Genomic DNA, 229,153 nt, shown 5'->3' on the forward strand with positions numbered 1-229,153 from the left:
CGTGAGGGTCGTGGGAATCGATTCACGCAGCCGCGAACTGAATCCTCCCTCTTCTAGATTATTTCCTACTCTTGGGGCTTACGCAGCTCCCTGAACCCGCCTTCGGCTATACGCTGCTGGCGCCACACATAGTCCCCGGTCAGGTTGATGTGCTCCCAGCCCAGCGGCGACAAAAATTGCAGCATGCCGTCGTCGGGCAACTTGCCTTTCTCACGCAAGGCCTGCGTCGCCCGCTCCAGGTAGACCGTATTCCACAGTACGATTGCGGCCGTCACCAAATTGAGGCCGCTGGCGCGGTACCGCTGCAGCTCGAACGACCTGTCGCGGATCTCGCCCAGCCGGTGGATGAATACCGCCCTGGCCAGCGCATTGCGCGCCTCCCCCTTGTTCAATCCGGCGTGCACGCGCCGGCGCAGCTCGACGTTCTGAAGCCAGTCCAGGATAAACAGCGTGCGCTCGATCCGCCCCAGCTCGCGCAGCGCGATCGCCAGGCCGTTCTGGCGCGGGTAGCTGCCTAGCTTGCGCAGCATGAGCGACGCGGTGACGGTGCCGTGCTTGATCGAGGCGGCCAATCGCAGCACGTCGTCCCAGTGTGCGCGCAGGTGCTTGATGTTCAAGCTGCCGCCGATCATCGAGCGCAAGGCCGGGTGATCGCCCACCTTGCCCGGCACGTACAGCTTGGTGTCGCCCAGATCGCGGATGCGCGGCGCGAAGCGGAAACCCAGCAGGTGCATCAGCGCGAACACGTGGTCGGTGAAGCCGGCGGTGTCGGTGTAGTGCTCCTCGATGCGAAGGTCCGATTCGTGGTACAGCAGGCCGTCGAGCACATAGGTCGAGTCGCGCACGCCGACGTTGACCACCTTGGTGCTGAACGGCGCGTACTGGTCGGAAATATGGGTGTAGAACAGCTTGCCGGGCTCGGCGCCGTACTTGGGGTTGATGTGGCCCGTGCTCTCGGCCCGGCCGCCCGCGCGGAAGCGCTGGCCGTCCGACGACGACGTTGTGCCGTCGCCCCAGTGCGCAGCGAAGGTGTGCTTGAACTGGGCGTTGATCAGTTCAGCCAGGCCGGCCGAATAGGTTTCGTCCCGGATGTGCCAGGCCTGCAACCAGGACAGTTTCGCGTAAGTGGCGCCGGGACTCGATTCCGCCATCTTGGTCAGGCCGAGGTTGATGGCGTCGGCCAGGATCGCGGACATGAGGAACGTCCGGTCCTTGGCCTGCTCCCCGCTCTTGAGATGGACAAAGTGGCGCGTGAAACCGGTCCAGTCGTCCACGTCCATCAGCAGTTCGGTGATCTTGATCCGAGGAAGCATGCCGCTGGCGAAGTCAATCAGCGCCTGGGCCTCGTCCGGCACCACCGCGTCCTGTGGGCTGATCCTCAGTCCTGTCTCAGTAATGATCGCATCGGGCAGTTCGTTCGTCAGCGCGAGCCGGTTGACGGTGACCAGCTGCTGTTCGAGCAAGAGCAAGCGGTCGTGCAGGTACTGGTCGCAGTCCTGGTTGACCGCGATCGGCAGCTCGCGCGCTGATTTCATCGCCCCGAACTTTTCCGTGGGTAGCAGGTATTCCTCGAAGTCGCGGAACTGGCGCGAACCCTGCACCCAGATGTCCCCCGACCGCAGCGAATTCTTCAGCTCCGACAAGACGCAAATCTCGTAGAAACGGCGGTCAAGACCTTCGTCGGTGATGACCAGCGGCTTCCACCGCGCCTTCACGAATGCGATCGGCGCGTCGTCCGGCACCTTGCGCGTCCCGGTCATGTTCATCTCGCGCAGGACGTCGATCGCGTCCAGAACCGCTTGCGCCGCCGGCGCAGCTTTAAGCCGAAGCACGTCCAGAAACTCGGGCGAATAGCGCCGCAGGGTGCTGTACTGCTCGCCCACCAGGTGCAGGTGGTCGAACGTTTCGGGCTGGGCCAGTTCTGCCGCCTCGGTCACGCTTTGAGTGAAGTCTGTCCACGGCAGCACGGCCTCGATCGCGGCATACGGGTCCCTGCCGGATTCCTTGGCCTCGACCAGCGCGCGCCCGATTCGGCTGTACAGGCGCACCTTGTCGTTTATGGCCTTGCCCTGCTTCTGGAAGTCCTGCTGATGCTTGTTCTTGGCTGCGCTGAACAGCTTGATCATAATGCGGTCATGTAGATCGACCAGTTCGTCCGTCACGGTGGCCATGCCCTCGATGGCCAGCGCCGCCAGCGTGGCATAGCGCCGCTCGTCCTCGAACTTGGTCAGGTCGCGCGGCGTCATCTGCGCGCCCTCGCGGGCCATCTTCAGCAGCCGGTTCTGGTGGATCTGGTGGCCAAGCCCTTCCGGCAGGGCCAGCGACTGGAACACCTTGAGCCGTTCGATGTGTTCGCGCATGTAGCGGGAATTGGGTTTGAGCGGCGACTGGCGCAGCCATACCAGCCAGGTAATGCTCATGTCGGGCGCCACATTGAGCAGGTTGTCCAGGGAGCGCCTGTGGTGACGTTCCAACGGCTCAATCAGCGTGCGATAAATTCGCCGGTTCGCCCTCGTCACAGCCTCGGCGCAGGCCCGTTCGATGACGGTCAGCGTCGGCAGGATGATGCGCTTCTGGCGCAGTGTTTCGAGGGAATGCGCGGCGAGGATCATTGCCTTGTCGGTCTGCATGGCGAGGTCGGCCAGGCAGTGCACCAGCTTGCGGAAATCCGGCAAGCCGAACACGGACAGCCCCAGGTAGGCGCGTAACTCATGCAGGTGCTCGTTGCGCGTTTTTTCGCGCTCGCCATATTCCGGCCAGGCGCCGGCGTCGCTGCGCACCTGCTTGGCAATCCAATGGATCACCGGATCTGGCAGCCTAGTGTCGCTGGCCAGCGCCTGGCCAGGGTAGCGCAGCAAGCACATCTGAACCGCGAAGCCGAGGCGATTGGCGGCGCCCCGGCGCTGCCGGATCAACGCCAGGTCGGCATCCGTGAAACTGTATTGCTGGATTAGGTCATCCTGACTTTCTGGCAACACCAGCAGGCTGTCGCGTTCGGTATCAGAGAGGAGTGAGCGGCGCGGCATTCGATCGGACCCTTCGAGGATAAGCCGGGATAAAGCCAGTAATGGGACGAAGCGAAAAAGTAATTAAGGAACGTACTTTTCTTACTTTCTAACTAAGAAGCTTCTTTGTGCTATGCCAAGACAAAACCAGAACGGCACGACGAAGGTCAGCTCCAGCAGACTCAGGCATTCCCCCTAGAACACCAGCCACCCGACCAGTCCAGCCGCGAGGATCACGACGACTACGTTGAGTTTGTTCTTCCAAGCATAAAGGAATGCCAAGGCCGCGGCGAAGATCGATATACCCGCCGTCAACGACGGCACACGCTCGGCGGTGACATGCGCCAGGTCGACGGTGGTGGCGCCAATCAGGCCGACGACCCCGGCCGCGACACCATCCAAAAAGGCGTGCAGCTGCTTGTTCTCCACAACCGCCTCCAGCCGGTCATAGAAGATCAGCGAGAACGCAAAGGCCGGCAGAAAGACACCGACCGTCATGGCCATCGCTCCAACCGGACCGCCCGCCACATAGCCGACGAACGTTGCGAAGATGATGAGCGGCGCCGGTAATACACCGGAAAGCGCCAGCCCATCCAGGAACTGCCCATCCGTCATCCACCCGCGCCCGACAGCGTCGTTGCGAACGAACGGAATCGCGGTATAGGCGCCGCCGAATGTGAGTAAGCCGGCTTTTAGTCCAGCCACGAAAATGAGGAGCACGGAGGCTTGGCCTTGAATGACCGTTTCCACAAGCTTCGCGGTGGGCGCGGCCGACATAGCAACGGCCGTAGCCAACGCCATCGCCCCAAGTGTCACCAGAAGCGCAAACGCCCGACGATTCAACACGAGCAAAGCGTACACAAGGCCACTCGCCGGCAGGGTGATCCAAAAGTCGACCCCGCCACTGGCTGCCAGCGCGCAAACGATGGCAATGACCCACAGCCAGCGACTAAGTAGGATGTGCTCTCCGATGCGGTGCACGGCGCGCACGATCAGCGCGATTACGGCCGCTTGTACACCAAGGAATGCGGCACCCAGCGAAGTGCCGACAATGTCGATCTCGAAGTACAGCCAGGACAGCGCAAACATCAGCAAGAATCCCGGGAGCATGAACCCAAGTCCCGCCAGCAAGCCGCCCAGCCGCCCCTTTGCTCGGATACCCAGATGAACGCAGATCTCGTGCGCTTCAGGACCGGGCAGCACCTGCATCACCGCAAGCAGTTTGTTGAAGCGTTTGCTCGAGATCCAGCGTTCCTCATCCACGAGTTCGCGGCGCAGCATAGCGATCTGAGCCACAGGACCGCCCCAAGCGAGCAGGCCGAACTTGAGGAATCGCACGAAAAGCTGGAAGTAGCTCATGGCTGGAGGAACGGCTTCAATCGCGGCATCTGGCGCCTCGTTCGGGCGGTACGATGCATCATTCGGGACGTTCAAAGGTGTTCTCCTTGCAGTTCAGTATAAGTAGGTCGAATACGCTGGATGTCCTCCTCGGCAGTCAGGCGCACAATATTTGAGCTCCGACGTCTTGGCGATCAGTACATTCAGGTCGTGGCGGTTCCGTTGCCAAAGCTGGCCATCAAACCGTCGAACACGGTCGAGGCCGCGTCCAGCAGTGCGTCGTCCTGGGCAAGGCTTTCGCGCATCCCGGCCAGCACGCTTTCGATGCCGGCGGCCTCTGGCGGCTGCACACCCCCGACATCGAGGTAATGCACCAACTGGCCGATCCGCCGGATGGCAGGTTGATCCAGTCCAAAGCTTTCGGCCAGCACCTCGAAGGTGACGCGGTTGCCGATATGGCTGAATGCCGCCCCATCGAAATCGAAGCCGATGGCGTCCGATGGGCAGTCTCCAGGGCTGGCCAGCCATTGGAAGTAGGCGCGGCGGTCGATGAAGCGCCGGATCAGCCAGGCGCTAGCTAGGCGATCCACCCACGGCCGCTGCCGCGTCGCCCAGATGCGCCCTTGGTAGTCCTCACACCGCAGTCGGCCGATCTCTCCTTCAGCCGACTGCGGTTCATCCGGCGACAGGGTTCGGGCACAGGCGAGTTCAAGCTCGCGTAGTGCGCAATCGACCTGTCGCTGTGGCTCGTCGGGAAAGAAATCGATCGCGACCAGAGCTGCAAAGGACTTGCGCAGCTTGCGCGTCTGCTTGAGCGTCTCCTGCACGTTAGCGGAGTCCAGCTCGCTTCGCCTCTGTGTGATCTCGGGTAACAAGGCGGCGTAATCCTGGCTACGGTCAAACAGCCGAGCGTAGTCCGTGTCATCGGCGGCTTCGGCATTCAATACATATGCCGAACCTCCACCGGAGACCACCTCGGCAGCCACTGCCGCCAGCGTCGAATGGCAGGCTTGGCAGTGCGGCATCAAGTACACGCCGTCACGTAGCACGGTGGCGCCGGCCGCTTTGAGTGCCCGCCAGGCACGCTGGCGGACAGTGGCATTCTCGGTGGGTAGGGAGAGAATTAAGGCAATTAGTTGCATGACGTAGAGTATAAATCAATAAAGACTTATACTCTACAAACTTTATGACGATGGCTGATACGAGGGTTGCCAGGATTACGATTTTTCGCAAAAACATGCCCAACCCATTGTTCCAAAATGGGAAAGTTTTCAATCTCGGGAGTGCCGCTTTGCACAGCGCACCCGGCTCAGGTCAAAATGTCCGGTTGCTGGCGAAGGTGATACCGCCCTGCGCTCGATCGGCCGGTCCTGACGCCCGCCATTTTCGACACCAAATTATTCCCAAAAATATTCAAGCCGGCCCGGCGCTACGGCTTCTTGCGCCTGCCGCCGGCGTTCTTGCCCGCAGAGCCTTCGATTTGCTTCCGTAGCTGGGCGTTTTCGTCTTCCAGCTCGGTGACACGCGTGTCGAGGCGCACGTTCTCGTGCTCGGCCTTGTCCAGCAGATCGACCCCCATCGCGGCGTCCATGTGCTCGCGGCTGGCCATCTCACGCGCGGCGCCCAGCTGCTCGCGCAAGGTGTAGACCTCGCCCAGGTGCTCCTTCGCCTCGCCATTGGTGCGCTCGACCTGAATCTGCAATCCCTGCTTCTCCGCGCGTAGGACGGCCACCGCCTGCTGGTGCTCCTGCAGGTAGGTGCGCAGCTGCTGGGCGTCATGCTCCAGCGTGCCGATGCGCGCTTCGAAGCCCTGCCGGTCACTCTGCCGCTGCGCGGCCGCCTTCTCCTGGAAGTGATCGAACTGGTGCCGGGCCTGCGCCAGCTGGTCGGTCAGCAGCCGGACCTCGGCCGCCCGGTCCGCCAGGCGCTGGGTGAGGCCGTCGTTCTCTGCCCGCAGGGCCGCGATCGCTACAGCGCCGTGCTGCCGCTCGTCGCGCTCGTGCGCGAGCGCCGCCTTCACCTCGGCCACTTCGGCAAGGAGCGTGTCCCGCTCGGCGCGCAGCTGGCGGCCGCCGGCGCGTTCCATCTCCAGCTGCTGACCGTCTTCTTGACGGGCCTTGTCGTGCGCGGCGCGCAACTGCTCAACCTGCGCCTGCGCGCCGGCCTCCAGACGCTGATACACACCCTTGACGGCTTCCAGCAGGTCGGCGGGCAGGCCGGCGCCGGCGGCGGCCGTCTCGCCTTGGTGCTGCGCTTTCCACTGCTTGAGCATGGGCGCGATGGTGCCCTTGCTGCCGGTGTCGCCAAGCGCGGCGCGGACGGTGTCCACGGTGGGGTTGGTGCCGGCGGCCGCCAGCTGGGTGGCGGCCTTGACCACCTGGGAGAAAAGAATGCCTGCGCGCGCCATGGTGGGCCTTTCGCGAAATTAAGTAACGTATTCCATAATACGTAATATCACGATATATTACGCTGTGTGTTTTTCGCCGTCACGCGCCAATTTACGCTTCGATAATGTTCGTTACAGCAGGCTATACCACCGGCGGCGTGCTATGCTGGCCGTAATCCCGTTATGAGCGCGCAATTGCGCGACGCCCGCCATGGCCACCACGCCCGCCGTCACCGATATGCCCGATACCGGGTCGGCACCGGCTATCCGTACCGCTGTTACGCCGCAGGACGACCACAACCACGCCGCGCGGCACCGCGTCTTTCTGGCTGCCGCCACGTCCGACAACACGCGCCAGGCGTACCGCTCCGCAGTTAAGCACTACCTGGACTGGGGCGGCGTGCTGCCGGCAAACGAGCCAGCCGTTATCCGCTATCTGGTGCGCTACGCCGACACGCTCAACCCACGCACCCTGGCGCTGCGCCTGACGGCGCTCTCGCAATGGCACGTCCACCAGGGCTTCGCCGATCCGGCCGCCACGCCGACTGTGCGCAAGACCTTGGCCGGGATCGCGCGCACCAATGGCCGCCCGAAGAAGAAGGCCAAGGCGCTGCCGATCGAAGATCTGGAGCTGATCGTGGCGAACCTGGCCAGCCTGGGCACGCTGAAGGCGGCGCGCGATAACGCGCTGCTGCAGGTGGGCTTCTTCGGGGGATTCCGGCGCAGCGAGCTGGTGGGCATCAAGGTCGACCACATCACCTGGGAAGCGCAGGGGATCACGCTCACGCTGCCACGCTCGAAGACGGATCAGACCGGCGAGGGCGTGGCCAAGGCGATCCCCTACAGCGCTGGGCCGTGCTGCCCAGCGACGGCGTTGCGGACATGGCTGGACGCTGCCGGCGTGGCCAGCGGCCCGGTCTTCCGGTCGATCAGCAAGTGGGGCGTGGTGGGCGCCGATCGCCTGAATCCGGCCAGCGTCAACACCATCTTGGCCGGCGCCGCCCAGCTGGCCAAGCTCGGCTACGTGCCGGAACTGTCCAGCCACAGCCTGCGGCGCGGCATGGCCACCAGCGCGCATCGCGCCGGCGCCGAGTTTCGCGACATAAAGAAGCAAGGTGGTTGGCGCCACGACGGCACGGTTCAGGGCTATATTGAAGAAGCGGGGTTGTTCGAGGAGAATGCGGCGGGTAGTTTGTTGCGTTCGCGCACCAGGACCAGCGGCTGAACTGGCTGCGCGCCGGCGGCTGATCTCCGCTGGGATGCGTAAACTTACTATACAGGTATCGTAACTTTACCCATGCCGGCCTCTGGCCACCGGCTGACAGCGTCACACCCCAAGGGGAATGGCCGCATTTGAAATCAACGGCTTACGCGGTTCGACGGTAGCCAGAAGGGCTTAGCGCCCGATTTTTTCCGTTTTCCCTATTCGCCCCTAAATGAGCTGGGCTTTAACAGCGACTGGATCGAAAAGTGCCTGGCGCACGAGGACGGGCGTTCGTCGCGCGGCGTCTATAACAAGGCCGAGTATGAGGTGCAGCGTCGGCATATGATGCAGCAGTGGGCGGATACCGTTGACGCCTGGATCGATGGCCGGAAGTATGCCCCCGCGCTTTTGCCGCAAGCTATGCCCTTGATGGAACTGGATCCCGCCCTTTGACCGGGCGGGATTTACGCTTGGAAACATCAGGATGTTGGGCACGCCGGATCGGCGCAGCCCGCCGTGCCGTGAGCCAAGCCTCGACCTCGGCCAGGTCCCATACGATACAACGTGGCGAGAGCGCGAACCGGCGGGGAAACTCGCCACGCTGCTCCATTTCATAAATTGTGCTGTCGGCCATCGGTACCATCTCTCGCAACTGTTGCCGCCGGATTGTTCTCCGAATTTGTGTAGTTTCGATCTTTGCCATTCTCAATCTCCTTCATTGCTGAGGCGATTGAGAATGATAGATGGTGATAGTGAAAGCCCCTTCGAAACGCATTGCGGTGTTTTCGGGCTATAGCGTACACATCGGCGGGTTCTTCCTGACTGCTAGGAGCAGCATAGGGGCGAACAGGCGCTGATGGACAAGCTCGAAACGTGTGGGGCCTGCAACAACGCCGACGCCTGCGGTAGACACGACTCCCTTCAAAAAGTGGTTTGTCTACCAATCCACAGAAAAACACGACGAGTTGAAAGCGGCGTGTTTTCAGGGGGTTGAGAAGGAAGGAAAAGAGGCTGGCGATATTCGGTTTTTCGCTCTAGGTGCAGTATAGGTGCAGAGAGCGTCGGCTAGAATCGGCGGCAAATGTGCGGGTGTGGTGGAACTGGTAGACGCGCCGGATTCAAAATCCGGTTCCGAGAGGAGTGTCGGTTCGATTCCGACCACCCGCACCACCTTTAATCTCAAGGTAAACCGACGGCCAAAAAGTTCGAATCTCACCCGGCTCGCCAGGCACTCCCTCGTGAACTCATCGATCACATTCAGCATGCGGAACCTCCGCCCGTTATGGGTGCGGTCCTCGACGAAGTCGTAGGACCAGACGTGGTTGGGATATTCCGGCCGCAGCCGAATGCAGGACCCATCGTTCAGCCACAAGCGGCCCTTCTTCGGCTGCCTGTACGGCACCTTGAGCCCCTCCCGCCGCCAGATCCGCTCGACGCGCTTCATATTCACCACCCAGCCCGCCCGGTGCAGCAAGGCCGTGATCCGACGATAACCATAGCGCCCATAGCGGGTGGCGAGTTCGACGATGTCGGCGGTCAGGGCCGCCTCCTCGGCTCGCGCCATCGGCATCTTGCGCTGTGTGGATCGATGTTGCCCCAGAACCCGGCACACCAGCCGCTCCGATACGCCGAGCTTGGCTCTGACGTGCTCGACACAGCGCCGGCGCCGGGCGGGGCTCAGAAGTTTCCCGACGCAGCTTCCTTCAGGATCAGCTTCTCCAGTGTCAGGTCAGACACCGCCTTGCGCAGCCGCTCGTTCTCCTTCTCGAGATCCTTCAGCCGCTTAACCTGGTCGCTCTTCAGGCCGCCAAATTCCTTGCGCCAGCGATAATAGGTGAATGCCGTCACCCCGATCGCCCGGATCGCCTCGGCTACCGGCCGTCCCTGCGACACCAAAACGTCGACCTGCCGAAGCTTCGAGACAATCTCTTCAGGCTTGTGCTTCTTCTGCGCCATCGCTCAATCCTCCAAAGGCTCGAAAGCCTAATTCAGGGAGGACCACTTTTCAGGGGGCAGACCAGTCGATGTCGCGCAGGTGAGCTTCATCGCGCCTATCATCGTGGATACGGCGCTCGGCGCGATCGACCGTCACATCGGCGAGTTCAAAGTGCTGGTTCACTGCAACCAGGGCCTCTCGCGGTCGCCCTCGATTGCGTTGCTTTATCTACTGAAACACACGGACGCGCTGGGGTCGCAAGATCCCGCTGCCGCACTGTTGGCGTTTCGGAGGCTCTACCCGCCGTACGCACCTGCTCAGGGCATGGCGGACTATGTGCGGCTGAATTGGGCGAAGTATTTGCAGGATGGCTAGCTCACTTTCGGAGCTGTTCCAAAGATGACCTTTCGGGAGCGGGAGCCGCGAGCCTACTTGTGACCGACTCGCGTGGAGTGTCCGCTTCCGGCACTGAACCCAAGTTCCGCTAGTGACTCGTTTCGGACCTTCAGCATGTCAGCTTCGCGTCCGCACGATAAGCTGACATGCCCGGGAGCTTCAGTCTTTTCTGGCGGAGTGCGCATTGCCCATCGGCCATATCCAGGTGTCCAACTCCGATGGCACGCAAACGCTGAAGCGGCAGCGCGACGCGGTGTTCGCGACCAACCTTTCCGGTCGATAACGTCCTGGTCATTTTGCCGAGCTTGCGGATTAGCCGCGAACCACCTGCTCAAGACCAGCCCCGGCGAGCCGGGCGGCGGCGAGCAGGCGATCGAGATCGTGCCCGTTGCGAGCGCTGGCGGACAGGCCGGCCATGACGGTGCTCATATAGTCGGTCACGCGCTCGGCCTGTTCGGGATGGCGCGCGGCGACGAAGCGATGGATCGCCTCCTCCGCCGCCGCAAGGAACGTTCCGGCCGCCTCGCGTGCCTCGCGGTCGGTGCAGCGCACACCCTCGATAACGAGGCACCCCGCCGCGTCCGGATCGGCGGCATAGCGCCGCGCCGCCGCTTCCAGCACCGCGACGAGGCATTCCGCGACCGGGCGATCGGCGTTCAGCAGATCGAACAGCGGGATCGCGCCGGTACCGGCATAGCGATCGAGAATGCGGCTGTAGAGCTCGGCCTTGCTGCCGAAGGCGGCATAGAAGCTGGGCGGGTTTATCCCGATCGCCTGAGTCAGGTGCGCGATGCTGACGGCATCATAGCCACGCGAATGGAACAGCCGCTGGGCGGTCGCGACCGCTTCGTCCGGGTCGAACAGGCGCGGTCTGCCGCGTGCGCGGGATAATTTTGTATGAACCACTACAAATACCTTGACGGGTGTTTCAAGTCGTTTATGTAGCGAGTCGTAAGTTATTGATCAAGGAAAGTCCGATGGGTGTGTTTGAGGCGAAATCCGTTCTCGTGCTGGGTGGCAGTCGGGGGATCGGCGCGGCGATCGTTCGGCGTTTTGTGGCAGATGGTGCGAAGGTGACCTTTACCTATTCCGGTTCGCCTGACGCGGCCCACGCGCTGGCGGCCGAAACGGGCAGCACCGCTGTCGAGACGGACAGCGCGGATCGCGACGCGGTGATCGCGCGCGTGAAGGACAGTGGCGCGCTCGACGTGCTGGTCGTCAATGCCGGAATCGGTGTTTTCGGCGATTCTCTGGAGCAGGATCCGGACGCAATCGACCGGCTGTTCCGGATCAATATCCACGCGCCCTATCATGCCTCGGTCGAGGCCGCGCGCCAGATGCCCCAGGGTGGCCGGATCATCGTCATCGGATCGGTGAACGGCGACCGGATGCCCGTTCCAGGCATGTCCTCCTACGCGCTCAGCAAGTCTGCGCTGCAAGGGATGGCGCGCGGGCTGGCACGCGACTTCGGGTCCCGCGGGATCACGATTAATGTGGTGCAGCCCGGCCCGATCGACACCGACGCCAATCCGGCGGACGGACCGATGAAGGAGCTGCTGCACAGCTTCATGGCGATCAAGCGCCACGGCCGGCCAGAGGAAGTCGCGGGCATGGTGGCGTACCTCGCCGGCCCGGAGGCGGGGTTCGTTACGGGCGCCATGCACACCATCGACGGCGCGTTCGGTGCCTGATCCGACCTCGCCCGCGCCGATGACCACCATCGGCATCATCGGCGCGGGCGAGGTCGGCAGCCAGATTGCCCGCGCCGCCATCGCCAACGGCTATCGGGTTGTCATCGCCAACTCGCGGGGGCCCGAAACCCTGGCCGGGCTGGTCGCGGAGCTCGGGCCGCCTGCCCGCGCCGCGACCGCTGCCGGTGCGGCGGAGGCGGGAGAATTCGTCGTGATCGCGGTCCCGCTCAAGCTGGTCAACGACATGCCCGTGGCGCAACTGGCGAACAAGATCGTGCTCGACACCAACAACTATATGCCGTGGCGCGACGGGCGCTATGCCCTCGTCGATACCGGCGCGAAGACCGAGCACGAACTGCGGCAGGACCAGCTGCCAACGTCCAAGGTCGCGAGGGCGTTCACGCATATCCAGGCACCGCGCCTGTTGCTGTCGGCGCGGCCCGCTGGCACGCCGGGGCGGCACGCGCTGTCGGTGTCGAGCGACTATCCCGAAGCGGTGGCGCTGGTCACGCGACTGTACGACCAGTTCGGCTTCGACACGGCGGACAACAGCCCGCTTAGCGAGTCCTGGCGGAGCGCTCCGGGTCAGCCCGCATGGCACGCGCACGACCATCAAACGCGTCCCGCGCTGATTGCGAACCTTGCCAAGGCGACACCGCTCCCACCGAGATAGGGCAGACTGCCTCTGCCCGACCACACCGCCCATGCCTACGAGGTCTTCGCCGTTCTCTCGCCCGCGCCGGCATCACGTTCATGTCGGCCTGCGCCTGCCGCGGTCGGTATCGCTGAGAGGGCAGCAGCGATCCGCGATCCCGCCGACAAGGCCTACGGTGTTCGACTGAAAGCGGGAGTCTGTGTGAAGAGCGGAATGTCGCCTTTCAGCCAAGTCGGTAATGACCGCTGCTGGCGCGAAGCCGAAATGCGCCGCCGATCGCCTGTCTTTCCACGCCATGGCCACCGATTATGCGACGGGCGCGCTGAAGGGGTGGGCGAGCTCGGTACGTAACGCTATTCTACGCCTGCCTTCGATCGCTCTTGCGGCCCTGCGCTGGCCAAGCCAACAGGATCGCACCGGATCGTAGCGTAGGGAAACATCGCACGCCAGCGCACAGTATCGCGCCATGGCGTAGGAAAAAGCGTGGCTCGCCGGAGTCGGTGAAAATGCGAACTTCGATCTGCCGATTCCCCTCAATCATATCCAAAGGCCCGCCGTCAAGATGCGCAAGCGTGATCGACTGAGAGCAGAAAGGATTGTCGCTGCCGGCGGGCCGATGCCGAATCTCCGAGAGCGCGCAGTGATGTTGGCGGAGAAGCTAGGCGAAGTCCGCACCCGTGATTTGACGGAGGTCGGCATTCCTCGGTGCTACTTAACAAGGATGTGCGAGGAAGGACTGTTGATCAAGGTTGGCTACGGGCGTTACCGCGCTGTTCCGCGGCGAGCCGCTTAACCGGAACGCTGCCGACCGTCAGTCCGAAGATGGGCCGAATAGGCGCACCGCGCTGTCGATGATCAGTTGGGGTCGCGGTTGGTGTAGTTGAGAGCAACCCAGGCGTATCCGACAGGGTTGCGGCGGACATGGCCGATTCCGGGGAACGCCGTATGGAGCATGGCAATCAAGGTCTCATTGCGCGCGAACTCGTCGAATGCTTCAGCGCGGAGCCGCATTAGAACTACGAACCATCACCGCTATCGATGACTTGCCGGACAGTCGGGTTCGCTTCAGGGAGCGCCAGTTCCGAAAAGTGCCGTCGGATATGATCCAGCTTGGGATCGATGTAGCGGCGGCAGAAGGGCCTGCTCGGGTCGGTTCGATAGTAGTTTTGGTAACGCTCGTCCGACGCTCTGAAACCTTTAAACGGGAGGACCAGGGTGTGCACCGCCTTGGCAGACGCGCCGGCGAAGCGGACGATCGCCTGTTCGGCCTCCGGCCGCTGGCTCTCTTCAAAGATGTAGATCGCGCTGCGGTACTTGCTGCGAGGCGAGCGGGCCCTGGCAGCGGAATGCGTTCTGAGATGCACCTCGGACAGCGTCGCCAACGGAATAACCGATGGATCGAAGGTGACGATCACCCCTTCTGACCAGGTATCTGCCGGCGCGTCCGACCGGACAAAGCCCTGGTCGACCTGGGCGACGCCGCGCAACGCCTGGAACACTCCCTCTGTGCACCAATGGCATCCCCCTCCAAAGCCGGCCTTCGCCATCATCACCTCCCACGCCGAGGCGTGAATCCTGACGTAGGTTTGCCCGGCAAAGCGCTAGCGGCTGATTTCGAAGAGGAACCACGCACGGCGCTCAGCCTCGTCCGTCCAGGCATCGATCAGGCCGGACGTCGCATTATCCTTCGCCTTGTCCGCGACGTCCTTTGCGCGGCGAAACGACTCGACCATGTGGAGATTGTCGGCGCGGAGCTCGCCCAGCATGTCCTGCGGTGTCACGAACTCAGCATCATTGTCCTTGATCGTCTGGTGGCGCGCGATATCGCCGATCGATCGAATGGTGGTGTTGCCCGTCTTTCGGGCGCGCTCGGCGATCGCATCGGTGACGGCGAGGATCTCTGCGGCCTGCTCATCAAGAAGCAGGTGATAGTCCCTGAAGTAGGGTCCGGAGACGTGCCAGTGGAAATTTTTTGTCTTCAGGTAAATCGCGTAGCTGTTCGCCAGAATGATCTTCAGAGCGTCGGCGACAGTCATCGCCGCGCATTCGTCAAGATCAGAAGGTGTCGGAAGGGCGGAGGCATTGTTGTTCGTCATCGCTTAGACTTTCTCAATCTGGCTACACGGGATCCAGCACCGATTCCCCCACGGATGGCGATGTATAGAAGATGAATTCATTGCCAGACGAAGTCCAATGGCCGGTGGCTATAGTTTCGATACCTTTGAGCGACATGCGCAGTCTTGGGGGGCCGGGCGTCGCAGGCGGACCGGTCGGCCGGGACCTCCACCTGCCCGTCAGGGGGCCGGTCGGAAATCCAGCACGAACGCGACGACCTTTTCGGCGGACATCTCGCACGGCTTCAGCAATGTTCTATCTGATGTAACGCGATAGAGGTTGAAGCTGACAATGTCGGTCCCGGCCAACTCCCTGGCGAACAGGCTGTTGCGACGTCCGTCACCGGATCGCCGGACAGTCACGCCGAAACGCCGGCCTTCGTAGGCGCCTTCGCTGTATCCCTCGGGAAGCTCCGCGAAGGCGGCATCGAACTCGGCATGCTCCATCTCAATCCAGTCGTCTTGATTCGACAGAAGCCCAAGGGTCCGAGGCCCTCGGCGCCAGTCCGCGGAGAAGGTCCGGGGCGGAGCCCTGTAGCCGACGCGGCCTGGGATGGGCGGAAAAGCCGTCCCGCGGGCGCTTGCACATGGCGCTGAGGCCGCCACCTGTCCGCCTGCTACGCAACCTCCACGCCTTTCCAGAAGGCGATATGATCCCGGATGCCCTCGGCGCCTGGCGTCGGATCTGGATAGGTCCAGGCTGCGTTCACGTTGAGCGCGTCTCCCACACGCACATGGAAGTAGCGCGCGGTGCCCTTGATCGGGCAGACGGACGTGTGCGGGCTCATCTCAAGCAGGCCAAAATCGACTGCCGACGGTGGGAAGTAGTGGTTTCCCTCGACGACGACCGTCTCGTTGCTTGTGGCGATGGTGGCGTCATTCCAGATAGCTGAGACCAACGGACTCTCCTTTCGTATTCATCAACCGGCACGGGGCTTGCGGGCTGTCTGCCCCAAGGCCGCACCCCCTCAGATGGCGGGCGGCGTGCGCCCCAGGAGTTTGTCGAGTTCGCCTCTGACATCGAGCTCGAAAAGCTCGTCGGAGCCACCGACATGCGTGCCGTTGATGAAGATCTGCGGCACGGTGTTTCGACCCGACGCTTCCGTCATGGCCTGCCGGTGAACCGGATCCGCCTCGATATCGAGTTCCTTCCATTGCACGCCCTTCTCCTCGAGGAGCATCTTCGCCCGGCGGCAGAACGGGCATCAGTTCGTGATGTACAGCAGCACATCAGTTGTCATATCGCGTCTCCGACAGTTGGAAGCGGATCGCTGTCATGGCGTTGATCTACCGTCAGCCGCGTTCGAGGAGGGCGACTGTGCCTTGACCGCCGTCGGCGCAGATGCTGACGATTGCGCGCGATCCGGGCGGCATGGCCCAAAGTTCCTTCACCGCCTGGCTGAGGTCGCGCGCGCCTGTAGCGCCGAACGGATGACCCAGGGCGACCGAGCCTCCATTGGGATTGACGCGGTCCCAGTCAAAATCGCCCATAGCCGCCTGGACACCGGCTGTCGCGCGCACCCACTCCCGATCGGTGATGGCCGCGACGTTCGCCAGGACCTGGGCTGCAAAGGCTTCGTGGATTTCCCAGAGTGCGATGTCGGAGAAGCTGAGTTGATGCCGCGCGAGCAGGCGCGGAATGCCATAGGAGGGCGCCATCAGCAGGCCCTCGGTGTGGAGATCGACGGCAGAGATCTCGTAGTCGACGAGCCGCGCGTAGGGGGTGCCCGCCGGGAGTCTCGCCACACCGGCTTCGGTAGCGACCCAACACCCGGCGGCTCCATCCGTAATCGGTGAGCTGTTGCCGGCGGTCAGGGTTCCCCTCCCGCTGTCGCGATCGAAGGCGGGCTTGAGTGCGGCCAGCCGTTCGGGCGACGTATCGGCGCGCGGGTTCGCATCGCGCGCCAGCTCAGGCAGCGAAATCACGAGATCGTCGAAGAAGCCACGTTCCCAACCAGCGACTGCCCGCTGGTGGCTCTTGAGCGCCCAATCATCCTGCGCGACGCGCGAGACCCGCCAAGCCTTGGCGGTCTCCTCCATATGATCACCCATCGTCCTTCCGGTGATCCGGTTTGCCCAGCCCTTTGTGGGGAGCACGTAGTCTCGTGGAGTCAGAGACTGGAGGGCGGCAAGCGCGGCGGTCGCATCCTGCGCAAAGAGGTCGGTGAGCCGCTTCGATGCATCGGCCGTCAGGGCGATTGACGGCCGGCTCATGACTTCGGACCCGCCGACCATGGTGAGGTCGGTTCCTCCGCCCAGCATCCCTGCCGCAGCGAAGGTCGCCGTCATGCTGGTCGAGCATGCCAGGACGACGGAGAACGCCGGAACAGTCGGATTGAGCTTGGCATCAAGCCAGGTTTCGCGAGCAATATTGCTCCAGCCCAAATTCGGGATCACGGTTCCCCAGACGAGGAGATCAGGCTCCGCCTGCGCCGCCATCGCCTGCACGACAGGCACGGACAGAGAGATGGCATCGTAGGCAGCCAACGCGCCTCCGCCGCGGCCGAAAGGCGTCCGAAGGCCAGCGGCAATGAAGACGGGTTCGGCAAAGCGGCTCATGATGATCTCCAAAATTAATCCGTGGGCTGCACGTCCACGATCGGCGGGACGCGAAGTAGCTTGCGCCGCTAGCCGCCGTAGCGCTCGGTTTTGACAATGGAGGGGTCCAGGCCGGCCAGCAGCGCGCCCTCGGTCGCGATGTTGACGAAACCGTTGGACCCGCAAACGAATACTTGTGTGGGCTTTCGGTGAAGCCGGGCCAGAACTTCTTGGACCATCACGCCGTCGATCCGTCGCGCAAAGTCCGATGCGCGGATCGGGTTCTCGCGCGTAATTGCCAGCGCCAAGGCGAATGCCGGATCGCTGCATTCGATGGAATGAAGCTCTTTTGAGAAGAGAACGTCTTCAGCGGTTCGTGCGGACAGGAGCAGCGCTGTCGGCACGACCTGGGCTAGTGCGCGGCGCTGCCGGATCATCGCCATCAACGGCACGAGGCCGGAGCCTGCCCCGATCAACAGCACTGGGTCTATGGCAGGTTCAGGCCATAGGAAATGGCCGCCGAGCGGACCACGAAGCTCGATTTCGTCGCCGATCGCCGCGACATCGTGGAAGAACGGCGAAACTTCGCCATCCGGCAGGCGCTCGATAGCGAGCTCGACCGTCGGGAACGAGATTGCCGAAGACGCAATCGAGTAACTCCGCATCGCACTGTAGCCACCGGGCGCGGTCAGCCGGACATCGACGTGCTGCCCTGCGATGTGCGCGAACGGTTTGCTCAACCGAAGGAAGAAGCTCTTGATACTCGGGGTTTGCTGGACGATTTCGTCGATCACGCATGACTGCCACGCGATTTGCGCGCCGTTTTCAGTCATTGGTGTATCGCTGCTCGCGCCACGGATCGCCATAGATGTGATAGCCGCGCAGCTCCCAGAAGCCCGCCTCGTCACGCGTTGTGAATTGCAGCGCGTTCACCCATTTGGCGGACTTCCAGAAGTAAAGGTGCGGAACCAGAAGACGCGCCGGCCCTCCATGATCGCGGGGAAGCGGCTTGCCCGCATAGTTGAGGGCGACCATCGCTTTCCCGGAGAGCAGATCCGCCAGCGGGACGTTTGTCGAGTAATTATCGTAGCAGTGCGCCAAGACGAAATCGGTGGGCCGGTCGAGCCCTGCATCTGCAAGGATGTCTTCGATGAGTACGCCCTCCCAGGCGGTATCCAGCTTGGACCAGGACGTGACGCAGTGAATGTCTCGGGTCATCTTGGTCTTCGGTAGGGCGTTGAACTCGCTCCAGTTCCACACTTTGACGGGCTTCGGACCGATCTTGACGGTGAATTTCCAATCGGAGGGCTCCACGCTCGGCGTTGGCCCGGCCGTCAGAACAGGGAAATTCTCCACGAGATGCTGACCCGGCGGAATCCGATCGGACTGGTCGCCGCCTGGACCGCGGCCTGTGAAACCTCTGGTGACCATAGCGAAACCCCCTTGCTTGTCACGACAGACCAGAACCTGATTCAGTTCAGAATTCTGTAAAAGATCTTTGCGCGCACAACCGCCGAACGAGCCAATTCACTGAAAATCAGAATACCGGATTCTCTATTAGCGTAGAGAAAAGTGTTGGACCATTTTGAGTCGTGGTTGTGCGTGAAGACTATAGCGTCAGTCCAGTATGATTTCCCAATACCCTGTAGCTATAGTTTCGATAGCTTCGAATCGGCATTGCAGGCGTATCCCCGTCAGCGGATTTCGAGCGGACGCCGTCGCTTGCCAACGTTGGTGTGAGACCGGCGGGCGAGATCGCCCCTGCCAACGCGACCGCTGAGAGGTCGACTCCTCAACCGCTTGGGCGCTTATCGCCTCCATCCGGATGCTCACCCGCCGAACAGCAATAAACCGCTATTTTCGATAAACTTCTGAATCCGGCTCCGAGGTATGGAAACTATGTCGTACCGCTATTGGATATGTTGCGCGCATACCTTCATAGTCTGACACGCGAAATCTTTAAATCCTGAGTATATTTCGGAAGAAATTTCGATCTGATCGATAAGACTTCAGGATACAGCAAGCTGGAGACACCGATGAAAGCCGTTGGTTACAAGGTTCCGGGACCCATCGCCGAGGACGCCTCTCTGGTCGACATTGATCTGCCTCGGCCTGTCGCTGAAGGAGGCGATATCCTGGTTGAGGTGAAGGCTGTCTCGGTCAACCCGGTCGACTACAAAATCCGCAGCAGCACGCCGCCCGCTGATGGCGATTGGAAAGTGCTGGGATGGGATGCGGCCGGGATCGTGCAAGAGGTCGGCCCCGACGTGACGCAGTTCGCGGTAGGCGACGAGGTCTATTATGCCGGATCGCTCATAAGGCCTGGCACCAATGCGGAGTTCCATCTCGTCGACGCCCGGATCGTCGGTCGTAAACCCGCGTCGCTCGACTGGGCGGAAGCGGCGGCGCTGCCACTCACGACGTTGACGGCCTGGGAAGCCATGTTCGATCGCCTGGACGTGACGAAGCCCGTTCCCGGGGCGGCGGCGGCGATCCTCATCATCGGTGGTGCGGGTGGGGTCGGGTCGATCGCCATCCAGATCGCTCGACAGCGCACGGATCTCATCGTCATCTCCACCGCCTCTCGGCCGGAAACCCAGGAGTGGGTTAAAGGGCTTGGGGCTCATCATGTCATCGACCACTCTCGGCCGCTCGCGCCACAGATTGCCGAGCTCAACATCGGCGCTCCCGCTTTCGTGTTCTCGACCACGCATACCGAGCAGCATGCATCCGACATCGCCGAACTGATCGCCCCGCAAGGACGGTTCGGATTCATCGACGATCCCAAGGCGCTCGACGTCATGCTGTTCAAGCGCAAGGCAGTGTCGATCCACCACGAGCTGATGTTCACACGGTCGCTCTACGGCACGCCCGACATGGATGAGCAGGGCAAGATCCTCAATTCGCTGGCGGTGCTGGTGGACGACGGCAAAATTCGCACGACGCTAACCGAAAAATTGTCGCCAATTAATGCCGCCAATCTGAAGACGGTGCACGCACTGATCGAAAGTGGCGCGGCAAGAGGCAAGATTGTCCTCGAAGGCTTCTGATGACTGCCACCGCCGAACGTCTTTTCTAACCTCAAGAACGCCGGACGGATTACGCCACGGTGAAGGAAATTTCATGACGAAATCCATTGCCACCGCCTCGATCAACCGCGAAACCGCCGTCGCCCTCATCGACGCGGCGATCGCCGCGGCACGTACAATCGGCATCCCGGCTGCGGTCGCCGTCGTCGACGCCACCGGTAACCTGCGCGCGTTCGAGCGCACTGATGACGCGCCGTTTCTCACCGTCGATGTTGCCATCGACAAGGCTTGGAGTTCCGCCTCGTTTGGGTACCCGACCCATGTCTGGAACGACTATGTTTCGAACGATCCAAAAGTGGCGCCGCTGGCCTATCGCCTCCGGATGGTCGCTGTCGGCGGAGGCTATCCGATCCTGGAAGACGGGAAGTTGATCGGCGGGATCGGCATCTCCGGAGGCAACTATCAGCAGGATCAGGATGCGTGCGTCGAGGCACTCACGAAAATCGGGTTCGAGCTGCCAGCCTGACGACTTTAAGGCCATCGCCAGCGGCGGTGGCCTGCAGATGCGACCTTATGAAAGACTTTAAGATGGAAGCGTTCGTCGTCTTCACCCGCGAAGAAACCACCGATCCGGAAGAACTCGCAACCTATTCTGCAGGCGTCGGCCCATCGTTCGATGGCCACGACGTAACCTTTCTCGCCGCTTATGGCGCGATGGAGCATTTGGAGGGGCCGCCCGTCGAAGGGGCCGTAATTTTGCGGTTCCCGACGATGCAGGCCGCCCGTGATTGGTATCATAGCCCCGCCTACCAAACCATCGCTGCGCACCGTTTTGCCGGTTCCCGCTATCGCGCCTTTGTCATTGAGGGGCGGCGGTGACACACCGACGGAAGAACGGCGGGGCTGGCCACGAGGTATCGGTCGGCGAACTCGCATCCTACAACCTGTAGGGGATCAAGGCGGTGAGGTTCGCGTGCCATCGCCACACGCGACCACTCATCGGACTTCTGCATCGGAATTGGAGGATCAGATGAGCGTCGACGAACGACAAGCCCCCGAGCTGCGGGTGCAGAGATGGATTGGCGCGGATGGAGAAAGCATCGCGCCGCTCAAGCTGTCGGATCTCGGCACCGGCCCGAAAGTCCTCTTCGCCTTCCAGCACTGGTGCCGTGGCTGCCATTTGCATGGATTTCCGACGCTACAAAGGTTGCATGGTGCATTGAGCGCCAAGGGCGTGGGCTTCGCGGTGATCCAGACCGTCTTCGAAGGAGCGGATGAGAACACCTTCGAGAAGCTGCGCGTGAACCAGCTCAAGTATGCGCTTCCTGTCGCGTTCGGTCAGGACGAGCCACCTGCCGGCGCGACGCTTCCCACCTTCATGGAGGACTACCGCACGCGGGGAACGCCCTGGTTCTCCGTGATGGACGCTGGCGGCCGCATCGTATTCTCGGACTTCCATCTCGACGCCGATCAGCTCGTGAAGGGACTGGAGCTGGTGTAACCGATGCGGCGCTGGGTCATCCTGATTGCCACCCATCTCGCGATGCTCGCCATGGGCTTCGCGGGCGGTGTCTACACGCTGCCGATCCTGACCGCCCCCCAGGCCCCGGACGCGGCGGCCTTGCGGACCATCTCAGCCGAGACGCTCTACGCAGGGCGTCTGGCCCGCGATCTCAAAGGCAGCGACCTGCTTCACTGGGGGGAAGGCGAGATCCGGGTCTCGCGCGACCGTATCGCCCATATCGGGCGCCTCGCCCCTGGTCCCGACTACAAGCTCTACCTCGCACCACGTTTCGTCGACACGAAGGAGGCCTTTCTCCTAATCAAGGACAGATCAGTCCGCGTGGGCGATGTGAAGACGTTCAACGGCTTCATCGTCGAGGTGCCTGCCGGCATCGATGTCCGTGACTACAACACGGTCGTCATCTGGTGCGAAGCATTCGACCAGTTCATCAGTGCGGCAGAGTATCAACCCTCAAGTCAGGCCCGAGAACGAGCCCGGCGATGGATACCATGAGGTCGGCGGGCAAGCGCGGCCTCGTTCTCGCGCCGGTGGCGGCGCTGCTGCTGAGCGTCGCCGCTCTGCTGCTGGGCAATGGCCTGCTGAGCACGCTCCTGATCGTGAGAGCCGGCCATGAGGGGTTCTCGACCGGCGCGATCAGCGCGATGATGTCCTTCTATTTCGCGGGTTTCACGATCGGCGCGCTCGTGTTGCCACCGATCATCGTCTCCGTGGGACATGTCAGAACCTTCGCCGGCTTCGCGGCCATTGCCTCGATGACCGCCCTTCTCCATGTGGCGTTCGTGGAGCCGATCGCCTGGATGCCGCTTCGCCTGATTACCGGCTTCGCCTACGCGGGCATGATCCTCGCAACGGAGAGTTGGCTCAACGCCCACGCATTGCCATCCACACGCGGGCAGCTCCTGTCGATATTCGGAGTTGTCTCTATGGGCTCATGGGCAATCGGGCAGGCGTTACTCAACATCGCACCGCCCGCCGACGTGACATTGTTCCTCATCGTGTCGCTGCTGATATCAGCGGCGGTGGTTCCGATCACCTTGCTGCCCAGTCATCCGCCGGCCCAGGTGGAACAGGAATGGGTCGCGTTCAGGGACCTCGTCCTCGTATCACCTCTCGCTGCGGCTGGCGCTTTCCTGGCCGGCCTGGCTATCGGTGGTTTCTGGGGCATGGGCGCGAACTTTGCCCAGAGCATCGGCCTCGATGTGGGCGGTATCTCCGCCTTCATGGCTGCGGTTCTTGGTGGAACGCTCGCCTTCCATTGGCCACTCGGTTGGCTTTCGGATCGAGTGCCCCGGAATCTTGTCATCGCCGGTGCGGCGCTGGCGTCCGCAGCGTCTGCCATCGGCGTAGCGTTGGCGGTGGAAGCGCCTCTGCCGCTGCTCCTTGCGGCAGGTGCGCTGTTCGGCGGCTTTGGCATCCCGATTTATTCGTTGTGTCTCGCCGTCGCAAACGACGATCTTCCGGCCGGTCGGCTACTCGGCACCGCGCGCGGGCTTCTGTTGCTCAACGGGATCGGGACAGCCGCTGGCCCCCTAATAGGAGCAGCTGCAATGAATATCGTCGGCCCTGGCGGCCTGTTCCTTTATGCGGCGGCGTTGCTCACGCTCCTGGCAGTGCTGGCCATCGCCCGCAGGCAGCCGAGGCGCGCCAACCAGGCCAAGGCGGCCCCCCGTTCTCCGAGCACGCCGATGATAACCGGATCTCTCGATACGATGATATGCATGGAGAAGCGGGCGCAGGGCGTGCGGGATTAGCGCGGCACGGCGCCTGCACGAACCGCGGGGTCAGGCGATGATAGCTGTTACGCGAATTTCGATACGCATGGTTGGAAGCCCCAGCGCTTCGATTCCCAACTGCGTCCAGATTGGAGCGCGGTCGGGCATGTAGTGGCGATACAGCTTGGCCATTGTTTCGTTGATCACGGGAGGGAATCCACCGACGTGATAGGAATTGACGTGGACCACATGCGGCCAGCGTGCTCCGGCGGTCGCGAGCGTCCGTTCCACGTTCTTGAACGCCTGCTCGATCTCTTCCTCAATCGACTCCGGAATGACGAGATCGTCGTTCCATCCGCCCTGTCCGGAGATCTCCACGCGGTCACCAATGCGCATTGCCTGAGAATAATGAAGCGCGTCATGCAGGCGCGTCCCGTATCCGGGGGTGATGAAGAATGAAGGTGTTGTCATGAGTTTGCCTTTGATGAGCCAGGTCAATGCGGCTGCAAGTGACCGTATGCATGCAGAAAGAGATGCAGGGCGTTCGGCACTAGCGCGCCGGCTGCGGTGGAGGGCTTTATTCCACGTCTTCTACGGTGAGGTCCCGGCCGTTGAACTGCACGGTCTCCCCGGCTCGGGCACCCTCGATCGCTTCGAAGATCGGCGCCATCGTGGAAATGCCCATGAGCTCACGCCCCTGACAGGTAAACTTGCTCGTTGACACCGCGATCACAAAGTGGCGGCCGGACAGCTTGACGACAGCGCCTTCGTTGACGGCCAACTTGGGGCCGAAATCGATCGTCCTGAGCTTTTCGAGTTTATTGGGGTAGTCATGGAGCGTGTCATCGAGCGCTTCAGCGAAGTCGCTCGCGACCTCGGCCTGAGCTAGTTCGTCGTTTTCGATCGGTTCGCTCCGATCGAGCCGAGCGGTAGAGACATAGTCCAGGTAGTTTTCGCGAGCGCTGTGCAACGCTGCTGTCTCCAGCAAGAGCATAGTTTCTCGTATGTGGTCCTTGTTCCAGTCCATAATCACCTCCTAATTTTCGATGTTCTTAAAGTTCAGCCTGCAGATGTGTGGGCCAGGATGGCCAGCCTTTCCGGCTAAGCGACACCGCTATTCGTCGCTGATGACGTCTTCGCCCTGGTATGGAACCCTGATCAGCCGAGGATCTCGAATGATGCTCGTGACGAGCCAGACATATTCCTGCTCGGCGGTATCGAAGCCGAGGATGCTGAAGGATTGGCCGAAAGGGCATGGCGGGAAGTCTGGAAAGCCCTCGCGCAGAACGTAACGCTCGGGATCGCTGTGAAACTCGCTCTTGTAGACTTTCCGTAGTCCGTGCTTGCTCGGCGCGTCCTGGTCACCTGCCGGTGCTGTTTCCCGATGCTCCACAAGGCGCTCGGACAAGTCGCGGGGGCAGATTTCGTGGAACACGTCGAAGGCGTCGATCAACAGGCCTTTATGCTCTGTCGCCGGATCGGTGATCGCGTAGATGTTGGAGGCATCTTCGCCGTCGTCCCCGCTCTCGAGGCGCAACGCCGCATCGACGCGAATGCTGCATGCATCGAGGGTTGACCCTAGTTCGAGATCGACGAGATTGCCGTCCTTGACGCGGTATTCGCGGTCATAGCCGTTGGCGATGAATGACTGGACTGCTTCTAGAACGTCGGTCACCTGGGAGGTCATGGAAGCACCTTCATCTTGAACTGGATTGGACACGCTCGCGCACAAAGCGCGCTGTGACTCGGCGGACGGAGAAGCTCGCGAAGTGCGTTACTCATAGCCACTTGGCCTTCTTGAAGCGCATGAACAGGAGAAGGCAGAACACCGCTATCACTCCGAGCACGACGAAGTAGCCATATGGCGTGTCCAGTTCCGGCATGTGCTTGAAGTTCATGCCATATATTCCGGCGATCGCCGTCGGGACCGTCAAGATCGCCGCCCAGGCCGCGAGCTGGCGAGTGACCACACCGATCCTTTGCGCTTCCAGAAGGCTGCTGGCCTCGAAGACCGTGGACAGGACAAGCAGGAGGCCGTCGACCATGGACTGCACGCGGTGGACATGGTCCGCGACGTCGTGGAAATATGGTGTCATTTCGGCGCTGATGCAGGGAAAGTGGCCGCGAACGAGCTTTCGCACCAGCTCGGCCATAGCCCCGAGCGTGCGCTGGAACCGCGTGAGTTCGGACCTTAGTTCGAAGATTCGCGCCACCTCTTCTGGCCCGAGGAAATCGTGCAGCGACCGTCGCTCCATCGCCAGGACGTCGTCCTCGATCATTTCGAAGATGGGCAGATACTGGTCGACCACTCGGTGCAAGATCGCGTGCAGCACATAGTCGACACCCTTGCCGAACTGCGTCGGCGATGCCTCGAGTTGCTCCCGAAGTTTGCCCAGCGCTCCGGCATTGCCGTGCCGCACGGTGATAAGGTGATTGTGACCGGTGAAGATCGCCATCTTGCCGTAGCTGATCCGGTCGCCGACCAGCTCGGCGGTCTGGGCGACGACGTACAACTCATCGTTGTAGACCTCGAGCTTGGGCGGGCACAGCGGGTGCATGGCGTTGTCGATCGCCAAAGGATGGAGGTTATACGTCGTCTGGATCGCGCTGAGTTCGTCTGCGGTGGGCTCGCTAAGCGCGATCCAGCAGAAGCCCGAGCGATTCTCGTTTAGTTCGACGTGCTCATCGAGCCTGATTTCACGGACTCGCTTACCTTCGTTGTAATAATATGCGGCGATAATGGTCATGCAGGCCTCGCAGGAATTCGCAGGCCACGCTGTACAGCCGGTCGCGCCAGCCCGCGTTCGAGCCATGCCTGCACGTTCGAATAGCTGCTTAGGCCGAGGATGTCGCCCGCTGCGTAGAATTCGACCAGCGCATTCACCCAGCCAAACGTCGCAATGTCCGCGATCGAGTAATCATCGACAATCCATTCGCGGCCCTCCAGCCGGTGATCCAGGACCCCGAGAAGACGCCTGGATTCATCAACAAAGCGCTGCCGAGGTCGCTTGTCCTCATAGTCCTTGCCGGCAAATCGCAGGAAAAAGCCTAGCTGTCCGAAGGTCGGCCCAACGCCCGACACCTGAAAGAACACCCAGGCCAGAGTCTCGTACCGCTGGGCGGGTGTTGTTGAGATGAGCTGCCCCGTCTTGTCGGCCAGATAGATGAGGATCGCACCGGTTTCCCATATGCCAATGGGCTGGCCGTCAGGGCCAGCCGGATCGATGATCGCGGGTATGCGGCCGTTGGGATTCAACGACACGAACGCTGGATCCTTCGACTCGTTGTTCGAGATGTCGACGAAGTGGGGCTCATACGGCAGGCCAGTCTCCTCCAGCATCATCGAGACCTTGACGCCGTTGGGCGTGGGGGCCGCGTATAGTTGCAAGCGATCCGGATAAGATGCTGGCCAGCGCTGCGTGATGGGAAAGGAGGAGAGGTCTGTCATATCTGGATCCTGGCACTGCGACGGCGGCTGAATGGAATGATCTGCTTCAAGGCCGGGTTCGACGACCGCGTCGATTGACGCGGTCGTCGGAGGTTGCGAACCGGATCGGCGCGGCACTAACGGCAGCGAAGCCTATTCCGCTGCAGCCCCGGCCGCAGGGCTCACATCGCCGGCCTCATGCCGCTTTGGAAGAACCCAGTCGGGACGGACGAAGTGGCAGGTGTAGCCGCCCGGCCGCTTCTCCAGATAATCCTGGTGATCGGGCTCGGCCTCCCAGAACTCGCCGACCGGCTGGACCTCGGTCACCACTTTGCCATCCCACAGCCCCGAGGCATCCACATCGGCGATCGTATCCTCGGCGACGCGCTTCTGCTCCTCGTCGACATAATAGATGCCCGACCGGTAGGAGAGCCCACGATCATTGCCCTGGCGGTTCAGCGTCGTCGGATCGTGGATCTGGAAGAAGAATTCCAGGATGTGCCGGTAGCTCGTCACTGTCGGGTCGAAGACAATCTCGATCCCCTCGGCATGCGTGCCGTGATTACGATACGTGGCGTTCGGAATATCGCCGCCCGTGTAACCCACACGGGTCGAGATGATGCCGGGCCGCTTGCGGATCAGATCCTGCATGCCCCAGAAACATCCTCCTGCGAGAACAGCGCGCTGATGCATGTTAAGCCTCCTCTACTTGATCGAGATATTCACCGTATCCCTCGGACTCCATCTCGTCGCGCGGGATGAAGCGAAGGGACGCAGAGTTGATGCAGTAGCGCAGACCGCCGCGGTCGGAAGGACCGTCCGGGAAAACGTGGCCCAGATGGCTGTCGGCGTGTACCGACCTGACCTCCGTCCGGACCATGCCGTGTGCACTGTCCCGCACCTCGTTCACGTTTGCCGGAACGATCGGCTTGGTGAAGCTGGGCCAGCCAGTACCCGAATCGAACTTGTCCGTTGAAGCGAACAGCGGCTCTCCCGACACTATGTCGACGTAGATGCCAGGCTCCTTGTTGTCGTTGTGCTCACCCGTGAAGGGCCTTTCGGTCCCCGAATCCTGGGTAATCCGGCGTTGCTCGGGGGTCAGGCGGTCAACTGCTGCCTGTGACTTCTCAAACTTCATGATAGTCTCCAATAATTAATCTAGAGAGCTCGACACACTGTCATTTATCTTTGCAGTCATTGCGCCGACTATAGCAGTGCGCCCCAGATTTATCCAATACGCTGCGCGTATAGTTTCCATAGCGCCGAAGCTCTTCACGTCGTGATTCAGTTCCACTCATACCGGGCTGCCAGCTGCGCGATGTTCCGTATCTCGACCGTTGCCGTGGAGCCGGATACTGTCGCGATCACGACTTCGCGCTCCAAGACAAATCCGTCGATCGGCCGAGTGACGAGGCCTTGCACGGTCGGCGATCGTTCCGGAAGAATGCATATGGCGTGGCCGTCAGCGACGACCCGTTGCACCCAGTCCTCGCGATCTGATCGAAAGCGAGGTCGCATGAGCAAGTCCCGTCGCGCGAAGTGATCGAGGATCCGATCGCGAAACTCGCATTTCAGGCGATCGACGAAAGGAAACTCGAGCAGGTCTTCGCCGCGCACGATCTCGTTGGCAGCCAAGGGATGGTTTGCAGAACAGCCGAGCACGAAGCGCTCCCGAAATAGAGGATGCACATCCAGCTTGCGTTCCGGTCTTGTTTCACGCGGCATGATGCACGCGTGGTATTTTCCTGAAAGCACCTCCGATGTGTCCTCGTTCGACTGGAGCGAGTGCAGCTTGATTTCGATGGATGGCATCTCCGCCAATGCGCTCTCGAAGAATGCCGTAAATTCCTTTGGTCCGACGGTGGGCGCGACGGCGACATCCAGCACGCGGTGCCCCCCCATCGCCCAGTGCTCCGAGTGATTGCGAACGCTCTTCATCGCGACCACCATGCGCCGGAATTCTGCCTCGACGTCATGGCCAAGGCCAGTCAGGCGGCTGTTCTTCCCGTCGCGATAGATCAGCGGCCCGCCAAGCTCATCTTCCAAGCGGCGGATCGCGCGGGTCAGACTTGGCTGTGACACACCGCTCAAGCGAGCGGCCGCTGTGAAATTCAGCGTCTCGGCCAAGTTGATGAAATAGCTGACTTGATTGAGTTCCATAGTCCTTTGGCCCACGCGCCTGACTGATACCTCTTCCGTGAGACCGCCTTTGGAACGCAGGTCGCAGAAGTATGCTTGGCGCATATAATCATGATATAGGGGCTTGTCTATATGCGCCAGACATATAAATGATAGCCTGAGATGACGATTACCGGTTGGCGGTGCGCTCCGCTCAGCTCCGTCGAAGGTTCTGAGAGCGCAACCGCCAAGCCGCGTGCTGGAGGTTTGATGGACATGGCAGGAAGATCATTTACGTTTGTCAGTGGGGCTGGCTCTCCGCTGTCCGGGCACCTCGAACCGCCGGAAGGGACGCCGCGGGGCTGGGCGATCTTCGCCCACTGCTTCACGTGCGGGAAAGACAGTCGCGCCGCTGTTCACATCTCGCGCGCGCTGTCGCGTGCGGGCATCGGGGTCTTGAGGTTCGATTTCGCCGGGACCGGGATCGGCGGTGGGACGGGAGAACCTGTGAACTTCGCGTCGGACGTCGAGGACCTTCGGGCCGCCGCAAATGCGATGGCGGCGGCGGGCATGTCACCGTCCCTCCTCGTCGGGCACAGCCTGGGTGGCACCGCTGCGATCGTAGCCGCCGCCGACATGCCTGATATTGCGGCGGTAGCGACGATTGGTGCGCCGGCCGACCTTCAGCATATCTTGCGCCTCTTCGGACCGAATGATCTGGACACCATCGCGAGCGAGGGCGAGGCCTCGGTGGAGATTGCCGGTAGGCCCTTCCTCATTCGCCGAGGGTTCCTTGAGGCGGTTGAGGGGATCGACGTCGAGAAGGCCATTGCCTCCCTGCGACGGCCGGTGCTGGTCATGCACTCTCCGCTGGATCAGGTGGTCGGCATCGACCACGCGTCGCGCATCTTCGTCGCGTCCAGGCACCCTAAAAGCTTCATCTCGCTCGACAACGCGGATCACCTTCTCACCGACGTCGCGGACGCGAACTACGCCGCGGCCATGGTGGCGGTTTGGGCGAGCCGCTTTCTCCCACCACTCAGCGCGGATCTTCCGCAGATCGAGGTTGCGGAGGGCGTCGTCGCCACCGAAACTCTTGCAGGGACGTTCCAGCTCAAGGTCCGCAGCGGCGAGCACACTCTGTTCGCCGACGAGCCAGCATCGGTCGGTGGCCTCGGGACCGGACTATCTCCCTACGAACTCGTATCTGCCGGCCTCGCAGCCTGCACGGTGATGACGATGCGTCTCTATGCGAACCGCAAGGGCTTTCCGCTCGAACGGGCGAGCACGACCGTGCAGCACGAGAAGGTGCCGGACATGATGCCACCCGACCGGTTCACCCGCACCATTGTCCTCGATGGGCCGCTGAGTGATGATCAGCGCGCTCGGATCCTCGCGATCGCTGATCGGTGTCCCGTCGATCTGAGTCTCATCCGGGGTTCGGACGTGCAGACCGAGCTCTTGAGCGCCAGTCAGGCTGCGGATCCCGCGAGGCTGGCTTGACCGTGGCGCACACGGAGGAGGGCGAACGGACTGTGAGCCAATCGCCTACCGGCAATAGGGCGGCCGCGACAGAGCGAGCAATTCTCGCAGGCGGCTGCTTCTGGGGCATGGAGGATTTGCTGCGCCGAGCCAGGGGAGTCATTTCGACGCGTGTCGGTTACACAGGCGGAGAAATGCCTGATCCGACCTACGCGAGACATTACGGCCATGCGGAAGCAGTGGAAGTGACCTTCGACCCTTCCGTTCTCGCCTATCGCTCGCTCTTGGAACTCTTCTTCCAGATACATGACCCCACGACCTACGAGCAACAAGGCAGCGATGTCGGTCCGAGCTATCGATCGGCGATTTTCTACACCACCGAAGTGCAGAAGGAAGTCGCCCTCACAACCATCGCGGAAATCGAGGCATCAGGAAGCTGGCCTGGCCCGGTCGTGTCGGAGATCAACCCAGAAGAACCCTTTTGGGAGGCGGAGCCAGAGCACCAAGAATACCTGGTGCGCTATCCTGGGGGCTATAGCTGCCACTTCGTGCGCCCGACCTGGCGGTTGGACCGCTCAGACGAACGCCCAGCTGTAATACTTGACAGAAAGAGTTGATGATGACCGAAACCGTGACTAATCAGGCCGCCTGGCAGAAAGCGCCGGGGCAGCCACTGAGGATCGGTGTCACCGCTCTGCCGCATCTGGCGGCGAACGAGATATTGATCCGCAACGCGGCCATCGCGATCAACCCACTCGACTGGATTCTGCAGGACGTCGCGCTTTTGCCATGGCTCGACTATCCCGCGATTCTCGGCAGCGACGTCTCCGGTGAGGTCGCGGCGGTCGGTGGCGCGGTCGAGCGGTTCAAGGTCGGCGATCGAGTCATCGGACAGGCGGTCGGGACAACCGTAAATCAACCTGCGCAGGGTGCGTTCCAGCACCACACGATCGTGCTGGACCACATGGCGGCGCCGATCCCCAACAACATTGCCTTCGCTGATGCGGCAGTCCTCCCGCTTGGCCTTGGCACCGCCGCAAGCGGGCTCTACGGACGGACACAGTTGGCTCTCGCGCCACCGTTACACTCGCCGACCGCGCGTCCAGAGGTCGTTCTGGTCTGGGGTGGATCGTCGAGCGTTGGCTGCAACGCCATCCAGCTCGCGGTGGCGTCGGGCTACAGGTGCGTCGCCACCGCTTCGGCGCGCAACGTCGGCCTGTTGAAGGAGCTGGGTGCAAGCGAGGTTCTTGACCACTCGAGTCCAGCCATCGTGGAAGACGTGATTGAGGCAATGCGCGGGCGCAGTCTCGCTGGAACGCTTCACGCGACCGGTCACATGAAAGACTGTTTTGCCGTAGTTGCGAGATGCGAGGGCTCGCGCCGGGTGGCAGCGACGCTGGCCCCGCCCGACGAGCGTTCATTTGGAGTCGAGGCGACGCACATCTCCGGGACGAGCCTCAAGGATGACGAGGTTGGTCCAATGATCTACCGCGAATTCCTGCCGCAGGCTCTCGCGGCGCGCACGTTCGTCCCCGCCCCTCCGGCGAAGATCGTGGGCCAGGGCCTTGAAATGCTCCAGGCTGCCTTGGAAGCCCTGAAGGCGGGTGTATCCGCAGCGAAAATCGTCGTTACCCTGCCTTGAGTGACCAGCCAGGCGGTTTTTCGCGTTCGCAGTCTGAGGTGGCCCGCACTTTGCCGATTGGGAAGCTCTACCGGGAAAACGCGTGTGGGACGCGCGCTGCGCTCCTGCCGGAGCATGCGTTCCCGAAACCTGTTCCCGACTGCTTTTCCCCGAAACTACCTATCGGACATAGAGAAATGGGAATGCAGCGAGTGGTTTGAACGGCCGCTTCCGAAACCGCGTTCCGATCAATTGAGCGGCTAAAAGTGGGGCGATCACCGACATATTAGAATGAGACCGCCATGCCCGATCGGCCGGCTTGACGCGTAGCCAAAAGAATGCGGCTGATGGTAGGCTCGCTGACATTATGAAGCCCCGCCATCTGAGCAGCGTTGAGCTGCCGCAATTGCGAGTCTCCTACGCGTCGTCGTTCTTCTCGCGGTCCACACCTCGCTCATGCAATTCGGCATCGACGGGGCAGTTCGTGCAGCCCTCGTAGCAGCACAAGCGGCAGATGCGGTATGACTGCTCGAGGTTTTCCAAGCGATTTCGGAGAACGCGTTCAGCGATGTCCGATAAGGTTTTCAGTTCGTCTGGATTAAGGATCGATAGCCCTTCGGCAATCACTTGATCGCGCGAGGCCAGGACCTCGTCGCTCGCGACCTTGCCAGTTGGAGTAAGATAGAGGGATCGCGCGCGCCCGTCTGTCGAATGCTCCCTACGCTCGATCAATCCCTCGCTTACCAATCTATCCACCAGGCGAACAGTTCCAGCATGTGAAAGGCCCACCCCGATCGCAAGCATACGGATCGAGAGCCCGGGCTTGTGCGCGAGCAACGCCAGCGCTGAGGCGGCGGGTCCAGCTTCCGGCGCCCGCGATGAACTAGCGCGAACGATGTCGTCGCTGATCATGAGTGCGAACGCCCCGAAAATGTTTCGATCTCGAGGTCCATCCATTGCCACATCTATATGTGCGCGGAGCATAGACAGCAAGCCATACCGTGGTCCTCTTCCTCCGCGCGGCTTGTGGAAAATGTCCTGTTTTAAAAGGGTTTCGGAGGATTTCGACTGATCGAGCGCGCCGAAAAAAACGGGTCCGGCTCGTTAAGGCAGCGGAACCGTTGATACCTGGCGGCTATAGGGCAAGCCTTTTCGCTCGGAATCGCCGTAGGTCGCGCCCGAGAATCACTCCGCGTCAGCGCTGTCATCCAGGCCGCGCAGGTGCAGATCAGCGAGACCTAGCTTGCCCCCGGCGTCGCACTTCCATCGTGTCACCGCGCGCGATCACGATTGTATCAATCCCATTGAGGAACAGTCCGTGCTCCACGACGTCGGGGATTGCGGCGATCGCTGCTACGATTTCGGTGGGCATGGTTATCTCGTCCAGGGCCGCGTCCATCCGTACAGGCTGGACGTTTGCCAACGGGCTATAGGCCCACCCGGAGCGCCAGCCCCATCAAGTCAAAATCCCGCAAAGGTCGCGCGTTTGCTGGGTAAAGGCATCGCCGATGAGGATGGCTTCGTGAGGCAGCGAAGCGCGAACCAGCCGCTCGACATATCTCGCTTATTAGTATATGCGTCGCGCATATACTGCAACGCCTGCCCGAAGCACGTAGACGACGTTCGTGACGTTCCCACGGGACCACTGTTGAGGAATTTTAGATGAGCATTTTCGACCGTTATGAATTTCTTGTCCCCGAGCACGGTCGGAGGGATCTTGGCCTGCTTAGATGGGCTCTCGTGATCGTATTTCTGTGGTTCGGCGCGATGAAGTTCACAGCGTACGAGGCCTATGGTATCGCCCCGTTTATCGAACACAGCCCGATCATGAATTGGCTCGGCATGTTCGGGACGCAGGGGCAAAGCTATTTCATCGGCGTTATCGAGTTATCGACCGGTCTCGTTCTGATCCTTGGTGCATTTCGTCCACTCTTCTCTGCGCTAGGCGCACTAATGTCAGCAGCGACCTATCTGATCACGCTGACCTTTTTCATCACCACTCCAGGTGTCGCGGAGCAGACTGCCGGCGGCTTTCCTGCGATTTCGGCTGCACCAGGGCAGTTTCTACTGAAGGACGCAGTTCTGCTAGCGGCGTCCCTCGTGCTGCTGCGTGCTTCGGTCCGCCACAGAGGGGCGCTTGTGCCCTCGTGACTGTGGTCCTCTCGTGACGGCGGCGTGCAAATCCTGCAGAACCTCCGCGGGGCATGGATGCTCCGTCGCGATATCGAGCCCGGAGGCGCTCAGCTGCATGGCGACGCGGTCTTCGCCCGTTTCGGCGAAGGCGCGCTCGCTTATCGAGAGAGCGGCATTCTCACACTGGCAGATGGCAGAGTATTCTCCGCGTGCCGGCAGTATCGCTATCGCTTGAGCGAGGACAGTGTTGTCGTCGAGTTCGCAGACGGACCTCATATCGGGACGCAGTTCCTCAGCTTGAGTTTCTCGCGGACGGATACCGGGTTGGAAGCGAGTGGCGTCTATGCCTGCGGAGACGACACCTACCATGCAACCTACAGGATTCTGGGGCCGGCGGCCTTTGAAGTGGTCATCATGGTCCAAGGGCCTGCAAAGGCATACGAGCTAGTCAGCCGATATTCCCGGTCGGGATAAATGCTCATGTCAGGAGGGCAAGTCCTCTGTTGCCCTTATCATGGCCGTGAAAGGCAGCGCCGGAATAACTTACCACGCGCTGCAAATCCGAAGACGATTGTCGTCGTCATCAGAAGGTAGGCGACTATCCCACCAGGTGAAAGAGTCGGAACCGCTGCGAGGATCAACCCATCATTCCCGCCGGGTATGAGCGCGATGCCGATACCCATCAATGTGCCGCCGACGATAGATCGCAGAATGCCATTGGCTGTCGGCAGTTGGAGACGCAGATTGCCTTGGCGAAAGGAGGCGGTTAGGGCGCCTGCGATCGAAGAGATCACCGCAGTGAGCGCGACCTCGCCGGCCGGCGACATTCTGAGAGGAAGGGCGCGTTGAATCACGTCTGCGAAGGTCCAGGCCGGCGAGAGTGCATATAGAAGTCCGCCAGTGATACCGAGTCCAATCATCGAAGCGCCGAACGACCAACCCGGCTTTGTTCGCAGAACGCTCTTCGTGGAAACGAAAACGAGTGCCAGCACGAGCACAACTAGGAAGGCTAGGAGAGTAACGAGGCCTGTTGCGCTCGGTTTGGAGATTAAGCTTGGCCATGTTGAATCGTAGCCGAACCTGCCATGGTCGGCAACCAAGATACCAATCGTTAATCCCAAGGGTAGAGCTAGAAGTCGCATCTCCCCATCCCCAAGCCGCGCCAGCGATCCGAGCAGGCATGTGTCATTAATGAGTGCGCCGAGGCCGAAGGCGATGGCGCCGATGAGCAGGAGGAAATTGATGCTGGTCGAGGGTGCGAGTGTTGCGCCCAGTGTTCCCGTCCAGACTATCGGGACCGCAACCAGGCCTGCCGCTGCCGACGCTGCGAGAAATCCGACGAACATTTTCGGCGGCTGTCTTCTGTGTAACTCATGAGCGGCCACCACTAAACAGGTTCCGCCTTGGTTCGCCGCATATCCGAACCCGAAGGCAAGTACGCATAGAAGAAGTTCGAGCGCAAACGATCCCATTATTTCAAGCCTGCCTGATCATATCGTCAGCCTTCTGATGCGACGTTCCAGCGTGGCGAGCGCCCCGGCTTAGCTTTACCACGGGAAGGCGCGATCCTGCTGTAGCCGCACAGATGGCAAAGGCTGACCGAGCCATCTTTGTCGAAGCCGTTTGCCACAAGGAGCCGCTCCGACAGCATGCCTAGAATGTCGAGGTCATTGGGCGACAGGGGCGAAATACATTCGGAGATCACCTGCTCCCGTGCCTTGAGCAAGGCGTCCGTTATCTTCTTCCCCGAATTGGTGAGGTGAATGAAGCGCGCCCGCCTGTCGGTGATTTGTCTTCGTCGTTCCACCAACTGTTCGCGCTCGAGCCTATCGATCAATCGCACCGTCCCGGCATGAGAAAGCCCGATCGAGGTAGCCAAAACGCTGATCGGCAGTCCGGGCTCCATGCTGAGTAACACCATCACGGCGGTCCCCGGGCCGCTTGGTGAAAACGAGGCCGAGACACTGGCGATGCTGTCTGCAACCGCCAACGCGAGTGCACCTAAATGGTACTTGGCGACCTCAGGCTCCATACCGCAAGAATATATGCTTCGCGCATAGACTTCAAGCGTGTGAAAATGTATGACCGCCGCATGCATCTATGACAGATTCGGACATGGTCATGCTCATTGAGGGGCTCAGCTCGGATTCCACATCTGAGATCAACGGACGTGCTCGTTCCCCAGGCGCTAGCGGGGGTGGGCTCGATGAAAGTGGACGTGCATGGGTGCCGCTCACCGGGCGCAGGCGGTTCGCCGATGAGACCGCCGGTATGATCGGACGGGTCTCATGCCCGACCTGACTCTTGATCTCCGATACCTGAAGTACGCCGTTCAGGTCGCCGAGGCCGGCAGCTTCCGCCGAGCGGCGGAGCGCCTATCGATATCGCAATCCACCGTCAGCCGACGTGTGCAGCTGTTTGAGCGCCAACTTGGCTTTTCTCTCTTCAAGCGTACGCGAGCGGGGGCAGGGCTGACTCCAGAAGGTGAGCGCTTCCTTCAACAAGCGGTGGTGGGAGCGCGCTACCTTCGTAACGCCGCAACGGAGATCCGCTCCGCGCGGAAACTCAAGACCGGGCTCGTGAGGTTTGGAATGCTTGAAGCGTTCCCGGCGTGCCCGATCATCAACATTCTCTCGGCATTCAGAAATAGACATCCGACGATCGAGGTAAAGCTTGAGGAAGGCACTTCAGAAGAAAACACTTTGGGGGTGAAGCGCGGATTACTGGACGCAGCAATCAGCCTGAGTGCGAGCAAGAGCCCTCAGTTCCAAGTTCGACGTCTCTGCGAACCAGATCTGTTCGTGGCATTGTCCCCGCTTCACGAGTTGGCAGCACGGCCACAGCTGTCGTGGGAGGACATTTGTGACGAAGTCTTCCTCGTTCGCTCGGATGGCGCTGGGCGTGAGCTCGCTGGCATACTCCGGCGCATGGTGGGCGCCGGAGACGGAGCGGTTCAACTCTCGATCCAACAAGTCAGCCGAGAAACCCTGCTGACGATGGTCGAACAGGGCTTCGGCTTGACCATCACCAGCGTGATCTACCGGCCGGATATCGCGTTGATCCCGCTCCCATCGGCGCGGGCGCCGACGGCCGCTATAATTTCTTCCAGTGACAACGACAACCCGACTCTGCCGCTGCTGCTGAAGTGTTTCGACACCCCCTCTAGAGCGGGGACCACGGATTAATCGGCGCTCCCCGGCGTCAACGTTCGCCTGGCTTTGGCGAAGCCACGGTCTGTCGCGATGAACCGTTGTAACATCGGGACGATTAACCGAGCTGGGTCAACAGCGGACTGACCTTGCTCTCGGCCCAATAGGTGGGCGTAGTCAACAAGGTCCTGGTGGAGAGCTGCAGGTAGCTCGACCTGTACCTTAAGCGGCTTGTCGTCCGCGATGGGGCCTAGCTTAAGCTTCGACATCATCAACCTCCATATGGCTCCAGTACCAAGTCTCGCGTCACGATAACGCGCACGGGAAATCCGGGCCGAATAGTGATCGTGGGCGCGACGTTGAGCTGACGCCTCACAATCTGCTGCCCTGCGTCGTTGATGGTGTCCTGCCCACCGTTCCGGATCGCCTGAACGAGCTGATCGTCGTTGTCGACCGCGAGTTCGGCGCCGACGCTCAGCAGTGTCGACAATCCCGCAGCCTTGGCCAGATCCCACCAATGGTAATCGACGCCATCCTGCAGCCCGGCGAACCCTTCAGCGTCAGCACCAGGCTGGCGCTCGAGAACGATCGAGCGCCCGTTCGGGAAGACGAGCCGAGTCCAGACGAGCAGGACTCGGCTCTGGCCGAACTGCACGTTGTTGTCGTACTGCCCGACCACACGAGTGCCTTGCGGCACAAGCAAGATACGGCCGGTTGGGCTGTCGTAGATGTTTTCGGTGACCTGCGCGGTGATCTGGCCGGGTAGATCGGATCGGATGCCGGTGATCAGCGCCGCGGATATCACTGCTCCCGCCTGAAGGACGTTCGGCGATACTGGCGCAGCGACGCGATCGGGCGCAACCGTCCTGCGATCGGCCGCGGCGTTCAGAAACGCGTTCTGCCGGTCCTGCGCCGAGGGCGTGGCGGGCGGCGGAGCGAGGCCAATGCTCGCCAAATCCGGCACCGGCGCGAGCGCTGGGGCAGCTCCCGCAGCAGCGGGTGTGCCCCGGCTTTCCGATCCGGAGAAGAGACGGCTGGTGCGCGCGGTCTCGATTTCCTGAAGGCGGCGCTGCTCTTCCGGGCTGATGCCGGGATTGGGCGTGGCCGTCCCGGGTGTGGGCACCGGCTGTCCGCGATCCTGGGTACTAAGGATCGGCCGGCCGAGGTCACCGGGAAGAGGGGGACCGAGCTGTGGCACGCCACTGTAATCTCGCGGCAGGCCGGCCAGTCCGTCAGCGGTCGAGCGGTTCTCGGTCGAATAGAGTTCGTCGTTCGGCCGACCGGCGTCGCGGGTCTGAAGCGCGTAGATCAGCGCACCTCCGAGCCCGACGCTGGCGACAAGACCGAGGCCGGCGAGAACCTTCCGCGACAACCGGGTGACGCGGGGCGGTTCGGCCCGCAGCCGCATCGGCGCAGGCCCGACCGGCTCGCCGGTCAGGGGCTGCGCATCGTCGTCCGGCACTTCCTCAATCCGGGGCGGGTTCTCGCTCACGAGGTCGGCCTCCCGTCTGTGCGGACGATCCTGACGCGCTTCTGCTCGCGGCCGGAGCCGAAGCGAAGTTCGGCAGCCGCGAACAGACGATCAACGATCATGTGGTGGCCGCGAACGCGATAGTTCACGAGCTCAGAGGTGTTGCCCTCGGGGCCGACGACGAAGAGTGGCGGCATCTCGCCCTGACCGATGCCGCGCGGAAACTCGATAAAGACCTGGCGTCCGTCGTCGAAGGCGCGCAGCGGCCGCCACGGCGCACGGTCGCCCTCGATCGCATAGCGGAAGTTGACGTTCGCGAGATCGACGCCGCTCGCCACCGGCTGGGCCGCCTGCGCCTCGGCGTTCTGACGGCGCAGCGCAATGAGCTGGTCTTGCGGATACTGCCATGAGACCGACGCCATATAGGTGCGCTCTGTCGAGCGCAGCTCCATGTGATAGGTGCGCATGTTGGTGTTGATGACGAGGTTTGTCATCAGGTCGGCGCGGGTGGGCTTTACTAGGATGTGGATCTGGCGCGTTGCCCCCGATCCGCTCTCGGTGTCGCCGATGATCCAGCGCACTGTGTCGCCGGCGGCCACCGGGCCTGCGCCGACAAGCTGCTCCCCGGGTTGGAGCGCGATGTCGGTGATCTGCCCGACGGCGGTATAGACTTGATAAAGCGCCCCTTGAGTCCACGGGTAGACCTGCATCGAGTTAATGAAGCCGTCGCGCACCGGCTGGACTCGTGCCGCCTCGTTTGCCTGGTTGACGCGAGCGGTCGGATTAGAAGGCTCCGGGGCACGCCGCGTCTCCTCCACACGCTGCAATTGGCCAGGCAGCGGCAGCGGCCGGGGCAGCTCGACCACGGTGACCGGCGCGGGTGGATCGACGGTCTGCACCGCCGGAGCCGCATTGTCGTAGGAAATCTCCGGCGGCGGATTGGTGGTCGCGCAGCCCGCGAGCGCGGTCGCCGCTAGCAGAACGACCGGGAATGCGGCTCTACGGAGAGCCGGGAGTACGTGTGTGTGTGAAGCCGGGTTTCCGGCTTTACGGAAATACGGCTTCATTGCCCAAGCTCCCGTGACCAGTTGATGGCGTTGACGTAGATGCCGAGCGGGTTCGCCCTGAGCCGGTCGGCGTTTCGGGGGATCTGCACGACGATCGTCAGGATCGCGGTCCAGCGCGTGGTCTCGGCGAGCTGGCCATTTTCGTATCGGCGCTCGACCCAGGCGACGCGGAAGCTGTCCGGGGACGCGCGGATGACGCTGGAGACGTCGACAGCGACCTGCTGCCGGCCGACCCGTGTAAAGGGGTCGTTGGAGCGGGCGTAGTCATTGAGCGCCATGGCGCCGCGGTCAGTCGTGAAGTCGTAGGCGCGCAGCCAGTTCTGCCGGACGATGATCGCATCGGCCGGAATGCTCCGGACCTGCTCGATGAAGCGCGCTAGGTGGAAGGCAATCTGCGGATCGGTCGGACGATAGTCGGCCTCGGCGGGCGCGACGGCCTGCGCCTGACCGATGCGATCGACTTGGACCACCCAGGGTACGATCGTCCCGCGTGCTGACTGCACGACGAGCGCGATGGCGAACCCGGCCGATAGGATCAGCGAGCCGAACGCCATGAGCCGCCAGTTCTTGGCCTGCACGCGCGAGGCGCCGATGCGCTCATCCCAGACCTGGGTGGCGCGTTGATAGGGCGTCGCCGGCTCGGGGGCCTTGCCATAATGGGTAGAGGGTCGTTTGAACATCAGCGATCGCCTTCGGAAAGATTGATGGAAGAGCCGCCGCCGTGGGCGTCGCCGGAGCGGACGGCATGGGCCGTGGCCTGGACGGCATGGGTCACGTGCTGGGATCGGCGCATCCGCTGCGCCCAGGCCGGCGGACCGCCGGCGTTCGCGGAACCGGCGGCAGCGGCGCCATCACCGGCCGCGTCACCGCCGATCGAGCCCATGGTGGAAGTGCCGCCTGTCGCCTCAAAGGCGGCCTTGCCGCCAGCGTTGAAGCTTGAGCGCATGCTTTCGGCGGCACGCGATGCGGCGCGACGCAGAGGTGAGACGGCGGCGCTGCCGCCGGCACGCACGACCCCGCCGAGACCGGAAGCGACACCGACCGCGCCGGCCTGCCCGGCTGAGCCAAGGCTGTAAGCGGTGGACGCGCCGCCGGCGATCGCAGCACCGCCACGAGCGGCGGCGGCGGCACCACCGGCCAGCGCAGCACCACCCGACGCAGCGGCGCCGACGGCGCCAGCGCCGAGCGCGACCATGCCGCCTGCGGCCAGGCCAGTGCCGACTGCTGCTCCGGCGCTGAGCTGGGGACCACCGGAGACGATGCCGCTTGCAATACCGGGACCGAAGATACCGAGGCCGAGCAGCGACAGCGCGGCGAGCACGATCGCCATCGCTTCGTCGATTGTCGGGTTCTGGCCGCCGAAACCGGATGTGAATTCTGAGAAGAGCGTCGAGCCGATGCCGATGATGACGGCCAGCACCAGCACCTTGATGCCGGAGGAGATGACGTTGCCGAGCACGCGTTCGGCCATGAAGGCCGACTTGCCGAACAGGCCGAACGGGATCAGCACGAAGCCGGCGAGCGTCGTCAGCTTGAACTCGATGAGCGTGACGAAGAGCTGGATGGCGAGGATGAAAAAAGCGAGCAGCACCAGCGCCCAGGCCAGGAACATGCAGGCGATCTGGATGAAGTTCTCGAAGAACGACCAGTAGCCCATGAGGCTGGAGATGGAATCGAGCAGCGGCCGTCCGGCGTCGAGCCCGGTCTGAGCGACCTTGCCAGGGCGCAAGAGGTCGGCCGTGGTGAACCCGGTGCCGCTAGCCTTCAGGCCGAGGCCGGCGAAGCTCTCGAAAATGATCCGGGCGAGGTTGTTCCAATTACCGATGATGTAGGCGAACACGCCGACGAACAGCGTCTTCTTCACCAGGCGGGCCATGATGTCGTCGTCGGCGCCCCAGCTCCAGAACAGCGCCGCCAGCGTCACGTCGATGACGATCAGGGTGGTGGCGATGAAGGCGACTTCGCCGCTGAGTAGCCCGAATCCGCTGTCGATGTAGCGGGTGAAGACCTCAAGAAAATGGTCAATGACGCCGGTGCCGCCCATGATCTTATCTCGCCTCGTCGAGCTGCGGCGGCGCGATCGGTGCGGCGGGCTCGAAGGCCGGCTGATCGGTGCGGTCCGATTGGGGTATGAGAGTGTTTCGCGGCGCTGGCGGGATGTCCGGCAAGCGCTCGGTAGGTCGCGCGCCGGGCGCGAGGAAGCGGTTGCGGTTTTCGGCCCAGGCCCGCAGGCACGCCGGATCGCGCGGCCCCGCTTCGCCGAGCACCTGGCAGCGGATCATTTCGTCGCGCAACGGATCGCCCTGCGCTTGGGTGGTCCGGTCGGACGGCCACGCCTCCCGCACTTCCTCTTTCCGGTTCATCTCGATCGCGGTCGCAGTGATCGCGACGGCCACGAACACCACAGCGCCGAGCCGTGCGAGCATCTTGCCGTCCATGGCCGCGCCCTCAGTTGCCGTTCGGGAACATGCGGGCGTTGCCGGGCTGATAGCCGGTGCCCGGCGTCAGGAACCGTCGGCGCTGTTCGCGACCCTGTTCGGCCGCGGCAGATCGCTCGGCCTCGGACAGGCTTTGCGCCCGGCCGTTGGCGGCAACGACGGCGGTGAGATCGGCAAGCTGCTGCGCTTGCAGCGCGAGAAGCTGGTTGCCGGCCTGCGTCGCCTGCAGCGCTCCCGTCGCGCCCTGGCTCTGGCCGACCAGTGACGACATCTCGGCGCGGTTGGTGTCGATGTTGCCGACCACGCCGGCCTGGACGCGCATGGCGTCCTGCAGGCCGCCGACCGTGTTCTGCCAGCGCTCCCGCGCCTGCGCCACGAGCGCCTGGTCGGAGGCGGACATGGAGGCGTTGCCGTAGGTCGACGTGAACGCCTGGTCGATGCGCTGGACGTCGTAGGCGATTCCCTGCGCCTGTTGCAGGAGCTGCTGGGTGCGCTGAACCGACTGCTGAAGCTGCTGGAGCGAGGAGTATGGCAGGCTGGCGAGGTTGCGGGCCTGGTTGATCAGCATCGTCGCTTCGTTCTGAAGCTGGGTGATCTGCTGATTGACCTGCTGGAGGGTGCGCGCCGCCGTCAGGACGTTCTGCGCATAGTTGGTCGGATCGTAGACGATCCATTGCGCAGCGGCGGGAGTGCTGAGGATCGGCGAAAGCGCGATCGGCGCGGCAAGCAGCGCTGCGGTGATACGCAGTGCAAGCGAGCGGGATTGAGTAGAACGGGTCATGGGCGTGTCTCCGGATCGGTTTGGGGGATGACATTGGTGAGGTCGGCGATGAGGTCCGCGGCCCAGGCAAGCCGGTTCTCGGCGAGCCACTCAGCGAGGAAGCCATCCGTGCCGCTGCGGGCGTGAACGTCCGCGATCAGCGCCTGGTGCTGCTTGGACGACGCGGCGCAGAGCGCGAGCGCCACGTCCGACAGCCCCAGCTCGAACAGCCGGTTGCCGCGCCGCGACTGGCAGTAATAGTCGCGCTTAGGCATCGCCCGCGCGAGGATCTCGATCTGGCGATCGTTGAGCCCAAAGCGGCGATAGATGGCGGTGATCTGCGGCTCGATCGCGCGTTCGTTCGGCAGCAGGATGCGAGTCTGACAGCTCTCGATGATGGCTGGCGCGATCGCTGAGCCGTCGATGTCGGAGAGCGACTGCGTCGCGAAGATGACGCTGGCGTTCTTCTTGCGCAGCGTCTTCAGCCACTCGCGGAGCTGACCGGCGAAACCCTCGTCGTCTAGCGCCAGCCAGCCTTCATCGACGATCAGCAGCGTGGGGCGACCGTCGAGGCGGTCCTCGATGCGGTGGAAGAGATAGGCGAGCACGGCGGCGGCGGCGCCCGTGCCGATCAACCCTTCTGTTTCGAAGACCTGGACATTCGCTTCGCCCAGATGCTCGGCCTCGGCGTCGAGCAACCGGCCATAGGGACCGCCGACGCAATAGGGCCGAAGCGCCTGCTTCAGGTCGTTGGACTGCAGCAGGACGGACAGGCCGGTGAGCGTCCGCTCGTTGATCGGCGCGGACGCCAGCGAGGAGAGCGCCGACCAGAGATGCTCCTTCACCTCGGGCGTGACCGGCATGCTCTCTCGCCCCAGGATCGCGACCAGCCAGTCGGCGGCCCAGGCACGTTCGGCGACATCGTCGATCCGGGCCAGCGGCTGAAGCGACACGCTGTCGTCGGCGCCTTCGGTCAGGCCGCCGCCGAGATCGTGCCAGTCGCCCCGCATGGCGAGCGCGGCTGCTCGGATCGATCCCCCGAAGTCGAAGGCGAAGACCTGGGATTGTGGATAGCGCCGGAACTGAAGCGCCATCAGCGCGAGCAAAACGGATTTTCCGGCGCCGGTCGGACCGACGATCAGCGTATGGCCGACATCGCCGACATGGATGGAAAGCCGGAACGGGGTCGAGCCTTCGGTTCTGCCGTAAAGCAGTGGGGGTGCATCGAAGTGCTCGTCCCGTTCCGGTCCCGCCCACACCGCCGACAGCGGGATCATGTGGGCGAGATTCAATGTGGAGATCGGAGGTTGCCTGACATTGGCGTAGACATGGCCGGGCAGCGAGCCGAGCCAGGCGTCCACGGCGTTGATCGTCTCGGGCATGGCGGTGAAGTCGCGGCCCTGGATGACCTTCTCGACCATCCGCAGCTTCTCGGCTGCAATGCGCGGATCATCGTCCCAGACGGTGATCGTCGCGGTGACATAGGCCTGGCCGGCGTAGTCGGCGCCCAGCTCCTGCAACGCCATATCGGCGTCGGCGGCCTTGTTGGCCGCATCGGTATCGACCAGCGCAGAGGCCTCGTTGGTCATCACCTCCTTGAGGATGGCGGCGATCGACTTGCGCTTGGCGAACCACTGACGCCTGATCTTCGTCAGCAGCTTGGTGGCGTCGGTCTTGTCGAGCAGGACGGCGCGTGTTGACCAGCGATAGGGAAAGGCCAGCCGGTTCAGCTCATCGAGGATGCCGGGCGTGGTCGCGGTCGGGAAGCCGACAATGGTGAGGATGCGGACATGTGCGTCGCCGAGCCGGGGTTCGAGCCCACCGGTCAGGGGCTGATCGGCCAGCAGCGCATCGAGATATATCGGCGTCTCGGGCACGCGGACGCGGTGCCGCTTGGTCGAGACGGTCGAATGCAGATAGGTCAGCGTCTCGCCGTCATCGAGCCAGGCGCATTCCGGCATGAAGGCGTCGATGAGCTGAAGGATGCGATCGGTGCGGTCTGCGAAGCCGCGCAGGATCTCGTGCGCATCGACGCCAGCGTGATCGCGACCCTCATAGAGCCAGGTCTCTGCGCGCGCCGCGTCTTCGGCCGGGGGAAGGTAGAGGAAGGTGAGGAAGTAGCTCGATTCGAAGTGCGCGCCGGCTTCCTCGAAGTCGGCTTTCCGTTCGGCGTCGACCAAGGCCGACGCGCTGTCGGCGAACACGCTGGCCGGATAGGTCGCGGCACCATGGCGCTGCGCCTCGACGAAGATGGCCCAGCCGGAGCCCAGGCGACGGAAGGCGTTGTTGAGGCGCCCGGCGACCGCGACCAGCTCGGCCGGAACGGCACTGTCGAGGTCGGGTCCGCGAAACCGTGCAGTTCGCTGCAAGCTGCCGTCCTTGTTCAGGACGATGCCTTCGCCGACCAGAGCGACCCAGGGCAGGAAGTCGGCGAGACGGGTATTGCGGTTGCGATATTCGGCGAGGTTCATCATCGGCGTCGCTCCTCAAACCGACAGGTGGCCGGGGATGCGCAGATGTTTGCGCACGACATCGACGAACTGCGGATCGCGCTTGGCCGCCCAGACGGCCGCGAAATGACCGAGAGCCCAAAGGCCCAGGCCGACCAGCCAGAGGCGGAGGCCAAGGCCGAGCGCGGCTGCCAGCGTGCCGTTGAGAATGGCGATCGAGCGCGGAGCGCCGCCGAGCAGGATGTGCTCGGTCAGCGACCGATGGACCGGGACCGAGAAGCCCGCCAGCTCGCCATGATGATCTGCGCCGTTGGCCATCAGACGAGCGCCCCGCCGCCGAACGAGAAGAAGGACAGGAAGAAGCTGGACGCAGCGAAGGCGATCGACAGGCCGAAGACGATTTGGATGAGCTTGCGCGCGCCGCCCGACGTGTCGCCGAAGGCCAGCGTCAGGCCGGTGATGATGATGATCATCACCGCGATAATTTTGGCGACCGGGCCCTCGATGGATTCGAGGATGGACTGTAGCGGGGCCTCCCAGGGCATTTGGGAGCCGGAAGCGTGAGCGGCAGGCGCGAGCGCCAGCGAGACGAAGGTGACGGATACCGCAGTCGCGATATGGCGGCGGAAACGCAGGGCATGCTGGATCATGACGGACCTCCTGTGAGGGGCTGGCTTGCGGGCGTGACGCGGTAGTCGCCGTCGGGGCCAAGGCCCTCGATGCGGGCGAGTTCGGCGAGGCGGCGCGACGTGCCCCGGCCGGAAAGCACGGCGACGAGATCGATCGTCTCGGCGATCAGGGCGCGCGGGACGGTGACGACGGCTTCCTGGATGAGCTGCTCCATCCGACGCAGCGCGCCGATGCCCGTACCCGCGTGGATGGTTCCGACACCGCCGGGGTGTCCTGTGCCCCAGGCCTTCAGCAGATCGAGGGCCTCGGCTCCCCGGACCTCGCCGATCGGAATCCGATCAGGGCGCAGGCGAAGAGAGGAGCGGACAAGATCGGAGAGCGAGGCGACGCCGTCTTTGGTCCGCATGGCGACGAGGTTCGGCGCGGCGCATTGCAGTTCGCGCGTGTCTTCGATCAGGACGACGCGGTCGGAGGTCTTCGAGACCTCAGCCAGCAAAGCGTTGGTGAGGGTCGTCTTGCCGGTCGAGGTGCCGCCGGCGACGAGGATGTTGCGCCGATCGGCGACGGCCTGGCGCAGCGTCTCGGCCTGATGCGCCGCCATGATCCCGGCGGCGACATAGTCGTCGAGCGTGAACACGGCGACGGCCGGCTTGCGGATCGCGAAGGCCGGGGCGGACACGACGGGCGGCAACAGCCCCTCGAACCGCTCCCCCGTTTCGGGCAACTCGGCTGAGACACGTGGGGCGCCGGGATGAACCTCGGCCCCGACATGATGGGCGACGAGGCGGATGATCCGCTCGCCGTCTGACGGCGACAACAGTTCACCCGTGTCGGAAAGTCCTTCGGAAAGCCGGTCGACCCAGAGCCGCCCATCGGGGTTGAGCATCACCTCGACGATCGCGGGGTCTTCCAGAAACCGGGCGATCGCCGGCCCGAGGGCCGTGCGCAGCATGCGCGCGCCGCGAAGGATCGCCTCCGATTTCTGGTGAGTGGCCGCCACGTCGTCCCCGTTCTCTTGCGGGACCGCGACATGCGGCCCTGGATCGGGGATGAGTAGAAGAGGCAGAAATCATGGCCTGACAACAACCATAATGTGGTCGTCGTACTGTAGCGTACAAATACAGGGAAACGGCGGAACGCCGGAATACTTGAAGTGGACGTGGCCGTGATTAATCCGCGTCGTGCGCGGGCGTGATGTCCTCGGAAATTTCCTGCCTAAGCTTCGGCCCGTGAGCGAGTCGCCGGCCGAGCGCGGTGACGAACGCTTCGTAGCGTTCGCCGGCTTTGGCGCGCGCCGCTGCCTGGGCGGGCTCGGGGAGCGGCGGGTTCGTCGTCAGCCAGAATCGGATGAAGACGGCCAGCGTTTCGACGGCGATTCCAAGGTCACGCTCCATACGCGCCATTCGCCGGTCGAGCTGGTCGAGCCGTTTCGTCGTAGCCGCCTCCTGCCGTTCGGCAGCGTCGGGCGACAGGAAGGAGGCGATGCCAGCTTCCGCGATCAGCGAGAGGGATTGATCGCGCCGGGCGGCGTGCGCGGCGAGCGCCTTCATGACGTCGGGTTCGAGATACACCGATAGCCGCTGCTTTTTGGGAGGCTTTGCCATGGTGCCTCCTAAAGCTCGATACCGTCGCCGGGATCGAGCGATGCTTGGCGTGCGACCTGGCGCATGGTCTGATTCATGCGCGAGAGGCGAGCGGCGTCCTCATCGGCATCGTCGCGGGGATCGATCTCGAATTCGTTTTCGATGGGCTGCATTGGCTCGACGGGCTTTGCGCGGCTCAGTTCCGGCTGATGCCGGCGCTCGGAGTCGGTCGTATCCTCATCCTCCGATCCGCGCTCGCCGTCGGTCGCGATCGACACGGTCGGCGCCGCTGGAAGCGGCAGCGCGCTCCAGTCATCGGGCCGTGCCGTTGTCCGTTTCACCAGGTTCGGCGGCGTTACGATGCGCTCCTGAAACCGGCGATCCTCATAGTACCGCGCTTTCTTCGCGCGGATCGGTGGCGTACCGGCGACCATGACGATCTCGTCGGCGGGCGGGAGCTGCATGATCTCGCCGGGCGTCATCAGTTGCCGCGCCGTTTCCGAGCGCGACACCATCATGTGGCCGAGCCAGGGCGACAGGCGATGGCCGGCGTAGTTCTTCATCGCCCGCATCTCGGTTGCGGTGCCGAGTGCGTCCGAGACCCGCTTGGCGGTCCGCTCATCGTTGGTGGCGAAGCTAACCCGGACATGGCAGTTATCGAGGATCGAGTTGTTCGGGCCGTAGGCCTTCTCGATCTGGTTCAACGACTGGGCGATGAGAAAGGCCTTGAGGCCGTAGCCCGCCATGAAGGCGAGAGCGCTCTCGAAGAAGTCGAGACGACCGAGGGCGGGAAACTCGTCGAGCATGAGGAGCAGCCGGTGGCGGTTTCCGTTCGCCTGCAGGTCCTCGGTCAGCCGGCGGCCGACCTGATTGAGGATCAGGCGGATCAGCGGCTTGGTCCGGTTGATGTCCGACGGCGGCACCACGAGGTAGAGCGTCGTCGGATGCTTGCCGCCGACGATATCCACGATGCGCCAGTCGCAGCGGCGTGTGACCTCGGCGACGACGGGATCACGATAGAGGCCGAGGAACGACATCGCTGTCGACAGCACGCCTGATCGCTCGTTGTCGGATTTGTTCAGCAGCTCGCGCGCGGCGCTGGCGATCACCGGATGCGGTCCGGCCTCGCCGAGATGGGCTGTCTTCATCATGGCGGCGAGCGTCGACTCGATCGGCCGCTTCGGATCGGAGAGGAACGCCGCGACGCCGGCAAGCGTCTTATCAGCCTCGGCGTAGAGGACATGCAGGATTGCGCCTACCAGCAATGCGTGGCTGGTTTTCTCCCAGTGGTTCCGTTTCTCCAGCGAGCCCTCCGGATCGACGAGGATGTCGGCGATGTTCTGGACGTCGCGGACCTCCCATTCGCCGCGGCGCACCTCGAGAAGCGGATTGTAGGCGGCAGATTTCGTGTTGGTTGGATCGAACAGCAGCACGCGACCATGACGCGCGCGATAGCCGGCGGTGAGCGTCCAATTTTCCCCCTTGATGTCATGGACGATCGCGGAGCCCGGCCAGGTCAGCAGCGACGGCACGACCAGGCCGACGCCCTTGCCGGATCGCGTGGGCGCGAAGCACAGCACATGCTCGGGGCCGTCATGGCGGAGATAGTCGCGGTCGAACTTCCCGAGCACGACGCCGTCCGCGCCCAGCAAGCCGGCGGCGCGGACTTCCGCGGCGACCGCCCAGCGGGCGGAGCCGAACGTCTCGGCATTCCTAGCTTCACGCGCCCGCCAGACCGACATGCCGATCGCGACGGCGATGGAAATGAAGCCACCGGACGCCGCGATATAGGCTCCCTCGATGAAAATCGGAGGTGCATAGGCGTCGTAGAAGTACCACCACCAGAAGAAGGCGGGCGGATAGTAGATCGGCCAGCCGGCCAGTTCGAACCACGGAAGTCCGAGCTGCGGCTGGAAGCCGAGCCGATAGGCCGTCCACTGCGTCGCCGCCCAGGTCGTCATCAGCACGATCAGGAAGACAGTGAGGATTTGGCCCCAGAGGATTTTGGTCGCCGACATGGCGGGCACTCCTTTCTTGATTGGGCTACATGCCGAGGCCGCGATTGCGGCCGAAGCTCCAGTCGACGCCACCGGCGCCGCGCGACACGCCGGAGACGTGCTGACCGATCTGACGCTCGATCGACGGCGACCAGGGCACGAGCTGGAAGCCGAGGCCGTCGTCGATCATGGCGAAGCGGCCCGACGCGAGCGCAAAGCGCTGGCGATAGGTGCCGGCCACATATTCGCCCGCCGCGGCCTTCGAGAATTGCCGACCGGTCTCGGCCGCAAGCTTCTCGCCAAGGGCGTCGACCTCGCGCTGGCGCAGCGTGTCGATCAGCCCGGGGGAGAAACTGACACCGCGCGTCTGCCGCTCGGCAAGGCCCTGACCAACGAGGTGCTCGGCCCGCCTGTCCATCGCGTGACGAACCTCCGCGCCGAATCCGCCGCCGCCGAGCGCGACGGGATCGCGGGCGATCGCCTGCCGGTCGAGCCAGGTGGCGCCGGTCGCATGGACCTGCCGCTCGATTTCGAGATCGGAGCGGACGGCGAGCGCGACGCGCCTGCGCCCCTGCGCGTCGTCAAATTTGCGCAGCTCCACGATCGAGCCCGGCGCGCTGTCGCCAGCGGCGTCGAGGTCGGGCAGCTTGATGTGATGGGTGCGTCCGTCGGTGCCGTCGACCACGGCATAGGCGGTGCCCTTCAACTCGTCGTCGAGACCACGGTCGACCAGCCGGCCGATGACCGGATCGTCGAGGCTCTCACCGGCAAGCACGTAGCTGGCCGCGCCGCGCTGGATGCCGCGCTCGGTCAGGCCACGGTGAATGCGCTTGATGATGTCGCCACGCTCGCCCAGCTCCCGCAGCGTCGCCTCGGCATTCTCGGACACGACCCATTGTCCGGGGCCGACCTGATCGGCGAGGCCGAGGGTCTCCAGCTTGCGGAGGCGGCCGACCTTCATCGCATGGAATTCGTCGGGCTGGCGGTCAGGGAGCGGGGCGAGATCGACGACGCCGGTGCGATAGCTGTCGCGGGCAAGCTGGCGGTCAAGATTGGTCCAGCGCTCCGCGTCGATCTGCCGTTCGAGATTGCGGCGGATCTCGTGATCGGTGCGCGGCCCCAGCTCCTGGGTGACGAGGTCCTGCGCGCGGGCGCGCATGCCTTCCTTGATATAGTCGCGCGAGATGACGAGGTCCTGACCGTCATCGGTGCGCCCGCGCAGGATGATATGGACATGTGGATTATCCGTGTTCCAGTGATCGACGCCGACCCAGTCGAGCTTGGTGCCGAGGTCTGTCTCCATCTGCCCCATCAGCTCGCGGGCGAAAGTCTTGAGGTCGGACATCTCGGTCGCGTCCTCAGGTGAGACGATGAAGCGGAAGTGATGTCGGTCGTCCTGAGTGCGCTCGGCGAAAGCCTTGGCGTCGGCCGCCTCCGTCTCCGGCCCGAACAACTTCGCCTTCTCCCCATCCCGGGTGACGCCTTCGCGCTGCAGATAGCTGAGGTGGGCGTTGAGCGGCGCCGAGCGAGCGGTGTGCCGGACGACGCGCGTCTTGATCACGGTGTTGCGCGATCGGTTGGTGAGCAGTCGATTGGCCTGGACGGTCGCTCGCTGGCCGCGCCCGAAACGCGAGCGGTTGCCCGAGCTGATCTTGCCGGAGCGCGAGACCCTGCCGCCGGCACGCTGGGCGGCGGCGAGGGCCTGGGCGATGAAGGGCCGCGTTTGCTGTGCGCGGGTGGAGCGGATACGGCCTGGCCGGATGCGGAAGTCGTCCTCGCCGCTCATGGCCGAGGCTCCGCACATCGCGCAAACGCGCGGAAATCCCTCGCGAAATGGCGAATGCGCAGGCTGCGTCGATCAGGCGCACCTCGCGCCAATTCGCCATAAGTCTCTGAAAACACACGACCGCACCAAGCCGCACATCGCGCGCTTTTATCTCGCCATCGTGCGGTTGTGTTGCCTGCTCTCCGTCCTCGGACCGCCATCCCTGCGCCAGAGCACGCCATTCCACGAAATGCCGCGAACACCGTCATCGCGGCCCCCGATCGGCGTTTCGGGCGACAAACAGGCCTGCGGATTGCGGAGCGATGGCTGTGACATCGCGCACCGGAATGGCGGCCGGAGTGTCCTCGGAAGCGCCATTGTTGGACGTCGGAACGGCGGTCGTCGCGTGTTCGGACTGCGCGATGAAGAGCGGAGACCGCGTCCAGGCGTTGGGATCGGCTGCCGCGACCGTAACGGGAGCAAGCGCGTCTGCGCCGCCGATGACGGGTGCGAGCGCGGCGACATAGGCGCGAGTTTCGGCCGGCAAAGGACGGCCGGCGAGATACTCTTCATAGCGGCCGGGACCAGCATTATAGGCCGCGAGAAACCCCGGCGAACCGTAGCGGTCGTGCATCTCGCGCAGATACGCAGTGCCCGCCAGAATGTTGTCGCGTGGATCGTAAGGATTCGCGCCGAGCCGGTGACGGACGCGCAGATCGGCCCATGTGGCGGGCATGACCTGCTTCAGTCCCATCGCGCCGGCCGACGAGATCGCCCGCACGTCGCCAGCGCTTTCGATGCGCATGACGGCACGAATCCAGTGCTCTGGAACGCCGAACCGTTGCGCTGCCTCGGTGATGAATGTGGCGTAGGAATCGGCGCGAGAGGGCCCCTCGACCGACACCGTCTGCGCAGTCGCGGTGGCGCAAAGCGGCGCGGAAAGCAGGAGGCCGGAAAGGAGAAGGAGGGCTGTGCGCCGGGCGGCGTTGGACCGCCCGACGACAGCTTTGAGGTGCGGAGCCGACATCGCTCAGTCCCGCTCGGCCCGCTTGGGCGGGCGGTTCCAGTGCAGGCCCCAGGCGGACTTGTCGTCGGCCGACTGGAAGAGGTTGGCGCGGATCGGATGCCCGAAGGTCGGATCATCGATCTGAAGCGAAACGTAGTCGCCGGCCTTCTCGCCGGTGCGCTTCCAGCCGGCGCCGATCTCCGCGCCGGTTTCGTTGTTCATGCTGTCGAGCACATGGACGCGGAAGTCGGGCGCGTTCTCGGCATCGGACGGTTCGGCCGGAACGATGATGATGTCCTGGTGCAGTGACAGCGTCGTCAGGTGGCCGACGAAGCCATCATTTTCGCGCGTGAATTGACCGATCACGGACATGGGTCGTCTCCTTCAGATTGCGGTGGACAAGGTCATGGGCGTGCCGTCACCGCGTCGGCGCGCGCCAGACGAAGCGGCCATCGCCGTCCTCGTCGGTGTAGAGGGGTGTGGCCCGGCCGATGACCGAGTTGGCGGGGAGAGGCCCGAAATAGCGGCCGTCGAGGCTGTCGCGGACCTGCCAGTTCATCAGGAACAGTTCGCCGTCCGCGACCATGCGGCAGCCCTGCCAGATCGGCAGCGAGCGACCGCGACGATCGCGGTCCAGCGCATCGCCCATCGGCACGGCATCGACCGTGATGGCGAGCCCGGTTCTGCACACACGTTGCCCGGGAAGCGCAGCAACGTGCTTCATCAGCGGAACGCCGCGCGGCAGATATCCGCCATCCGAAAGGAAGGTGGCGAGCGGCTCTGGCGCGCGCACGGCGACCAGATCCGTCACGTCGACCCGGCCGGGTTCGCCGATCGCATACAGACCGATCGGCGTGCTGGCCGAGGCATTCCAGACCAGCTTTGGTGCGAATGACGCGATCGACGTGATGCCGAGCAGCGATACGGCGGCAGTCGTCGCGAAGGCATAGCCGAGGCGGGTCATGCGCCAATCTCCCGGCGCAGGAGGAAGGCGCGATGCTGCTGCATGTCATAGGCGCGGGGCGCTTCACCGACCGTCAGACGGTTGTGGGGGAACCGCAGAATTCGGAAAAAATCGTACGCTAAGCTAACGGTGTTCTCGTGACAGCTCTTTGACTAGGCTTTCTAAGGCCATTCTGATAGCCCTGACTTCCTGAAAAGCCATGGCTAAAATTTGTGCGGCTAAAAGGGATAACCGATGGTAAAGTAAGTTATCCCTGTCGAGATACTGAAAAGCGTTATCCTCGTTTTTCCCAAAACTGTTTTGCCAGTTCGCTCAGAGCGCTAGTTAACTGAGCGACAGATTTCGCACTTTGCAAATTATTCTGCCCGGTCTGTACATTGGTATCAGCAGCATCGCGTATATTGATAATACTGCGGTTTATGTCTTCACTTACTGCTCCCTGCTGCTCGACCGCAGTCGCTATTTGCGCGTTCATGTCGGTAATTTCGTTAACGCGTTGGCCAATTCCATCAAGAGCTGTAGCTGCTTCCTCTGCGTGAGCTACACTCGTGTGCGCTTGCCGACTACTTTGCTCCATGACTGTAACAGCGGATTGCGCTCGCTCTTGTAGAGCGCTGATCATGCTTTGAATATCCGTTGTCGATTGCTGTGTGCGAGCAGCAAGACTGCGAACCTCATCGGCGACAACAGCAAAACCACGCCCCTGCTCACCAGCACGTGCGGCCTCAATTGCTGCGTTGAGTGCCAACAAATTCGTTTGCTCGGCGATCCCTCGTATAACGTCAAGAACTTTTGATATCTCGTTACTTTGACCTTCAAGCTCATGAATAACCTGAGCGGCTTGCCTAATTTCACCTTCAAGGGCAGTGATTGACTGGCTTGTGTAGGCTACCAGACGCTGGCCAGATGCCGTCTCAGTGTCTGCTCTTCCGGCCGCATCTGCAGCATGCTGTGCATTGCTCGCAACCTCTTGAATGCTTGCCACCATTTGGTTTACTGCCGTTGCTATTTGATCTGTCTCTGCCTGCTGCTCAACTGTAAGTACATTGCTTGACTCAATATCCTTTAGTAGGCCTCGGGTGTGTTCGCTAAGCCGATTTGATGCATCACCTATGCGACCTACTATGGCGCCTGTTTCAGCTTGCATCATTCGTAAAGCAAACTCTATTTGGCCAAACTCATCGGTGCGCCCAGTGTAGAGGGATTGACTTAATGGGTTATTGGAAATATTCCTGGCTCTTTCAACCAGTCTTCCAAGAGGAGAGAGAATAGCCAAAACACTAACAGAGCTTAAGCTTCCTGACATTAAAGTGGCTAACAATAAGCTGCTTATTGATGTATCAGTAAGCATGCCGGCAGCCATTGCGCTTGATATAATACTACCCCATATGAGCAAGAGTATTTTCACGGAAAAGCTAGCAGCCAATTTCGGCCTCGCGGCCTTCCCGCTTCTCAATTGAGCATATAATTTTTCCGCAGCCAAAACCTGCTCAGGTTCAGGCTTGGTCCTTACAGACTGGTATTCAACAATCGAACCATTCTTAGCTATTGGCGTTACATAAGCACTTACCCAATAGTGGTCGCCATTTTTACAGCGATTTTTTACTAGCCCCATCCATGAGCGGCCAGATTTTAATGTACTCCACATATGCTCAAATGCAGCAGGCGGCATATCTGGGTGTCTTACGATGTTGTGAGGCTGGCCTAATAGTTCTTCCTCAGTGAAACCACTGATTTTAATGAAGTCAGGATTAACGTACGTGATATGGCTTTGAGGGGAGGTAGTCGAAAGAATATTGGCATCTTTTGGGAGTTCTAAGTTTCGACCCGTCACTGGTAAATTCTGGCGCATAAGAACCTCAAGGGTTGGCTGTTTTATTTTATTGTTTTCGGCATTAAGCCCAATTTCTTGAGCGTTACGATAAAGCTAGCATGGAAACGATAGGTGCAAGCAAGTTAAGGGTTGCATCGCGCATGTCAATCTAGGCTATACCCTAACTGGATGTCAGGCAGAACCGCGCAGCTCCGTCAGAATAGAGTCTTCTTTCGCATTCTTTGACACATGCCCGCAAAGGTCATAGATTTCAGCCTGACAAAAGCAGGGCTTGAGGCGCAACGGAACAGAAAGTGCACTTAGCCCCCTTGCTCACCTTCAACGCGGAGTTGTTCTGATGACCTTTCTATGGGTTGGATTAGGGTTGGTAGTCGCCGGGCTGTGGTGGGGAACGGTTGTCTGGCGGCGGGAGCAGGCAGACCCTTGGATAAATCCACCAACTCCCGAGGCGCGGCGTTTGCTTCGAGCCGCGAGCCTGCATTTGCATTGCCACATTCTCGGCAGGCCTGCGGTAGACCAGGACGCGCCGTCGTTCGTTGGGGTAGATGCCCTCCAGGCACTTTATCTACGTGACGGGGTGATCTTTTTCGAGAAGGGGATCGCCACCTTGCCGGATGGAACCCAAGTCGAGCTGGGGGCACTCACTCATGAAGTGCTCGAAGTGCTTCGAGAAACCTACAGCGCCTTGGATGCCGCTTCAGCAGTGATCACTGACTATGCCACCACCTTCAATACTCCCGAAGAGTTAGAGAAGAGCGAGAATGAAATCCTGCGAAAGATCGCTGGCTACGGGAACATGTACCCGATGCAGAGCGCGATCGCTCGACTGGCATTGTTACTCAATCTCGATCCCGACAAGAACGATGTTGGGATTGGCGGCAAAGTGTTGTGGGAGCGCATCCGCCGTTGGCGTTGGCCCGAGCGCCATTTCTCGGCGGAGCAGTAGGCGTGCAGGGACATCGCATTGGCTACGTCCGGGTCAGCAGCTTCGACCAGAACCCGGAACGCCAGCTGGAGGAGACCGAGGTGAGCAAGGTGTTCACCGACAAGGCCTCGGGCAAGGACACTCAGCGCCCCCAGCTCGAAGCGCTGCTGAGCTTCGTCCGCGAAGGTGACACCGTGGTAGTGCACAGCATGGATCGCCTGGCGCGCAACCTCGATGACCTGCGCCGCCTTGTGCAGAAGCTGACCCAGCGCGGCGTGCGTATCGAATTCCTGAAAGAGGGCCTAGTCTTCACCGGCGAGGACTCGCCGATGGCCAACCTCATGCTGTCGGTGATGGGTGCCTTCGCCGAGTTCGAGCGCGCCCTGATCCGCGAGCGGCAGCGTGAGGGTATCGCCTTGGCCAAGCAGCGTGGCGCGTACCGAGGCCGCAAGAAAGCCCTGTCCGATGAGCAGGCTGCTACCCTGCGGCAGCGAGCGACGGCCGGCGAGCCCAAGGCGCAGCTTGCCCGCGAGTTCAACATCAGCCGGGAAACCCTCTACCAGTACCTCCGCACGGACGACTGATACATGCCGCGTCGCTTGATCCTCTCGGCCACGGAGCGGGACACCCTGCTTGCGTTGCCAGAAAGCCAGGATGACATGATCCGCTACTACACCTTCAACGACTCCGACCTGTCGCTGATCCGCCAGCGGCGCGGCGACGCCAACCGCCTAGGCTTCGCGGTGCAGCTCAGCCTGCTGCGCTACCCCGGCTATGCGTTGGGCACCGACAGCGAGCCGCCCGAGCCGGTCATCCTGTGGGTGGCCAAGCAGGTTCAGGCCGACCCGGCGAGTTGGGCGAAGTACGGCGAACGCGACGTGACCCGCCGCGAGCACGCCCATGAACTGCGCACCTACCTGCAACTGGCCCCGTTTGGCCTGTCCGACTTCCGCAACCTCGTGCGCGAGCTGACCGAGTTGGCCCAGCAGACCGACAAGGGCTTGCTGCTGGCCAGCCAGGCTCTGGAGAGCCTGCGGCAGAAGCGGCGCATCCTGCCGGCGCTGAGCGTAATTGATCGGGCCTGCTCGGAGGCCATTGCGCGGGCTAATCGGCGGGTCTACCGCGCCCTGGTCGAACCACTCACGGACTCGCACCGTGCCAAGCTGGACGAACTGCTGAAGCTCAAGGCCGGCAGCAGCATCACCTGGTTGACCTGGCTGCGCCAGGCACCGCTGAAACCCAACTCTCGGCACATGCTTAAGCACATCGAGCGGCTGAAGACATTTCAGCTGGTGGACTTGCCCGAAGGGCTGGGCCGGCACATCCACCAGAACCGCCTGCTCAAGCTGGCCCGCGAAGGGGGGCAGATGACGCCCAAAGACCTTGGCAAGTTCGAGCCGCAGCGGCGCTACGCGACCCTGGCCGCCGTAGTGCTGGAGAGCACCGCGACTGTGATTGATGAGTTGGTCGATCTGCACGACCGCATCCTGGTCAAGCTGTTCAGCGGCGCGAAGCACAAGCATCAGCAGCAGTTCCAGAAGCAGGGCAAGGCGATCAATGACAAGGTGCGCCTGTACTCGAAGATCGGCCAGGCTCTGCTGGAGGCAAAGGAAAACGGCAGCGATCCGTACGCCGCCATCGAGGCGGTGATTCCCTGGGACGAATTCACCGAGAGCGTCAGCGAGGCCGAGCTGCTGGCCCGGCCGGAGGGCTTCGACCACCTACACCTGGTCGGCGAGAACTTCGCCACCCTGCGCCGTTACACGCCGGCCCTGCTGGAGGTGCTGGAACTGCGCGCTGCACCGGCCGCGCAAGGCGTGCTGGCGGCCGTGCAGACCCTGCGCGAGATGAACGCCGACAACCTGCGCAAGGTGCCGGCGGATGCCCCTACCGCCTTCATCAAGCCGCGCTGGAAGCCGCTGGTGATCACCCCGGAAGGCCACGACCGACGCTTCTACGAAATCTGCGCGCTGTCCGAGCTGAAGAACGCCCTGCGCTCCGGTGACATCTGGGTCAAGGGTTCACGGCAGTTCCGCGACTTCGACGACTACCTGCTGCCGGCAGAGAAGTTCGCCGCGCTCAAGCGGGAACAGGCCCTGCCCCTGGCGATCAACCCGAACAGCGACCAGTACCTGGAAGAGCGCTTACAGCTGCTGGACGAGCAGTTGGCCACCGTAACCCGGCTGGCCAAGGACAACGAGCTGCCCGATGCCATCCTCACCGAGTCCGGGCTGAAGATCACCCCGCTGGATTCTGCGGTGCCCAATACCGCGCAGGCGCTGATCGACCAGACCAGTCAGCTGTTGCCGCGCATCAAGATCACCGAACTGCTGATGGATGTGGACGACTGGACGGGTTTCAGCCGCCACTTCACCCACCTGAAGGACGGTGCCGAGGCCAAAGACAGGACATTGCTGCTGTCAGCAATCCTGGGCGATGCGATTAACCTCGGGCTGACCAAGATGGCCGAGTCGAGCCCCGGCCTGACCTACGCCAAGCTGTCCTGGCTGCAAGCCTGGCACATCCGCGACGAAACCTATTCGGCGGCCCTGGCCGAGCTGGTCAACCACCAGTACCGCCATGCCTTCGCCGCCCACTGGGGCGACGGCACCACCTCATCCTCCGATGGCCAGCGCTTCCGGGCGGGCGGCCGGGGCGAAAGCACCGGGCACGTCAACCCGAAGTACGGCAGCGAGCCGGGGCGACTGTTCTACACCCATATCTCCGACCAGTACGCACCGTTCAGCACCCGCGTGGTGAATGTCGGCGTGCGTGACTCCACCTATGTGCTCGACGGCCTGCTGTACCACGAGTCCGACTTGCGGATCGAGGAGCACTACACCGACACGGCCGGTTTCACCGATCACGTCTTCGCCCTGATGCACCTGCTGGGCTTCCGCTTCGCACCGCGCATCCGCGACCTCGGCGAAACCAAGCTGTATGTGCCGAATAGCGTCCAGGACTACCCGACATTGCGCCCAATGGTTGGTGGCACCCTGAACATCAAGCACGTCCGCGCCCATTGGGTCGACATCCTGCGCCTCGCCAGCTCGATCAAGCAGGGCACCGTCACTGCCTCGCTGATGCTGCGAAAGCTCGGCAGCTATCCACGCCAGAATGGCCTTGCCGTGGCCCTGCGCGAGCTGGGCCGGATCGAACGCACCCTGTTCATCCTCGACTGGCTGCAAAGCGTCGAACTGCGCCGCCGCGTGCATGCTGGACTGAACAAGGGTGAAGCGCGCAACTCCCTGGCCAGGGCGGTGTTCTTTAACCGCCTCGGCGAGATCAGGGATCGGAGCTTCGAGCAGCAGCGCTACCGGGCCAGCGGCCTGAACCTGGTGACGGCCGCCATTGTGTTGTGGAACACGGTGTACCTGGAGCGCGCCACTCAGGGGTTGGTCGAGGTCGGCAAGCCGGTGAACGGTGAGTTGCTGCAATACCTGTCGCCGCTGGGCTGGGAACACATCAACCTGACCGGCGATTACGTCTGGCGGCAGAGCCGCAGGCTGGAGGACGGGAAGTTCAGGCCGCTACGGTTGCCCGGAAAACCTTAGCGTACGATTTTTTCCGAATTCTGCGGGCTCCCCACCATGGATTACACCCAGAAGGAGTGGAAGTCCGACGATCGCATCGAAGTGGGGGGCGGCCTGCCGCTGACCGACTGCTACGTGGCGCCCTGCGTCACTGCCTGCGCCGTGCATCAGGATATTCCCGAGTACATTCGCCTGATGGGCGAGGGGGAATATGTGGCTGCGCTGGAACTCATTTATCAGCGCAATGCCTTGCCCGCCATCACCGGCCATATCTGCGATCACCAGTGTCAGTACAACTGTACCCGTCTGGATTACGACAGCCCGCTCAATATCCGCGAGCTGAAAAAAGTGGCGCTGGAGCGCGGCTGGGAAGGGTACAAGGCGCGCTGGCACAAACCGGCCGGTAGCGGTGACAAACACCCGGTTGCGGTCATTGGCGCAGGCCCGGCCGGTCTCTCCGCCGGTTACTTCCTGGCCCGCGCCGGTCACCCGGTCACCGTGTTCGAACGCGAAGCGGATGCCGGTGGCGTGGTCAAGCACATCATCCCCGAGTTCCGCATTCCGGCCGAGCTTATTCAGCATGACATCGACTTTGTCGCCGCCCACGGGGTCAAGTTCGAGTTCGGCTGCGATCCGGCGCTCACCGTCGACAAGCTGCACACCCAGGGCTTTACCTATGTCTTCGTCGGCATCGGCGCCGACAAGAATGGCGGCATGCGCCTCGAGGGGGGACACGAGCGGATTTACAAGTCTTTTAACTTCCTGCGCAGTTTCAATCAGGGCAAACCGCTGCCGCTGGGCCGCCATGTGGCGGTGATCGGGGCCGGCAACACCGCCATGGACTGCGCCCGCGCCGCCCTCAAGGTGCCCGGTGTCAGCGATGTGACCGTGATCTACCGTCGCGGCGAAAAAGAGATGCCCGCCTATCGCGAGGAGTATCTGGAAGCGGTGGAGGATGGGGTGCGTTTCTGCTTCCTCACCAATCCGGAGCGCTTTGACAAAGATGGCAAGCTCACAGTTCGGATGATGGCGCTGGGGGATCCTGACGAGCAGGGCCGCCGCCGCCCTGTGCCCACCGAGCAGACCGAAGTGATGCAGATGGATGCCCTGATCACCGCCATCGGCGAGCAGCCTGACTGCGAGGTGCTTAAAGCCATGGGCATTCCTCTTGGCAGCGATGGCTGGCCCGAGGTGGATAGCCAGACTGGCGAAACCAGCCGTCGCAACGTCTTCCTCATCGGTGACGTGCAAAGCGGCCCATCCTCCATCGTCGGTGCCATCGGTGGAGCCCGCCGCGCCGCGGATCTGGTGCTGGCCCGCGAGCATATCGCTAGCCAGCAGCGTGACGTGGCGACCCAGCCGTCGGGCAAGGACGAGATCTACCGCCGCAAGGGAAACATCGCTGTCACCCTGGTGGACAAGGGCGAGCGGGAGGCCTTCGTGGCGCAAGAGGCGCACCGTTGCCTCGAGTGCAACTACCTCTGCAGCAAGTGTGTGGACGTCTGCCCCAACCGGGCCAACGTCGCCATCGCAGTGCCGGGCTTCAAGGACCAGTTCCAGACCCTGCACCTGGATGCCTACTGCAACGAGTGCGGCAACTGCGCCCAGTTCTGCCCCTGGCAGGGCAAGCCCTATCAGGACAAGGTCACCATCTTCAGCCTGGCCGAGGACTTCGACAACAGCCGCAACCCCGGTTTCTATCTGGCGGATGGCGGTGAGCTGCGGGTACGTCAGGGCGGCGAGACCTATCGCCTGACCATAGACGCCCAGAGCCGGATCAAGGACGTGCCAGCGGCCCTTGGCGACATGTGCCGCATCATCAGCCATGTCCACGCTCATCACCACTACCTGCTGGGGGCCGTCGAGGCCTGAGCGAACCACGAATAAGCGAAGGAGCAGACCATGTTTATTCTGAAGAACGTCACCGCCGTCCAGCTGGAGCCGACCCTGGTGCTGGAAGGGGTGGATATCGCCATCGAAGGATCGCTTATCAAAGCGGTGGGGCCCAATCTGCGGGCCCTCTACCCAGAGGCCAACTATCGGGAGATGGGCGGCAAGCTGGTGATGCCGGGCATCGTCTGTGCCCACAACCACTTTTACTCCGGCCTGTCGCGGGGGATCATGGCCAATATCGCCCCCTGTCCGGACTTTATCTCCACCCTGAAAAACCTCTGGTGGCGGCTCGATCGGGCGCTCGATGAAGAGTCCCTCTACTACAGCGGCCTCATCTGCTCGCTGGAGGCGATCAAGAGCGGCTGCAGTGCGGTGATCGACCACCACGCTTCGCCCAACTTCATCAAGGGCTCCCTGAATGTGCTGCGCAAAGGGTTTATGGAGGCGGGTCTGCGCGGCATGACCTGCTTCGAGACCACGGATCGCAACGGCGGCCTCGCCGAGCTGCAGGCCGGGGTGGAGGAGAACATCCTGTTTGCGCAGGCCATTGATGCCGCCAAGGCCAAGGGGAGCGAACCCTATCTGGTGGAGGCTCATATCGGCGCCCACGCTCCCTTCACCGTGCCGGACGAGGGGCTGGCCATGCTGCGCGAAGCGGTGCAGGTGACCGGCCGCGGGCTGCATATCCATGTGGCGGAAGACAGATACGACATGGCCCACGGCCACCACCACTATGGCAAGGAGCCCATCGCCCGGCTGGACGAGTTTGGCCTTGTCGACAGCAAGACCCTGATCGCCCACGGCATTTACTTAAGCCCGGCTGACATCGAGCTGCTCAACAGCCGCGATGCCTTCCTGGTGCACAACGCCCGCTCCAACATGAACAACCACGTGGGCTACAACATGCACCTGCCGGAGTACCGCAATCTGGCGCTCGGCACCGACGGCATCGGCTCCGACATGTTCGAAGAGCTCAAGTTCGCCTACTTCAAGCACAAGGATGCCGGCGGGGCCCTGTGGCCAGACAGCTTTGCCCGCTTCCTCTGGAACGGCAACCGCCTGCTTGAACGCAACTTCGGCGCCAAATTTGGCCGACTGGAGGCAGGCTACAAGGCCGACCTCACCATTTGCGACTACGCCGCCCCGACCCCGTTGGCCCCGCGCAACCTTGGTGGCCATCTCGCCTTCGGCATGGGCTCATCCTCGGTCAACAGCGTGATGGTGGAGGGGCGCATGGTCTATCAGGATCGCGAGTTCGCCTTTGACGTCGAGCCCATTTATCAGCAGGCCAGCAAGGTGGCGAGCCGCCTGTGGCAACGGATAGATCAGCTGGCCTAAGGCCACTCTCCGCACGTTTGGACTGGATTGCCCGCCCTGTGGATTTTCCCGGCGGCGGGCAGCAAGAGTAAGGACGACACATGATTGAGCAATTCTTCCGACCCGAGCAACTGGGTCAGGCTTTGGAACTCAAGGCCCGCTTTGGCAACGACGCCGTCTACATGGGGGGCGGCAGTAAGCTCAACGCCGCGCCGACCCGCACCGACAAGAAGGTCGCCATCTCGCTGGACAAGCTCGGGCTTGGCCAGATTGAGCAGCAGCACGGTCAGCTCCACATCGGCGCCACCGTTACCCTGCAAGCCCTGAAAGACGACCCCCGCACCCCGGCCTCTCTGTGCGAGGCGCTGGGGTTCGTCTACTCCCGCCATCTACGCAATCAGGCCACCATTGGCGGCGAAATTGCCTGCCAGCAGCAGGACTCCCCGCTGCTGCCGGTACTGCTGGTGCTCGAAGCCGTGGTGGTGCTGGAGAACAACCAGTTGCAACCCATCGAGAGCTATCTGGCCGGCCAGCGCAAGGAGCTGGTGCTGGGGGTGGTGCTGCCGGAGCCCGAGCTGCGCTGCGCCACTCGCCGCATCAGCCGCAACGCCGACGGCCTGGCGGTGATGACCGCCGCGGTGGCCCTCGATGCCCTTGGCGAGATGCGGGTCGCCCTGGCGGGCGTCACGCCACAACCGATGCGTCTGCAAGACGTGGAGCGTCATGAGCTGCGGGATGCGGCGCTGGAAGCGGCGGTGAGCACGCTGATTGCGCCGCGCGCGGATCTCGGTGGCAGCGTGGCCTACAAGCGCTATATCAGCGGCGTGGTGGTGGCGGATCTGCTGGTGGAGTGCCAGCAGCAGGAGGTACAGGCATGATGGAACTCAACTTTACCCTGAACGGTGCTCTGCGCACCGTCATCGCCCCGGCTGGCGAGAATGCCCAGCGGGTGCTGTTCAACCAGTGCCGGATGCACTCGGTGCGCAACAGCGACGACGGCTTCGGCTTTGCCGGCTCCGACGCCATCCTCTTCAACGGCAAGGTGATCAACGCCTCCCTGCTGATTGCCGCCCAGCTGGAGGGGGCGCAGGTGCGCACCGCCGAGTCGCTGGGCAGCTGGAACCAGCTCAGCCTGGTACAGCAGGCCATGGTGGACGTGGGCGTGGTGCAGTCCGGCTACAACGATCCGGCCGCGGCGCTCATCGTCACCGACCTGCTTGATCGCCATCCCAACCCAAGCCGTGATCAAATCGACGACGCCCTCTCGGGCCTGTTTCACCGCGATGGCGGTTACCAGCAGTTCTATCAGGCCATCGAGCTTGCCAGCTCGCGCCTCAAGGATCCCGATTACCTGTGCCAGATTGCCCCCGAGTTTCGGAGCGACCTGCGCCACATCGGCAAGAGCTGCCCGAAAGTGGACGCCGCCAAGATGGTGCAGGCCAAGCCCTGCTACGTGGAGGACAGGGTTACCGAGGATGCGCTGGTCATCAAGATGCTGCGAAGCCCTCATCCCCATGCGGTGATCACCAAACTCGACGTGAGCCGCGCCGAAGCCATGGCGGGGGTGGTGCACGTCATCACTCACCTCAACTGCCCGGATGTCTACTACACCCCGGGTGGCCAGAGCGCCCCCGAGCCATCACCGCTCGATCGCCGCATGTTTGGCCGCAAGCTGCGTCACGTCGGTGATCGTGTTGCCGCCGTGGTGGCCGAGAGCGAAGCCATCGCATTGGCTGCGCTCAAACTCATCGAGGTCGAGTATCAGGTGCTGCCGGCAGTCATGAACATAGACCAGGCGATGGCCCCCAATGCGCCGCTGGTGCACGACGAGCCCATCGTCTATATGGCCGGGGCGCCGGCGGATCTGGAGCAGCAGAACGCCTGCTCGGTGCGCCGCGGCGACGAGCACATGCTCATCAACTTCCCCATCGGTTCCCGCCCGCACGAGAACCTGGCCGCCAGCGTCCATGGCCAGATCGGCGATGTGGCCAAGGGCTTTGCCGAGGCGGACGAGATTGTCGAGCGCACCTACGAGTCGACCCAGGCCCAGCAGTGCCCGACCGAGCCGCACATCTGCTTTACCTACATGGATGGGGAGCGTCTGGTGATCCACGCATCCACTCAGGTGCCCTGGCACGTGCGCCGTCAGGTGGCGCGCATCGTCGGCATGAAGCAGCATCAGGTGCACGTGATCAAGGAGCGGGTAGGGGGCGGCTTTGGCTCCAAGCAGGATATTCTGCTGGAAGAGGTGTGCGCCTGGGCGACCAGGGTGACCGGCCGCCCGGTTACCTTCCGCTACACCCGTGAAGAGGAGTTCATCAGCAACACCTCGCGCCATGTGGCCAAGGTGAAGGTGAAAGTGGGGGCCAAGAAAGATGGCACCATCACCGCCATCGACATGGATTTTCGCGCTAACACCGGCCCTTACGGCAACCACTCATTGACGGTGCCGAGCAACGGCCCGGCGCTCTCCCTGCCGCTCTATCCGTGCGAGAACGTGCGCTTTACCGTCAACACCTACTACAGCAACATCTGCCCGACCGGCGCCTATCAGGGTTATGGCGCGCCCAAGGGCAACTTCGCGCTGACCATGGCGATTGCGGAACTTGCCGAGAAACTGGGCATCGATCAGCTCGACATGGTGGAGCACAACCGGGTGCACGAGGGGGACATCCTCAAGGTGCTGGGGGCCATCGGCGAGGGCAAGATGCCCACCTCGGTGCCCCACGCGGCCAGCTGCGCCCTCGAACCCATCCTCAAACAGGGTCGCGAGCTGATCGCCTGGGATAGCCCCAAAGCCGTCGACGGGGATTGGCGCATCGGTCGTGGCGTCGCCATCATCATGCAAAAATCGGGGATCCCGGACATCGATCAGGCCAACTGCATGGTCAAGCTGGAATCGGACGGCACCTTTATCGTCCACTCCGGTGGCGCCGATATCGGCACCGGCCTCGATACCGTGGTGGCCAAGCTGACCGCCGAAGTGCTGCACTGCCCGCTCGGGGATGTGCATGTCATCTCCGGTGACACCGACCACGCCCTGTTCGACAAGGGGGCCTACGCCTCGTCAGGCACCTGCTTCTCCGGCAACGCGGCCAAGAAGGCGGCCGAGAACCTCAAGGAGAAGATCCTGTTCCATGGCGCCGCCATGCTGGGCGAGCCGGTAGCCGATGTTGAGCTGGCGTTTCCGGGCCTGGTGCGCGGCCAGCTGGGGGAGGTGAGCCTCGCCAAGCTGGCCCACAAGGCCGAGACCGGTACCGGCTTCGGCATTCTGGTGGGCACTGCCAGCTACATCACCTCTGAGCTTGCCTTCCCGTACGGCGCCAACTTCGCCGAGGTGGCGGTCAACGTCAGAACCGGCGAGATCCGGCTCGACAAGTTCTACGCCCTGCTCGACTGCGGCACCCCCATCAACCCGGAGCTGGCGCTCGGCCAGATCTACGGGGCGACCATGCGGGCCATCGGCCACACCATGACCGAGGAGATCTGCTACGACGGCATGGGTATTCCGCTGACCCGGGATCTGAAGAGCTATGGCGCGCCCAAGATTGGCGACATTCCGCGCGATTTTCGGGCCTTCCTGGTGCCGAGTGACGACAAGGTCGGCCCTTACGGCGCCAAGTCCATCTCGGAGATCGGGGTCAACGGCGCCGCACCTGCCATCGCCACCGCCATCCACGACGCCTGCGGTGTCTGGCTGCGCAAGTGGCACTTCACGCCGGAGCAGATCCTGCGCGAACTGTGCAAGCTGGAGCAACAAGCGTCGTCATAACAAAAGAAAAGGTGAGGGGCGGGCGCAGGCTCGCCCCCAGCGCCTGACAGCGGAATGAGTACTCCGCCCATATTCTGTGTGATGGGACAATCAAGATGTCTAAAACAACACGCAAGCACTCGGACCTGATTTACGCGCTCGAAGACAAACCTCCCTTTTACCAAACCCTGATGGGGGCCGTGACCCACCTGCTGGCCATCTTCGTGCCCATGGTGACGCCGGCCCTCATCGTGGGCGGGGCCCTTGGCCTCTCCACCGAGACCACCGCCTACCTGGTCTCCATGGCGATGATCGCTTCCGGCATCGGCACCTGGCTGCAGGTGAACCGCTACGGCCCCATCGGCTCGGGGCTGCTCTCCATCCAGTCGGTCAACTTCTCCTTCGTCACCGTGATGATCGCGCTTGGCAGCGCCATGAAAAAAGATGGCCTGCACGAGGAGCTGATCGTCTCGACCCTGCTCGGGGTCTCCTTCGTCGGCGCCTTCCTGGTGATGGGCTCTTCCTTCGTGCTGCCCTATCTCAAGCGGGTGATCACCCCGACCGTGAGCGGGGTGGTGGTGCTGATGATTGGCCTGAGCCTCATCAAGGTGGGGATCATCGACTTTGGCGGCGGCTTCTCCGCCATGAGCAGCGGCACCTTCGGCAAATACGAGAACATCGGCCTGGGGCTGCTGGTGCTCTGCGTTATCGTCGCCTTCAACTGCAGCAAGAGCCCCTTGCTTCGCATGAGCGGCATCGCCATCGGCCTGCTGGTGGGCTATGCGGTGGCCCTGATGCTCGGCATGGTGGATTTCTCCGCCCTTGAGAACCTGCCGCTCATCACTGTGCCCATCCCGTTCAAGTACGGTTTTTCCTTCGATCTGCACGCCTTCGTGCTGGCCGGCACCATCTATCTGTTGAGCGTGCTGGAGGCGGTGGGGGACATCACCGCCACCGCCATGGTCTCCCACCGGCAGATCCAGGGTCCCGAGTTTCAAAAACGGCTCTCCGGCGGCGTGCTGGCGGACGGCTTGGTGTCGGTGATCGCCTCGGCCCTCGGCTCCCTGCCGCTCACCACCTTCGCCCAGAACAACGGCGTCATCCAGATGACCGGAGTGGCCTCGCGCCACGTGGGCAAGTTCATCGCCGTCATCCTGGTGCTGCTCGGCCTCTTCCCGGTGGTGGGGCGCTTCTTCACCACCATACCGTCGCCGGTGATGGGGGGGGCCATGGTCATCATGTTCTCCATGATCGCCATCGCCGGTGGTCGCATCATCATCAGTCACGGCTTCGATCGGCGCGAGACCCTGATTGTCGCCACCTCGCTCGGGCTGGGGCTCGGGGTCTCCTACGACCCGAACGTCTTCAAGGTGCTGCCGGCGGGGATCTACATGCTGGTGGAGAACCCCATCTGCGCCGGCGGCATCACCGCCATCATCATGAACCTGGTGCTGCCCCAGAGCCGTAGACGCAAGGCGGCCGCCAATGCCGCCGAGGCGGTGGAGCTGATCCAGCTGAGCGACAAGCCCGACACCCGTTTTGCCACCCGGCCCATTCCGTCGGCCACTGCCCGCCAACAGGGGCTGGCGACGGACGAGGCCCAGGTGCGCGCCCCGCAAGTGGATCGCGGCTAACGAACAACAAGAGGGAATTGAGAGATGAAAAACGACAACTCCGTCAAGGCGGTGCGCGGCAGCTTCTTTGACATCACCCGGGTGGTGAGCCAGCCCGAGGAGATAGAGCCCAATGCCCGCCTCATCGAAGACGGCCTGCTGATCATCCGCAACGGCTGCATCGACTGGTTCGGCCAGTGGGAGGAAGGCAAGGATCGCATTCCGGCCCAGGTGCGGGTGCGCGACTATCGCGGCAAGATGATAGTGCCGGGCTTTGTCGACACCCACATCCACTACCCGCAAAGCGAGATGGTGGGGGCCTATGGTGAGCAGCTGCTGGAGTGGCTCAACCGCCACACCTTCCCGGCCGAGCGGCGCTACAACGATCTCGAGTACGCCCGCGAGATGTCCACCTTCTTCATCAAGCAGCTGCTGCGAAACGGCACCACCACGGCGCTGGTGTTCGGCACTGTCCACCCCGAGTCGGTGGATGCCCTGTTCGAGGCGGCCAGCCGCATTAACATGCGGATGATCGCCGGCAAGGTGATGATGGATCGCAACGCCCCCGACTATCTGCTCGATACCGCCGAGAGCAGTTATGAACAGAGCAAGGCGCTCATCGAGCGCTGGCACGGCAACGGTCGCTTGCTCTACGCCATCACGCCGCGCTTTGCCCCCACCTCGACCCCGGCGCAGCTGGCGATGGCGAGGCGGCTGCGCGAAGAGTACCCGACCACCTATCTGCACACCCACCTGTGCGAGAACAAGGACGAGATAGCCTGGGTCAAATCCCTCTTCCCAGAGCATCAGGGCTATCTCGACGTCTATCACCAGCACGGGCTGACCGGCCACAACTGCGTGTTTGCCCACTGCGTCCATCTGGAAGAGCAGGAGTGGGATTGCCTGAAAGAGACCGGCTCCACCATCGCGTTTTGTCCCACCTCAAATCTGTATCTCGGCAGCGGGCTCTTCAAACTGCACAAGGCGTGGCACAAGCAGGTGAAGGTGGGGATGGGCACCGACATCGGCGCCGGTACCACCTTCAACATGCTGCAGACCCTCAACGAGGCCTACAAGGTGATGCAGTTGCAGGGCGAGCGCCTCTCGGCCTATCAGGCCTTCTATCTGGCGACCCTGGGCGGCGCCCATGCGCTGGGGCTGGACGAGCAGATCGGCAGCTTCGCGGTAGGCAAGGAGGCGGACTTCGTGGTGCTCGACCCGGTCGCCACCCCGCTGCAACAGCTGCGCTACGACAACTCCACCACCTTGCGCGACAAGCTGTTCGTGCTGCTGACCCTGGGGGATGACAGATCCATCTACCGCACCTATGTGGATGGTCAGCTGGTGCACGAGCGGGGTTGATCCGCTTTTCACAGGAGAGGGGCGGGCATGCTCGCCCCGGGAACACGGCAGCAGGGGCCAGCATGGTGCCTGCGCCGCACGACAGGCGGGGCGCTTGCCCCGCCACAGCAGGTGAAATGGCCCGGTTTTTTAGATGGCAAGTCAAACGTTTGCCTTGCCTGCCAACCCCATGATGCCGGCGACCGTGGCAGCAGAGATCCACGGCACCGACCGCCATTTCGTCACGACACATTCAGGGATGCAGGAAGGAGTCGGCCATGAGCCAGACAAACAGGATAAACGAGATGGACGGGGCAGTTGCGGACAAGGGGGCGGCGGCGGGACGACAGCCCGCCGGCGGCGCGCTCGATCGCTACTTCATGATCAGCGAGCGGGGCAGCAATGTGCGCCAGGAGGTGCTGGCGGGGCTCACCACCTTTCTCGCCATGGTCTATTCGGTGATCGTGGTGCCCAGCATGCTCGGCAAGGCGGGCTTTCCCCCCGGCGCCGTGTTCGTGGCCACCTGTCTGGTGGCGGGCTTTGGTTCGCTGCTGATGGGGCTCTGGGCCAAGCTGCCGATGGCCATCGGCTGCGCCATCTCGCTCACCGCCTTTACCGCCTTCAGCCTGGTGCTGGGGCAGCAGATCTCCATCCCGGTGGCGCTCGGCGCCGTCTTTCTGATGGGGGTGCTGTTTACCGCCATCTCGGTGACCGGGGTGCGCAGCTGGATCCTCGACAACCTGCCGATGGGGATCGCCCACGGCACCGGTATCGGCATCGGGCTCTTCCTGCTGCTGATCGCCGCCAACGGGGTGGGGCTGGTGATCAAGAACCCGCTGGAGGGGCTGCCGGTGGCGCTGGGGGCTTTTACCTCCATGCCGGTCATCATGTCCCTCATCGGGCTGGCGGTCATCGTCGGGCTGGAGAAGCTCAAGGTGCCGGGCGGGATCCTGCTGGTGATCATCGCCATTTCCATTTTCGGCCTCATCTTCGATCCGGCGGTCAAGTACCAGGGACTGTTCGCCATGCCGAGCCTCGCCGACGAGCAGGGCAAGTCCCTCATCTTCAGCCTGGATATCATGGGGGCGCTCTCACCGCTGGTGCTGCCAAGCGTGCTGGCGCTGGTGATGACGGCGGTGTTTGATGCCACCGGCACCATTCGCGCGGTGGCGGGGCAGGCCAATCTGCTGGACAAGGATGGCCACATCATCAACAGCGGCAAGGCGCTCAGCGCCGACTCCATCAGCAGCATCTTCTCCGGTCTGGTGGGGGCCGCGCCGGCCGCCGTCTACATCGAATCGGCGGCGGGCACGGCGGCAGGCGGCAAGACCGGCCTTACCGCCACCGTGGTAGGGGTCTTGTTTTTGTTGATGCTGTTCCTCTCGCCGCTCTCCTACCTGGTGCCGGCCTATGCCACCGCACCGGCGCTGATGTACGTGGGGCTCTTGATGCTGAGCAACGTCGCCCGGCTCGACTTTGATGACTTTGTCGGGGCCATGTCCGGCCTGCTGTGCGCGGTCTTTATCGTGCTCACCTGCAACATCGTCACCGGTATCATGCTGGGCTTCAGCGCCCTGGTGATCGGTCGCATCTGCTCGAAGGAGTGGCGCAAGCTCAACATCGGCACCGTCATCATCGCCCTGGCGCTGGTGCTCTTCTACGCTGGCGGCTGGGCCATCTAGTCCGCATCGCGTCCTTCTCTATCGCGGGGCCAGCCTCTCTTGGCCGGCCCCGCCCTTCAAACCGAACTCGTACCATTTTGATAACGGGGCTTACCAGATTGATAACGCCGCCCGGCACTGGCGCCGCCGAGTCCTCCATGGGCTGCTGCTGCGGGGCTGGTCACGGCCATGGCGGAGAGCCGGATGGGATCTTCTTCACACTTCTTCCCTTTGCTCGCCGCCTTTGCCCCCCGGTTGGCCCGACGTGCCGGAAACGGGCGCATATCTTGCTGTTTTTTATACCGGTTCTGATTTTTCTGCCTGACAAAGGACTTGCATATGTCCATAGGATTACCGCTCAAGCGGGTGGATGCTGAGGCCAAGGTGACCGGCAGCGCCCGCTACACCGACGACAACATCATGCTCGGCATGCGCCACGCCAAATACGTGCGAAGCCATATCGCCCACGGCAAGGTGCTCACCATCGATGCCAGCGAGGCGCTGGCGCTGCACGGGGTCGAAGCCGTGTTCACCCACGAGGATGTGCCCACCACCTGTTTTCGCACCGCCGGCCACGCCTGGTCCCTCGATGAGGCCAAGCGGGATGTGAAAGACCGCCGTCTGCTCACCGACCATGTGCGCCACTTCGGCGATGGCGTCGCCATAGTCGTGGCCCGCGATCCCCTGGTCGCCGAGAAGGCTGCCGCCCTGGTCAAGGTGACCTACGAGCCGCTGCCGGTGATGACGGATGCGGCCAGCGCCCTGGCCGAGGGGGCCTGTCCCATCCACCCGACCGGCAACCTGCTGCGGCAGAGCCAGATCCGGGCGGGTGAGCCGGAGCAGGCCATTGCCGCCGCCGACTTGCAGTTCAAGGGGCACTACCAGACGCCGGTGGTGCAGCACTGCCATCTGGAGACGGTGACCTGCTACGCCTACATGGATCAGCCGGACCACATCATCGTCGTCACCAGCACCCAGATCCCCCAGATTGTGCGCAGCCGGGTGGCCAAGTCCCTCGGCCTGCCCTGGTCCAGCGTGCGGGTGATCAAGCCCTACATGGGCGGCGGTTTTGGCAACAAGCAGGATGTGCTGGAAGAGCCGATGGCGGCGTTTCTGAGCTACCAGCTCGGCGGCGTGCCGGTCAAGGTGACCCTGAGCCGGGAAGAGTGCTTCTTTGCCTCTCGCACCCGCCACGGCTTTGCCATCGATGGCACCCTCGGCATCAACCGGGATGGCACCCTCAAGGGGTATCAGCTCGACGTGCTCTCCAACACCGGCGGCTATGCCTCTCATGGCCACTCCATCGCCAGCGCCGGCGCCAACAAGATAAGCTATCTCTATCCACGCAGCGCCTTTGGCTATGACGCCAAGACCTTCTACAGCAATCTGCCCACCGCCGGTGCCATGCGCGGTTACGGCGCGCCCCAGGTGGTGTTTGCCCTCGAATGCATGCTGGATGACGCCTGCGCCGAGCTGGGTCTGGATCCGCTAGAAGTGCGCATCGCCAATGTGGCCCGCGAGGGGGATGTCAATCAGGTCAACCAGAAGACCATCTACAGCGCGGGCTTGCCCGAGTGCCTGCGCCGGGGTGGCGAGCAGTTCCAGTGGGAGCGGCTCAAGGCCGAATGTCTGGCGCAGGATCCGGCGAGCCGGGTACGGCGCGGCATCGGGGTGGCGTGCTTTAGCTATGGCTCCAACACCTACCCGGTGGGGGTCGAAATTGCCGGCGCCCGCATGCTGCTCAATCAGGATGGCACCGTCAATCTGCAGATCGGCGCCACCGAGATAGGACAGGGATCGGACACCGTCTTTGCCCAGATGGCGGCCCAGACCTTGGGCATTCCGTTTGAGCAGATCCGGGTCATCTCGACCCAGGATACCGACATCACCGCCTATGATCCGGGTTCGTTCGCCTCGCGCCAGAGCTATGTGGCGGCCCCCGCCATCCATCAGGCGGCGCTGCAGCTGCGGGCCCGCATTTTGTCGCTGGCGGCCCAGCTCTGCCATCAGGATGTGGGATCGCTGACCCTGATCGACGGCTACGTGGTGCTGGCGGGTGCGCCGGACAAGGTGCTCATCAGCGTCGCCGAGGTGTCGGTCAACGCCTACTACCACCTCACCATCGGCGGCCAGATCACCTCCGAGGTCTCCCACAAGACCACCACCAACCCGCCGAGCTTTGGCTGCACCTTCGTCGATCTCAGTGTCGATATCGATCTCTGCAAGGTGACCATCAACCGCATCCTCAACCTGCACGATGCGGGCAAGATCCTCAACCCGCAGCTGGCGGAGGGGCAGGTGCATGGCGGCATGGGGATGGGGATCGGCTGGTCCCTGTTCGAGGAGATGATCATCGACGCCAAGACCGGCGTGGTGCGCAACCCCAACCTGCTCGACTACAAGTTCCCCACCATGCTGGATTTGCCCGAGCTTGAGTGCGACTTCGTGCAGACCTACGAGCCCCAGTCGGTCTATGGCCACAAATCCCTGGGGGAACCGCCCATCATCTCGCCGGGCCCGGCGATCCGTAACGCCATTCGCATGGCGACCGGCGTCGCCATCAACGAGCTGCCCATCACCCCCAAGACCCTGTTCCGGGAGTTTGTCGCGGCGGGTCTGATTGGCGAGGGTGCAGGGGAGGAGCAACGCCATGTTTGATATTGCCCGTTACTACAAGGCCCACAGCGTGGCCGAGGCGGTCGCCCTGCGCCAGGCCGACCCCGAGGCGCGCCTCTTGGCCGGTGGCACCGATGTGATGATCCAGCTTCATCACCTCAACGCCGCCTATCGCCATATCGTCGATATTCACGACTTGCCCGAGCTCAAAGGGGTGAGTGAGCTGCCTGATGGGTCGATCCGCATCGGCTCCGGTACCACCTTTACCGAGCTCATCGAAAACGAGCTGGTGCAGCGCCGCCTGCCAATGCTGGCGGAAGCCGCTGCCACCATCGCCGGCCCGCAGATCCGCAACGTCGCCACCTATGGCGGCAATATCTGCAATGGCGCCACCAGTGCTGACTCGGCGGCCCCTACCGTCGCATTGGAGGCCGAGCTGGAAATCGCTGGCCCTGATGGCACGCGCCGCATCCCCATCGCCGGCTTTCACACCGGCCCCGGCAAGGTTGCGCTGCAACCGGCGGAGATCCTGGTGGCGTTTCACTTTGCCCCGGACGCGCACCCTCAGGTGGGCTCCCACTACTTCAAATACGCCATGCGGGGTGCCATGGACATCGCCACCATCGGCTGCGCCGCCTACTGCCAGATTGAGGATGGTCACTTCAAGTGCCTGCGGCTGGCCTACGGGGTGGCGGCCCCGACGCCGGTGCGCACCCCGCACGCCGAAGCAGCGGCCGAGGGGCAACCCCTGACCCGGGCGACGCTGGCCGCCATTGCCGAGGCGGTGGTGGCCGACGTGGCGCCGCGCTCCTCATGGCGGGCGGAAAAAGAGTTTCGCCTGCATCTCATCAAAACCCTGGCGCAGCGGGTGATCACCTGCGCCGTCGAACGTGCCGGAGGCAAGATCCTATGATGCAACCGCAAAGCTGTCCCGCTGTGGAGATCCAGTGCGAGATCAACGGCAAGCCTTACTCCTACGCGGTGTCGCCCACCATGTTGCTGCTTCACTTCCTGCGCGGACAGGGGCTTATCAGCGTAAAAGAGGGGTGCAGTGTCGGTGAGTGCGGCGCCTGTACCGTGCGGGTGAACGGTACGGCCATCGACAGCTGCCTCTATCTGGCGGTGTGGGCCGATGGCAAATCCATTCGCACCGTGGAGGGAGAGCGCAAAGGCAATGAGCTCTCCGACGTGCAGCAGGCCTTTATCGACGAGGGGGCGGTGCAGTGCGGTTTTTGCACCCCGGGTCTGGTGATGGCGAGCGCTGCCCTGCTTGACAAGACAGATCGCCGCCCCTTGACCGAGGCGGAGATCCGCCGCGGCCTGTCGGGGAATCTGTGCCGCTGCACCGGTTATCAGAACGTGGTGCGGGCGGTGAAAAAGTGCTGCAAGGGGTGACGGGCTCGCCCCTCTATTAGTCTCTCAAACCGTTTTCGGCAGCGAGGTGACAGCGCCTGAAATAGGCCGGGAGGTTATTTTCACCCCGCCGCTCAAGCGCGCATCCCGTTATTTCGGGCGGGCAATGGGGGGCACCTATCCCGTGTCGTTCGCCTGCTCGCCTAAATAATAAACAGGCTGCTGCGTGCGGCAGCCAGTGGGGTGGCAAGCGACTGTTTTTACGCGATATGTCAGCTTGTGTCGCCATCTTGTGCGCCGCCTTTGCCTATTCGCGGCAGCAAATACCGGCGGGTGGGAAATAACGGAAAATAGTGGCGAGGGGTCTGAACAAAGCCCCCTTTTTTGTCACCTGGGCGCAACATTTTTCTGTAATTGTTAGCCAGCTCGCGGCGACCCTTCGCGCAAACGGGCAGAGTAGGCGCCATGGTCGGCCGAGGCTGCCATGATGCGCAATCAGGGTTGTAATCAGGTGCTGCGGCCCGCTTGGCGGGGCGCAAAACATAACATCAAAAAGAAAAAGGAAACTGGCATGTCAGGAAGACACTCTCTGGTAGCGCTGGCCGTCGGGCTGGCGCTGGCGGGACCGGCACAGGCACAGCTGCTCATCAGCGAATACCTGGAAGGCTCGGGCAACAACAAGGCGGTGGAGCTGAGCAACCTCGGCAGCGACCTCGTCGATCTCTCCCAATACCGGTTGGCACTCTACGCCAACGGCAAACCCATCAGCGAATCACCCACCAACAGCCTGGCGCTGCAAGGCACCCTCGCCCCTGGCGCCCCCCTGGTGCTGGCCAACCCCTCCGCCAGCAGCGAGATCCTGGCCAAGGCCAACCGCACCAGCGGCAACCTGGTGTTCAACGGTGACGACGCCCTGGTGCTCTATCGTGGCAGCGAGATAGTGGACAGCTTCGGCCAGGTCGGGGTGGATCCGGGCACGGCCTGGGTGTCGGGCAACGTCTCGACCCTGGACATGACCCTGCGTCGCAAGGCCACCGTCACCACGGGCCGGACCGATGCAACCGCCTCCTTCGATCCGGCGCTGGAATATGTGGCGGCCCCGAAAGATGACGCCAGTGGCCTGGGTTGCAGCGGCGATGGTCCCTGCGATGGTACCCAGCCGCCCGCCTTCGTCTGCCCGGTGGACAGCCTGGTACCGGTGCCCGCCATTCAGGGCCCCGGCACCAGCAGCCCGCTGGTGCCGGCCGGCAAGTTCGAGTCCGAACAGGCCTACGCCACCCGCGGCGTGGTGACCCAGGTGGTCAGCGGCCTCTACAAGGGCTTCTTCATTCAAGATGAGCAAGGGGATGGCGATCCGGCCACCTCCGATGGCCTCTTCGTCTACAGCACCAAGGCCAACGCTGCCATCGTGCCGGGGGCCGAAGTGTGCGTCTCTGGCAAGGTGAAGGAGTATTTCAACCAGACCCAGCTCAACGCCGACGAGCTGGTGGTGACCCGGCCGCAGGGGGCCATCCCGGCTGCGGTGGATCTGCTGCCGGTGGCGGGCGAGAGCCTGAGCCAGCTGCTGGAGCGTCACGAGGGGATGCAGGTACGGCTGGTGCCGGGCTCCAGCCTGGTGGTGACTCGCAACTTCAGCTTCGATTACGACGGCAAGCGCAACAACCTGGTGCTCTCTTATGGCGCGCCGCTCATCAAGTCGACCCAGAAATTTGCCGCCATGAGCCAGGAGGCGAGCAACTGGGCCCTGCGCAACCAGCAGAACCAGCTGGTGGTGGAGACCGATGCCAAGGCGCCGGACGGCGTGCTGCCCTGGTTCCCCGGCTTCAATGCCGAGGACGGTTACCTGCGCGTCGGCGACAAGATCAACGGGCTGGAGGGGGCGCTCGGCTACTCCTACAACCTGTTCCGACTGGTGGCCAGCAACCGCATCGATGCCAGCCAGATAGATCACAGCGGCTGGGATCGGGTGGAAACCCCCGAGCTCGCCGAGGCGGGGGATCTGCGGGTCGCCAGCTTCAACGTGCTCAACTTCTTCACCACTGTGGTGGGGGGCGATGCCAACCCCACCGGCAGCAACCGGGGCGCCCTGACGGTGGCGGAGTTCGAGCTGCAGCGCACCAAGATCGTCAGCGCCATCACCCGCCTCAATGCCGATGTGGTGGGGCTGATGGAGATCGAGAACAACGGCTATGGCGACAACTCCGCCATCGCCAACCTGGTGGCGGCCTTGAACGCTGCACAGCCGGATGAGGCGGATCACTACCGCTGGATTGCCTCGCCGGATGGCAAGCCGATTGGCACCGACGCCATCACGGTGGGACTCATCTACCGGCCCGCCAAGGTGACCCCGGAGGGGGCTGCCAGCCTCATCGCGCTGCCGGTGCAGCAGGCCGAGGCGGTGGATGCCAGCGGCAAGCCGGTGACCATCAACCAGGGGATGCGCGAGTCGCTGGTGCAGCGCTTCAGCTCGCCAAAGGGGGATGCGCCGCTGACTCTGGTGGTCAACCACCTCAAGTCCAAGGGCTCCGCCTGCTTCGAGGATTACCCCGACTACGCCACTGCCGATCCGCTGGATGGCCAGGGCCACTGCAATGCGCTGCGGGTCTCTGCCGCCAAGGTGCTGGGTGAGCACCTCAAGGATTTGGCCGGGGATCTGCTGCTGATCGGCGACATGAACGCCTACGGCATGGAGGATCCCATCCGGGTACTGACCGACTATGATCCGGCCGCCCAATCGCGCCAGATCATGAGCGCCTCCTTCACTACTCTGGCGGGCCAGCCCTTCGAGGAGAGCGGCAGCGCCCTTGGCAAGGGGTATGGCCTTGTCAACCTCAACACCCGCTTCCACGGCACCGACACCTACTCCTACAGCTATGAAGGGGAGCTCGGCAACCTGGATCACGCCCTGGCAAACCCGAGCCTGGCGGCCAAGGTGATCGGCATCGAGGATTGGCACATCAACTCCGCCGAGAGCAACTTCTTCGAGTACGGCAGCAAGTACAGCGGCCAGCTGGCGAAATCCGAAGGGCCCTTCAGCGCCTCGGATCACGATCCCGTGCTGGTGGCCATCCAGTATCCGCTGCCGCCCGCCGGGGTATTGAGCCTCGAGAGCGCCGCTGCCAATGTGGAGGAGGGCAACACCCTGGCCTTGAGCGTGGCGCGCCGCGACGGCACCTATGGTGAGGCCAGCGTGAGTTATCGCATTGCTTACGGCAGCGCCGATGCCAACGACGTGGCGCCGCTCACCGGCACCCTGCACTGGGCCGCCGGGCAGAGCGACAGCCAGACCATCAGCATCCCGGTGAAGAGCGACACCCTGCACGAAGGGGACGAGACCTTTACCCTGGAGCTGTTTGACCCGAGTGGCGCGACCCTGGGCGAGCAGCATCAGACCCTGGTGACCATCAAGGACAAGCTGGCGCCGTCCACCATCTCGCTGGCGCGCGCCAGCATGACGGTGAACGAGGGGCAGTGGTTTGTCGAGATCCCGCTGGTGCGCAGCGGCGATCTGAGCAAGCCGGCCCGGGCCCGGGTGGCCCTTGACGGAGTCACGGCACGCTGGGGGCTGGATTTCCTGCCCTGGTTCGGTCAGTCGGTGAGCTGGGCCGCGGGCGAGGGGGGCAGCAAGTCGGTCAAGGTGCTGATCATCGATGACTGGTTTGTCGAGCCGACCGAGCAGTTCAAGGTGAGTCTGGCTGCATTGCAAGGTGGCCAGCCGGGCAACCTGCAGGAGACCCGGGTCGACATTCTGGACAACGACAAGTCCTGGTGGCCCTTCGGTCGCCACTGAGGATGACTTCTCAATATGAAAAGGGGCCTGCGGGCCCCTTTCTGTTGTTGGTCACCGGCCAGGAGCGCCGAAAACAGCGAGGCCCATCACCAGGATGGGCCTCTGAGCTGGACAGGCTGACGGGATCAGCTGCCGCTCTGGGGGCCGTCGATCACCAGCTTGCCATCCTTGACCGGGATGGTGGCACCGGGGGCCTTGTTCATGCGGATCACCCCTTCCTGACCGGCGAGGCGGTAGGTGACGTCATAACCCAGAGTACGGGTGCTGCTCTCCTGCACCGTCTTGCAGCGCTGCTCAGTGGTGGTGTAGGTATCACCGGCCTGCATGTTGCCCTGCACCTGGTTGCCGGCATAGCCACCTGCCACGGCGCCTGCGGCGGTCGCCACCTTCTTGCCGTTGCCGCCACCAAACTGGTTGCCAAGCACCCCGCCCAGCGCCGCACCGACCACGGTACCCAGGATCTTGTGCTCGTCCTGCACCGGCTTGCGGTGGGTCACGGTGACGTTGCGACACTCCTGACGGGGGGTCTTGATGGTCTCGGTCACCGCTTTGCTGGCCAGCACTTCGGCGAACTGAGGCTGTGATGAAAACAGGGATCCGCTGGCGGCGGCTGACAAGGCCAGCGCAGAGGCCACACCGATCCCGACTCCTGCCAACATGGATTTGTTCATTTTCTCTTCTCCTCAAATGCATCACGGGATGCGTCTCTTGCTTGCGGTCATCTTGGCACAAGGGCAAGGAGGCACAAGGCAAAGCCGGTACGGGCACGACAGCCCCTGACTGCAACAGAAAATGCCTCGTCAAAAAGGTGTCGGGCTTTGGCGACAAGGGGCGGGATGAAGGCAGCAAAAGCGATCTGCGAGTGGCATTTTGCGATTCAGTTGGCCCTATTTTCCCATTTTGCGCCAAGCTTCTGCCACCGCCGGCTGGCGCAGTGGCAAACCAGAGGGGCTTTTCATTCCCCAGCGTCAGTCAGGGCGCGCCAACCGCTTGATAAATCACTGTTGCCAGGATGGCTGGCGGCCGATAACAGATCACGGCAAGCATTATGCTTGCTCTGTTGGCAGAGAGGATCAATCGCGCGTCTCTGGCGGCCCGCACCAATGTGAGCCGGCAGGCGCCACCCGCAGTCAGGCCAGTTCGGCTGCGGTCATCCGGTCAGCAAGGGGGTTCATATGTCGATGCTGCCAAGATGGATACAACCGGCCGTGCAGGCCGGCATCATCACCCGGGAACAAGCCCAGCGGTTGCTGGACTCCCTCTATCAACCCCTCTGTGAGACGGCGCAGGAGCTGCCCGCCGACCTTGCCGATATCAGCCTCAAGCTCTTCTGTTTTCGCCAGCAGCACAGGGTGCGCCACTAGTTTTCTCAGAGCTGCGCCCTGGATAAGGCATGACCCCCGCCGGGGCGGGGGCCATGTGCGCTAGATCAGCATCACCTGCGCCACCAGCATCAGGGCGCCGAAGCCCAGCACGAAGCCCACCATGGGCAGCACGAACCTGACCCACTGGTTGAACTGGATGCCGAGCATCTGCAGGGTGACCAGCACCAGCCCGGTGGGGGCCAGGAACAGCATGGCGTATTGTCCCCAGTTGTAGGCCGACACCACGATATAGCGCGGGATCATCACGGTATCGGCGAGCGGCGCCATGATGGGCATGGAGAGCACCGCCAGCCCCGAGGAGGAGGGTACCACCAGCCCCAGCAGGGTAAACACCAGCATCTGGGCCACCGCAAACACGGCGCCGTGCATGCCGGCCACCAGACTGGAGGCATAGGCCAGGATGGTGTCCGAGATCATCCCCTGATCCAGCACCAGATTGACCCCCCGCGCCAGCCCTATGATGAGCGAGACGGCCACCAGCTCGGACGCCCCATGAGTGAAGGCCTCGACCGCCTCTTTCTCCCTGAGACCGGAGATAAAGATGATGACGATGGCGACGGCAAGGAAGGAGGCAGCCATCTGCGGGAACCACCAGCCAGCCATGGAGACGCCCCACACCATCAGGGGGAAGGCGAGGATGAACAGGGTCAGGATGATCTTGCGGCGCAGGGTGAAGGGGACCCCTTCATCGAGGGATCCCTCTTTCAGGAAGCGGGCCCGGAAGCTCTCTCTGTCCTCATAGGTGTAGGAGAAAGCGGGGTTGGCCTTGATCTTCTTGCAGTACCAGTAGAGATAACCGATCACCACCAGGGTGCCCACCAGACAGCCGACGGCGCGAACGCTCAGCCCCTCGGTAAAGGGGATGCCGGCGGCGTTGGAGGCGATCACCACCGAAAAGGGGTTGATGGTGGAGAAGGTGGTGCCCATGGAGGCGGCCAGGAAGATGGCCCCCACGCAGACGATGGCGTCATAGCCGAGCGCCAGAAAGATGGGCACCAGGATGGGATAGAAGGCGACCGCCTCCTCCTCCAGTCCACAGGTGGTGCCCCCCAGCGCCATCACAAAGCAGACCAGCGCCACGAACAGGAACTCGTTGCCGCGGGTCTTGCGCGACAGCGCCACCAGCCCGGCACTGAAGGCACCGGTCTTGTTGATGACGCCAATGAGCCCCCCCAGCACCAGGATGAAGACGATGATGTCGGCCCCCTCTATGGTGCCCTTGACCATGCTCACCGCCACGTCGGAGAGTCCCTTCGGCGCCTGGGCCAGCCGCTCATAGGTACCGGGGATGGCGATGGGCTTGCGGATGGTGCCGTTGACGAACTGCTCCACCCCGATATTGATGTCGAGTCTGGTCAGCTCATCCTGAGTGGCGGGCACGCGCCGGGTTTCCCCTTGCGGCGTATTGATGGTCAGCATATGGCTGGCGGCATTATAAGAGAGCTTGGCATAGGCGCCCGCCGGAATTATCCAGGTGAGGGCGATGGCCAACAACATGATCAAAAACAAAATGGTGAACGCGGTGGGAAATTGTCTGCGGGTCTGGGTATTCGGCTCGGCACACATAAAATGCTCCTCGATAAAGCAGGTTCGGGCTCGGCGGAATATCGGGTCGATAGGGTTCCTTCGTCATGCAGCGAGAGTGCGCAAACTCACTGGTTGTGGCGCATCGTATGGCGAGAAATCTGGCCTGATATTGAACATCCGGTAGATTGTTTCACCAAGAAACCATAACCCGCCGAGGGGAAGCATGAACAGCGCTGCGGGCCTGCTTTATGGAAGCCGTCACAAAATATATCTCATGAGAAATTTGTCATTAATTTATTGGCAATAAACGATGCGCTTGCTTATGCCATAAATATCCAGATGACGATGTTTAGAAATATATCGACATCGGCAAGCCTGCAACCTGATATGGCCAGCTTGCATGCAAGCATCAGCATATTCATTATTTGCCGGGTTTTATGCCGAGGATATTGCCCGTCGACATTTGTCGCTGAAAAAACAGCCACCAGAATGCAGCTTGGTCAGATTCGCGGCGCCGGCGCAGCGCCTCTAAGACGTTTTGCTAATATCTGTGGCCATCACCTCGCGCTAGGCTGTGATCCCCGATACGAGCACCCTCTGGCAGGACGCCAGAGGGTGGCTGCCGGCGCTCCCGGGAGCGCACCGCTTTTGCTACCTGCGAGGAAGGAACCCGATGACAGAGCAGAACATCTATCAGCGCGATCTGGAAAAAAATCCCGCCAATTATGAGGCGCTGACCCCCATCAGCTTTCTGGGGCGGGCCGCCCGGGTCTACCCCGACTATCCGGCGCTGATCCACGGCCCTCTGCGCCAGAGCTGGGCCCAGACCGAGCAGCGCTGCCGCCAGCTGGCCTCGGCCCTTCGCCGCCGCGGCATCGGCGAGGGGGATACCGTCTCCATCGTCGCCCCCAATACCCCGGCCATGTTCGAGGCCCACTTCGGGGTACCCATGAGCGGCGCCGTGCTCAACACCATCAACACCCGGCTCGATGCCGAGTCGATGGCCTTTATCTTCCAGCATGCCCAGAGCAAGGTGGTGCTGGTAGACCGGGAGTTCGGCGCCGTGGTGCGCAAGGCGCTGGCATTGATTGAACTCGCGCCGTTGCTCATCGCCATCGACGATCCCCTCTACCGGGAGGGGGAGCTGGTCGGCGACCTCGACTATGAGGCATTTCTTGCAGAGGGCAATGGGGATGAGCCCGGCTGGCTGCCGCAAGATGAGTGGCAGGCGATTTCCCTGAACTACACCTCCGGCACCACCGGCAACCCCAAGGGGGTGGTTTATCACCATCGCGGCGCCCACCTCAATGCGGTCAACAACGTGCTCTCCTGGGAGCTGCCCAAGCACAGCGTCTATCTCTGGACCCTGCCGATGTTTCACTGCAACGGCTGGTGCTTCCCCTGGACGCTGGCGGCGACGGCCGGGGTGAGCGTCTGCTTGCGCCATGTGCAGGCGGCGGCCATCTATGAGGCGCTGCACGAGCACAAGGTGACCCATTTTTGCGCTGCCCCCATCGTTCTCAACATGCTCAACAACGCCGATCCGGCCCTCAAACGCGGGCTCGACCACCCCATCAAGGCGATGACCGCAGGGGCGGCGCCACCCGCTACCGTGATCGCCGGCATGGAGGTGATGGGGATCGCCGTGACCCACGTCTACGGCCTCACCGAAACCTATGGCCCCTGCGTGCTGTGCGAACCGCAAAGAAGCTGGCAGGGGCAGGATGCCACCACGTTGTCGCGTCTGAAAGCACGCCAGGGGGTAGCCTCACCCCTGCAGGGGGAGATGCGGGTCATCAACCCGGTCAGCGGCGAGCCGGTCCCCCGGGACGGCAAGACCATGGGCGAAATCGTGCTGCGCGGCAATGTGGTGATGAAGGGCTATCTCAAGAACCCGGTCGCCAGCGCCGAGGCGATGGCGGAGGGGTGGTTTCGCAGCGGCGATCTGGCGGTGTGGCACCCGGACGGTTACGTGGAGATCAAGGACAGATCCAAGGACATCATCATCTCCGGCGGGGAGAATATCTCCAGTCTGGAGGTGGAGGACGTGCTCTATCGCCATCCCGATGTGGACGAGGTGGCAGTGATCGCCATGCCGGATGAGAAGTGGGGGGAGGTGCCCTGTGCCTTCGTCAAGCTCAAGGAGGGTCGCGAACTCACCCAGGCCGAGCTGATTGCGTTTTGCCGCGAGCAGATGGCCCATTTCAAGGCCCCCAAGCGCATCATCTTCACCCCGCTGCCGAAAACTTCCACCGGCAAGGTGCAGAAATTTATGCTGCGCCAGCAGCTGGGCAGTTGAGGTTGCGACAGCCGTAAAACAAAACGGGCCTGATGGCCCGTTTTGTCGATATGAGTTCAACGATTATTTGTTGTGCCGCTCATAAAGCCGCTGCACCACATCCTTCAACGCCAGCCCTTCGTTTTGCAGCAGCACAGTCAGGTGGTAGAGCAGGTCAGCGGATTCGTTGATAAGCTCCTCCCTATCCTTGGCCATGGCGGCCAGCGCTACTTCCACCCCCTCTTCACCCACCTTCTGGGCGATGCGCTTGGTGCCCTTGGCATAGAGGCTGGCGGTGTAGCTGGTGGCCGGATCCGCGCCTTTGCGGGCTGCCAGGATCTGCTCGAGCTCGGCCAGGAAGCCGAGCGGCGGCACGGGGTGGCCGTCGAAGCAGGAGGGGTTGCCCAGATGGCAGGTGGGGCCGACGGGGTTGGCGGCGATCAGCAGGGAATCCTGATCGCAGTCGGTGCTGATGGCGACCAGCTGGAGCACATGGCCCGAGCTCTCCCCCTTGGTCCAGAGGCGCTGCTTGCTGCGGCTGAAGAAGGTGACCTGACCGGTTGCCAGGGTTTTATCCAAAGCTTCCCGGGTCATAAAACCCTGCATCAGCACCTCGCCGCTGGCGGCATGCTGGACGATGGCGGGGATCATGCCGTCACATTTCGCCCAGTCCAGGCGTTCGGCGAGCGGCTGCTCGTTGTTAACTGCTTGATTATTCACGGATGGCGACTCCTTCATTTTTCAGCCAGCGTTTCAATTCGGGAATGGGGATAAGGCCCTTGTGGAACACGGAGGCGGCCAGCGCCCCGTCCACGTCGGCGAGGGTGAAGGCATCGCGAAAGTGCTCCATGGCACCGGCGCCGCCGGAGGCGATGAGCGGCACCTTGCAGACGGCCCGCACCAGCTTGAGCTGCTCGAGATCATAGCCCTGGCGCATGCCATCCTGATTCATCACGTTCAGCACGATTTCACCGGCGCCACGCTTTTGCGCCTCCTGCACCCAATCCAGGGTATGCCAGGCGGTGGTACGGGTGCGGCTCTCGTCGCCGGTAAACTGTTTGACCTGATAGTGACCGGTCTGCGCATCAAAATAGGAGTCGATGCCCACCACCACGCACTGCACGCCGAAGCGTTCGGCCAGTCGGGTGATAAGGGTTGGATCGGCCAGCGCCGGCGAGTTGATGGAGACCTTGTCGGCCCCGAACTCCAGGATCTGGCGGGCATCCTCCACGCTCTTGATGCCGCCGGCGACGCAGAAGGGGATGTCGATGACTTCGGCCACCCGGCTTACCCAGCTCTTGTCCACCACCCGCTCATCGCTCGAGGCGGTTATATCGTAGAACACCAGCTCGTCGGCCCCTTCGCTGGCGTAGCGGCGGGCGAGCTCGACGATGCCGCCCATCACCTCGTGATTACGAAACTGCACTCCCTTGACCACCACGCCATCTTTGACGTCGAGGCAGGGGATAATACGCTTTGACAACATGCTCGTTGCTCCATGTAAAGCACTGTTAAAACTAACGTTGTTGCCAACGGGCCCAGGGGCCCGGCGGCGAGTGAAAAAGGTGGCTTGCATGCTTTAACAGCGGGTTCCTGAGCGGGAAAAAAAGACCCGAAACGGACGGCGTCTTCACTCGGGGGAGTACCACTATATGCACGACTTTATTCAGTGATTCAACCCTTTATCCAGCTTGCTCGCGCCCTGATGCCGGCTGGTGCCAGCAGGCGCCTGGCCGCTCAAGCCTGGCTGAGAGCCATCTGTTGCCAGCAGCTCACGAAGGGTGAGCAGGGCACCGTCAAAATCAAACACTTTCAGCTGGCGAGCCAGGATCTCGCCTGGCGTCCCCAAGGCGAGTAGCAGAGGGGCCGCATACTGCTCAAACAGCGGGATCACGGCGGTGTCGCTCTGCACCAGCAACTCCTCAATCTGGCGCAGCAGCTGCTGTTGCCAGTGGCCGCCAAGCGGTGCGGCATTCGCTGCGGGGCTGGGGTCTTCCTCCCCCAGCAGACTTGGCAGTTCGCTGAGGAGGCGAGCGATCGGTGCCATCCGCTCGGCCAGGGTCTGGCTGTTGTTGGCCAGATCCTGCTCCAGTTGTTGGCTCTGGGCGGCCAGTTCCACCAGCCCAAGGGTGCTGGCCACCCCGCGCAGGGTGTGGATCAGCCGGCTGGCGGCCGGCCTGTCGCCAGCATGCAGATGGCTCTCCAGCTGCTGCATGTCCTGACTGTGCTCGCTGGCGAAGTGGCGCAGCAGGGCGACGTATTTGCTCTGGTTGCCCTGCAGCGCCGCCAGCCCCTGTTGCAGATCCAGCCCGGGCAGATTTTGCAGGCGGGTGAGGGGGCCAGTCAGCAGGTCGGTCGTCCGCCGCTGGTATTTGGGGGCGGCAGCCGTGCTGTTGGGCAGCCACTGCTGCAGCGCCTCGAACAGCTTGGCGGGAGTCACCGGTTTGGCGATGAAATCGTTCATGCCGGCGGATTCGCAGGCCTTTCTGTCCTCTTCGAAGGCACTGGCGGTCAGCGCCAGGATGGGAACCTGCTCCCAGCCCGGCAGGGCGCGGATGGCCCGGGTGGCGCTATAGCCGTCCATCAGCGGCATCTGTATGTCCATCAGGATGAGATCGAACGGGTGCTGGCTGACGCGCTCCAGCGCCTCCTGGCCATTGACCGCCGTCTCGATGACGAGGCCGCTGTTGTTGAGCAGCTCCAGCACTACCTCACGGTTGATGGCGTTGTCTTCCACCAGCAATACCCTGGCGTGGTTGGCAAAGAACAGGGCCTGCTGCACCGTCTGCTCGAGCGCTGCCGGTTGCTGCGGTTCGCCCTGACCCACCGCGAGGCGGGCGGTAAACCAGAAGCAGCTGCCCTTGCCAAGGGTACTGGTGACCCCGACTTCCCCGCCCATCAGGGTGGCAAGCCGGCTGGTGATGGCAAGCCCAAGGCCGGTGCCGCCATATTTGCGGGTGGTGGAGACATCCGCCTGCTCGAAAGCCTGGAACAGCTTCTCGCTCTGCTCCGGGCTGATGCCGATGCCGGTATCTTCCACCTCGAAGCGCAGCAGATAGCCGCCGGCAAGCGGGTGATCCACCCGGACTCGCAGGGTGACCGAGCCCTGTTCGGTGAATTTGATGGCGTTGGCCGCGTAGTTGAGCAGCGCCTGACGCAGGCGGGTGATGTCGCCGTGCACCCAGGCCGGGGTATCGCCGATGTCGACTATGATGGTGAGCCCCTTGGCGCGCGCCTGCTCGCTCATCAGGGCGCTGACGTTGTCCAGCATGGCGGTAAGGGAGAAGTCGCTCTGCTCCAGCGCCATCTTGCCTGCGTCGATCTTGGAGAGATCCAGGATGTCGTTGATGATGGTGAGCAGGTGCTGGGCGGCGTTGTCGATCTTTTCCAGTCGATCCTGCTGGGTGTGATCCGGCGTGTCGCGCTTTAGCAGGTAGGTGAGCCCCAAAATGGCGTTCATCGGGGTGCGGATCTCGTGGCTCATGTTGGCCAGGAAGGCACTCTTGGCGCGGTTGGCACTCTCTGCCCGTTGATGGGCCTGAGCCAGCTGCAGGGTGCGCTCGTTGACCATCTCCTCCAGGTGGTAGCGGTACTGATCGAGTTCCTCGCCGAGCTGCTTCTTCTCGGTGATGTCGGCCTGCACCGTCACGTAGTGGGTGACGGCCCCGTTCTCCTGGCGAATGGGAGAGACGGTGGCGAGCACCTGATAGTGGGAGCCATCCTTGCGCCGGTTGATGAATTCGCCGTGCCAGCGCTGGCCGCGCTTGATGGCATCCCACAGGGCGATATAGGTGGCCTTGGGGGTGAGGCCGGAGCGCAGCAGGGAAGGGGTCTGTCCTATCACCTCGCTCTGCTGGTAGCCGCTGGCGGCCAGGAAGGCGACGTTGACATATTCGATGTGGGCCTGGGTATCTGTGATGAAGACGCCATCCGGGCTCTGCTCCAGGGCGAGCGAAAGCTGGCGCAACTGCTGCTCGGCCTGCTTGCGCTCGGTGATGTCGAGGTGGATGCCGAGCAGGCGCAGCGGGCGCTGCTGGGCATCCCGGTAGATGCTGCCCTTGCTGCTGAGCCAGCGTACGTCGCCGTTTGGCAAGAGGATCCGAAATTCGATCTCGATGGGTTTGCCGCTTGCCGGCAGCTCGGCCAGCAACTTGTCGAGGCGGGGCTTGTCGTCCGGGTGCAGGCAGCTGTGCCACTGCTTGAACTCGCTGAGCTGTTCGGCGCTGCGACCATAGAGGCGGGCGCATTCGGGCGAGAAGAAGAGCCGGCCACCCTGCATGTTCCACTCCCAGATCCCGACGTGGGCACCCTCCTGGGCCATCAGCAGCCGCTGCTCGCTCTCGCGCAGTGCACTGCTGGTGGTTTCGGCGCGGATGCGGGCGCTGATGGCGTCGTCCATCAGGTTGAGTGCCGCCAGCCTGGCGCGGCGCTGGGTATCGAGCGCCACCTGCTGGTTGTGCAGCAGTTGCTGCTCGGCCAGCTTGCGTTCGGTGATGTCCTGCACCGTGCCATACAGCTCGACGATGGTGCCGTCGTTGGCGCGCAGGGCGGCGCCACGGGCGATGATCCAGATGGGTTCGCCCTGCTCGTGGATCACCTCGGCATCGCACTCGTAGGGCAGGCCATCCTGCAGACAGCGCTCGACCGACTGGGAGATGGCGCGCCAGCCATCCTGGGTGAAGTACTTTCTTACCTCGGGGTAGATGGCCGGGGGTAGTGAGGGATCGCGGCCATAGATGCGGTAGATCTCCGGCGACCAGAAGTGGCTGTCGTCGGCGATGTTCCAGCGCCAGTTGCCGATCTTGGCCAGGTGCTGGGATTCACGCAGGATCCCCTCGTTGCGGCGCAGCGCCTCTTCGGTCTCCTTGCGCTGCTGGTGATCCTCGATGACCGAGATGAAGTAATCCGGTTTTCCCTTGAGATCCTTGACCAGTGCCACTGTCAGGGTGATCCAGAGGACCTCGCCGCCCTTGCGCAGGTAACGCTTCTCCAGGGTGTAGTGCTGCCGTTCGTCTGCCAGCATCTGGGCCACGTAGGTCTGATCGATGAAGAGATCGTCCGGGTGGGTGATCTGCTGGAAGGTCATGCCCATCAGCTCGTCGGCCTGGTAGCCCAGCATGTCGCACAACCGCCGGTTGACCCGCAGCCACTTACCGTCCGGGGAGACCAGGGCGATGCCGACCGCAGCCTGCTCGAAGGTGGCCTGGAAGCGGGTCTCGCTTTGTTGCAGGCGGGACTGGATGCTGCTGAGCTCTTGCCAGCGCTGGGTTTCCCGGGCGCGGGAGCGGTGCACGGCTGCGCTGAGCAGGCTGATAAGAACGCCGTTGGCGATCAGAATGCCCCACTGCACCAGATCCTGCCCGGCGCCGATGCGCAGCTCGTGAAGCGGGGCGAGCAGGAAGTAGGTGGTGAGCAGACCGCTCACCAGGGTACAGAGCAGGCCGGGCAGCAGGCCACCGAGCAGGGCGCAGACGGTGATGGGCAGCATGAACAGCACCAGCAGCGGCCGCTCGCCAAAGGCGATGGGCAGCTGGACCCGGATCTGCAGCATTAGCACGGGCAGCAGCACGGCCAGCAGGCAGACACCCCAGCGCTGTCTGGGTTGGCGAGGGTGCACAGTGAAGACCAGCGCGTCATAGGGATTCCTCCGGCGGGGTGGGGGCCTGCGGATAGGGGGGCTGTTGCCCGAGCTGAAGTGACAGCTCGTTGATCTTGTGCTTGAGGGCCAGCATGGCCAGCTCCCGGTCCACCATCACCTTGTTGAACCGCTCCAGTTCATTGTTTTGCTGACGGAGCTCGCTGGCCTGTCGGGTCAGGGCCTGCTCGACCTGTTCGCGTTCGGTGACATCCAGCAGCAGGCCAAGCACGGCGGGCTGGCCGCGATAATCGACACGGCGCCCATAGAGCTCCATCTCGATGTTCTGGTGGTCGTGGTGCAGGGCGGTGAAGCGGGTGTGGATCTCGCTGTCTTCCTGTTCGCAGCGCTGCAATTGCTCAGCCACCCTGGCGCTGTCTTTCGGACTGGCGAGGGCGTGCAGGGTGCCAATTTTGAGCAGGGTGGCGGTCGAGGCGTAGCCGAACAGGCGGGCAAAACCTGGGTTGATGTAACAGAGCTGGCCCTGCTGGATGATGTAGATGCCGGCCAGTGACTGTTCCACCAGGGCGCGAAACAGCCCCTCCCGCTCGCGCAGGCCCGCTTCGGCCCGCTTGAAATCCGTGATGTCGCGAGAGATGCCGAAGATGCCTATCACCTGGCCATCGCTGTCTTGCAGCGGCCCCTTGGTGGCGAGAAACACCCGCTCGCCGCCTGGCAGGGTCAGGTACTCCTCCTGAGTCTGTACCCGGTTGTTGGCGATCACCTGTTCACCCAGCGCCATCAGCATGCGGGCCTGATCGGGGGGAAAGATGGCCATGTCGTCCTGACCCAGCATCTCGCTGGCCGATTTGCCGACGAACTGGCTGGCGGCGCGATTGAACAGGATGTATTTGCCCTCTCTGTCCTTGGCGAAGATGGCATCTTCCGAGCTGTCGGCGATGGCGGAGAGCAGTTGCAGCGCCTGCAGGCGGCCGGCCTGGGATTGGCGAACCTGCTCGGCCATCTGCAACCGGGTGTGCTGGCGCAGCAGCACAATGCCGGTGTTGGCGATAAGCAGCACCAGCAGGCCAATGAGCCCGATCCAGATGCTCTCTTTGAGCTCCGCCCGGGTGAGTTCGGCCTTGTCTATCTTGGCCAGCAGATACCAGTCGGTGCCCATGACCGGCTGTACGGTGCCAAACACCGGCGTGTTGCGGTAATCCTTGCCAAAGAAGAGCGCCTTGTCCTCTTCATTGCGGCTCTGCTGCAGGAACTGGACTGCCAGCAACTCCTTGCTGCTGACGGGCAAATGCAGGGTGAGAGCCGAACCGGGGCGATAGCGCACATCGTTGAGAAACTGGATCTGATCGCCGCTGCGGCGAAACAGCAGGGCCTCCCCACTGCTGTCCGGCACCGGCCATGATTTGAGAATGTTGTTGAGCCAGTCACTGCGGCTTATCTGCAGCACGATGAAAGGCGACTTGTCGCCCGCCATGGGGAGCGGGGCGATAAAGTCGAGGCGGGCTTGACCCTGCTCGTCCAGATAGGGGCCGACCCGGGTGATGCTGCCGCTTTTTGCGTCCTTCAATGCCGCGCGCAACTGGGCGCTCAGGCCGCTGGCATCCGGGGTGTGCCACAGCAAGTTGCCCTCTGGCGAGAGCACGCTGGCGGCACTGAAGCGGCGAATGGAGATAAATTCGTCCAATTTGGTCATCAGGTTGGCATGACCGGCCCGGGTGGCCTGGGCTTCGCGATAGAGGGCCGCATACAGCGGGTTTTCAAACAAAATGTGGGCGTCAAATTCCCGGGCGCTGAGCCATTCGGTGATGCGCTTGCTCTTGAGATCGGCAATGGTCTCGAGCCGGGCGGCCTCCTTGTCCTGGGTCAGGTTGATGTTCTGGGCGATGGCCATGGCGGTCAGGGCCAGGATCAGGCCGTTGAGCAGCACGAATGGCAACAGCTGGCGCCGGGAAGGGGTGGTGGTCACCGTCGGCTGGTCGATACGCCGGCGCAGCATGGTATAGAGCATGGTGGCGGTGATGAGGATGAACAGCCACCCCTTGATGGTGCTGGCCAGCGCGAATTGGGCCGGGGTGCTGAACAGCCACTCCACGGCCTTGTCGGAGAGCAGGATCCACAGGCTCGCCACTGCGGCATAGGTGAGCACGACGTTGAGCACATGGGCCCGGGTCAACGAGGGCTGCTCAGCCATGTCTGGCCTCATTGTCATCCTGGTAGCGCTCGGCGATGGCGACGAACTGCTCGAAGTAGTTGTCAAACGCCGTCACCACATCCGGGTCGAAATGCTGGCCGCTGCCGGAGAGGATCAGGGCGCGCGCCTCCTCATAGGGCATGGCCGCCTTGTAGACCCGCACATTGATGAGCGCATCGAACACGTCCGCCAGTGCCATCAGGCGGGCCGAGAGCGGGATGGCGTCCCCTTGCAGGCCGTCGGGATAGCCGCTGCCATCCCATTTCTCGTGATGCCAGTGGGCTATCTCCTTGGCCAGGGTGAGAAACACCAGCGGCTGCTCGATATCCCGTTCGGCCTCTTCGATGGCGTCGCTGCCGAGCTTGGCGTGGGTGCGCATGATCTGCCACTCCGCCGGGGTCAGCTTGTCCGGCTTGAGCAGGATCTGATCCGGAATGCCCACCTTGCCGATGTCGTGCAGCGGCGCCGAGCGGCTCAGCAAATCGATGTAGCGGGGGGTCAGGGTGTCGGTAAAACGGGGGTGACTGGCCAGTGCACAGGCCAGTTGCCTGACATAGCCCTGAGTGCGCAAGATGTGATTGCCGGTCTCGGGGTCGCGGATCTCCGCCAGATGGGCGAGCGCCCGGATGGAGACTTGCTGGATGAGGTCGTTCTCGGTCATCCGGCGTGCCACCTCGGCCTCCAGCGCCGCGTTCTGATTCTGCAGGCCGTCGCGGGCCTGTTTGGCCTCCAGCTGGGTGCGTACCCGCGCCTGGACGATGGCCGGTTTGATGGGTTTGGTAATGTAGTCGGCGGCTCCCAGCGACAGGCCGTACTCCTCGCTCTGGGGGTCGGCGAGGGCGGTGAGCAGCACCACTGGAATACGACTGGTTGCAGGGGTAATACGCAGCTGTTTGAGCACCTCATAGCCGTCCATGCCAGGCATCATCACATCCAGCAGGATGAGATCCGGGATTGTCTTGCCAGTGGCGATCCGCAGACACTTCTCCCCGCTCTGGGCGGCGAGCACCCGATAGGTGGGAGAGAGCAGGTCGGTCAGCACCATCAGATTTTCGGGTGAGTCATCGACAATCAGGATGGTGGCGGAGTGAGATGTAAACATAGGTCCTCCGTGACGTTGTCTCAGTGAATTCGAGTATAGAGTCAATTGTTACCAAGTAATAAGGACTTACCTCGATTTACCCCTTGATGAAGAGGCTTCCGGCCGGACGGCCCGGCAGGGAGCCTCTCTCTCAATCGACGTCCTGATGGCGACGCTGCGGCTTGCTTACAGGCTGCCATTTCCCCAGCAGGCGATGGCATCCCCTACCGAGAACTTGCCCTCCAGCAGGGCGCGGCCGAGGATGATCCCCTTGACCCCTGAACCCTTGAGCGCCTCGATGTCTTCGATGCCGCCAATGCCGCCGGAGGCCTGAAAACCGACGCTCGGATAGCGGGCGCAGAGATCCCGGTAGAGCTCGATGTTGGTGCCTGAGAGGGTGCCGTCACGGCTGATGTCGGTGCAGAGCACGTGCTTGAGCCCGGCGGGCAGAAAGCGCTCGATCAGCGCTTCGATGGTCACCCCGCTGTTCTCCTGCCAGCCGGCCACCGCGATATGGCGATTGCCCTGGGCATCAATGTTGACGTCCAGCGCCAGCACGATGCGCTCGGGGCCGTATTTCTCCATCCAGCTGGCCACCAGATCCGGCGATTTGACGGCGGTGGAGCCGATCACCACCCGGCTGGCGCCGGCGGCCAAGAGGTCTGCCACATCCTGCTCGCTGCGCACGCCGCCCCCCACCTGCACCGGTGCTTCGGTGGCCGACAGCAGCTGGGCGATGAGGGGGAGCTGGCGCGCTTTGGCATCCTTGGCACCGTCAAGGTCCACCAGATGCAGTTGCACCGCCCCTTGGGAAACATATTCGTCGAAGCGGGCCTGCGGGCTGTCGCTGTAGGCGGTCTTCTGGCCGTAGTCGCCCTGATAGAGCCTCACGACTTGGCCGTTAATCAGATCAATGGCTGGGATAATCATCCTTGTTACAGCTCCAAAAAGTTTTGCAGTAGGCGGGCACCGGCCGCGCCGGAGCGCTCCGGGTGGAATTGGGCACCAAAGAAATTGCTGTGCTCTGCAACCCCGCCCACGATGGCGGTGAAAGGCTTGCCGTAGTCACAGGTCGCCAGCGTCGCTTCGGTCACCTCCAGCGCATAGGAGTGCACGAAGTAGAAGTAGCTGCCGCTCGGGATCCCCTTGAGCAGAGGATGGCTCTCGTCGTGCTCAATCTGGTTCCAGCCCATGTGGGGCAGGCGCAGGTTGCCCACCTCCATCAGCTTGATCCTGCCCGGCACTATGCCAAGGCAATCGATCAAGGCATGGGTCTTGCCATCGGCCGCCATACTCTCTTCGGACGCCTCCGCCAGCATCTGCATGCCGAGGCAAAAACCCAGCAGCGGCTGCTTGGCGGCGCGAATGAGCGGCACCAGCCCCCGTTCGTTGAGATTTTTCATGGCGGCTACCGCAGTGCCGACGCCGGGCAGGATCAGCTTGTCCGCCCGCTCGATGTCGGCAGCCTCGCGGGAGACCCGCGGCTGCACGCCGAGGCGCTCGAATGCCATGCGCACCGAGGCGAGGTTCGCGCAGCCGGTGTCGATAATGACCAGCTTCTGCTTGCTTATATCCATCACAGCACTCCCTTGCTGGAGGGAAGCTCGCTCCCTTCCACTCGAATGGCCTGACGCAGGGCGCGGCCAAAGCCTTTGAACAGCGCCTCCACCTGGTGGTGGGTGTTGCCGCTGCCCACCTTCATCTGCAAGGTGATGGCCATGGCGTCCGAAAGGGAGCGGAAGAAGTGGGGCACCATCTCGGTGGCCATCTCGCCCACGCTGTCGCGGCCAAAACCGCTCGGGCAGTCGAACACGAAGTAGGGGCGGCCGCTCAAGTCGAGCGCGGTGGCCACGTCCAGCTCGGTCAGCGAGGGGGCCTGGGCACTGTCATTGGCGCCGTCAACCAGGCGGGGGCGACCGTCGATCACCGCCTGCACCTCGTCCATCGCCAGCACGAAGCCGAAGCGGCCGATGCCGCGCTTGCTGCCAAGGGCCTGGCGCAGCGCCTGACCCAGCGCCAGCCCGACATCTTCCACCGTGTGGTGATCGTCGATGTGCAGATCGCCGCTCACTTTGAGCTTGAGCCGAAAACCTGCGTGGGTCGCTATCTGATCCAGCATGTGATCAAAGAAGCCGATGCCGGTGGCGATCTGGTTGCCGCCGCTCTTGTCCAAATCCACTGCAACCTGAATGCGGGTCTCCTTGGTGTAACGCTCCACCGAGGCGGTACGCCCCTTGGACAGCAGCTGATCACGGATGGCAAGCCAGTCGTGATCCTGCGGGTGGTAGCGAATGCCGCGAATGCCCATGTTGTCGGCCAGTTGCAGATCGGTCTGTCTGTCACCGATCACGAAGGAGTTGGCAAAGTCGATGCGACCGGAGGCGAGATACTCCTTCACCAGCCCGAGGTGGGGCTTGCGGCAGCTACAACCGTCGGTGGGGAAGTGCGGGCAGATCAGCACCTGCTCCCAGTTCACCCCTTGCGATTCAAACAGGTGCATCATCAGGTCGTGGGGGGGCTGGAAGTTCTCCAGCGGCAGGCTGGCTGTGCCCAGCCCATCCTGGTTGGTCACCATCACCAGCACGTAGCCGGCGGCCTGCAATTCGCGCAGCACTGGAATGACCATGGGCTCGAAGCGCAGCTTGGCGAGGCTGTCCACCTGCTTGTCGGTCACCGGCTCTTCAATCAGGGTGCCGTCGCGGTCGATAAACAAAAACGGGGTCTTCATCGCTACATCCTTGTCTTAAAAAGAGGGAGAGGGCAAATCACGCAATACCGCCAGTACGGCGTCCATCTCGCCCTGATAGCCGATGGTGACGCGAATGCTGTTGTCCAGGCCCGGCTTGCTGGAGAAATCCCGCAAGATGATGCCGGCAGCCTTCATGGCGACAAAGACGGTGGCGCCATCCACAAAGCGCACCAGCACGAAGTTGCCCTTGTCCTCGAACACCTCTTTCACGCAGGGCAGGGTTGCCAGCGCGGCCTTGAAGGCGGCTTTTTGCTTGTTGAGCTCCACCACTCGCTCCTGCATCAGCTCCAGTCCTATGGGGGAGAGGGCCTGCGCCGCGATCTGGGCGATGGGCTCGGGGATGGGATAGGGGGCGATCACCTTGGCCAGCATGGCGATCACCTCGGGGCTTGCCAGCGTAAAGCCACAGCGGATACCCGCCAGGGCAAAGGCCTTGGAGAGGGTGCGGGTCACCACCAGATTGGGGAAGCGGGCCAGCAGGTCCACCACGGACGCCTCGGGGCAGAACTCGATATAGGCCTCGTCCACCACTACGATGGCGCGATCCCGGGCTTTCTCCAGCAGGGCGATGAGACCGTCGCGACCCACCAGACCCCCGGTGGGATTGTTGGGGGAGCAGAGAAACACCAGTTTCACGTCGGACAGGCGATCGGCAATGGCGGGCCAGTCAGGCTGGCGGCTGGCGGTCAGCGGCTGCTCGACGATACCGACACCGCAGGTCTCGGCGCTGATGGCGTACATGCCGTAGGTGGGCGGGCAGATCAGGATCTGATCTTCACCCGCTTCGCAGAAGGTGCGGATCAAGAGCTCAATGGCCTCGTCGGCGCCGCGGCTCACCAGCACCTGATCGGGGTTGACCCCGGCGTAGGCGGCATAGCCGTTCACCACCTCGGCCGGCTGGCACTCGGGGTAGCGGTTGAGACGGCTGCCCTCGATGGTGAAGGGATAGGCCAGCGGCGCCTCGTTGGCGTTGAGCCAGACGTGGCCTTTGCCGCCGATGCGGCGAGCGGATTGATAAGGGGTGAGGGCCCGCACCACGCGGCGCGCCAGGTTGGCAATGCTCATGACAAATCCTTCTGCTGTGCTGTTTGTTGGGACGCGGCGGCCAGGGCGTTCAACCTGAGGGTGACGGCGTTCTTGTGACCATCAAGCCCTTCGGCCTGGGCGATGCGTTCGACGATGGGCCCAAGGCCCTGAATGCCGCGCTCGCTCAGCTCCTGCACCGTGTAGCGGCGCTGATAATCGGCGAGGCCCAGGCTCGAGCAGGTACGGGCATAGCCATAGGTGGGCAGGGTGTGGTTGGTACCGCTGGCGTAATCGCCGACTGATTCCGGTGTCCATGCCCCAAGGAAGATGGAGCCGGCATTTTCAAGCTGATCCAGTAGATCACGGGGAGCGCGGGTCTGCACGATCAGGTGCTCCGGGGCGTAGGCGTTGGAGATGGCGCAGGCTTCTGCCAGATCGTCGCAGAGGATCACCAGACTGCTGCCCAGCGCCTGCGCGGCGATATCGCGCCGAGTCAACTTGGCCAGCTGGCGCTTGATCTCGCCGTTGATGGCGTCGGCCAGCAGCGGCGAGGTGGTCACCAGCACCACCTGACTGTCGGGGCCGTGTTCGGCCTGGGAGAGCAGATCCGCCGCCACGAAGGCGGGGTTGGCGCTCTCGTCGGCAATGACCAGCACCTCGGAGGGGCCGGCGGGCATGTCGATGGCGGCGCCGCGCCAGTCGCGGGATACCTGCCCCTTGGCTTCGGTCACATAGGCGTTGCCCGGGCCGAAGATCTTGTCCACCTTGGGAATGGTTTCGGTGCCGTAGGCCATGGCGGCGATGGCCTGGGCGCCGCCAATGGCGAACACCTTCTCGACCCCGCAGGCGCGGGCGGCGAACAGGATCTCGTCGCTGGCCGGGGACGGGGTGCAGAGCACCACTTCACGGCAACCGGCGATAGCTGCTGGAATGGCCAGCATCATCACGGTGGAGGGGAGCGGCGCGCTGCCCCCCGGCACATAGAGACCGACCCGGCTGATGGGCTGGGTGCGCAGCTCGCACACCACCCCGGGCTGGGTCTCCACCCGCACTACCGGTTGTACTTGGGCGGCGTGAAAGGTGCGAATGTTGGCGATGGCCGCCTCGATGGCGCCCTTGATGTCGTCACCCAGCCGGGCGCAGGCGGCCTCGATTTCGGCGTCGCTCACTTGCAGTTGCTGGCGCGGGGCGCGCTCGAAGCGCTGGCTCAGCTCGCGCAGGGCCTCGTCGCCCCGGCTGCGTACCGCCGCGATGATCTCCCGCACCACGGCGCCGATGTCGGCCTCGTCACTCAGGGCCGGCCGGGTCAGCACGTCGGCCTGCTGGGCGGGGGAGAGGGTCTTCCAGATCAGGGTCTGCATGATGTCCCTTCCTTATTCCATCATTTTTTCGATGGGCAGCACCAGAATGGAGCTGGCGCCGAGGGCCTTGAGCTGTTCCATGGTCTCCCAGAACAGGGTCTCGCTGGAGACGACGTGCAGCGCCACCTGGTTGGTCTCACCCGCCAGCTGCATGATGGTGGGACGTTCGGCGCCCGGCAGCAGATCGGTGATGGCATCGAGCTTGTCCTTGGGCGCGTGCAGCATGATGTACTTGCTCTCGCGCGCCTGCTGCATCCCCTGAATGCGGGGCAGCAGGGTGTCGATGATCTTCTGCTTGGCATCGGACAAGGGGTTGGGCGCCTGCACCAGTACCGCTTTGGAGCGGTAGATCACTTCCACCTCTTTGAGGCCGTTGGCCTCCAGAGTCGCACCAGTGGAGACCAGATCGCAGATGGCATCGGCCAGGCCTGCACGCGGAGCCACTTCCACCGAACCACCCAGCATCACGCTCTTGAAACCGAGCCCTTTTTCGTCGAAGAAGCGCTTGAGCAGCCCCGGGTAGGAGGTGGCGATACGCTTGCCGGCGAGGCTCTGTGGCCCGGTGTAGGTGACGTCGTCCGGTACCGCCAGGGAGAGGCGGCAGCCGCCGAAGTCGAGCTGCTTGAGGGTCTTGACCGCAAAGGGCTGGCCCTGGGAGGCACGGATGAGCTGCACCTCTTCCAGCACGTTCTCGCCGATGATGCCAAGGTCGACCACCCCTTCCATCACCAGCCCCGGGATGTCGTCATCGCGTACCCGCAGGATGTCGATGGGCATGTTCTCGACATGGGCGATGAGGCGCTGTTCGCGCAGGTTGATCTTGAGGCCGCAGCTCTTGAACAGGGCCTGGGAGTCCTGGCTCAGACGACCGGATTTTTGCATGGCGATGCGCAGACGTTGTGTTTCCATTGCTCGATTTCCTTCTAGTCAAAAACGAAAAAGCCCTCGGAAGTCAGTGCTTCCGAGGGCTTATGAATCTTGCGGTCCTTTTGGAAGTCACCAGTTAAGTGTCTTCCAGCAGTCAACCTCCTGAAAGACTATTCGGGATGATGATGGTGGTGATGAGTCTTCAGGCTGGTGAACTGCATGTAATCAATCCTTTACAAATAAGATGTCGTAGTTGACGCCCGATTTAAACTACCTGCCTTGACGGAAAAAGCAACCGGAAAATGTGATTTGGTCGATTAAAGTTGAGAAAACGGTTTTCTGGTCGATAACTAGACAAGGTGAGCCAGAGGAGGCGACATCATGCCCAGTCAGGACCTGTTATTCCCCATTCTGCCCCGGGCGCCGGCCGCCCCGAGCAGTGACGACATCAAGCGGGAAGTGACCCAGATCAGCCAGAAGCATCAGCTGCGCAAGACCAGCACTGACAACGGTGACTCCCAGCAGCGCCAGCAGCCTTATCCATCGGCCAAGCGTGATCAGCCGGCACCTGAAGAGGATGATCACAAACCGGATCCCGATCACCAGATCGATCTCTTCGTCTAGGCGCAGAATCAGTCCCGCTTTTGCCACACTTTTGGCATAATGTTCCCTTTTGCTGCGGGACGCCCTTTTGACCATCCAGACCCTGTTCAAGCCAGACGGCCCTCTGGCCAGCCATATCGACGGCTTCAAAGCCCGTGCCCCGCAACTGGAGATGGCCGAGGCGGTGGCGCGTGCCATCAAGGAGCATGGTCGCTTGCTGGTGGAGGCGGGCACCGGTACCGGCAAGACCTACGCCTACCTGGTGCCGGCGCTGGAATCCGGCAAACGGGTGGTGATCAGCACCGGCTCCAAGAACCTGCAGGAGCAACTTTTCTACCGGGATCTCCCCACCATCACGGGGGCGCTCTCCTACACCCCGCCGGTGGCCCTGCTCAAGGGGCGCAGCAACTATCTGTGCATCGAGCGGATGAACCGGCTGCTCAGCGAATCCCACCTGCAAAAACCGGAAGTGCTCAATGATCTGGTCAAGGTGAAGTCCTGGTCCACCGCCACCGACAACGGCGACGTGGGGGATATTCCGGGGCTGCAGGAGAACGCCGAAATCCTCGCGCACGTCACCAGCACCAATGAAAATTGCCTCGGTCGCGACTGCCCCTATTACGACGACTGCCATCTGGTGGTGGCTCGCCGCCGTGCCATGGATGCCCAGGTGGTGGTGATCAACCACCATCTCTTCTTTGCCGACATGGCGGTCAAAGACACAGGTTTCGGCGAGCTGGTGCCCGAAGCGCAGGTCTACGTGTTTGACGAAGCGCACCAGCTGCCCGAGATCGCCACCAACTACTTCGGTAAATCGGTGGGCAGCCGCACCATTTTGGATCTGGCGCAGGATATCCAGCTCGCCTATCGGGCCGAGGCCCACGACATGGCCCAGCTCGGCAAGGCGGCCGACCGGCTCGCCATCGCCAGCCAGGATCTGCGGCTTGCCTTCGGGGTGGACGGTGGGCGCGGCAACACCCGCGACATACTGCGCCAGCCGCTCTGGGGCCAGGCGCTGGCCCGCCTCAACGATGCCCTCGGGCTCTGTTACGAGGTGCTGAAACTGGCGCTCGGGCGCGGCGAGCAGCTGGACCACTGTTTCGAGCGCATCAGTGAGTTGCGCACTCGGTTGGGAGAGGTATTGGCCATCAACCAGACGGGCTTCTCCTACTGGTACGACTGCTCGCGGCTGCACTTTACCTTCAACCTGACCCCGCTGTCGGTGGCCGAGCGCTTTGGTGCCGAGGTGCTGCGCCCAGAGGTCGCCTGGGTGTTTACCTCGGCCACCCTGACGGTGGACATGCGCTTTGATCACTTCAAAGCCGAGCTGGGGTTGGCCGGCAGCGCCGAGCTTATTCTCGACAGCCCGTTCGACTATGGCGAGCAGGCGCGGCTGTGCGTGCCACGCTTTCTGCCTGAGCCCAATGCCTTTGGCCGTGGCGAGCAGCTGGCCAATCTGATGATCCCGCTCATCAACAAGACGCCGGGGGGCTGTTTCTTTCTCTGTACCAGCCATCAGGTGATGCGCCAGGTGGCCGAGGTGCTGCGCCGGGAGATTGGGCGCACCGTCCTGCTGCAGGGAGAGGACAACAAGCAGCGATTGCTCAAGGAGTTTGTCGAGAATGGCCGCGCCGTGCTGGTGGCGACCAGCAGCTTCTGGGAGGGGATCGACGTGCGGGGGGCGGCGCTCTCCTGTGTTATCATCGACAAGCTGCCGTTTGCCAGCCCCGATGATCCGCAGCTTAAAGCGCGAGTGGATGACTGCAAGCTCAGGGGCGGCGATCCCTTCGCCGATATCCAGCTGCCCAAGGCGGTGATCGCCTTGAAACAGGGGGTGGGGCGGCTCATCCGTGATCGCAGTGATCACGGAGTACTGGTCATTTGTGATCCCCGCATGGTCAACAAGCCCTACGGCGCCACCTTCATCAAGAGTCTGCCCGCCATTCCACGGACCCGGGAGCTGGCGATGCTGGGGAATTTCTTCGAGCAGCAGGCGCTCGCCGGGCGGTGATCGTGTTTGCGCTGGCGTGGCCGGCCAAACCTTGCAACATTTTGAAAAACTGCTGGCACTGTCTGCTTGCAGATTATGTAATTGACTGATTTTATAGAGATTGGAAAGCATGAACGAGTTGAAGATCCTGGCCGTTGATACCGCCACCGAAGCCTGCTCCGCCGCCTTGCTGGTGGGGGAGCAGGTGTTCTCCCGCTGGGAGGAGGCGCCGCGGGATCACACCCGCAAGATCCTGCCCATGGTTCAGGCTGTGTTGGACGACGCCGGGATAACCTTGGATGAGCTCGATGCCATTGCCTTTGGTCGTGGTCCCGGCTCCTTTACCGGGGTGCGTATCGGCATCGGTGTGGCGCAGGGCCTGGCCTTTGGGGCCGGCGTGCCGCTGATCGGCATCTCCACCCTGGCCGCCATGGCGCAAGGTGCCCATCGTCTGAATGGTGCCGAACAGGTGCTGACCGCCATCGATGCGCGGATGAACGAGGTCTATTTCGGCCGCTATGAGCTGATCGATGGCCGCATGCAGCTGGTGGGCGACGAGGTGGTGAGCGAGCCCGCGGCACTGGTTGACGTCCGTGGCAAGCTGGCGGGTCGAGTGACCTGCGTCGGCACCGGTTTTGAGACCTATGGCGAGATTTTGAGTGGTCTTGCCTACGAGCTGGTAGCGAGTCAGGTGCGTTTCCCGGCGGCGCTGGACATGCTGCCGCTGGCGCGCAGCGCCTGGCTGGCTGGCGAGGCGGTGGCGGTGGAGCAGGCGACACCGGTCTATTTGCGTGACAAGGTGACCTGGAAGAAGCTGCCGGGTCGCGAATAAGGGCGGGAGTGGCAGGCATGTCGCTCACGCCGCAGGGAACATGCCCCATTGCGGGTGGTTGACAGGCCGGTTTCATCTGGCCAGAGGAGCGTGACATGTTGAAGCGTGCAATGGTGATGGGGGCAGCGGGGCTCTTGCTCGGTGCCTGCAGCTCGGTTCCGAAAGAGCTGGCCTATGAGCCCGCCAACCAGCTGGTAGCCTACCAGCCGGCCCTTGCCGGCCTGGAGGGCAAACCGGCCCGCTGGAGCGGGGTGATCTCGGCGGTACACAACAAGGCGGATCAGAGCGTCATCGAGGTGGTCTATCTGCCGCTCAAGTCCAACGGGGTGCCGGAGCAGACCGAGCAGAGCCCGGGTCGTTTTCTGGCCATCATGCAGGGCTTTGTCGATCCGACTCTCTATGCCAAGGGGCGCAGCCTGACGGTGCTCGGCACCATCGACAAGCCGCTCGACAGCCAGATAGGCGAGCACAAATACCGCTTCTCGGTGCTCAAGGTGACGGGCAGCAAGCTGTGGCCGCCGGTCAAGGAGGTGGAGGTTCGCTATGTGGATCCCTACTTCTACGACCCCTTCTATGATCCCTACTGGCCGAGACGGCCGCTGCGCCGCTAGGACCGGGAGTGAAGACCGTGCTTCAGGAGCGCTTCCTGATCCTGGCCGATGGCCGCCGGGTGGCCTTGCTTGAGAGCCAGCCAGCGTTGGGTGAGCAGACCAGCAAACCCTTGCTGGTTGCGCTGCATGGCTGGCTCGACAACAGTGCGAGCTTTGTGCCCCTTGCCCCTTATCTGACCCACTGTCAGCTGGTCTGCATCGATCTGCCGGGGCACGGTCACTCGGATCACAAGAGCACGCCCTATGTCTTCGTCGACTGGCTGGACGATCTCTACCAGATCGCCCAGGCGGCGGGCTGGACGGCATTCACGCTGCTTGGCCACTCCCTCGGGGCCTTGATCGCTTCCGCCTATGCCGGGGTCTTTCCCGAGCAGGTGGAGCGACTCATCCTGCTGGAGGGGCTCGGGCCTCTCAGCCAGCCGGATGAAGCGGTGCCGGAGCAGCTGCGTCGGGCCATCCTCAACCGCAGTCGTACCCGCGAGCGAGCCTCTCAGGGCTTTGCGTCCATCGATGAAGCGGTGGCGGCGCGCTGCAAGGTGGCCGACATTGGCCCGGGTTCGGCACGCCTCATCTGCGAACGGCAACTGGAAGCGCGGGCAGGGCGCTGGCATTGGCGCAGCGATCCTCGTTTGCGGGATCTCTCCCCCATGCGCATGAGCGAAGGGCAGGCCCAGGCGCTGATCCGGGCCATTGCCTGTCCTGTGCTGTTTATCGCCGGCGCAGAGGGTTTTGCCAGCCTGCAGGCACAGTGGCAACAGCGTCATGCCGCGTTTGCCCAGATAGAACGGGTCATTTTGGCGGGAAACCACCATTTTCATATGGAAAATTCGGCAGAGACCGCGGTTTGTATCGAAAAATTTTGTCAAATTCGGTAGAATCGACGGCTTTCAATAATTCCAGGTTTGTCTTCTCCCTCACATTTTTCCGTTGTTAATTTGCTGTTAATTGATGTTGCCCTATGTAAATATGGGCGGCATTAGAGTATGAGCTTAAAACAACTGCTTGAAATGGATGTGAACAGGGACGGAGGCAACACAGTGAGCGCACAGGTGCTAGTTATGCAGGAGAAGTTCGTGGAAAAAGTCTGGCTGAAGCGTTATCCAGAAGGGGTGCCCGCCGAGATCAATCCAGACCAATACAGCTCCCTGGTCGAAATGTTTGAAGAGTCGGTGAACGAATTCGCCGATCAGCCTGCCTTCGTCAACATGGGGCAGACCATTACCTACCGTCGCCTCGAAGAGCAGTCCCGTGCCTTTGCCGCGTACCTGCAAAACGAGCTCAAGCTCAGTCAGGGCGACAGGGTCGCCGTGATGATGCCCAACCTGCTGCAGTACCCCATCGCGGTGTTCGGCATCCTGCGTGCCGGCATGATAGTGGTCAACGTCAACCCGCTCTACACCCCGCGCGAGCTGGAACATCAGCTCAAGGACTCCGGCGCCAAGGCCATCGTCATCGTCTCCAACTTTGCCCATACCCTGGAAAAAGTGGTCTACGACACCCCGGTCAAGCACGTGATCCTGACCCGCATGGGCGACAATCTGGGCCTGGCCAAGGGCACCCTGGTCAACTTCGTGGTGAAATACGTCAAGAAGCTGGTGCCCAAATACAATCTGCCCCACGCCAGCACCATGCGCCAGGCGCTGGCCAAGGGCCGCTATCTGCAGTACATCAAGCCCGAGATCAACAATGACGATCTGGCCTTCCTGCAGTACACCGGCGGTACCACCGGCCTCTCCAAGGGGGCCATGCTGACTCACCGCAATCTCATCGCCAACGTCGAGCAGTGCCTCGGGGTATACGGCCCCATGCTGGAACGGGGCAAGGAGTTCGTGGTCACCGCGCTGCCGCTCTACCACGTGTTTGCATTGACCGTGAACTGCCTGCTGTTCATGCGCATCGGCGGTTACAACCTGCTCATCAGCAACCCGCGCGATATCCCGGGCTTTGTCAAAGAGATCAGAAAGTATCCCTTTACCTGCATCACCGGGGTCAACACCCTGTTCAATGCGCTGGTCAACAATGGCGAGTTCCAGTCGATGGACTTCTCCCGTCTGAAGCTGACCATCGGCGGCGGCATGGCGGTGCAGCGGGCGGTGGCCGAACAGTGGAAAGGGCTGACCGATACGCCGCTGCTGGAAGGCTACGGCCTGACCGAGTGTTCGCCGCTGGTGAGCGTCTGCCCCTATGATCTGCTCGACTACAACGGCTCCATCGGCCTGCCGGTCTGCTCCACCGACATTCGGCTGGTGGATGATGCCGGTCAGGTGATCCACGAGCTTGGCAAACCCGGCGAGATGCAGGTACGCGGCCCGCAGGTGATGAGCGGTTACTGGCAGCGGCCGGAAGCCACCGCCGAGGTGATGCAGGATGGCTGGCTCTGTACCGGCGACATCGCGGTGTGCGACGAGCAGGGCTTCTTCAAGATTGTCGATCGCAAGAAGGACATGATCCTGGTCTCCGGCTTCAACGTCTATCCGAACGAAATTGAAGACGTGGTGGCGCTGCACCCGAAAGTGCTAGAGGTGGCCGCCGTCGGCGTGCCGCACAAGGTCTCCGGCGAGCTGGTGAAGATCTTCGTGGTCAAGAAAGATGCAAAGCTGCAGGAAGACGAGATTATTGCTCACTGCCGCAAACATCTGACTGCCTATAAGGTACCGAAACTGGTAGAATTTCGTGACGAACTTCCCAAGACCAATGTGGGCAAGATCCTGCGCCGCGTGCTGCGCGACGAGGAGATTGCCAAGCAGTAACCGGCGTGGCGCTGCCAAGCAGCCTGCCGTCGTTATGCAAAACCGTGGGTCAGCCCACGGTTTTTTCTTTTGGCCCTGATCAACGCGCAGGCACAGATGCACTATCAACTCATTTCACAGCAAGCCGAACTGGATCAGTATCTCGCCTCCCTGGCCGACGTTCCCCTGGCCATCGATACTGAATTCGTTCGCACCCGCACCTACTATCCCCAGCTGGGCCTGTTCCAGATCTATGACGGTGAGCATCTGGCACTGCTGGATCCGCTGACGCTGGATCTCTCCTCCCTCTGGCAACGGCTCGGCCGGACAGGGCAGATCGCCATCTTGCACGCCTCCGGTGAAGATCTGGAGCTTATCCAGCATCAGGCGGGCCATCTGCCCAACCAGATGCACGACACCCAGCTGGCAGCCGCCTTCCTGGGTTACGGGGTATCGGTCGGTTTTGGCGCCCTTGTTAACGAATTCCTCGCGGTGGAGCTGGAAAAGGATCAGGCCCGCACCGACTGGCTGGCGCGCCCGCTGACTCCCCGTCAGCTCGAGTACGCAGCGGCCGACGTGTTTTATCTGCTGCCGCTCTACGAGAAGGTGATGGCCAAGCTGCATGAGAGCGGCAAGTTCGCCTGGTTCGAGCAGGAGTGCCAGAACCACTCCGCCCGCAAGACCCAGACCAGTGATCCCCGCCAGGCTTATCTCGATATCGTCAATGCCTGGCAACTGGGGCGCCGCGAGCTGGCTATCCTGCGTGAGCTCGCCGCCTGGCGTCAGCAAGAGGCTGTGCGCCGGGATCTGGCCCTCAACTTCGTGGTCAAAGAGCTGCACCTGTTCAAGGTGGCGGAGCGCAGACCGACCTCGCTGCGTGATCTGAACGAGCTGGGGCTAGCCCCCATCGAGATCAAGATCCACGGCAAGCGGATGCTGGATATCGTGGCCGCGGCCCAGCAGAGCGATCCCGACAGCTGGCCCGAGCCCATTCGTCGGCTGGTGGACTACCCCCAGTACAAGGCCGAGCTCAAGCGCATCAAGGGGATGGTGGAAGAGAAGGCCAAGGCCAGCAACATTCCGCCTGAGCTGGTTGCCAGCAAGAAGATCATTCACCAGTACTTCACCTGGAGCTGGCGCATGAGCGACGAAGAGCGCACCCGGGCCGACAAGCCGATGCTGCTGCAGGGCTGGCGCCATGAACTGGTTGGCCACTTGCTGGCACAGTGATCACAAGATAAAAAAAGGGGCCATCGGCCCTTTTTTTGTCGGCGTTACTGCAGCGGATAGCGGTAGCGAGCCAGGATCTGCCCGTACTCCGGGCTCTGCAGCAGGGCCCGGATCGCCTCATCAAGCCGTTGCAGCTGCTGCAGCGTGGTGGTGCGACGACTCAACATCAGGTGGACCGGGGTCTGCTGGATGTCGAGCAGGGTGGTCAGTTGATCGAGGGGGATTCCGGCCAGATTGAGCTGCTGCAACCCCATGGGGTCCATGACAACCCCCTGGATCCGGCCAGCCAGCAGCAGTTTGATCAGCGGTTCCATTTTGAGCCTTACCAGCAGTCGCTGCTGCATCTGGGGTGACTGCATGAAGGTGCGAAAATCGGTGCCGTAATCAAAATCACGCAGCAGGCCGATGGTGAAGTCCGGCCGGGAGAGCAAGTCGGAGAGCCGGGTTATCTCCTGCCAGCGCCCCTTGTCCTGACGGCGGATGAGCAGCACTGTCTCTTCATTGCGATAGGGCAGGGTAAAGCGGGCATACAGGTCGCGCTCGGCGGTCTGGTTGGCGGACATGGTCAGTTGAATGGTGCCGAACTCCAGCTCGCGCAGCACGCGGGCCCAGGGCATCTCGCTGTAGTTGGCGTGAAACCCAGCCCGGTTGAAGATGGCTTCCAGCAGGTCGATATCCAGCCCCTGCAGTTGCTGCTGTTCGTCGCGAAAGCTGAACGGGTGCCAGCTTGACCAGCCCACCAGCAGCGACTCTTGCGCCCAGGCGGAGCAGCACAAACACCATAACAACAAGACTCTGTACACGGAGATGTCCCTGTTCAGCGTGGTTGTTGTTGATTATTGAATAGAAATGTCGGACTGACCAGCCCGCAGGAGAGGATGCACGGACGTGCATCCCTCAGAGTTCGTGGGCGTGGAATCCCTTGCGATAGCGGGCTTCGCAGCGCGGGCAGCGTTGCAGGGTCGGGTCCTGTTCCAGCTGTTCGATGGCCAGCGGCTCCTCGCAGTCGGAACAGAGGCCATAGAGGCCCAGATCCATCTGACAGAGGGCGGCATCGATGCGCTTGAGGCGAGCCACGCTCTGCTCCACCTTGGGCAGGTCGAGACGGCTGGTCAGATCAACCAGTTGATCCCGCTCGCAGTGATCCACCTTTTCTGCCCACTCGTCACGCCGACAGGCTTTGAGCTGACCGATCAGCTCTTCTCTTACTTGCGCCCAGTCAGTCAGCAGGCGATCACGCCACACGGCCAACTGAGCTTGCGTCATTTCACACACACTAGCCCCCAACAGACGAATTACGAATCTGGGGCAGTATAGGGAAGCGACAGGATTATCAAGATGATATGCGTCAAGTAAAGGACGGTTAGATCACAGTTTTCGACGCCAGCAGCAAGGCATCCCGGATGGGATGGGTCTCCTTGAGTACCCGTATTTCCCCAAACAGCCGATCCGCCTCGGGATACTCCCGCTTGAGATAGCTGAACCACTGCTTGATCCGGCTCGGGTAGTAGTCCGCCTTCTCGCTCGCCAAGTCCTGCTCGGTGTAGCTCACCATCAGCTGCAGCACCTCGGCCCAGCTCATGTGGGCACAGCCGGTCTTCATCACGTTGGCCAGATTGGGCAGGGAGATGGCGCCGCGACCCACCATCAGGGTATCGCAGCCGGAGACTTGGGCACAGGCGAGGGCATCCGCATGATCCCAGATCTCGCCGTTGGCGGTGACGGGAATGGGCAGGGCACGGCGAATGGCGTCCACATACTCCCAGTGGGCCGGCGCCTTGTACCCTTCGCGCTTGGTGCGGGCGTGCACGGCCAGCTCGTTGGCGCCGCCTTGATGAACGGCCTGGGCATTCTCCAGATAGAGCTCCTTGTCATCGTAGCCGAGGCGGATCTTGGCACTCACCGGCAGATGGGCAGGCACTGCTTCGCGCACCGCCTTGACGATGCGATAGATGGTGTCGGGCTCTTTGAGCAGCACGGCGCCCCCCTTGCTCTTGTTGACCGTGGGGGCAGGGCAGCCGAAGTTGAGATCGACGCCAGGGGAGCCGAGTTCGATGGCTCGCAGCGCGTTTTCGGCCAGCCATTCGGGGTGCTGGCCCAGCAGTTGTACCCGCACCGGGGTGCCGGCCCGGGTCTTGCCGTCCTGTTTGAGCTCGGGGCAGAGGCGATGGAACACCTTGGCCGGCAGCAGCTGATCGACCACCCGGATGAATTCGCTGACGCAGAGGTCGTAATCGTTGACGGAGGTGAGCACCTCCCGCATCAAGTGATCCAGCACCCCCTGCATGGGGGCCAAAATAACGCGCATAACCGGTTCCGAAGGGCAAACAGAGAAAAAAGAGCGCAGATTGTAGTGGTAACGGGGCAGGTTGTCAGCCGTCACGCCACGGGAATGGGCAGGTTCAGGCCATGACTGGTGCGCAAGCCCCGCAATCCAGGGCATTAGTTGCCATGATAATGGGAATCGTTGTCAACATGGGGGCGGTTCCTGTTAGGATGACGCAAGGGCATGGTAAGAGGGGCTACGATGAAACGTTGGTGTTTGATGGGGTTGGGCTGGCTGGCATTCGTGACCGGCATCATAGGCATCGTGCTGCCCCTGCTGCCGACCACGCCCTTCATGCTGCTGGCGGCGGCCCTGTTTGCCCGCTCGTCACCCCGTTTTCACCGCTGGCTGCTGGCGCACCCCTGGTTCGGGCCGCCCATTGCCGACTGGCAGCAGTATCGCGGCATTCGCCGCCATGCGCGGCGGCGCGCCATCCTCTTCATTCTGCTCTCCTTCTCGGTGTCGCTGGCGGTGGTCCCCTTGCTGTGGGTCAGGCTGTTGCTCATTGCCATAATGGTGATCCTGCTCACCTGGTTAATGCGTCTGCCGGTGCTGGAGCCAGTTGCAATGGAGAAGTGAAGTCCCTAAGCTATTGCGGCAATAATGCTATGGAGTCGGCCTGTCATTTTTGCGTGACGGGCCTTTTTATTTCCCGCTGGCGGGAAGCTGAGAGAAACGACCATCTGCGTCGAAAAACAAACGGTCAAACCATGAATCCGGAAACCCTGAAATTTATCGAAGCGAGCATCAAGACCATTCCCGACTATCCGAAGCCGGGCATCCTGTTTCGCGACATCACCAGCCTGATCGAGAATGCCGACGCCTTCAAGGCCACCATTGATCTGCTGGCCAATCACTATCGTGATCAAGGGATCACCAAGATTGTCGGTACCGAAGCGCGCGGCTTCATCTTCGGCGCGCCGGTTGCCTACGCCATGGGTCTGGGCTTCGTGCCGGTTCGCAAGCCGGGCAAACTGCCCCGCGCCGTCATCGAAGAGTCCTACGCCCTCGAATACGGTACCGACACCCTGCAACTGCACACCGACGCCATCGTGCCCGGTGACAAGGTGCTGGTCGTGGACGATCTGCTGGCCACCGGCGGCACCGTCGATGCCACCGTCAAGCTCATTCGCCGCGCCGGCGGTGAAGTGGTTGATGCCGCCTTCATCATCTCCCTGCCGTCCCTCGGTGGTGATGCCCGCCTGACTGCCGCCGGCGTCAAGGTGGTTTCTCTGGTTGAACTGCCGGGCGAATAAGCCTTCAGTCTGACCAAGCTGGCAGGTCTCGTCAGCCTTGCCTGCGTCCAGACCGGTGCCCGTACGGGCATCGGTTTGAAATTCAAGCGATCCCTCCCGCCCTGGCCGATAGCCGATACAGCCCGCCCCGCATTTGTGTTAGCATCCAGCCTCAATGCCTTGTCATCCCTGCATCGAGATCTATGAGCTATCAGGTTCTGGCGCGTAAGTGGCGCCCCCATACGTTTGAACAAGTGGTAGGCCAGCATCATGTGCTGACCGCCTTGACCAACGCCCTGGATCAGGGACGGCTGCATCATGCCTATCTGCTGAGCGGCACCCGCGGGGTCGGCAAGACCACCATCGCCCGCATCCTGGCCAAGAGCCTCAACTGCGAGCAGGGGATCAGCAGCCACCCGTGCGGGGTGTGTGACACCTGCCGCGAGATCGATCAGGGCAACTTCGTCGACCTGCTGGAGATCGATGCGGCGTCGCGCACCAAGGTGGAAGATACCCGCGAGCTGCTCGACAACGTGCAGTACCGGCCGGCCCGTGGCCGCTTCAAGGTCTATCTCATCGATGAAGTGCACATGTTGTCGCGCCACAGCTTCAACGCCCTGCTGAAAACCCTGGAAGAGCCGCCCCCCTATGTGAAGTTCCTGCTGGCAACCACGGATCCGCAGAAGCTGCCGATCACCATCCTCTCGCGCTGCCTGCAGTTTCATCTGAAGAGTCTGGATCAGACCCAGATCGCCAAGCAGCTCGAATGGGTGCTGGATCAGGAGGGACAACCCTTTGAACCGCGTGCCCTGCTGGCGCTGGCCAAGGCGGCCGACGGCAGCATGCGCGATGCCCTGAGCCTGACCGATCAGGCGCTGGCCCACGGCAATGGCAGCGTGCGCCTCGACAGCGTACTGGCCATGCTGGGCACGCTCGATCATCGCCATCTGCACCAGCTGCTGGAGGCGGTGCTGCGCCATGATGCGCCGGCCACCATGGCCAAGATCACCGAAATCGCCACCCTGGGCCCCGACTTTGATCAGCTGCACGCCGAGCTGGAAGGCTTGCTCCATCGCATCGCCATGGCGCAGCTGCTGCCTGCCACCGTGCAGGAGCAGGGGGCGGACGCCGATGCCCTGCTGCAACTGGCCCAGGCCATGAGCCCGGAAGAGGTACAGCTCTGCTATCAAATAGTGCTGGGCGGCCGTAAAGACTTGCCCTGGGCCCCCGATGGCCGTACCGCGCTGGAGATGACCTGCCTGCGGATGCTGGCCTTCTCGCCCCGGCGTGAAGTACTGCACCCTGCCAGCCTGACGGCGCTGTCCCCCGCCATGGGAGGGTTGGCGACAGAGGCGAGAAGTGGCGCAGCGGCGCCGGGAAAGCCCCAGGGGGCTGAGCCAGCTGCTGTCGAGCAAGCGCCGGATAGACAGGATAATGGCGCCGAGCTGGGTCCGCTGTTTGCCGAGCAGGATGAGTTGCTGCGCGAGGCCGAGCAGATGGGTTACGAGGCTGCGACGTTGCCGGCCGCGTCCGGCGACCTGCCGGCAGAGCCGTCTGTGGCTCCCTCCTCAGTGCCTGTCATGGCCGAGCCCGAGTCCGAATCAATCCCGCAGGCCGAGGTGGTGGCCGACGCAGAGGCTGTCCCCACGACGGTCTCCAGCATGCAAAGCCTGCTTGGCAAGCGCAATCTGCTGCGCAGCCGCCTGCGCAGCGAACCGTCGGCGGTGACCAGCGTTGTGCGCACCGCTCCTGCCAAACCGGTGGTTGCCGCCAAACCGGCAACGGTGATACAGCCAGCCGTCGCCACGCCAGCCCCGACTTTCGAGCCGCAACCGGTGCGGGTTGATGGGCGGCAAGGGCAGGCGTCTGCCCGGCCAGCCCCGCAGACGGGGTATGACGACTTGCCGCCGCTCGATGCCTATGAAGAGAGCGGCAGCGACTACGAAGAGTATTTGAGCCAAGGTTTCAGCGATGCGTTTGCCAGCGCCCCTCTGCCGGAGCTGGCTGCCGAGGCTTTGTCGCCAGCGCCTGTCCCTGCGGCCATGGCACGTCCTCAGGCAGACGATCTGCCGCCCTGGGATCTGGACGGTAGTGCACCTCGGCAGGTTAGCGCTGCGCCTGTTGCGGCTCCCGTGACGGCCCCTCGCGAGGTCGTTGTCAGCGAGCCGGTGCCTGCCGTCTCGGTGATGGAAACCATCGACTGGGACGAGCTGGAGGGTGACAACCAGCCGCAAGCGGGAGACGTGGCGGCCAGATTGATCCCGTCTTCCCTGCTAAGCAGCTGTGGCGATCCCTGGGCCGAGCTGATTGCTCGCACCGGTGTCGGTGGTCGGCTGCGTCAGCTGGCCATCAACTCGGTCATGAGCCAGCAGGGGGACAAGGTACTGTTGACCCTCAAACCGGAGCAGCGCCATCTGATCAGCGACAGGGCGCGCGCCGATCTGGCCGAGATCATCGGCCCCGAGCTGGGGCAACCGGTGCAGGTGGAGGTCACGCTGGGCAGTGTGCCCGAGCAGGAGACGCCGCTGGAGATAGAACATCGCCTCTATCTCGGGGTGCGTGAGCAGGTCACCCGGGATCTGGAGCAGGATCCCAACGTGCAATTTTTGCAGCAGCGATTTGGCGCCGTGCTTCACCACGACAGCATAGAGCCGCTGAGTCGCTGACAAACATCATGCCGGGCCTGGTGCCCGGTTGAAAAATGGTTTGGCTGTCCCCATTTAGGACGGGTAAACCCACGGCCCGGCGCTGGATGCCGGATTTCAAGACGAGAGACGACATATGTTTGGTAAAGGTGGAATGGGGAACCTGATGAAACAGGCCCAACAGATGCAAGAGCGTATGCAGAAGATGCAAGAGCAGCTTGCCCAGATGGAAGTGGTCGGTGAAGCCGGCGCTGGCATGGTCAAGGTCACCATGGCCGGCAGCCACAGTGTACGCCGCATCGAGATCGACCCGAGCCTGATGGAAGATGACAAAGAGATGCTGGAAGATCTGGTGGCCGCTGCCGTCAACGATGCCGTGCGTCGCGTGGAAGAGCAGAACAAGAGCAAGATGGGCGAACTGACCGGCGGCATGCAACTGCCCCCCGGCTTCAAGATGCCGTTCTAAGCTCGGCCTGGCAGGGCGCGCCGTACCGCGTTTCTTGCGTACGATAGCGTGACCAGATGACACCGCGGATACAGAGATGTATCCGCGGTGTTTTTTTATCCGGTTTGCAAGGCGACAGCCACTCGTGTTTGGCTGTCTGCTGGCTCACAACTGCGAAGTGCTACCCAAGTCATGCTGGGGGGCCATCAAGAAAGGCAGCGTCCCTTCACCCAATAGATGGCTCGGACATCCTTGTCTACCCTGGGGTGGCCTGTCGCCAGTAGCCGGTAAGGCAGCCCTGCCAGCAACTCGGCCAGTTGAAACTGCGGATCATCCTGGTTGATGAGCAGGCTGGTATAGAGGGGGTCCTGGCAGGTCAAAATAGCATTGAGTCGGGTCTTGTCGACATTGGTTATTTGCCAGTTGCCATATACCGAGAATAATCCGCGTTCGGTTTCACCAAATTGCCAGCCGGCAATATTGGCGCGTTGTGCTATCGGTATTTTAAACAAGAAGTATTGGGTGTCATCTTTCATATTCTTGGCGGCATCAATGGCGGGGTAGGCCAGAATAAATGTCAGCATGAACATAATACCGGCAGCGCTGGCCAGCAAGGTCGCGCCGTGTATTTCACGCCAGCGCCACAACTGTTCTACTGCGAATATAAGCAATATGGCCGCAAATACATGCCGCCAACCCAGCGTACTGATGACCCTGAGCACCTTGTCGGGTATTTCCAGCGGCAACAGCGGCAGATAAAAGGGGGCCGTCAGCAGCACCAGTGCAAACAGGAACATGAACAAGGTCCAGCCACGGCCATAACCATTGAGCCAGCGAGGCCAGCAGACGCTCAGTTGCCCGATCATCAGGGCAAAGACCGGCATCAGTGGAAAGAGGTAGAGAGTCCGCTTGGTGGAAGCGATGCTGAGCAGCAGCAGGGTGCCCAGCGCCCAGCTCAGCAGAAACAGGCGGGAGGCGCTCCACTGCTTCTGTCTGAGGGTCTGCCAGCACCAGAGCAGCACCAGGGGCAGCCAGGGCAGGGTGTATTCGGCCAGCCCGCCAAGGTAAAAGAGGTATTCACCGGGCTTGATGTGACCGAGTTCGGTCGAGCTGCCCGTCAACCTGCCCACCTGATTTTGCCAGAACCACTGCTGCCAGAGCGACTCCCCCTCAGGATGCTGCCACAGGGCCAGCAGCCAGCCGGCGATAGGGGTGATAAACAGAAGGGTCATGCCGAGGTGCTGTATCACGAAGCGGCCTCCCTCCTGGCGTGCAAGATGGCGTTTGAGTGCCGGCAGAAACAGCGCCAGCCAGCCGAAGAAGAGGGTGATGGGACCGATGGGGCCCTTGACTAGGAAGCAGAGGGAGAGCCCAAGCCCTGCACACCAGAGCATGTGCTGGCGATCCGCCAGATACCATTCGGCAAATGCCCACATGGTGAAGGCGACGAAAAAGGCGAGGCTGGTATCGACCCGGATCCAGTGGCTGTTCATGATGAAGCCTTCCATGGTGCCCAGAGCGACCACCGACCAGAGGGCAGCAGCGCTGGAGCCCAGTACCCGTCTGGCCAACAGGCCGGTGAACAGCAGGGTTGCCATGGCCCACAGCGCCCCCACCAGACGCAGCGCCACCGTGACGCCGAGGTTGTCGTGCAGCAGGGCAAGAAAGGGAATGGTGAGGATGTAATAAAGGGGCGGTTTTTCGATGAAGCTGCTGCCGCCCAGCGTCGGGATGGCCAGTTCACGGCTGGTGAACATCTCCCAGGCGATGGCCGCCTCGCGAGGCTCGTCGGGGGTCCACAACTGGTGCCCAAACTGACCCATCAGGGTGATGGCCAGCACCATCAGTAATAAGCCGTACAGATGCGTATTCGGAGCTGTGCTAGTGGGCTGCATGAGGTCCTCTCGGCAGGCAAGGTTGCGCTTTGATAACGAACGGACTGACATCCGTGGTCTGAAAATGGGTCATGGTAATATCCATATTGATAAAGGCTCATCACACTAAAATATCGATGTTCAATCTAGTATCACATATTCTGATGGATGCTAATGAACAAGTTGTTACCAAATATTACTTAAGAGGTTCACCTTTATTGTGGTGAGAGACTTTGTCTTGTTTCACCATTCGCCAATAAATACCTCGGTGGCTTCATTTACACTTCTTATTTAGTCATCACTGAAGTGCTTGGCGAACTCTTAATAAATATGCTGACCATATATTGAAACTGCTGGTCGTTGTTATGCTTTTATTTTTGCATACCGGTCTTCTGGATCTCGATATGCGCGACTTCCTGATGGAAGGTGCACCTGGTATCGAGGGAATGGCGAAGGTAGGCAGAGCAGACGGTATTGTGTTGGGGTCTTCTGGAGACGTCAACAGCAAGTGAGGTGATAGCCTCCCTTTGGGTGTGCTCATGTTGCAGTCAGATCTCCGCCAGCGGATCCACGTTGACCGAGACGATGAGGAGAATGCCGGCGACGAAGGTCGAGATGAAGCGTTTCGAGTTGCCGAGAGAACCTTGCTGGTTGCCCTCAGCTATCCGGATAGGTTGCAGCCAATGCATTCGAATGGCGGAGTGCGTCGTGCCGGCGGCAGGCCCAGAATAACTAAGCCTGCGACCCGGCTGGCGGGATGATTTTGCCGCTGCAGTGCAACTTGTCGCAACAAATGGTGTGAAGGAAGTGATTTTGCGTACAATCGACCGTCAGACGGTCCTGTTGCCTTGTTGCAGACAAACCGAACATCAGCGACAAAAATCATATAAAACATTAACTTGGATTTAAGATTTTCGTTTTCGAAGCCGCTTATGTCGTTTCATCATTACTATTTATGGATCAGTTATAAAACCTTTGTTCATTTGACTACTTTTCGCGTTTCTCATTGCAGAGTAAGATGCCACTTCAATAAAAATAAGAATTAGGAGTTCGGGTGTGAAGGCATTAGTAAAAGAAAGGGTATCGCCCTATATAAGCCAGTTATATGAGTGCGGTATTAATGATTCTGACATTAAGTTGGTGGTGGATCAGTTCCGCTCCGACGTGTCGGGCAGCTCGTCGCTGTTCTTGTTGCGCGATGATGACAAGAGCGACGGCATCAAGCTCTTCGCGAGCGGCTTGACCGAGGCCCAGCAGCAGTTCTACGTCCAGCACCATCGCCAGGATGTGTGGTTCAATCACTATCTGGACAAGGGCTGCCAGGGGATCGTCAGCGCCAACACGCTGTCCAACTCGGTGGGTCTGCTGGCCAGCTTCGGCGCCCAGTTCGCGGCCGGTGGTGTCTGCCGGGTGAAGGGGCGGGGACTTAGCAGCCTGTGTACCTACCGGGCGGCCACCCAGGATGATTTCAGCGCCCAGGAAATATCTTCCCTTGGCGAAGTTTATTCTGGCCTCGCGGCCTGGAGCCAACATTATTGGAACCTGCTGGCCCTGGAAACCCAGAACTATCAGCTGCAACAGCTGGTAAAAAACCACAATAAACCCAGCGCCATCGTGGATGACAAAGGGCATATTCATTATTCCAACGTGGCCTTCAATCGTATTGCCGACGAGAACGTGGAGTTGCGGGCAGGCAATGGTATTTTCTCGCTGCAAAATAAGGAGCAGCAACGCCAGTTCAAAGAGATATTGAATGGCTTCGCTTATCTGCTGCCGGGTGCCAGCGCTTATATGTCCATTCCCCGTCAGCCCAATCTGCGGCCGTTGCTGATCCAGTGCACCCTGATGAGTGGTCTCAACCGCTTCGAGCGGTATGTGGAAGTGGTGCTGCGGGATCCCGAACACTCTTTCAACCCCGACATCGAAGCGCTGGCCAGTCTCTATCCGCTCACCATCGGTGAGAAAGAGTTGCTGGTGCTGATGAGCAAGGGCTACAGCAGCAACGACATCGCCGAGCTGCGCGGCGTCAAGGTGGAAACCGTGCGCTCGACCCTGAAAGGGGTCTTCAAGAAGACCGACTGCCACAGCCAGAACGAGCTCTTGCTGTTGCTGCAATCCATCTCCTGATCCATGCAAGCTATGCTTGGAGTGAGCCGGACATAGTGCCCGGCTCGCGCCTCCCGGCCGGGAGGCTGGTTGGGGGAATGCACGATGGAATCACTCAAGGCAAAGGATTACATGCAGACTCGGCCCATCACCTTCAGCGCGGAGATGATGGTGCAGGCGGCGGTGGAAAAATTTCTCAACAGCCACCAGCTTGGTGGCCCCGTGGTGGATGGGCGGGGTCATCTGATTGGTTGGGTCTCCGAGCAGGACTGCATCGCCGTCATATTGAAAGAGGCCTATCACTGCGAACAGGTGGCCCAGGTACGGGACGTGATGCGCAAGGAGGTGCTGGCCGTCGGCCCTGATACCAGCATCCTGGAGCTGGCCGAGATGATGATGGGGCAAAAACCCAAGATTTATCCGGTGGTGGAGGAGGGGCATCTGCTCGGGGTCATCAGCCGACACGACGTGATGCAGGCCATCCACGCCCAGCTGGGAGCCTGCTTCGTGCGCAAGGCGCGGGCCTGAACCCAGCTGATGGAGGCACTGTTGTCATCCAAAGAGCAGGCATCTGGCCTGCTCTTTCTTATGGTGATGGTGAGTCCATCATGAAGAACTGGCTACCCGGATAACGTCTCTTTCATCACCCTTGCGGCCGCTTTAAGGCTTGCACCCTCCGGCCTCGCTCTTTAGGATCGCTCGAAGCTATCGATATGGCCCTCTTGCCGGGCACTCTTTTAAGGAATTCGTACCTTGTCTCTCTCTATCGAGGCGCTGCGCCGCCGTCTCCCTGCCTGCATGAATCTCGACGCCCGCCGTCTCTCCAGCCGTCTGCACGGGGCCAAGAAGCTGCCCGAGGGCAAACAGGCCGCCGTACTCGAGACCATCGCTGCCGATCTGGATGCGGCACAGGCGCGCTACCAATCCCGTTTGGCGGGCGTACCCAAGGTGACCTATCCGGACAACCTGCCGGTCAGCCAGAAGCAGGCGGAGATCGCCAAGGCGATCAGTGAGCATCAGGTGGTGATCATCGCCGGTGAAACCGGCTCGGGCAAAACCACCCAGATCCCCAAGATTTGTCTGGCGCTGGGGCGCGGAGTGAAGGGCTTTATCGGCCACACCCAGCCGCGCCGTCTGGCAGCCCGCACCGTGGCGGCCCGTATTGCCGAAGAGATGGAGTCCGAGCTCGGCCACTACGTGGGTTACAAGGTGCGCTTTACCGATCAGGTTAGCGAGCAGACCCACATCAAGCTGATGACCGACGGTATCCTGCTGGCGGAGATCCAGAACGACCGGATGCTGACTCAGTACGACACCATCATCATTGATGAGGCCCACGAGCGCAGCCTCAACATCGACTTCATTCTGGGCTATCTCAAGCAGCTGTTGCCAAGGCGCCCCGATCTCAAGGTGATCATTACCTCGGCCACTATCGACCCGCAGCGCTTCTCCCGCCATTTCAACAAGGCGCCGGTGATCGAAGTGTCAGGTCGCACCTACCCGGTGGAGGTGCGCTACCGTCCGCTCACCAGTGATAAAAGTGAAGGGCTGGAAGAGCGCGACGAGCTGCAGGGGATCTTCGATGCGGTGGAAGAGCTGGCCCGCGAAGGGCTAGGGGACATCCTCATCTTCATGAATGGCGAGCGGGAGATCCGCGATACCGCCGATGCCTTGCGCAAGCTCAACCTGCGCGATACCGAGGTGCTGCCGCTCTACGCCCGCCTCTCCAACGCCGAGCAGAACAAAGTGTTCCAGCAACACGCCGGACGGCGCATCGTGCTCGCCACCAACGTGGCGGAGACCTCGCTGACGGTGCCGGGCATTCGTTACGTCATCGATCCGGGCACCGCCCGCATCAGTCGCTACTCCTGGCGCACCAAGGTGCAGCGCCTGCCCATCGAGCCGGTCTCCCAGGCCAGCGCCAACCAGCGTAAGGGGCGTTGCGGCCGGGTGGCGGACGGTATCTGTATCCGTCTCTACTCCGAGGAGGATTTCAACGGCCGTCCGGCCTTTACCGATCCCGAGATCCTGCGCACCAACCTGGCCTCCGTCATCCTGCAGATGCTGGCGCTCGGCCTTGGCAACATGGAGGCCTTCCCCTTCGTCGAGCCGCCGGAGTCGCGCCATATCAAGGATGGCCTGACCCTCTTGAAAGAGCTGGAGGCGGTGCGCGAGCTGCCCGCCACGGGCGATCGCGAAGCGAAACTGCAGCTGACCGAGACCGGTCGCCAGCTCTCGCGCATCCCCCTTGATCCACGGCTTGCCAAGATGGTGATCACGGCGGCGCAAACCGGCTGCCTGAGCGAAGTGATGGTGATCACTGCGGGCCTCAGTATTCAGGATCCTCGCGAGCGGCCCATGGAGAAGAAGCAGGCCGCCGATGAGCAGCACAGACGCTTTGAGGACAAGGATTCCGACTTCCTCGCTTTCGTTAACCTCTGGAACTATCTGAAAGAGCAGCAAGATGCCCTTGGCAGCAATCCGTTCCGCCGCATGTGCCAGAAGGAGTTTCTCTCCTACCTGCGGGTACGGGAGTGGCAGGACATTCACTTTCAGCTGCGCCAGACGGTCAAAGAGCTTGGTTTTAAAGCCAACCATGAACCGGCGGACTTCAAGACGGTGCACTGCGCCCTGCTGACCGGCCTCTTGAGCCACATCGGCAACAAGGATCTGGAAAAGCCCGAATTCCTTGGCGCCCGCAACGGTCGCTTCCACCTGTTCCCGGCCTCGGGTCTGTTCAAGAAGCCGCCCAAGTGGGTGATGGCCGCCGAGCTGGTGGAAACTTCGCGCCTCTACGCTCGCATCAACGCCAAGATTGAACCCGAGTGGGTGGAGCCACTGGCAGGGCACCTCATCAAGCTGCACCACAGCGACCCCCACTGGTCGAAGAAAAATGGCGCCGTGATGGCCAAGGAGAAGGTGACCCTCTATGGCCTGACCCTGGTCAATGAGCGCACCATCAACTTCAGCCGTATCGATCCGGCGCTGTGTCGCGAGCTGTTTATCCGCCGCGCCCTGGTGGAGGGGGATTTCGAGACCCGCCACCGTTTCTTCAGCGATAACCGCAAGCTGCTGGCCGAGGTGGAGGCGCTGGAGCACAAATCCCGTCGGCGCGACATCCTGGTGGATGATGAGGACTTGTTCCGCTTCTACGATGCCCGTTTGCCGGAGGAGGTGATATCAAGCCGCCATTTCGACAAGTGGTGGAAAGAGGCGCAAAAGCAGGAAGCCGAGCTGCTCAACTTCGAGAAAGAGATGTTGATGAAGGGGGATGCGGCCCACATCAGCGATCTCGACTACCCCAACTTCTGGCAGCAGGGGCGCCTCAAGCTCAAGCTGACCTATCAGTTTGAGCCGGGGGAGGCGGCGGATGGCGTGACCCTGCATATTCCGCTGCCGCTCCTGAACCAGGTGGAGGTGAAGGGGTTCGAGTGGCTGATCCCGGGGCTGCGTCACGAGCTGTTGGTGGCTCTCATCAAGTCGATGCCAAAGCCGATGCGCAAGAACTTTGTGCCGGCGCCCAACTATGCCGATGCACTGCTCGCCAGTATCAACCCCGAGCAGGGGCCGTTGCTGGACGAGATGGAACGCCAGCTGCGCCGTATGACGGGTGTGACCGTGCCCCGTGAATCCTGGGACTGGGCTGCGGTGCCCGATCACCTGAAACTCACCTTCCGGGTGGTGGACGACAAACACAAGAAGGTGGCGGAAGGCAAAGATCTGGAGGCATTGAAAGAGTCGCTGCGCGGCAAGGTGCAGGAGACCCTGTCACAAGTGGCGGACGATGATATCGAGCAGTCCGGCCTCACCCTGTGGAGCTTTGGCGAGCTGCCGCAAGAGTACAGTCAGAAGCGGGGCGGGTTTGAGGTGAAAGCCTATCCGGCGTTGGTGGATCAGAAGGATTCGGTCGCCATCCAGCTGGTTGAGAGCCCGGTGGTGCAGCAGCAGCTGATGTGGGCTGGTCAGCGCCGGCTGGTACTGCTCAACGTGCCGTCGCCCATCAAGTATCTGCAGGAGAAGCTGCCCAACAAGGCCAAGCTGGGGCTCTATTTCAACCCGTTTGGCAAGGTGGCCGAGCTGATTGACGACTGCATCGCCTGCGGCTGCGACAAGCTGATTGAGCAGCACGGTGGGATGGCCTGGGACGAGGCCGGTTTCGAGGCGCTCAAGGAGTATGTCCGCGCCGAGCTCAACGATGCGGTGGTGGAGGTGGCCAAGCAGGTGGAAGCCGTGCTGACCCTGTCCCACGAGATCAAGAAACGGCTCAAGGGCAAGATGCAGCTCGACACCGCCTTTGCCATGTCCGATATCCAGCAGCAGCTTGGCAACCTCATCCACAAGGGCTTTGTCACCGAGACCGGTTGGCAGCGGCTGCCTGACTTGCTGCGCTACCTGCGGGCCATCGAGCGGCGCCTGGAGAAGCTCGCCATCGATCCCAACCGGGATCGGGTCTACATGCTCAAGGTGCACAGCGTGGAGTCAGAGTACAAGACGCTGCTCGCCAAAATCCCCAAATCCCAGCTTATTCCCACCGAGGTGGCCAATATTCGCTGGATGATCGAGGAGTTGCGGGTATCGTTTTTTGCCCAGAATCTGGGCACCCCCTATCCGGTCTCCGATAAACGGGTGCTGAACACTATCGCTCAGTGCTAATCTGCTGTAAAGGAGAGGGGCCGGTGCCGTGTTGCCGGCCGGTTGGACGCTGACGGAGGAGCAAGGATGCTTGGAATCTGGTTAGGGATGGCGATGGTCAACATCAGTGGCTATCAACCCATTGCCGAGCAAACCTGGGTGCAACTGAACCCGGAATACTACCCGCTGCAACGCACCCCGCCCGCCATGTTCGTGGCCTGGCGGGGCAATCAATTTCCCCCCCTGGAACTCAAGAAGAAGAAGGGGCGTTGGCAGGTTCTGTTTCCGGCCAGGCTGGTGCCACCGTTCGATCTGTTCGAAGGGGAGGCCGAGCTCTCCAAGGCCTATCTGGCCAGGTTAAGGCGCATTGACGAGGCGGCCTACGGTCTGGCCCCCGTTGCTATCCCCTCTTATCAGCATCATCAGCATCATCAGCAGCAAGAGGTTGCCACCCTCGGTGTTCCCTTCATGGCCGAGTTTGCCGCGCCGCAGCGACCAGGTCAGCCCCGTAGCAATAGTACAGAGGATGCCGAGCCCCTGTTGGCTAGTCTCAATCTGCGAGCAGAGGACTGGCAAGCGCCTGCGATACTGCTTGCTCAAGCTGGTGAGGCGCAGGATCCCGCGCTGGTGTCACTGGCGAGCGAGCCGACCGGCAGTACCCTCACGCTGGCGGCACCAGCGGCGGGTGGCAAACGGGTATGTCATCAGGTTGCGGCGGGGGAGACGCTCTGGCGTATCGCCGCCATGCTGGCCCAGAGCGGTACCGTGACGGGGGCGGCAGGGGATACCTACAGCTATCTACTGGCCATCGTCGATGACAATCGGGCGCTGATGGGCAACGGCATTCGGGTCAAGGCCGGAGACACCCTGTATTGTCCGGCGCCGCAGACCCTGGCCCGCTTCGATGCCCTGAGCCCGGCCCAGCGGCAACAGCGCTTTGCCCGGTTGGAGCAGGGGCGTTAAGGTCTCTTGTCACTGTTCGGGGCCCGTGATAGTATGCGCCCTCGTTTTGCGAGGTGCTGACCGGTCGCAGTCAACACCATACATTCATCTATATGAGATAAACATTATGTCTTTCGTATTCCAAGCTGAAGTCCGTTCTGACCTGGGGAAAGGTGCGAGCCGCCGCCTGCGTCATGCTGACCAAGTTCCTGCCATCGTTTACGGTGCAGGCAAAGAAGCCCAGTCCATCACCGTTGACCACAAGAAATTCATCCTGGCCCAAGAAAAGCCGGAATTCTACGAGTCTGTACTGACTCTGGTTATCAACGGCGAAGAAGTTAACGTGAAAGTGAAGGCTATCCAGCGTCACCCGGTACGTTACAAGCTGGTTCACCTGGACTTCGTTCGCGTTTAATCGACAGCGAACGTTCCAGTAAAGAGGCCACCCAAACGGGTGGCCTCTTTGTTTTTACAGCATTTTTCCCCGATAAAAATAAAATACTCAAATAGTACTGTTAGTCTTTACTTGTAGGCATGATTGACAGCAACACACCAACTGTGATGCTCTGGCATCTACAAAGTATTCGAACAAGTCCAAATACGGGGTAATGTTGACCGTGATGAAGGGAATCATACGGGGATATTTCCTGCTGTTCACACCCATTCTGGTACTGGTTTTGGTGGGTGGGTATCTGCTGGGTGACGCACTGATCGAGCGTGAGCTCTACCGTGTACGTAGCGATGAGAGCACCTTCCTGTCGCTTGCCAGCGGTCGTCTCGATGACGAACTGGCGGTGCCGCTGCGCCATGTGCGCAGCATGTCTGAAGAACCCATCCTGCTCGAGGCGGCGGGTCGCAACGAGCGTGACAACATTGCCGCCCAGTTTACCGTGCTGATGAACCGCAATCCTGACTATGCCCAGGTACGCTGGCTGGCGCCGGATGGCATGGAGTTGGTGCGCTTCAATCGTCAGGGCCAGCATCTGCAGCGTGTGCCTGATGACCAGCTGCAAAACAAAAAGGATCGCTACTATTTCCGCGATGCCATGGCGCTGCCCTGGGAGCGGATCTACGTCTCGCCGCTCGATCTCAACGTCGAGCAGGGGGTGATCGATCGCCCCTTCAATCCCATGATCCGTATTGCCAAGCGCCTGCGCCTGGGAGATCGCGATCTGGGCTTGTTGCTCATCAACGTGCAGGCCGGCCGTATGCTCAAGGTATTCGCCAACAGCAGTGGCAGGGCCGCCGATCACACCATGCTGCTCAATCAGGATGGCTATTGGCTGCGCAGCCCGGATCCGGCACAAGAGTGGGGCTTCATGCTCGAGCGTCCGGACCTCACCTTGAAGCAGTATTCTCCCCAGGCCTGGCAGGCATTCTTGGGGGCTTCGAGCGGCCAGGTTGAACTCGCCGACGGTCTGTGGAGCTGGACCACGCTGTACCCGGCACTGAATCACGATCAGCTGGCCTGGAAGGCTGCCTCTATGGTGCCACGCAGCGAGCTGCTGGCCATTCGCACTCACATCTGGGGGAGCATCTCGGCCACTTGCGCCATCTTGCTGTTGCTGTTCGGTGCCGCAGTGGCCTCGTTGGTGCTCAGCCGGCATCGGGAGCAGCTGGCGCAGCAGGAGGCAGCCAGACTGGCGCGGGTCAAAGGGGATTTCATCGCCAACATGAGCCACGAGATCCGTACCCCCATGAACGCCATCATGGGGCTGGCCTACCTGCTCGAACAGGGGGGGCTTGACGATGGCCAGCGCGCCCTGGTGCGCAAGATCCATCAGGCCGGGCAGGCTCTGCTCGGGATCATCAATGACATCCTCGATTTTTCCAAGATTGAATCGGGCCGGCTCGAGCTCGAGCAGGTGCCATTCAGCCTGGAAGAGGTGCTCGATCATGTGGCGGCCATCATGTCCACCTGCGTTGGCAACAAGCACCTCGAGCTGGTGGTGAGCAGCGCCCCCGAACAGGCCGCCCACCTGGTTGGTGACGCCCTGCGCCTCGAGCAGGTATTGCTCAACTTGACCGGCAACGCCATCAAGTTCACCGAGCGCGGGGAGGTGGAAGTCAAGGTTGAGCTGGAAGCCGAGCAAGACGGCATGGCCACCTTGCTGTTTCGGGTGCGTGATACCGGGATCGGCATTCCGCCCGAGCAGCAGGCCAACATCTTCAATGCCTTCTCCCAGGCCGACTCCTCTACCAGCCGCCGTTTTGGGGGAACCGGGCTCGGCCTGACCATCAGTCGCCGTCTGGTGAACCTGATGGGGGGCGACATCGGCGTCACCAGCGAACTGGGCAAGGGGAGCGAGTTCTGGTTCCGTGTCCGGTTGGAGCAGGTAGAGCGGCCCGAGGCTTTCCACGAGCGGTTGCAGCACGTCTCGCTGCTTATCGCCGACGACAACCAGGTGACCCGCGACACCCTGTCGATGACGGTGGGCTCCCTCGGCTGGCAGTCACGGGTGGTGGAGTCGGGCGAACAGGCCTTGCACCATCTGCTGCGGCAGGGGGAGCGTTTCGACGTGATCCTGCTTGACTGGATCATGCCGGGCATGGACGGGCTAGAGACCTGCGTGGCCATTCGCCAAGCCTTCGAGCAGCAGGATCGCTCGCCCATCATCATCATGGCAACGGCCTATTCCCAGGAAGAGTTGATGCGCCGCCCCGGCTCGGAGCAGGTGGATCTGGTGCTGCACAAGCCGGTCACCGGCTCCAGCCTCTACAACGCGGTGGCACGCCTCATCCATGAGAAGCGCGAGCACGTGGATCTGCTGGAGAGCGGTCAGCGTCGTCTGCGCCTGCCTGGCGTTCACATACTGCTGGTCGATGACAGCGACATCAACCTGGAGGTGGCAACCCGCCTGCTGCAGCGGGAGGGGGCCGAGGTGATCACCGCCATCGACGGGGAGCGGGCCCTGGCCTGTCTTGCCGACCCGGCGCAGCGTATCGATCTGGTGCTTATGGATGTGCAGATGCCGGTGATGGATGGCTACGAGGCGACCCGTCGCCTGCGCCAGCTGCCGGGACACAAGGAGACGCCCGTGCTGGCACTCACCGCCGGGGTGTTCAAGGATCAACGCGAGGCGGCGCTGGCCTCTGGCATGAACGATTTCATCGCCAAGCCGCTCGACGTGGAGCAGCTCATCGCGACCCTGCTACGTTACCTGCCCGACAGTGTGGTGCCGCTCACGATCAACGACGCGCCACCTGCCGTGGAGCCGGTGGCCGGCATTGATATCGATACCGGGCTTCGCAACTGGGGCGAGGCCTCCGTCTATCTCAAATACCTGCGGCGTTTTCGCGATGACTACATGACGGTCGGCACCGTGCTGCCGGACTACATCGCCCAGCACGAGACTGATGCGGCCGCGAGCCTGACACACAAGCTCAAGGGTGTGGCGGGCAGCCTGTCGCTCACCGATGTGGCGCGCATCAGTGCAGAACTGAATGAGGCCATCGAACAGGGTGGGGACACCAGTCAGCTGATGGCTCCCTTCCTTGAGGCTCTGGAACGGGCGCAGCAGGCCATCGACCTCTATGCCGGACGCGAGCCGGGGGCCGTCAGCTCCCCGTTGGCGCAGGGTGAAGCGCAGGAGGTGTGCCTGCACGCCCTGCGTGAGGCCCTTGTGAGCGAGGACCTGGAACTGATTGAACCGGCGCTGGGACAGGCCAAGAGTTACTTGCCTGCTGAGCTGGTGAGCGAGATCAGTGCGGCCCTGGAGCTGTTCGATATCCAGCTCGCGACCTGCAAGCTGGAGGGGTATCTGGAAGAGCGGGAGGCACCTGGATCATGAATCGACCGCGCGTGTTGATCATCGACGACGAGCCGAGCAACCTCGGGCTGTTGCGGCAAATCCTCAAGGAGGAGTACAGCCTCTTTTTTGCCAAGTGCGGTGAGGAGGGGCTAGCCGCCGTGGCGCGCCACGAACCGGCCCTGATCCTGCTTGACGTGCGCATGCCTGACATGGACGGCTACGAGGTGTGCCGCAGGCTCAAGGCCGATCCGGCCCATGCCGGGATCCCGGTGCTGTTCATCACGGCGAGTGATAACCCGGACAGCGAGAGCCAGGGGTTCGAGGCGGGCGGGGTGGATTACATTTACAAGCCAGTCTGCCCAAGCACAGTACGCGCCCGGGTGCGCACTCACCTCTCGCTGGTGCGCCTCGATCAGCTCGAGCGCAGCTACCGCACCGCCATCGTGATGCTGAGCGAGGCGGGTCACTACAACGACACCGACACCGGGGTACATATCTGGCGCATGGCCGCCTATGCTCGAGCCTTGGCCGACGCGGCAGGCTGGAGTGCGGATCAGTCCGAGTTGCTGGAGCTGGCGGCCCCCATGCACGACATGGGCAAGATTGGGATCCCCGATCATATCCTCAAGAAGCCCGGCCCTCTCACCGAAGAGGAGTGGGCCATCATGCGCACCCATCCGCGCATCGGTTACGAAATCTTGAAGCGCTCAGACGGGCTCATCTTCCGGATGGCGGCGGAGATTGCCCTGCATCACCACGAGAAGTGGGATGGCTCGGGTTATCCTGCAGGAGAAACCGGCGAAGGGATCCCAGAGGCGTCGCGGATCGTGGCCATCGCCGATGTATTTGACGCCTTGAGCGTGCGTCGCCCTTACAAGGAGCCTTGGCCTCTGGAGCAGGTGCTGGCGACGATGCGTGACGGTGCTGGCCAGCACTTTGATCCCCGGCTGCTCGCCTGTTTTCTCGAGATCATGCCGGAGATCTTGCGCCTCAAGGCCCAGTGGGACAACCGCGAGGAGCGGGGGATCACCAGATAGGTTGGGTCAGGTAGGGATTGCTTGCCTGCTCGCGGCCGAACGTCGAGCTGGGACCGTGGCCGGGGATGAAGACGATGTCATCGCCAAGGGGCAGCAGGGTCTCGGTGATCGACTTGATGAGCGTCCCGTGATCGCCACGGGGAAAGTCAGTCCGACCTATGCTGCCGGCAAACAGCACGTCACCCACCCAGGCAAGCCGCTCGGTTTGAGAGAGCAGCACCACATGACCCGGGGTGTGGCCTGGGCAAAAGTACACCTCCAGCTCGCATTGACCCACCTTTACCTTGTCACCTTGCTCAAGCCAGTGATCCGGCGTGAACGCGGGGGTATGGGCGAAGCCGAACATCTGGCTCTGCTGGGGCAGCATGTCGAGCCAGAACGCATCCTCTTTGTGGGGGCCGGTGATGGCCACCCCGGTTTTCTCCCGCAACTCGGCAGCGGCACCCACGTGATCCAGATGACCGTGAGTCAGCAGGATATGGGTCAGGGTCAGCCCGCGTTTGGCGATGGCGGCCAGCAGCTTGTCCGCTTCGCCGCCCGGATCGATGAGGGCGGCCTGATGGGTCTCGTCACACCAGACAAGGGAGCAGTTCTGGGCAAACTGGGTGACCGGGATCACCTCGAATTTCAACATATGGGGTCCTCTTGATGGGCCGCTGATTCAGGCGCGCTGCTTGGCAAAGAAGTCGAGGCAAGCCTGCTTGTCACCCTGGAAGATGATGCGTTCGCGCTTGTTGCCAAGCTGGTAAAGGTACATGGGATCGTAATAGCGGGTCAGCAACAGGGTGATCCAGGCCAGGTGCAGCGAGGTATCACCGCTGCTGGCTTGCTCGGTGAGCGCGCTCTGCATCAGGGCGTCCAGCTCGCGATGGGCCTGATCGCCAAGCCGGCGCTTGAGTCTGGCCAGTGCATCGGTCAGGTAGGCGGCAAACAGCGGCCAGCCCTCTTCGGCGCCAAACATCGCCTGATAGCGCAGCCAGAGATCGTGCACATAGTCCTGGCGGATCTGTTCGGCGCGCTCTTCTTGCGGCACCTCGACCACCACCAGCGGCGCCTGGCTCATGGCATCGAACAGTGGATTGGGCAGGCAGCAGCGGCCGATGAGACGGCTCTCGTCTTCCACCACGAACGCCTGCTCACCCTGATGGCGGCGCTTGAGCAGCTCGATGGCCAGGTTGTTTTCAAAGTTGATGTTGCTGGGCTGGCCGCCGGGCAGCTGGCCAAACGACGACCCCCTGTGATGGGCATGGCCTTCCAGATCGAGCGCCTGGGCCACCTCGGCCAGCATGTGGGTCTTGCCGGAGCCGGTCATGCCGGTCAGCACTGTCCATTGGCACTGCGCCGCCGCTCCATCGAGCGTGTCGATGAGGAAGCGGCGCAGATCCTTGTAGCCGCCAGCGATCCGCGGGCGGGTAACCCCCACCTCATGCAGCCACTGCTGCACCGTTTGCGAGCGCAGGCCGCCGCGAAAGCAGTAGAGCACGGCATCCGGTTGCTGGCGCAGCTGGGCCAGCCAGCCCTCGAGGCGTTCGGCCCGCACGGCGCCACCGACCAGTTGATGGCCCAGTGCAATGGCGGCCGCCTGCCCCTGCTGCTTGAAGCAGGTACCGACCTGGGCACGCTCATCATCCGTCATCAACGGCAGATTGGTCGAGCAGGGGAAGGCCCCCTCCTTGAACTCGATGGGGGCGCGCAGGTCGATGAGCGGAACGTCATCCAGAAAAATCCGGGCGTAATCCGTGGCCAGTGGCAGTGCACTCATTGGACAACCTCGATGAACTGGTTGCCGGTGCGGGCCTGCAGCTGGCCGATGGGGGAGAGGGTCAGCCCTGCCTGTGCGGCAATGGCGAGGAGCTCGGCTTCACTTTCTTTACCGACGGCTACCAGCAGGCCGCCGCTGGTCTGCGGGTCGCACAGGATGTTGCGGGTGCGATCATCCATGGCGTCCAGCTTGTCGCCATAGGAGTCGAAGTTGCGCAGGGTACCGCCCGGTACGCAGCCCTCACTCAGGTAGTAATCCACCTCGTCCAGCAGCGGCAGCGCCTTGAAGTCCAGGCGGGCACTGACGCCGGAACCTTCGCACATCTCCAGCAGATGGCCGGCCAGACCAAAGCCGGTCACGTCGGTCATGGCGTGTACGCCGGGTAGTTCGGCAAAGCGCTGGCCAATCTTGTTGAGGGTGCACATGGCGTTGGGGGCCAGTTGCTCGTGCTCGGGTTTGAGCTTGCCCTTCTTCTGAGCAGTGGTGAGGATGCCGATGCCAAGCGGCTTGGTCAGATAGAGGGTGTCACCCACCTTGGCGGTGTCGTTCTGCTTGATGGCATCGAGCGGCACGATACCGGTCACCGCGAGGCCGAAGATGGGCTCGGGGGCATCGATGCTGTGGCCGCCGGCCAGAGAAATACCCGCTTCGTGGCACACCTGACGGCCGCCGTCGATCACCTGCTGGGCCACTTCCGGCGCCAGGGTGTTGATGGGCCAACCGAGGATGGCGATGGCGACGATGGGTTTGCCGCCCATGGCGTAGATGTCGCTGATGGCGTTGGTGGCGGCGATGCGGCCGAAGGTGAAGGGATCATCGACGATGGGCATGAAGAAGTCGGTGGTGGAGACGATACCCTGACCGTTACCGTTACCGATATCGACCACGGCCGCGTCATCCTTGCTGCTGTTGCCGACCACCAGCGTCGGGTCGTCAAAGCCCGGGATCTGGCTCTTGAGAATGGTGTCGAGCACCTTGGGAGAGATTTTGCAGCCGCAGCCAGCGCCGTGGCTGTATTGGGTCAGACGAATGGAAGACATACTTTCCCCTTGTGTGTGCAAACTTGCGTGTACAAATAAGTGCAGCGGCTCTGTGGAGCCGTCAAATGTGCGCGTATGCGCGCGAAATTCGGGTGGCCTTGGCTGGCTTTGAGCGCAGCGATGTCAGGCAGCCGTGCAAGGCAGTCTGGCAGGACGGGGGAGGAGAGGCGACAGATGCGCCGGCGCAGCCCCGCCAAGGGCCACAGGACGGGCCATTATGCCACAAATGGCCGCTCTGGTTCGAACTGGAATTCACACAAAGCGCAGGGAATTGGCGGGTTTAGAGGAAAGGGTCAGCCTTCGCCATGACGCTGACAAGGCTCTCCCCCGCATAGCCCCGAAGGCGAGCCGTGCTGCCATCGGGGCCATCTTTTGGTGGGGAACTTAGCCGGCTTGCTCCATCACCGGCTGGCGAGTCTTGCCGAGCCGGCGCAGGCGCCGTTGCAGCGGCCGCTCCAGCAGGGTGTAGCTGAGGGACGAGAGCCCGATCAGCACCGCCAGCATCAACAACGTGGCTAACACACCCAGTAAGGGGTTGGTTTGGGCATACCACCACTCGGTGATCCCCGGCGCCAGATAGTGGACAAGCTCGCAGCCGGTGAGCAGCACCAGCGCATGGAGCAGGTAGATGGAGTAGGAGAGATCCCCCAGCCAGTTGGTGAAGCGGTTATCCAGGAGGCGCAGCAGCGGGCTCTGGCGATCGCCCTGGCAGGCGGCAATCCAGATCAGCAGCACGTAGGCGCTGATCAGCAGCAGGGTCAGCTGCGGCGTCATGGTGAACTGCATCAGCGCGAAGGGGAGCAAAAAGGCGAGCAGCAGCGGCAGATCCTGCTGCATCATGGGCCGCTGGCGGGCAGCCTTCACCTTGGGCAGCAGCCAGAGCCCGAGCACGAATTCACTTACCCCGCGCCCAATGGCCAGCGCCCCGCTGGTGACATCCAGGGTACCGCGACTGTGCACGATAAAGGCCAGCACCGTCAGGGCCAGCAAGGGGGCGAGGTTGCTCCAGCGGCTGCGGGTGACGGCGAGCGGAATGAGCAGCGGAAACAGCAGATAGCTAATCCACTCCACGCTGAGCGACCAGGCGGCGAAGTTCCAGGTCAACCCGTGATCGGTTACCACCTGCAGCAGCAACAGGCTGCTTGGCAGCGCCTCGGCCGGGGTAAAGGGCGAGCCGAAAGGAGGCATCCCTTCCCACTCCCACATCTTGAACAGGGGGCCGGCGTAGAAGCCAATCTCATGGTGGGCCTTGTAGAGCTCCCAGCCCAGCAGCAGCAGCAGGGTCACCAGGTAGAGGGGATAAACCCGGGTCAGCCGCAGCCAGAGGAAGCGGCCATAACCGATGGTGCGGGGCGTGCGGACAAACGCCTCCCCATAGACATGGGCCAGCACCAGCCCGCTCAAAATAAAGAACAGATCGACCCAGAGGTAGCCGTTCTCGATGAGTTGGGTGTGGCCGGCGATCGACTCCATCCACTGAGGAAAGAGCAGCAAGCGGGCATGGAACAGCACCACCATCAGGGCAGCGATGCCCCGCAGCGGCGTCAACAGCGGCAATGATTGATTCATGACGGGATCCTTGATGATGTTCAGCTTGGCCTGACATCGATTTTTGTTGTGGTGCCGCTCATCAACCCTGATGAGTCGGCTGCCCAGGCTTGGCGGCCACAGGCGGGATAACCCTACCTAAAAGAGAGTCATACGGGTGTGATTGTCGTCATGAATGCGCATTTATCATCCAAAAACCAGCAAGGAATCCGCGCTGCAGCGAAGGTGAAGAGGGGATCTAGACTAGGGAAGTCATCCATCAGCGTGCGAGGATTGTCCTAATGAAACTCTATGCCCACCCTTTCTCATCCTACAGCCAGAAGGTATTGATCGCCCTCTACGAGAATGCCACCCCGTTTGAATACCGGAATCTCGAAGAGCCGGCGGCCAACGCCGAACTTGCCGCCCTCTGGCCACTCAAGCGCTTCCCCGTGCTGCTGGATGACGGTCGCTGCATTCTCGAGAGCAGCACCATCGTCGCCCATCTGCAGGCGTACCACCCGGGCCCCGTCTGCCTGATCCCGCCTGGCGATGCGGGTCTGGAGGTGCATATGCTGGATCGCGTCTTCGACAACTATGTGATGACGCCGATGCAAAAAGTGGTGCTGGATGCGCTGCGCCCGGTCGCGGATCGCGACCGTTATGGCGTAGCGGAGGCCCGCGAGCTGCTCGATCAGATCTACCCCTGGCTCGATCAGCGGCTCGAAGGGCGCCACTGGATTGCCGGCGCAGACTTCACGCTGGCTGATTGCGTCGCCGCCCCCTCGCTCTTCTACGCCGATTGGGCCCATGAGATCCCTGCTGGTTATGGCCGTCTGCGTGCCTATCGCGCCCGTCTGCTCAATCATCCCTCCATCGTGCGGGTAGTGGAGGAGGCCAGGCCATTTCGACATTACTTCCCGCTGGGCGCGCCGGTGCGTGATTGAGCGGGATGGTTTGTGGCGGGCTAAGTATTGCCGCCCCGGGCAATGTGCGAGGCGGACAGGATATGGCGTTATCAACAGCAGGGGAAAAAACAGTGATATTCACTCAGGTGAGTGAGTATGCGATTACGGCCGATATTTCCCCGAGTAATTTTTAATGTTGATGCGTAATATTTCATGTTTTTGCATAAAGCAAATGCCTGGAATGTCCCTGCTGGTGGGCTGTGTATGCCATGTCAGGGGTGAAAGAGAGATGAGAATCTGGCTAACGATGCGGCAATTCCAGGTTGAGGATGGCAGTCGTCAGTTGAAGAGGAGAGATATGGGTCCCCATCGTTGTTGATGGCAAAGTCGGGGGGAGGTTATCTCTTTGGCGGCCGCATAAAAAAAGCCCGCTTTGATCGCGGGCTTTTTGATGGCTTGCCGGACCCAGTCCTGGCCCGGATCTGGAACCGGGGACAAGGGGGCTGCGCTGGTCTGCTCGGCTTAGCGGGCGCGTACCACCAGCCCCTTGAGGTAGAAGCCTTCCGGATAGGCGGTACCGATGGGGTGATCGGATGCCTGGGACAGGAGCTCCAGGATCTGGGCGTCGCGGCCGGCATCGAGCGCCGCATCGGCGACGATCTTCTGGAACAGGCTCTGCTCCATCAGACCGGAGCAGGAGTAGGTCAAGAGCACGCCACCCGGCGCCAGCAGCTGGAACGCCAGCATGTTGATGTCCTTGTAGCCGCGGCAGGCGCCCAGCAGCTGGGCCTTACTTTCGGCAAACTTGGGAGGATCCAGCACGATGACATCGAATTTCTCGCCCTTCTCGCGGTATTCACGCAGCAGCTTGAACACGTCGTGGCGGACGAACTGGGTGTTGCTGGTATCCAGCCCGTTCAGTTCGGCGTTCTGGCGGGCGATGTCCAGCGCATTTTGGGAGAGATCGACGTTGACCACTTCCTTGGCGCCGCCCTTGAGGGCGTAGACGCCAAAACCACCGGTGTAGCAGAAGCAGTTGAGCACCCGCTTGCCTTCGGTGTACTTGGCGGCAGCCTGGCGGTTGTCCCGCTGATCCAGATAGAAACCGGTCTTGTGGCCGTTGCGGATGTCCACCAGGATTTTGACGCCGCCGTTCTCCTCGATCACCACCGGCTCGGTCGGGGTTTCGCCATAGATGACGCCGGTACGCTCTTTCAGTCCTTCCTTCTTGCGTACTGCCACGTCGGAGCGCTCATAGATGCTGCACTCGGGGTAGAGGGTACGCAGTGCTTGGGTGATCAACTCGCGCTGGAACTCTGCACCGGCAGAGAGAATTTGGCACACCAGAAAGTCGGCATAGCGGTCGATGGTCAGACCCGGCAGGCCGTCGGATTCGGCGGCGCAGAGGCGATAGCCGGTGAGGCCCTGACGCTTGATGAGCCCGTCGCGGGACTCCTGGGCATATTTGAGGCGACGGATGAAGAAGTCGAGATCGACTGTTTCATCTTTGTCGAAGGTCCAGACCCGGGCGCGGATCTGGGAGCTGCCGGACCAGGCACCGCGGGCGAGCCACTTGCCATCCTGGGTGTAGATCTCGACGGTATCGCCATCAATGGGGTTGCCCTGTACCCGCTCGATCCCCTTGGAGAAGATCCAGGGGTGGCGACGCAGCAGGGATTTTTCGCGGCCTTTGACGAGATAGATGGAAGCGCTCATGGGGGTTGCCAGATGGTCAAAAGAAAAGGTTCATCGCGGCTTTCCGGGGAAGGCCGCCTTGATTTTCAGAAAAAAGTATTCTGAGTCCCTAAATCCATATGCCATACGCTTTATCACTTTGATCTTGTTGTTCACCCCTTCCAGCACACTCGTGTGCATCGGGTAGTTTGCACTCGCCAGGATCCCCCGCATATATTTCGATAAATTTCGACCAAATCGTTGCAGCGGCGCTAGCCCGCTTTCCTTCACCTGCCGCATCCAGCTCCGCCATCGTCGCCATCCTTCCCACACGCTCGGCGCATACCAGATGCCCTTCAACCCCTCTTTCAGCACGTACACCATCGCCAGCGGTTGATTCGCCGCCAACAGCTCCTGCAACTTCACATCCTGTTTTTCACTCAACTTCGCCCGATTACGTAGCAGCAACCAACGCGCACTTTTGACCACTTTTCGCGCCGGTTTATCGCTTTTCAGTGCATTCGCCTGCTCCACTCGCACCCGGTCCACCACCTCTCGGCCATAGCGAGCCACCACGTGGAACAGGTCGTAGACCACCTCCGCCTGCGGGCAGTGTTGCTTCACCTCCAGGTCGAACGCCGTGTTCATGTCCATCGCCACCGCTTCAATCTGCTGGCATCGCTCGCCGAGCTGCTCGAAGAAGGGACGGATAGCGGCCCGGCTGTTGCCGTGCCCCACCCACAGGACGCGGGTTCGCTCGGCATCCATGATCACGGTGGCATAGCGGTGTCCCTTGTGCAGGGCAAACTCATCCATCACCAGCCGCCGCACCTCCCCAAGTTCGATGGTGCCCACACTGGTCTGCAAACGGCGCTTGTCGATCTCCTTGATGGTGTGCCAACCGACCCCGGTGAGCTGGCTGACATGGCGGATGGGGAGGTACTGAACGAGCGCTTCAATCCAGCACTGCATGCGCCGGGTGAGGCGGGAGCCAGAGGGGAGCCAGTCGATATGTTCACTGACGCGACCACAGCGCAGACAGTCGACGCGGCGAACAGGCAGTTGTAACCAGACTTGTCGGTCAAATAGGTCTCGCTCACGCACCCGGCGGATACGTTGGTCGTGGATCAATGGCGTGGGTTGCAGGCATCGGCGACAACGGGGCAAGAAGTCGGCGCGAGGCTCAAGGGTAAACAGGGTGTGATGGTTGGCAGAAAGCGCTTGGGCGATGACGGTATAACCTGGCCAGAAGGAGGCAATATCAATATGATGCACGGCGACAGCAGGGTGATGGTGGTGGTGTGTTTGGAGACAGCCAGTTTACCAGCACCCTGTCTGTCAACTTCCACTTCCCCAAGATCCCGCGAAGAACCAAAGAAAAGGGGCCACATTCTATGTGGCCCGCTGGCAAAACTCAAACAACCTTGGCAGATAGCGTCAGGCTCTGGGCGCTTGTTGTTAAAAAAATCAGATCTTTAGCCCCTTCAGTGCCTGTGCCAGCTCGGTAGCGGTGGCCTTGAGGCCGGCGGTGCCGGCCACCGAGGCGCTGGCGGACTCTTCCACCTGGCCCGCTTCGTGGCGTACCTGATCCAGATTGCGGGTGATCTCCTCGGCCACCGAGCTCTGCTGTTCGCTGGAGGTGGCGATCTGGGTGCTCATCTCCAGCACCGCATCGCTGTGGTTGCTGAGCTTGTCGATGTCGAGCCCTACTTCGCTGATCAAGGCCTGGCTGCTGGCGGCGCGACCTACGGTTTTCTCCATGATGTCGTTCAGCGCGCCGGTGCCGGCCTGCAGCTCTTCGATCATCTGCTGGATCTCCACCGTGGCCTGCTGGGTGCGGCTGGCAAGAGTGCGTACCTCGTCGGCCACCACCGCGAAGCCGCGGCCCTGTTCGCCGGCGCGGGCCGCCTCGATGGCGGCATTGAGGGCCAGCAGGTTGGTCTGCTGGGAGATGGCGTTGATGACGTTGACTACTTCGTTGATGCGATTGGCGTTGTGGGTCAGCCGTTCCACCGCGCCGGAGGCGTTGCCTATCTCGTCAGCCAGGGTACGGATGGCAGTGATGGTGCGTGATACCCGGGCGGCGCCGTTGGCTGCCTCTTCGCTCGACTGACGGGTCTGCTGCAGGGTGTCGTTGGCGTTGCGGGCCACTTCGCGGATGGCGGCGGACATCTGCTCCATGGCGGCGGCCAGGGAGTCCATGTGCTGGCGCTGGGAGCGGGCCATGCTCTCACCCTCGCTGGCATGATCGCGAAACTCGTCGGCGGCCAGGGTGAGCGCCTCGGCGGACTCTTCTACCAGTTGCACTATCTTGTGTTGGCGGTCGGTGAATCTGTCGATGCTGCCTGCCAGAATGGAGAATTCGTCGCGAACCGGGAAGAAGTTGAGACGGAAGGTGAGATCGCCATCCGCCACGGTCTGCAATGCCTTGTTGGTGGAGTAGAGCGCACCGGAGACAAAGGTCATCAGGTAGTGGGTGACCAGCGCCAGCAGGGCAGCCAGCACGGCGATGATGGTGAGCGTGGTGCCCTGACCATCCCACATGGAGTAGCGGGAGGCATCCAGGGTGCCGGTGACGACCCCGGCCTGACCGGCGCTGGCGCCATATCGATAGATGTCGCCCTGCCGGGTTAACCCTGTGTTGCCGGTCGGGCTCAGCGTGAGCTCGGCCGGCAGGGTGAGACCTGCGTGCTGGCTCGATAGCTGGGCACTGAGTTCGACCCGCTGCTTGAGCTGATCCAGGCGCAGCTGCATCTGTTGCTGGTGGCCGTCGGCCAGCAGATACCAGCTGAGAAAGGCGATGAACAGCAGCGGGCACCAGAAGGTGATGAGAAATTTTTCGCTGATCGTGAGGTGAATGAGATAACGGTCAACCCACCGAAACTTTACTTCTTTCATAATGGTATTGCGTCCTGCAAGGGGATGAGAGTGTCGCGCTCATTATCGCCTTGGGGGGAAATTTCTTAAGGGGAAGGTGTGAGAAATGGGAGAGCAATCGTTTGTCGTGCGAGTGTGGGGCCTGGTTCAGGGGGTGGGGTTTCGTTACTTCACCCGGGAGCGGGCGCTGCAACTGGGGCTGCGGGGCCACGCCTACAACCTGGAAGATGGCTCGGTGGAGATCCTCATCTGCGGGCCGGAGCAGAGCGTGCAAATGATGCTGGGTTGGCTGGAACGCGGGCCGCGCACCGCCGAGGTGACCCGGATGGAGTATGAAGTGGCGCCACCGCCCAAGGGGAGCGGCTTTCATACCAATTGAGTGCCTCGCCAATGACGCCGAACAGCCATGAAAAACGGGAGCCACACAGGCTCCCGTTTGCATCGATGGCACTCTTGAGTCAGCCGGCCTGGGCGGCATCGGCGATGGCCTGGGTCTTGGCCAGCACCGCCTGCAGGGCGGGGCGTTTGGCCAGACGATCCCGATAGGCTGCCAGCTTGGGGGGAATGGTCTGTTCGAAGCGGGTGGCCCACATCAGGGTATGGGCCAGCAGCAGATCGGCGATGGTTACCTGCTCACCCAGCAGGTAACCCTGCTCGGGCACCCAGGATTCGGCGATGGCCGCCGCCTTGTCGAACTCCCACTTGGCGGTGGGGAAGATGGCCGGCAGGCGTTGGGCCTCGGGCAGAGCGAAGCGGTGCTTGCCGATGGTCCACAGTGGCTGCTCCAGCTCGCAGGTGATGAAACTGACCCACTGGGCGTGCAGCGCCGAGGCCTGGGTCCCTCTGGCCGGCAGCCAGTGCGGGCCATACACCTCGGCCAGGTACTGCATGATGGCGGCGGATTCGGTCAGCACGAACTCCCCGTCCTTGAGCACCGGCATCTTGCCGCTCGGGTTGAGGGTCAAAAACCAGTCGCTGCGGTTCTCGCCCTTGGCGAAGTCGAGAAACTGGAACTGCCATGCCACGTCCAGCTCTTCCAGTAACCAGGATACGCGCAGGGCCCGGCTGACGGGGGTGCCATATAAGGTGATCATGCTTGCTCCTTGCCTGATGAAGGGGGCCATGGGCCCGAAGTGAATCGCCAGTCTAGGCAAATTACCCAAACGCAACAAGCACCGAAGGGGTGAAGCGCGCACCATCCAGGGCGTTCAGTGGGGAGAGGAACGAGGGAAGGGGGCGAAGAGGGAAAAATAAAAGGGAGGCCGCAGGCCTCCCTTGATTGCTTGATGACCGGGCTGCGCTTACTTGACGCGCATGCCGGGCTGGGCGCCTTCCTGCGGCTCCAGGATCCAGAGATCCTTGCCGCCCGGGCCTGCCGCCAGCACCATGCCTTCGGACATGCCGAAGCGCATCTTGCGCGGGGCCAGGTTGGCCACCATCACGGTCAGCTTGCCTTCCAGATCTTCCGGGTTGTAGGCGGACTTGATGCCGGCAAACACCTGGCGGGTCTCACCGCCGATATCCAGCTGCAGCTTGAGCAGTTTGTCCGCTTCCGGTACTGCTTCGGCCTTCTTGATCAGCGCAACGCGCAGGTCAATCTTGGCGAAGTCGTCGTAGCTGATGGTCTCGCTGATGGGATCGTCTACCAGCGGGCCGCTCGCTTTCGGTGCCTGCTCTTTGGCCAGATCTTCCTTGGACGCGTCGATCATGGCTTCGATTTTGGCCGGTTCGATACGGGAGAACAGCGCCTTGAACGGGGCAACGGTGTGATCAACCAGAGGCATTTCGACACCATCCCAGCTGAGGGTTTCGGCCAGGAAGGCTTCGGTACGCTCGGCCAGCAGCGGCATCACCGGCTTCAAGTAGGCCATCAGCACCCGGAACAGGTTGATGCCGACGGAGCAGACCGCCTGCAGCTCGGCATCAGCGCCTTCCTGCTTGGCGATGACCCAGGGAGCCTTGTCATCCACGTAGCGGTTGGCTTTGTCGGCCAGCGCCATGATCTCGCGGATGGCGCGGCTGAACTCGCGGCTCTCGTAGGCTTCGGCGATGGCAGTGCGGGCGTTGGCGAACTCGGCGTAGAGCTCGGGCTCGGCACAGGTTGCCGCCAGCTTGCCGTCGAAACGCTTGGCGATGAAACCGGCGTTGCGGGAAGCCAGGTTGACCAGCTTGTTGACCACGTCGGCGTTGACGCGGGCGACGAAGTCATCGAGGTTCAAGTCCAGATCGTCGATGTGGCTGTTGAGCTTGGCGGCGTAGTAGTAACGCAGGCACTCCGGATCCAGGTGATTGAGATAGGTGGAAGCCTTGATGAAGGTGCCCTTGGACTTGGACATCTTGGCGCCGTTGACGGTCACGTAGCCGTGCACGTTGACCTTGGTCGGCTTGCGGAAACCGGCGCCTTCCAGCATGGACGGCCAGAACAGGCAGTGGAAGTAGGCGATGTCCTTGCCGATGAAGTGATAGAGCTCGGCCTCGGAGTCCGCTTTCCAGTAGCTGTCGAAATCGATGTCGCCGCGCTTGTTGCACAGGTTCTTGAACGACGCCATGTAACCGATGGGGGCGTCCAGCCAGACGTAGAAGTACTTGCCCGGGGCGCCGGGAATTTCGAACCCGAAGTAGGGGGCGTCACGGGTGATGTCCCACTGCTGCAGGCCGCTTTCGAACCATTCCTGCATCTTGTTGGCCATCTCTTCCTGAATGGCGCCGGAGCCGCGCACCCACTCTGCCAGCCATTTTTCAAACTGCGGCAGATCGAAGAAAAAGTGTTCGGAGTCCTTCATCACCGGGGTGGCGCCGGAGACGGCGGATTTCGGATCAATCAGCTCGGTCGGGCTGTAGGTGGCGCCGCAGCTGTCACAGTTGTCGCCATACTGCTCCGGGGACTTGCACTTGGGGCAGGTACCCTTGACGAAGCGGTCCGGCAGGAACATGGACTTTTCAGGATCGAACAGCTGGGAGATGGTGCGGCTCTTGATCTTGCCGCCGGCCTGCAGACGGCCGTAGATCAGCTCCGCCAGCTCGCGGTTCTCGTCGCTGTGGGTGGAGTGATAGTTGTCAAAACTGATGTTGAACCCGGCGAAGTCGGCCTGGTGCTCCTTGGAGACGGCCGCGATCATCTCTTCCGGGGTGATCCCCAGCTGTTGGGCCTTGAGCATGATCGGGGTGCCGTGGGCATCGTCGGCACAGACAAAGTGCACCTGGTGACCGCGCATTCGCTGATAACGAACCCAGATATCGGCCTGGATGTGTTCCAGCATGTGGCCAAGATGGATGGAGCCATTGGCATAGGGAAGGGCGCAGGTTACCAGCATTGTACGAGGATCAGTTGCCATATAGTCGTTCTTGATGTGCTTGTTGGGATGATAGAGTGCCGTGCATGTTACCCGAATTGGGGGTAGCCTGCCTAGGGTTGTGGCTCGTCCGCCCTGCCGGCACACGCTGGTCGACCAGCAGGCAAGCCACTGATTTGTGTGCGGTAACCGTTCACCTCAAGATAAAGACAAGATAATGAGGAGTTAATGGTGATTGATTCAGTAAAACAGATCCTCGCCGAATTTAAGCCAACATGCTGGGGCAAGGATCTGGTGGCTGCCGGCTTCGTGCGCAGCATCGACAAACAGGGCTCGACGCTGACCATCAAGCTGGTGCTGCCCTTTGCAGGCCACTCCCTGTTTGAGCAGATCAAGCAGGAGTTCGATGCCCGCCTGCGCAGCGCCACCGGCGCCACCCGTATCGACTGGGTGGGCGAAATCGAGGTCGCCAGCCTGCCGCGAGCGCAAGGACTGGCGGCAGTGCAGGGCATTCGCAACATCATCGTGGTTGCCTCCGGCAAGGGCGGGGTGGGCAAGTCCACCACCGCGGTCAACCTAGCGCTGGCGCTGCAAAAGGAGGGGGCGCGGGTCGCCATTCTGGATGCGGACATCTATGGCCCCTCCATTCCGACCATGACCGGAACCTTGAAGGAGCGCCCCGTCAGCCATGACGGCAAGCTGATGGAGCCGGTGATGGCCTGCGGCCTCAAGAGCAACAGCATCGGCTATCTGGTGGCCGAGCAGGATGCCACCATCTGGCGTGGCCCCATGGCGAGCAAGGCGCTGGCCCAGATCCTCCACGAGACCCGCTGGGGTGAAGTGGACTATCTGGTGGTGGACATGCCACCGGGTACCGGCGACATCCAGCTGACCCTGGCCCAGCAGGTGCCGACCACGGCGGCGGTGATCGTCACCACGCCGCAGGACGTGGCGTTGGCGGATGCCCGCAAGGGACTGGCCATGTTCAACAAGGTCAGCGTACCGGTGCTCGGCATCATCGAAAACATGAGTTACCACGTCTGCAGCGCCTGTGGTCATCATGAGCCGCTGTTCGGTACCGGTGGTGGCCAGAAGATGGCGGAACAGTATCAGGTGGCGCTGCTTGGCCAACTGCCGCTGCACATCGACATCCGCCAGCACATGGATGATGGCTGCCCAACCGTGTTCGGCGCCCCGAGCGGGGAGCTGGCAGAGGCCTATCTGAAACTAGCCCGTCGGGTGGGGGCTGAACTCTATTTCAGCGGTAAACCGATTGCGACCCCCCTCTATGCCATGGCGCTGGATGAATAATCGGCGGTCGACCGCCTGGGGTGGATTTGAGGGTGGGCATGGCTCACCCTTTTTTATATAATGGATCGGTTTAAACCATCCCCACTGCTCTTCTCTTTAGGTATTTTCAATGTCTGATACTCAACATTCGTGTGTGATCATCGGTATTGCTGGTGCATCCGCTTCCGGCAAGAGTCTTATAGCCCAAACCATCTATGAAGAGCTGGTGGCCGAGCTGGGAGCCGGTCAGATTGGCGTGATCACCGAAGATTGCTACTACCGCGATCAGACCCACCTGACCATGGAAGAGCGGGTCAAAACCAACTATGACCACCCCAACGCGCTGGATCACGATCTGCTGGTCCAGCACCTGAGCCAGCTGGTACAAGGTGATGCGGTCAATATTCCCCAATACTCCTATACCGAACATACCCGCATGAATGAAGTGACCCCGTTCGCACCGCGTCGGGTGATCATTCTGGAAGGGATCCTGCTGCTCACCGACAGCCGCTTGCGGGATCTGATGGATGCCTCCATCTTCATGGATACGCCGCTCGACATCTGCCTGCTGCGCCGTCTGGTGCGTGACGTGCAGGAGCGTGGCCGGACCATGGATTCTGTGCTCAAGCAGTACCAGAAGACGGTACGCCCCATGTTCCTGCAGTTTATCGAGCCTTCCAAGCAGTACGCGGACGTGATCGTCCCCCGTGGCGGCAAGAACCGCATCGCCATCGACATGCTCAAGGCGCGTATCCGCCACATGTTGATTGGTTGAGAGATATCAAGCCGGGTGATGCCCGGCTTTTTTAAATGAACAATTTGTCAGGAGAGTCGCCCAATGCGTCTTTGTGATACCGATATCGAACGTCATCTGGATGAAGGCAAGATCGTCATTGAGCCCAGACCCGGTATTGAACGGATCAGCGGCGTCAGCGTCGACGTGCTGCTGGGCAACGAGTTTCGGGTGTTTCGCGATCATACCGCCCCCTATATCGATCTGAGCGGCCCCAGCAGTGAAATGGCCGACGCCATCGACCGGGTGATGAGCGATGAAATCCATGTGCCGGATGGCGAAGCCTTCTATCTGCACCCGGGTCAGCTGGCCCTGGCGGTGACCTATGAATCGGTCACCCTCCCTGCCGACATCGTGGGCTGGCTCGATGGCCGCTCCTCCCTGGCCCGCCTCGGGCTGATGGTGCACGTGACCGCGCACCGCATCGATCCGGGCTGGTCCGGTCGCATCGTGCTGGAGTTCTACAACGGCGGCAAGCTGCCGCTGGCGTTGCGCCCCAAGATGAAGATCGGTGCGCTGAACTTCGAGATGCTCTCAGGTGTGGCGGCGCGTCCCTATAACAAACGGGAAAACGCCAAGTACAAGAGCCAGCAGGGAGCGGTTGCCAGTCGTATCAATCAGGACTGAGATCGGATCGACAGTCGAGCCGACGGCAATGTGTTAAAAGAGGGCGCCGATGGCGCCCTTCTCCATTCACTTGGGCAGGTGGATGTGGCAAAGAGGGCAGGGCGAGGGAGTGATCTTGCCTGTCATTTGTACAAATAGGGCGATACGGTCGGTCGAAAATTGACGGAGCCTAAGTGGGTGATAGTGGTTTTTGCGGCATACTGATGATGAATTGTTCCCGTTTGGGGACTGTTTTTGTCAGGCAAGGTCTGTTTAATTAATCTGTGACAAGCCGCATGGAGACTGGCTCTAAGCTATTTGCAGACGGAATGCTCTTTTTTTTTCTTACTGAAATATTTCAACAACGGGTATGGCGTTACCAGCCTTCTGGCATAATCCGCCGCAACTCATAAACAGGTTCGTTTTTTATGTTTGAAATGTTTAGTGGTTTGGGTTTGTGGTGGTCAATCGGTTTGGTATTGGCCGTTTTTTTTGTGTTGGCCTATGAATTCATCAACGGCTTTCACGATACCGCCAACGCGGTAGCAACGGTTATCTATACCAAGGCGATGCCGGCACACATGGCAGTAGTGGCCTCCGGTCTGTTCAACTTTGCCGGGGTCATGATGGGGGGGCTGGGAGTGGCTTATGCCATTGTTCACCTGCTGCCCATCGATCTGCTGCTGGGGATGGACTCCACTCAGGGTCTGATCATGGTGTTCTCCCTGCTGTTCTCCGCCATCGTGTGGAATCTGGGTACCTGGTTCTTCGGGATCCCGGCGTCCAGCTCACACACGCTGATCGGCTCCATTCTGGGGGTAGGCGGCGCCTATGCCTGGATCAGCCATCAACCGCTGCAGGAAGGCATCAACGTCGCGAAAGCCATCGACATCATGCTTTCCCTCATCATCTCTCCCACCGTCGGTTTCATCATCGCTGCGCTGCTGCTGTTTGCCATGAAACGCGTCTGGCAGGGCAGCAAGATCCACAAGACCCCGGAAGAGCGTCTGCTGGTGGATGGCAAGAAGCATCCACCGTTCTGGGCACGTCTCACTCTGGTGGCGTCTGCCATGGGCGTGAGCTTTGTGCACGGTTCCAACGATGGCCAGAAGGGCATCGGTCTGGTGATGCTGGTGCTGATCTGCATGGCACCTGCCTATTTCGCACTGGACATGAACAGCCGCTCCTATGACCTGGATCGCACCCAGGATGCCAATCAGCGCATCATGGAGATCTATCAGCGCAACCATGAGCAGGTTTCCAAGGTAGTGAACTTCAGTGTGCCAGCTCAGGCCCAGGAAGAGTTGATGACCCACTGTGCTGCCGATGGTGCCCTGCAGGCCATGGCCACGCTGGACAATCGTCTTGCCCAGGTGCGGACCTATGAAGAGATGGACCTGACCGATCGCCGTGAAGTGCGCCGTCTGTTGCTGTGTATCGACGATACCGCTCGCAAGGTGTCCAAGCTGCCGCTGCCGGCCAAAGAGCTGACTGACCTTGCCAAATGGCGCAAGGATCTGACGGCCACTGCTGAATATGCACCGACCTGGGTCATCGTCTCCATCGCGCTGGCGCTGGGGTGTGGCACCATGGTGGGCTGGCGTCGTATCGTCTACACAGTAGGCGAGAAAATCGGCTCATCCGGCATGACCTACAGCCAGGGGATCGCAGCCCAGATCACCGCTGCCGCTTCCATCGGCGTGGCCAGCTTGACCGGGATGCCGGTATCGACCACCCACATCCTCTCTTCTGCGGTAGCGGGGACCATGGTGGCCAACAAGTCGGGCCTGCAGAGCCAGACCATCAAGACCATCCTGATGGCCTGGGTGCTGACCCTGCCGCTGACCATGCTGCTCTCTGGTGGTCTGTTCCTGATCAGCCATCATCTGTTTAGCTGATTGCAGATACCAAAAGCATGTTGAGAAAGGGCCCTTGCGGCCCTTTTTTCAGGTTCATCGCGGCTTTCCGGGGAAGGCCGCCTTGATTTTCAGAAAAAAGTATTCTGAGTCCCTAAATCCATATGCCATACGCTTTATCACTTTGATCTTGTTGTTCACCCCTTCCAGCACACTCGTGTGCATCGGGTAGTTTGCACTCGCCAGGATCCCCCGCATATATTTCGATAAATTTCGACCAAATCGTTGCAGCGGCGCTAGCCCGCTTTCCTTCACCTGCCGCATCCAGCTCCGCCATCGTCGCCATCCTTCCCACACGCTCGGCGCATACCAGATGCCCTTCAACCCCTCTTTCAGCACGTACACCATCGCCAGCGGTTGATTCGCCGCCAACAGCTCCTGCAACTTCACATCCTGTTTTTCACTCAACTTCGCCCGATTACGTAGCAGCAACCAACGCGCACTTTTGACCACTTTTCGCGCCGGTTTATCGCTTTTCAGTGCATTCGCCTGCTCCACTCGCACCCGGTCCACCACCTCTCGGCCATAGCGAGCCACCACGTGGAACAGGTCGTAGACCACCTCCGCCTGCGGGCAGTGTTGCTTCACCTCCAGGTCGAACGCCGTGTTCATGTCCATCGCCACCGCTTCAATCTGCTGGCATCGCTCGCCGAGCTGCTCGAAGAAGGGACGGATAGCGGCCCGGCTGTTGCCGTGCCCCACCCACAGGACGCGGGTTCGCTCGGCATCCATGATCACGGTGGCATAGCGGTGTCCCTTGTGCAGGGCAAACTCATCCATCACCAGCCGCCGCACCTCCCCAAGTTCGATGGTGCCCACACTGGTCTGCAAACGGCGCTTGTCGATCTCCTTGATGGTGTGCCAACCGACCCCGGTGAGCTGGCTGACATGGCGGATGGGGAGGTACTGAACGAGCGCTTCAATCCAGCACTGCATGCGCCGGGTGAGGCGGGAGCCAGAGGGGAGCCAGTCGATATGTTCACTGACGCGACCACAGCGCAGACAGTCGACGCGGCGAACAGGCAGTTGTAACCAGACTTGTCGGTCAAATAGGTCTCGCTCACGCACCCGGCGGATACGTTGGTCGTGGATCAATGGCGTGGGTTGCAGGCATCGGCGACAACGGGGCAAGAAGTCGGCGCGAGGCTCAAGGGTAAACAGGGTGTGATGGTTGGCAGAAAGCGCTTGGGCGATGACGGTATAACCTGGCCAGAAGGAGGCAATATCAATATGATGCACGGCGACAGCAGGGTGATGGTGGTGGTGTGTTTGGAGACAGCCAGTTTACCAGCACCCTGTCTGTCAACTTCCACTTCCCCAAGATCCCGCGAAGAACCTTTTTTCATGGCCTTAAAAACGTGCGTGTGATGTCAGGCTCCTACCCGCCGGGTTTCCAGCCTAACCATCCTTTATATGCCATCAAACTAATTTTTCCATCCAATCAATTACTTCTCTTACCCACTAAGATCATCCCCACCCATCAACAGGCATTCAAAACAGAGGGAGGTGGCAGATTGGGCATCTTTTGCGGTTAATACCCCTGCATAGGGTGCCGCGAGAGTCATGGAGCTGCTCGGCTAAGGTTGATGCCTGCCATCTCATGGCACATGACTGCCTAAATTAGCAGATGGGATTACTTGTGTTGGCGGCTGGCTGTGGAAGAAGGGGTCTTTGCCTGCATTGGTCGGCAGTACGTCTGGATTGCCGAGAGGATGGAATATCGAATGACCAACCGATACCGGTTGATAGAAGCATACGCACTTCAAGCCGACTTCAAGATGGGTGGCTGACTTGGCCATGCAGTTCATGCGCTCTACACAGCACGATATTTGTATCTAGTGTCGTCTCTTATCCAGTCTGCCTAAACCAGGAACCATGAAGTCGCGGCACTAGGAAGACAAAATATTGAGCCGCAGCGAGCCAATGGCTGTGGTTATTCAATATGATGGGAGAGACTTGGTACTAAGTACCAGAGGGCAGGTTGTGACGCAGTAAAGGGACGGGTAACCGAGACGAGCTGACGGTGCTATGCCGCACGCACATAAAAAAAAGAGCCACACAATGTGTGGCTCTTTTTGTCAGACTAGCGAGTCATCAAGGACGACCGGCCGGGCTGGTTGCAACGTTGACGGCAGCGGTGCTGCCGCCATGGCGACCTGAGCTTGCCACTTCACTGCGCACCAGCGGCGCATGATCAACCGGCTCGCGTACCGGCAGGGCAGGGGCCGCAGCCGGTGTGGCCATCGGCGCAGAGGCCTTGCGGGCACCGGCCAGCAGGCCACCACCACGTTTGACTTGCTTGGCCACAGGGGCTGCTACGGCAGCGGCTACCGGGGCCTCGTCAGCGATGACAGGCTCCGCGACCGGAGCTGGCTGTTCAACTACCAGAGGGGCAACCTCGGCTACAACCACTACCGGAGCCGCTTCTTCAACTGCTGGAACAACAGGTGCAGCTTCAACCACGGCAGTTTCGATGGCCTGAGCCTCGACAGCAACGGCTTCCGCAATGACCGGGGCAGCAACTTCTGCAACCACTGGCTCGTTGACAACCGCTACCTGGGCTTCTTCAGCAACTACCGCTTCGGTTACCACTGGCTCTGCGGCCACGACTTCAGCCTGCTCGTGAGCCTCTGCCACAACGGCTTCAGGCACGACATGCTCGGTCAGCGCAGCAGAGGCCTGCAGGGCGGCGGCAACCGCTTCAGCACTGGGGATGGTGATGACAGGAACTGCCGGCTCTTCCACTTTCACCTGAGCGGCATCTGCCTGGGCAGCTGCAGTCAGGGTAGGGGCAGTGCCTTCGGCAGACTGCTCTTCATCTTCACGCTGGCTGCGGGCATCTTCATTGATGCGCTTGCGACGCTGGCCTTCGATACGCTGATTGCGCGGCGTACGGCGGGAACGACGCTGGCCTTCGGCCTGCTCATCGTGCAGCTCTACTGCGTCGGAGGCTTCTTCGGCAACAACCGGAGCATCGGCAGGCAGGGCGGCAACGTCGCTGGCCGGGGCATCGACCCGAATCTGCTTGCGCAGTTGACGGCGTTCGCGGCGCTCAGCCACTTTCTGCTCTTTTTCCAGACGCGGCTCGTCGTTGACCATGATGGTATCGACGGTTTCTACCGCTTCAACGACCACTTCGGCGCGAGGTTCACGCGGAGCACGGGGTTCACGAGCAGGGCGCGGGGCGCGGGGTTCGCGTTCCTGACGCGGCTCACGAGCCTCGCGAGGTTCACGTTCCATGCGCTGTTCACGCACTTCGCCACGGGCTTCACGCTCCTGGCGCGGCTCACGCTCTTTACGGGGTCGACGGTTGCGGTTTTCACCACCTTCACGATTGGCACCCGCTTCCCGCTTCTCTGCGGTATCGGCAGGGCTGCGGTTACCACGGTTGTCATCACGACGACCACGCTGACCACGGCTGCGGGTTTCATCGCGTTGATGACGATGACCTTCATCCTTGCGTGCTTCGCGCTGGGCTGCCGGTTTGTCGGCAGGGGCCTTCACGTCGGCAGGGGCGGTGTCGGAACCGAACAAGCCGGAGATGGCCTTGAACAGTTTACCAAACAGGCCGGCTTCGGGCGCGGCCGGGGCAGCAGGCACCACGACCGGGGCCGGCGCGGCGGGGGCCGGCTGGGGCGCTTGGACAAAACCTTGCAGCAGCGGTTGTTCGCGCTCGATCACCTGAGCCTGCTTCGGTTGGTAGACCGGCTTGGCAATCTCGGTTTTCAGCTCGTAGCTGGCCGCTTCCGGGATCTCGTTCTGACGGATGCGGGTCACTTCGTAGTGCGGGGTTTCCAGATGCTGGTTCGGAATGATGTAGACACGCACATCATTGCGCTGTTCCAGGCTGGCGATGGAAGCACGCTTCTCATTGAGCAGATAGGCAGCAACATCGACCGGCACCTGACCGTGAACCTGCTCGGTGTTGTCCTTCATGGCCTCTTCTTCGATGAGACGCAGGATGGACAGCGCCAGTGATTCGTTGTCACGGATCACACCCTGGCCCTGGCAACGAGGGCAGATATGGCTGCTGGACTCGTTGAGGGAGGGACGCAGACGCTGGCGAGACATCTCCAGCAGACCGAAACGGGAGATCCGGCCCAGCTGGATGCGGGCACGGTCCTGATGCACCGCTTCACGCAGACGGTTTTCCACTTCGCGCTGATGACGAACCGGGGTCATGTCAATGAAGTCGATGACGATCAGGCCACCCAGGTCGCGCAGACGCAATTGACGGGCAATTTCGTCGGCCGCTTCCAGGTTGGTTTGCAGCGCCGTCTCTTCGATATCGCCGCCCTTGGTGGCGCGGGAGGAGTTGATATCGATGGAGGTCAACGCTTCGGTCGGATCGATGACGATGCTGCCGCCGGAGGGCAGACGCACTTCACGCTGGAAGGCCGACTCGATCTGGCTCTCGATCTGGAAGTGGTTGAACAGGGCAACTTCACCCTTGTACAGCTTCACGCGATTGAGGAAATCGGGACGAACCAGCTCGATATGCGCCTTGGCACGCTCGAAGATGACCGGGTTGTCGATCAGGATCTCGCCGACATCGCGACGCAGGTAGTCACGGATGGCACGCACGATGACGTTGCTTTCCTGATGGATCAGCACCGGCGCGGAGCGGCTCTGTGACGCCTTGTGGATGGAATCCCAGTGGTTGAGCAGAACGTTCAGATCCCATTCCAGCTCTTCCGGAGATTTACCCACACCGGCGGTACGCACGATGAGACCCATGCCGTCCGGTACGGTCAGGCCGCTCAGGGCTTCTTTCAGTTCAGTCCGCTCATCACCTTCGATACGGCGGGAGATGCCGCCGGCGCGAGGATTGTTCGGCATCAGTACCAGGTAGCTGCCGGCCAGACTGATAAAGGTGGTGAGGGCTGCACCCTTGGTGCCACGCTCTTCCTTGTCGATCTGGACGATCACTTCCTGGCCTTCGCGGACCACTTCTTTGATGTTGGGACGACCCTGATAGGAGTAACCGGAGGGGAAGTAATTGCGGGCGATTTCCTTTAACGGCAGGAAACCGTGGCGCTCGGCGCCATAGTCGACAAAAGCAGCTTCAAGACTGGGTTCTACGCGGGTGATTTTGCCCTTGTAAATGTTCGCTTTTTTCTGCTCGTGTCCCGGACTTTCAATATCCAGATCGTAGAGCTGTTGTCCGTCAACCAGCGCTACGCGCAACTCTTCTTCCTGAGTCGCGTTGATTAGCATTCTTTTCATTGAGTTCTCGTTATTTTGTCATTTTGATTTCCTCCACAGGATCCTGCCGGCGCCGGCCTCGGGTCTTCAGCATACTGGGGCAACCTCCCGGTTGGGGTATGCATGAGGCGCAAACTAAGGGCACTCTGGTCCAGCCTTCTCGAGAAGGCATGAAAAAGATACCGGTGTGGAGACAAATTAGCGGTTCTGTTTGCGTTCTCCATGCGCTGTACCTCGCACCCGGGAACCGTCATGTTCTTGTATACACGGTGTTTCGGGATTGGGTGGCATAAATTTTGACCACTTAGTACAAGGCTTGAACACAATGACAAAACCTTGTTTATTATCCCATTTAAACCACTTTTATAGCAAGGCGCCATTTTTCAACAAAGCATGCAGCCAAGGGCCGCCGGCGGTGTTAAAATCCGCGCCATGACACAGATACATCAACAAGTGCAGCTGCTCACCATCGAAGCTGAGCATGAAGGGCAGCGCATCGACAATTTTCTCAAGACTCAGCTAAAGGGCGTCCCCAAGAGCCTGATCTATCGCATCCTTCGCAAAGGGGAAGTGCGCGTCAACAAAAAGCGCATCAAACCGGAATACAAACTCTGCACCGGTGACGAGGTACGGGTCCCCCCCGTGCGGGTTGCCGAAAAGAACGAACTGCCCTCGGCCAATCTCGGCAGCATCCAGCGTCTGGAGAGCCAGATCCTGTTTGAGGATGACGCCATGATAGTGCTGAACAAACCGTCCGGCATGGCGGTACACGGCGGCAGCGGCCTGAGCTTTGGCGTGATTGAAGGGCTGCGTGCCCTGCGCCCGGAAGCCCGTTTCCTCGAACTGGTGCATCGGCTCGATCGCGACACTTCCGGCGTACTGCTGGTTGCCAAGAAGCGCAGCGCCTTGCGCAGCCTGCATGAACAGCTGCGGGTCAAGACCATGCGCAAGCAGTACCTGGCGCTGGTGCGTGGCCAGTGGCAGCCTCACGTCAAGGTGGTCAATGCGCCGCTGCGCAAGAATGACCTGCAATCCGGCGAGCGGGTAGTGCGGGTCAGCAGCGATGGCAAGCCCTCTGAGACGCGTTTCCGGATTGCCCGTCAGTTTGCCGAGGCCACCCTGGTGGAGTGCAGCCCGATCACCGGTCGTACCCACCAGATCCGGGTGCATACCCAGCATGCGGGTCACCCCATCGCCTGTGATGACAAGTATGGAGAAGCCGCATTTGACGATAAAATGCGCAGTCAGGGGCTGAAACGACTGTTTTTGCATGCCTGGAAGCTGAGCTTCATCCATCCGGCCGATGGTCGCGAGATGCAGGTGGAAGCCCCGCTGGCCCCCGAACTCGACGACTTCCTGAACAAGTTGGCCCGCTGATGCAAACCATCCGGCTCGCCATCTTCGACTGGGACGGTACCCTGATGGACTCGGTGGGCCGGATTGTTGCCTGTGTGGCGCACGCGGCTCGCGATTGCGGTGAGCCCGTGCCCACCGCCGTCGAGACGCACCAGATCATCGGTCTCAGTCTGGAGGTCGGTATCCCCCGGCTGTTTTCCCTGGAGCAGGGCAGTGAGCGAGCCAACGCCCTGATCGCCCGCTATCGCCACCATTACGTGCATGACAGCACACCCAGTCCGTTGTTTGCCGGGGCGAGGGAGCTGTTGCAGCATTGGCATGCACAAGGGGTGGCCCTGGCGGTCGCTACCGGCAAGTCACGGCGTGGATTGGACAGGGTACTGGATGAAACCGGGTTGCGGCCGCTCTTTGCCGCCACGCGCGGGGCGGACGAGGCCAACTCCAAGCCCGATCCCCTGATGCTGACGCAAATTCTGGATGAGCTGGGCATTGCCCCGCACCAGGCGGTGATGATCGGCGATTCTATCCACGACATGGCGATGGCCGAAGCGCTGGCCATGCCGCGGATCGGAGTGAGCTGGGGCGTGCACGACCGTGCACGCTTGCGGGCCCACCATCCGCTGGCGGTGGTCGATACCATGGCGGAGCTACAGCGGTTGTTGGATTAGCCTTGCGATATGACTGATGAGTAAACGAAAAACGGGAGCCTTGGCTCCCGTTTTTCATGGCCGGCATGCCGCTCCCATCAGGGTAGGGCGATACCGTGGCAGGCCAGCAGCTCGATCAGGCCGATGAGCGGCAGGCCGATCAGCGCATTGGGATCGCGCCCTTCCAAGGCCTTGAACAGCACGATCCCCATGCCTTCACACTTGAAGCTACCGGCACAGTCGAGGGGCTGTTCAGCTTCTACATAGCGGCGGATGGCCGCCTCATCCAGCTGGCGAAAATGAACGGTAAAGGGTTCTATCAGCTGCTCGGCGCGGCCAGACGCGGCGTCCAGCACGCACAGGCCGGTATAAAAGGTGACGCTGCGCCCCTGGGCCGCCATCAGCTGGGCCACCGCTCGCTCGACCGTTCCCGGCTTGCCCAGGATCCGGCCATCACAGACGCACACCTGATCCGAGCCGATGATCAGCCCCTGATCATGCTGGTCGGCGATGGCACGTGCCTTGGCATGGGCAAGGCGAGCCACCAGCGTTTGTGCATCCTCAACGGGCTGCACGGATTCATCAACATTCGGCGCGGCGCACTCAAAGGGGAGGCCCAGCTTTTCCAGCAGGGCTTTGCGGTAACGGGAGGTGGAAGCGAGGATCAGGGGACGCGACATGGCAATCAGGTATCCAGGTTCAGAAACGGGCAGGCGTGGATGGTATCGCCACCGTGCGGCGAGGGCAAATATCGCCGCCATTCTCTCCAGCATGTCGAGATTGGAAAACACCGCTATCGGCTTATTCATCCGGCCTGACGCTATAGTGCCCCGTCGATGCTACCCATTCGCTGAGGAGTCACCATGGGCCGTTACATGCTCTGCTGTTTTTTGATGATCACGCTCTACCCGGTGGGGATCGATCTCTATCTGGTGGCGTTGCCCAACATAGGTGCCAGCCTTCAGGCCAGCGAGGCTCAGCTGCACACCGCGTTTTCCCTCTATCTGCTCGGCATGGCCGCGACCGTCCCGCTGGCCGGCCTGTTGGCGGATCGTCACGGCCGCAGGCCGGTGATCCTGAGTGGGGCCGGCTTGTTTATACTGGCGTCGCTACTGGCCGGCAGCGCCGACGACACTGCGCAGTTTCTGCTGGCACGGGTGTGCCAGGGGGCAGGGGCCGGCGCGCTCTACATCATGACCTTTACCGTGCTGCGAGACGTGTTGCCACCGGCCCGGCTGGCGGCCGTGCTGTCGGCCATCAATGGGGTCATCTGCGTGATCCCCGTGCTGGCACCGCTGCTCGGCTATCTCATCCTGACCGGCTTCCCATGGCCTGCCATCTTTCAGGCCATGGCGCTGCTTGGCGGCGTGGTGCTGCTGATCAACCTGCTGGGGCTGAAAGAGAGTCTGCCGCTGCACCCTGAGCCACCCTCGAGTACGTCAGCAGCCCGCTTTGCCTTCTTGCGAGTGCCGCAGTTTCTCTGGATGTGTGCGTTGAGCAGTGCCGGCATGACCTGCATTCTGACCTATGTCAGCACTTCCCCCATGATCCTGATGACCCAGAGGGGGCTGGCAAGCGCAGAGTATGCCCGCATCATGATGATCATGGCGATGATCAGCATGATCACCTCCTTCTTCGCCCCCTTGTTGCTGCGTCGGCTCCACAAGCACAGCCTGCTCGAGCTGGCCCACGGTGGGTTGGGGTTGGCACTGCTGCTGATCCTGGCCTCTCATCTTGAGAGCTCCTGGGGCCTGTGGCTGTTGCTGGCGGGCTTTGTCTTCACCTGCATCGGTTTTTCCGCGAGCTTCGGCATCGCCATGGGCGAGGCGCTGGCCAGTTGCCGTCATCAGATAGCGCTCGCCAGCGCCACCCTCTGTCTTGCCCAGATAACCGTGAGCGCCGGCTATATCTGGCTGATGGGGTGGCTTGGCTTTGCCCCCAGCACGCTGCTTGCCTGTGCCCTGCTCGGCGCCGTGTTACTCTATCTGCTCTTTCGCGCCCTGGGGCCGGCCTTTGACAGCGCCGCCCACGGCGCCCCGGTCATGGAGAATCCCTGAGCATGCGTCCCTTGATCGACCTCGATCTCAATTTGTTGGTGGTATTTCGGCTGTTGCTGCAAGAGCGCAGTGTCACCAAGGCTGCCAAGAAACTCAATGTCACGGCACCCACCGTCAGCAAGGCGCTGGCGCGGCTGCGCGACTGGTTCGACGACCCGCTGTTCCTTCGCACTCAGCGGGGGCTGGAGCCCACCAATCTGTCGCTCACCTTGGAAGAAGAGCTCAAGGAGTGGTTCCAGCTATCGGGCAACATCGCCTCTCTCTGCGGCAATGCTATCCCGGCGGGGGCCGCGTTCAGGCTGGTACTGGAGTCGCCCTTTTACATCAGCTTTCTCAATGATCTGCCCATGGCGATTTATGAAACCTATCGCAAATCGACCATCCGGATCATGAACTGGGACCATCACTCCCTCAACGACATCATCAATGGCGATGCCGATCTCGGCTTCTGCGCGAGGGAAACCCACCCCAGCTCGCTGGCCAGGGTCAACCGACTGCCCTATTACATCGATCACGAGGTGTTGTTCGAAGACAGGCCCATGGTGTTTTTGCGCAAGGATCATCCGCTGCTGGCCCGCACCTGGAATCTCGACAACTTTCTCGCCTATCCCCATGTCAGCGTGGTGTGGGAGGCGAGCGATGCCTGGGCGCTCGACAGCCTGCTGGATGATGAGGGGCTCAGCCGGCAGGTGCCGATCCGGGTCTCCAGCTTCGAGCAGGCGCTGCACATCGCAGCCCAGTCAGACCACGAACTGATCGCGGTGGTGCCCTCCTATTGCGCCAGCTATGCCCGCCAGCACCACGACAATCTGATCTCCTTGCCGCTGCCGCTGGATGAAGCCCTTTATCGGCAACTCGACATCGCCTTCATCCTGCTCTGGCACAAGCGCAACAACCACAACACCAAGGTGCTGTGGCTGCGCGACGAGATCAAACGGCTCTACCACCAGCATATCGGGACCGCTGGAGCGGGTTAACCCTGGCCTCTACCTCGCAGGGCCAGAAAAACGGCTATAAGCATAGGAATGGGCAAGGCGGGGTCATGGATGATGAGAGTCGGGATATGGCTGTTATGGTTGCTCTGTATGCCGGCCTGGGCACAGGGCTGGCACCTGCAGGCGGGGGAGGAGGGCATACTGCTCTGGAGCCGGGCTCATCCTCCCGGCGCTTTTCTGGCTTTGCGCTTGGAGATGAACGTGGCCGCTCCGCCCTCGGCGCTGCTGGCCGTACTGCGTGATACCGCCCGCCATCAGGAGTGGCTGCCTCAGAGCCTGGAGGTAAGGGTACTGGCCAAACCGGCGCCCGATGAAGATCTGGTCTATACCCGGCTCTCTGCGCCCTGGCCAGTGCAGGAGCGGGAGCTTATCACCCACTCCCGCCTGCAACGTCAACCCAATTGTGGCCTGGTGCTGACGGTATGGGCCGCCCCTGATGCTCTGCCGCCTTACCCCGGTCGGGTGCGGATCCGCGCCAGTGAAGGACGCTGGGAGGCGGTGCCGCAACTCAACGGCACCACCCTGATACGCCTCGAAACTTATACCAACCCGGGTGACAACCTGCCTGGCTGGCTCATCAACCCCATCGCCGCCCAGGCCGCGCTGGACAGTTTTCGGGCCATCCGCCGTCTGATGGAGGCCATCCCGCCCGAACCTTGCGCTTGTCCCCATATGCGGCAGGGGCGTCAGGTAGGGTGCAACAGCCATCCATGAGCCCCGTTGGGGCAGGGGCGTGGTTGAGCCACCTGCGCTGTGAAATGCTGCTGTCAAGGAGTGAGCCGGATCCCCACCGTCAGCGCAAATGCGGCCAGGATCCGGTGTCGGATCCGTTGGTTTATGGCATAATCAGCCACCGGTGAGCGCAAGTTCCGCCATGTGCGGGGGTTGTGAGGTTAAAATCATCGGCGGTAAGGACTTTTTCCTTTGACTATCAGTTGTTGGACCTATAATATTCGCGCCCTATGCAAAAGGTGAAGTTGCCCGTAAAGGTTGATCCAGTCCGTAGTGCCTCGAAGCTGCTCGATTATGTCGGGATAGTGGAAAAGTCGCAGATGCCCAGGCTGGAGGAATCAACCGCAGGCTTGCAGAGTGATATCGATGTATCGCTGCACTTTGGCAAAGATGTCCAGAAGTTGACCGTTATGAAAGGCACTGCCCATGCCAAGGTTGACCTGGTTTGCCAGCGTTGTGGAGAAACATTCGAGCATCTCTGTGAAGCTGAATTTATCTACACTCCGCTGTTCGAGAGAACAAACGAGGAAGAACTGCCGGAAGCTTATGAGCCCATTGAGTTGGACGAAAACGGCGAGATGGATCTTCATCAAATCCTGGAGGATGAACTCATCCTCTCGTTACCGCAGGTGGCCATGCATCCCATGGATGCTTGCCCGCGCGGTAACATGGAGATGACCTGGGGTGAAATCGAACCTGCTGATGAGCGGCCGAATCCCTTTGCAGTTCTTGAAGAGCTTAAACGTAAGTGAATTTAGGAGTTAGCCTACAATGGCCGTACAACAGAACCGTAAAACCCGTGCCAAGCGTGGCATGCGTCGTTCCCACGATGCGCTGACCACCGCTGCCCTGACTGTTGATCAGACCAGTGGCGAAATCCATCGTCGTCACCACGTGACTGCCGATGGTTTCTACCGCGGTAAAAAGGTAATCGCTTAAGGATTGCCTTTGTCTACGCAAACTGTCGCGCTAGACATCATGGGGGGAGATATTGGCCCCTCGGAAACAGTGCCTGCCGCCGTGCAGGCACTGTCTCTTTTACCCCAGTTAAAACTGATCCTGGTTGGTGACCAACACCAGACCACCCCTCTTTTGCAGCAACATGGCTTGCTGAATCATCCCCGCGTTCGTTTCGTGCATGCATCCCAGGTGGTTGGCATGGGCGACAAACCGATCGTGGCGCTACGCACCCTGAAAGACTCCTCCATGCGGGTCGTCCTCAATCTGGTGAAGGCCGGCGAGGCCGATGCCTGCGTCAGCGCCGGCAATACCGGTGCGCTGATGGCCATGGCCAAGTGCGTGCTCAAATCCCTGCCCGGGGTCGACCGACCAGCCCTCATCAAGGCGCTGCCCACCCTTTCCGGCAAACGTACCGTGATGCTGGATCTTGGCGCCAACGTCAGCTGCGATGCCGATACCCTACTGCAATTTGCGGTGATGGGCGCCGTGGTGGCTGAAAAGGTGGAGGGCATTGCTACTCCCAGGGTGGCTCTGCTCAACGTGGGGGAGGAGGAGATCAAGGGCAACGATCTGGTGCGCCACAGTGCCGAGTTGTTGCGCCAGTGCCAGGCGCTCAACTTCGTCGGTTTTGTCGAAGGGGACCGGATCTTCAGCGGTGAGTGCGACGTGATCGTCTGCGACGGTTTTGTCGGCAACGTGGCCCTCAAGACGGCGGAAGGGGTTGTGCGGATGATGGCCCAACTGGCCGGATATCCCCGCAAAAAACGCAGTTTTCTTGGTCGTATCGCCGGATTTATGTTCAAACGGCGTTTTTCTTACCTGAACCCCGACCAGTATAACGGTGCAAGTCTGTTAGGATTGCGCGGCATTGTGGTAAAAAGCCACGGGCGGGCCGAACGGCGCGCCCTGTGTAACGCGATCCTGCTGGCCGCGCAAGAGGCCAAGCATCAACTTCCATTGCAAATAGCAGATCGCCTTGAATCTGTCTTTTCCGACAGGGATCTATAAGAACTCTATGCATAGCAAAATTTTGGGTACTGGCAGTTATCTGCCGAACTCGGTACGTACCAATGCCGATCTCGAACAGATGGTGGAAACCAGCGACGAGTGGATTGTGGAGCGTACCGGGATCCGTGAACGTCGCATTGCCGGTGCCGATGAAACCGTCGCCACCCTGTCTCACCAGGCCGCTCTGCGCGCCCTGGACGCTGCGGGCCTGACCGCCGCCGATCTCGACATGATAGTGCTGGCCACCACCAGTGCCGAGAACGCCTTCCCGGCCGCCGCCTGTGAATTGCAGGGCCTGCTCGGGGTGCAAGGGATCCCGGCTTTTGACGTGGCCGCCGCCTGCGCCGGCTTCACCTACGCGCTCTCCATCGCCGATCAGTTCGTCAAATCCGGTGCCGCCCGCCACGTACTGGTGGTCGGGGCCGATGTGCTGTCGCGCATGTGCGATCCGGAAGATCGCGGCACCATCATCCTCTTTGGTGACGGGGCAGGGGCCGTGGTGATCGGCGCCAGCGACACGCCGGGCATTCTCTCCACCCATCTGCATGCGGATGGCCGTTACGGCGATCTGCTCAAGCTGCCGCAGCCGCGCCGCGGTATGCCGGGGGCCGAACTTGAAGCCTACATGTACATGAAGGGCAACGATGTGTTCAAGGTGGCGGTCACCCGTTTGAGCGAGATCGTCACCGAGACCCTGGCCGCCGCTGGCATCGCACCGAGCGAGCTGGACTGGCTGGTGCCTCATCAGGCCAACTTCCGCATCATCAGCGCCACCGCCAAGAAGCTTGGCATGGGGCTGGACAAGGTGGTGCTGACCCTCGACAAGCACGGCAACACCTCTGCCGCCTCCGTGCCCATCGCCTTCGATGAAGGGGTGCGTGACGGCCGGATCAAACCGGGCCAGCTGGTATTGCTGGAGGCCTTCGGCGGTGGTTTTGCCTGGGGCTCAGCGCTGGTTCGCCTCTGATCGTCGTCGGGATGAGCAGTTTGGCTCATCCTGCCGCTCTCATTTTTGTCTTATCTAAAGGAATCAATGATGACCCAATTTGCCATTGCCTTCCCGGGACAGGGCTCCCAAACCGTCGGCATGCTGGCCGAGCTGGCCGAACAACATGCCGTGATCAAGGAGACCTTCGCCGAAGCGAGCCAGGTGCTGGGTTATGACCTGTTTGCCCTGGTGATGGATGGTCCGGCCGACGATCTGAACAAGACCTGGCGTACCCAGCCTGCTTTGCTGACAGCCTCTGTCGCGCTGTGGCGCCTGTGGCAACAGCAGGGTGGGGCAACTCCCGCCGTGATGGCTGGCCACAGCCTGGGTGAGTACTCCGCCCTGGTGTGCAGCGGTGCACTGGCCTTTGCCGATGCGGTCAAACTGGTCGAGCTGCGTGGTCTGGCCATGCAGGAAGCCGTGCCGGAAGGCACCGGTGCCATGGCCGCCATCATCGGGCTGGATAATGACGCCATCGCCGCCAACTGCGAAAAAGCGGCACAAGGACAGGTGGTCTCCCCGGTCAACTTCAACTCTCCGGGCCAGGTGGTCATCGCCGGCCACAAAGAGGCCGTCGAGCGTGCCAACGTGCTGATGAAAGAGTCCGGCGCCAAGCGTGCACTGCCGCTGCCGGTCTCCGTGCCTTCTCACTGCGCCCTGATGAAACCTGCCGCCGAAAAATTGGCAGCTGCGCTGGACGGGATCGAGATCAAGGTTCCTGCCATCGCTGTCATCAATAATGTCGACGTATCCTGTGAACAGGATCCGGCCGCCATCAAACAGGCTCTGGTGCGTCAGCTGTTCAGTCCGGTTCGTTGGACCGAGACTGTCGAGCGGATGGCCAATGAGGGGGTTACCCTCGAGATCGAGATGGGACCGGGCAAGGTATTGACCGGGCTCGCCAAGCGCATCGACAAGCGCGTGGAAGGTATTCATGCCAACGACGCCGCCTCTTTCGAGCAGGCGCTGGCCCAGATCAAGTAAACAGGAGCAAGTAATGAGCTTTACCGATAAGGTTGTGTTGGTGACCGGTGCCAGTCGTGGCATCGGCCGTGCAATTGCCGAAACTTTTGCGGCCCGTGGCGCCAAGGTAGTCGGCACGGCAACCAGCGAGAGCGGCGCCGAGGCGATCAGCGCCTATCTGGGTGAACAGGGTTGCGGCATGGCGCTGAACGTGACCAGCCAGGAATCCATCGAAGCCGTCTTCGCCGCCATCAAGGCGCGTTTTGGTGACATCGACATCCTGATCAACAACGCTGGTATCACCCGTGACAACCTGTTGATGCGGATGAAGGATGATGAGTGGAACGAGATCATCGACACCAACCTCACTTCCCTGTATCGACTGAGCAAACCGGTGCTGCGCGCCATGATGAAGAAGCGCAATGGCCGCATCATCAGCATCGGCTCCGTGGTGGGAACCATGGGCAATGCCGGTCAGGTCAACTATGCTGCCGCCAAGGCGGGGCTGGTTGGTTTTACCAAGTCGCTGGCTCGTGAAGTGGCCTCCCGCGGTATTACCGTGAACGCGGTTGCCCCCGGTTTCATCGAGACCGATATGACCAAGGCGCTCAATGAAGAGCAGCGTGCCAGCATCATGAGCCAGGTGCCTGCCGCTCGTCTGGGCGATCCAAAAGAAATTGCCGCTGCTGTGGTATTCTTGGCATCGGATGATGCCGCCTACATCACTGGCGAAACCCTGCATGTTAATGGCGGGATGTACATGGTGTAATCAATTTGTCGTGAGATCTGTTCAAATTTGCGATAGTACGCCGAAGTTTGGCGAATTTCGTGGTTTGACCAGCGGCAAGCCACTTGCAAACTCACGTCAATTGAATAAACTACCCCAACCAGACGCAATAGCGTATTTTTAAAGGAAAATTCAGGTCATGAGCAACATCGAAGAACGCGTAAAGAAAATCATCATCGAACAACTGGGTGTTAAAGAAGAAGACGTTAAGAACGCTGCCTCCTTCGTCGACGACCTGGGCGCTGACTCTTTGGATACAGTTGAACTGGTAATGGCGCTGGAAGAAGAATTCGATACCGAAATTCCTGATGAAGAAGCCGAGAAGATCACCACTGTTCAAGCGGCTATCGACTACATCACCGCTAATCAGGAATAAGTTCCTGTTCTGAAAGAAGCGGCCCAAGGGCCGCTTCTTTTATGTTTACCCCTTTTAAAAACACCTCTCGGAGACTACCTCAGTGTCAAAACGCAGAGTCGTGGTGACCGGCTTGGGGATGCTTTCCCCGGTAGGCAACACTGCCGAATCCAGCTGGCAAGCCCTGCTCAATGGGCAGAGCGGCATTTCTCCCATCGAACACTTTGATGCCAGCGAGTTTGCGACCCGTTTCGCAGGCCAGGTCAAGGATTTCGATCCCGAGCAGTACGGTATCAACCGCAAAGAAGCTCGCAAGATGGATCTCTTCATCCAGTACGGTATCGCCGCAGGCATACAGGCGCTGGATGATGCCGGTCTCGTCATCAACGAAGCAAATGCCGAGCGCGTCGGTGTGGCGATCGGTTCCGGTATCGGCGGCCTGGGTCTGATTGAACAGAACCACAGCAGTCTGGTCAACGGTGGCCCCCGCAAGCTGAGCCCCTTCTTCGTACCGTCCACCATCATCAATATGGTGTCCGGTCATCTATCCATCATGAAGGGTCTGCAAGGGCCGAACATCGCCGTGACCACCGCCTGTACCACAGGTACCCATGCCATCGGCATGGCCGGCCGGATGATCGCCTACGGTGATGCGGACGTGATGGTGGCCGGCGGCGCCGAGAAAGCCTCCACCCCGATGGGGATGGGCGGTTTTGCGGCGGCCAAGGCGCTCTCCAATCGCAATGACGAGCCGCAAAAGGCTAGCCGTCCGTGGGATAAAGATCGCGACGGTTTCGTGCTGGGTGATGGCGCCGGGGTGCTGGTGCTGGAAGAGTACGAACATGCCAAGGCCCGCGGCGCCAAGATCTACGCCGAGCTGGTCGGTTTTGGCATGAGTGGCGATGCCTACCACATGACGGCGCCTCCCGCTGACGGCAACGGTGGCGCCCGCGCCATGCAAAATGCCATCAAGGATGCCGGCATCGCCCCCGAGCAGGTGGGTTACATCAATGCCCACGGCACTTCCACCCCCCTAGGTGACGTGGCCGAACTGCGCGGCATGAAAGCGGTGTTTGGCGAGCATGCCAAATCCCTGATGATCAGCTCCACCAAGTCGATGACCGGTCACCTGCTGGGTGCCGCCGGGGCCATCGAGGCGATCATCACGGTACTGGCGCTGCGCGATCAGATGGCGCCGCCCACCATCAACCTGGACAACCCGGATGATGAGTGCGATCTGGACCTGGTGCCTCATTTTGCCAAGGCTGGCGACTTCGAATATGCCCTCTCCAATTCCTTCGGTTTTGGTGGCACCAATGGCTCACTGATCTTCAAACGCGTATAATTCGCCTTGGGCGGATAGTATGGGCCCGATACGACAGTATCGGGCCTTTTTTATCGGAGGGATCCTTTTGCTGATCAATGGAATACCGACAGACAGCGTTTCCGCCATGGATCGTGGCCTGGCTTATGGCGATGGTCATTTCACCACCTTGCTGGTCAAGGATGGTCGCCCCGTCTGGTGGCCGGCTCACCTGGCACGGTTGCAGCAAGCAAGCGCCAGACTCGGCCTTGCCGAGCTGGACTGGCAACGCCTTGGTGACGAGGTCGCCGAGATGGCTCGTGACCAGACGCTGGCGGTGATCAAGGTGATGCTGACCCGAGGCAGTGGTGGTCGGGGGTATGATGGCACCGCCTGCCATGCACCGACCCGGATCCTGTCGCTGGCCGCTTATCCGGCTCACTACCCGGCGTGGCAGCAAACCGGCATTCCCCTGCTGGTGTGTCAGCAACGGCTGGGCGATGCCCCCATGCTGGCGGGCCTCAAGACCCTCAACCGGCTGGAGCAGGTGCTGCTGAAAAGCGAACTTGCTGCGCGTTCGGGAGTCGAAGGTATAGTCTTGAACAGCCGGGGATTTCTGGTAGAAGGGGTCAGTGCCAATCTGTTTTGGCGCCGTGGCAGGACGGTATTTACGCCGGATCTTACCCACTGCGGCATAGATGGCATCATGCGGCGCCAGGTGATGGCGATGCTAAAACAGATGAGCATTGAACTGCGTGTCGTGGAGGCTCCGCTGGAGTCACTGTGGCAGGCCGAAGAGGTATGGCTGACCAATACCCTGATGGGCATAGTGCCGGTGACCGGCATCGGGGAGACCCAATATGCCAGTCCGGTATTGATCCGCCGTTTACAGGAGCGTTTGGTCATTGAAGTTTAATCGGCTTTACACCCTGCTCGCGGGCGCGGCACTGACAGTCGCCGTGGCCGGGGGCTATGTACATTACAAATGGCAGCAGGTGGAGACGCTCACCAACAAGGGGCCGACCCGCCTCTTTACCGTCGAGAAGGGGGCCCATGCGGCGCGCCTGATCGCCGAACTGGGGGAGGGGGAAACCAGCCCCTGGGCGGTGCGGCTCTGGCTGCGCGGTCACCCCGAGCTGGTTGCCATCAAATCCGGCACCTATGAAATCAAGGAAGGGGCCCCGCTCAAGGAGACCCTCTCCCTGTTCGCCTCCGGCAAGGAGTTTCACTTCAGCCTGACCTTCGTCGAAGGATCCCGTTTCGAGGATTGGCTGAAGCAGCTTGCCAGCGCCCCATATCTGGAGCGCTTGACGGTGGAGCAGAGCGAGGCGGATCTGGCCCAGGAGCTTGGCATCGACAACGGCAAGCTGGAGGGCTGGTTCCTGCCGGAAACTTACGCCTATACCACTCATGCCAGCGATATTTCCATCCTGCGCCGCGCCTATCAGGACATGCGGGCCTTCCTGCAGCAGAGCTGGGACAAGCGCCAGGCCAATCTGCCTTACAAGACCCCTTACGAGGCGCTGATCATGGCCTCGATCATCGAGAAAGAGACCGGGCAGCCGGAAGAGCGGGCCCAGATTGCCTCGGTGTTCGTCAATCGCCTGCGTCTTGGCATGAAGCTGCAGACCGATCCCACCGTCATCTACGGGGTGAAGGACAGGTATGATGGCAACATCCGCCGCAGCGACCTGACCGACGTGAACCCCTACAACACCTATGTGATCGACGGCTTGCCGCCCACGCCCATCGCCATGCCGGGCAAGGCTTCCATCGAAGCGGCGCTCAACCCCAAATCGACCGACTACCTCTATTTTGTCGCCAAAGGGGGCGGTGCCCACTACTTCTCCAAGACCCTCGATGAACATAATCGGGCGGTCCGCGAATACATATTGAAGAAACCCTAATGTCTAAATTTATCGTGATTGAAGGACTGGAAGGAGCAGGGAAGAGCTCCGCGGTGCGTTATGTGACCGACTATCTGCATGGCCACGGCGTGGCACGGATCGAGTGTACCCGTGAGCCGGGCGGTACCCCGCTGGCCGAGCGGATGCGGGCCATCGTCAAGGAGGTGCACGACGAGCGCCTCACCATCGAAGCCGAACTGTTGCTGATGTACGCCTCCCGGGTCCAGCTGGTCGAGACCCGCATCAAGCCGGCGCTGGCCGACGGCATCTGGGTGGTGGGCGATCGCCACGATCTCTCGTCCCAGGCCTATCAGGGCGGTGGCCGTGGCATCGATGCCAATCTCATCGGCGCCATCAAACGGGCCGTGCTCGGCGACTTCAAACCGGATCTGACGCTCTATCTCGACATCGATCCTGCCATCGGCCTGCAACGGGCCCGTCACCGCGGTGAGCTGGACCGGATCGAGCTCGAGCAGCTCAGCTTTTTCGAGCGTACCCGCCAGCGCTATCTGGAATTGGCTGCCGCCGATGAGTCAATCAAGGTGATCGATGCCGCCCAAGCGCCGGAGCAGGTCAAGGCGGCCATCGAGGCCGCATTGGCCCACTATCTGAAAGATGAGCCCTCATGTATCCCTGGTTGATCTCGGACTGGCATGCCTTGAGCCAGACCGCCGCGGCCGGTCGACTCGGTCACGCTTGGTTGCTGCTTGGCGATCCCGGCCTTGGCAAGGAGCAGCTTGCGGAACAATTGGCGCGCTTGCACCTTTGCCATCGGCCCGATCGGGGTGAGCCCTGTGGCCAATGTCACTCCTGCCAGCTGTTTGAGAAGGGCCATCATCCGGATCTGGGCACCCTGACGACGGAGAGCAAGACCATCGGGGTCGAGGCCATCCGCGAGATCTGTTCGCGCCTGCAGAATTCGGCCCAGCTTGGTCGCGGCAAGGTGGTGATCATCCCGGATGCGGAACGCATGACGGAGTCAGCCGCCAACGCCCTGCTCAAAACACTGGAAGAGCCTGCCGGCGACAGCTTGCTGCTGCTTATCGCCTCTCAGGTTTCCCGTCTGCTGCCGACCATTCTCAGTCGCTGTCACAAACATGTCTGCCAGTTGCCTGCCGAAGGTGAGACGGTGCGCTGGTTGGCCGAGCAGGGTCATCAGGCCACGCTGGCCCAGGTACGGATCTGCCAGGGGGCGCCGCTGCGGGTGCTGCGCTATATCGAAGAGCAGCAAGACAGTGCCCGCCGGGATCTGCTTGAGAGTTTTCTCGCGCTGGCACAGACGCCGACCCGGGCCAACCACGTGAGCGGTCTGCTGGCGACCGATACCCAGGTCAGGCTGCACTGGCTGCAGCTGTTCTTGTGCGATGCCCTCAAGACGCAGGCCGGTTGCGGCCATCATCAGCTGGCGATGCCGGATTTGACGGCGCTGAGTCAGCAACTGGCCGAGCTTCATTCCAGCGAGAAGCTGCTGGAGGCAGAGCAACAGCTGGTCGAGCTGAAGATAGCCTGCCAGCCGGGACAGCTCTCCAATCCCACCATCCATCTGATGAACTGGCTGACTCGCTGGTTATAGATCTCGCTACAAAGGTTTTATATGTTACTCGTTGATTCCCATTGTCATCTCGATCGCCTGAGCTATGGCAGCAAGCAGACCAATATGGCCGATGTGCTGGCCAAGGCCACCGAGCAGGACGTGGGATATTTTCTGTGCGTAAGTGTCACCCAGGCGCAGTTCCCGACCATGCTGGAAGCGATCGCCCCTTATCCTCAGGTGTTTGCCTCCTGTGGTGTGCACCCTCTCAACCAGGAGCCTGGTGTCGATGCCGCCTTGTTGTTGACCCAGGCGGCAGATGAAAGGGTGGTGGCCATCGGCGAGACCGGGCTCGACTATTTCTATTCGCCGGAGAACAAGGAAGTACAGCAGGCCTCCTTCCGCGAGCATATCCGGGTGGCCCGCGCTCTGAACAAACCCCTCATCATCCATACCCGTGATGCCCAGCAGGATACCCTGCAGATCATGCGCGAAGAGGGGGCCGAGCAGGTCGGCGGGGTGTTGCACTGCTTCACCGAGTCGCTCGAGATGGCCGAGGCGGCCATGGCGATGGGTTTTTATATCTCAATCTCCGGCATCGCCACTTTCAAGAATGCGGCAGCTCTGCAGGCGGTGGTCAAGGCGCTGCCGCTGGAGCGGCTGCTGGTTGAAACCGACTCACCTTATCTGGCGCCAGTTCCGCATCGGGGCAGGGAGAACGAGCCGGCCTTTGTGCGCGACGTGGCCCAGTTCATCGCGGATCTACGGCAAATACCGCTGGCCGAATTGGCGCAAGCGACCAGTCACAACTTCTTTGAGTTGTTCAAGTTGGCAAAGCGATAACAAACAACGCCCCGCATAGCGGGGCGTTTTACTATGACAATCGGCACTATCATGACCCATCCCAAAACGATCATGGCAGATCGTTATCTCTCACTTGGTGTGGTGGATGCTGATGAGATCAAATCCCCAACCCTGATAAAACGGAGCAGGGATGAGAGGAGCTTGAGGAATAAATGAGGAGGGTAAAATGGGTTAAAAGGACCCTACATAAGTATCGATAATATTCATTATCGATACTTGATAGATCTCAGAGATCCTGTAAGATCCAACGAAACTCCGCATTAAATCATACAGTTAAGTGAACTACCCACACATCCAGGCCCAAACTCAACAGGCTTTGCAGAGTGTCTTCGATCCTCAGTTGAACAGCCGGGCCAGACGCTTCCTGCGCAGTGCCAAAGCCGATTCCACCCTCAATGCCTATCAGGCCGATACCCGCATCTTCGTGTTCTGGTGTCAGCTGCATGGGCTCGATCCGTTGCAGACCACCCATCATGACATCATGAACTTCCTGGCAGATCAGGCCGATGGCATCCTGGCCGACTGGGTCTGGCTGGACAAAGAAGAGGGGAAGGGAGAACTGCGCAACGGTGAACCCCGCAAGCCCGCCACCCTGGTAAGACGGCTCGCCGGCATTCGTTATGCCTTCAAGCAGAAGGGGATCCACCCCATGCCGACCGAGCACGCGGAGATAAAGGAGATGATGCGGGGCATAGTGCGGCTCGGTGACAACCGCAAACGCAAAACGGGGGCATTGACCCTGAAACCGCTAGCCAGTGTGCTCGACGAGATCGACACCGGCAATCTGGCGGGGCTGCGGGATTACACCTTGTTGTTGCTGATGTTCAGCGGCGCCTTGCGACGCTCGGAGGCCGCAAGAATTGAGGTGGATGATCTCGACTTTGTGGGGCAGGGGATCCGTCTTCGGCTCAAACCCAGCAAGCATCAGCTGCATGAAACAGAGATCGCCCTGGTGCCAGGCAAACAATATTGTCCGGTGTCGGCACTGGCGCGCTGGCTCAAACAGAGCAGGATCAGCGAGGGCGCCCTGTTTCGCCGCATGAATCGCTGGGGTCAGCTCATGCAGGAACCGCTCGGTCCGCAGGGTATCAACCTGATGATCAAGCGACGTACCGGTCAGGCCATCGACGATCTCCAGGTCAGCGGCCACAGTTTGCGGCGCGGCTTCATCACCTCGGCGGTCACTGCCGGCAAACCGATGAACAAGATCATCGAGGTTACCCGCCACAAGGACATCCGCACCTTGCAGGAGTATTTTGACGATGCCCACAAGTTCTCGGATCACGCCCTGGATGGCTTGCTGTAAGCTAACCGCGTCACTCATATTTTTATGTTAAATGATATCTTGTTGATCCAATGATATATTTGCAGCGCACTGAACTTACCCCATCAAGAGGGGGAGAGTCAGGCTCCTCACGTTCGTCAGCGGATGGTGAAGAATCGGTGAGAGATAACAGGCGATAAGAATCAAAGTTGCAAGGTGATATGAGTCAGGAAATGAAAGTGAACAGTGCGCAAGACAACGCCGAGCGCCAGCGCCAGCACGTGAAACGCAAACAGGAAACTCACAGCCGATTGCAATGCTGGATCAGCAATCGCCACGCCGAACGGTTGGCCATGCTGGGGTCGCAGCTCGAAGACAGCCAGGCCTCTCTCATCGAGCAGGCCATCGATCTGCTCTATCAACATGAGCTTGAACAGGAACAAACTGCGCTGCATGTCGAAGTACCAGAGCCGGCAGAGGTGCTCGCGTAAACGCACCGGCAGCATGATGCTTCATTGCTAGATGCGAACGGCGAGCATAAAAAAAGGTTCATCGCGGCTTTCCGGGGAAGGCCGCCTTGATTTTCAGAAAAAAGTATTCTGAGTCCCTAAATCCATATGCCATACGCTTTATCACTTTGATCTTGTTGTTCACCCCTTCCAGCACACTCGTGTGCATCGGGTAGTTTGCACTCGCCAGGATCCCCCGCATATATTTCGATAAATTTCGACCAAATCGTTGCAGCGGCGCTAGCCCGCTTTCCTTCACCTGCCGCATCCAGCTCCGCCATCGTCGCCATCCTTCCCACACGCTCGGCGCATACCAGATGCCCTTCAACCCCTCTTTCAGCACGTACACCATCGCCAGCGGTTGATTCGCCGCCAACAGCTCCTGCAACTTCACATCCTGTTTTTCACTCAACTTCGCCCGATTACGTAGCAGCAACCAACGCGCACTTTTGACCACTTTTCGCGCCGGTTTATCGCTTTTCAGTGCATTCGCCTGCTCCACTCGCACCCGGTCCACCACCTCTCGGCCATAGCGAGCCACCACGTGGAACAGGTCGTAGACCACCTCCGCCTGCGGGCAGTGTTGCTTCACCTCCAGGTCGAACGCCGTGTTCATGTCCATCGCCACCGCTTCAATCTGCTGGCATCGCTCGCCGAGCTGCTCGAAGAAGGGACGGATAGCGGCCCGGCTGTTGCCGTGCCCCACCCACAGGACGCGGGTTCGCTCGGCATCCATGATCACGGTGGCATAGCGGTGTCCCTTGTGCAGGGCAAACTCATCCATCACCAGCCGCCGCACCTCCCCAAGTTCGATGGTGCCCACACTGGTCTGCAAACGGCGCTTGTCGATCTCCTTGATGGTGTGCCAACCGACCCCGGTGAGCTGGCTGACATGGCGGATGGGGAGGTACTGAACGAGCGCTTCAATCCAGCACTGCATGCGCCGGGTGAGGCGGGAGCCAGAGGGGAGCCAGTCGATATGTTCACTGACGCGACCACAGCGCAGACAGTCGACGCGGCGAACAGGCAGTTGTAACCAGACTTGTCGGTCAAATAGGTCTCGCTCACGCACCCGGCGGATACGTTGGTCGTGGATCAATGGCGTGGGTTGCAGGCATCGGCGACAACGGGGCAAGAAGTCGGCGCGAGGCTCAAGGGTAAACAGGGTGTGATGGTTGGCAGAAAGCGCTTGGGCGATGACGGTATAACCTGGCCAGAAGGAGGCAATATCAATATGATGCACGGCGACAGCAGGGTGATGGTGGTGGTGTGTTTGGAGACAGCCAGTTTACCAGCACCCTGTCTGTCAACTTCCACTTCCCCAAGATCCCGCGAAGAACCTAAAAAAAGCCAGGTACGAATTCCTTGTACCTGGCATAGGGGAATTGGCTCCTTGCAGAGCCGTGCGCTAACTGGTGTTCGGATAGCCTTAAGCTTAGACAAGGCTCGAGGCTTTTCAAGATCCACGCAAAGGTTCAACCGGAGTGTGGGTTTTCCTGCTCCGACAACACTCGCTACACGAACAGATTGTTGTCGCGCACCAGCTCGCGGGGCAGGGCATTCTTGACCCGGCTGCCCACCCATTTCCCCATGCCCAGGGTATGACCCTGATAACGGACAATCACCTCGCCAGTGCCGGCGGCTTGCTCCGGCCACACATCCCGCCCCATCATGAACTCCCGTGCATCAGCAATGCCGAGCTCGACGAATCCCTTGCTCGCGCCGTCGCCATAGGCCAGCGCCCACTCATGGGTCAGCCGGTAACCTTTTTTGAAGGTCTCCGCCAGTTTCAGCCCGATGCGATCGAAACGCAGCTTGCCCTGCACCTGTTCGAACAGCTGGGGGAAGAGCCAGATCTCCTCGCTGCGGCCAAACAGATTTCCCTGCGGCACGACCCCGAAGGCGGCCTCAATCTCGCGCAGCATGGGCTCGGACTCCTTGGCCGGCAGCGGCGAGAAGGGGAATTTCCCGAGCTTGCCCGGCTTGAACATGGTGTTGGGCACGGAGTGGTGCTTACGCAATCTGGCAACGAAAAAGCCTTCACTGTCGAAGATTTGGGGCCAAACGTGCAGGTATCCTTCCGGCGTGCAGGCCTGCTCTGCAGCGGGGAAGAGATCGGCCAGCGAGTCAAAGCTGAACGCATCGCCAAACTTGTCCAACAGTGACTGACAAACAGCCTGGTTCTCCTGCAGGCTCAAGGTACAGGTGGAGTAGACCAGCACGCCGCCCGGTTTGAGGGCATGAAAGACACTCTCCAACAATCCCTGCTGCACCGCCGCAATCTCGTCGATGCTCTCGATGCTCCAGTTGCGCAAGGCATCTTCATCCTTGCGCACCGTACCCTCGCCGGAGCAGGGGGCGTCGAGCAGGATGGCATCGAAGGTTTCCGGCAACCACTGGCCGAAGACCTTGGCATCGAAATGAGTCATGCCCACGTTGGTCACGCCGCAGCGCTGCAGATTGGCACTGAGCACCTTGAGCCGGCTGCTGGAGTATTCGTTGGCAACCAGCATGCCCTGGTTGTTCATCAGGGCCGCGATCTGGGTGGTCTTGGAGCCGGGCGCCGCCGCCGCGTCCAGCAACATGCCGTCGCGCCGGGTCTGCTCGCAGGCAAACAGGGCGGTGACCGGCAGCATGGAGCTCGCCTCCTGAATGTAGAAGAGCCCGCTCAAATGCTCGGCAGTGTTGCCAAGGGGCACGCTCTCGTCTTCGCGGCTGAGCCAGAAGCCGGTGTCACACCAGGGCACGGGATCGAGTTGCCAACCGAGCGGTTGCATCCGCGCCACAAACGCCGCCACCGATATCTTCAGGGTGTTGACTCGGATGCTGCGACGTAGCGGTCGTCGACAACTGGCCACGAACTCATCCATGGAGAGGTGCGCCGGCATGATGGCCGCGATATGGCGCAAGAAGTGATCGGGAAGATAGGTGTTGTCGTGCACGGTGCAGCTCGTTGACCGAAAAAGAGGGGCGACATCTTATCACAAGGGTAGGAATATTCTGAAAGCGCGGCGGGTAAAAACAAGCCCGGCACAGTGCCGGGCTTGAGTGAGCGTGGGTGAGGGGAGCGATCAGGGCTGGATGCGGGGGCTCCACTCCTGCCACTCTTTCTCCGCCTTGGCATGCAGCGGGTAGCTGTGACCAGCCTTGACGGTCGGCCCCATCTCTTTCTCCGGGGTGTTGAAGGCGATGCCGCCAGCGAGCAGGCTCTGCACCGTCTCCACCTCGATGGTGCCACCGGTCAGGCCGATATCCGCCTTGACCCCGGAGACATTCCAGAAGCGGGAGTTGGCCCGCACCAGATGGGCGTACTCCTGCTCTATGTTGACGTCGATCAGCACCTCGCTGCCATCGCGGGCCAGCGCTACCTTGGTCACGCTGCCCACCACCATCTTGCGAAACAGCAATGGGCTGCCGACGCTCAAACCGTTGACCGACGCGCTCTTGAGGGTGAGCGCCAGACCGGCCGGGCCGCTTTGGCTGAGGGGGAAGCGCTCCTTGCCCGCGCCCTGACCGGGCTGCGCCTCCACGAAGGCGCCCTTGATCAGGGTATCGAGGTGGGCCACGCCGCCCAGCCCCAGCTTGGCCTGGACCAGGGTAAAGCGGGCGCCAGACTGCAGGAAGCGCGCGGCATACTGGCCATCCAGCTCGGCCTTGAAGATCACCTGACCCAGGGTCGGCTCCAGCTCAATCTGTTCAATCTTGCCGATGTCGACCCCGCGGTAGCGGATCGGGCTGCCGACCCCGAGTCCCGGGTTGCTGTCAGCCACCAGGGAGAGGGTCCGTACCTTGGCCTTGGCCTGCTCCTTGCTGTCAAACAGCTGGTGACTGCTGCGGCCCGTGCCAAGCCGATCGAATTCGATGGCGCCGCGCAGCAGGGTGGCGAGGTTCCCCACCTTGACCTGCACGCCATCCACCCGCACCCGGGTATCCAGCGCCGGCTTTTTCCAGAATTGCGGCTGCTGCTCCAGCAGAGGGGCATAGACACCGGCGATCTCAAGTTCGATCTCCACCCCCTCCTTGGCGGCGCGCAGCGCATTGACCTTGCCTGCTTCAAGCCCCAGATAGAGCACGGGGGAACCGATGCCGATGCCATCAGCCTGCTCCGCCTTCAACATCCAGCGACGGGGCTTGGCATCCCGGGTACCGAGCAGGGCCAGCTCCTGGCTGGGATAGAGTCGGTTGACCCGCTCGCCGGCCGGCGCTTGCACCAGCTTGATGCCACCACCGATCCAGGCGCTGGCCGGACTGGTTTCCACCTTGATGCCGCTCAGATCGGCATCGATCTGCAGCGGCGCCGCCCGATAGAAACGGGCCCGGTTGAGCAGATGCTGATACTGGCTCTGCACGACTAGGGCCACGCTGGCGTTGCCGCCGCCATCCAGGATGAGCTGACTGATCTGGCCCACCTGCAAGCCCTTGTACCAGAGCGGCGCCCCCTCGTTGAGGCCGGCGAGATCGTCGGCCTGTAGCACCAGCTTGATGCCACCCGGTTGTTCTTTGCTGCTCAGGGTCATGGCCTTCACCCGCTCGCCCGCCACATAGTCGAGACGAATGGCCGGGCCCGCCAGCAGGCGATCCGCATGCTTGATACCACCGGCGCCGAGGGAGACGCTCTCCCACACCAGACGGCTGTTGCCGGTGATCCGAAACGCCTGCTCCGGGTTGATCAGCGCGGTCACCACCCGGCCCTTGTCGGTCAGGCGAATGGGGTCGATGCGGCCGATCTCGATGCCTTCGAACAGGATGGGCATCCCCTCCTTGATGGGTAGGTCCCCCGCCTGGATGTCAATTCGCTCGCCGCGGGCCGCCTCGGCCAAGCCTTTGTAGAGGGTAAAGACCTGGCCTTTCTCCGGCTCCGGAGAGTCCTTGGGAGAGTCGAAGGCGATGCCGCCGCTCAGGATGGAGGTGAGGCTGCCGGCCTCCACATTGACCCCGGCCAGGCTGAAGGAGCCCTTGATGCCGCTGATGTTCCAGAAGCGAGTGTCGGCCTTGATGAGGTGCTCAAAACGCGGCTCGATCACCAGATCCAGGATCACGTTCTGGTTCTCTTCGCCAAGGCGGGTATTGATGACGCTGCCCACCTCGATGCCGCGAAAATAGAGTTTGGCGCCGATGCCGACCGAGCCGAGCGAATCGGCAGTCAGGTGCAGCATCCGCCCCTGGGCCTGATAACCGGGGGGAGGGCCGTCCAGCGCGTCGAACTCCTCCTGCAGCGGGTTGTTGTCCCGCCCGGGCTGCAGGTTGATGTAGTTGCCGGAGACCAGGGTATCGAGGCCGGAGATCTCGGTGAGCGACGCCTTGGGGCTCACCAACCAGAAGTCCGAGCCTTTGCGGATGAGCGGGCGGGCCCGGCTGTCAATCTTGGCCAGCACGGCTATCTTGCGGCCATCCTCGGCCAGCTCCAGCTCCTGCACCACCCCGATGGCGACCCCTTGATAGCGCACCTGGGTCTTGCCCGGCAGGATACCGTTGCCCTGGGCGAAGTTGATGCGGATCAGCTGGCCACTGCTGGCAAACTGCTGGTAGATGAAGCCCCCCGCCAGCAACAGGGCGATAAAGGGCAGCAACCAGACGGGTGACAACCAGCGACGCTTCTCAATGACGGGTTCAGCCCCGATCATACCGACTCCTTAATTGGCTGAGATAAACAGCAGTTCAGATAAAAACAAACAATTTCAGGCATATGTGATGGCCGACCCTAACGGGCCGCCTTGTCCCACAGCAGGCGCGTATCCAGCATGCGAGCCGACATCATGGTCAGCACCACCACGCCGGCAAAGGCGGTGGCGCCGGGACCGGCCCGTACGTTGAGCAGCACGCCGCGATCCACCAGGGCCACCATCAGCGAGATGACGAACAGGTCCAGCATGGACCAGCGGCCGATGAAATCGATGATGCGATACATGATGAGCTGGCGTTTGCGCCGCACCGGCTTGGTTCGCTGCAATTGCCAGCAGATCCAGCCCAGCCCCAGGATCTTGCCCACCGGCACTATGATGCTGGCGGTGAGGACGATGGTGGCGATGCCCGACATCTTGCTGCGATAGAGCATCATGATACCGCTGAAGATGGTGTCGGACTGCAACAATCCCTTGTTGTAGAAATGGGTGATGGGCAGCAGGTTGGCGGGCAACAACATGAAGCTGGCCAGCGCCAGCAACCCCCAGGACCAGGCCAGGGAGTGGGGGATGCGCACCTGCAGCCGGCTGTGACAGCGGGGGCAGACGCTGCCCGCCTGAAAGCGTACCAGCAGGCCGCAGGTGTGGCAGCGGCAGAGCCCCAGTTCACGGGCGCTGGTCTGAGACATGGTCCGGCTCCTCCAGCGGTACTCGCTCCCAGTAGGGAGCCGGGTCAAACAGGATCAGCAGGGTCAGGTTGAGCAGCATCAGGATCCCCAGGCTCAACAGACCGCCGCCGAGACGCACGTCGGCAATGTCGATCAGCTTGAACAGGGCGACCAGCAGGCTGACGATGTAGACCTCCAGCATGGCCCAGTGACGAAACACCTCCACCGCCTTCAGGGTCGGCGCCAGTATGTGCCAGCGTTTGGCAAGGCCCGAGGCCAGCGCAAAGATCCCGAGCAGCAAGCCCACCGGCGCCAGCACGGCGCACCAGAACACCAGCCCCGCCACCCAGATCTCGTGTTCGAGCAGCAGCACCATGATGCCCTTGAGCAGGTTGGCGTCCGAGTTGACGCCGGCCAGGCGCAGGTAGATCAGCGGTTCGAAGAAGGCGGACGGGAGCAACAGGAAGCCGGTGATGGTCAGCGCCATCAATTGGGAGGGACGAAATGCATAGCGCCCGTACAGATGCTGGTGACAGCGGGGGCAGTGGGCGTGGCGCCTCAGCGGCAATAACTTGCGTTCGATCAGCAAGTCGCAAGCCGGGCAGACGATCACGGGATTGAGATCCGACATTACGATTCAACCTGTTGAAGGAATTGGTGAAATTTACCCTAAAAGCCGCGTCCTGTCTTGCCTGGCAGGGGCATGCCACGAAAGTATGATTGACGTTAACGTAAACGTGATATTAGATAGTCTCACCAGACAAGTGAAAGGAGTCATGATGTCCAGCCTTACCCCCTCGGCAGGCCTGCGTTTTCGCACCGCCCTCGCCAACGAACGCCCACTGCAGATCGTCGGCACCATCAATGCCTACATGGCGCTGATGGCAGAGCGCAGCGGCTTTCAGGCCATTTATCTGTCAGGCGCCGGCGTTGCCAACGCTTCCTATGGCCTGCCGGATCTCGGCATGACCTCCCTCAACGACGTACTGATCGACGCCGAGCGCATCACCGCAGCCACCCGTGTGCCGTTGCTGGTCGACATCGACACCGGCTGGGGCGGGGCATTCAACATCGCCCGTACCGTGCGCGCCTTCGAGCGAGCCGGGGTGGCCGCCGTGCACATGGAAGATCAGGTGGCCCAGAAGCGCTGTGGCCACCGGCCCAACAAGGCGGTGGTCTCGCAGGAGGAGATGTGCGATCGCATCAAGGCGGCGGTGGATGCCCGCGAGAACAAGGAGTTCGTCATCATGGCCCGCACCGATGCGCTGGCGGTGGAGGGGATTGGCCCGGCGCTGGAGCGCGCCGCCGCCTACGTGGCCGCCGGGGCCGACATGATCTTCGCCGAGGCGGTGACCGAGATCGGTCAGTATGACCTGTTCAAGCAGGCGGCCGGGGTGCCCATTCTCGCCAACATGACCGAATTCGGCAAAACCGAGCTGTTCGACAAGGAGGCGCTCGCCGCCCACGGTGTCGATATGGTGCTCTATCCCTTGAGTGCCAGCCGGGCGGCCAATCAGGCGGCTCTCAACGTCTATCAGCACCTTCGCCAAGATGGCCATCAGCGGGCCGTCGTCGACACCATGCAGACCCGGGAGTCGCTCTACGACTTCCTCGGTTATCACCACTACGAGCAGACGCTGGACCGTCTGTTTACATCCAGGGACTAGGAGGAAAGGCAATGGGACAGCAAAAACCGTTGGGTGGCGCCGGCCTGCGTGGCCAGAGCGCAGGGGAGACCAGCATCTGCACCGTGGGCAAGAGCGGCACCGGGCTTACCTATCGCGGCTATGACATCCAGGAGCTGGCCGATGGCGCCCAGTTCGAAGAGGTCGCCTACCTGCTGCTCAAGGGCGAGCTGCCGGACGAGCAGCAGCTCGAGGATTACAAGCGGACGCTGCGCAGTCTGCGCACCCTGCCTGCCGCCCTGCTGGAGGTGCTCGAGCTCATTCCCGCCGACGCCCATCCCATGGATGTGCTGCGCACCGGCTGCTCCATGCTCGGCGATCTGGAGCCGGAAGATGGCTTCGAACACGAGCACGAGGTGGCGGATCGGCTGCTGGCCGCCTTCCCGGGCATTCTCCTCTACTGGTACAAGTTCAGCCACGACGGAGTACGCATCCCCCTCGACACCGACGAAGAGTGCATCGGCGGCCACTTCCTGGCACTACTGCACCAGAAGGCGCCGAGCGAGCTGGAGCGCCGGGTGATGCACGTCTCCCTCATTCTCTACGCCGAGCATGAGTTCAACGCCTCCACCTTCGCGGCGCGGGTCTGCGCCTCGACGCTATCTGACATGTTCTCCTGTGTCACCGCGGCCATCGGCACCCTGCGCGGCCCGCTCCATGGCGGGGCCAACGAGGCCGCCATGGCGATGATCGAACCCTGGCTGGATGAGGCCCAGGCGCGGCGCGAGCTGCTGGCCAAGCTGGCGGCCAAAGAGAAGATCATGGGCTTTGGCCACGCCGTCTATCGCACCTCGGATCCGCGCAACGTCATCATCAAGGGGTGGTCGGCCAAGCTGGCCGAGGCGGTGGGCGATGACCGGCTATACCGCGTCTCCTGCGAGGCGGAGAAGGTGATGTGGGAAGAAAAAGAACTCTTCCCCAACGCCGACTTCTTCCACGCCAGCGCCTATCACTACATGGGGATCCCGACCAAGCTGTTCACTCCCATCTTCGTCTGCTCGCGGGTCACCGGCTGGTGCGCCCACGTGATGGAGCAGCGCGAACACAACCGGATCATCCGCCCGAGCGCCGATTATGTCGGCCCGGCGCCCCGTCATTTCGTCTCGCTGCAGCAGCGATAAACATGGGCAGCCCTGTCACTCCCTTGCCTCACCCGACCCCGGCAGCACCGGGGTCGATGCGCGCCAGCGGGCGGGCAGGGCGCCGTTTCATCACCCTGTTTCATTCACAACAACGATAAGGAAGTCACGATGTCCGCCAACGTCGACGTCAACCACAGACCAGACCCCGATCAGGTGCTGGTCGATATTGCCGATTACGTCTGCAATCACCCCATTACCAGCCAGGCCGCCCTCGATACCGCCCGTTACTGCCTGATGGATACCCTGGGCTGCGGCCTGCTGGCCCTGCGTTTTCCAGAGTGCACCAAGCACCTCGGTCCCATCGTGCCGGGCACCGTCGTGCCCTTCGGCGCCCGGGTTCCCGGCACCCAGCTCTGTCTCGACCCGGTCAAGGCGGCCTGGGATATCGGTGCCATCATTCGCTGGCTCGATTACAACGACACCTGGCTGGCCGCCGAGTGGGGGCACCCCTCCGACAACCTGGGTGGCATCCTCGCCACCGCCGACTGGCTCTCCCGTACCCGGGTGGCCGAAGGCAAGGCACCGCTCACCATGAGCGATGTGCTGACGGCCATGGTCAAGGCCCACGAGATCCAGGGGGTGCTGGCGCTCGAGAACTCCTTCAACCGGGTCGGTCTCGATCACGTGGTGCTGGTGAAGGTTGCCAGTACCGCCGTGGTGACCCACATGCTGGGTGGCAGCCGCGATCAGGTGATCGATGCGGTCTCCCAGGCCTGGGTCGATGGCCAGAGCCTGCGTACCTACCGTCATGCGCCCAATGCGGGGTCGCGCAAGAGCTGGGCGGCGGGGGATGCCACCTCCCGGGCGGTGCGCCTCGCCCTTATCACCATGAGCGGCGAGATGGGCTATCCCGGCGCTCTGACTGCCCCCAAGTGGGGCTTCTACGACGTGCTGTTCAAGGGCAACCAGTTCGCCCTGCATCAGGGGTACGCCAGCTATGTGATGGAAAACGTGCTGTTCAAGATCTCTTATCCCGCCGAGTTCCACGCCCAGACGGCGGTGGAGTGCGCCATGAAGCTGCACGAGCAGGTGAAGGGACGGCTCGACGAGATCGACCGTATCGAGCTCACCACCCATGAGTCGGCCATTCGCATCATCAGCAAGGTCGGCGCCCTCAACAACCCGGCCGATAGGGATCACTGCCTGCAGTACATGGTGGCGGTGCCGCTCATCTTCGGGCACCTCATCGCCGAGGATTACGAGGACGCCGTGTCCGCCGATCCCCGTATCGATGGGCTGCGTGCCAAGATGGTGGTGCAGGAGGACAAGCGCTACAGCCGCGAGTATCTGGAGGCGGACAAGCGCTCGATTGCCAACGCCATCCAGGTCTTCTTCAAGGACGGCACCCACACCGCCAAGGTGGAGGTGGAGTACCCGGTCGGTCATCGTCGCCGCCGCGAAGAGGGGATCCCGCTGCTGGTAGAGAAGTTCCGCCACAACCTGGCCACCCGCTTCCCGGCCAAACGGTCCGAGGCTATCCTGGCCCTTTGCCAGGATAGCAAGCAACTGGCCGCCACCCCGGTGCACGCCTTCATGGACCTGCTGGTGATCTGACCGCTCGCCTATCGGCGCACTGCCATAAACAAAAAGCGGGCCACTCGGCCCGCTTTGTCATGTCTGCCCGCTTGGCTCCCAGGATCAATCCAGCACAGTCTCGTCGCCTGCCAGCAGCGCCAGCATGATGGCCTTCTCGCGGCTGGCGATGGTCTCGAGAAACTCGTTGGCTCGTCCCATGTGGTGACACACCCGGTAACCCCGTTCGACAAAGGTAAACAGCTCGCCCAGTCCCGCCAGATGGGCCGGCCCCGATACCAGCTTCAAGGTTGCCCCGAGCAGCGGCTTTCTGGCCAGCCGATCCAGGGTCATCCCCAGTTCGTTGACCAGTTGCAACTGATGACGGCGGCGCGCTTCTTCCCCCACCTCCTGATAGGCGAGGGCATAGGACTTGGCGTTCAGCCGCGCCATGCGGCCACTGCGACGCAGCGCCACCACCATCAGGTAGTCGAGCTCCTCGGAGAGGGCATCGAGTTCAATTGCCTGCGCCAGCACCTTGAGACCGGATTCCGGCAACAGTCGCTCGGCGGTCGGCATCACCCGCATCACGTCTGCATCCCGGCGGGCACAGTCCCCCGGCCCGTAGAGGTCAGTCAGGAAGAACTGCGCGGCCGGCCCGTAGCGCTTGCTCTCCAGCAGATCGCGGTGGGTGCGCCCCAGCCGATCGGCCTGCCATTGGCGCAATGCGTCCCTGTCTTGCTGATCCTGCGGATGGGTGCGCATCTGCTCGCGCAGCGCGGCTACCCGGTTGAGCTGGCGATAGAGTCGCGCCAAGGTACTATCTTCATCCGGTTGCGGGTCATCGAATGGTTGTTGCTGTTGGGTCATCTGCGGCTCTCTTGACCTGTTTCCAATGGCCTGTCACGGATAGACATGACGACAGGCGGCGCCTTGCCGAGGCTCGTCACGTGTTGCCGGCCCAGTGTAACGCGGCGGCAGCCCAGGCGGAATCGATGGAGCTTTTACTCAACAGGCTTTGTTAAGTGAGTCCCAAAAATGTTGCAAATGGCTTTCACTTGTTTGATTCATGTGTTTAATATCAATAAATGTTGTCATCGCTCAGAGAGTTAGCATGTTTCTATACGATCCCCTTGCCGGCAGCAGCCTGTCGACCATCCAGGTCAGCCGCCAACACCCGCTCGGCCTCGCCGGTGCCAGACTGGCCGCCGAAGCCATTGCACAGGACATGAGCGAAGAGTACGAACTCGACTGCGAGTGGGAAGACGAGGAGGAGACCCGCTTGCTGTTTCGTGGCGCCGGGGTCAACGGCTCTTTGTTCCTCACCGACGATACCCTGTCGCTGGAGGTGCGCCTCGGCCTGATGCTGTTGCCGGTGCGCAGCGTGCTGGAGCAGGAGATCCTCGAATACGTCGATCAGCGCCTGCCTTGCCCAACCCGGCGCTGATGGGGCCAATAAATACTGATCCAGCGCAAGAAACAATCATGAAATAACCGATTCCACTATCGTTACCCAGCCTGATATTTATTATTAAAAGGGCCGAGCACACTTTGTTTGTTTTATTTTAAGAGGCATGAAAATTGCCTCCATTTTTGTCATGAAACATCATCTTTAATTAATCGCCGTGCAGTTTCACCAACATATAAGTGCTATTTGTTCATTCACTCCTGATCAAGCCAATTCATGAAACGGCAGGAGACAAATAACGCGAAACGATAGGGATAATACATGTCTGTGTGTGAACTCATCTCCTGTGTCGATACCGCCTGGCTGCGGATGGACCGGCCCAACAACTTGATGCAGATCGTCGGCGTGCTGATGTTCGACGGTCAGCTGGATGAAGCCATCTTGCGGGAGAGCCTGCTGCACACAGTTCGGGTACAGCCGCGCTTCGGGCAGAAGGCCAGCCTGGAAGGGGGCGAATACTACTGGCGCACCGATCCCGACTTTGACCTCGACCTGCACCTCAAGCGGGTGATCCTGCCAGGCAAGGCCGGCAAGACCGAGCTGGAGCGGCTGGTGGCCGACTTTGCCTCCACCCCGCTCAACCACCAGCGCCCGCTGTGGGAGATGCACCTGGTGGATACCTCTCTGGGCGGCCAGGCGCTGGTGGTGCGTTTTCACCACGCCATGGGGGACGGCTTCTCTCTGGTGCGGGCCATGCTGACCATGATGGACGAGAGCCCGGTGGCGCCCCCCAGACCCCAACCCGAGCCGGTGGCCAACGACGACGGCGACGAGGAGCACGATCAGCAGGGCAGTCGCCTGTTGCGGGCCGGCCTCAAGCTGACCGGCACCCTCTGGTCCAAGTACGTCGAGGTGCTGACCCATCCCACCAAGGCGATGGACTACCTCAAGACCAGCCGGGACGTGACCGCCGAGCTTTACACCATCGCCACCCTCTCCGACGATGCCAATACCCGGCTCAAGGGGGAGACCGGCAGCACCAAACGGGTAGCCTGGTCAGAACAGATCCCGCTGCCGGACGTGAAGGCGGTAGGGCGGGTGCTCGGCTGCTCGGTCAACGATCTGCTGATCGCCGCCACCGCCGGCGCCTTTCGCCACTACCTGCTGGAGCAGGGCGACCAGACCGACATCGACATCCGGGCGCTGGTGCCGGTCAACATGCGCGCCCCGGACGACAAGGGGGCACTTGGCAATCGCTTCGGGCTGGTGGCGCTGGATCTGCCCCTCAACATCGAGCACCCGCTGCAGCGGCTCTATGCGGTGCGGGATCGGATGCAGGCGCTCAAGTCCTCCCTGCAGCCGGCGGTGGTGCTCAACCTGCTGGAAGTGATGGGCATGGCGCCCAAGGCAGTGCAGCAGCAGGCCATCGACATCCTCTCAGCCAAGGCCAGCGCGGTCATCACCAACGTGCCGGGCCCGCAGCAGACCCTCTATCTGGCCGGCGCCCGCCTGCGTCAGCCGCTGTTCTGGGTGCCCCAGGCCGGCGACATCGCGGTCGGCGTCTCCATTCTCTCCTATGACAACAAGGTGCAGCTCGGCCTCATCACCGACAAGAAACGGGTGCCAGACCCGGATCTCATCGTCGAGCGCTTCGCCGTGGAGTTTGAGCAGTTGCTGCTGGTGGTGTTGATGGAGCCGGACCTGATCTACGATCCCGACATGCTGGATCAGCTGCTGCACGGCTGACCGCGCTACTCCTGCAAGAGAAGGCGCCGGCAAGAAAAGAGGTTTGAAAGACAAGAGGCCAACCCGGGGGTTGGCCTCTTTCATTGCGGCAATGGCACCTTACTCGTCCGCCAGCTCCTCGCGGGCGGCTTCCACGTCGAGCCGCTCCATGGCATCCAGCGGCTCGCACGCGGCGGCCTCGCCGTAGAGCGCTTCGGCGGCCGCCATCTTGCTCTTGCCGTGCATCATCACCATGGCGTTGGCGAACTCCATGCGGGCGATGGCGGAGTGGGGGATGATGGCCAGCGCCGCCTTGAAGTGACGCTCGGACTCATCCTTCTTGGCGCCGTAGGTGATGCCACCGATCATGGCGCCCAGCTTGTCGATGATCTCCGCATGCCAGGCACCGAAGGCGATATGGGCTTCCGCGTGATCAGGTTCAAGGGCCAGCGCCTGCTCCAGGCTGCTCTTGATCTTGTCACCGATGCCGATGGAGAGCGCCTTGGAGACCGAGATCACCTGGCTGTAGCGACCCAGCGCCAGGGCGTGGAAGTACCAGGCATTGACGTTGCCCGGCTGGCGCTTTTGCAACTTCTCGGCGTTGCTGGCGGCCAGCTCGAACGCTTCGCGCTTGGCATACTTGTCATCCAGCAGGTAGCTGGCGTGGATCACCAGCGCCTTGTTTGCCACGTTGAGGCCCTCCTCGCCGGCGCCCAGCCCCAGGCTGACGGCACGGGCGAAATCACCGGCGTGATAGGCGCGCCAGGCTTCCTGCACTTGTTCATCTTCGGGCCAGGGCTCGGCATCCCCCTGGTGCAGCCGCTCCCAATGCTGTTCAAGGCGCTCCCCGGCATAGTCATAGGCCGCGTCCGGCCAGGGGAAGGGGGTGAAATCGGACAATTTGGGCTGTGAAGTGGTCATATGATTCTCCCTGTTAAAAACACAATCAAATACACGATGCTGTCAGCTCGCCGTGGTGGCGGGCTGATAATGGGTGGCGATGGCATCCAGATCGGCGCGGGCATCGGCTCGTAGCCGGGGGGCCACCAGCTGCATCACCTGAAACACCCCGAGCGCGATGTCGGCATCGGCCCGCGGATGCAGCGCCCGCTGGTAGGAGATCCAGAAGGTCCCGACCAGCGCGATGTTGGCGGCCAGCGCTGTCACCTGCGTCTCATCGCCTTGCAGCAGGCCGCTGCGCCAGAGGCTGTGACAGATGGCGGCGGCGGTCTGCTCCTTGCGCCGCAGCAGAGCCGAGAAGCGCAACTCCACCTTGTGGTTGCCGCTCATCAGGGTGCTGATGTCGTAGTAGAAAAAACGGTACTTCCAGATGAGTTCGAACATCAGGTGCAAGAAGAACCAGATGTCCTCCGCCTCGTTCAATGGCGGAGTAATGGTATCGAGCAGGTGGGCCATCTCCTGTTCGAACTCGCCGAACAGGGCGTTGACGATCTCCTCCTTGTTGTGAAAGTGGTAATAGAGGTTGCCCTGACTCATCTCCAGCTCGGCCGCGATGGCGGAGGTGGTGACGGTCGGCTCGCCCAGCAGGTTGAACTGGGCGAGGGCGGTGGCCAGGATGCGATCCCGCGTGCGCCGCTTGGGTTTGCAGTCCATGCTACTCCTTCGATTGCCGACGACCCTTGCCGCCATAGCGGCGGGTCAGCCAGTGCTGCAGCTGGGTCAAAGAGGCATCCAGCGCCGCCACCGAGCCGGTGCCCGGGGTCAGCAGGGAACGCTGTTCATCGGCCAACGCGCCCAGATCCAGTTCCAGCCCATGTCTGGCGAGGATGGGGCCAAGCTCGGCCCGTCGCCGCCACAGATCCTGGCGGGTATGCTGGAAGGCGTGCTCGCACAGATGGCGCCGATCCCGGTAACTGAACACATTGGTAAAGAACATTTCGCCGTCCGCCGAGGAGGGTTCGAACAGCAGGGCATCCGCGTCGGGATACTGGTGTTTGTAGCGATCCATCCCCACGTGCATGCGCGAGTGGATGATGGCGCGAAACGTCTGGGCCAGCACCACCGGCAGACCGCGGTCCACCAGCTTGGCGGGATGTTCGCTGGCCAGTCCCGCATCAAAGGGCACCAGCGGGTTGATGCAAAACACCAGGTCGGCCCCCTCCTGCAGCGCCACCGAGGCGTGCAGCGTCTTGATCAGCGCCCCGTCCACGTAGTAGCGGCCATCGATGAGCGAGGGCGGGAACAGACCGGGCAGGGCGGCCGAGGCCTGTACCGCGGCGGAGATGGGCACCTGATCCAGCCCCGGGCTGCCGAAGGCCACCGCGCGGCCGGTATCGAGCTCGGTAGCGATCACGAACAGCCGGCTGGCAAGCTCACGAAAGTCGTTGCTGCGACCGGGGCGGGAGAAAAACTGGGTGAGGATCCGATCCACTCCGCGGCTGTCGAACATGCCGGTCGGGATCGCTCGGGACAACCCCTGCAAAGAGCCGAGCAGGCTCTTGTTCCAGGGCGAGGAGAGATAGTCGGCCAGACAGGTCAGCACCAGCGGCGGCAGCGAGGTGAGCCGGTCAAAATATTCCCCGAAGGCGGGACGCAGCAGGGTGGAGGGGTCGAAGAACTCGCCGGTGTCATCGCTTAACAGGATCCGCACCAGCTTGTCCGGCGAGATGCCGTTGGCCAGCGCCGAGGCGATCACCGCTCCCGAGCTCACCCCCACATAGATATCGGCCTGCTCGAAACGCAGCCCCTTGATGCTGTCGGCCAGGGCGGCGCAGGCTCCGATCTCGTAGATCCCCCCCAGAGGTCCCCCGCCGGCGAGGGCAACCGCAATCGTGCTCATGATTTGCCTCCCTTCTCATGCAAAACCGGCCCAGCAGAGGGCATGGGCCGGTGGATCATTACGCAATCAGAACAAGCCAGTCAGTGGATCAGAAGAGCGTGGTTTCACTCTTCTCCTTGACCTCTTTGGCCACGCTCTCCACTTCCGTTGCCAGTGCTTTCACCTCTTCCTTCACCTTGGCGATGGGGGCGGCGGCTTTCTTGACCGGCGGCTTTTTGGCTGCAACCGGCTTTTTGGCTGCAGCGGCGGCAGGCTTGGCCTCGTCAGCCGGGGCAACGTCATCCAGGTCCTGGGCATCGATCAGCTGTTGTACCACCTCGGTCAGCTCAGCCATGCGCTTGGAGAGTTTGTCGATGTCCTTGCGGGTCGGGATGCCGAGGCTGGCGACGGCGCGGGCCACGCGATCCTCGAATACCTGCTCCAGACGTCCCCAAGTCCCGGCCGTCTTGTCGGTCATGGCAGCGATCTTCTCGTCTGCACTCTGGCGGGTACGGGTTTGCAGGGCTTCCCCTTCCTGCACCAGGGCTTCGAAGATTTTACCGCCTTCTTCCTGGGCTTTGGCATAGGCACCCAGACCCGCCAACCAGATCTGCTGGGTGGACTCCTTGATGGTGGAGGTGAGTTGGTTGTCGGTCACCGAACTTGCCAGTGCTTTCAATTTTTTGGCCATGACAATCTCCTTGCTCGTGATATAGATGATGGTAATGACAACAACCTTGATATATTCGTTGTGGCATTACTTGGCTTTCATCCTCAGTCTATGGAGAAAAAATAGAGGGTTCTACCTAATAACGGAACAAGCAACCCTGGTAATTTTGGTCTGGGTCACGAAGAATGATATTCGAATGAATATTTTGCGTTAAAGCGTGATATATCTAACAGCAACTAACAGCCCAATCAGTAAGGGATATAAATACCATGGACTATTTCATCACGGGGGGCAGCGGCTTTATCGGTCGCCGGCTGATTAAAAAAGTGCTGCAGCGCCCGAATAGCCGGGTGCATTTCTTGATGCGTGCAGCCCATCTCGATCGGGTACCCGATCTGCTGGCTTACTGGGGGGTTGAGGCGGATCGCGCCATCCCCGTGGTCGGCGACATGACCCACCCGCTGCTCGGCGTGGGCAGTGCCGAGCTGGAGTCTCTCATCGGCAAGATCGACCACTTCCTGCATCTCGCCGCCATCTACGATCTCAACGCCAAGGCGGGCATTCAGCAGCAGGTCAATGCCGAAGGCACCCGTCAGGCCCTGCAACTGGCCGAGCGGCTCCAGGCCCGCTGCTTCCATCACTGCAGCTCCATCGCGGTGGCCGGTCTGTTCGACGGCCTGTTTCGGGAAGACATGTTCGATGAGGCCGAACACCTCGACATGCCCTATTTCCAGACCAAGCACGAAGCCGAAGGGATCGTGCGCAAGGAGAGCACGCTGCCCTGGCGCATCTATCGACCCGGCATAGTGGTCGGTGATGCCAACACCGGCGAGATGGACAAGGTGGACGGCCCCTATTACTTCTTCAAGACCATCCAGAAGCTGCGCCGCATGTTGCCGCCCTGGATGCCCGCCATCGGGGTCGAAGGGGGACGCATCAACCTGGTGCCGGTCAACTTCGTGGTGGATGCCATCGATCACATCGCCCACCTGGAAGGGGAGGACAACAAGGCGTTCCACCTGACCGATTCCCACCCCATGCGGGTCGGCGACATGCTGAGCACCTTCTCCCGCGCCGCCCATGCCCCTGAGCCCGCCATTCGCATCAATGCGGCCCTGTTCAGCTTCATTCCCCGCCATCTGATGACCATGCTGATGGCGCTGACGCCGGTGCGGCGCATTCGCGATGCGGCGATTGCCGATCTGGGGCTGCCCAAGGACATCTTCCGGCTCATCAACTATCCCACCCGCTTCGACAACCGCGAAACCCAGCGAGTGCTGAAGGGGACCGGCATCGAAGTGCCGCCGCTGCACAGCTATGCCTGGCGACTGTGGGATTACTGGGAACGTCACCTCGACCCCGAGCTGTTTATCGATCGTACCCTGCGCGGCCGGGTCGAGGGCAAGGTGGTGCTGATCACCGGCGCCACCTCCGGCATCGGCAAGGCCACGGCGAGAAAACTGGCCGAGGCGGGGGCCAAGGTACTGACCATCGCCCGGGACGAGCACAAGATTGCCGAGACCCGGGCCGAGTTTGCCGAGCTGGGATTGACCCTGCAGGTCTATCAGGGGGATCTGGCCGATCTCGCCCAAGGGGAGGCGATCACCCGCCAGATCGTGACCGAGCACGGCGGGGTGGACATCCTCATCAACAATGCCGGTCGCTCCATCCGCCGCGCCATCGAGGACTCTTTCGATCGCTTCCACGATCTCGAACGCACCATGCAGCTCAACTACTTCGGCACCCTCAAGGTGATCATGGGACTGCTGCCCACCATGATCGAGAAGAAGAAGGGCCACATCATCAACATTTCCTCCATCGGTGTGCTGACCAATGCGCCGCGCTTCTCCGCCTACGTCGCCTCGAAATCGGCGCTCGATGCCTGGGTGCGCACCGCCGCCTCCGAGTTTGCCGACAAGGGGGTCAACTTTTCCATCATCAACATGCCGCTGGTGAAAACTCCCATGGTGGCGCCCACCAAGGTGTATGAACAGGTGCCCATGATGACGCCGGAAGAGGCCGCCGATTTGGTGTGCGACACCATCATCAACAAGCACGTACGACTGGCCACCCGGCTCGGAGTGTTCGGCCAGGTGATCCATGCCCTGGCGCCGCGAGTGGCCCAGGTGATCATGAACACCAGCTTCCGCACCTTCTCCGACCCCAAGGAGGGCAACGAGTCCAAAGCGTCGGCGGATCAGATGGCGGTCTCCACCCTGATCAAGGGGATCCACTTCTAGGGGGAGCGACAACGAACTGAGGTAGCAAAAACGAAAAGGGCCTGCGCAATCAGGCCCTTTTCATTTGCGGCTGCGGGCGGGAGAGCAGGGTCAACAACAAGGCCGTGGTACGGCGGGAGTAGAGCAGGGAGAGGTGGCCGAGGGCGGCAAGCTCCACGTCCTCCATGCCATCCAGTCGCTGGCGTGACTGGGGCAGCACGAAGTTGTCGTGGCTGGTGCGCACCGAGACCCCGGGCACGCAGAGCGGCACGGCGGCAAAGCGCTGCAGCCAGCCAGAGCCGGGCTCCATCTCGCGGGCATTGTCGCCCAGTCCCAGGGTAGCTAGCTGGCTACCCTGATGGGGAGTGGCCAGGGTGATGAGCTGGGCCACCTTGTCACCACCCGCCACCGCCAGGTAGTCGCGGCACACCAGCCCGCCCATGCTGTGGCCGATCAGTACCAGCTGCGACGCACCGGTGGCGGCCAACACCTCGTCGATGCGCTTGGCCAAGAGCGGCACCATGTCGTCGAGATGTCCGAAGGGAGGGGTCAGGGTGACGGTCGCTACCGTGTAACCGGCAGCCTCCAGTCTGGCTCGTTGCACCCGCCAGATGCCGCGACTGCAACCATAACCGTGGATCAGCAGCAGGGGCAGGGGGGAGGGCGTCAGCCTGTCGGGCGCCATCAGCCAGCGCTCGAACGGCAGCAACCAGGTGAAGGTCAGCAGGTAGGCCGCAATCTCTCGCCCCACCATGGGCAACCATTCTCGCCAGCCGATGGCTGGCACCGGGTAGAAGCGGGAAAAGCCCCAGGTCAGCAGCACCACCAGGGTGCGCAGTCCCAACAGGGCCACCACCACGAACAGGATGGAGAGCGGCGGCGAGAGGCCGATGACCAGATGGGCGATGCCCCCAAGGAGCGTCACCTCAACCAGCAGCAGGATCAGTAGTTGCTTTGTGATCGTCATGGACCAATCATCCGACCAGTCTGGCATGGAAGTCAAATGACCCTTTCATCAATGTGATGGCAAACGCGCAATCATCAGCCGGCGCGGCAATAAAGCACTTCTGCATGGGGTTATTTGCAATACTGTATATCCATACATATACTTGTATTCACTATCAGAAGGAGGACGCCGCGATGGCCGTTGAGATCAAATATGTTGTGGTGCGTGGGGGAATGGAGAAGATGACCTTTGCCAGCAAGAAAGAGGCCGATGCCTATGACAAGCTGCTGGACACTGCCGATGAGTTGATGCATTTGCTGGCGGGCGCGCCCGTTCGCCTTGAACCGGAGCAGCAAGAGAGTCTGGCCTTCTACCTGGCCGAGCAGCGCGATCTGCTGCAAAACGTGCTGCGCGGAGCCAAGGGGCAGGGGAGCGGCAAGTCGGAGCCGCAAGAAGAGCAAAGCGAGGCGGGCAAGCCAAAAGACAAATCCCTCAAGCGTGTAGCGTGAGGACGACACGGGGGAGGCTGCCTGTCACAGCATGAAAACAGCCTCAACTTATGCATTAATGAGAATTTTAAAGCGTTTATATGGATATTTACCCCGAGAATTTTCCAACCAAGGTGCATATCCATTGAATAAATACACTATGCAGCATCAGCTGTTGATGGTGATGCTGTTCGCTGTACAGCATCGACGTTTCATTCCAGCGTGATGCCGATAACCCCATTTATCGGCATCACCATCACGCAGGCCCCGAGCCGAGTCTCTCATCCACAAGCATCATCATGACCACTATGTTACTTCCACCCGCCATGCCGCTGTTCGATGGTCTGGCCTACCTGGAGGCGGGCAACCCTCAGGTCAATCAATATCTTGCCAACCTCAGCCTCAACGATGTGCCCGATGCCGGGTTGGTCTACGAGCTCGCCGTCGACTGGCTGCTGGAGCAGCGCAACAGCGAGAACAACTACAAAACCTATCGCAGCGAGCTGACCACGTTTTTACATTGGTGCTTCGGTGAAATGCGCATCAGCCCCAAGGATCTGACCCGGCGCATCATGATGCGCTATCTCGATTACTGTCAGGCGCCGCCAGCGGCCCTGATTGCCTATCGCAACGTAGCCCAGTTCGTGCTCGACAAGGAGTGGGGAGAACGACTGCCCAATCCCCAATGGCGACCCTTCCTTGGCAAGCGGGAGCTGGGTCGCGAGTTGCCATACCGCCTCAGCGAACAGGCCATGAAGACCAAGCTCGCCATTCTGTCTGCCTTCTTCCAGTTCTTGATCCAGGAGGAGTACATGGACCGCAACCCGGCGCTGTTACTGCAACGGGTGAAGCGGTCAATGCAGCAGGAGTCGGACGACCATGGCCAGGCCTTCAGCGAGCTGCAGTGGTCCTATGTGATGCAGGCAGCCGACCTGCTAGCCGCCGAATCACCCGAGCAGCACGAGCGCAGCCGCTTCCTGATAAGCCTGATGTACGCCTGTTACCTGCGGATCTCGGAAGTAGCAGCAAGGCCAGGGTTTACCCCCGTCATGGGTCAGTTTCGCCGTGATGGAAAAACCGGCGTCTGGGGCTATTTCATTCCTCGCAGCAAAGGTGGCAAGCGCCGCACCGTGGCAGTATCCCATGCCTTGCTCGAGGCCCTCAAACGCTATCGGACGTTTCTCGGTCTCTCACCATTGCCGGCACCCGATGAGCAGACTCCGCTGTTTGTGCGCCACAAGGCTGCGGCACACGGCCGGGAACAAGGCGAGCTCAACGCCAACCTCGGGATCCGCCAGCTGCGTGACCTGGTGATGAGCGTCATCCAGACCGCCGCCGAGTTGGCAGAAAAAGATGGGTTTGTGCAGGACGGCGCCGAGATGCGCAACCTGACACCACACTCCATTCGTCATACCGGCATCACCCACGACATCAATCTCAACGGACGGCCGTTATCACATGTACAAGCCGATGCCGGCCACGACAGCATCGATACCACCTCCAAATACCTGCACACCGGCAACAGCGAGCGCCATGAAAGTGCCAATCACAAACCGCTGGATCGGTTGCACGACTAGGCCTTTCAAGATGAGAGATAACGAAGAGAGAAGTTCAGGAGCATGGCTGTGATGCTGCGTTTTTTAAACGGCATCACTCCGGATTCTTCCATAACCCAACACCGCGCATAATGTATATTATGTTAAATTAACTATCTTGTTTCCTGTCACCACCTATTGAACTGTGTATAATGGCAACAATTGATCCTATCTCCGACCGGATGTCTTAAGTGGCTGAATTAACATCAGAACAATTAAAACCTGTTTTTTCGATTGAACAGTTTCCTGCCCTCAGCGAGCTCGAACCCATTCCCTTTGCCGCCTTGCAACCCAGAGCTATTTCCGGCATCAAGCGTCTCGCCAGTTTTGATGGCGACTGCCCGGTCATGCTGCTCAACGGTTTTCCCGGAGTGGATTATGAAGGCGTTTGCCAGACGCTGATTGCCGCTTCCAATGGCAAGGACGGTGACCTGTTCGATCTCTGCTACACCGAGAATCTGAACAACCCGTTCAAGCCCATCTGGCTGCGCCTGCAACCCGGCACCGGCTTCGAGTTCTGTGAAATGGTCGGTGAATTGCTCAAGCTGATGAGCCATCATCTGGATGCCGAGCGCCTGGTCACCCGCATCATGCGCAAACAGAACAACGATCCCAAGATCGATGACTTCCTCTCCGATCTGGCGGCGCACGTGGCTCAAGGGCTCGAGTTTCAACACCCGGTACTCATCAACCTGCTGATCCACCATGAAGAGCAGGAAGCGCCTGTCATCTATGGGCGTGATTTGAACTGGGATACCCTGTTTGGCTCCATCAACTATCAGACCGAGCAAGGTTCGGTCTATGCCAACCAGCACCTGCTGGAGCCGGGTCTGCTGCGTCAGGCCAACGGTGGCTATCTGATTTTGCAGCTGGATGAGCTGCTGGATCAGCCCCATCTCTGGTTCAAGCTCAAGAATGCGATGCAAAAAGGTGAGCTGGACTGGAACGCCTATCAGGAAGGTAAAACCCTGACCCCCTTCTTCACCCCGGAAGCCACCCCCATCAAGCTCAAGCTGATCCTGGTCGGCGATCGTCTTGATGTGGCCGAGTTCCAGATGCTGGACCGCGACATGTCCGAGCGCATCTTCCTGCGCGCAGATCTGGTCTCCGAGGTGAACATCGAAGAGGATCTGCCCGATTATCTTCAGTATCTGGCCTGGCTGCGCGAGCGCTGGGAGCTGCTGGACTTCACCCCGGCCGCCCTCGCCGCCCTTTGCCGCCACGCCAGCCGGCTGTGCGACCACCAGGAGTGGCTGTCACTCTCCGAGGTGCAACTTTCTGCCATCATGCGGATGGCCGACAGCCTGGCACGCGAGCTAGAAGCGGACGTCGTCACCGACGAGCACATTCGCGGTGCACTGGAAGAGCAGGATTACCGCCTCAACTATCTGGTCGAGCAGTCCGACCAAGGCGTCATCGACGGCCAGATCCTGCTGCAGACCGACGGTGAGGAAGTGGGCCAGATCAACGGCCTCTCCGTCATCCAGGTCTCGGGGCATCCCTATGATTTCGGCGAGCCGGTGCGACTCACCGCCACCGTGCATCTGGGTGATGGCGATGTGGCGGACATCGAGCGCAAAGCGGAGCTGGCGGGTCATATCCACGCCAAGGCGATGATGATCATCCACGGTTATCTCTCCAACAAGTTCGGTGCCGAGAACCCTTCCCCGCTGTCGGCCAACCTGGTGTTCGAGCAGTCCTATCACGAGATCGATGGTGACAGCGCCTCGTTGACCGGCCTGTGTGCCCTGCTCTCTGCCCTCGCCCGCCAGCCCATCTACCAGCACTTTGCGGTGACCGGCGCGGTCGATCAGTTCGGCAATGTGCAGGCCGTTGGTGGCGTCAACGAGAAGATTGAAGGCTTCTTCCGGGTTTGCAAGATCCACGGTCTCACCGGCAAACAGGGGATCCTGCTGCCCGGCACCAATGCCCAGCAACTCAACCTGTCCGATGAGGTGATTGCAGCCGTCGAAGCCAGCCAATTCCATATCCATCCGGTGGATCATGTGGAAGAGGCCATCGAGCTGCTGACTGGTTGTGTTGCCGGTGAGCCGGATATGCCGGATACCCTGTTCGGCCGGATCCAGCAGCGGCTGGATGAGCTCAATGGCACCGACGTCATCAAGGGGGGCGTACTGCGCCGCCTGTTTGGTCGAGTGTTCGGACGGTGAGAAAAGAAGTGATCGGAGTTGTTTAGCGAACAACTGTACGCTAAATTGGCCCGGCTTTGACCCATTTGAAGGATAAACAGCGTGACCGTAGACAATACCACCATTGATGCCCGCCTTTCCCTGTGTGAACAAGGCAAAGACTCGTTTACCCGTGAAGAGCTGCTCGCCTGCAGCCGTGGCGAACTGTTTGGTGAGGGTAACAGTCAGCTGCCCGCCCCCAACATGTTGATGATGGATCGCATCGTCAAGATCAATGACAACGGTGGTGAGCATGGCAAGGGCGAAATCCTGGCAGAGCTCGATATCACGCCGGATCTCTGGTTCTTCGATTGCCACTTCCCCGGTGATCCGGTCATGCCTGGCTGTCTCGGTCTGGATGCCATGTGGCAACTGGTCGGTTTCTTCCTGGGCTGGAAAGGCGGCCCCGGCAAGGGTCGTGCACTGGGGGTTGGCGAGGTGAAATTCACCGGCCAGATCCTGCCGACCGCCAAGAAAGTGACCTACAAGATCACCTTCAAGCGCGTCATCAACCGCAAGCTGGTGATGGGGATCGCCGATGGCGTGGTGGAAGTGGATGGTCGCCCGATCTACAGCGCAACCGATCTGAAAGTGGGTCTGTTCAAGGACACCACCGCATTCTAAGTGCCGACCAGCAGGTCGAACTGAACAACGTAAAGGGGCCATCATGGCCCCTTTCCTTTTGCAATGAGTGATGAAGTACCGGCTACTTCATGAAGAGGCCTGAGCCCCGCCCTTCCATGGCATCACGCCAACCACCAAGCCAATGCCCACGGGCATCCAGGCATTGATACGGACACGCTTCTTTCTGTTTGCCGACCACGCCAGCCTGATAACCACGAGCACGAGCTCTTTCCAGACGGTCCCGTTTTTGTCTCTTCATCATCTACGACCCTCTTCCGTGGAACAAAAAAAGCGACCAATTTTTCATCGGTCGCTTTCATCTTTACCCCAGGGGGTCGGCAGGGTCAAACAAAAAATTTCATGCTATCCGGTCATTGTGACACAAGACACTGAACCGCATTAATTTTTAGTGACACAACTTTTTAGCGCTGGAAACGGCGCAGCCAGGCGAATGGCAGGGCCAGTAGAGTCAACCAGAACAGGCTGCCACCACCGCTGCCGCCATCCTGACCGGTCTGGTTGTTGACCGGTGCGTTGGCGACCACATAACCGGCCGGATCGTTGTTCTTGTAGTCGGTTACCACCGGCGCCAACTTGACGCTGACTACGGTAGCATTGGTGCGGTTGTTCAGATCGCTCTCGCTGTTGTAGCGATAAGCCGTGGCCGCGACGGTACCGTTGCTGCTGATGCCGCTGGCATAGGCGATGTGGTAGTAGTAACCGTTCTGGGTACACTGCTTGGCACCCGCATCATCCAGACCACAGATGAGATCGTTCAGATACCAGTTGTTGCCGGTCGCTGCGTTGAGCAGGAAGCCTTCCTGCATGCGATTGGTGCCATTGACCACGGGCTGGGTCTGATGGCGGGAATCACGCCAGCCAACCACCATGTTGTGGTTGTTGATGGCGTCCGCTTCCGAACCGGAGCCACTGAGCGGCTTGTCCTGCAGGGAGACCACGGCGTTGGTGGTCGGCGTGTTCAGGTTGAACACGAACATCTCGACCGGACGGTTCTGGCCCTTGTTGATGCGATAAAGCTGGTTGCCGATGACATAGCCATTGTCGTTGACCCCCACGGCCCAGCTGTGTTGCAGCTTGGCGTCATCCTTGCCGGGCTCGCCTTCGGCCAGCGGGATGATCTGGGTAGTACCAACCTTGCTGCCATCCAGATCCAGTGTCCAGTAAGCGGCCAGGTTGCGACCGTCCAGGTAGTTGGTGCCGATCTCACCGGTGGAGGAGTACCCTACCCCGTACAGATTGCCGTTGAATTTACCCACCCCGAGCGCGGAGGCGGTCTGCACCACTTCGTTGCGGGCGCGGGCATACTCGTTGGCCTGCAGCAGCTTGTTGAAGGTGCCGGTACTGTTGACCAGCCAAAAGCTGGCCTGGGTGTTGAGGCCCGGGCAGTAGCGGTAGTCGCCGTACTGGCCGTCGTTGCCGGCAAAGCACCAGTTGTAGGTTTCGGAGTTGACGGCAATGTTCTTGCCGGTCGCTGCGGTACCGGTCACCAGATACTGGCCGTTGTCCAGTTTCTTGATGCTGGTCGGCACGCTCAGGCTGTGAGTGCCGGCGCCGTCTTTCAGCTCGACGGGGTTGCCCTCCTCGACCACGGCGAAGGCAGTACGCAGCTTGCCACTCATCTTGTAGCCTGCCCGGGTACCGGGTACGTCGCCCAGCGCGGTCACCAGACCGTCGGTCTCGCCCAGCTGTACGTAACCTACGTTGTTGCGCTGGTCGACCCCGTCGAGGAAGTCACGACGCCACTGATAGGCGAAGTTGCTGTTGTCGTTCCAGAAGGAGTTGCAGACCGAGTTGGAGAGCATGCAGCCCTGCTCAAAACGGAAACGATCGACCAGGAAGTCGGCGAAACGCACGGTCGAGAAGTGCTCGGCCATGTTGTTCTTGGTATTGATCCCGATGAGCCCGTTGCCGTCGCCGCTGATCCCGCTGGCGTAACCCTTGTCGGACGCATCGACAATGGTGAAAAAGGGACTTTGTGCCGCCTGGGCATGTAGGCTGGCGCTGACCAGAATGGCCAGCATGGATAATTGCTTTTTCATCTACTTCCTTAGTCCTGATGTTTCAACGCTTCCAACTCCTCCCAACGGGAGAAGGCTTGTTCCAATGCAGCCTCTGCTGCATTCAGGGCATCCAGTTTGGCTTGAGTCTGGTCGCTCGGCAGGGAGAAGAAACCGGGGTGGTTGATCTCGGTCTGCAGGGCATCCAGCTCTGCCTCCAGCTGTTCTAGTCGAGCCGGTAGATTATCCAGCTCCAGCTGCAACTTGTAAGAGAGCTTTTTGGCTTTTGTGGCAGCAGGCGCTGGCGCCACGACAGGCTCTGGCGTTTTGCTCTGCGCCTGTTTGGCGACTTGCTGCGCAGACTGCTGTGCCTGTTGTTGAGCGCGGGTGGCCATCATGTCGGCGTAACCGCCCACATAATCGCTTATCTGCCCGTCCCCTTCAAACAACCAGCAACCGGTCACGGTATTGTCGATGAAACGACGATCGTGACTCACCAGCAACAGGGTGCCGGGGTAGTCCGCCAGCAGCTCTTCCAGCAATTCCAGCGTTTCGACATCCAGGTCGTTGGTTGGTTCATCGAGGATCAGTAAATTACTGGGCTTCAAGAACAATTTGGCCAACAGTAAACGGTTTTTTTCGCCCCCTGACAAGGCTTTCACCGGGGTGCGTGCCCGTTTCGGTTCAAACAGGAAGTCCTGCAGGTAACCGAGAATGTGGCGGGAGCGGCCGCGCACCATCACTTCTTGCTTGCCCTCCCCGACGTTGTCCACCACCGTCTTCTCGGGGTCGAGCTGCTCGCGGTACTGATCGAAGTAGGCCACTTCCAGATTGGTGCCCCCCTTGACCGTGCCACGACTTGGGCTCAACTGGCCGAGCAGCAGCTTGATGAGCGTCGACTTTCCGCAGCCGTTGGGGCCAACCAGCGCAATCTTGTCGCCGCGCAGCACCTGCAGATCCAGCCCCTGGAACAGGGTGCGATCACCAAAGTCCAGCCCCAGGCCTTCACTTTCAAATACCAGCTTGCCGGAGCGGCTCGCCTCGTCCAGCTGCAGTTTGGCCTTGCCCTGCAGTTCACGGCGCTGGGTCCGCTCCATCCGCATCGCCTTGAGGGCGCGCACTCGTCCCTCATTACGGGTACGACGGGCCTTTATCCCCTGGCGAACCCACACCTCTTCCTGGGCCAGCTTGCGATCGAATTCGGCGTTCTTGAGCTCTTCGACCCGCAACCACTCCTCTTTCCCCTGCAGATACTCGTCGTAGTTGCCGGGCCAGGAGGTGATCACGCCGCGGTCCAGATCGATGATCCGGGTCGCCAGCTTGTGGATGAACTCCCGGTCGTGGGAGATGAAGACGATGGCGCCGCGAAAATCTTTGAGGAACTCTTCCAGCCAGTTGATGGCATCGATGTCCAGGTGGTTGGTCGGCTCGTCCAGCAGCAGCAGATCCGGATCGCAGGCCAGCGCGCGGGCCAGTGCCACCTTGCGCAGCCAGCCGCCGGAGAGGCTGTCGAGGGTCACGTCGGGATCCAGACCCAGCAGGGTCAGCACCTGGTTGATGCGGGTCTCGAACTGCCAGCCATTCTGGTAGTCGAGCTGCTCCTGCAGCTGGCTCATCTTGCGAATGTTGGCATCGGAGGCATCATGTGCCAGTTCCATGGAGATATGGTGATACTGCTTGAGCAGCTCCCCTACCCCGGCCAGACCTTCGGCGGCGTAGTCAAACACGGTGATCTCGCTCGACGCGGGGGGATCCTGCTCGAGACGGGTCACTTTCAAATCTTGTTGCAGCACCAGACGGCCGTCATCGAGCGGCAGTTCGCCGGCGATCACCTTCATCAGGGTGGACTTGCCCGCCCCGTTGCGCCCCACCAGACAGAGGCGCTCGCCCCGCTCGATGGTGAGCTCGGCCTGATCGAGCAGCGGAAAATCACTGAACGACAACGACGCGCCGTGCAATGTCAAAAGAGCCATTCTTGTTCCTTATTGCTAATGAAAAAACGGGTGGCAGACTGGATCTCCCCCCGTTTCATCGTCAAATCGCCCGCTCACCCCTGCCTGGCAAGCCACGCTTGCAGCTCAGCCAGGGTGAAGGGCCAACCCAGTTCACGCCCCGCTTCATCGCGCAGTACCGGAATGCGGACCCGATAGGTTGCCAGCCATTGCGCATCATCCATGATGTCGCACTGGCGAGTGTCGGCCGCAAGACCGGCCTGCTCCACCAGCGCCCACGCCTGTTCGCACAGGTGGCAGCCGTCGGTGTGAAACAGGGTCAGCATCAGGCCTCAGCCTCCGCATGGGTGATGATCCAGCAGTTGTGGATATGCTGGTTGCGCTCGAAATCCTTGGGTCGAGTCTTGCCGGTGATGTTCTGGGCCTTGAGACCGATGGCCTCGAGACCGGCCAGATCCATCTTGAAGTGGCGCTTGTTGTTGGAGAACACCAGGGTGCCACCCGCAGCCAGCAGCCGCTTCAGGTGCTGCATCAGCAGCAGGTGATCGCGCTGCACGTCGAAGCTCTCATCCATCCGCTTGGAGTTGGAGAAGGTGGGCGGATCGATGAAGATGAGGTCGTACTGCTCGTCCGCCTCGGAGAGCCACTTCAGGCAGTCGGCCTGCACGAACTTGTGCTCTCGGCCCACCAGCGAGTTGAGGCGCATGTTGTCTTGTGCCCAGTTGAGGTAGGTGCGCGACATGTCCACCGTGGTGGTCTCGCTGGCACCGCCCAACCCAGCATGCACGGTGGCACTGCCGGTGTAGGCAAAGAGGTTCAGGAAGCGCTTGCCCTTGGCCATCTGACCCAGCATGCGACGGGTCTGACGGTGGTCGAGGAACAGACCGGTGTCGAGATAGTCATAGAGATTGACCCACAGACGGGCGCCATACTCCTGCACCTCCATCCGGTGCTGCTCTTCGGAGAGCTTCTGGTACTGCTGTTTGCCTTCCTGACGCTCGCGCACTTTCAGGATCACCTTCTCGCCGTCCATGCCGGTCACCTTGATGGCGGCCTGCACCATGTCGAGCAGACGCTGACGGGTCTTCTGGGCGGGAATGTCCTTGGGCGCCGCGTACTCCTGCACCACCAGATAGTCCTGATAACGGTCGATGGCGGCGTTGTATTCCGGCAGATCGGCGTCATAGAGGCGATAGCAGTCGAGATTCTCTTTCTGTGCCCACTTCTCCAGGGTTTTCAGATTCTTGCGCAGGCGGTTGGCAAAGTCCTGCGCCACCTCTTTCTGGGAAGCAACGGAGTCCTGTGCAATCTGGTAGTTGCGCAGCTGACACTCAAGGGCGCCGTTGAACAGGCGGTATTGCTTGTCGGCGCGCAGACGCAGACAGCTCAAAAGCTCGGGGGATGCGGAAAGAATGGAGACTTTCCAGCCCTGGAAGCTGCGACGCAGGGCATCGCCGAGGGCCTGATGCACTTCCAGCAGTGCCGGGAACTCGCCAAGACGCTCGCCATAGGGCGGGTTGGAGATCAGCATGCCGACCTGACGGGCCTCCCCTTCCACTGCCGGCATCGGCAGCGGGTTTTCCAGCGCGGTGACATCAGCCTGTTTGAAAGTGATGAGATGGGCCACGCCGGCGGCTTTGGCGTTGTCGCGGGCTTTGAGCAGCACGCGGCTGTCGGCATCACAACCAAACAGCTTAACTTCACAACGCTGCATACCGCGCTTGGCCCGTACTTGCGCCTCCATCAGCAGGCTCTGCCACAGCTCGCTGTCGTGCTGCAGCCAGCGATCGAACCCGAAACGCTCGCGGCGCAGCGCCGGTGCCATGTCGGCGGCGATAAAGGCGGCTTCCACCAACAGCGTACCGGAGCCACACATGGGGTCCATCATGGGCTCGCCGGCCCAGCCGCTACGGGCAATCATGGCGGCGGCCAGGTTCTCTTTGAGCGGCGCCTCGCCGGTGCCCTGACGGTAGAAACGCTGGTGCAGCGCGGGGCCTGACAAGTCCAGCGTGATATTGGCCTTGCCCTTGCCCAGGTGCGCCATGATGCGAATATCCGGCGACTTCTTGTCCACGTCAGGACGCACATGACCGCGCTTGGTGAAGCGATCGACGATGGCATCCTTGATCTTGAGCGCCCCATACTGGGTATTGCGAATGGCCGGATTGGTACCGGTAAAATCCACCGCAATGGTGGAAGTACCGGAGAAGTGCTCTTCCCAGGGAATGGTGTGAGCACCCAGATAGAGATCCAGGTCGTCATTCATCTGGAATTCGGACAGCACCAGCACGATGCGGGAGGCGAAACGGCTCCATAGACAGGCCTTGTAGCCAATGGCCAGTTCGCCTTTGAAATGCACGCCAGCCACGGTCTCACGGACCTGCTCTGCGCCCAGGTTGGTCAGCTCGACGGCCAACAGGTTTTCCAGCCCTTTGGGGCAGGTTGCAAAAAATTCTTTCATCACGCTCACGGGGAACCCATAAAAATAGTGCCGCATTATACCTTAAGCCGCGATCCGGAGCAGCAAAAGCTTGCCAGTCACGGCATAAACCGAGGGTATCTGACATGCGCCGCCTCCTACCTTTGGCCGTTCTGGCGAGGCATGCGCGCAGGAAGGATCTGACGAATAAAAAATGTACGGGCTGCTCAGCGCAGTTCAAACAATAACCTAGTTTGCTCGGGCATCTCTCATTGGCACGGTATTACCTTGCTGAGGCAGCAACCATATATGACATGGCCATGGTCAGGAATAGGTGAACTATCCCGCTGCCATATCTGACAGGCGTCAAACAAGACTCAACTCGTTATTATTTCCCACGACAGAGCAAGTTCTTTCTGTAAACCCCGTGTTTGGCCCTCCCGTTATCGTCCGTAAACGGGAGGGCTATTTTTTCATCTCCTCCCTGTTCATCTCGCTATTGTCCGACTGTCACATCTATCAGGTTTCAAGAGAAACTACAGGATTTAGAATAATCCCGTGTTGTTGATACAACCGCTTATTCCTCCTGTAGTGTGTGTTTGCCGCCCTCTCATCAAATTGATCGGAGGGCATTTTTTGCACAAAAGCAGTCGCCTGAAATAATCAAGGCTAATGATAGGAACAGAATGAGGATGAGTGGAGGTTCATCGGGATAAGCCGAATGAGAGAATAAAGGCTTGCTATAAAATAACCCGAGATTCAACTCACCTGGCGATATTGCGCCTGTGCCACCGGCCTTGGGCTCATGCGATTGTTCATCACCTTGATGACGCCAAAACGGGGCAGTGTCTTGCTGGTGGTCAATATGAGATCGTCAGTCAGGTTCAAACAGACGCTGGCTTGTTCACCGGCTTCGATCACCAGAAACTCCCCTTTGCCGTGAGGAGTGCCCATGCACACCAGCGCACCGGTTTCGGGAATAATGGCGGGGTGGGTTTCCCCAAAGAACCAGCTTTGTGGCATCAGGGGTTTGTAAAAGCGGCTGACGGCGATGGCATTGAGTACCAGCTGAACCTGATGCGGTACGCTCCACTCCAGTTCGGCAACCCTGTCCATCAGCTGATAATAGAGCGCAGCATCATCCACGCAAAAAGGCTGGGTGGTGAAGGAGCTGGGCACCAATTGTCGCCCTTTATATTCGGTGGCGAAGATCATGCGCTCGGATAAATCCAGCATCAGACGATCATCATGAGCATCATAATGCCACTGCCAATTGTCATTGGGTTGGATACACATGCAGGTGCCCTTACTGAAAGTCGTTACTCGACTTTATTCCATGTCGAGAATTTCAGCAACTTTAAATAAAGGGCACCGATTTATTTCTTATATATGGGTCACAATCTCTTTGACCAGATCCGGGCCCTTATAAATAAAGCCGCTGTAAATCTGGACCAGACTGGCACCCGCTGCCAGCTTCTCGCGGGCCGCCATGGCACTGTCGATGCCACCGACGCCAATAATGGGCAGCGCACCATCCAGTGCCTTGGCCAGCTGGCGGATCACTTCGGTGCTCTTGTGCTGCAAAGGACGACCGCTGAGGCCACCCGCTTCAGCTGCATGGGGCATGTCATAAATCATGTCGCGCTCAAGGGTAGTATTGGTGGCAATGACCCCATCAATGTCGTTTTTTATCAAGGATGCGGCCACCTGATTAATTTCATCCGGGGTCAAATCCGGCGCAATTTTAACGGCCAGTGGCACGTATTTCTTATATTGCGCGGCCAGCTCCTGCTGACGAACCTTGAGGGCGGCCAACAGTTCATCCAGTGCATCGCCATATTGCAGCGAACGCAATCCCGGCGTATTGGGAGAAGAGATATTGACGGCAATATAACCGGCATGGTCATACACCTTGTCCATGCAGATCAGGTAATCATCCTTGCCCTGCTCGATGGGGGTGTCCTTGTTCTTGCCGATATTGATGCCGATCACCCCCTGATATTTGGCTTTCTTGACCTGGGCAACCAGATGGTCGACCCCTTTGTTGTTGAAGCCCATCCGGTTGATGATCCCCTCTGCCGGAATCACCCGGAACAGACGCGGCTTGTCATTGCCGCTCTGGGGTCTGGGGGTGACGGTACCGACCTCGATAAAGCCGAATCCCATGGCCCCGAAGGCATCGATACACTCGCCATCCTTGTCCAGACCGGCCGCCAGACCCACCGGATTGGCAAAAGAAAGCCCCATGACAGTGACGGGGCGTTTGGGCAAGGAGTGGCGGAAGAAACAATCAAGCGGCGTACCGAGAAGGCGGGGCAGATATTTGATGGAGAGATCGTGCGCCTGTTCCGGGTTGAGCTTGAACAGGAAATGCCTGGCGAGAGGGTACAGCATGTTTGCTCCTTAAAAAAAGCCCCGGCAACTGGCCGGGGCTTTGGGTGTGATACCGCTGTCATGCCTTAACTGGCAATCACAGTGCTCGGCAATTCAACTGGAGCAGGTTCAACTCCCGCAAGGCCACCGAGAACTTGGCGAACTCGTGGGTACTGGTGGTCTTGAAGTCGGCCAACATGTGGGTCCAACGGGACAAGAGTTGCTCATGCTCCGAAATCCAGTCGGCCAGTATGGTAGCGCATTCTCCCTGATCTTTGCACCCTTCCAGCACCACGGAAGTGAGGCTGCGCTGCTGCCAGTCCAGATCTTCGCGGAAGGAGGCCCGCGCCATCGCCTGCCAGTGGTTGCCCACCGGTTGATGATTGATCTGGTCGAGGAACCAATGCAGATCCAGCTTGGCGCCGAGGCGATAGTAGACGTTGGCAGCACGCAGGATGTCGGTCTTGTGCTCCGCGGCGATCTGCGCCAGATCCAGGCTGGAGAAGAGGCTGCTCATATGGGCCACCTGACGAGCGATGGCTTGTGGCACTTGCTTGGCCACCAACGCCGCGACCGCCTGCTGGTGTTCGGCCACTTCGCTCTCGTCCATCACCTCGTAGAGGTGCTTTCCTAAGGTCTCGAAGGCCGGGCGGAAGAAGGCGATGTTCTCGCTGATGCTCCAGCTGCGATTGCGGGCGCGCAGGAACCAGCGGGTGGCGCGGCGCACGATGCGACGGCTGTAGAACATTAGTTCGAGCTGGGTCTCTGCTCCCACCAGGTTGTCGCACCCTTCGATGTCGCGCCACAGCTGGTTGAGGCCGAATACCTCGCGGGCCATGGCGAAGCAGCAGGCCACTTCCGCCACCGAGGCACCGGTCTCGTCCTTCATCCGGCTGGCGAAGTTGAGCCCCATGTCGTTGACCAGCATGTTGGCCACCCGGGTCGCGATGATCTCGCCGCGCAGCGGATGCTGGGCCAGTGCCGCCCCGAACTGCTGCTGCAGCTTGGCCGGGAAGCTGGTCACCAGCATGTTGGCGAGGAAGGGCTCGTCGGTCACTTCCGGGCAGTTGAGCTGCTCTTTCAAAACCATCTTGCCGTAGGCCACCAGCACTGCCAGTTCGGGTCGGGTCAGACCCTGCCCCGCCGCCATCCGTTCGGAGAGCTCCTCGTCAGAGGGCAGGAACTCCAGGGCGCGATCCAGCTTGCCTTCCCGCTCCAGCCCCTGGATGAAACGCTGCTGCTCCTTGAGCTGCTCGGCGCCACGGAAACTGGTCACCGAGATGGACTGGGACTGGCGATAGGCGTTGGTGATGACAATCTGCGCCACGTCGTCGGTCATCTCATAGAGCATCTGGTTGCGCTGCTTGAGGGTCAGGTCACCGGCCGCCACCAGCTGGTTGAGCAGGATCTTGATGTTCACCTCGTTGTCGGAGCAATCCACCCCGCCCACGTTGTCGGTGAAGTCGGTGTTGATGCGACCGCCCTGGCTGGCGTACTCCACCCGGCCCAGCTGGGTAAAGCCGAGGTTGCCGCCCTCACCCACGATGCGGGCCCGCAGATCGCGGCCATTGACCCGCAGCACGTCGTTGCTGCGATCGCCCACTTCGGCGTCGCTCTCGCGGGAACTCTTCACATAGGTGCCGATGCCACCGTTCCACAGCAGATCCACGTTCAGGCAGAGCAGCGCCTTGATCAGCTCGTTTGGCGCCATGCTGGCCTTGTCGGTACCGAGCAGGGTCTGGATCTCGGGGCTCAGCTTGATGGACTTGGCCGAGCGCAGGAAGATACCGCCCCCTTGGGATATCAGCTCCCGGCTGTAGTCATCCCAGCTGGAGCCGGGCAGCTCGAACAACCGCTTGCGCTCGACGAAGCTCTTGGCCGCATTGGGGGTCGGGTCGATGAAGATGTGCATGTGGTTGAAGGCGCCCACCAGCTGGGTGTGCTCGGAGAGCAGCATGCCGTTGCCGAACACGTCCCCCGCCATGTCGCCGATGCCGACGCAGGTGAAGTCGGTGGTCTGGCAGTTGACGCCGATCTCGCGAAAATGCCGCTTGACCGATTCCCAGGCGCCGCGGGCGGTGATGCCCATCTTCTTGTGGTCATAGCCAACCGAGCCGCCGGAGGCGAACGCATCGCCCAGCCAGTGGCCGTATTCGAGGCTTATCTCGTTGGCGATGTCGGAGAAGGTCGCGGTGCCCTTGTCGGCGGCCACTACCAGGTAGTAGTCATCCTCGTCGTGACGCACCACTGATTTCGGCGGGATCACCTCGCCGCCAATGATGTTGTCGGTCACATCGAGCAGGCCGCGGATAAACAGGCGATAGCAGGCCTTGCCCTCTTCCTGGATCACGGCACGGGGGGCGCCTGCCGGCATCTGTTTGCAATAGAAGCCGCCCTTGGCGCCGACCGGCACGATGACGGTGTTCTTCACCTGCTGGGCTTTTACCAGACCCAGCACTTCGGTACGGAAGTCCTCCTTGCGATCGGACCAACGCAGACCGCCACGGGCCACCTTGCCCCAGCGCAGGTGTACCCCTTCCACCCGCGGCGAGTAGACGAAGATCTCGAACTTGGGCAGCGGCAGCGGCATGTCGGTGATGCTGGAGGGGGCCAGCTTGAAGGAGATGTAGGGTTTGATGTTGCCCGCCTTGTCCAGCTGGTAGTAGTTGGTGCGCAGGGTGGCGTCGATCATCTCCACATAGCGGCGGATGATGCGATCGTCATCCAGGTTGGCGACCTGATCCAACTTGGCGGCGAGCTGCTCGTGCAGCTTGGCGGATGCCTTGGCATCTTGCGATGGCACCTTGGCGTCCTGCTTGCCGGCCGGGTCAAGGCGCTGTTCGAACAGGGTGAACAGCAGCTGGGCGATATCCGGGTAGCGGGTCAGGGTCTCTTCGATATAGGACTGGCTGAAAGAGACGCCGGTCTGCCGCATGTATTTGGCATAGGCGCGCAGCACCGAGACCTGACGACCGGTGAGGCCGGCCCCCAGCACCAGGCGGTTGAAGCCGTCATCTTCCAGTTGCTTGTTCCAGATGGCCGCAAAGGCCTGCTGGAAGCGCTGCTGGCTCTGCTCCAGATCGAACGGCTGCTCGCCATGCAGCAGCATGGAGAAGTCGAGGATCCAGAAGATGTCGCCCGCCGGGGTGCGCACCTGATACGGGGTTTCGCCGATGACGCGCAGCCCCATGTTTTCCAGCATGGGCAGCACATCGGAGAGGTGGATGGGTTCGGTGCGGTGGAACAGTTTGAGACGGACCCGGCGATCGTTCTCCTCCTCCTGGGCGCGGTAGAACAGCATGCCGAGCGGATTGGCCTCGCTCAGGTTGTCCAGCTCCATGATGTCGGCCACGGCGGAACCCGGCAGCACATCTTCCTTGTAGGCGCGGGGGAAGGCGGTGCTGAAACGGCGGCGCAGTTCGTTGCCGCGGGCTTCACCGTAGTGAGAGAGCAGCACGGAGTCGAGGCGATCATCCCAGCTGCGAGCCGCTTCAATCAGGTTGTTCTGTACTTCGTTCACATCCACATCCACGTTGTTGTTGTTGACCCGCACTATGTAGTGGGTCCGTGCCAGCACGCCCTCGGTGAAGTAGACGTTGAACTCCACCTCTTCGCTGCTGCCAAAATACTTCTGCAGGATCTGCTGGGTCTTGACCCGCAGCGCCGTGTTGTAGCGCTCCTTGGTGACGTAGACCATGCAGGAGAAGAAACGGCCGTACACGTCGCGGCGCACGAACAGGCGCAACATGTCGCGCTCCTGCATCTCCAGCACGCCAAGACCGGTGGCCAGCAGCTCCTCTTCACGGGCCTGGATCAGCTCGTCACGCGGGTAGGTTTCCAATACGTTCAGCAGCGCCTTGTAGGCGTGGGAGCCCTTCTCGTGACCGGAAGCGGCCATGATGTGCTCGAGACGGTGACTGATGAGCGGGATCTGGGTCGCGCTGGTGTTGTAGATGGAGGAGGCATACAGGCCGATGAAGCGATCCTCTCCCACCACCTTGCCGTGCTCGTCGAAGCGCTTGATGCCGATGTAGTCCACATAGGCCGGGCGATGCACCCGCGACTTGCTGTTGGACTTGGTGAGGATCAGCAAGTCAGAGCTCAGCGCCGCGTGACGGGCACTGGCGGGCATGTTGCCAAGGCGCTGACCCACTTCCTTGATGGAGTTCTTCATCAGACCCAGGCTGGAGTCGGCCTGGGGCAGGATCTCGTGATCCCCCTCCACCGCCTTGACGTCATAGCGGCGATAGCCCATCAGGGTGAAGTTATGGGCGGCTACCCACTTGAGGAAGGCAACGCAAGAGTCCACTTCGGCCTGACCGACCGGGTTCTTGCGTTTGGGCAGCTCGTCGATGATCTCGTTCAGGCGCGCCAGCATCGGCTGCCAGTCACCGACTGCCAGGGCCACTTCACCGGCCACCGAGTTGAGCTCGGCAGTCAACCCTTCCATCTGCTCCTCGCTGGTGAGGTGATCGATTTCGATGAGGAAGGCGGTTTCGACGGAGGTCTGTTCGGCGCTGTTGTCGAGATCCAGAATGGCGCTGATCTTGCCTTCGTTACCGCGAATGAGGTGCAACGGCTGGTGCAGCATCATGTGCGCCGTGATGCCCCGGCGCTTGAGCGCCATGCGGATGGAGTCCACCAGGAAGGGGGAGTCCTGCAGGATGATCTCGACGATGGTATGGGGAGACTGCCAGCCATGGCGGGTCAGCTCGGGATTGTAGACCCGGATATAGGGGGAGGTCGAGGTGCGCTGGTTGAGCGCATTCCACAGGCTGAGCGCGGCACCATAGAGATCGCTGTCATTGCGATCGTGCAGATCGGTGCTCGCCATGTTGCCGTAGAACTTGGCGACGAAGCACTCGACCAGGGAGGCACTCTTCTTGGGCAACTTCTGATGGATCAGGCTGAGAACGTTTTCGAGCAGAACTGAGGTAGGGGCGTCTTTCAATGCCATTTCTATATTCCTTATCGGACGACATTAACCACCGACACAGAGACATCCACCCTGGATGCCCACCGGTACAGAGTTGCTGCGAAGTGTAATGTCTTGGATCAAGGAAGGCGAGCAAAGGTGATAATGGGTTGTTAAAAACAAGGGTCAGATCACGCCTTAAGCTGTGAAATATTTTGCCGTTCTGGCAAAAAACAGAAAATCCCACTGGATGGTTACGGATTTACCGGATAGATAGTGACTGAAAGCAGTGAATTGCGCGGAAATATGTTCAATTTTTGTTAATTTATGCGTTCGAGGCTGATAAAGCGATAATCATCCTGGGTTTTGAGGCGAAAATAGCCATGTACCCCGCTGATGGCGACGAAAGGCCGGATTTTCTCAATGCCCAGCTCCAGGGTCAGCCCCTGCTCGCTGCGTACCACCAACCGTTTGGCATGGCCCTGATACATCAGCATGACCTCGTCGTGGCTCAGGGACAGGCGAAAGGTAAACTGCTTCACGGTGACTCCTCTGGTCTGATAAACGACCCGGGTGTTGAAAGGGTGGGAGATGGCTCCCCCACCCCGTCGGGTTTACTGCTGCAGCGCCTTGCTCACCTTCTCGAACAGATCCCGCGCCAGCCCCTCGAGGTTGGCCAGACGGGTCAGCTCGGTGCGGATCAGCGCCTTGCGCCCCTCATCGAGCCGCTTGAACTGAATGAGCGGGGTGATGAGGCGGGAAGCCACCTGTGGATTGACCTCGTTGAGCTCGATCAAGAGATCGGTCAGGAAGCGGTAGCCGCGGCCATCGCGCGCATGGAACTGCACCTGGTTGTTCATGGCAAAACTGGCCACCAGCGCCCGCAGCCGGTTCGGGTTGCGGATGCTGAAGGTAGGATGCGCCATCGCCAGCTTCACCTCCTCCAGCACGTCTTCCGCCGGCTTGGAGCCCACCAGTCGCAGCCAGTTGTCCAGCACCAGCCCGTCCTTGGCCCACTTGCCTTCGAAATCGGCCAGCAGCTCGGAGCGGCACGGCAGCAGATGGCTGTTGGCCACCTGCAGCGCCGCCAGGGTATCGGTCATGTTGTCAGCGGTGGCATATTGCTGGCGTACCAGCAGATCGGCACTGCCGGTGTCGAGCGCTGCCAGATAGCCCAGCACGACCCCCTTGAGCGCCCGCTTGGCCATGTCGGCGTGCACCACCTGATAAGCCGGCAGGCGCAGCGCCTCGTAACTGCTTGTCAGACGGGCACCGAGGGCGTGGGCCAGCGAGGTGTGGATCTCGTTGCGCACTTGATGGATGGCGTCGATGTCGGCCACCTCGAACAGCTCGGCCAGGGTCGCCTCACCCGGCAGTGCCAGGATCTCCGCCTTGAGGGCCGGGTCCAGCTCGCCGTCATCCAAAATGGCGACAAAGGCCACCAGCAGAGTCTGGGAGAGCTCAACCCCCTGCCCGTGCTGCACCCGGGCCACGCCGTCGATGACCGCCTTGTTGATCAGCATCTGCGCCGCATCCCAGCGAGCAAACTCGTTGCGGGCATGGCGCATCAGGAAGGCCAGCGCTTCGTCGCTGTAGTCAAAATGCAGCTTGACCGGTGCCGAGAAGTCCCGCAGCAGGGAGGGCACCGGCTTGACCGCCACCCGATCGAACACGAAGGTTTGCTCTGCTTCCAGCACGTCCAGCACGTTGCCGATGGCCTTGCCCTGATACTGCAACGGAATGACGGCCCCTTGCTCATCATAGAGTTCGATGTCGAGCGGAATATGCAGCGGCAGTTTTTGCGGCTGATCCTGGGTCGGCGGGGTGTGCTGGCTCACGTGCAGACGATAGACGCCGCTTTCGGCATCGTACTCGTCGGTCACGGTGAGCTCGGGGGTACCGGACTGGCTGTACCAGCGGCGGAAGCGGCCGAGATCGACCCCGGAGGCATCTTCCATCGCCTGCACGAAGTCGTCACAGGTGACGGCCTGACCGTCAAAGCGCTCGAAATAGAGGCGCATGCCTGCCTGGAAGGCGGCCTCACCCAGTAGGGTGTGCAGCATGCGGATCACTTCCGAGCCCTTCTCGTAGACGGTCAGGGTGTAGAAGTTGTTCATCTCGATCACCACATCCGGGCGGATGGGGTGGGCCATGGGGCCGGCATCTTCGGCAAACTGCGGGCCGCGCACGGTGCGCACGTTGTTGATACGATTGACCCCGCGTGAGCCCAGATCGGAGGAGAACTCCTGATCTCGGAACACGGTCAGCCCCTCTTTCAGGCTGAGCTGGAACCAGTCGCGGCAGGTGACGCGGTTGCCGGTCCAGTTGTGGAAGTATTCGTGGCCGATCACCCGCTCGATACCGTGGTAGTCGCTGTCGGTGGCGGTAGCCGGGTTGGCCAGCACGAACTTGGAGTTGAAGATGTTGAGCCCCTTGTTTTCCATGGCGCCCATGTTGAAGAAGTCCACCGCCACGATCATATAGATGTCGAGGTCGTACTCGAGGCCGAAGCGCTGCTCATCCCAGCGCATGGAGTTGATGAGGCTCTCCATGGCAAAACCGGCGCGGTCCAGGTTGCCCTTGTCGACGAAGATCTCGAGGGCCACCTTGCGGCCGCTCTTGGTGGTGTAGTGGCTGCGCTCCACGTCGAAGTCCCCGGCCACCAGCGCAAACAGGTAGCTCGGTTTGGGGAAGGGATCCTGCCACTGCACGAAGTGGCGGCCGTCACCCAGATCGCCGCTGTCGACCTTGTTGCCGTTGGAGAGCAGGAAAGGGAACTGGGATTTGTCGGCGGTGATGCGGGTGCTGTAACGGGCCAGAATGTCGGGCCGGTCCAGGTAATAGGTGATGCGCCGGAACCCTTCCGCCTCGCACTGGGTGCAGTAGGCGTCGCCTGACTTGAATAGTCCTTCCAGCGCGGTGTTGGCGGCCGGATCCAGCAGGGTCACGATGGTCAGCACGCACTCGGCCGGCAGGTTGAACAGGGTCAGACTGCTCTCGCCTTGCTCGTACTGGGTGAAGGGTACCCCGTCCACGCTGACGCTGTGCAGGGAGAGCCCCTCCCCATCCAGCACCAGCGGTTCATTGTGCTCGCCATTGCGCCGCAGACGGGAGATGGCGGTCACCTGGGTCAGCGGCTCCTGCAGTTGAAAGTCGAGATCGATGCTGTCGATCCAGTAGAGCGGAGCCCGGTAATCCTGGCGATATTTGGCCGTCATGGCCTGGGAGAGATCGGTCATTATTGTTTGCTTCCACGCTTGTAATTGACGTGTCAGAGGCTGTCACAACCGGTTGGCAGGGTCAAATAGTTTGCATTCAGGCAAAAGAAAGGGCGACCTCAGTCGCCCTTGTTGATTAATTGACTCGCCAATGATCAGCTGCGTTTGCTGAGCTTGGCCAAGTCCGCCGTGATGTTGGCAGCCTCAACCAGATACTCGTCGGGGGCCTCGAAATCGGCAGGCAGTTCATCCAGACTCTTCACCGCCGGCTTGCCGAGACGAGCAAGGCGCTCGTTGGTGCGTTTGAGTGCTTTCTCGTCCTGCTTGGCCTGATCCGCCAGACGCTCCGCCTCGTTGAGGGAGACCGACTTCTTGTCTTTCTCCTCCTTGTAGTCGGCAATGTCCTGCATCACGTAGGCAAACTCCGGATCCTTGTTGATCCGTGCCTCGTGGGCAGACTGCAGCTTGGGCAGCAGGCTGGCGAAGTTGCCGAGCTTGTCGTACTTGGCCGATGCAATCTTGTCCCACGGCAAGGCGTTGAACTCGCGGCTCTCGCCCGTCTCTTCCGGTGCCACCGCGGTCGGGAAGCTGATGTCCGGAGCGACGCCCTTGTTCTGGGTGCTGCCACCGTTGATCCGGTAGAACTTGGCGATGGTGTACTGTACGTGACCAAGCGGCTGCTCGTAGAAGTCGTACACCTTGGCGAGGCTGCGATGCTGCTGCACCGTGCCCTTGCCGAACGAGTTCTCGCCGAGGATCAGGGCGCGGCCGTAATCCTGCATGGCGGCGGCGAAGATCTCGGAGGCCGAGGCGCTGTACCTGTCGATCATCACCGACATGGGGCCGCCGTAGTAGACGTTGCCATCGTCATCACCGTTGACGGTGATGCGGCCCATGTGATCCCGGATCTGCACCACGGGACCGCTGGCGAAGAACAGGCCGCTCAGGGCAGAGGCTTCGGTCAGCGCACCGCCGCCGTTGCCACGCAGATCGACGATGAGGCCATCGATCTTCTGCTTGTTGAGGCTGGAGAGCTCCTTGATCACGTCGTCATGCAAGTTGACGTAGAAACTCGGGATCTCGAGCACCCCGATCTTCTTGCCTTCGGCGGTGATCACCTTGGATTTGGCTGCCCTGTCTTCCAGACGCACCTTGTCGCGCACCAGCTCGATCTGCTCGGTCTTGGCGGCGGCACCCTTGCCACGCTGGATCTCCAGCTTCACCTTGCTGCCTTTTGGTCCCTTGATGAGTTCAACCACGTCATCGAGACGCCAGCCGATCACATCGACAATCTTGCCGTCGTCCTGCCCTACCCCGACAATTTTGTCATCAGGTTTGAGGTGATTGGACTTGGCTGCCGGACCACCTGGCACCAGGGAGCGAATGACGGTGAAGTCATCCTCGGCCTGCAGCACGGCACCAATCCCCTCCAGCGAGAGGTTCATCTCGGTGTTGAAACGATCGGCGCTGCGCGGAGACAGATAACTGGTGTGCGGTTCGATGGCGCGAGCGAAGGAGTTCATGAAGAGCTGGAACACGTCCTCGCTCTCGGTCTGGGACATCCGCTTGATGGCGTTGTTGTAACGCTTGCCAAGCAGTTCCTTGATCTCGGGCCACTCCTTGCCGCTGAGCTTGAGGCTCAGGGCATCGAACTTGACCCGCTGGCGCCACAACTCGTTGAGTTCGGCTTCGTCTTTCGGCCAGGCCGCCCCTTCCCGATCAAAGATGTAGTTGTCGGGCTGGGTAAAATCGAAAGGAGTATCGAGCAGTTTGAGGGCGTATTCGAACCGCTCATAACGCCGCTGCTGACTCAGATTGAACATCTCGTAAGCCGGTGCCAGCCGCCCTCTCTCGAGGTCGGTGTCAAAACCGGTACGGTACTTTTCAAAGCGGCTGATATCAGAGGCCAGAAACAGGTTGCGGCTGTAGTCCAGATTCTCCAGATACTTGTCAAAGATCACGGAGGAAAAGGCATCGTCCAGCTTGAACTGCTTGTAATGCGAGCGGGTAAACAGATTGGCAATTCGCTTGCTAGCCGTAGCATGTTGGCTCTCCTGAGCCAACACAGGCAAATCACTTTCCTTGAGCACCGGCTCGATGGCCTGTGCAAGCCCGGCAAGCGCCAGGCTACAGGCAACGAGGGAAAAACGAATTACGCCATGCTTCAACATTTGTCTCCTTAGAGAACCAGGTGCTCGAATTTGACCCGCAGCATCATGCCGGTCTGCAATTGAACCTGAACGTCATCCTTGGTCACTTCCTTGATGGTGGCCGGCACCGGAGACTTGCCCAGCACAACCCGGACGCCCTGATCCACTTTCAGGGTTGCGGCATCCACTTTGACCAGCGGTGCTTCGACAGCAGCGGGAGCAGCCTTGGGAGCGGCTTTCGGCTTGTCGGATTTGGCGGCAGCATCAGCCTTGCGCGGGGCAGGACGACGTGGCTGCTTGGCCTTCTCTTCTTTGGTGTTGGTACGACGGCTGGCAAAGACACGCTCTTTGCTCTCTTTGAGGGCTTGCTTGGCGTGCTCGATGTGCTCTTCGGTGAGCAGCTCGCCCGGATTGCCGTCCAAATCGACACGGGCCTGGCCGGCCTTGAGGCCATGCAGGTAACGCCAGCTGGAGGTGTATTGACGCAGAGCAGAACGCAGCATGGTCTTGGAGACTCTGGCGTCGTCAGCAAGACGCTCGGCCAAATCCTGGAAGATGCCAATCTTGAGCGGCTTGGCCTCTCCTTCAGCAATGAAGCAGGCCGGGAATTTCTCGACCAGGTAGGCAACGATCTCTTTACTGTTCTTCAGCTTCTCAGTGTTTTCCATGTATAACCTTGGCTTTCATATAAACGCGCGGGCACACCCGAGCACAACAAAGGCCCCATTATAGAGAGCTTGGGGCCTTTTGCGAACCATCAAGCAATGACTTAGAGCATGCTTTCCAAAATTTGCACCGTTTCTTCCAGTCCAATCCGGTCTTGCGCATCAAAGCGGTTAAAGATTGGACTATCGATATCCAGTACGCCAATGATCTCGCCACCACGCCGCAGCGGGATCACGATTTCGGCATTGCTGGCACCGTCGCAGGCGATATGGCCTTCAAACTGGTGCACGTCGTCGATGAGCTGGGTCTTGCCCTCGGCCACCGCCGTACCACACACCCCGCGTCCGACCGGAATGCGCACGCAGGCCGGCTTGCCCTGGAACGGGCCGAGCACCAGGGTCTCGCCCTGCAACAGGTAAAAGCCGACCCAGTTGATGTCGGCCAGCTCCTGGTTGAGCAGTGCAGACAGGTTGGCCAGGTTGGCGATGAGATCCGGCTCCCCTTCCAGCAATGCCTGGGCCTGCTGGTTGAGGGTGCGATAAAATGCTTGTTTTTCAATCATGATTAAATGAACTTCACTCCCTGACAATCAGTGCAAGGTAACGCCCCGCCTGAAAAATTCAAATCAATTTTCACCTCACCCCCCATCCTTTCTTCAATCAGGCGAGGCATTTAGCGGGCGACGGAGAGCGCCAGTTGCTGGCGCTGGCCATTGCTCCACTCGATATTGAGCAGCCAGACCATCAGCGGCGAGGTGCAGGATCCCACCAGCGTAGTCCCCTGCCAGCCCTGCTCGGTGGTCTCAAAGTTGACCGGAATGGTCCCCATGAACATGTCCCGCCCCTCCAGCCACGCCTTCACCGGCGTCACGGCCGGATCGCCGCCCTGAAGCTGTATCACAAAGTCACGTTCGGCCTGCACCGGCAGCGAGGCAAGGCGAACGGTCAACGGCTTGTCACCCAGCCGGGTGTTGCAGCTGGTGTGGGACAGATCACAAATCTGATCTTTTTCTGATCCCGCCACCGCCGTCTGCACATTGCCGAACCAGGTTCGATAGGCAACCAATCCGAGCAAAATGGCCAGGACGATCGCCAAATGGACAATTTTGCGTGAAGTGAGTCTCTCTTTCATGAAAAAACAGCCTTGTAAGATGTCTGAAAAATGACATTTTCGTGATCTCGCGCAAGGTAAATAATTGAACAGGCGAGACCCAACGGAGCCAAATATATCACTGTTTATACTGTTATTTTACCTGTCAGTTCAGTATCATTCCCATTGAATTTTCATTTAGCTACTTTTTGCTTTTCCTTTTATTAACAGTTGTTAACAAGAGAAAAGGCAGTAGCCAATGAAGTCGGTCCACGTCACTGGACACAAAATCAAACAACAGCAGCATCGGAAGCGGAATACAACGATGAGCCATACAACTAACCATCCTGAGTACAACTACACCGTTGTTCGCCAGTTCACCATCATGACGATTGTCTGGGGAATTGTCGGCATGTCGGTTGGCGTACTGATCGCAGCCCAGTTGATCTGGCCTGCCCTCAACTTTGATACTCCCTGGCTGACTTACAGTCGCCTTCGCCCTCTGCACACCAACGCGGTCATCTTCGCGTTTGGCTGTAGCGCCCTGATGGCGACCTCCTTCTATGTGGTGCAACGCACCTGTCAAACCCGACTGTTCGGCGGCAAGCTTGCCTCCTTCGTGTTCTGGGGCTGGCAGGCGATCATCCTCTCGGCCGCCATTTCGCTGCCGCTGGGATACACCACCTCCAAGGAGTACGCAGAGCTGGAATGGCCGATTGATATCGCCATCACCATCGTCTGGGTCGCCTATGCCGTGGTCTTCTTCGGCACCCTGGTCAAGCGCACCACCTCCCACATCTATGTGGCGAACTGGTTCTTCGGTGCCTTCATCATCACGGTGGCCGTGCTGCACATCGTCAACAACATGGAAGTGCCGCTTTCCGGCATGAAGTCCTACTCCATGTACTCCGGCGCCATGGATGCCATGGTGCAGTGGTGGTATGGCCACAACGCGGTAGGCTTCCTGCTGACGGCCGGCTTCCTCGGCATGATGTACTACTTCGTGCCCAAGCAGGCGGGTCGTCCGGTCTACTCCTACCGTCTCTCCATCGTTCACTTCTGGGCGCTGATCTCCCTCTACATCTGGGCCGGTCCGCACCACCTGCACTATACCGCACTGCCTGACTGGGCCCAGTCGCTGGGCATGGTGATGTCCCTGATCCTGTTCGTGCCCTCCTGGGGCGGCATGATCAACGGCATCATGACCCTCTCCGGTGCCTGGCACAAACTGCGTTACGACCCCATCCTGCGCTTCCTGATCGTGTCCCTGTCGTTCTACGGCATGTCCACCTTCGAAGGCCCCATGATGGCGATCAAGACCGTCAACGCCCTCTCCCACTACACCGACTGGACTATCGGTCACGTCCACTCTGGCGCACTGGGCTGGGTTGCCATGGTCTCCATCGGTGCCGTGTACCACCTGATCCCGAACCTGTTCGGCCAGGGCCGCATGTACAGCATCAAGCTCATCAACGTCCACTTCTGGCTGGCTACCGTGGGCACCGTGCTCTACATCGTCGCCATGTGGATTTCCGGGGTGATGCAGGGTCTGATGTGGCGTGCGGTCAACGACGACGGCACCCTGACCTACAGCTTCGTAGAAGCGCTGCAGGCCTCTTATCCCTTCTACTTCGTGCGCTTCCTGGGTGGCTGCTTCTTTGTCACCGGCATGTTGCTGATGGCCTACAACGCCTATCGCACCATCACTGCGCCCAAAGGTTCCCTGGAACCTGTCGCACAGCCAGCATGATTGAAGAGGTCAAAGCATGAGCAACAATAACCGTCACGAGATCTTTGAAAAGAGCGTTCCCATGCTGGTGGTCGGCATCATATTTGCCATCAGCCTGGGGGGCCTGGTCGAAATCACCCCGCTGTTCTTCCAGAAGCAGACCACTGAGCCGGTCGAAGGCCTCAAGCCCTATACCGCTCTGCAGATGGAAGGGCGCGACATCTTCATCCGCGAAGGCTGCACCGTCTGCCACAGCCAGATGATCCGTCCGTTCCGCGCCGAAACCGAGCGTTACGGCCACTACTCGGTCGCCGGTGAGAGCGTGTGGGAGCACCCCTTCCTGTGGGGCTCCAAGCGTACCGGTCCGGATCTGGCCCGGGTTGGCGGTCGTTATTCCGACGACTGGCATCGTGCCCACCTCATCAACCCGCGCGACGTGGTGCCCGAGTCCAACATGCCCGCCTTCCCCTGGCTCGACACCAACGTGCTGACCGGTGAACTGACTGGCAAGAAGCTGGCCCTGTTCCGCGATCACTTCGGCGTACCCTACACGGATGCCGACATTCAGGGTGCCGGCGAGGCCGTGAAGGGCAAGACCGAGCTGGATGCGCTGGTAGCCTATCTGCAATCACTGGGTCATGCCCTGAAATAAAGGAGTCAGGATATGGATTACGGCACATTTCGCGGCCTGTATACCCTGCTGTTGATGGCCATCATGATCGGCATCATCGTCTGGGCCTACAGCAAGCGCCGCAAGACCTCCTTCGACGAGGCTGCCAATCTGGTTTTTGCCGACGACGAGCAACCCAGTGCTGATAACAAGAACGCAGGAGCGAAACAATAATGAGCACTTTGTTTAGCATTTTTGTCACCGTCATCAGTCTGGGGACCATCCTCGGCTGCTTCTTGCTGCTGGTCTGGTGCCTGCGCGACAAGATGGGGGTGGAAGAGGGCAAGTCCATGGGACACGCCTTCGACGGCATCGAAGAGATCAACAACCCGCTGCCGAAGTGGTGGACCTACATGTTCCTCTTCTTCATCGTCACCGGTCTGGTCTATCTGGTCGCCTTCCCGGGCCTTGGCAACTTCAAGGGTGTACTGGGCTGGCAGAGCTCCAACCAGGACGTACGCTCGCTGGCCGAGTCCAAGGCCGCGGCGGCCTCCGCCAAGGCTGAAGGGCGCGCGGTGGAGTACGATCGCGAGCTTATCAAGGCCGACGAGATCTACGGCGCCAAGTTCCGCGAGCTGGCCTATCAGGCCGATGGCAAGACCTATCGCGCCATCGAAGAGATCGCCGCCGATCCGGAAGCCCGCAAGGTGGGTCAGCGTCTGTTCCTGCAGAACTGCTCCCAGTGCCACGGCTCCGACGCCCGCGGTGGTCGCGGTTTCCCGAACCTGACCGACAGCGAATGGCAATGGGGCGGCGCGCCCGACCAGATCAAGACCACCATCATGGGCGGTCGTCAGGGCGTGATGGCTGCCTGGGGCGAGATCCTCGGCAAGGACGGGGTCAAGGAAGTGGCTTCCTACGTGCTGAGCCTCTCCGGTCGCAAGGTGGACATGGTGGAAGCCAAGAAGGGTGAAGCACGCTTCACCATCTGCGCCGCCTGTCACGGTCCGGACGCCAAGGGCGGCATCGCCTTCGGAGCGCCGGATCTCACCAACAACACCTGGCTCTACGGCGGTTCCCGTCAGGTGGTCGAACAGACCATCACCCACGGTCGTCACGGCGTGATGCCGGCCTGGAAGGATATTCTGGGTGAAGACAAGGTGCACCTGCTCGCCTCCTACGTTTACAGCTTGTCCCACAACGACCAGCAAAATAAGCAGTAACATGTGATAAACACGTGATTACTCAGCAAAAAGCCTCGACTCTTCGAGGCTTTTTGTTATCTTGTGTTGACTGAAATCCCTCTGTTTCGTTAATCACTGGTTTCACGGTAGTAGCACTATGTCCCAACCCTGGTATCGCCAATTCTGGCCCTGGTTCATCATCGCCCTCCCGACCGCAGCCGTGATCGGCAGCATCAGCACGGCGATCATCGCCAGCAAAGATGGCGTCAACCTGGTAGCCGAAGACTATTACAAGCAAGGCAAAGAGATTAATCAGGATCTCAGCAAGTTTGATCGCTCCGAAGCCCTCAACATCCACATCGCGCTGGAGGTCAACGGCAACGAGCTGACCCTCAAGCCGCTGTCGGGCGATATCCCGGCCGGCCAGGCGCTCTACCTCTCCCTGTTTCACCCTACACTCGCCGGCATGGACAGCGAGCACATGGTGACCGCCGACGGCAACGGCGTTTATCGCCTGCTGCTCGACAAGCCGCTCACCGGCAAGTGGCACGTGCGGGTGGATGCCTTCAACCATGAATGGCGGCTGCAAGAGACTGTCCAGCTCCCCACCAAGGCCCCCGTCGAACTCGATCCCAAAGGACGCTGAGTCATGAGCCGTCCTGTTCACCATGACACGCCGGCAGTGACCGGCGCTTCACTGTTTCTGCCGACAGGTCGGGCGGCCTGCGGTCAGCTGTCATGAGCGGCTGCTTTCACTGTGGTGAGCCGGTGCCCGCCGGCAGCCGCTATGCCCTCGAGATAAAAGGCATAGTCCAGCCCATGTGCTGCCCCGGTTGTCAGGCGGTGGCGGAAACCATTCTGGAGTGCGGCCTGGCCAGCTACTACGAGCACCGCACCGCTCCTGGCACCAAGGGCGAGCTGGTGCCCGCAGAGCTCGCCGCCCTCACCCACTATGATCTGGCCGAAGTGCAGCAGGATTTTGTCACCGACAGCGCCACCGGCAGCCACAAGGTGCGCGAGATCCAGCTGACGGTGGAAGGCTTGACCTGCGCCGCCTGTGCCTGGCTCATCGAACGCCATCTGGGCAACCTGGCCGGGCTGCACTACATCAACGTCAACACCACCACCCACCGGGCCCGCATCAAGTGGGATCCGGACCGGCTCTCTTTGAGCGACATCCTCAAAGGCTTTGCCAAGATCGGCTATCGCGCCTACCCCTTCCAGACTCACCAGCAGGAAGCGCTCTACGCCAAAGAGGTGCGCAGCTACATGTTCCGGCTGGCACTGGCGGGGCTCGGCTCCATGCAGGTGATGATGTGCGCGGTGGCGCTCTACATGGACCTCTTCATCAGTGTCGAAGAAGAGTTCATGGTCTACTTCAAGTGGATAAGTCTGCTGCTCTCCACCCCCATCATGATCTACTCGGCCCAGCCCTTCTACGTGGGCGCCTGGCGCAGCCTCAAGCAGGGACATCTCTCCATGGACGTGTCGGTGTCGCTGGCGCTGATCGGTGCCTTCGTCGCCTCCATGTGGGCCACCGTGTTCAACACCGGCGAGGTCTACTACGACTCCATCACCATGTTCGTCTTCTTCCTGCTGCTGGGGCGCTTCCTCGAGCTGCGGGCCAGACGCAAGGCCTCCGAGTCGAGCTCCAACCTGGCGCGACTGGTGCCCATCATGGCCACCCGGCTCGATGAGGAGGGTGAACACGAGGTGGCCGCCAAGACGCTGCAGGTGGGCGACCGGGTACGGGTGCTGGCGGGTGCCACCCTGCCGGCGGATGGCATCATCCGGCTTGGGCAGGCCAGCCTCAACGAATCCATGTTGACCGGCGAACAGCTGCCGCTGCTCAAACAGGCGGGGGATGCCGTCTATGCCGGCACCATCAACACCGACGCCCCCCTCGAGATCCGGGTCAGCCATCGCATTGAAGAGTCGCGCCTGGCCCAGATCATGCGGCTGCAGGATCACGCGCTGGACGACAAACCGGCCATCGCCCAGATGGCGGACGTGCTCTCCCGCCACTTCATTCTGGTACTGCTGTTCATCGCCGCTGGCGTCTGGACCTTCTGGCACTTCCATCAGCCGGAGCAGGCCTTCTGGGTTACCCTGGCGGTACTGGTGGCCACCTGCCCCTGCGCCCTGTCACTGGCCACCCCCACCGCGCTAACCTCCGCCACCGCTCGCCTGACCCGTGCCGGCATCTTGCTGCGCCGCGGCCACGTGCTGGACGTGCTGACCCGGGCCAACCGCATCGTGATGGACAAGACCGGCACCCTGACCACGGGCAACATCAGCCTGACCAGCACGGAGGCCCTGGGCAATCTCGACGCGGCACGCTGCCTTGCCATCGCCCGCGCCCTGGAGGCCTATTCCGAGCACCCCATCGCCCGCGCCTTTCGCAGCAATACCGCAGAGGACGCAGTGCTGCTGGCGGCCAGCAAGGTGACCCCCGTCATCGGACACGGTATCGAAGGGGTGATCGAGGGTCGCCACTATCGCCTCGGCAGTGCCCGCTGGCTCGGCATCAGCGATGCCCAAGAAACACGAGCGGACGGGCTGGTCATCTACCTGGCCGACGAGGACCGGGCGCTCGCCCGTTTCCTGCTGACCGACACCCTGCGCCCCGATGCGAAGGTATTGATCCAGGCCTTCAAGACGGCCGGCCTCAAGACCACCATCCTCACCGGCGACAGCTCGGCCCAGGCCGACGAGGTGGCCCGCGAGCTGGGGGTCGATGAGCTGGTCAAGGGTGTCACGCCGGATGGCAAGCTGGCCTATCTCAAGGAGCACGAGGCCCGCGGCGACATCAGCATCATGGTGGGTGATGGCATCAACGACGCCCCGGTGCTGGCCGGTGCCCACGCCTCCTTCGCCATGGCCGGCGGCACCGATCTGGCCAAGAACAGCGCTGACGCCATTTTGCTGGCCGACGATCTCTCCCGCCTGCTGGATGCCCGCGCCCTGGCGCTGCGCACCCGCAAGATCATCAAGGAGAACTTCGCCTGGTCCATCGGCTACAACCTGCTGGTGCTGCCGCTGGCGGCGAGCGGCTGGCTGCCCCCCTACGTGGCGGCGGCGGGCATGTCATTGAGCTCCCTCATCGTGGTCACCAACTCCATGCGGCTCAACCGCTGAGCCGTGGCCACAGGGACAGACAGGGTGAAGGGAGCTGGCTCCGCTCAGGCTCCCTTCACCATCAAATCGACGGGCCCGCGGCCACCAACGTGGTGTACCATGACCCCTTTCATTGCAAGGTTTGCTGCATGAACATCATCTTCGTCCTCATCCCCATCGCCATCCTCTTCGTCATCATCGCCGGCGCCGTCTTCTTCTGGGCCATTCGCTCCGAGCAGTTTGAAGATCTCGACCGCCAGGGTTCCAATATCCTGTTCGATGAAGAGCAACCCGCCCCCAAACACGCCGAACACGAGCACAAAGATGACGGCCACCCTTGATCTGCTGGGTGCCCTGCTGGTGGGACTGGCGGGCGCCGGCCACTGCATCGGCATGTGCGGCGGTGTCTCAGCCGCCCTCTCCATGGCCATTCCTGCCGAAAAGCAGCACTTCTGGGGCCGGCTTGGTTACCTGCTCAATTACAACCTCGGCCGGATCCTCAGCTATGTGATTGCCGGTGCCTTGGTCGGGGGGCTGCTGGCCACCACCAGTGAACTCGGCGCGGGCAAGCACGCCATCGCCGGCCTGCGGCTGGTGGCGGCCTTCCTGATGATTGCCCTCGGGCTCTATCTCGCCGGCTGGTGGCAGGGGGTGTTGCTGCTCGAGCGCATTGGCGCCAGGTTGTGGCTCCACCTCAAGCCGCTGGCGGGCAAGTTCATCCCCTTCACCTCGACTTGGCAGGCACTGCCGTTTGGCATGGTATGGGGCTGGCTCCCCTGCGGGCTGGTCTACTCCATGCTGACCTGGAGCGCAGCGGCGGGATCCGCTGGCGGTGGGGCGCTGATCATGCTCTTTTTCGGCCTCGGTACCCTGCCGACCCTGTTTGCGCTGGGAGGGTTGGCGGATCGGCTGCGCTACTGGCTGACCCTGCGCAGTTTGCGCCTTGGTGGCGCCCTGCTGCTCATCGCATACGGGCTGCATACCCTCTGGATCGGGATTGCGTCCTTTTGAAACCCTATCCAAAACGGATGAGTTGATGGTAAACTTGTTTGATATAAATCAATTATTCGTATGAGCCTATGATCCCGGAAAAGAAACCTGGCAGACGTATTCAGAGCGGTGGCTGTGCAATTCATTGCCAGGATTGCAGCATCAGCCAGCTCTGCATTCCCTTCACTCTGAACGACAACGAGCTCGATCAGCTGGATAGCATCATCGAACGCAAGAAGCCGATCCAGAAGGGTGAAGAGTTGTTCAAGGCCGGCGATGAGCTCAAATCGCTCTACGCCATCCGTTCCGGGACCATCAAGTCATACACCATCACCGAGCAGGGTGACGAGCAGATCACTGCCTTCCACCTGGCTGGCGATCTGGTCGGCTTTGACGCCATCCACAAGCAGGCGCACCCCTCCTTCGCCCAGGCGCTGGAAACCGCCATGGTGTGCGAGATCCCGTTCGATGTGCTCGACGATCTCTCCGGCAAGATGCCGAAGCTGCGCCAGCAGATCATGCGGCTGATGAGCAACGAGATCATGGGCGACCAGGAGATGATCCTGCTGCTCTCCAAGAAGAATGCCGAAGAGCGCCTCGCCGCCTTCCTGCACAACCTGTCGGTGCGCTTCTCCGAGCGTGGCTTCTCCGCCAAGGAGTTCCGCCTCTCCATGACCCGCGGCGACATCGGCAACTACCTCGGCCTCACCGTCGAGACCATCAGCCGCCTGCTGGGCCGCTTCCAGAAGTCCGGTCTCATCAGCGTCAAGGGCAAGTACATTACCGTACTGGATCACGTCGCCCTCGGCGTCATGGCCGGTGCAACCCGTCCCCCCTGCGGTTAAGCTTCCTCTCTCTGGTGCCGGATCGGTTTACCCCGAAATTTGATCCGGCACACGTCCCCCCTTCTCCTCCTGAGCTAAGCTGTAATGGCTAAAGGTCTGCCATCATTGGTATTTTTGCCAAGGAGGAGGAGAACATGGTCAAGTACCGAAAAATTCTGGTGGTCATCAACCCGGAAGAAGAGCGGCAAATCGCCCTCGAACGTGCGGTCAAGGTAGCCGAGCTGGATGAAGGCGCCCAACTGACCCTGTTGCTCACCATTTACGACTTCTCGTATGAAATGACCGCCATGCTGTCGGTGGATGAGCGGGAAGAGATGCGCCACGGGGTGATTGCCCAGCGCCGCGAATGGCTTGACGACATTCTCAAACCCTACCGCGCCCGTGGACTGGATTGCGAGATCAAGGTGGTCTGGCACAACCGTCCCTTCGAATGCATCATTCAGGAAGTGCTGGAGCAGCGCCACGATCTGGTGGTCAAGGCCACCCACCACCACTCCTTCCTGCAAACTTTCATCTTCACCCCCACCGACTGGCATCTGCTGCGCAAGTGCCCCTGCCCCGTGCTGCTGGTGAAAGAGGGACATTGGCAGCGGGGCGGCAACATCATCGCCGCCATCAATTGCTCCAGCGACGATCAGGATCAGAAACTGCTCAACGAGCGGATCACCGAAGAGGGGATCGCCATCGCCGAGCTGCTCGGCTCCAACCTCTATCTGGTCAACACCTACCCGGGCACCCCGGTTAACGTGGCCATCGAGCTGCCGGAGTTTGATCCCAACGCCTACAACGACGCCATTCGCAAACACCACGAGAGCCTGCTGCTGAGCCACGCCGACAAATACGGCATCGGCCATCTCTGGACACGGGTGGCGGAAGGTCTGCCTGAAGAGGTGCTGCCCGATCTCGCCGGCGAGCTGCAGGCCACCCTGATGATCATGGGGTGCGTTGGTCGCACCGGGCTCTCCGCCGCCCTGCTCGGCAACACCGCCGAACACGTGGTGGATCGTCTCGCCTGCGACATGCTGATCCTCAAGCCCGCCGATTACAGCTGCCCGGTCGATAGCCGCCGTCCAGCATAAGCCTTTCTTGCCCTCCCCCGGGACATGGCTATAATAAGCCGCTTATTTTTGTCCCGGGTTTCAGGTCATGCTAGAAGAGCTTAACGCCAAAGAAAAATACAGTTTCAACAAACTGCAGAAGCGCCTGCGGCGCAACGTAGGTCAGGCCATCGCCGACTTCAACATGATTGAAGAGGGTGACAAGGTCATGGTGTGCCTGTCCGGCGGCAAGGACAGCTTCGCCATGCTCGACATTCTGATGAGCCTGAAGGCCAGCGCCCCCATCCACTTCGATCTGGTGGCGGTCAACCTGGATCAGAAGCAGCCCGGCTTCCCCGAGCATGTGCTGCCCGAATACCTGACCACCCTCGGCATCGATTTCAAGATCGTCGAAGAGGATACCTACGCCATCGTCAAGGAGAAAGTGCCGGAGGGCAAGACCACCTGCGCACTCTGCTCCCGCCTGCGCCGCGGCATTCTCTACCGCACCGCCCAGGAGCTGGGCTGTACCAAGATTGCCCTTGGCCACCACCGCGATGACATCCTCGAGACCCTGTTCCTCAACATGTTCTACGGCGGCAAGCTCAAGTCCATGCCGCCCAAGCTGGTGAGCGACGATGGCAAGAACGTGGTGATCCGCCCGCTCGCCTACTGCAAGGAGAAGGACCTGGTGCGCTACGCCGAGGTCAAGGCCTTCCCCATCATCCCGTGCAACCTGTGCGGCTCCCAGGAGAACCTGCAGCGCCAGGCCATCAAGCAGATGATGCAGGAGTGGGATCGCCGCTTCCCGGGTCGTCTCGAGACCATGTTCACCGCCATTCAGGACGTGATCCCGAGCCACCTGCTCGATCACAAGCTGTTTGACTTCAAGAGCATCAACCGCGACTCCGGCATCATCGACGGCGGCGACAAGGCGTTTGATCCGCCCGAGCTGCCCAAGGCACCGCTGCTGGACATCGACGAGATGGACATGCTGGACGTGATTGAGGTGCGCTAAGCCCACCTCAGCCACAAAAAAGGAGCGCCTGGCGCTCCTTTTTCATTTTTATGCCGGCCACCCTCAGTGACGGCTCAAGATGGGCTAGCCCTTGTGCAGCCAGGGGGTCAGCCGCAGGATCTCCCCCTGCAGCTTCAGCTTGCCCTCGGCAAACTCCGCCAGCTGGGCGTTGCTCAGCAGCAGTTGTCCCTCCTGCCAGGGCAGCGGCAACTGGCGAGCACCGTCGATGAGGTAGGCGGTGCCGCTTGGCTGCACCAGGCTGACCCTCACCCCCGTCATCTCGGGCAGGAAATATTTGCCGACCATGCCGGCCAGCTTTTCCAACAGGCTCTGCATGTCGTGCTGGCGCCCCGTCAGCTCGCTCACCTTGAGCTCCCACCGGCTGTCTGCCGGCGGCGGCACGTCCGCCATCACCTGCACCGACAGATCGCAGGCCTCATGGGGCTCGGTGAGCCCCACCACCACGGTCGCCTTGTCGAGATTCAAGTCGTCGTCATAGGGCAGCCGCAATTCGCTGTCGACGGTCACCTCGGCCGCCACGTCCCGATCCAGGGTCGAAACCCGGGCCGAAGTAAGCAGGCAGCGCCGGCCATTTTGCTGATCGGTCAGATAAAAACCCAGCCTGGCGTGACCAAACTCCCCTTTGGCGAAGGTCTTCATCTGGCTGTAGAAGGTGCCGTACTGCAGCTCAAGGGAGGGCTGCGCCACTGCCAGCATGGGCGCCATCAGCAGCGTGGCCGCCATCCCGTATCGATTGTTCATATGCCATCCTTTTGCATCACGCATCTGTACGCGCCGCTATCTGTAGCTGTTGTCTGACGCCCTGCATGCCGTCAGGCGTTGAAATGATCGGGGCCCTGGCTCACCTCGGTCACTTCGACCGCCACCCCGCACAGATCCCGGTAGAGGATCCCCTTGCAGTTGAAATAGAGCGGTGCCACCCAGATAAGTCCGAGCCCCATGGGGATCAGCGCCAGGAAGAACAGCGCCATCATGACCCCGTGCAGCAGCACTATGCTGGGCCAGCCGCGGGCAAACAGGCGCAGGGAGACCAGGATGGCCTGCACCGGCGACAGGCCGCGCTCCAGCACCAGCGGCACGGTAAAAACCAGCCCCATGCCGATCAGGGCCGACGGAATGAAGGCCAGCATCACCGGCAGACCCAGCAGTTCGAACAGCGGGCCGAACAGGCTGGTGATGAGGCTGCCGAGCAGGCTCAGGCTGCCAAGGCGCAGGAAGTGGCGAAAGAAGTCAAATACCTGGCTCGGCCGGGCACGCACCCCCACCGACTGCTGCAAGCCCAGCATGTCGAGGGAGGAGGTCATCGGCGACATGATGATGGTGATGAGCAGGCTCAGCACCAGGGCCACGTCCATCCCCCCTTCCTGATTGACGTAGGGGGCGAGCAGGGTGTTGCTCAGCAGCATCCAGATGGCTGTCACCCCGACGATGGCCAGCAGCAGGCCGAATCCGGTGCGCCGCGTCTGTTGCCAGCTCTCCTGCAATACCCCCTTGAGGTCGAGACGATATCCCTGGCTCAGGGACTGTTCGAGGGAACCACCTATCCGCATTTTGTTACTCAATTGACTATCCAACATCCGAAAAACAGCTATTCAGGGAGCACATTATAGCGATTTGACCCGGCATGCGTAGCCGTTTTTCCCGCGCGTCTGCGCTCAAAAAGCCTTTGATTTCATCAGCCCCCATAGTCCAGGCCAGGATCCCCTTCTTGGCCGACGCCAACCAGGGGCGTAGGATGCCAGGCGACAGTGCGGATTTTTTTGCGCGCCCCGCCCTACCCGGGATCACAGGAGGCACGCGCTTCACAAGGAGATGTTCATGTCTGATTTGACCCTCTATCTTGCGCCCGGTACCTGCGCCATGGCCGTGCGTATCGCCCTCACCGAAGCCGGTGCCCCTCACCGGATCAAGCAGCTGGATCTGGCGGTTGGCGAGCAGCGCTCCGCTGCCTATCTTGCCATCAACCCCAAAGGCCGAGTGCCAGCTCTCGTCACCGAGCGGGGCGTGCTCACCGAGACGCCGGCCTTGCTGCTCTATGTGGCGCAGCGTTTTCCCGATGCCGGGCTGGCGCCGCTGGACGACCCCTTCCTGCTGGCCAGGATGCAGGAGGTGCACGGCTTTCTCGCCGCCACCGTGCACGTCGCCCATGCCCACGGCCGGCGCGGCAGCCGCTGGGCCGATGACCCGCAGGCCATCGCCGCCATGCAGGCCAAGGTGCCGCACAACATGCGCGAGGGCTTTGCCGAGATTGAACGCCATTATCTGGCCGGCCCCTGGGTGCTGGGGGAACGGTTCAGCCTGGCCGACATCTACCTGTTCGTGGTGGCGAGCTGGCTCGAGGGCGACGGGGTGGCCATCAGCGAATTTCCCAAGGTAGCGGACCACTATCGGCGCATGCTGGCACGCCCCGGCGTGCAGCAAGGGCTCGCCCTCTAGTTCGCTCGTTGCGGGTGCCAGTGCTCTTCTGGCACCTGTTTTTCCCCGCTTTCCCCTCGCCATTGAGATCGTTTTCACATTTCTGCCATCTCTTGGTGGATCAAAACCGCCTGAGCGCCTATCTTCCACCTCATGACGCAACCGGTTGCGTAACCGGTTGCCTAGCTAACATCAGATACGCGGGCATAGCCTGCCGAGGTGCTGTATGAAACGAGGCGTACTGCTCAATGCTCCCCTGAGTGCCCTGGTGGCACGGATGGGTCACACCGACGAGATCACCGTCTGCGATGCCGGCCTGCCCATCCCGGCCGGCCCGGAGCGCATCGATCTGGCGCTGATGGCGGGGACGCCGAGCCTTGAAAGCGTGCTGACCGCCCTGCTCACCGACCTGGTGGTGGAGAAGGTAATCATGGCAAGCGAGATCAAGCAGATTAGCCCCGCCGCCCATCAGGCGCTGGTGGATCAGCTGGAGGCGCACGCCGCTGCCCAGGGCAAACCCATCACCATCGAGTACTGCCTGCACGAAGCATTCAAGGCTCGCTCCCACCAGAGCAAGGCCATCGTGCGCAGCGGCGAGGTGACCCCCTACGCCAACCTCATTCTCTGCGCCGGCGTGGCGTTTTAAATTCCCAAGGAAGCAGCTATGAGCAACGCCAATATGCTCCCCTCGCCCATTCTGGCTCTTTCCGGGATCGTCAAGACCTTCCCCGG

At 61.4% G+C, this 229,153-nt stretch carries 200 protein-coding genes, 1 tRNA gene, 3 pseudogenes and 1 other annotated feature (2 of these 205 cut by a window edge); of the genes and pseudogenes, 103 read left to right on the plus strand and 101 right to left on the minus strand.

Annotation, left to right across the window (positions count from 1 at the left end):
• Positions 1 to 57 carry the 3' portion of a hypothetical protein gene (locus tag C2U40_RS09350; RefSeq protein ID WP_103243984.1) on the plus strand. It extends 516 nt beyond the left edge of the window, so 57 of the gene's 573 nt are visible here — the last part of the coding sequence; its start codon lies off the left edge, out of view; the stop codon is at positions 55 to 57.
• 8 nt (positions 58 to 65) lie between these two features.
• Here the strand turns inward: C2U40_RS09350 and C2U40_RS09355 are convergent, their stop codons facing one another.
• The 4 genes from C2U40_RS09355 to C2U40_RS09370 all read right to left on the minus strand — a co-directional run bounded on the left by C2U40_RS09355 (position 66) and on the right by C2U40_RS09370 (position 6,750).
• The gene (locus C2U40_RS09355) at positions 66 to 3,026 is read right to left on the minus strand and encodes a Tn3 family transposase (protein ID WP_103243983.1); all 2,961 of its coding nucleotides are present in this window, start codon (positions 3,024 to 3,026) and stop codon (positions 66 to 68) included.
• Positions 3,027 to 3,200: 174 nt separating this feature from the next.
• Positions 3,201 to 4,439, minus strand: coding sequence for a chromate transporter (locus C2U40_RS09360; RefSeq protein ID WP_146054366.1), 1,239 nt, complete (start codon positions 4,437 to 4,439; stop codon positions 3,201 to 3,203).
• A 107-nt stretch (positions 4,440 to 4,546) separates the two neighbouring features.
• A complete protein-coding gene (locus C2U40_RS09365) occupies positions 4,547 to 5,485 on the minus strand; it encodes a chromate resistance protein ChrB domain-containing protein (RefSeq protein ID WP_103827480.1) in 939 nt (312 codons plus the stop codon).
• A 287-nt stretch (positions 5,486 to 5,772) separates the two neighbouring features.
• On the minus strand, positions 5,773 to 6,750 hold the full coding sequence (locus C2U40_RS09370; protein WP_103827479.1) for a DNA-binding protein: 978 nt from the start codon (positions 6,748 to 6,750) through the stop codon (positions 5,773 to 5,775).
• Between the two features lie 190 nt (positions 6,751 to 6,940).
• On the opposite strand from C2U40_RS09370, the gene C2U40_RS09375 reads away from it, so the two are divergent.
• Positions 6,941 to 7,954: a tyrosine-type recombinase/integrase gene (locus C2U40_RS09375; RefSeq protein WP_103243980.1), complete on the plus strand. Its 1,014-nt coding sequence runs from the start codon at positions 6,941 to 6,943 to the stop codon at positions 7,952 to 7,954.
• A 397-nt stretch (positions 7,955 to 8,351) separates the two neighbouring features.
• Here the strand turns inward: C2U40_RS09375 and C2U40_RS09385 are convergent, their stop codons facing one another.
• Positions 8,352 to 8,636, minus strand: a complete 285-nt coding sequence (locus C2U40_RS09385) for a helix-turn-helix transcriptional regulator (RefSeq protein WP_103243979.1) — start codon at positions 8,634 to 8,636, stop codon at positions 8,352 to 8,354.
• 382 nt (positions 8,637 to 9,018) lie between these two features.
• On the opposite strand from C2U40_RS09385, the gene C2U40_RS09390 reads away from it, so the two are divergent.
• Positions 9,019 to 9,103, plus strand: a tRNA-Leu gene (locus tag C2U40_RS09390).
• Between the two features lie 31 nt (positions 9,104 to 9,134).
• Here C2U40_RS09390 and C2U40_RS09395 read toward each other — a convergent pair.
• A pseudogene (locus C2U40_RS09395) lies at positions 9,135 to 9,889 on the minus strand (IS3 family transposase); the annotation flags it as partial.
• A gap of 79 nt (positions 9,890 to 9,968) precedes the next feature.
• Between C2U40_RS09395 and C2U40_RS09400 the strand changes: the two are divergent.
• Positions 9,969 to 10,244 carry a dual specificity protein phosphatase family protein gene (locus C2U40_RS09400; RefSeq protein WP_103243978.1) on the plus strand — a complete coding sequence of 92 codons (276 nt, stop codon included), beginning with the start codon at positions 9,969 to 9,971 and terminating at the stop codon, positions 10,242 to 10,244.
• 333 nt (positions 10,245 to 10,577) lie between these two features.
• On the opposite strand, the gene C2U40_RS09405 is transcribed toward C2U40_RS09400, so the two are convergent.
• The gene (locus C2U40_RS09405; protein WP_018429645.1) at positions 10,578 to 11,171 is read right to left on the minus strand and encodes a TetR/AcrR family transcriptional regulator; all 594 of its coding nucleotides are present in this window, start codon (positions 11,169 to 11,171) and stop codon (positions 10,578 to 10,580) included.
• Positions 11,172 to 11,242: 71 nt separating this feature from the next.
• Here C2U40_RS09405 and bdcA point away from each other — a divergent pair, with 71 nt between their 5' ends.
• Both bdcA and C2U40_RS09415 read left to right on the plus strand, forming a co-directional pair.
• Entirely contained in the window at positions 11,243 to 11,956 is a 714-nt protein-coding gene (gene bdcA / locus C2U40_RS09410; protein WP_026227545.1) for an SDR family oxidoreductase, read from the plus strand.
• Positions 11,949 to 12,629 (plus strand): NADPH-dependent F420 reductase, encoded by a 681-nt coding sequence (locus C2U40_RS09415; RefSeq protein WP_199416583.1) that lies wholly within the window; start codon positions 11,949 to 11,951, stop codon positions 12,627 to 12,629. Before bdcA ends, C2U40_RS09415 begins: the two co-directional genes overlap by 8 nt.
• Positions 12,630 to 13,627: 998 nt before the next feature.
• Here C2U40_RS09415 and C2U40_RS09425 read toward each other — a convergent pair.
• From C2U40_RS09425 to C2U40_RS09460, 8 genes are all read right to left on the minus strand, one after another.
• Complete coding sequence (locus C2U40_RS09425) at positions 13,628 to 14,161, minus strand: peptide-methionine (S)-S-oxide reductase (RefSeq protein WP_103243975.1); 534 nt, start codon at positions 14,159 to 14,161, stop codon at positions 13,628 to 13,630.
• Positions 14,162 to 14,212: 51 nt separating this feature from the next.
• Entirely contained in the window at positions 14,213 to 14,707 is a 495-nt protein-coding gene (locus tag C2U40_RS09430) for a Dps family protein (RefSeq protein WP_018429639.1), read from the minus strand.
• Between the two features lie 198 nt (positions 14,708 to 14,905).
• Positions 14,906 to 15,172 (minus strand): hypothetical protein, encoded by a 267-nt coding sequence (locus tag C2U40_RS09435; protein ID WP_103243974.1) that lies wholly within the window; start codon positions 15,170 to 15,172, stop codon positions 14,906 to 14,908.
• 170 nt (positions 15,173 to 15,342) lie between these two features.
• Complete coding sequence (locus tag C2U40_RS09440; RefSeq protein ID WP_046092728.1) at positions 15,343 to 15,624, minus strand: DUF427 domain-containing protein; 282 nt, start codon at positions 15,622 to 15,624, stop codon at positions 15,343 to 15,345.
• 69 nt (positions 15,625 to 15,693) lie between these two features.
• The gene (locus C2U40_RS09445) at positions 15,694 to 15,885 is read right to left on the minus strand and encodes a glutaredoxin domain-containing protein (protein ID WP_409050291.1); all 192 of its coding nucleotides are present in this window, start codon (positions 15,883 to 15,885) and stop codon (positions 15,694 to 15,696) included.
• A gap of 133 nt (positions 15,886 to 16,018) precedes the next feature.
• Positions 16,019 to 17,284, minus strand: coding sequence for a thiolase family protein (locus C2U40_RS09450; protein WP_033982398.1), 1,266 nt, complete (start codon positions 17,282 to 17,284; stop codon positions 16,019 to 16,021).
• Positions 17,285 to 17,352: 68 nt separating this feature from the next.
• Positions 17,353 to 18,096 carry a ferredoxin reductase gene (locus tag C2U40_RS09455; RefSeq protein WP_044059343.1) on the minus strand — a complete coding sequence of 248 codons (744 nt, stop codon included), beginning with the start codon at positions 18,094 to 18,096 and terminating at the stop codon, positions 17,353 to 17,355.
• Positions 18,089 to 18,694, minus strand: a complete 606-nt coding sequence (locus tag C2U40_RS09460) for a sulfite oxidase-like oxidoreductase (RefSeq protein WP_033982388.1) — start codon at positions 18,692 to 18,694, stop codon at positions 18,089 to 18,091. The genes C2U40_RS09455 and C2U40_RS09460 overlap by 8 nt, the downstream gene beginning before the upstream one ends.
• 605 nt (positions 18,695 to 19,299) lie before the next feature.
• On the opposite strand from C2U40_RS09460, the gene C2U40_RS09465 reads away from it, so the two are divergent.
• The 6 genes from C2U40_RS09465 to C2U40_RS09490 all read left to right on the plus strand — a co-directional run bounded on the left by C2U40_RS09465 (position 19,300) and on the right by C2U40_RS09490 (position 23,568).
• Positions 19,300 to 20,313 (plus strand): zinc-binding alcohol dehydrogenase family protein, encoded by a 1,014-nt coding sequence (locus C2U40_RS09465; protein WP_066117801.1) that lies wholly within the window; start codon positions 19,300 to 19,302, stop codon positions 20,311 to 20,313.
• Between the two features lie 73 nt (positions 20,314 to 20,386).
• A complete protein-coding gene (locus tag C2U40_RS09470; protein ID WP_103827478.1) occupies positions 20,387 to 20,818 on the plus strand; it encodes a GlcG/HbpS family heme-binding protein in 432 nt (143 codons plus the stop codon).
• 62 nt (positions 20,819 to 20,880) lie between these two features.
• On the plus strand, positions 20,881 to 21,171 hold the full coding sequence (locus C2U40_RS09475) for a DUF1330 domain-containing protein (protein ID WP_011191344.1): 291 nt from the start codon (positions 20,881 to 20,883) through the stop codon (positions 21,169 to 21,171).
• A 151-nt stretch (positions 21,172 to 21,322) separates the two neighbouring features.
• Complete coding sequence (locus C2U40_RS09480) at positions 21,323 to 21,793, plus strand: TlpA family protein disulfide reductase (protein ID WP_011191345.1); 471 nt, start codon at positions 21,323 to 21,325, stop codon at positions 21,791 to 21,793.
• A 3-nt stretch (positions 21,794 to 21,796) separates the two neighbouring features.
• Positions 21,797 to 22,309, plus strand: coding sequence for a DM13 domain-containing protein (locus tag C2U40_RS09485; protein WP_004357637.1), 513 nt, complete (start codon positions 21,797 to 21,799; stop codon positions 22,307 to 22,309).
• Positions 22,297 to 23,568 carry an MFS transporter gene (locus C2U40_RS09490; protein ID WP_103827477.1) on the plus strand — a complete coding sequence of 424 codons (1,272 nt, stop codon included), beginning with the start codon at positions 22,297 to 22,299 and terminating at the stop codon, positions 23,566 to 23,568. The genes C2U40_RS09485 and C2U40_RS09490 overlap by 13 nt, the downstream gene beginning before the upstream one ends.
• Positions 23,569 to 23,598: 30 nt before the next feature.
• Here C2U40_RS09490 and C2U40_RS09495 read toward each other — a convergent pair whose 3' ends face one another.
• The 8 genes from C2U40_RS09495 to C2U40_RS09530 form a co-directional block, all read right to left on the minus strand.
• Positions 23,599 to 24,027 (minus strand): RidA family protein, encoded by a 429-nt coding sequence (locus tag C2U40_RS09495; RefSeq protein ID WP_018429625.1) that lies wholly within the window; start codon positions 24,025 to 24,027, stop codon positions 23,599 to 23,601.
• A gap of 79 nt (positions 24,028 to 24,106) precedes the next feature.
• Entirely contained in the window at positions 24,107 to 24,556 is a 450-nt protein-coding gene (locus tag C2U40_RS09500) for a hypothetical protein (protein ID WP_104467484.1), read from the minus strand.
• Positions 24,557 to 24,643: 87 nt separating this feature from the next.
• On the minus strand, positions 24,644 to 25,216 hold the full coding sequence (locus C2U40_RS09505) for a hypothetical protein (RefSeq protein WP_047722653.1): 573 nt from the start codon (positions 25,214 to 25,216) through the stop codon (positions 24,644 to 24,646).
• 91 nt (positions 25,217 to 25,307) lie between these two features.
• Positions 25,308 to 26,276, minus strand: coding sequence for a magnesium and cobalt transport protein CorA (locus C2U40_RS09510; protein WP_002118270.1), 969 nt, complete (start codon positions 26,274 to 26,276; stop codon positions 25,308 to 25,310).
• Positions 26,273 to 26,977: a glutathione S-transferase N-terminal domain-containing protein gene (locus C2U40_RS09515; protein ID WP_004099038.1), complete on the minus strand. Its 705-nt coding sequence runs from the start codon at positions 26,975 to 26,977 to the stop codon at positions 26,273 to 26,275. Before C2U40_RS09515 ends, C2U40_RS09510 begins: the two co-directional genes overlap by 4 nt.
• 132 nt (positions 26,978 to 27,109) lie before the next feature.
• Positions 27,110 to 27,649, minus strand: a complete 540-nt coding sequence (gene msrA / locus C2U40_RS09520; protein WP_004099036.1) for a peptide-methionine (S)-S-oxide reductase MsrA — start codon at positions 27,647 to 27,649, stop codon at positions 27,110 to 27,112.
• Position 27,650: 1 nt separating this feature from the next.
• On the minus strand, positions 27,651 to 28,094 hold the full coding sequence (gene msrB / locus C2U40_RS09525; protein ID WP_004099035.1) for a peptide-methionine (R)-S-oxide reductase MsrB: 444 nt from the start codon (positions 28,092 to 28,094) through the stop codon (positions 27,651 to 27,653).
• Between the two features lie 146 nt (positions 28,095 to 28,240).
• Positions 28,241 to 29,116 (minus strand): LysR family transcriptional regulator, encoded by an 876-nt coding sequence (locus C2U40_RS09530; RefSeq protein ID WP_011191349.1) that lies wholly within the window; start codon positions 29,114 to 29,116, stop codon positions 28,241 to 28,243.
• Between the two features lie 228 nt (positions 29,117 to 29,344).
• Here C2U40_RS09530 and C2U40_RS09535 point away from each other — a divergent pair, with 228 nt between their 5' ends.
• The 3 genes from C2U40_RS09535 (at position 29,345) to C2U40_RS09545 (ending at position 32,198) form a co-directional block, all read left to right on the plus strand.
• Positions 29,345 to 30,577, plus strand: a complete 1,233-nt coding sequence (locus C2U40_RS09535; RefSeq protein WP_045269764.1) for a bifunctional alpha/beta hydrolase/OsmC family protein — start codon at positions 29,345 to 29,347, stop codon at positions 30,575 to 30,577.
• 107 nt (positions 30,578 to 30,684) lie between these two features.
• Positions 30,685 to 31,173 carry a peptide-methionine (S)-S-oxide reductase MsrA gene (gene msrA / locus C2U40_RS09540; protein WP_045269765.1) on the plus strand — a complete coding sequence of 163 codons (489 nt, stop codon included), beginning with the start codon at positions 30,685 to 30,687 and terminating at the stop codon, positions 31,171 to 31,173.
• On the plus strand, positions 31,173 to 32,198 hold the full coding sequence (locus C2U40_RS09545; RefSeq protein ID WP_004357654.1) for a zinc-binding alcohol dehydrogenase family protein: 1,026 nt from the start codon (positions 31,173 to 31,175) through the stop codon (positions 32,196 to 32,198). The genes msrA (C2U40_RS09540) and C2U40_RS09545 overlap by 1 nt, the downstream gene beginning before the upstream one ends.
• A 396-nt stretch (positions 32,199 to 32,594) precedes the next feature.
• Here C2U40_RS09545 and C2U40_RS09550 read toward each other — a convergent pair whose 3' ends face one another.
• Entirely contained in the window at positions 32,595 to 33,089 is a 495-nt protein-coding gene (locus C2U40_RS09550; RefSeq protein WP_004099028.1) for a MarR family winged helix-turn-helix transcriptional regulator, read from the minus strand.
• Between the two features lie 750 nt (positions 33,090 to 33,839).
• On the opposite strand from C2U40_RS09550, the gene C2U40_RS09560 reads away from it, so the two are divergent.
• Together C2U40_RS09560 and C2U40_RS09565 are read left to right on the plus strand one after the other, a co-directional pair.
• Positions 33,840 to 34,328 carry a YkgB family protein gene (locus tag C2U40_RS09560; protein ID WP_018429614.1) on the plus strand — a complete coding sequence of 163 codons (489 nt, stop codon included), beginning with the start codon at positions 33,840 to 33,842 and terminating at the stop codon, positions 34,326 to 34,328.
• Between the two features lie 24 nt (positions 34,329 to 34,352).
• Positions 34,353 to 34,784 (plus strand): DUF6314 family protein, encoded by a 432-nt coding sequence (locus C2U40_RS09565; protein ID WP_232092758.1) that lies wholly within the window; start codon positions 34,353 to 34,355, stop codon positions 34,782 to 34,784.
• Between the two features lie 38 nt (positions 34,785 to 34,822).
• Here the strand turns inward: C2U40_RS09565 and C2U40_RS09570 are convergent, their stop codons facing one another.
• On the minus strand, positions 34,823 to 35,782 hold the full coding sequence (locus C2U40_RS09570; RefSeq protein WP_103243971.1) for a YeeE/YedE thiosulfate transporter family protein: 960 nt from the start codon (positions 35,780 to 35,782) through the stop codon (positions 34,823 to 34,825).
• A gap of 26 nt (positions 35,783 to 35,808) precedes the next feature.
• Positions 35,809 to 36,216: a MarR family winged helix-turn-helix transcriptional regulator gene (locus C2U40_RS09575; protein ID WP_231082216.1), complete on the minus strand. Its 408-nt coding sequence runs from the start codon at positions 36,214 to 36,216 to the stop codon at positions 35,809 to 35,811.
• 382 nt (positions 36,217 to 36,598) lie between these two features.
• Between C2U40_RS09575 and C2U40_RS09580 the strand changes: the two genes are divergently transcribed.
• The gene (locus C2U40_RS09580) at positions 36,599 to 37,495 is read left to right on the plus strand and encodes a LysR family transcriptional regulator (RefSeq protein ID WP_103243970.1); all 897 of its coding nucleotides are present in this window, start codon (positions 36,599 to 36,601) and stop codon (positions 37,493 to 37,495) included.
• Here C2U40_RS09580 and C2U40_RS09585 read toward each other — a convergent pair.
• From C2U40_RS09585 to C2U40_RS09675, 18 genes are all read right to left on the minus strand, one after another.
• A complete protein-coding gene (locus tag C2U40_RS09585; RefSeq protein ID WP_018429611.1) occupies positions 37,492 to 37,731 on the minus strand; it encodes a DUF2274 domain-containing protein in 240 nt (79 codons plus the stop codon). The genes C2U40_RS09580 and C2U40_RS09585 overlap by 4 nt on opposite strands.
• A complete protein-coding gene (locus tag C2U40_RS09590; RefSeq protein WP_103243969.1) occupies positions 37,731 to 38,951 on the minus strand; it encodes a TrbI/VirB10 family protein in 1,221 nt (406 codons plus the stop codon). The genes C2U40_RS09585 and C2U40_RS09590 overlap by 1 nt, the downstream gene beginning before the upstream one ends.
• Complete coding sequence (gene trbG / locus C2U40_RS09595) at positions 38,948 to 39,997, minus strand: P-type conjugative transfer protein TrbG (protein ID WP_011191356.1); 1,050 nt, start codon at positions 39,995 to 39,997, stop codon at positions 38,948 to 38,950. The genes C2U40_RS09590 and trbG overlap by 4 nt, the downstream gene beginning before the upstream one ends.
• Positions 39,994 to 40,677, minus strand: coding sequence for a conjugal transfer protein TrbF (trbF, locus tag C2U40_RS09600; RefSeq protein WP_103243968.1), 684 nt, complete (start codon positions 40,675 to 40,677; stop codon positions 39,994 to 39,996). Before trbF ends, trbG begins: the two co-directional genes overlap by 4 nt.
• Complete coding sequence (gene trbL / locus C2U40_RS09605) at positions 40,677 to 42,041, minus strand: P-type conjugative transfer protein TrbL (protein ID WP_103243967.1); 1,365 nt, start codon at positions 42,039 to 42,041, stop codon at positions 40,677 to 40,679. The genes trbF and trbL overlap by 1 nt, the downstream gene beginning before the upstream one ends.
• Positions 42,042 to 42,045: 4 nt before the next feature.
• Positions 42,046 to 42,435 carry a putative entry exclusion protein TrbK-alt gene (trbK-alt, locus tag C2U40_RS09610; protein WP_103243966.1) on the minus strand — a complete coding sequence of 130 codons (390 nt, stop codon included), beginning with the start codon at positions 42,433 to 42,435 and terminating at the stop codon, positions 42,046 to 42,048.
• Between the two features lie 10 nt (positions 42,436 to 42,445).
• Complete coding sequence (gene trbJ / locus C2U40_RS09615; RefSeq protein WP_066115942.1) at positions 42,446 to 43,216, minus strand: P-type conjugative transfer protein TrbJ; 771 nt, start codon at positions 43,214 to 43,216, stop codon at positions 42,446 to 42,448.
• Positions 43,213 to 45,669 carry a conjugal transfer protein TrbE gene (gene trbE / locus C2U40_RS09620; RefSeq protein WP_103243965.1) on the minus strand — a complete coding sequence of 819 codons (2,457 nt, stop codon included), beginning with the start codon at positions 45,667 to 45,669 and terminating at the stop codon, positions 43,213 to 43,215. The genes trbJ and trbE overlap by 4 nt, the downstream gene beginning before the upstream one ends.
• A 12-nt stretch (positions 45,670 to 45,681) precedes the next feature.
• Positions 45,682 to 45,963, minus strand: a complete 282-nt coding sequence (locus C2U40_RS09625) for a VirB3 family type IV secretion system protein (protein WP_103243964.1) — start codon at positions 45,961 to 45,963, stop codon at positions 45,682 to 45,684.
• Positions 45,963 to 46,295 (minus strand): TrbC/VirB2 family protein, encoded by a 333-nt coding sequence (locus tag C2U40_RS09630; RefSeq protein WP_103243963.1) that lies wholly within the window; start codon positions 46,293 to 46,295, stop codon positions 45,963 to 45,965. Before C2U40_RS09630 ends, C2U40_RS09625 begins: the two co-directional genes overlap by 1 nt.
• The gene (gene trbB, locus C2U40_RS09635) at positions 46,292 to 47,275 is read right to left on the minus strand and encodes a P-type conjugative transfer ATPase TrbB (RefSeq protein WP_103827476.1); all 984 of its coding nucleotides are present in this window, start codon (positions 47,273 to 47,275) and stop codon (positions 46,292 to 46,294) included. The genes C2U40_RS09630 and trbB overlap by 4 nt, the downstream gene beginning before the upstream one ends.
• Before the next feature lie 169 nt (positions 47,276 to 47,444).
• Positions 47,445 to 47,879: a hypothetical protein gene (locus C2U40_RS09640; RefSeq protein WP_044416634.1), complete on the minus strand. Its 435-nt coding sequence runs from the start codon at positions 47,877 to 47,879 to the stop codon at positions 47,445 to 47,447.
• An 8-nt stretch (positions 47,880 to 47,887) separates the two neighbouring features.
• On the minus strand, positions 47,888 to 49,876 hold the full coding sequence (locus C2U40_RS09645; protein ID WP_103243961.1) for a conjugal transfer protein TraG: 1,989 nt from the start codon (positions 49,874 to 49,876) through the stop codon (positions 47,888 to 47,890).
• 25 nt (positions 49,877 to 49,901) lie between these two features.
• Positions 49,902 to 51,641 carry a relaxase/mobilization nuclease domain-containing protein gene (locus C2U40_RS09650; protein WP_103827475.1) on the minus strand — a complete coding sequence of 580 codons (1,740 nt, stop codon included), beginning with the start codon at positions 51,639 to 51,641 and terminating at the stop codon, positions 49,902 to 49,904.
• A gap of 244 nt (positions 51,642 to 51,885) precedes the next feature.
• Entirely contained in the window at positions 51,886 to 52,647 is a 762-nt protein-coding gene (locus tag C2U40_RS09655) for a lytic transglycosylase domain-containing protein (RefSeq protein WP_103243960.1), read from the minus strand.
• A 3-nt stretch (positions 52,648 to 52,650) separates the two neighbouring features.
• Positions 52,651 to 52,998 carry a DUF736 domain-containing protein gene (locus tag C2U40_RS09660; protein WP_103243959.1) on the minus strand — a complete coding sequence of 116 codons (348 nt, stop codon included), beginning with the start codon at positions 52,996 to 52,998 and terminating at the stop codon, positions 52,651 to 52,653.
• 46 nt (positions 52,999 to 53,044) lie between these two features.
• A complete protein-coding gene (locus tag C2U40_RS09665) occupies positions 53,045 to 53,590 on the minus strand; it encodes a S26 family signal peptidase (RefSeq protein WP_103243958.1) in 546 nt (181 codons plus the stop codon).
• 274 nt (positions 53,591 to 53,864) lie between these two features.
• Positions 53,865 to 55,442, minus strand: coding sequence for a methyl-accepting chemotaxis protein (locus tag C2U40_RS09675; protein WP_103243957.1), 1,578 nt, complete (start codon positions 55,440 to 55,442; stop codon positions 53,865 to 53,867).
• A gap of 319 nt (positions 55,443 to 55,761) precedes the next feature.
• Between C2U40_RS09675 and C2U40_RS09680 the strand changes: the two genes are divergently transcribed.
• The 14 genes and pseudogenes from C2U40_RS09680 to C2U40_RS09745 all read left to right on the plus strand — a co-directional run bounded on the left by C2U40_RS09680 (position 55,762) and on the right by C2U40_RS09745 (position 79,217).
• The gene (locus C2U40_RS09680; protein WP_014003956.1) at positions 55,762 to 56,370 is read left to right on the plus strand and encodes a hypothetical protein; all 609 of its coding nucleotides are present in this window, start codon (positions 55,762 to 55,764) and stop codon (positions 56,368 to 56,370) included.
• Positions 56,371 to 56,372: 2 nt separating this feature from the next.
• Complete coding sequence (locus C2U40_RS09685; RefSeq protein WP_014003957.1) at positions 56,373 to 56,933, plus strand: recombinase family protein; 561 nt, start codon at positions 56,373 to 56,375, stop codon at positions 56,931 to 56,933.
• Between the two features lie 3 nt (positions 56,934 to 56,936).
• Positions 56,937 to 59,903 carry a Tn3 family transposase gene (locus C2U40_RS09690; protein ID WP_103828021.1) on the plus strand — a complete coding sequence of 989 codons (2,967 nt, stop codon included), beginning with the start codon at positions 56,937 to 56,939 and terminating at the stop codon, positions 59,901 to 59,903.
• A gap of 33 nt (positions 59,904 to 59,936) precedes the next feature.
• Positions 59,937 to 61,754, plus strand: a pseudogene (gene ygfK, locus C2U40_RS09695) (putative selenate reductase subunit YgfK); the annotation flags it as partial.
• A 30-nt stretch (positions 61,755 to 61,784) separates the two neighbouring features.
• The gene (ssnA, locus tag C2U40_RS09700) at positions 61,785 to 63,113 is read left to right on the plus strand and encodes a putative aminohydrolase SsnA (protein WP_103828022.1); all 1,329 of its coding nucleotides are present in this window, start codon (positions 61,785 to 61,787) and stop codon (positions 63,111 to 63,113) included.
• Positions 63,114 to 63,193: 80 nt separating this feature from the next.
• Positions 63,194 to 63,970, plus strand: a complete 777-nt coding sequence (gene ygfM / locus C2U40_RS09705) for a molybdopterin-dependent oxidoreductase FAD-binding subunit (RefSeq protein WP_103828023.1) — start codon at positions 63,194 to 63,196, stop codon at positions 63,968 to 63,970.
• Positions 63,967 to 66,864, plus strand: coding sequence for a molybdopterin-dependent oxidoreductase Mo/Fe-S-binding subunit (locus C2U40_RS09710; RefSeq protein ID WP_199773239.1), 2,898 nt, complete (start codon positions 63,967 to 63,969; stop codon positions 66,862 to 66,864). Before ygfM ends, C2U40_RS09710 begins: the two co-directional genes overlap by 4 nt.
• A gap of 95 nt (positions 66,865 to 66,959) precedes the next feature.
• Complete coding sequence (locus C2U40_RS09715; RefSeq protein WP_103828024.1) at positions 66,960 to 68,477, plus strand: nucleobase:cation symporter-2 family protein; 1,518 nt, start codon at positions 66,960 to 66,962, stop codon at positions 68,475 to 68,477.
• 24 nt (positions 68,478 to 68,501) lie between these two features.
• Positions 68,502 to 69,818: a guanine deaminase gene (gene guaD / locus C2U40_RS09720; protein WP_103828025.1), complete on the plus strand. Its 1,317-nt coding sequence runs from the start codon at positions 68,502 to 68,504 to the stop codon at positions 69,816 to 69,818.
• A 284-nt stretch (positions 69,819 to 70,102) separates the two neighbouring features.
• Positions 70,103 to 71,479, plus strand: a complete 1,377-nt coding sequence (locus C2U40_RS09725) for an NCS2 family permease (protein WP_101149178.1) — start codon at positions 70,103 to 70,105, stop codon at positions 71,477 to 71,479.
• Positions 71,480 to 71,797: 318 nt separating this feature from the next.
• The gene (xdhA, locus tag C2U40_RS09730; RefSeq protein WP_103828026.1) at positions 71,798 to 74,116 is read left to right on the plus strand and encodes a xanthine dehydrogenase molybdenum-binding subunit XdhA; all 2,319 of its coding nucleotides are present in this window, start codon (positions 71,798 to 71,800) and stop codon (positions 74,114 to 74,116) included.
• The gene (xdhB, locus tag C2U40_RS09735) at positions 74,109 to 74,987 is read left to right on the plus strand and encodes a xanthine dehydrogenase FAD-binding subunit XdhB (RefSeq protein ID WP_103828027.1); all 879 of its coding nucleotides are present in this window, start codon (positions 74,109 to 74,111) and stop codon (positions 74,985 to 74,987) included. The genes xdhA and xdhB overlap by 8 nt, the downstream gene beginning before the upstream one ends.
• Positions 74,984 to 75,469: a xanthine dehydrogenase iron sulfur-binding subunit XdhC gene (xdhC, locus tag C2U40_RS09740; protein ID WP_103828028.1), complete on the plus strand. Its 486-nt coding sequence runs from the start codon at positions 74,984 to 74,986 to the stop codon at positions 75,467 to 75,469. The genes xdhB and xdhC overlap by 4 nt, the downstream gene beginning before the upstream one ends.
• A 529-nt stretch (positions 75,470 to 75,998) precedes the next feature.
• Positions 75,999 to 79,217 carry an ExeM/NucH family extracellular endonuclease gene (locus tag C2U40_RS09745; protein WP_103828029.1) on the plus strand — a complete coding sequence of 1,073 codons (3,219 nt, stop codon included), beginning with the start codon at positions 75,999 to 76,001 and terminating at the stop codon, positions 79,215 to 79,217.
• 125 nt (positions 79,218 to 79,342) lie between these two features.
• Here C2U40_RS09745 and C2U40_RS09750 read toward each other — a convergent pair whose 3' ends face one another.
• Positions 79,343 to 79,888 (minus strand): glycine zipper 2TM domain-containing protein, encoded by a 546-nt coding sequence (locus tag C2U40_RS09750; RefSeq protein ID WP_016350791.1) that lies wholly within the window; start codon positions 79,886 to 79,888, stop codon positions 79,343 to 79,345.
• A gap of 504 nt (positions 79,889 to 80,392) precedes the next feature.
• Between C2U40_RS09750 and C2U40_RS09755 the strand changes: the two genes are divergently transcribed.
• A complete protein-coding gene (locus C2U40_RS09755) occupies positions 80,393 to 80,581 on the plus strand; it encodes a hypothetical protein (RefSeq protein ID WP_017764436.1) in 189 nt (62 codons plus the stop codon).
• Between the two features lie 60 nt (positions 80,582 to 80,641).
• Here C2U40_RS09755 and C2U40_RS09760 read toward each other — a convergent pair whose 3' ends face one another.
• Complete coding sequence (locus C2U40_RS09760; RefSeq protein WP_103828030.1) at positions 80,642 to 82,168, minus strand: YfcC family protein; 1,527 nt, start codon at positions 82,166 to 82,168, stop codon at positions 80,642 to 80,644.
• 634 nt (positions 82,169 to 82,802) lie between these two features.
• Here C2U40_RS09760 and C2U40_RS09765 point away from each other — a divergent pair.
• Positions 82,803 to 84,428 carry an acyl-CoA synthetase gene (locus tag C2U40_RS09765; RefSeq protein ID WP_103828031.1) on the plus strand — a complete coding sequence of 542 codons (1,626 nt, stop codon included), beginning with the start codon at positions 82,803 to 82,805 and terminating at the stop codon, positions 84,426 to 84,428.
• A gap of 63 nt (positions 84,429 to 84,491) precedes the next feature.
• On the opposite strand, the gene hisIE is transcribed toward C2U40_RS09765, so the two are convergent.
• From hisIE to hisG, 11 genes and pseudogenes are all read right to left on the minus strand, one after another.
• Positions 84,492 to 85,127, minus strand: a complete 636-nt coding sequence (hisIE, locus tag C2U40_RS09770; protein WP_103828032.1) for a bifunctional phosphoribosyl-AMP cyclohydrolase/phosphoribosyl-ATP diphosphatase HisIE — start codon at positions 85,125 to 85,127, stop codon at positions 84,492 to 84,494.
• Positions 85,120 to 85,893: an imidazole glycerol phosphate synthase subunit HisF gene (hisF, locus tag C2U40_RS09775; RefSeq protein WP_103828033.1), complete on the minus strand. Its 774-nt coding sequence runs from the start codon at positions 85,891 to 85,893 to the stop codon at positions 85,120 to 85,122. The genes hisIE and hisF overlap by 8 nt, the downstream gene beginning before the upstream one ends.
• A gap of 180 nt (positions 85,894 to 86,073) precedes the next feature.
• Positions 86,074 to 90,044: pseudogene (locus tag C2U40_RS09780) on the minus strand (PAS domain S-box protein).
• Positions 90,041 to 92,194, minus strand: a complete 2,154-nt coding sequence (locus tag C2U40_RS09785; protein WP_103828035.1) for a PAS domain-containing protein — start codon at positions 92,192 to 92,194, stop codon at positions 90,041 to 90,043. The pseudogene C2U40_RS09780 and the gene C2U40_RS09785 overlap by 4 nt, the downstream one beginning before the upstream one ends.
• The gene (locus C2U40_RS09790; protein WP_103828036.1) at positions 92,187 to 93,296 is read right to left on the minus strand and encodes a response regulator; all 1,110 of its coding nucleotides are present in this window, start codon (positions 93,294 to 93,296) and stop codon (positions 92,187 to 92,189) included. The genes C2U40_RS09785 and C2U40_RS09790 overlap by 8 nt, the downstream gene beginning before the upstream one ends.
• Before the next feature lie 165 nt (positions 93,297 to 93,461).
• Positions 93,462 to 94,205, minus strand: coding sequence for a 1-(5-phosphoribosyl)-5-[(5-phosphoribosylamino)methylideneamino]imidazole-4-carboxamide isomerase (gene hisA, locus C2U40_RS09795; RefSeq protein ID WP_103828037.1), 744 nt, complete (start codon positions 94,203 to 94,205; stop codon positions 93,462 to 93,464).
• Between the two features lie 5 nt (positions 94,206 to 94,210).
• Positions 94,211 to 94,852, minus strand: a complete 642-nt coding sequence (gene hisH, locus C2U40_RS09800) for an imidazole glycerol phosphate synthase subunit HisH (protein ID WP_029300841.1) — start codon at positions 94,850 to 94,852, stop codon at positions 94,211 to 94,213.
• A complete protein-coding gene (gene hisB / locus C2U40_RS09805) occupies positions 94,852 to 96,003 on the minus strand; it encodes a bifunctional histidinol-phosphatase/imidazoleglycerol-phosphate dehydratase HisB (protein ID WP_103828038.1) in 1,152 nt (383 codons plus the stop codon). The genes hisH and hisB overlap by 1 nt, the downstream gene beginning before the upstream one ends.
• A 15-nt stretch (positions 96,004 to 96,018) precedes the next feature.
• A complete protein-coding gene (hisC, locus tag C2U40_RS09810) occupies positions 96,019 to 97,089 on the minus strand; it encodes a histidinol-phosphate transaminase (protein ID WP_103828039.1) in 1,071 nt (356 codons plus the stop codon).
• Positions 97,086 to 98,411 carry a histidinol dehydrogenase gene (gene hisD, locus C2U40_RS09815; RefSeq protein WP_103828040.1) on the minus strand — a complete coding sequence of 442 codons (1,326 nt, stop codon included), beginning with the start codon at positions 98,409 to 98,411 and terminating at the stop codon, positions 97,086 to 97,088. Before hisD ends, hisC begins: the two co-directional genes overlap by 4 nt.
• 12 nt (positions 98,412 to 98,423) lie before the next feature.
• Complete coding sequence (hisG, locus tag C2U40_RS09820) at positions 98,424 to 99,320, minus strand: ATP phosphoribosyltransferase (protein WP_017408376.1); 897 nt, start codon at positions 99,318 to 99,320, stop codon at positions 98,424 to 98,426.
• Between the two features lie 24 nt (positions 99,321 to 99,344).
• Positions 99,345 to 99,473 (minus strand) — a sequence feature (His leader region).
• 186 nt (positions 99,474 to 99,659) lie between these two features.
• Here hisG and C2U40_RS09825 point away from each other — a divergent pair.
• The 7 genes from C2U40_RS09825 to rnd all read left to right on the plus strand — a co-directional run bounded on the left by C2U40_RS09825 (position 99,660) and on the right by rnd (position 107,273).
• Entirely contained in the window at positions 99,660 to 99,902 is a 243-nt protein-coding gene (locus C2U40_RS09825; RefSeq protein ID WP_011706055.1) for a hypothetical protein, read from the plus strand.
• Positions 99,903 to 99,969: 67 nt separating this feature from the next.
• Positions 99,970 to 101,892, plus strand: a complete 1,923-nt coding sequence (locus C2U40_RS09830; protein WP_103828058.1) for an ATP-dependent DNA helicase — start codon at positions 99,970 to 99,972, stop codon at positions 101,890 to 101,892.
• Between the two features lie 109 nt (positions 101,893 to 102,001).
• Positions 102,002 to 102,703: a tRNA (adenosine(37)-N6)-threonylcarbamoyltransferase complex dimerization subunit type 1 TsaB gene (tsaB, locus tag C2U40_RS09840; protein ID WP_181014825.1), complete on the plus strand. Its 702-nt coding sequence runs from the start codon at positions 102,002 to 102,004 to the stop codon at positions 102,701 to 102,703.
• Between the two features lie 95 nt (positions 102,704 to 102,798).
• A complete protein-coding gene (locus C2U40_RS09845; RefSeq protein ID WP_016350775.1) occupies positions 102,799 to 103,314 on the plus strand; it encodes a Slp family lipoprotein in 516 nt (171 codons plus the stop codon).
• Between the two features lie 8 nt (positions 103,315 to 103,322).
• Entirely contained in the window at positions 103,323 to 104,189 is an 867-nt protein-coding gene (locus C2U40_RS09850; protein ID WP_181014826.1) for an alpha/beta fold hydrolase, read from the plus strand.
• Positions 104,190 to 104,387: 198 nt separating this feature from the next.
• Positions 104,388 to 106,064: a long-chain-fatty-acid--CoA ligase FadD gene (gene fadD, locus C2U40_RS09855; RefSeq protein WP_011706061.1), complete on the plus strand. Its 1,677-nt coding sequence runs from the start codon at positions 104,388 to 104,390 to the stop codon at positions 106,062 to 106,064.
• Between the two features lie 96 nt (positions 106,065 to 106,160).
• Positions 106,161 to 107,273, plus strand: coding sequence for a ribonuclease D (rnd, locus tag C2U40_RS09860; protein WP_181014827.1), 1,113 nt, complete (start codon positions 106,161 to 106,163; stop codon positions 107,271 to 107,273).
• 44 nt (positions 107,274 to 107,317) lie between these two features.
• Here rnd and C2U40_RS09865 read toward each other — a convergent pair whose 3' ends face one another.
• The 3 genes from C2U40_RS09865 to dusC form a co-directional block, all read right to left on the minus strand.
• Positions 107,318 to 108,076 carry a substrate-binding periplasmic protein gene (locus tag C2U40_RS09865; RefSeq protein WP_103828043.1) on the minus strand — a complete coding sequence of 253 codons (759 nt, stop codon included), beginning with the start codon at positions 108,074 to 108,076 and terminating at the stop codon, positions 107,318 to 107,320.
• Between the two features lie 94 nt (positions 108,077 to 108,170).
• On the minus strand, positions 108,171 to 108,539 hold the full coding sequence (locus C2U40_RS09870) for a TraR/DksA family transcriptional regulator (protein WP_011706064.1): 369 nt from the start codon (positions 108,537 to 108,539) through the stop codon (positions 108,171 to 108,173).
• A 97-nt stretch (positions 108,540 to 108,636) separates the two neighbouring features.
• Positions 108,637 to 109,581 (minus strand): tRNA dihydrouridine(16) synthase DusC, encoded by a 945-nt coding sequence (gene dusC, locus C2U40_RS09875; RefSeq protein ID WP_103828044.1) that lies wholly within the window; start codon positions 109,579 to 109,581, stop codon positions 108,637 to 108,639.
• A 219-nt stretch (positions 109,582 to 109,800) separates the two neighbouring features.
• On the opposite strand from dusC, the gene C2U40_RS09880 reads away from it, so the two are divergent.
• The 4 genes from C2U40_RS09880 to C2U40_RS09895 all read left to right on the plus strand — a co-directional run bounded on the left by C2U40_RS09880 (position 109,801) and on the right by C2U40_RS09895 (position 113,945).
• Positions 109,801 to 110,178 carry a YbaN family protein gene (locus tag C2U40_RS09880; RefSeq protein ID WP_011706066.1) on the plus strand — a complete coding sequence of 126 codons (378 nt, stop codon included), beginning with the start codon at positions 109,801 to 109,803 and terminating at the stop codon, positions 110,176 to 110,178.
• Positions 110,179 to 110,309: 131 nt separating this feature from the next.
• Positions 110,310 to 110,855 (plus strand): adenine phosphoribosyltransferase, encoded by a 546-nt coding sequence (gene apt, locus C2U40_RS09885; RefSeq protein ID WP_016350746.1) that lies wholly within the window; start codon positions 110,310 to 110,312, stop codon positions 110,853 to 110,855.
• Positions 110,856 to 111,037: 182 nt separating this feature from the next.
• Positions 111,038 to 113,500: a DNA polymerase III subunit gamma/tau gene (gene dnaX / locus C2U40_RS09890; RefSeq protein WP_103828045.1), complete on the plus strand. Its 2,463-nt coding sequence runs from the start codon at positions 111,038 to 111,040 to the stop codon at positions 113,498 to 113,500.
• Between the two features lie 115 nt (positions 113,501 to 113,615).
• Positions 113,616 to 113,945 (plus strand): YbaB/EbfC family nucleoid-associated protein, encoded by a 330-nt coding sequence (locus C2U40_RS09895; protein ID WP_011706069.1) that lies wholly within the window; start codon positions 113,616 to 113,618, stop codon positions 113,943 to 113,945.
• A 185-nt stretch (positions 113,946 to 114,130) separates the two neighbouring features.
• Here the strand turns inward: C2U40_RS09895 and C2U40_RS09900 are convergent, their stop codons facing one another.
• Positions 114,131 to 115,819, minus strand: a complete 1,689-nt coding sequence (locus C2U40_RS09900; RefSeq protein ID WP_103828046.1) for an ArnT family glycosyltransferase — start codon at positions 115,817 to 115,819, stop codon at positions 114,131 to 114,133.
• A gap of 323 nt (positions 115,820 to 116,142) precedes the next feature.
• On the opposite strand from C2U40_RS09900, the gene C2U40_RS26030 reads away from it, so the two are divergent.
• Positions 116,143 to 116,310 carry a hypothetical protein gene (locus C2U40_RS26030; RefSeq protein ID WP_158656436.1) on the plus strand — a complete coding sequence of 56 codons (168 nt, stop codon included), beginning with the start codon at positions 116,143 to 116,145 and terminating at the stop codon, positions 116,308 to 116,310.
• A gap of 36 nt (positions 116,311 to 116,346) precedes the next feature.
• On the opposite strand, the gene C2U40_RS26035 is transcribed toward C2U40_RS26030, so the two are convergent.
• Entirely contained in the window at positions 116,347 to 116,487 is a 141-nt protein-coding gene (locus C2U40_RS26035; protein WP_158656437.1) for a hypothetical protein, read from the minus strand.
• Positions 116,488 to 116,854: 367 nt separating this feature from the next.
• On the opposite strand from C2U40_RS26035, the gene C2U40_RS09905 reads away from it, so the two are divergent.
• The 7 genes from C2U40_RS09905 (at position 116,855) to C2U40_RS09935 (ending at position 128,267) form a co-directional block, all read left to right on the plus strand.
• On the plus strand, positions 116,855 to 117,925 hold the full coding sequence (locus tag C2U40_RS09905; RefSeq protein WP_103828047.1) for a helix-turn-helix transcriptional regulator: 1,071 nt from the start codon (positions 116,855 to 116,857) through the stop codon (positions 117,923 to 117,925).
• An 84-nt stretch (positions 117,926 to 118,009) separates the two neighbouring features.
• Positions 118,010 to 118,432, plus strand: coding sequence for a CBS domain-containing protein (locus tag C2U40_RS09910; protein WP_103828048.1), 423 nt, complete (start codon positions 118,010 to 118,012; stop codon positions 118,430 to 118,432).
• A gap of 225 nt (positions 118,433 to 118,657) precedes the next feature.
• Positions 118,658 to 122,557, plus strand: a complete 3,900-nt coding sequence (gene hrpA / locus C2U40_RS09915; protein ID WP_103828049.1) for an ATP-dependent RNA helicase HrpA — start codon at positions 118,658 to 118,660, stop codon at positions 122,555 to 122,557.
• A 66-nt stretch (positions 122,558 to 122,623) separates the two neighbouring features.
• Positions 122,624 to 123,499 carry a hypothetical protein gene (locus tag C2U40_RS09920; RefSeq protein ID WP_103828050.1) on the plus strand — a complete coding sequence of 292 codons (876 nt, stop codon included), beginning with the start codon at positions 122,624 to 122,626 and terminating at the stop codon, positions 123,497 to 123,499.
• A gap of 106 nt (positions 123,500 to 123,605) precedes the next feature.
• On the plus strand, positions 123,606 to 123,893 hold the full coding sequence (rplY, locus tag C2U40_RS09925; protein WP_024945378.1) for a 50S ribosomal protein L25: 288 nt from the start codon (positions 123,606 to 123,608) through the stop codon (positions 123,891 to 123,893).
• A gap of 205 nt (positions 123,894 to 124,098) precedes the next feature.
• Entirely contained in the window at positions 124,099 to 127,269 is a 3,171-nt protein-coding gene (locus C2U40_RS09930; protein ID WP_181014828.1) for a hybrid sensor histidine kinase/response regulator, read from the plus strand.
• Positions 127,266 to 128,267, plus strand: a complete 1,002-nt coding sequence (locus C2U40_RS09935) for a response regulator (protein WP_103828052.1) — start codon at positions 127,266 to 127,268, stop codon at positions 128,265 to 128,267. Before C2U40_RS09930 ends, C2U40_RS09935 begins: the two co-directional genes overlap by 4 nt.
• On the opposite strand, the gene C2U40_RS09940 is transcribed toward C2U40_RS09935, so the two are convergent.
• From C2U40_RS09940 to C2U40_RS09955, 4 genes are all read right to left on the minus strand, one after another.
• Complete coding sequence (locus C2U40_RS09940; protein WP_045526601.1) at positions 128,257 to 128,901, minus strand: MBL fold metallo-hydrolase; 645 nt, start codon at positions 128,899 to 128,901, stop codon at positions 128,257 to 128,259. The genes C2U40_RS09935 and C2U40_RS09940 overlap by 11 nt on opposite strands.
• Before the next feature lie 27 nt (positions 128,902 to 128,928).
• Complete coding sequence (gene mnmH, locus C2U40_RS09945; RefSeq protein WP_103828053.1) at positions 128,929 to 130,029, minus strand: tRNA 2-selenouridine(34) synthase MnmH; 1,101 nt, start codon at positions 130,027 to 130,029, stop codon at positions 128,929 to 128,931.
• Positions 130,026 to 131,069, minus strand: coding sequence for a selenide, water dikinase SelD (selD, locus tag C2U40_RS09950; RefSeq protein WP_103828054.1), 1,044 nt, complete (start codon positions 131,067 to 131,069; stop codon positions 130,026 to 130,028). The genes mnmH and selD overlap by 4 nt, the downstream gene beginning before the upstream one ends.
• A 384-nt stretch (positions 131,070 to 131,453) precedes the next feature.
• The gene (locus C2U40_RS09955) at positions 131,454 to 132,638 is read right to left on the minus strand and encodes an acyltransferase family protein (protein ID WP_103828055.1); all 1,185 of its coding nucleotides are present in this window, start codon (positions 132,636 to 132,638) and stop codon (positions 131,454 to 131,456) included.
• 260 nt (positions 132,639 to 132,898) lie between these two features.
• Here C2U40_RS09955 and C2U40_RS09960 point away from each other — a divergent pair, with 260 nt between their 5' ends.
• Positions 132,899 to 133,543 (plus strand): glutathione S-transferase family protein, encoded by a 645-nt coding sequence (locus tag C2U40_RS09960; RefSeq protein ID WP_103828056.1) that lies wholly within the window; start codon positions 132,899 to 132,901, stop codon positions 133,541 to 133,543.
• Between the two features lie 483 nt (positions 133,544 to 134,026).
• Here C2U40_RS09960 and C2U40_RS09965 read toward each other — a convergent pair whose 3' ends face one another.
• From C2U40_RS09965 to C2U40_RS09975, 3 genes are all read right to left on the minus strand, one after another.
• Positions 134,027 to 135,220, minus strand: coding sequence for a class I SAM-dependent methyltransferase (locus tag C2U40_RS09965; protein ID WP_029300865.1), 1,194 nt, complete (start codon positions 135,218 to 135,220; stop codon positions 134,027 to 134,029).
• Between the two features lie 30 nt (positions 135,221 to 135,250).
• Positions 135,251 to 136,453 (minus strand): ISL3-like element ISAeme19 family transposase, encoded by a 1,203-nt coding sequence (locus C2U40_RS09970; RefSeq protein ID WP_081000878.1) that lies wholly within the window; start codon positions 136,451 to 136,453, stop codon positions 135,251 to 135,253.
• Between the two features lie 192 nt (positions 136,454 to 136,645).
• Complete coding sequence (locus C2U40_RS09975) at positions 136,646 to 138,076, minus strand: methyl-accepting chemotaxis protein (RefSeq protein WP_103829280.1); 1,431 nt, start codon at positions 138,074 to 138,076, stop codon at positions 136,646 to 136,648.
• An 85-nt stretch (positions 138,077 to 138,161) separates the two neighbouring features.
• On the opposite strand from C2U40_RS09975, the gene C2U40_RS09980 reads away from it, so the two are divergent.
• Positions 138,162 to 138,434 (plus strand): acylphosphatase, encoded by a 273-nt coding sequence (locus C2U40_RS09980; protein ID WP_005300975.1) that lies wholly within the window; start codon positions 138,162 to 138,164, stop codon positions 138,432 to 138,434.
• A 79-nt stretch (positions 138,435 to 138,513) separates the two neighbouring features.
• Here the strand turns inward: C2U40_RS09980 and C2U40_RS09985 are convergent, their stop codons facing one another.
• Together C2U40_RS09985 and metG are read right to left on the minus strand one after the other, a co-directional pair.
• Positions 138,514 to 139,149: a glutathione S-transferase family protein gene (locus C2U40_RS09985; RefSeq protein ID WP_073350325.1), complete on the minus strand. Its 636-nt coding sequence runs from the start codon at positions 139,147 to 139,149 to the stop codon at positions 138,514 to 138,516.
• 207 nt (positions 139,150 to 139,356) lie between these two features.
• Complete coding sequence (metG, locus tag C2U40_RS09990; protein ID WP_103829281.1) at positions 139,357 to 141,390, minus strand: methionine--tRNA ligase; 2,034 nt, start codon at positions 141,388 to 141,390, stop codon at positions 139,357 to 139,359.
• 186 nt (positions 141,391 to 141,576) lie between these two features.
• Between metG and apbC the strand changes: the two genes are divergently transcribed.
• The 4 genes from apbC to C2U40_RS10010 all read left to right on the plus strand — a co-directional run bounded on the left by apbC (position 141,577) and on the right by C2U40_RS10010 (position 145,935).
• Entirely contained in the window at positions 141,577 to 142,659 is a 1,083-nt protein-coding gene (gene apbC, locus C2U40_RS09995; protein WP_103829282.1) for an iron-sulfur cluster carrier protein ApbC, read from the plus strand.
• 109 nt (positions 142,660 to 142,768) lie between these two features.
• Positions 142,769 to 143,413 carry a uridine kinase gene (udk, locus tag C2U40_RS10000; protein WP_103829283.1) on the plus strand — a complete coding sequence of 215 codons (645 nt, stop codon included), beginning with the start codon at positions 142,769 to 142,771 and terminating at the stop codon, positions 143,411 to 143,413.
• A 63-nt stretch (positions 143,414 to 143,476) separates the two neighbouring features.
• On the plus strand, positions 143,477 to 144,058 hold the full coding sequence (dcd, locus tag C2U40_RS10005; protein WP_011706092.1) for a dCTP deaminase: 582 nt from the start codon (positions 143,477 to 143,479) through the stop codon (positions 144,056 to 144,058).
• Positions 144,059 to 144,465: 407 nt separating this feature from the next.
• Positions 144,466 to 145,935: an inorganic phosphate transporter gene (locus C2U40_RS10010; protein ID WP_011706094.1), complete on the plus strand. Its 1,470-nt coding sequence runs from the start codon at positions 144,466 to 144,468 to the stop codon at positions 145,933 to 145,935.
• A 54-nt stretch (positions 145,936 to 145,989) separates the two neighbouring features.
• On the opposite strand, the gene C2U40_RS10015 is transcribed toward C2U40_RS10010, so the two are convergent.
• Positions 145,990 to 147,192 carry an ISL3-like element ISAeme19 family transposase gene (locus C2U40_RS10015; protein ID WP_081000878.1) on the minus strand — a complete coding sequence of 401 codons (1,203 nt, stop codon included), beginning with the start codon at positions 147,190 to 147,192 and terminating at the stop codon, positions 145,990 to 145,992.
• 855 nt (positions 147,193 to 148,047) lie between these two features.
• Complete coding sequence (rne, locus tag C2U40_RS10020) at positions 148,048 to 151,179, minus strand: ribonuclease E (protein WP_103829145.1); 3,132 nt, start codon at positions 151,177 to 151,179, stop codon at positions 148,048 to 148,050.
• A 411-nt stretch (positions 151,180 to 151,590) separates the two neighbouring features.
• Here rne and rluC point away from each other — a divergent pair, with 411 nt between their 5' ends.
• Together rluC and C2U40_RS10030 are read left to right on the plus strand one after the other, a co-directional pair.
• Positions 151,591 to 152,535 carry a 23S rRNA pseudouridine(955/2504/2580) synthase RluC gene (rluC, locus tag C2U40_RS10025; RefSeq protein ID WP_201356046.1) on the plus strand — a complete coding sequence of 315 codons (945 nt, stop codon included), beginning with the start codon at positions 151,591 to 151,593 and terminating at the stop codon, positions 152,533 to 152,535.
• Entirely contained in the window at positions 152,535 to 153,182 is a 648-nt protein-coding gene (locus C2U40_RS10030; RefSeq protein ID WP_103829143.1) for an HAD family hydrolase, read from the plus strand. Before rluC ends, C2U40_RS10030 begins: the two co-directional genes overlap by 1 nt.
• A gap of 77 nt (positions 153,183 to 153,259) precedes the next feature.
• On the opposite strand, the gene C2U40_RS10035 is transcribed toward C2U40_RS10030, so the two are convergent.
• Positions 153,260 to 153,841 carry a Maf family protein gene (locus C2U40_RS10035; RefSeq protein WP_181014960.1) on the minus strand — a complete coding sequence of 194 codons (582 nt, stop codon included), beginning with the start codon at positions 153,839 to 153,841 and terminating at the stop codon, positions 153,260 to 153,262.
• 183 nt (positions 153,842 to 154,024) lie between these two features.
• Between C2U40_RS10035 and C2U40_RS10040 the strand changes: the two genes are divergently transcribed.
• From C2U40_RS10040 to C2U40_RS10125, 18 genes are all read left to right on the plus strand, one after another.
• Positions 154,025 to 155,218 (plus strand): MdtL family multidrug efflux MFS transporter, encoded by a 1,194-nt coding sequence (locus C2U40_RS10040; protein ID WP_103829141.1) that lies wholly within the window; start codon positions 154,025 to 154,027, stop codon positions 155,216 to 155,218.
• Between the two features lie 2 nt (positions 155,219 to 155,220).
• Positions 155,221 to 156,195, plus strand: coding sequence for an HTH-type transcriptional regulator YidZ (gene yidZ / locus C2U40_RS10045; protein ID WP_103829140.1), 975 nt, complete (start codon positions 155,221 to 155,223; stop codon positions 156,193 to 156,195).
• 69 nt (positions 156,196 to 156,264) lie between these two features.
• Positions 156,265 to 156,927: an START domain-containing protein gene (locus tag C2U40_RS10050; RefSeq protein ID WP_103829139.1), complete on the plus strand. Its 663-nt coding sequence runs from the start codon at positions 156,265 to 156,267 to the stop codon at positions 156,925 to 156,927.
• A 248-nt stretch (positions 156,928 to 157,175) separates the two neighbouring features.
• Complete coding sequence (gene yceD, locus C2U40_RS10055) at positions 157,176 to 157,697, plus strand: 23S rRNA accumulation protein YceD (protein WP_011706102.1); 522 nt, start codon at positions 157,176 to 157,178, stop codon at positions 157,695 to 157,697.
• A gap of 19 nt (positions 157,698 to 157,716) precedes the next feature.
• Positions 157,717 to 157,884 carry a 50S ribosomal protein L32 gene (rpmF, locus tag C2U40_RS10060; RefSeq protein ID WP_005300935.1) on the plus strand — a complete coding sequence of 56 codons (168 nt, stop codon included), beginning with the start codon at positions 157,717 to 157,719 and terminating at the stop codon, positions 157,882 to 157,884.
• Positions 157,885 to 157,893: 9 nt separating this feature from the next.
• Complete coding sequence (gene plsX / locus C2U40_RS10065) at positions 157,894 to 158,913, plus strand: phosphate acyltransferase PlsX (protein ID WP_029303012.1); 1,020 nt, start codon at positions 157,894 to 157,896, stop codon at positions 158,911 to 158,913.
• Positions 158,914 to 158,920: 7 nt separating this feature from the next.
• Positions 158,921 to 159,880, plus strand: a complete 960-nt coding sequence (locus C2U40_RS10070; RefSeq protein WP_016350719.1) for a beta-ketoacyl-ACP synthase III — start codon at positions 158,921 to 158,923, stop codon at positions 159,878 to 159,880.
• A gap of 69 nt (positions 159,881 to 159,949) precedes the next feature.
• Positions 159,950 to 160,885, plus strand: coding sequence for an ACP S-malonyltransferase (gene fabD, locus C2U40_RS10075; protein WP_016350718.1), 936 nt, complete (start codon positions 159,950 to 159,952; stop codon positions 160,883 to 160,885).
• A 13-nt stretch (positions 160,886 to 160,898) separates the two neighbouring features.
• Positions 160,899 to 161,633: a 3-oxoacyl-ACP reductase FabG gene (gene fabG, locus C2U40_RS10080; protein ID WP_103829138.1), complete on the plus strand. Its 735-nt coding sequence runs from the start codon at positions 160,899 to 160,901 to the stop codon at positions 161,631 to 161,633.
• Between the two features lie 157 nt (positions 161,634 to 161,790).
• Entirely contained in the window at positions 161,791 to 162,027 is a 237-nt protein-coding gene (gene acpP / locus C2U40_RS10085) for an acyl carrier protein (protein ID WP_005300909.1), read from the plus strand.
• 82 nt (positions 162,028 to 162,109) lie between these two features.
• A complete protein-coding gene (gene fabF / locus C2U40_RS10090; protein ID WP_103829137.1) occupies positions 162,110 to 163,351 on the plus strand; it encodes a beta-ketoacyl-ACP synthase II in 1,242 nt (413 codons plus the stop codon).
• Positions 163,352 to 163,370: 19 nt separating this feature from the next.
• Positions 163,371 to 164,225 (plus strand): aminodeoxychorismate lyase, encoded by an 855-nt coding sequence (gene pabC, locus C2U40_RS10095; RefSeq protein ID WP_103829136.1) that lies wholly within the window; start codon positions 163,371 to 163,373, stop codon positions 164,223 to 164,225.
• A complete protein-coding gene (gene mltG, locus C2U40_RS10100) occupies positions 164,215 to 165,216 on the plus strand; it encodes an endolytic transglycosylase MltG (RefSeq protein WP_016350715.1) in 1,002 nt (333 codons plus the stop codon). Before pabC ends, mltG begins: the two co-directional genes overlap by 11 nt.
• The gene (tmk, locus tag C2U40_RS10105) at positions 165,216 to 165,857 is read left to right on the plus strand and encodes a dTMP kinase (RefSeq protein ID WP_103829135.1); all 642 of its coding nucleotides are present in this window, start codon (positions 165,216 to 165,218) and stop codon (positions 165,855 to 165,857) included. Before mltG ends, tmk begins: the two co-directional genes overlap by 1 nt.
• A complete protein-coding gene (gene holB, locus C2U40_RS10110) occupies positions 165,842 to 166,789 on the plus strand; it encodes a DNA polymerase III subunit delta' (protein WP_104467485.1) in 948 nt (315 codons plus the stop codon). The genes tmk and holB overlap by 16 nt, the downstream gene beginning before the upstream one ends.
• 21 nt (positions 166,790 to 166,810) lie before the next feature.
• Positions 166,811 to 167,590: a TatD family hydrolase gene (locus C2U40_RS10115; RefSeq protein WP_103829133.1), complete on the plus strand. Its 780-nt coding sequence runs from the start codon at positions 166,811 to 166,813 to the stop codon at positions 167,588 to 167,590.
• A 385-nt stretch (positions 167,591 to 167,975) separates the two neighbouring features.
• On the plus strand, positions 167,976 to 168,917 hold the full coding sequence (locus tag C2U40_RS10120) for a site-specific integrase (protein ID WP_373366265.1): 942 nt from the start codon (positions 167,976 to 167,978) through the stop codon (positions 168,915 to 168,917).
• A gap of 179 nt (positions 168,918 to 169,096) precedes the next feature.
• Positions 169,097 to 169,366 (plus strand): RepB family protein, encoded by a 270-nt coding sequence (locus C2U40_RS10125; protein WP_103829131.1) that lies wholly within the window; start codon positions 169,097 to 169,099, stop codon positions 169,364 to 169,366.
• A 58-nt stretch (positions 169,367 to 169,424) separates the two neighbouring features.
• On the opposite strand, the gene C2U40_RS10130 is transcribed toward C2U40_RS10125, so the two are convergent.
• The 5 genes from C2U40_RS10130 to C2U40_RS10150 form a co-directional block, all read right to left on the minus strand.
• Positions 169,425 to 170,627, minus strand: coding sequence for an ISL3-like element ISAeme19 family transposase (locus C2U40_RS10130; protein WP_081000878.1), 1,203 nt, complete (start codon positions 170,625 to 170,627; stop codon positions 169,425 to 169,427).
• A 271-nt stretch (positions 170,628 to 170,898) separates the two neighbouring features.
• A complete protein-coding gene (gene rsmF, locus C2U40_RS10135; protein ID WP_103826891.1) occupies positions 170,899 to 172,326 on the minus strand; it encodes a 16S rRNA (cytosine(1407)-C(5))-methyltransferase RsmF in 1,428 nt (475 codons plus the stop codon).
• Between the two features lie 129 nt (positions 172,327 to 172,455).
• Positions 172,456 to 175,008 carry an MlaD family protein gene (locus tag C2U40_RS10140; RefSeq protein WP_103826890.1) on the minus strand — a complete coding sequence of 851 codons (2,553 nt, stop codon included), beginning with the start codon at positions 175,006 to 175,008 and terminating at the stop codon, positions 172,456 to 172,458.
• 77 nt (positions 175,009 to 175,085) lie between these two features.
• The gene (locus C2U40_RS10145) at positions 175,086 to 175,694 is read right to left on the minus strand and encodes a paraquat-inducible protein A (protein WP_103826889.1); all 609 of its coding nucleotides are present in this window, start codon (positions 175,692 to 175,694) and stop codon (positions 175,086 to 175,088) included.
• The gene (locus C2U40_RS10150) at positions 175,672 to 176,304 is read right to left on the minus strand and encodes a paraquat-inducible protein A (protein WP_103826888.1); all 633 of its coding nucleotides are present in this window, start codon (positions 176,302 to 176,304) and stop codon (positions 175,672 to 175,674) included. Before C2U40_RS10150 ends, C2U40_RS10145 begins: the two co-directional genes overlap by 23 nt.
• A 148-nt stretch (positions 176,305 to 176,452) precedes the next feature.
• On the opposite strand from C2U40_RS10150, the gene prpB reads away from it, so the two are divergent.
• From prpB to C2U40_RS10165, 3 genes are all read left to right on the plus strand, one after another.
• Entirely contained in the window at positions 176,453 to 177,340 is an 888-nt protein-coding gene (prpB, locus tag C2U40_RS10155) for a methylisocitrate lyase (RefSeq protein WP_103826887.1), read from the plus strand.
• Positions 177,341 to 177,351: 11 nt separating this feature from the next.
• Positions 177,352 to 178,479: a bifunctional 2-methylcitrate synthase/citrate synthase gene (gene prpC / locus C2U40_RS10160; protein ID WP_103826886.1), complete on the plus strand. Its 1,128-nt coding sequence runs from the start codon at positions 177,352 to 177,354 to the stop codon at positions 178,477 to 178,479.
• A 129-nt stretch (positions 178,480 to 178,608) separates the two neighbouring features.
• Positions 178,609 to 180,054 carry a bifunctional 2-methylcitrate dehydratase/aconitate hydratase gene (locus C2U40_RS10165; protein WP_103826885.1) on the plus strand — a complete coding sequence of 482 codons (1,446 nt, stop codon included), beginning with the start codon at positions 178,609 to 178,611 and terminating at the stop codon, positions 180,052 to 180,054.
• A gap of 84 nt (positions 180,055 to 180,138) precedes the next feature.
• Here C2U40_RS10165 and C2U40_RS10170 read toward each other — a convergent pair whose 3' ends face one another.
• Positions 180,139 to 180,882, minus strand: a complete 744-nt coding sequence (locus C2U40_RS10170) for an FFLEELY motif protein (RefSeq protein ID WP_103826884.1) — start codon at positions 180,880 to 180,882, stop codon at positions 180,139 to 180,141.
• A 199-nt stretch (positions 180,883 to 181,081) separates the two neighbouring features.
• Between C2U40_RS10170 and C2U40_RS10175 the strand changes: the two genes are divergently transcribed.
• Together C2U40_RS10175 and C2U40_RS10180 are read left to right on the plus strand one after the other, a co-directional pair.
• Positions 181,082 to 181,459: a polyhydroxyalkanoic acid system family protein gene (locus tag C2U40_RS10175; RefSeq protein WP_029303024.1), complete on the plus strand. Its 378-nt coding sequence runs from the start codon at positions 181,082 to 181,084 to the stop codon at positions 181,457 to 181,459.
• A gap of 282 nt (positions 181,460 to 181,741) precedes the next feature.
• A complete protein-coding gene (locus C2U40_RS10180) occupies positions 181,742 to 183,166 on the plus strand; it encodes a wax ester/triacylglycerol synthase family O-acyltransferase (protein ID WP_103826883.1) in 1,425 nt (474 codons plus the stop codon).
• A 99-nt stretch (positions 183,167 to 183,265) separates the two neighbouring features.
• On the opposite strand, the gene C2U40_RS10185 is transcribed toward C2U40_RS10180, so the two are convergent.
• The 4 genes from C2U40_RS10185 to C2U40_RS10200 form a co-directional block, all read right to left on the minus strand.
• Positions 183,266 to 184,066 carry a hypothetical protein gene (locus tag C2U40_RS10185; RefSeq protein ID WP_103826882.1) on the minus strand — a complete coding sequence of 267 codons (801 nt, stop codon included), beginning with the start codon at positions 184,064 to 184,066 and terminating at the stop codon, positions 183,266 to 183,268.
• A gap of 42 nt (positions 184,067 to 184,108) precedes the next feature.
• Positions 184,109 to 184,759: a TetR/AcrR family transcriptional regulator gene (locus C2U40_RS10190; RefSeq protein WP_016350698.1), complete on the minus strand. Its 651-nt coding sequence runs from the start codon at positions 184,757 to 184,759 to the stop codon at positions 184,109 to 184,111.
• A 1-nt stretch (position 184,760) separates the two neighbouring features.
• Positions 184,761 to 185,945: a patatin-like phospholipase family protein gene (locus C2U40_RS10195; protein WP_103850973.1), complete on the minus strand. Its 1,185-nt coding sequence runs from the start codon at positions 185,943 to 185,945 to the stop codon at positions 184,761 to 184,763.
• An 88-nt stretch (positions 185,946 to 186,033) separates the two neighbouring features.
• Positions 186,034 to 186,615 carry a phasin family protein gene (locus C2U40_RS10200; protein ID WP_024945221.1) on the minus strand — a complete coding sequence of 194 codons (582 nt, stop codon included), beginning with the start codon at positions 186,613 to 186,615 and terminating at the stop codon, positions 186,034 to 186,036.
• 248 nt (positions 186,616 to 186,863) lie between these two features.
• On the opposite strand from C2U40_RS10200, the gene C2U40_RS10205 reads away from it, so the two are divergent.
• Positions 186,864 to 188,834 carry an SDR family oxidoreductase gene (locus C2U40_RS10205; protein ID WP_103826880.1) on the plus strand — a complete coding sequence of 657 codons (1,971 nt, stop codon included), beginning with the start codon at positions 186,864 to 186,866 and terminating at the stop codon, positions 188,832 to 188,834.
• 49 nt (positions 188,835 to 188,883) lie between these two features.
• Here C2U40_RS10205 and C2U40_RS10210 read toward each other — a convergent pair whose 3' ends face one another.
• Positions 188,884 to 189,780, minus strand: coding sequence for an esterase/lipase family protein (locus tag C2U40_RS10210; RefSeq protein ID WP_181014697.1), 897 nt, complete (start codon positions 189,778 to 189,780; stop codon positions 188,884 to 188,886).
• Between the two features lie 173 nt (positions 189,781 to 189,953).
• On the opposite strand from C2U40_RS10210, the gene C2U40_RS10215 reads away from it, so the two are divergent.
• The 4 genes from C2U40_RS10215 to fabA all read left to right on the plus strand — a co-directional run bounded on the left by C2U40_RS10215 (position 189,954) and on the right by fabA (position 194,655).
• The gene (locus C2U40_RS10215) at positions 189,954 to 190,268 is read left to right on the plus strand and encodes a YebG family protein (RefSeq protein WP_103826878.1); all 315 of its coding nucleotides are present in this window, start codon (positions 189,954 to 189,956) and stop codon (positions 190,266 to 190,268) included.
• A gap of 278 nt (positions 190,269 to 190,546) precedes the next feature.
• Entirely contained in the window at positions 190,547 to 191,824 is a 1,278-nt protein-coding gene (locus C2U40_RS10220) for a tyrosine-type recombinase/integrase (RefSeq protein WP_103826877.1), read from the plus strand.
• Positions 191,825 to 192,033: 209 nt separating this feature from the next.
• Positions 192,034 to 194,013, plus strand: a complete 1,980-nt coding sequence (locus C2U40_RS10225; protein ID WP_103826876.1) for a Lon protease family protein — start codon at positions 192,034 to 192,036, stop codon at positions 194,011 to 194,013.
• A gap of 81 nt (positions 194,014 to 194,094) precedes the next feature.
• The gene (fabA, locus tag C2U40_RS10230) at positions 194,095 to 194,655 is read left to right on the plus strand and encodes a 3-hydroxyacyl-[acyl-carrier-protein] dehydratase FabA (RefSeq protein WP_016350690.1); all 561 of its coding nucleotides are present in this window, start codon (positions 194,095 to 194,097) and stop codon (positions 194,653 to 194,655) included.
• 82 nt (positions 194,656 to 194,737) lie between these two features.
• On the opposite strand, the gene rmf is transcribed toward fabA, so the two are convergent.
• From rmf to C2U40_RS10300, 14 genes are all read right to left on the minus strand, one after another.
• Entirely contained in the window at positions 194,738 to 194,917 is a 180-nt protein-coding gene (rmf, locus tag C2U40_RS10235) for a ribosome modulation factor (protein ID WP_005315693.1), read from the minus strand.
• A gap of 160 nt (positions 194,918 to 195,077) precedes the next feature.
• Positions 195,078 to 196,715 (minus strand): DUF3466 family protein, encoded by a 1,638-nt coding sequence (locus tag C2U40_RS10240; RefSeq protein WP_103826875.1) that lies wholly within the window; start codon positions 196,713 to 196,715, stop codon positions 195,078 to 195,080.
• A gap of 8 nt (positions 196,716 to 196,723) precedes the next feature.
• Positions 196,724 to 198,646, minus strand: coding sequence for an ATP-binding cassette ATPase Uup (gene uup, locus C2U40_RS10245; protein WP_016350688.1), 1,923 nt, complete (start codon positions 198,644 to 198,646; stop codon positions 196,724 to 196,726).
• Positions 198,647 to 198,720: 74 nt separating this feature from the next.
• Positions 198,721 to 198,951 carry a glutaredoxin family protein gene (locus C2U40_RS10250; RefSeq protein WP_011706136.1) on the minus strand — a complete coding sequence of 77 codons (231 nt, stop codon included), beginning with the start codon at positions 198,949 to 198,951 and terminating at the stop codon, positions 198,721 to 198,723.
• Positions 198,951 to 201,122, minus strand: a complete 2,172-nt coding sequence (gene rlmKL, locus C2U40_RS10255; RefSeq protein WP_162498694.1) for a bifunctional 23S rRNA (guanine(2069)-N(7))-methyltransferase RlmK/23S rRNA (guanine(2445)-N(2))-methyltransferase RlmL — start codon at positions 201,120 to 201,122, stop codon at positions 198,951 to 198,953. Before rlmKL ends, C2U40_RS10250 begins: the two co-directional genes overlap by 1 nt.
• Positions 201,123 to 201,803: 681 nt before the next feature.
• Entirely contained in the window at positions 201,804 to 202,340 is a 537-nt protein-coding gene (locus C2U40_RS10260) for a cell division protein ZapC (protein ID WP_103826874.1), read from the minus strand.
• Between the two features lie 87 nt (positions 202,341 to 202,427).
• Positions 202,428 to 203,438, minus strand: coding sequence for a quinone-dependent dihydroorotate dehydrogenase (gene pyrD, locus C2U40_RS10265; protein WP_103826873.1), 1,011 nt, complete (start codon positions 203,436 to 203,438; stop codon positions 202,428 to 202,430).
• A gap of 76 nt (positions 203,439 to 203,514) precedes the next feature.
• The gene (locus C2U40_RS10270; protein ID WP_103826872.1) at positions 203,515 to 208,374 is read right to left on the minus strand and encodes an NAD-glutamate dehydrogenase; all 4,860 of its coding nucleotides are present in this window, start codon (positions 208,372 to 208,374) and stop codon (positions 203,515 to 203,517) included.
• Between the two features lie 278 nt (positions 208,375 to 208,652).
• Positions 208,653 to 208,874 carry a DUF2835 domain-containing protein gene (locus C2U40_RS10275; RefSeq protein ID WP_005300804.1) on the minus strand — a complete coding sequence of 74 codons (222 nt, stop codon included), beginning with the start codon at positions 208,872 to 208,874 and terminating at the stop codon, positions 208,653 to 208,655.
• A 72-nt stretch (positions 208,875 to 208,946) separates the two neighbouring features.
• Positions 208,947 to 211,571: an aminopeptidase N gene (gene pepN / locus C2U40_RS10280; RefSeq protein WP_103826871.1), complete on the minus strand. Its 2,625-nt coding sequence runs from the start codon at positions 211,569 to 211,571 to the stop codon at positions 208,947 to 208,949.
• A gap of 134 nt (positions 211,572 to 211,705) precedes the next feature.
• Positions 211,706 to 213,721: a carboxy terminal-processing peptidase gene (gene prc / locus C2U40_RS10285; protein WP_016350681.1), complete on the minus strand. Its 2,016-nt coding sequence runs from the start codon at positions 213,719 to 213,721 to the stop codon at positions 211,706 to 211,708.
• A gap of 8 nt (positions 213,722 to 213,729) precedes the next feature.
• Positions 213,730 to 214,368 (minus strand): RNA chaperone ProQ, encoded by a 639-nt coding sequence (gene proQ / locus C2U40_RS10290; protein ID WP_017410055.1) that lies wholly within the window; start codon positions 214,366 to 214,368, stop codon positions 213,730 to 213,732.
• 101 nt (positions 214,369 to 214,469) lie between these two features.
• Positions 214,470 to 214,928, minus strand: a complete 459-nt coding sequence (locus tag C2U40_RS10295; protein ID WP_011706144.1) for a GAF domain-containing protein — start codon at positions 214,926 to 214,928, stop codon at positions 214,470 to 214,472.
• Between the two features lie 110 nt (positions 214,929 to 215,038).
• Positions 215,039 to 215,497, minus strand: a complete 459-nt coding sequence (locus C2U40_RS10300) for a hypothetical protein (RefSeq protein WP_103826870.1) — start codon at positions 215,495 to 215,497, stop codon at positions 215,039 to 215,041.
• Positions 215,498 to 215,780: 283 nt separating this feature from the next.
• Here C2U40_RS10300 and ccoN point away from each other — a divergent pair, with 283 nt between their 5' ends.
• From ccoN to ttcA, 11 genes are all read left to right on the plus strand, one after another.
• Positions 215,781 to 217,205, plus strand: a complete 1,425-nt coding sequence (ccoN, locus tag C2U40_RS10305; protein WP_016350679.1) for a cytochrome-c oxidase, cbb3-type subunit I — start codon at positions 215,781 to 215,783, stop codon at positions 217,203 to 217,205.
• 16 nt (positions 217,206 to 217,221) lie between these two features.
• On the plus strand, positions 217,222 to 217,836 hold the full coding sequence (gene ccoO / locus C2U40_RS10310) for a cytochrome-c oxidase, cbb3-type subunit II (RefSeq protein WP_005300783.1): 615 nt from the start codon (positions 217,222 to 217,224) through the stop codon (positions 217,834 to 217,836).
• 12 nt (positions 217,837 to 217,848) lie between these two features.
• Positions 217,849 to 218,028: a CcoQ/FixQ family Cbb3-type cytochrome c oxidase assembly chaperone gene (locus C2U40_RS10315; protein WP_005300779.1), complete on the plus strand. Its 180-nt coding sequence runs from the start codon at positions 217,849 to 217,851 to the stop codon at positions 218,026 to 218,028.
• Positions 218,028 to 219,017 carry a cytochrome-c oxidase, cbb3-type subunit III gene (gene ccoP, locus C2U40_RS10320; RefSeq protein ID WP_024945236.1) on the plus strand — a complete coding sequence of 330 codons (990 nt, stop codon included), beginning with the start codon at positions 218,028 to 218,030 and terminating at the stop codon, positions 219,015 to 219,017. Before C2U40_RS10315 ends, ccoP begins: the two co-directional genes overlap by 1 nt.
• A gap of 118 nt (positions 219,018 to 219,135) precedes the next feature.
• Positions 219,136 to 219,624 (plus strand): FixH family protein, encoded by a 489-nt coding sequence (locus C2U40_RS10325; RefSeq protein ID WP_011706148.1) that lies wholly within the window; start codon positions 219,136 to 219,138, stop codon positions 219,622 to 219,624.
• Positions 219,625 to 219,716: 92 nt separating this feature from the next.
• Positions 219,717 to 222,116 (plus strand): heavy metal translocating P-type ATPase, encoded by a 2,400-nt coding sequence (locus tag C2U40_RS10330; RefSeq protein ID WP_041218010.1) that lies wholly within the window; start codon positions 219,717 to 219,719, stop codon positions 222,114 to 222,116.
• 128 nt (positions 222,117 to 222,244) lie between these two features.
• Positions 222,245 to 222,436, plus strand: coding sequence for a cbb3-type cytochrome oxidase assembly protein CcoS (gene ccoS / locus C2U40_RS10335; protein ID WP_005300771.1), 192 nt, complete (start codon positions 222,245 to 222,247; stop codon positions 222,434 to 222,436).
• On the plus strand, positions 222,420 to 223,106 hold the full coding sequence (locus C2U40_RS10340; protein WP_103826869.1) for a sulfite exporter TauE/SafE family protein: 687 nt from the start codon (positions 222,420 to 222,422) through the stop codon (positions 223,104 to 223,106). Before ccoS ends, C2U40_RS10340 begins: the two co-directional genes overlap by 17 nt.
• 68 nt (positions 223,107 to 223,174) lie before the next feature.
• Positions 223,175 to 223,930 (plus strand): FNR family transcription factor, encoded by a 756-nt coding sequence (locus tag C2U40_RS10345; RefSeq protein ID WP_005300768.1) that lies wholly within the window; start codon positions 223,175 to 223,177, stop codon positions 223,928 to 223,930.
• 134 nt (positions 223,931 to 224,064) lie between these two features.
• Positions 224,065 to 225,009, plus strand: coding sequence for a universal stress protein UspE (uspE, locus tag C2U40_RS10350; protein WP_005300766.1), 945 nt, complete (start codon positions 224,065 to 224,067; stop codon positions 225,007 to 225,009).
• A 67-nt stretch (positions 225,010 to 225,076) separates the two neighbouring features.
• Positions 225,077 to 225,985: a tRNA 2-thiocytidine(32) synthetase TtcA gene (gene ttcA, locus C2U40_RS10355; protein ID WP_011706151.1), complete on the plus strand. Its 909-nt coding sequence runs from the start codon at positions 225,077 to 225,079 to the stop codon at positions 225,983 to 225,985.
• Positions 225,986 to 226,069: 84 nt separating this feature from the next.
• Here the strand turns inward: ttcA and C2U40_RS10360 are convergent, their stop codons facing one another.
• Positions 226,070 to 226,747, minus strand: coding sequence for a DUF2987 domain-containing protein (locus C2U40_RS10360; RefSeq protein ID WP_045526511.1), 678 nt, complete (start codon positions 226,745 to 226,747; stop codon positions 226,070 to 226,072).
• 71 nt (positions 226,748 to 226,818) lie between these two features.
• Positions 226,819 to 227,556 carry a hypothetical protein gene (locus C2U40_RS10365; protein WP_029303065.1) on the minus strand — a complete coding sequence of 246 codons (738 nt, stop codon included), beginning with the start codon at positions 227,554 to 227,556 and terminating at the stop codon, positions 226,819 to 226,821.
• A 268-nt stretch (positions 227,557 to 227,824) separates the two neighbouring features.
• On the opposite strand from C2U40_RS10365, the gene C2U40_RS10370 reads away from it, so the two are divergent.
• From C2U40_RS10370 to rbsA, 3 genes are all read left to right on the plus strand, one after another.
• A complete protein-coding gene (locus C2U40_RS10370; RefSeq protein WP_029300922.1) occupies positions 227,825 to 228,442 on the plus strand; it encodes a glutathione S-transferase family protein in 618 nt (205 codons plus the stop codon).
• 205 nt (positions 228,443 to 228,647) lie between these two features.
• A complete protein-coding gene (rbsD, locus tag C2U40_RS10375; protein ID WP_077096250.1) occupies positions 228,648 to 229,067 on the plus strand; it encodes a D-ribose pyranase in 420 nt (139 codons plus the stop codon).
• A gap of 18 nt (positions 229,068 to 229,085) precedes the next feature.
• Positions 229,086 to 229,153: the 5' end (the start) of a ribose ABC transporter ATP-binding protein RbsA gene (rbsA, locus tag C2U40_RS10380; protein ID WP_181014696.1), read on the plus strand. 1,465 nt of this gene lie beyond the right edge of the window; only the first 68 of its 1,533 coding nucleotides appear in the window; it begins with the start codon at positions 229,086 to 229,088; the stop codon falls past the right edge of the window.

Origin of the sequence: Aeromonas sp. ASNIH4 (genome assembly GCF_002934425.1) — a bacterium.
Classification (GTDB): domain Bacteria; phylum Pseudomonadota; class Gammaproteobacteria; order Enterobacterales; family Aeromonadaceae; genus Aeromonas; species Aeromonas hydrophila.

What these genes read in the sequence shown, in the direction of transcription:
- C2U40_RS09355 (WP_103243983.1), bottom strand. Translation starts at nt 3,026, where the DNA reads ATGCCGCGCCGCTCACTCCTCTCTGATACCGAACGCGACAGCCTGCTG.
- C2U40_RS09365 (WP_103827480.1), bottom strand. Translation starts at nt 5,485, where the DNA reads ATGCAACTAATTGCCTTAATTCTCTCCCTACCCACCGAGAATGCCACT.
- C2U40_RS09370 (WP_103827479.1), bottom strand. Translation starts at nt 6,750, where the DNA reads ATGGCGCGCGCAGGCATTCTTTTCTCCCAGGTGGTCAAGGCCGCCACC.
- C2U40_RS09375 (WP_103243980.1), top strand. Translation starts at nt 6,941, where the DNA reads ATGGCCACCACGCCCGCCGTCACCGATATGCCCGATACCGGGTCGGCA.
- C2U40_RS09385 (WP_103243979.1), bottom strand. Translation starts at nt 8,636, where the DNA reads ATGGCAAAGATCGAAACTACACAAATTCGGAGAACAATCCGGCGGCAA.
- bdcA (WP_026227545.1), top strand. Translation starts at nt 11,243, where the DNA reads ATGGGTGTGTTTGAGGCGAAATCCGTTCTCGTGCTGGGTGGCAGTCGG.
- C2U40_RS09425 (WP_103243975.1), bottom strand. Translation starts at nt 14,161, where the DNA reads ATGATGGCGAAGGCCGGCTTTGGAGGGGGATGCCATTGGTGCACAGAG.
- C2U40_RS09430 (WP_018429639.1), bottom strand. Translation starts at nt 14,707, where the DNA reads ATGACGAACAACAATGCCTCCGCCCTTCCGACACCTTCTGATCTTGAC.
- C2U40_RS09435 (WP_103243974.1), bottom strand. Translation starts at nt 15,172, where the DNA reads ATGGAGCATGCCGAGTTCGATGCCGCCTTCGCGGAGCTTCCCGAGGGA.
- C2U40_RS09450 (WP_033982398.1), bottom strand. Translation starts at nt 17,284, where the DNA reads ATGAGCCGCTTTGCCGAACCCGTCTTCATTGCCGCTGGCCTTCGGACG.
- C2U40_RS09455 (WP_044059343.1), bottom strand. Translation starts at nt 18,096, where the DNA reads ATGACTGAAAACGGCGCGCAAATCGCGTGGCAGTCATGCGTGATCGAC.
- C2U40_RS09460 (WP_033982388.1), bottom strand. Translation starts at nt 18,694, where the DNA reads ATGGTCACCAGAGGTTTCACAGGCCGCGGTCCAGGCGGCGACCAGTCC.
- C2U40_RS09465 (WP_066117801.1), top strand. Translation starts at nt 19,300, where the DNA reads ATGAAAGCCGTTGGTTACAAGGTTCCGGGACCCATCGCCGAGGACGCC.
- C2U40_RS09470 (WP_103827478.1), top strand. Translation starts at nt 20,387, where the DNA reads ATGACGAAATCCATTGCCACCGCCTCGATCAACCGCGAAACCGCCGTC.
- C2U40_RS09475 (WP_011191344.1), top strand. Translation starts at nt 20,881, where the DNA reads ATGGAAGCGTTCGTCGTCTTCACCCGCGAAGAAACCACCGATCCGGAA.
- C2U40_RS09480 (WP_011191345.1), top strand. Translation starts at nt 21,323, where the DNA reads ATGAGCGTCGACGAACGACAAGCCCCCGAGCTGCGGGTGCAGAGATGG.
- C2U40_RS09485 (WP_004357637.1), top strand. Translation starts at nt 21,797, where the DNA reads ATGCGGCGCTGGGTCATCCTGATTGCCACCCATCTCGCGATGCTCGCC.
- C2U40_RS09490 (WP_103827477.1), top strand. Translation starts at nt 22,297, where the DNA reads ATGGATACCATGAGGTCGGCGGGCAAGCGCGGCCTCGTTCTCGCGCCG.
- C2U40_RS09500 (WP_104467484.1), bottom strand. Translation starts at nt 24,556, where the DNA reads ATGGACTGGAACAAGGACCACATACGAGAAACTATGCTCTTGCTGGAG.
- C2U40_RS09505 (WP_047722653.1), bottom strand. Translation starts at nt 25,216, where the DNA reads ATGACCTCCCAGGTGACCGACGTTCTAGAAGCAGTCCAGTCATTCATC.
- C2U40_RS09510 (WP_002118270.1), bottom strand. Translation starts at nt 26,276, where the DNA reads ATGACCATTATCGCCGCATATTATTACAACGAAGGTAAGCGAGTCCGT.
- C2U40_RS09515 (WP_004099038.1), bottom strand. Translation starts at nt 26,977, where the DNA reads ATGACAGACCTCTCCTCCTTTCCCATCACGCAGCGCTGGCCAGCATCT.
- msrA (WP_004099036.1), bottom strand. Translation starts at nt 27,649, where the DNA reads ATGCATCAGCGCGCTGTTCTCGCAGGAGGATGTTTCTGGGGCATGCAG.
- msrB (WP_004099035.1), bottom strand. Translation starts at nt 28,094, where the DNA reads ATGAAGTTTGAGAAGTCACAGGCAGCAGTTGACCGCCTGACCCCCGAG.
- C2U40_RS09530 (WP_011191349.1), bottom strand. Translation starts at nt 29,116, where the DNA reads ATGGAACTCAATCAAGTCAGCTATTTCATCAACTTGGCCGAGACGCTG.
- C2U40_RS09535 (WP_045269764.1), top strand. Translation starts at nt 29,345, where the DNA reads ATGGACATGGCAGGAAGATCATTTACGTTTGTCAGTGGGGCTGGCTCT.
- msrA (WP_045269765.1), top strand. Translation starts at nt 30,685, where the DNA reads ATGGAGGATTTGCTGCGCCGAGCCAGGGGAGTCATTTCGACGCGTGTC.
- C2U40_RS09545 (WP_004357654.1), top strand. Translation starts at nt 31,173, where the DNA reads ATGATGACCGAAACCGTGACTAATCAGGCCGCCTGGCAGAAAGCGCCG.
- C2U40_RS09550 (WP_004099028.1), bottom strand. Translation starts at nt 33,089, where the DNA reads ATGATCAGCGACGACATCGTTCGCGCTAGTTCATCGCGGGCGCCGGAA.
- C2U40_RS09560 (WP_018429614.1), top strand. Translation starts at nt 33,840, where the DNA reads ATGAGCATTTTCGACCGTTATGAATTTCTTGTCCCCGAGCACGGTCGG.
- C2U40_RS09570 (WP_103243971.1), bottom strand. Translation starts at nt 35,782, where the DNA reads ATGGGATCGTTTGCGCTCGAACTTCTTCTATGCGTACTTGCCTTCGGG.
- C2U40_RS09575 (WP_231082216.1), bottom strand. Translation starts at nt 36,216, where the DNA reads ATGGAGCCCGGACTGCCGATCAGCGTTTTGGCTACCTCGATCGGGCTT.
- C2U40_RS09580 (WP_103243970.1), top strand. Translation starts at nt 36,599, where the DNA reads ATGCCCGACCTGACTCTTGATCTCCGATACCTGAAGTACGCCGTTCAG.
- C2U40_RS09585 (WP_018429611.1), bottom strand. Translation starts at nt 37,731, where the DNA reads ATGATGTCGAAGCTTAAGCTAGGCCCCATCGCGGACGACAAGCCGCTT.
- trbG (WP_011191356.1), bottom strand. Translation starts at nt 39,997, where the DNA reads ATGAAGCCGTATTTCCGTAAAGCCGGAAACCCGGCTTCACACACACAC.
- trbF (WP_103243968.1), bottom strand. Translation starts at nt 40,677, where the DNA reads ATGTTCAAACGACCCTCTACCCATTATGGCAAGGCCCCCGAGCCGGCG.
- trbL (WP_103243967.1), bottom strand. Translation starts at nt 42,041, where the DNA reads ATGGGCGGCACCGGCGTCATTGACCATTTTCTTGAGGTCTTCACCCGC.
- trbK-alt (WP_103243966.1), bottom strand. Translation starts at nt 42,435, where the DNA reads ATGGACGGCAAGATGCTCGCACGGCTCGGCGCTGTGGTGTTCGTGGCC.
- trbJ (WP_066115942.1), bottom strand. Translation starts at nt 43,216, where the DNA reads ATGACCCGTTCTACTCAATCCCGCTCGCTTGCACTGCGTATCACCGCA.
- trbE (WP_103243965.1), bottom strand. Translation starts at nt 45,669, where the DNA reads ATGATGAACCTCGCCGAATATCGCAACCGCAATACCCGTCTCGCCGAC.
- C2U40_RS09625 (WP_103243964.1), bottom strand. Translation starts at nt 45,963, where the DNA reads ATGGCCAACGGCGCAGATCATCATGGCGAGCTGGCGGGCTTCTCGGTC.
- C2U40_RS09630 (WP_103243963.1), bottom strand. Translation starts at nt 46,295, where the DNA reads ATGATCCAGCATGCCCTGCGTTTCCGCCGCCATATCGCGACTGCGGTA.
- C2U40_RS09640 (WP_044416634.1), bottom strand. Translation starts at nt 47,879, where the DNA reads ATGGCAAAGCCTCCCAAAAAGCAGCGGCTATCGGTGTATCTCGAACCC.
- C2U40_RS09645 (WP_103243961.1), bottom strand. Translation starts at nt 49,876, where the DNA reads ATGTCGGCGACCAAAATCCTCTGGGGCCAAATCCTCACTGTCTTCCTG.
- C2U40_RS09650 (WP_103827475.1), bottom strand. Translation starts at nt 51,641, where the DNA reads ATGAGCGGCGAGGACGACTTCCGCATCCGGCCAGGCCGTATCCGCTCC.
- C2U40_RS09655 (WP_103243960.1), bottom strand. Translation starts at nt 52,647, where the DNA reads ATGTCGGCTCCGCACCTCAAAGCTGTCGTCGGGCGGTCCAACGCCGCC.
- C2U40_RS09660 (WP_103243959.1), bottom strand. Translation starts at nt 52,998, where the DNA reads ATGTCCGTGATCGGTCAATTCACGCGCGAAAATGATGGCTTCGTCGGC.
- C2U40_RS09665 (WP_103243958.1), bottom strand. Translation starts at nt 53,590, where the DNA reads ATGACCCGCCTCGGCTATGCCTTCGCGACGACTGCCGCCGTATCGCTG.
- C2U40_RS09675 (WP_103243957.1), bottom strand. Translation starts at nt 55,442, where the DNA reads ATGCGCCAGAATTTACCAGTGACGGGTCGAAACTTAGAACTCCCAAAA.
- C2U40_RS09680 (WP_014003956.1), top strand. Translation starts at nt 55,762, where the DNA reads ATGACCTTTCTATGGGTTGGATTAGGGTTGGTAGTCGCCGGGCTGTGG.
- C2U40_RS09690 (WP_103828021.1), top strand. Translation starts at nt 56,937, where the DNA reads ATGCCGCGTCGCTTGATCCTCTCGGCCACGGAGCGGGACACCCTGCTT.
- ssnA (WP_103828022.1), top strand. Translation starts at nt 61,785, where the DNA reads ATGTTTATTCTGAAGAACGTCACCGCCGTCCAGCTGGAGCCGACCCTG.
- ygfM (WP_103828023.1), top strand. Translation starts at nt 63,194, where the DNA reads ATGATTGAGCAATTCTTCCGACCCGAGCAACTGGGTCAGGCTTTGGAA.
- C2U40_RS09710 (WP_199773239.1), top strand. Translation starts at nt 63,967, where the DNA reads ATGATGGAACTCAACTTTACCCTGAACGGTGCTCTGCGCACCGTCATC.
- C2U40_RS09715 (WP_103828024.1), top strand. Translation starts at nt 66,960, where the DNA reads ATGTCTAAAACAACACGCAAGCACTCGGACCTGATTTACGCGCTCGAA.
- guaD (WP_103828025.1), top strand. Translation starts at nt 68,502, where the DNA reads ATGAAAAACGACAACTCCGTCAAGGCGGTGCGCGGCAGCTTCTTTGAC.
- C2U40_RS09725 (WP_101149178.1), top strand. Translation starts at nt 70,103, where the DNA reads ATGGACGGGGCAGTTGCGGACAAGGGGGCGGCGGCGGGACGACAGCCC.
- xdhA (WP_103828026.1), top strand. Translation starts at nt 71,798, where the DNA reads ATGTCCATAGGATTACCGCTCAAGCGGGTGGATGCTGAGGCCAAGGTG.
- xdhB (WP_103828027.1), top strand. Translation starts at nt 74,109, where the DNA reads ATGTTTGATATTGCCCGTTACTACAAGGCCCACAGCGTGGCCGAGGCG.
- xdhC (WP_103828028.1), top strand. Translation starts at nt 74,984, where the DNA reads ATGATGCAACCGCAAAGCTGTCCCGCTGTGGAGATCCAGTGCGAGATC.
- C2U40_RS09745 (WP_103828029.1), top strand. Translation starts at nt 75,999, where the DNA reads ATGTCAGGAAGACACTCTCTGGTAGCGCTGGCCGTCGGGCTGGCGCTG.
- C2U40_RS09750 (WP_016350791.1), bottom strand. Translation starts at nt 79,888, where the DNA reads ATGAACAAATCCATGTTGGCAGGAGTCGGGATCGGTGTGGCCTCTGCG.
- C2U40_RS09755 (WP_017764436.1), top strand. Translation starts at nt 80,393, where the DNA reads ATGTCGATGCTGCCAAGATGGATACAACCGGCCGTGCAGGCCGGCATC.
- C2U40_RS09760 (WP_103828030.1), bottom strand. Translation starts at nt 82,168, where the DNA reads ATGTGTGCCGAGCCGAATACCCAGACCCGCAGACAATTTCCCACCGCG.
- C2U40_RS09765 (WP_103828031.1), top strand. Translation starts at nt 82,803, where the DNA reads ATGACAGAGCAGAACATCTATCAGCGCGATCTGGAAAAAAATCCCGCC.
- hisF (WP_103828033.1), bottom strand. Translation starts at nt 85,893, where the DNA reads ATGTTGTCAAAGCGTATTATCCCCTGCCTCGACGTCAAAGATGGCGTG.
- C2U40_RS09785 (WP_103828035.1), bottom strand. Translation starts at nt 92,194, where the DNA reads ATGGCTGAGCAGCCCTCGTTGACCCGGGCCCATGTGCTCAACGTCGTG.
- C2U40_RS09790 (WP_103828036.1), bottom strand. Translation starts at nt 93,296, where the DNA reads ATGTTTACATCTCACTCCGCCACCATCCTGATTGTCGATGACTCACCC.
- hisA (WP_103828037.1), bottom strand. Translation starts at nt 94,205, where the DNA reads ATGATTATCCCAGCCATTGATCTGATTAACGGCCAAGTCGTGAGGCTC.
- hisH (WP_029300841.1), bottom strand. Translation starts at nt 94,852, where the DNA reads ATGGATATAAGCAAGCAGAAGCTGGTCATTATCGACACCGGCTGCGCG.
- hisB (WP_103828038.1), bottom strand. Translation starts at nt 96,003, where the DNA reads ATGAAGACCCCGTTTTTGTTTATCGACCGCGACGGCACCCTGATTGAA.
- hisC (WP_103828039.1), bottom strand. Translation starts at nt 97,089, where the DNA reads ATGAGCATTGCCAACCTGGCGCGCCGCGTGGTGCGGGCCCTCACCCCT.
- hisD (WP_103828040.1), bottom strand. Translation starts at nt 98,411, where the DNA reads ATGCAGACCCTGATCTGGAAGACCCTCTCCCCCGCCCAGCAGGCCGAC.
- hisG (WP_017408376.1), bottom strand. Translation starts at nt 99,320, where the DNA reads ATGGAAACACAACGTCTGCGCATCGCCATGCAAAAATCCGGTCGTCTG.
- C2U40_RS09825 (WP_011706055.1), top strand. Translation starts at nt 99,660, where the DNA reads ATGCCCAGTCAGGACCTGTTATTCCCCATTCTGCCCCGGGCGCCGGCC.
- tsaB (WP_181014825.1), top strand. Translation starts at nt 102,002, where the DNA reads ATGAACGAGTTGAAGATCCTGGCCGTTGATACCGCCACCGAAGCCTGC.
- C2U40_RS09845 (WP_016350775.1), top strand. Translation starts at nt 102,799, where the DNA reads ATGTTGAAGCGTGCAATGGTGATGGGGGCAGCGGGGCTCTTGCTCGGT.
- rnd (WP_181014827.1), top strand. Translation starts at nt 106,161, where the DNA reads ATGCACTATCAACTCATTTCACAGCAAGCCGAACTGGATCAGTATCTC.
- C2U40_RS09870 (WP_011706064.1), bottom strand. Translation starts at nt 108,539, where the DNA reads ATGACGCAAGCTCAGTTGGCCGTGTGGCGTGATCGCCTGCTGACTGAC.
- dusC (WP_103828044.1), bottom strand. Translation starts at nt 109,581, where the DNA reads ATGCGCGTTATTTTGGCCCCCATGCAGGGGGTGCTGGATCACTTGATG.
- C2U40_RS09880 (WP_011706066.1), top strand. Translation starts at nt 109,801, where the DNA reads ATGAAACGTTGGTGTTTGATGGGGTTGGGCTGGCTGGCATTCGTGACC.
- apt (WP_016350746.1), top strand. Translation starts at nt 110,310, where the DNA reads ATGAATCCGGAAACCCTGAAATTTATCGAAGCGAGCATCAAGACCATT.
- dnaX (WP_103828045.1), top strand. Translation starts at nt 111,038, where the DNA reads ATGAGCTATCAGGTTCTGGCGCGTAAGTGGCGCCCCCATACGTTTGAA.
- C2U40_RS09895 (WP_011706069.1), top strand. Translation starts at nt 113,616, where the DNA reads ATGTTTGGTAAAGGTGGAATGGGGAACCTGATGAAACAGGCCCAACAG.
- C2U40_RS09900 (WP_103828046.1), bottom strand. Translation starts at nt 115,819, where the DNA reads ATGCAGCCCACTAGCACAGCTCCGAATACGCATCTGTACGGCTTATTA.
- C2U40_RS26035 (WP_158656437.1), bottom strand. Translation starts at nt 116,487, where the DNA reads ATGCATTGGCTGCAACCTATCCGGATAGCTGAGGGCAACCAGCAAGGT.
- C2U40_RS09910 (WP_103828048.1), top strand. Translation starts at nt 118,010, where the DNA reads ATGGAATCACTCAAGGCAAAGGATTACATGCAGACTCGGCCCATCACC.
- C2U40_RS09920 (WP_103828050.1), top strand. Translation starts at nt 122,624, where the DNA reads ATGCTTGGAATCTGGTTAGGGATGGCGATGGTCAACATCAGTGGCTAT.
- rplY (WP_024945378.1), top strand. Translation starts at nt 123,606, where the DNA reads ATGTCTTTCGTATTCCAAGCTGAAGTCCGTTCTGACCTGGGGAAAGGT.
- C2U40_RS09930 (WP_181014828.1), top strand. Translation starts at nt 124,099, where the DNA reads ATGAAGGGAATCATACGGGGATATTTCCTGCTGTTCACACCCATTCTG.
- C2U40_RS09935 (WP_103828052.1), top strand. Translation starts at nt 127,266, where the DNA reads ATGAATCGACCGCGCGTGTTGATCATCGACGACGAGCCGAGCAACCTC.
- C2U40_RS09940 (WP_045526601.1), bottom strand. Translation starts at nt 128,901, where the DNA reads ATGTTGAAATTCGAGGTGATCCCGGTCACCCAGTTTGCCCAGAACTGC.
- mnmH (WP_103828053.1), bottom strand. Translation starts at nt 130,029, where the DNA reads ATGAGTGCACTGCCACTGGCCACGGATTACGCCCGGATTTTTCTGGAT.
- selD (WP_103828054.1), bottom strand. Translation starts at nt 131,069, where the DNA reads ATGTCTTCCATTCGTCTGACCCAATACAGCCACGGCGCTGGCTGCGGC.
- C2U40_RS09955 (WP_103828055.1), bottom strand. Translation starts at nt 132,638, where the DNA reads ATGAATCAATCATTGCCGCTGTTGACGCCGCTGCGGGGCATCGCTGCC.
- C2U40_RS09960 (WP_103828056.1), top strand. Translation starts at nt 132,899, where the DNA reads ATGAAACTCTATGCCCACCCTTTCTCATCCTACAGCCAGAAGGTATTG.
- C2U40_RS09965 (WP_029300865.1), bottom strand. Translation starts at nt 135,220, where the DNA reads ATGAGCGCTTCCATCTATCTCGTCAAAGGCCGCGAAAAATCCCTGCTG.
- C2U40_RS09975 (WP_103829280.1), bottom strand. Translation starts at nt 138,076, where the DNA reads ATGAAAGAAGTAAAGTTTCGGTGGGTTGACCGTTATCTCATTCACCTC.
- C2U40_RS09980 (WP_005300975.1), top strand. Translation starts at nt 138,162, where the DNA reads ATGGGAGAGCAATCGTTTGTCGTGCGAGTGTGGGGCCTGGTTCAGGGG.
- C2U40_RS09985 (WP_073350325.1), bottom strand. Translation starts at nt 139,149, where the DNA reads ATGATCACCTTATATGGCACCCCCGTCAGCCGGGCCCTGCGCGTATCC.
- metG (WP_103829281.1), bottom strand. Translation starts at nt 141,390, where the DNA reads ATGGCAACTGATCCTCGTACAATGCTGGTAACCTGCGCCCTTCCCTAT.
- apbC (WP_103829282.1), top strand. Translation starts at nt 141,577, where the DNA reads ATGGTGATTGATTCAGTAAAACAGATCCTCGCCGAATTTAAGCCAACA.
- udk (WP_103829283.1), top strand. Translation starts at nt 142,769, where the DNA reads ATGTCTGATACTCAACATTCGTGTGTGATCATCGGTATTGCTGGTGCA.
- dcd (WP_011706092.1), top strand. Translation starts at nt 143,477, where the DNA reads ATGCGTCTTTGTGATACCGATATCGAACGTCATCTGGATGAAGGCAAG.
- C2U40_RS10010 (WP_011706094.1), top strand. Translation starts at nt 144,466, where the DNA reads ATGTTTGAAATGTTTAGTGGTTTGGGTTTGTGGTGGTCAATCGGTTTG.
- rne (WP_103829145.1), bottom strand. Translation starts at nt 151,179, where the DNA reads ATGAAAAGAATGCTAATCAACGCGACTCAGGAAGAAGAGTTGCGCGTA.
- rluC (WP_201356046.1), top strand. Translation starts at nt 151,591, where the DNA reads ATGACACAGATACATCAACAAGTGCAGCTGCTCACCATCGAAGCTGAG.
- C2U40_RS10030 (WP_103829143.1), top strand. Translation starts at nt 152,535, where the DNA reads ATGCAAACCATCCGGCTCGCCATCTTCGACTGGGACGGTACCCTGATG.
- C2U40_RS10035 (WP_181014960.1), bottom strand. Translation starts at nt 153,841, where the DNA reads ATGTCGCGTCCCCTGATCCTCGCTTCCACCTCCCGTTACCGCAAAGCC.
- C2U40_RS10040 (WP_103829141.1), top strand. Translation starts at nt 154,025, where the DNA reads ATGGGCCGTTACATGCTCTGCTGTTTTTTGATGATCACGCTCTACCCG.
- yidZ (WP_103829140.1), top strand. Translation starts at nt 155,221, where the DNA reads ATGCGTCCCTTGATCGACCTCGATCTCAATTTGTTGGTGGTATTTCGG.
- C2U40_RS10050 (WP_103829139.1), top strand. Translation starts at nt 156,265, where the DNA reads ATGATGAGAGTCGGGATATGGCTGTTATGGTTGCTCTGTATGCCGGCC.
- yceD (WP_011706102.1), top strand. Translation starts at nt 157,176, where the DNA reads ATGCAAAAGGTGAAGTTGCCCGTAAAGGTTGATCCAGTCCGTAGTGCC.
- rpmF (WP_005300935.1), top strand. Translation starts at nt 157,717, where the DNA reads ATGGCCGTACAACAGAACCGTAAAACCCGTGCCAAGCGTGGCATGCGT.
- C2U40_RS10070 (WP_016350719.1), top strand. Translation starts at nt 158,921, where the DNA reads ATGCATAGCAAAATTTTGGGTACTGGCAGTTATCTGCCGAACTCGGTA.
- fabD (WP_016350718.1), top strand. Translation starts at nt 159,950, where the DNA reads ATGACCCAATTTGCCATTGCCTTCCCGGGACAGGGCTCCCAAACCGTC.
- fabG (WP_103829138.1), top strand. Translation starts at nt 160,899, where the DNA reads ATGAGCTTTACCGATAAGGTTGTGTTGGTGACCGGTGCCAGTCGTGGC.
- acpP (WP_005300909.1), top strand. Translation starts at nt 161,791, where the DNA reads ATGAGCAACATCGAAGAACGCGTAAAGAAAATCATCATCGAACAACTG.
- pabC (WP_103829136.1), top strand. Translation starts at nt 163,371, where the DNA reads ATGGGCCCGATACGACAGTATCGGGCCTTTTTTATCGGAGGGATCCTT.
- tmk (WP_103829135.1), top strand. Translation starts at nt 165,216, where the DNA reads ATGTCTAAATTTATCGTGATTGAAGGACTGGAAGGAGCAGGGAAGAGC.
- holB (WP_104467485.1), top strand. Translation starts at nt 165,842, where the DNA reads ATGTATCCCTGGTTGATCTCGGACTGGCATGCCTTGAGCCAGACCGCC.
- C2U40_RS10115 (WP_103829133.1), top strand. Translation starts at nt 166,811, where the DNA reads ATGTTACTCGTTGATTCCCATTGTCATCTCGATCGCCTGAGCTATGGC.
- C2U40_RS10125 (WP_103829131.1), top strand. Translation starts at nt 169,097, where the DNA reads ATGAGTCAGGAAATGAAAGTGAACAGTGCGCAAGACAACGCCGAGCGC.
- C2U40_RS10140 (WP_103826890.1), bottom strand. Translation starts at nt 175,008, where the DNA reads ATGATCGGGGCTGAACCCGTCATTGAGAAGCGTCGCTGGTTGTCACCC.
- C2U40_RS10145 (WP_103826889.1), bottom strand. Translation starts at nt 175,694, where the DNA reads ATGTCTCAGACCAGCGCCCGTGAACTGGGGCTCTGCCGCTGCCACACC.
- C2U40_RS10150 (WP_103826888.1), bottom strand. Translation starts at nt 176,304, where the DNA reads ATGTCGGATCTCAATCCCGTGATCGTCTGCCCGGCTTGCGACTTGCTG.
- prpB (WP_103826887.1), top strand. Translation starts at nt 176,453, where the DNA reads ATGTCCAGCCTTACCCCCTCGGCAGGCCTGCGTTTTCGCACCGCCCTC.
- prpC (WP_103826886.1), top strand. Translation starts at nt 177,352, where the DNA reads ATGGGACAGCAAAAACCGTTGGGTGGCGCCGGCCTGCGTGGCCAGAGC.
- C2U40_RS10165 (WP_103826885.1), top strand. Translation starts at nt 178,609, where the DNA reads ATGTCCGCCAACGTCGACGTCAACCACAGACCAGACCCCGATCAGGTG.
- C2U40_RS10170 (WP_103826884.1), bottom strand. Translation starts at nt 180,882, where the DNA reads ATGACCCAACAGCAACAACCATTCGATGACCCGCAACCGGATGAAGAT.
- C2U40_RS10175 (WP_029303024.1), top strand. Translation starts at nt 181,082, where the DNA reads ATGTGTTTAATATCAATAAATGTTGTCATCGCTCAGAGAGTTAGCATG.
- C2U40_RS10180 (WP_103826883.1), top strand. Translation starts at nt 181,742, where the DNA reads ATGTCTGTGTGTGAACTCATCTCCTGTGTCGATACCGCCTGGCTGCGG.
- C2U40_RS10185 (WP_103826882.1), bottom strand. Translation starts at nt 184,066, where the DNA reads ATGACCACTTCACAGCCCAAATTGTCCGATTTCACCCCCTTCCCCTGG.
- C2U40_RS10190 (WP_016350698.1), bottom strand. Translation starts at nt 184,759, where the DNA reads ATGGACTGCAAACCCAAGCGGCGCACGCGGGATCGCATCCTGGCCACC.
- C2U40_RS10195 (WP_103850973.1), bottom strand. Translation starts at nt 185,945, where the DNA reads ATGAGCACGATTGCGGTTGCCCTCGCCGGCGGGGGACCTCTGGGGGGG.
- C2U40_RS10200 (WP_024945221.1), bottom strand. Translation starts at nt 186,615, where the DNA reads ATGGCCAAAAAATTGAAAGCACTGGCAAGTTCGGTGACCGACAACCAA.
- C2U40_RS10205 (WP_103826880.1), top strand. Translation starts at nt 186,864, where the DNA reads ATGGACTATTTCATCACGGGGGGCAGCGGCTTTATCGGTCGCCGGCTG.
- C2U40_RS10210 (WP_181014697.1), bottom strand. Translation starts at nt 189,780, where the DNA reads ATGACGATCACAAAGCAACTACTGATCCTGCTGCTGGTTGAGGTGACG.
- C2U40_RS10215 (WP_103826878.1), top strand. Translation starts at nt 189,954, where the DNA reads ATGGCCGTTGAGATCAAATATGTTGTGGTGCGTGGGGGAATGGAGAAG.
- C2U40_RS10220 (WP_103826877.1), top strand. Translation starts at nt 190,547, where the DNA reads ATGACCACTATGTTACTTCCACCCGCCATGCCGCTGTTCGATGGTCTG.
- rmf (WP_005315693.1), bottom strand. Translation starts at nt 194,917, where the DNA reads ATGATGAAGAGACAAAAACGGGACCGTCTGGAAAGAGCTCGTGCTCGT.
- C2U40_RS10240 (WP_103826875.1), bottom strand. Translation starts at nt 196,715, where the DNA reads ATGAAAAAGCAATTATCCATGCTGGCCATTCTGGTCAGCGCCAGCCTA.
- uup (WP_016350688.1), bottom strand. Translation starts at nt 198,646, where the DNA reads ATGGCTCTTTTGACATTGCACGGCGCGTCGTTGTCGTTCAGTGATTTT.
- C2U40_RS10250 (WP_011706136.1), bottom strand. Translation starts at nt 198,951, where the DNA reads ATGCTGACCCTGTTTCACACCGACGGCTGCCACCTGTGCGAACAGGCG.
- rlmKL (WP_162498694.1), bottom strand. Translation starts at nt 201,122, where the DNA reads ATGCGGCACTATTTTTATGGGTTCCCCGTGAGCGTGATGAAAGAATTT.
- C2U40_RS10260 (WP_103826874.1), bottom strand. Translation starts at nt 202,340, where the DNA reads ATGTGTATCCAACCCAATGACAATTGGCAGTGGCATTATGATGCTCAT.
- pyrD (WP_103826873.1), bottom strand. Translation starts at nt 203,438, where the DNA reads ATGCTGTACCCTCTCGCCAGGCATTTCCTGTTCAAGCTCAACCCGGAA.
- C2U40_RS10270 (WP_103826872.1), bottom strand. Translation starts at nt 208,374, where the DNA reads ATGGCATTGAAAGACGCCCCTACCTCAGTTCTGCTCGAAAACGTTCTC.
- pepN (WP_103826871.1), bottom strand. Translation starts at nt 211,571, where the DNA reads ATGACCGATCTCTCCCAGGCCATGACGGCCAAATATCGCCAGGATTAC.
- prc (WP_016350681.1), bottom strand. Translation starts at nt 213,721, where the DNA reads ATGTTGAAGCATGGCGTAATTCGTTTTTCCCTCGTTGCCTGTAGCCTG.
- proQ (WP_017410055.1), bottom strand. Translation starts at nt 214,368, where the DNA reads ATGGAAAACACTGAGAAGCTGAAGAACAGTAAAGAGATCGTTGCCTAC.
- C2U40_RS10295 (WP_011706144.1), bottom strand. Translation starts at nt 214,928, where the DNA reads ATGATTGAAAAACAAGCATTTTATCGCACCCTCAACCAGCAGGCCCAG.
- C2U40_RS10300 (WP_103826870.1), bottom strand. Translation starts at nt 215,497, where the DNA reads ATGAAAGAGAGACTCACTTCACGCAAAATTGTCCATTTGGCGATCGTC.
- ccoN (WP_016350679.1), top strand. Translation starts at nt 215,781, where the DNA reads ATGAGCCATACAACTAACCATCCTGAGTACAACTACACCGTTGTTCGC.
- ccoO (WP_005300783.1), top strand. Translation starts at nt 217,222, where the DNA reads ATGAGCAACAATAACCGTCACGAGATCTTTGAAAAGAGCGTTCCCATG.
- C2U40_RS10315 (WP_005300779.1), top strand. Translation starts at nt 217,849, where the DNA reads ATGGATTACGGCACATTTCGCGGCCTGTATACCCTGCTGTTGATGGCC.
- ccoP (WP_024945236.1), top strand. Translation starts at nt 218,028, where the DNA reads ATGAGCACTTTGTTTAGCATTTTTGTCACCGTCATCAGTCTGGGGACC.
- C2U40_RS10325 (WP_011706148.1), top strand. Translation starts at nt 219,136, where the DNA reads ATGTCCCAACCCTGGTATCGCCAATTCTGGCCCTGGTTCATCATCGCC.
- C2U40_RS10330 (WP_041218010.1), top strand. Translation starts at nt 219,717, where the DNA reads ATGAGCGGCTGCTTTCACTGTGGTGAGCCGGTGCCCGCCGGCAGCCGC.
- ccoS (WP_005300771.1), top strand. Translation starts at nt 222,245, where the DNA reads ATGAACATCATCTTCGTCCTCATCCCCATCGCCATCCTCTTCGTCATC.
- C2U40_RS10340 (WP_103826869.1), top strand. Translation starts at nt 222,420, where the DNA reads ATGACGGCCACCCTTGATCTGCTGGGTGCCCTGCTGGTGGGACTGGCG.
- C2U40_RS10345 (WP_005300768.1), top strand. Translation starts at nt 223,175, where the DNA reads ATGATCCCGGAAAAGAAACCTGGCAGACGTATTCAGAGCGGTGGCTGT.
- uspE (WP_005300766.1), top strand. Translation starts at nt 224,065, where the DNA reads ATGGTCAAGTACCGAAAAATTCTGGTGGTCATCAACCCGGAAGAAGAG.
- ttcA (WP_011706151.1), top strand. Translation starts at nt 225,077, where the DNA reads ATGCTAGAAGAGCTTAACGCCAAAGAAAAATACAGTTTCAACAAACTG.
- C2U40_RS10360 (WP_045526511.1), bottom strand. Translation starts at nt 226,747, where the DNA reads ATGAACAATCGATACGGGATGGCGGCCACGCTGCTGATGGCGCCCATG.
- C2U40_RS10365 (WP_029303065.1), bottom strand. Translation starts at nt 227,556, where the DNA reads ATGCGGATAGGTGGTTCCCTCGAACAGTCCCTGAGCCAGGGATATCGT.
- C2U40_RS10370 (WP_029300922.1), top strand. Translation starts at nt 227,825, where the DNA reads ATGTCTGATTTGACCCTCTATCTTGCGCCCGGTACCTGCGCCATGGCC.
- rbsD (WP_077096250.1), top strand. Translation starts at nt 228,648, where the DNA reads ATGAAACGAGGCGTACTGCTCAATGCTCCCCTGAGTGCCCTGGTGGCA.